Origin of the sequence: Pedobacter punctiformis, from assembly GCF_027213715.1 — a bacterium.
GTDB classification, from domain to species: Bacteria; Bacteroidota; Bacteroidia; order Sphingobacteriales; family Sphingobacteriaceae; genus Pedobacter; species Pedobacter punctiformis.
On record NZ_JAPWGM010000002.1, the window covers coordinates 1 to 230686 of the forward strand.

The 230686-nt window shown below is 35.6% G+C and carries 191 protein-coding genes, 3 tRNA genes, 2 other RNA genes and 2 pseudogenes (1 of these 198 cut by a window edge); 101 read left to right on the forward strand and 97 right to left on the reverse strand.

The features are described 5' to 3' along the window. The 3 genes from O0955_RS05835 to O0955_RS05845 all read left to right on the forward strand — a co-directional run. On the forward strand, window positions 1–2320 hold a 2320-nt coding region (locus O0955_RS05835; RefSeq protein ID WP_269426604.1), incomplete at its 5' end, for a T9SS type B sorting domain-containing protein. Window positions 2321–2423: 103 nt separating this feature from the next. Next, complete coding sequence (locus O0955_RS05840) at window positions 2424–3311, forward strand: PorP/SprF family type IX secretion system membrane protein (RefSeq protein ID WP_269426605.1); 888 nt, start codon at window positions 2424–2426, stop codon at window positions 3309–3311. 56 nt (window positions 3312–3367) lie between these two features. After that, window positions 3368–3679: a helix-turn-helix domain-containing protein gene (locus O0955_RS05845; protein ID WP_269426606.1), complete on the forward strand. Its 312-nt coding sequence runs from the start codon at window positions 3368–3370 to the stop codon at window positions 3677–3679. A 96-nt stretch (window positions 3680–3775) separates the two neighbouring features. Here O0955_RS05845 and O0955_RS05850 read toward each other — a convergent pair whose 3' ends face one another. Further along, window positions 3776–4117, reverse strand: a complete 342-nt coding sequence (locus tag O0955_RS05850; protein ID WP_269426607.1) for an antitoxin YezG family protein — start codon at window positions 4115–4117, stop codon at window positions 3776–3778. 175 nt (window positions 4118–4292) lie between these two features. On the opposite strand from O0955_RS05850, the gene O0955_RS05855 reads away from it, so the two are divergent. Beyond that, on the forward strand, window positions 4293–4925 hold the full coding sequence (locus tag O0955_RS05855; RefSeq protein WP_269426608.1) for a TetR/AcrR family transcriptional regulator: 633 nt from the start codon (window positions 4293–4295) through the stop codon (window positions 4923–4925). A 127-nt stretch (window positions 4926–5052) separates the two neighbouring features. On the opposite strand, the gene O0955_RS05860 is transcribed toward O0955_RS05855, so the two are convergent. The 4 genes from O0955_RS05860 to O0955_RS05875 form a co-directional block, all read right to left on the reverse strand. Then, window positions 5053–5364: a hypothetical protein gene (locus O0955_RS05860; RefSeq protein ID WP_269426609.1), complete on the reverse strand. Its 312-nt coding sequence runs from the start codon at window positions 5362–5364 to the stop codon at window positions 5053–5055. A gap of 189 nt (window positions 5365–5553) precedes the next feature. After that, the gene (locus tag O0955_RS05865; RefSeq protein WP_269426610.1) at window positions 5554–6045 is read right to left on the reverse strand and encodes a hypothetical protein; all 492 of its coding nucleotides are present in this window, start codon (window positions 6043–6045) and stop codon (window positions 5554–5556) included. A gap of 303 nt (window positions 6046–6348) precedes the next feature. After that, a complete protein-coding gene (locus tag O0955_RS18240; RefSeq protein ID WP_487362610.1) occupies window positions 6349–6852 on the reverse strand; it encodes a PH domain-containing protein in 504 nt (167 codons plus the stop codon). Between the two features lie 118 nt (window positions 6853–6970). Then, window positions 6971–7507, reverse strand: coding sequence for a hypothetical protein (locus O0955_RS05875; protein WP_269426612.1), 537 nt, complete (start codon window positions 7505–7507; stop codon window positions 6971–6973). A 111-nt stretch (window positions 7508–7618) separates the two neighbouring features. Between O0955_RS05875 and O0955_RS05880 the strand changes: the two genes are divergently transcribed. The 9 genes from O0955_RS05880 (at window position 7619) to O0955_RS05920 (ending at window position 21775) form a co-directional block, all read left to right on the forward strand. Further along, window positions 7619–9880 carry a peptidase domain-containing ABC transporter gene (locus tag O0955_RS05880; RefSeq protein ID WP_269426613.1) on the forward strand — a complete coding sequence of 754 codons (2262 nt, stop codon included), beginning with the start codon at window positions 7619–7621 and terminating at the stop codon, window positions 9878–9880. 3 nt (window positions 9881–9883) lie between these two features. Continuing rightward, window positions 9884–11203 carry a putative HlyD family type I secretion protein gene (locus tag O0955_RS05885; protein WP_269426614.1) on the forward strand — a complete coding sequence of 440 codons (1320 nt, stop codon included), beginning with the start codon at window positions 9884–9886 and terminating at the stop codon, window positions 11201–11203. A 178-nt stretch (window positions 11204–11381) separates the two neighbouring features. After that, entirely contained in the window at window positions 11382–13736 is a 2355-nt protein-coding gene (locus tag O0955_RS05890; protein ID WP_269426615.1) for a TonB-dependent receptor, read from the forward strand. A gap of 6 nt (window positions 13737–13742) precedes the next feature. After that, on the forward strand, window positions 13743–14849 hold the full coding sequence (locus tag O0955_RS05895; protein WP_269426616.1) for a PepSY-associated TM helix domain-containing protein: 1107 nt from the start codon (window positions 13743–13745) through the stop codon (window positions 14847–14849). 199 nt (window positions 14850–15048) lie between these two features. Beyond that, a complete protein-coding gene (locus O0955_RS05900) occupies window positions 15049–15876 on the forward strand; it encodes an ion transporter (RefSeq protein WP_269426617.1) in 828 nt (275 codons plus the stop codon). 665 nt (window positions 15877–16541) lie between these two features. Further along, a complete protein-coding gene (locus O0955_RS05905) occupies window positions 16542–17153 on the forward strand; it encodes a TlpA family protein disulfide reductase (protein ID WP_269426618.1) in 612 nt (203 codons plus the stop codon). A gap of 1 nt (window position 17154) precedes the next feature. Beyond that, a complete protein-coding gene (locus O0955_RS05910) occupies window positions 17155–20397 on the forward strand; it encodes a SusC/RagA family TonB-linked outer membrane protein (RefSeq protein WP_269426619.1) in 3243 nt (1080 codons plus the stop codon). 9 nt (window positions 20398–20406) lie between these two features. Then, a complete protein-coding gene (locus O0955_RS05915) occupies window positions 20407–20775 on the forward strand; it encodes a RagB/SusD family nutrient uptake outer membrane protein (RefSeq protein WP_269426620.1) in 369 nt (122 codons plus the stop codon). A 40-nt stretch (window positions 20776–20815) separates the two neighbouring features. After that, window positions 20816–21775, forward strand: a complete 960-nt coding sequence (locus O0955_RS05920) for a RagB/SusD family nutrient uptake outer membrane protein (protein ID WP_269426621.1) — start codon at window positions 20816–20818, stop codon at window positions 21773–21775. A gap of 139 nt (window positions 21776–21914) precedes the next feature. Here O0955_RS05920 and O0955_RS05925 read toward each other — a convergent pair whose 3' ends face one another. The 3 genes from O0955_RS05925 to O0955_RS05935 all read right to left on the reverse strand — a co-directional run bounded on the left by O0955_RS05925 (window position 21915) and on the right by O0955_RS05935 (window position 23535). Then, window positions 21915–22301 carry a hypothetical protein gene (locus O0955_RS05925; RefSeq protein ID WP_269426622.1) on the reverse strand — a complete coding sequence of 129 codons (387 nt, stop codon included), beginning with the start codon at window positions 22299–22301 and terminating at the stop codon, window positions 21915–21917. 112 nt (window positions 22302–22413) lie between these two features. Continuing rightward, window positions 22414–22872, reverse strand: coding sequence for a MauE/DoxX family redox-associated membrane protein (locus O0955_RS05930; protein ID WP_269426623.1), 459 nt, complete (start codon window positions 22870–22872; stop codon window positions 22414–22416). Between the two features lie 102 nt (window positions 22873–22974). Then, window positions 22975–23535, reverse strand: coding sequence for a hypothetical protein (locus tag O0955_RS05935; protein WP_269426624.1), 561 nt, complete (start codon window positions 23533–23535; stop codon window positions 22975–22977). A 217-nt stretch (window positions 23536–23752) separates the two neighbouring features. On the opposite strand from O0955_RS05935, the gene O0955_RS05940 reads away from it, so the two are divergent. Together O0955_RS05940 and O0955_RS05945 are read left to right on the forward strand one after the other, a co-directional pair. Continuing rightward, window positions 23753–24205 carry a hypothetical protein gene (locus tag O0955_RS05940; RefSeq protein WP_269426625.1) on the forward strand — a complete coding sequence of 151 codons (453 nt, stop codon included), beginning with the start codon at window positions 23753–23755 and terminating at the stop codon, window positions 24203–24205. A gap of 246 nt (window positions 24206–24451) precedes the next feature. Next, complete coding sequence (locus tag O0955_RS05945) at window positions 24452–25111, forward strand: hypothetical protein (protein ID WP_269426626.1); 660 nt, start codon at window positions 24452–24454, stop codon at window positions 25109–25111. Window positions 25112–25119: 8 nt separating this feature from the next. On the opposite strand, the gene O0955_RS05950 is transcribed toward O0955_RS05945, so the two are convergent. Next, window positions 25120–27210: an HRDC domain-containing protein gene (locus O0955_RS05950; RefSeq protein WP_269426627.1), complete on the reverse strand. Its 2091-nt coding sequence runs from the start codon at window positions 27208–27210 to the stop codon at window positions 25120–25122. A 254-nt stretch (window positions 27211–27464) separates the two neighbouring features. Between O0955_RS05950 and O0955_RS05955 the strand changes: the two genes are divergently transcribed. Then, window positions 27465–28157 carry a competence protein CoiA family protein gene (locus O0955_RS05955; protein ID WP_269426628.1) on the forward strand — a complete coding sequence of 231 codons (693 nt, stop codon included), beginning with the start codon at window positions 27465–27467 and terminating at the stop codon, window positions 28155–28157. 107 nt (window positions 28158–28264) lie between these two features. Then, the gene (locus O0955_RS05960) at window positions 28265–28645 is read left to right on the forward strand and encodes a YchJ family protein (protein ID WP_269426629.1); all 381 of its coding nucleotides are present in this window, start codon (window positions 28265–28267) and stop codon (window positions 28643–28645) included. 94 nt (window positions 28646–28739) lie between these two features. Here O0955_RS05960 and O0955_RS05965 read toward each other — a convergent pair whose 3' ends face one another. Continuing rightward, window positions 28740–28988 (reverse strand): hypothetical protein, encoded by a 249-nt coding sequence (locus tag O0955_RS05965; protein WP_269426630.1) that lies wholly within the window; start codon window positions 28986–28988, stop codon window positions 28740–28742. A gap of 157 nt (window positions 28989–29145) precedes the next feature. Here O0955_RS05965 and O0955_RS05970 point away from each other — a divergent pair, with 157 nt between their 5' ends. Beyond that, complete coding sequence (locus tag O0955_RS05970; RefSeq protein ID WP_269426631.1) at window positions 29146–29736, forward strand: HPP family protein; 591 nt, start codon at window positions 29146–29148, stop codon at window positions 29734–29736. A gap of 281 nt (window positions 29737–30017) precedes the next feature. Here O0955_RS05970 and O0955_RS05975 read toward each other — a convergent pair whose 3' ends face one another. From O0955_RS05975 to O0955_RS05985, 3 genes are all read right to left on the reverse strand, one after another. Next, entirely contained in the window at window positions 30018–31760 is a 1743-nt protein-coding gene (locus O0955_RS05975) for an ABC transporter ATP-binding protein (RefSeq protein WP_269426632.1), read from the reverse strand. Between the two features lie 59 nt (window positions 31761–31819). After that, window positions 31820–32575, reverse strand: a complete 756-nt coding sequence (locus O0955_RS05980; RefSeq protein ID WP_269426633.1) for a class I SAM-dependent methyltransferase — start codon at window positions 32573–32575, stop codon at window positions 31820–31822. A gap of 109 nt (window positions 32576–32684) precedes the next feature. Then, complete coding sequence (locus tag O0955_RS05985; RefSeq protein WP_269426634.1) at window positions 32685–33359, reverse strand: phosphatase PAP2 family protein; 675 nt, start codon at window positions 33357–33359, stop codon at window positions 32685–32687. A 243-nt stretch (window positions 33360–33602) separates the two neighbouring features. On the opposite strand from O0955_RS05985, the gene O0955_RS05990 reads away from it, so the two are divergent. Continuing rightward, complete coding sequence (locus O0955_RS05990; protein WP_269426635.1) at window positions 33603–33815, forward strand: cold-shock protein; 213 nt, start codon at window positions 33603–33605, stop codon at window positions 33813–33815. Between the two features lie 497 nt (window positions 33816–34312). Here O0955_RS05990 and O0955_RS05995 read toward each other — a convergent pair whose 3' ends face one another. Beyond that, window positions 34313–34663, reverse strand: a complete 351-nt coding sequence (locus O0955_RS05995; protein ID WP_269426636.1) for a hypothetical protein — start codon at window positions 34661–34663, stop codon at window positions 34313–34315. A gap of 278 nt (window positions 34664–34941) precedes the next feature. Between O0955_RS05995 and O0955_RS06000 the strand changes: the two genes are divergently transcribed. Further along, window positions 34942–36159, forward strand: a complete 1218-nt coding sequence (locus O0955_RS06000) for a sterol desaturase family protein (protein ID WP_269426637.1) — start codon at window positions 34942–34944, stop codon at window positions 36157–36159. After that, the gene (locus O0955_RS06005; protein WP_269426638.1) at window positions 36149–36841 is read left to right on the forward strand and encodes a lysoplasmalogenase; all 693 of its coding nucleotides are present in this window, start codon (window positions 36149–36151) and stop codon (window positions 36839–36841) included. The genes O0955_RS06000 and O0955_RS06005 overlap by 11 nt, the downstream gene beginning before the upstream one ends. 398 nt (window positions 36842–37239) lie before the next feature. Here O0955_RS06005 and pbpC read toward each other — a convergent pair whose 3' ends face one another. Then, entirely contained in the window at window positions 37240–39615 is a 2376-nt protein-coding gene (gene pbpC, locus O0955_RS06010) for a penicillin-binding protein 1C (protein WP_269426639.1), read from the reverse strand. Between the two features lie 162 nt (window positions 39616–39777). Then, a complete protein-coding gene (locus tag O0955_RS06015; protein ID WP_269426640.1) occupies window positions 39778–45375 on the reverse strand; it encodes an alpha-2-macroglobulin family protein in 5598 nt (1865 codons plus the stop codon). Window positions 45376–45508: 133 nt separating this feature from the next. On the opposite strand from O0955_RS06015, the gene O0955_RS06020 reads away from it, so the two are divergent. After that, window positions 45509–45934, forward strand: a complete 426-nt coding sequence (locus O0955_RS06020; RefSeq protein ID WP_269426641.1) for a nuclear transport factor 2 family protein — start codon at window positions 45509–45511, stop codon at window positions 45932–45934. Window positions 45935–46047: 113 nt separating this feature from the next. Here the strand turns inward: O0955_RS06020 and O0955_RS06025 are convergent, their stop codons facing one another. Then, window positions 46048–46452, reverse strand: coding sequence for a hypothetical protein (locus tag O0955_RS06025; RefSeq protein WP_269426642.1), 405 nt, complete (start codon window positions 46450–46452; stop codon window positions 46048–46050). A gap of 75 nt (window positions 46453–46527) precedes the next feature. Continuing rightward, window positions 46528–49107, reverse strand: a complete 2580-nt coding sequence (topA, locus tag O0955_RS06030; RefSeq protein ID WP_269426643.1) for a type I DNA topoisomerase — start codon at window positions 49105–49107, stop codon at window positions 46528–46530. A 194-nt stretch (window positions 49108–49301) separates the two neighbouring features. Between topA and O0955_RS06035 the strand changes: the two genes are divergently transcribed. After that, complete coding sequence (locus O0955_RS06035) at window positions 49302–49814, forward strand: glutathione peroxidase (RefSeq protein ID WP_269426644.1); 513 nt, start codon at window positions 49302–49304, stop codon at window positions 49812–49814. 84 nt (window positions 49815–49898) lie between these two features. Here the strand turns inward: O0955_RS06035 and aqpZ are convergent, their stop codons facing one another. Together aqpZ and mnmA are read right to left on the reverse strand one after the other, a co-directional pair. Next, entirely contained in the window at window positions 49899–50606 is a 708-nt protein-coding gene (gene aqpZ / locus O0955_RS06040) for an aquaporin Z (RefSeq protein ID WP_269426645.1), read from the reverse strand. 295 nt (window positions 50607–50901) lie between these two features. Further along, the gene (gene mnmA / locus O0955_RS06045) at window positions 50902–51993 is read right to left on the reverse strand and encodes a tRNA 2-thiouridine(34) synthase MnmA (protein WP_269426646.1); all 1092 of its coding nucleotides are present in this window, start codon (window positions 51991–51993) and stop codon (window positions 50902–50904) included. Window positions 51994–52494: 501 nt separating this feature from the next. Here mnmA and O0955_RS06050 point away from each other — a divergent pair. Both O0955_RS06050 and O0955_RS06055 read left to right on the forward strand, forming a co-directional pair. Beyond that, the gene (locus O0955_RS06050; RefSeq protein ID WP_269426647.1) at window positions 52495–54783 is read left to right on the forward strand and encodes a GH92 family glycosyl hydrolase; all 2289 of its coding nucleotides are present in this window, start codon (window positions 52495–52497) and stop codon (window positions 54781–54783) included. A gap of 903 nt (window positions 54784–55686) precedes the next feature. After that, window positions 55687–57111, forward strand: coding sequence for a glycoside hydrolase family 125 protein (locus O0955_RS06055; protein WP_269426648.1), 1425 nt, complete (start codon window positions 55687–55689; stop codon window positions 57109–57111). 415 nt (window positions 57112–57526) lie between these two features. Here the strand turns inward: O0955_RS06055 and O0955_RS06060 are convergent, their stop codons facing one another. Then, window positions 57527–57874 (reverse strand): hypothetical protein, encoded by a 348-nt coding sequence (locus tag O0955_RS06060; protein WP_269426649.1) that lies wholly within the window; start codon window positions 57872–57874, stop codon window positions 57527–57529. An 81-nt stretch (window positions 57875–57955) separates the two neighbouring features. Between O0955_RS06060 and O0955_RS06065 the strand changes: the two genes are divergently transcribed. From O0955_RS06065 to O0955_RS06080, 4 genes are all read left to right on the forward strand, one after another. Next, window positions 57956–58150: a hypothetical protein gene (locus tag O0955_RS06065; RefSeq protein WP_269426650.1), complete on the forward strand. Its 195-nt coding sequence runs from the start codon at window positions 57956–57958 to the stop codon at window positions 58148–58150. 348 nt (window positions 58151–58498) lie between these two features. Continuing rightward, window positions 58499–59356 carry an ROK family protein gene (locus O0955_RS06070; RefSeq protein WP_269426651.1) on the forward strand — a complete coding sequence of 286 codons (858 nt, stop codon included), beginning with the start codon at window positions 58499–58501 and terminating at the stop codon, window positions 59354–59356. Between the two features lie 96 nt (window positions 59357–59452). Then, window positions 59453–61762: a GH92 family glycosyl hydrolase gene (locus O0955_RS06075; RefSeq protein ID WP_269426652.1), complete on the forward strand. Its 2310-nt coding sequence runs from the start codon at window positions 59453–59455 to the stop codon at window positions 61760–61762. Between the two features lie 27 nt (window positions 61763–61789). Beyond that, a complete protein-coding gene (locus O0955_RS06080) occupies window positions 61790–64417 on the forward strand; it encodes a glycoside hydrolase family 2 protein (RefSeq protein WP_269426653.1) in 2628 nt (875 codons plus the stop codon). A 143-nt stretch (window positions 64418–64560) separates the two neighbouring features. On the opposite strand, the gene O0955_RS06085 is transcribed toward O0955_RS06080, so the two are convergent. Next, window positions 64561–65700 (reverse strand): formylglycine-generating enzyme family protein, encoded by a 1140-nt coding sequence (locus tag O0955_RS06085; protein ID WP_269426654.1) that lies wholly within the window; start codon window positions 65698–65700, stop codon window positions 64561–64563. Window positions 65701–65900: 200 nt separating this feature from the next. Between O0955_RS06085 and O0955_RS06090 the strand changes: the two genes are divergently transcribed. Continuing rightward, window positions 65901–66704: a hypothetical protein gene (locus O0955_RS06090; RefSeq protein ID WP_269426655.1), complete on the forward strand. Its 804-nt coding sequence runs from the start codon at window positions 65901–65903 to the stop codon at window positions 66702–66704. A gap of 192 nt (window positions 66705–66896) precedes the next feature. Here O0955_RS06090 and O0955_RS06095 read toward each other — a convergent pair whose 3' ends face one another. Then, window positions 66897–67199 (reverse strand): hypothetical protein, encoded by a 303-nt coding sequence (locus O0955_RS06095; RefSeq protein ID WP_269426656.1) that lies wholly within the window; start codon window positions 67197–67199, stop codon window positions 66897–66899. Between the two features lie 231 nt (window positions 67200–67430). On the opposite strand from O0955_RS06095, the gene O0955_RS06100 reads away from it, so the two are divergent. Then, window positions 67431–67805, forward strand: a complete 375-nt coding sequence (locus tag O0955_RS06100) for a DoxX family protein (protein WP_269426657.1) — start codon at window positions 67431–67433, stop codon at window positions 67803–67805. 14 nt (window positions 67806–67819) lie between these two features. Beyond that, window positions 67820–68323 (forward strand): DinB family protein, encoded by a 504-nt coding sequence (locus tag O0955_RS06105; RefSeq protein ID WP_269426658.1) that lies wholly within the window; start codon window positions 67820–67822, stop codon window positions 68321–68323. A 54-nt stretch (window positions 68324–68377) separates the two neighbouring features. Here O0955_RS06105 and O0955_RS06110 read toward each other — a convergent pair whose 3' ends face one another. Together O0955_RS06110 and O0955_RS06115 are read right to left on the reverse strand one after the other, a co-directional pair. After that, complete coding sequence (locus tag O0955_RS06110; protein ID WP_269426659.1) at window positions 68378–70462, reverse strand: CehA/McbA family metallohydrolase domain-containing protein; 2085 nt, start codon at window positions 70460–70462, stop codon at window positions 68378–68380. A gap of 391 nt (window positions 70463–70853) precedes the next feature. Beyond that, window positions 70854–70926: transfer RNA gene (locus tag O0955_RS06115), tRNA-Lys, on the reverse strand. 367 nt (window positions 70927–71293) lie between these two features. On the opposite strand from O0955_RS06115, the gene abc-f reads away from it, so the two are divergent. Beyond that, window positions 71294–72883: a ribosomal protection-like ABC-F family protein gene (gene abc-f / locus O0955_RS06120; protein ID WP_269426660.1), complete on the forward strand. Its 1590-nt coding sequence runs from the start codon at window positions 71294–71296 to the stop codon at window positions 72881–72883. 76 nt (window positions 72884–72959) lie between these two features. Here abc-f and O0955_RS06125 read toward each other — a convergent pair whose 3' ends face one another. The 7 genes from O0955_RS06125 to O0955_RS06155 form a co-directional block, all read right to left on the reverse strand. Continuing rightward, complete coding sequence (locus tag O0955_RS06125) at window positions 72960–74375, reverse strand: S41 family peptidase (protein WP_269426661.1); 1416 nt, start codon at window positions 74373–74375, stop codon at window positions 72960–72962. Between the two features lie 63 nt (window positions 74376–74438). After that, window positions 74439–75290 (reverse strand): helix-turn-helix domain-containing protein, encoded by an 852-nt coding sequence (locus tag O0955_RS06130; RefSeq protein ID WP_269426662.1) that lies wholly within the window; start codon window positions 75288–75290, stop codon window positions 74439–74441. Window positions 75291–75422: 132 nt separating this feature from the next. Beyond that, complete coding sequence (locus O0955_RS06135; protein WP_269426663.1) at window positions 75423–76259, reverse strand: VanW family protein; 837 nt, start codon at window positions 76257–76259, stop codon at window positions 75423–75425. A 137-nt stretch (window positions 76260–76396) separates the two neighbouring features. Next, complete coding sequence (locus O0955_RS06140) at window positions 76397–76912, reverse strand: hypothetical protein (RefSeq protein ID WP_269426664.1); 516 nt, start codon at window positions 76910–76912, stop codon at window positions 76397–76399. Window positions 76913–76989: 77 nt separating this feature from the next. Further along, complete coding sequence (locus O0955_RS06145; protein ID WP_269426665.1) at window positions 76990–77514, reverse strand: hypothetical protein; 525 nt, start codon at window positions 77512–77514, stop codon at window positions 76990–76992. Between the two features lie 34 nt (window positions 77515–77548). Next, a complete protein-coding gene (locus O0955_RS06150; protein WP_269426666.1) occupies window positions 77549–78451 on the reverse strand; it encodes a hypothetical protein in 903 nt (300 codons plus the stop codon). Window positions 78452–78827: 376 nt separating this feature from the next. Beyond that, on the reverse strand, window positions 78828–79151 hold the full coding sequence (locus O0955_RS06155; protein ID WP_269426667.1) for a hypothetical protein: 324 nt from the start codon (window positions 79149–79151) through the stop codon (window positions 78828–78830). A gap of 319 nt (window positions 79152–79470) precedes the next feature. Between O0955_RS06155 and O0955_RS06160 the strand changes: the two genes are divergently transcribed. The 3 genes from O0955_RS06160 (at window position 79471) to O0955_RS06170 (ending at window position 82953) form a co-directional block, all read left to right on the forward strand. Then, on the forward strand, window positions 79471–80112 hold the full coding sequence (locus O0955_RS06160) for a hypothetical protein (RefSeq protein ID WP_269426668.1): 642 nt from the start codon (window positions 79471–79473) through the stop codon (window positions 80110–80112). A gap of 165 nt (window positions 80113–80277) precedes the next feature. Next, the gene (locus O0955_RS06165) at window positions 80278–82188 is read left to right on the forward strand and encodes a histidine kinase (protein ID WP_269426669.1); all 1911 of its coding nucleotides are present in this window, start codon (window positions 80278–80280) and stop codon (window positions 82186–82188) included. 18 nt (window positions 82189–82206) lie between these two features. Beyond that, entirely contained in the window at window positions 82207–82953 is a 747-nt protein-coding gene (locus O0955_RS06170) for a LytR/AlgR family response regulator transcription factor (RefSeq protein ID WP_269426670.1), read from the forward strand. Between the two features lie 40 nt (window positions 82954–82993). Here the strand turns inward: O0955_RS06170 and O0955_RS06175 are convergent, their stop codons facing one another. The 5 genes from O0955_RS06175 to O0955_RS06195 all read right to left on the reverse strand — a co-directional run bounded on the left by O0955_RS06175 (window position 82994) and on the right by O0955_RS06195 (window position 90878). Beyond that, the gene (locus tag O0955_RS06175; protein WP_269426671.1) at window positions 82994–83728 is read right to left on the reverse strand and encodes a LytR/AlgR family response regulator transcription factor; all 735 of its coding nucleotides are present in this window, start codon (window positions 83726–83728) and stop codon (window positions 82994–82996) included. A gap of 1 nt (window position 83729) precedes the next feature. Then, window positions 83730–86516, reverse strand: a complete 2787-nt coding sequence (locus tag O0955_RS06180; RefSeq protein WP_269426672.1) for a sensor histidine kinase — start codon at window positions 86514–86516, stop codon at window positions 83730–83732. A 175-nt stretch (window positions 86517–86691) separates the two neighbouring features. Next, entirely contained in the window at window positions 86692–87978 is a 1287-nt protein-coding gene (locus O0955_RS06185) for a serine hydrolase (protein WP_269426673.1), read from the reverse strand. Window positions 87979–88110: 132 nt separating this feature from the next. Then, window positions 88111–89646: a serine hydrolase domain-containing protein gene (locus O0955_RS06190; protein WP_269426674.1), complete on the reverse strand. Its 1536-nt coding sequence runs from the start codon at window positions 89644–89646 to the stop codon at window positions 88111–88113. A gap of 95 nt (window positions 89647–89741) precedes the next feature. Further along, window positions 89742–90878: a helix-turn-helix domain-containing protein gene (locus tag O0955_RS06195; protein ID WP_269426675.1), complete on the reverse strand. Its 1137-nt coding sequence runs from the start codon at window positions 90876–90878 to the stop codon at window positions 89742–89744. Between the two features lie 481 nt (window positions 90879–91359). Here O0955_RS06195 and O0955_RS06200 point away from each other — a divergent pair, with 481 nt between their 5' ends. The 3 genes from O0955_RS06200 (at window position 91360) to O0955_RS06210 (ending at window position 94932) form a co-directional block, all read left to right on the forward strand. Next, window positions 91360–91956, forward strand: coding sequence for a suppressor of fused domain protein (locus O0955_RS06200; RefSeq protein ID WP_269426676.1), 597 nt, complete (start codon window positions 91360–91362; stop codon window positions 91954–91956). A gap of 713 nt (window positions 91957–92669) precedes the next feature. Next, on the forward strand, window positions 92670–93098 hold the full coding sequence (locus O0955_RS06205; protein ID WP_269426677.1) for a hypothetical protein: 429 nt from the start codon (window positions 92670–92672) through the stop codon (window positions 93096–93098). Between the two features lie 1051 nt (window positions 93099–94149). Continuing rightward, entirely contained in the window at window positions 94150–94932 is a 783-nt protein-coding gene (locus O0955_RS06210; RefSeq protein ID WP_269426678.1) for a hypothetical protein, read from the forward strand. A gap of 288 nt (window positions 94933–95220) precedes the next feature. Here the strand turns inward: O0955_RS06210 and O0955_RS06215 are convergent, their stop codons facing one another. The 3 genes from O0955_RS06215 to O0955_RS06225 form a co-directional block, all read right to left on the reverse strand. Beyond that, a complete protein-coding gene (locus O0955_RS06215) occupies window positions 95221–96693 on the reverse strand; it encodes an alpha/beta hydrolase-fold protein (protein WP_269426679.1) in 1473 nt (490 codons plus the stop codon). 71 nt (window positions 96694–96764) lie between these two features. Further along, window positions 96765–97592, reverse strand: coding sequence for a helix-turn-helix domain-containing protein (locus O0955_RS06220; RefSeq protein WP_269426680.1), 828 nt, complete (start codon window positions 97590–97592; stop codon window positions 96765–96767). Window positions 97593–97780: 188 nt separating this feature from the next. Beyond that, window positions 97781–97853 (reverse strand) — tRNA-Lys (locus O0955_RS06225). 344 nt (window positions 97854–98197) lie between these two features. Between O0955_RS06225 and O0955_RS06230 the strand changes: the two genes are divergently transcribed. From O0955_RS06230 to O0955_RS06245, 5 genes and pseudogenes are all read left to right on the forward strand, one after another. Beyond that, a complete protein-coding gene (locus tag O0955_RS06230) occupies window positions 98198–99178 on the forward strand; it encodes a BtrH N-terminal domain-containing protein (protein WP_269426681.1) in 981 nt (326 codons plus the stop codon). Window positions 99179–99491: 313 nt separating this feature from the next. Beyond that, entirely contained in the window at window positions 99492–100457 is a 966-nt protein-coding gene (locus O0955_RS06235; RefSeq protein WP_269426682.1) for a hypothetical protein, read from the forward strand. A gap of 39 nt (window positions 100458–100496) precedes the next feature. Beyond that, a pseudogene (locus tag O0955_RS18195) lies at window positions 100497–100598 on the forward strand (DUF6402 family protein); the annotation flags it as partial. 9 nt (window positions 100599–100607) lie between these two features. Then, entirely contained in the window at window positions 100608–101123 is a 516-nt protein-coding gene (locus O0955_RS06240) for a hypothetical protein (protein WP_269426683.1), read from the forward strand. Window positions 101124–101428: 305 nt separating this feature from the next. Further along, window positions 101429–102853 carry an MORN repeat-containing protein gene (locus O0955_RS06245; RefSeq protein ID WP_269426684.1) on the forward strand — a complete coding sequence of 475 codons (1425 nt, stop codon included), beginning with the start codon at window positions 101429–101431 and terminating at the stop codon, window positions 102851–102853. A 399-nt stretch (window positions 102854–103252) separates the two neighbouring features. Here O0955_RS06245 and O0955_RS06250 read toward each other — a convergent pair whose 3' ends face one another. Beyond that, window positions 103253–103606: a winged helix-turn-helix transcriptional regulator gene (locus O0955_RS06250; RefSeq protein WP_269426685.1), complete on the reverse strand. Its 354-nt coding sequence runs from the start codon at window positions 103604–103606 to the stop codon at window positions 103253–103255. A 110-nt stretch (window positions 103607–103716) separates the two neighbouring features. On the opposite strand from O0955_RS06250, the gene O0955_RS06255 reads away from it, so the two are divergent. Beyond that, window positions 103717–104595 carry a PhzF family phenazine biosynthesis protein gene (locus tag O0955_RS06255; RefSeq protein WP_269427226.1) on the forward strand — a complete coding sequence of 293 codons (879 nt, stop codon included), beginning with the start codon at window positions 103717–103719 and terminating at the stop codon, window positions 104593–104595. A gap of 320 nt (window positions 104596–104915) precedes the next feature. Here the strand turns inward: O0955_RS06255 and O0955_RS06260 are convergent. Next, window positions 104916–104988 (reverse strand) — tRNA-Lys (locus tag O0955_RS06260). 337 nt (window positions 104989–105325) lie between these two features. Here O0955_RS06260 and O0955_RS06265 point away from each other — a divergent pair. Both O0955_RS06265 and O0955_RS06270 read left to right on the forward strand, forming a co-directional pair. Further along, window positions 105326–106612 (forward strand): sugar MFS transporter, encoded by a 1287-nt coding sequence (locus O0955_RS06265; RefSeq protein WP_269426686.1) that lies wholly within the window; start codon window positions 105326–105328, stop codon window positions 106610–106612. Between the two features lie 135 nt (window positions 106613–106747). Further along, on the forward strand, window positions 106748–107242 hold the full coding sequence (locus tag O0955_RS06270) for a D-glycero-alpha-D-manno-heptose-1,7-bisphosphate 7-phosphatase (RefSeq protein WP_269426687.1): 495 nt from the start codon (window positions 106748–106750) through the stop codon (window positions 107240–107242). A gap of 590 nt (window positions 107243–107832) precedes the next feature. Here the strand turns inward: O0955_RS06270 and fsa are convergent. Together fsa and ffs are read right to left on the reverse strand one after the other, a co-directional pair. Continuing rightward, window positions 107833–108492 carry a fructose-6-phosphate aldolase gene (fsa, locus tag O0955_RS06275; RefSeq protein ID WP_269426688.1) on the reverse strand — a complete coding sequence of 220 codons (660 nt, stop codon included), beginning with the start codon at window positions 108490–108492 and terminating at the stop codon, window positions 107833–107835. An 81-nt stretch (window positions 108493–108573) separates the two neighbouring features. Further along, window positions 108574–108673, reverse strand: an RNA gene (ffs, locus tag O0955_RS06280) — signal recognition particle sRNA small type. A 433-nt stretch (window positions 108674–109106) separates the two neighbouring features. Between ffs and gltB the strand changes: the two genes are divergently transcribed. Together gltB and O0955_RS06290 are read left to right on the forward strand one after the other, a co-directional pair. Beyond that, window positions 109107–113606, forward strand: coding sequence for a glutamate synthase large subunit (gene gltB, locus O0955_RS06285; RefSeq protein WP_269426689.1), 4500 nt, complete (start codon window positions 109107–109109; stop codon window positions 113604–113606). A gap of 3 nt (window positions 113607–113609) precedes the next feature. Then, entirely contained in the window at window positions 113610–115076 is a 1467-nt protein-coding gene (locus tag O0955_RS06290) for a glutamate synthase subunit beta (RefSeq protein WP_269426690.1), read from the forward strand. A gap of 133 nt (window positions 115077–115209) precedes the next feature. Here O0955_RS06290 and O0955_RS06295 read toward each other — a convergent pair whose 3' ends face one another. Continuing rightward, window positions 115210–116412 carry a DUF763 domain-containing protein gene (locus tag O0955_RS06295; protein WP_269426691.1) on the reverse strand — a complete coding sequence of 401 codons (1203 nt, stop codon included), beginning with the start codon at window positions 116410–116412 and terminating at the stop codon, window positions 115210–115212. A 307-nt stretch (window positions 116413–116719) separates the two neighbouring features. On the opposite strand from O0955_RS06295, the gene O0955_RS06300 reads away from it, so the two are divergent. Continuing rightward, window positions 116720–117808, forward strand: coding sequence for a metallophosphoesterase (locus tag O0955_RS06300; RefSeq protein WP_269426692.1), 1089 nt, complete (start codon window positions 116720–116722; stop codon window positions 117806–117808). Between the two features lie 13 nt (window positions 117809–117821). Here O0955_RS06300 and O0955_RS06305 read toward each other — a convergent pair whose 3' ends face one another. After that, window positions 117822–119021 (reverse strand): GAF domain-containing sensor histidine kinase, encoded by a 1200-nt coding sequence (locus O0955_RS06305; RefSeq protein WP_269426693.1) that lies wholly within the window; start codon window positions 119019–119021, stop codon window positions 117822–117824. 185 nt (window positions 119022–119206) lie between these two features. Between O0955_RS06305 and O0955_RS06310 the strand changes: the two genes are divergently transcribed. Further along, on the forward strand, window positions 119207–120682 hold the full coding sequence (locus tag O0955_RS06310) for a glycoside hydrolase family 130 protein (protein WP_269426694.1): 1476 nt from the start codon (window positions 119207–119209) through the stop codon (window positions 120680–120682). A 146-nt stretch (window positions 120683–120828) separates the two neighbouring features. Here O0955_RS06310 and O0955_RS06315 read toward each other — a convergent pair whose 3' ends face one another. Further along, complete coding sequence (locus tag O0955_RS06315) at window positions 120829–123099, reverse strand: glycosyltransferase (RefSeq protein WP_269426695.1); 2271 nt, start codon at window positions 123097–123099, stop codon at window positions 120829–120831. 136 nt (window positions 123100–123235) lie between these two features. Between O0955_RS06315 and ku the strand changes: the two genes are divergently transcribed. The 3 genes from ku to O0955_RS06330 all read left to right on the forward strand — a co-directional run bounded on the left by ku (window position 123236) and on the right by O0955_RS06330 (window position 125666). Next, on the forward strand, window positions 123236–124006 hold the full coding sequence (gene ku / locus O0955_RS06320) for a non-homologous end joining protein Ku (RefSeq protein ID WP_269426696.1): 771 nt from the start codon (window positions 123236–123238) through the stop codon (window positions 124004–124006). Between the two features lie 4 nt (window positions 124007–124010). After that, complete coding sequence (locus tag O0955_RS06325; RefSeq protein WP_269426697.1) at window positions 124011–124376, forward strand: agmatine deiminase family protein; 366 nt, start codon at window positions 124011–124013, stop codon at window positions 124374–124376. 126 nt (window positions 124377–124502) lie between these two features. Continuing rightward, entirely contained in the window at window positions 124503–125666 is a 1164-nt protein-coding gene (locus O0955_RS06330) for a DUF4062 domain-containing protein (RefSeq protein WP_269426698.1), read from the forward strand. Between the two features lie 280 nt (window positions 125667–125946). On the opposite strand, the gene O0955_RS06335 is transcribed toward O0955_RS06330, so the two are convergent. Further along, window positions 125947–127065, reverse strand: a complete 1119-nt coding sequence (locus tag O0955_RS06335) for an alpha/beta hydrolase (protein WP_269426699.1) — start codon at window positions 127063–127065, stop codon at window positions 125947–125949. A gap of 181 nt (window positions 127066–127246) precedes the next feature. Here O0955_RS06335 and O0955_RS06340 point away from each other — a divergent pair, with 181 nt between their 5' ends. Then, a complete protein-coding gene (locus O0955_RS06340) occupies window positions 127247–127399 on the forward strand; it encodes a hypothetical protein (protein WP_269426700.1) in 153 nt (50 codons plus the stop codon). Window positions 127400–127605: 206 nt separating this feature from the next. Here the strand turns inward: O0955_RS06340 and O0955_RS06345 are convergent, their stop codons facing one another. Then, on the reverse strand, window positions 127606–127983 hold the full coding sequence (locus tag O0955_RS06345) for a response regulator transcription factor (protein ID WP_269426701.1): 378 nt from the start codon (window positions 127981–127983) through the stop codon (window positions 127606–127608). A 397-nt stretch (window positions 127984–128380) separates the two neighbouring features. Between O0955_RS06345 and O0955_RS06350 the strand changes: the two genes are divergently transcribed. After that, window positions 128381–128560, forward strand: a complete 180-nt coding sequence (locus tag O0955_RS06350) for a hypothetical protein (RefSeq protein WP_010602585.1) — start codon at window positions 128381–128383, stop codon at window positions 128558–128560. A 222-nt stretch (window positions 128561–128782) separates the two neighbouring features. Here O0955_RS06350 and O0955_RS06355 read toward each other — a convergent pair whose 3' ends face one another. Both O0955_RS06355 and O0955_RS06360 read right to left on the reverse strand, forming a co-directional pair. After that, window positions 128783–129847: an HmuY family protein gene (locus tag O0955_RS06355; RefSeq protein WP_269426702.1), complete on the reverse strand. Its 1065-nt coding sequence runs from the start codon at window positions 129845–129847 to the stop codon at window positions 128783–128785. Window positions 129848–129876: 29 nt separating this feature from the next. Next, window positions 129877–131949 carry a TonB-dependent receptor plug domain-containing protein gene (locus tag O0955_RS06360; RefSeq protein ID WP_269426703.1) on the reverse strand — a complete coding sequence of 691 codons (2073 nt, stop codon included), beginning with the start codon at window positions 131947–131949 and terminating at the stop codon, window positions 129877–129879. 102 nt (window positions 131950–132051) lie between these two features. Between O0955_RS06360 and O0955_RS06365 the strand changes: the two genes are divergently transcribed. Next, window positions 132052–132975, forward strand: coding sequence for a helix-turn-helix domain-containing protein (locus O0955_RS06365; protein ID WP_269426704.1), 924 nt, complete (start codon window positions 132052–132054; stop codon window positions 132973–132975). Window positions 132976–133000: 25 nt separating this feature from the next. On the opposite strand, the gene O0955_RS06370 is transcribed toward O0955_RS06365, so the two are convergent. Then, complete coding sequence (locus O0955_RS06370; protein WP_269426705.1) at window positions 133001–134017, reverse strand: LacI family DNA-binding transcriptional regulator; 1017 nt, start codon at window positions 134015–134017, stop codon at window positions 133001–133003. A 161-nt stretch (window positions 134018–134178) separates the two neighbouring features. On the opposite strand from O0955_RS06370, the gene O0955_RS06375 reads away from it, so the two are divergent. The 12 genes from O0955_RS06375 to O0955_RS06430 all read left to right on the forward strand — a co-directional run bounded on the left by O0955_RS06375 (window position 134179) and on the right by O0955_RS06430 (window position 149147). Beyond that, window positions 134179–135531, forward strand: a complete 1353-nt coding sequence (locus O0955_RS06375) for a Gfo/Idh/MocA family protein (protein WP_269426706.1) — start codon at window positions 134179–134181, stop codon at window positions 135529–135531. Between the two features lie 233 nt (window positions 135532–135764). Then, window positions 135765–136352, forward strand: a complete 588-nt coding sequence (locus O0955_RS06380; protein WP_269426707.1) for an RNA polymerase sigma factor — start codon at window positions 135765–135767, stop codon at window positions 136350–136352. A gap of 191 nt (window positions 136353–136543) precedes the next feature. Next, window positions 136544–137698, forward strand: coding sequence for a FecR family protein (locus O0955_RS06385; RefSeq protein ID WP_269426708.1), 1155 nt, complete (start codon window positions 136544–136546; stop codon window positions 137696–137698). Window positions 137699–137979: 281 nt separating this feature from the next. Then, window positions 137980–141300 (forward strand): SusC/RagA family TonB-linked outer membrane protein, encoded by a 3321-nt coding sequence (locus O0955_RS06390; protein ID WP_269426709.1) that lies wholly within the window; start codon window positions 137980–137982, stop codon window positions 141298–141300. 27 nt (window positions 141301–141327) lie between these two features. Then, complete coding sequence (locus tag O0955_RS06395; RefSeq protein WP_269426710.1) at window positions 141328–142890, forward strand: SusD/RagB family nutrient-binding outer membrane lipoprotein; 1563 nt, start codon at window positions 141328–141330, stop codon at window positions 142888–142890. 97 nt (window positions 142891–142987) lie between these two features. Further along, entirely contained in the window at window positions 142988–144082 is a 1095-nt protein-coding gene (locus tag O0955_RS06400) for an MBL fold metallo-hydrolase (RefSeq protein WP_269426711.1), read from the forward strand. Between the two features lie 54 nt (window positions 144083–144136). Further along, window positions 144137–144499, forward strand: a complete 363-nt coding sequence (locus tag O0955_RS06405; protein ID WP_269426712.1) for a hypothetical protein — start codon at window positions 144137–144139, stop codon at window positions 144497–144499. A 70-nt stretch (window positions 144500–144569) separates the two neighbouring features. Beyond that, complete coding sequence (locus O0955_RS06410; protein ID WP_269426713.1) at window positions 144570–145376, forward strand: hypothetical protein; 807 nt, start codon at window positions 144570–144572, stop codon at window positions 145374–145376. A 1-nt stretch (window position 145377) separates the two neighbouring features. Then, window positions 145378–146304: a tRNA (adenosine(37)-N6)-dimethylallyltransferase MiaA gene (miaA, locus tag O0955_RS06415; RefSeq protein WP_269426714.1), complete on the forward strand. Its 927-nt coding sequence runs from the start codon at window positions 145378–145380 to the stop codon at window positions 146302–146304. A gap of 115 nt (window positions 146305–146419) precedes the next feature. Further along, window positions 146420–146938 carry an outer membrane beta-barrel protein gene (locus O0955_RS06420; protein ID WP_269426715.1) on the forward strand — a complete coding sequence of 173 codons (519 nt, stop codon included), beginning with the start codon at window positions 146420–146422 and terminating at the stop codon, window positions 146936–146938. A 254-nt stretch (window positions 146939–147192) separates the two neighbouring features. Continuing rightward, on the forward strand, window positions 147193–147726 hold the full coding sequence (locus O0955_RS06425; RefSeq protein ID WP_269426716.1) for a DUF3347 domain-containing protein: 534 nt from the start codon (window positions 147193–147195) through the stop codon (window positions 147724–147726). Between the two features lie 131 nt (window positions 147727–147857). Then, entirely contained in the window at window positions 147858–149147 is a 1290-nt protein-coding gene (locus O0955_RS06430) for a citrate synthase (RefSeq protein ID WP_269426717.1), read from the forward strand. Between the two features lie 76 nt (window positions 149148–149223). Here O0955_RS06430 and O0955_RS06435 read toward each other — a convergent pair whose 3' ends face one another. From O0955_RS06435 to O0955_RS06455, 5 genes are all read right to left on the reverse strand, one after another. Next, window positions 149224–150366 carry a DUF3667 domain-containing protein gene (locus O0955_RS06435; protein WP_269426718.1) on the reverse strand — a complete coding sequence of 381 codons (1143 nt, stop codon included), beginning with the start codon at window positions 150364–150366 and terminating at the stop codon, window positions 149224–149226. 28 nt (window positions 150367–150394) lie between these two features. Beyond that, window positions 150395–151780, reverse strand: a complete 1386-nt coding sequence (locus O0955_RS06440; RefSeq protein ID WP_269426719.1) for a nucleoside permease — start codon at window positions 151778–151780, stop codon at window positions 150395–150397. Window positions 151781–151972: 192 nt separating this feature from the next. Continuing rightward, window positions 151973–152587, reverse strand: coding sequence for a bifunctional nuclease family protein (locus O0955_RS06445; RefSeq protein WP_131537213.1), 615 nt, complete (start codon window positions 152585–152587; stop codon window positions 151973–151975). 57 nt (window positions 152588–152644) lie between these two features. Then, a complete protein-coding gene (locus tag O0955_RS06450) occupies window positions 152645–153616 on the reverse strand; it encodes an electron transfer flavoprotein subunit alpha/FixB family protein (protein WP_269426720.1) in 972 nt (323 codons plus the stop codon). A 70-nt stretch (window positions 153617–153686) separates the two neighbouring features. Further along, the gene (locus O0955_RS06455) at window positions 153687–154424 is read right to left on the reverse strand and encodes an electron transfer flavoprotein subunit beta/FixA family protein (RefSeq protein WP_269426721.1); all 738 of its coding nucleotides are present in this window, start codon (window positions 154422–154424) and stop codon (window positions 153687–153689) included. 62 nt (window positions 154425–154486) lie between these two features. On the opposite strand from O0955_RS06455, the gene O0955_RS06460 reads away from it, so the two are divergent. Together O0955_RS06460 and chrA are read left to right on the forward strand one after the other, a co-directional pair. Next, window positions 154487–154822, forward strand: coding sequence for a tetratricopeptide repeat protein (locus O0955_RS06460; protein WP_269426722.1), 336 nt, complete (start codon window positions 154487–154489; stop codon window positions 154820–154822). A 22-nt stretch (window positions 154823–154844) separates the two neighbouring features. Beyond that, window positions 154845–156062 carry a chromate efflux transporter gene (chrA, locus tag O0955_RS06465; protein ID WP_269426723.1) on the forward strand — a complete coding sequence of 406 codons (1218 nt, stop codon included), beginning with the start codon at window positions 154845–154847 and terminating at the stop codon, window positions 156060–156062. 126 nt (window positions 156063–156188) lie between these two features. On the opposite strand, the gene dnaB is transcribed toward chrA, so the two are convergent. Continuing rightward, window positions 156189–157766, reverse strand: a complete 1578-nt coding sequence (gene dnaB, locus O0955_RS06470) for a replicative DNA helicase (RefSeq protein WP_269426724.1) — start codon at window positions 157764–157766, stop codon at window positions 156189–156191. Window positions 157767–157965: 199 nt separating this feature from the next. On the opposite strand from dnaB, the gene rlmB reads away from it, so the two are divergent. Further along, complete coding sequence (gene rlmB / locus O0955_RS06475; RefSeq protein WP_269426725.1) at window positions 157966–158733, forward strand: 23S rRNA (guanosine(2251)-2'-O)-methyltransferase RlmB; 768 nt, start codon at window positions 157966–157968, stop codon at window positions 158731–158733. 47 nt (window positions 158734–158780) lie between these two features. Here rlmB and O0955_RS06480 read toward each other — a convergent pair whose 3' ends face one another. Together O0955_RS06480 and O0955_RS06485 are read right to left on the reverse strand one after the other, a co-directional pair. Then, the gene (locus O0955_RS06480; RefSeq protein WP_269426726.1) at window positions 158781–159872 is read right to left on the reverse strand and encodes a mannose-1-phosphate guanylyltransferase; all 1092 of its coding nucleotides are present in this window, start codon (window positions 159870–159872) and stop codon (window positions 158781–158783) included. A 14-nt stretch (window positions 159873–159886) separates the two neighbouring features. Continuing rightward, a complete protein-coding gene (locus O0955_RS06485; protein WP_269426727.1) occupies window positions 159887–160855 on the reverse strand; it encodes a KpsF/GutQ family sugar-phosphate isomerase in 969 nt (322 codons plus the stop codon). Between the two features lie 91 nt (window positions 160856–160946). On the opposite strand from O0955_RS06485, the gene recQ reads away from it, so the two are divergent. From recQ to O0955_RS06505, 4 genes are all read left to right on the forward strand, one after another. Then, on the forward strand, window positions 160947–163136 hold the full coding sequence (gene recQ, locus O0955_RS06490; RefSeq protein ID WP_269427227.1) for a DNA helicase RecQ: 2190 nt from the start codon (window positions 160947–160949) through the stop codon (window positions 163134–163136). 83 nt (window positions 163137–163219) lie between these two features. Beyond that, window positions 163220–164032 (forward strand): 3-deoxy-8-phosphooctulonate synthase, encoded by an 813-nt coding sequence (gene kdsA / locus O0955_RS06495; protein WP_269426728.1) that lies wholly within the window; start codon window positions 163220–163222, stop codon window positions 164030–164032. Further along, window positions 164033–164752 (forward strand): YqjF family protein, encoded by a 720-nt coding sequence (locus O0955_RS06500; protein WP_269426729.1) that lies wholly within the window; start codon window positions 164033–164035, stop codon window positions 164750–164752. It abuts the gene before it with no gap. Window positions 164753–164768: 16 nt separating this feature from the next. Beyond that, window positions 164769–165434: a hypothetical protein gene (locus O0955_RS06505; protein ID WP_269426730.1), complete on the forward strand. Its 666-nt coding sequence runs from the start codon at window positions 164769–164771 to the stop codon at window positions 165432–165434. 5 nt (window positions 165435–165439) lie between these two features. Here O0955_RS06505 and O0955_RS06510 read toward each other — a convergent pair whose 3' ends face one another. Together O0955_RS06510 and O0955_RS06515 are read right to left on the reverse strand one after the other, a co-directional pair. Beyond that, a complete protein-coding gene (locus O0955_RS06510; RefSeq protein ID WP_269426731.1) occupies window positions 165440–167326 on the reverse strand; it encodes an OmpA family protein in 1887 nt (628 codons plus the stop codon). Between the two features lie 38 nt (window positions 167327–167364). Further along, window positions 167365–167988, reverse strand: a complete 624-nt coding sequence (locus O0955_RS06515; RefSeq protein WP_269426732.1) for a 7-carboxy-7-deazaguanine synthase QueE — start codon at window positions 167986–167988, stop codon at window positions 167365–167367. A gap of 107 nt (window positions 167989–168095) precedes the next feature. On the opposite strand from O0955_RS06515, the gene O0955_RS06520 reads away from it, so the two are divergent. Next, the gene (locus O0955_RS06520) at window positions 168096–168431 is read left to right on the forward strand and encodes a Rieske (2Fe-2S) protein (protein WP_269426733.1); all 336 of its coding nucleotides are present in this window, start codon (window positions 168096–168098) and stop codon (window positions 168429–168431) included. Here the strand turns inward: O0955_RS06520 and O0955_RS06525 are convergent. From O0955_RS06525 to O0955_RS06550, 6 genes are all read right to left on the reverse strand, one after another. Further along, window positions 168428–168850 carry a PIN domain-containing protein gene (locus O0955_RS06525; protein WP_269426734.1) on the reverse strand — a complete coding sequence of 141 codons (423 nt, stop codon included), beginning with the start codon at window positions 168848–168850 and terminating at the stop codon, window positions 168428–168430. The two genes, O0955_RS06520 and O0955_RS06525, sit on opposite strands and share 4 nt — an antisense overlap. 3 nt (window positions 168851–168853) lie before the next feature. Next, window positions 168854–169114: a DUF6364 family protein gene (locus O0955_RS06530; RefSeq protein WP_269426735.1), complete on the reverse strand. Its 261-nt coding sequence runs from the start codon at window positions 169112–169114 to the stop codon at window positions 168854–168856. A gap of 91 nt (window positions 169115–169205) precedes the next feature. Further along, window positions 169206–170087 carry a bifunctional 5,10-methylenetetrahydrofolate dehydrogenase/5,10-methenyltetrahydrofolate cyclohydrolase gene (locus O0955_RS06535; protein ID WP_269426736.1) on the reverse strand — a complete coding sequence of 294 codons (882 nt, stop codon included), beginning with the start codon at window positions 170085–170087 and terminating at the stop codon, window positions 169206–169208. 88 nt (window positions 170088–170175) lie between these two features. Continuing rightward, entirely contained in the window at window positions 170176–171963 is a 1788-nt protein-coding gene (lepA, locus tag O0955_RS06540; RefSeq protein WP_269426737.1) for a translation elongation factor 4, read from the reverse strand. A gap of 238 nt (window positions 171964–172201) precedes the next feature. Then, the gene (locus tag O0955_RS06545) at window positions 172202–173626 is read right to left on the reverse strand and encodes an MATE family efflux transporter (RefSeq protein WP_269426738.1); all 1425 of its coding nucleotides are present in this window, start codon (window positions 173624–173626) and stop codon (window positions 172202–172204) included. 229 nt (window positions 173627–173855) lie between these two features. Then, complete coding sequence (locus O0955_RS06550) at window positions 173856–174275, reverse strand: acyl-CoA thioesterase (protein ID WP_269426739.1); 420 nt, start codon at window positions 174273–174275, stop codon at window positions 173856–173858. Window positions 174276–174357: 82 nt separating this feature from the next. Between O0955_RS06550 and O0955_RS06555 the strand changes: the two genes are divergently transcribed. The 8 genes from O0955_RS06555 (at window position 174358) to O0955_RS06590 (ending at window position 183464) form a co-directional block, all read left to right on the forward strand. Continuing rightward, entirely contained in the window at window positions 174358–174561 is a 204-nt protein-coding gene (locus O0955_RS06555) for a hypothetical protein (protein ID WP_269426740.1), read from the forward strand. Between the two features lie 5 nt (window positions 174562–174566). Then, window positions 174567–175043 (forward strand): hypothetical protein, encoded by a 477-nt coding sequence (locus O0955_RS06560; RefSeq protein ID WP_269426741.1) that lies wholly within the window; start codon window positions 174567–174569, stop codon window positions 175041–175043. 192 nt (window positions 175044–175235) lie between these two features. Beyond that, entirely contained in the window at window positions 175236–175520 is a 285-nt protein-coding gene (gene rpsO, locus O0955_RS06565; protein WP_269426742.1) for a 30S ribosomal protein S15, read from the forward strand. 177 nt (window positions 175521–175697) lie between these two features. Continuing rightward, window positions 175698–177833, forward strand: coding sequence for a polyribonucleotide nucleotidyltransferase (pnp, locus tag O0955_RS06570; protein ID WP_269426743.1), 2136 nt, complete (start codon window positions 175698–175700; stop codon window positions 177831–177833). Window positions 177834–178029: 196 nt separating this feature from the next. Continuing rightward, window positions 178030–178701: a ribulose-phosphate 3-epimerase gene (rpe, locus tag O0955_RS06575; RefSeq protein ID WP_269426744.1), complete on the forward strand. Its 672-nt coding sequence runs from the start codon at window positions 178030–178032 to the stop codon at window positions 178699–178701. 8 nt (window positions 178702–178709) lie between these two features. Continuing rightward, complete coding sequence (locus O0955_RS06580) at window positions 178710–181136, forward strand: TonB-dependent receptor (protein WP_269426745.1); 2427 nt, start codon at window positions 178710–178712, stop codon at window positions 181134–181136. A gap of 222 nt (window positions 181137–181358) precedes the next feature. Continuing rightward, window positions 181359–182432 (forward strand): 3-phosphoserine/phosphohydroxythreonine transaminase, encoded by a 1074-nt coding sequence (gene serC, locus O0955_RS06585; RefSeq protein ID WP_269426746.1) that lies wholly within the window; start codon window positions 181359–181361, stop codon window positions 182430–182432. An 81-nt stretch (window positions 182433–182513) separates the two neighbouring features. Then, window positions 182514–183464: a D-2-hydroxyacid dehydrogenase gene (locus O0955_RS06590; protein WP_269426747.1), complete on the forward strand. Its 951-nt coding sequence runs from the start codon at window positions 182514–182516 to the stop codon at window positions 183462–183464. Window positions 183465–183513: 49 nt separating this feature from the next. Here the strand turns inward: O0955_RS06590 and O0955_RS06595 are convergent, their stop codons facing one another. From O0955_RS06595 to O0955_RS06605, 3 genes are all read right to left on the reverse strand, one after another. Continuing rightward, window positions 183514–183660, reverse strand: a complete 147-nt coding sequence (locus O0955_RS06595; RefSeq protein WP_269426749.1) for a hypothetical protein — start codon at window positions 183658–183660, stop codon at window positions 183514–183516. Beyond that, window positions 183641–184162 carry a hypothetical protein gene (locus tag O0955_RS06600; RefSeq protein ID WP_269426750.1) on the reverse strand — a complete coding sequence of 174 codons (522 nt, stop codon included), beginning with the start codon at window positions 184160–184162 and terminating at the stop codon, window positions 183641–183643. The genes O0955_RS06595 and O0955_RS06600 overlap by 20 nt, the downstream gene beginning before the upstream one ends. Before the next feature lie 122 nt (window positions 184163–184284). Further along, a complete protein-coding gene (locus tag O0955_RS06605) occupies window positions 184285–185064 on the reverse strand; it encodes an SAM hydrolase/SAM-dependent halogenase family protein (protein ID WP_269426751.1) in 780 nt (259 codons plus the stop codon). 104 nt (window positions 185065–185168) lie between these two features. Here O0955_RS06605 and O0955_RS06610 point away from each other — a divergent pair, with 104 nt between their 5' ends. From O0955_RS06610 to O0955_RS06625, 4 genes are all read left to right on the forward strand, one after another. Beyond that, on the forward strand, window positions 185169–186128 hold the full coding sequence (locus tag O0955_RS06610) for a PhoH family protein (protein WP_269426752.1): 960 nt from the start codon (window positions 185169–185171) through the stop codon (window positions 186126–186128). A gap of 147 nt (window positions 186129–186275) precedes the next feature. Continuing rightward, window positions 186276–187220, forward strand: a complete 945-nt coding sequence (locus O0955_RS06615) for a phosphoribosylaminoimidazolesuccinocarboxamide synthase (protein WP_269426753.1) — start codon at window positions 186276–186278, stop codon at window positions 187218–187220. Window positions 187221–187263: 43 nt separating this feature from the next. Beyond that, complete coding sequence (locus tag O0955_RS06620; RefSeq protein ID WP_269426754.1) at window positions 187264–187641, forward strand: STAS domain-containing protein; 378 nt, start codon at window positions 187264–187266, stop codon at window positions 187639–187641. 70 nt (window positions 187642–187711) lie between these two features. Further along, complete coding sequence (locus O0955_RS06625) at window positions 187712–188617, forward strand: ribonuclease Z (protein WP_269426755.1); 906 nt, start codon at window positions 187712–187714, stop codon at window positions 188615–188617. A 108-nt stretch (window positions 188618–188725) separates the two neighbouring features. On the opposite strand, the gene O0955_RS06630 is transcribed toward O0955_RS06625, so the two are convergent. The 3 genes from O0955_RS06630 to O0955_RS06640 form a co-directional block, all read right to left on the reverse strand. Next, window positions 188726–189679: an MlaD family protein gene (locus tag O0955_RS06630; protein WP_269426756.1), complete on the reverse strand. Its 954-nt coding sequence runs from the start codon at window positions 189677–189679 to the stop codon at window positions 188726–188728. Between the two features lie 195 nt (window positions 189680–189874). After that, a complete protein-coding gene (locus O0955_RS06635) occupies window positions 189875–190654 on the reverse strand; it encodes an N-acetylmuramoyl-L-alanine amidase family protein (protein WP_269426757.1) in 780 nt (259 codons plus the stop codon). Window positions 190655–190676: 22 nt separating this feature from the next. Beyond that, complete coding sequence (locus O0955_RS06640) at window positions 190677–191540, reverse strand: N-acetylmuramoyl-L-alanine amidase family protein (protein WP_269427228.1); 864 nt, start codon at window positions 191538–191540, stop codon at window positions 190677–190679. 74 nt (window positions 191541–191614) lie between these two features. On the opposite strand from O0955_RS06640, the gene O0955_RS06645 reads away from it, so the two are divergent. From O0955_RS06645 to O0955_RS06660, 4 genes are all read left to right on the forward strand, one after another. Further along, entirely contained in the window at window positions 191615–194269 is a 2655-nt protein-coding gene (locus O0955_RS06645; RefSeq protein WP_269426758.1) for a putative LPS assembly protein LptD, read from the forward strand. Between the two features lie 4 nt (window positions 194270–194273). Next, window positions 194274–195515 carry a competence/damage-inducible protein A gene (locus tag O0955_RS06650; RefSeq protein WP_269426759.1) on the forward strand — a complete coding sequence of 414 codons (1242 nt, stop codon included), beginning with the start codon at window positions 194274–194276 and terminating at the stop codon, window positions 195513–195515. Window positions 195516–195576: 61 nt separating this feature from the next. Then, window positions 195577–196926, forward strand: a complete 1350-nt coding sequence (locus tag O0955_RS06655; RefSeq protein ID WP_269426760.1) for a dihydrolipoamide acetyltransferase family protein — start codon at window positions 195577–195579, stop codon at window positions 196924–196926. 30 nt (window positions 196927–196956) lie between these two features. Then, window positions 196957–197601, forward strand: coding sequence for a hypothetical protein (locus O0955_RS06660; RefSeq protein ID WP_269426761.1), 645 nt, complete (start codon window positions 196957–196959; stop codon window positions 197599–197601). Window positions 197602–197640: 39 nt separating this feature from the next. Here O0955_RS06660 and pdeM read toward each other — a convergent pair whose 3' ends face one another. The 4 genes from pdeM to O0955_RS06680 form a co-directional block, all read right to left on the reverse strand. Further along, window positions 197641–198279 (reverse strand): ligase-associated DNA damage response endonuclease PdeM, encoded by a 639-nt coding sequence (pdeM, locus tag O0955_RS06665; protein ID WP_269426762.1) that lies wholly within the window; start codon window positions 198277–198279, stop codon window positions 197641–197643. Between the two features lie 7 nt (window positions 198280–198286). Beyond that, window positions 198287–200764 (reverse strand): ligase-associated DNA damage response DEXH box helicase, encoded by a 2478-nt coding sequence (locus tag O0955_RS06670; protein WP_269426763.1) that lies wholly within the window; start codon window positions 200762–200764, stop codon window positions 198287–198289. Window positions 200765–200866: 102 nt separating this feature from the next. Next, window positions 200867–202462: an ATP-dependent DNA ligase gene (locus O0955_RS06675; protein WP_269426764.1), complete on the reverse strand. Its 1596-nt coding sequence runs from the start codon at window positions 202460–202462 to the stop codon at window positions 200867–200869. 3 nt (window positions 202463–202465) lie between these two features. After that, on the reverse strand, window positions 202466–203494 hold the full coding sequence (locus tag O0955_RS06680) for a ligase-associated DNA damage response exonuclease (protein WP_269426765.1): 1029 nt from the start codon (window positions 203492–203494) through the stop codon (window positions 202466–202468). A gap of 126 nt (window positions 203495–203620) precedes the next feature. On the opposite strand from O0955_RS06680, the gene O0955_RS06685 reads away from it, so the two are divergent. After that, entirely contained in the window at window positions 203621–204259 is a 639-nt protein-coding gene (locus O0955_RS06685; protein WP_269426766.1) for a SatD family protein, read from the forward strand. After that, complete coding sequence (locus O0955_RS06690) at window positions 204259–204966, forward strand: DUF3307 domain-containing protein (protein WP_269426767.1); 708 nt, start codon at window positions 204259–204261, stop codon at window positions 204964–204966. Before O0955_RS06685 ends, O0955_RS06690 begins: the two co-directional genes overlap by 1 nt. A 65-nt stretch (window positions 204967–205031) precedes the next feature. Here the strand turns inward: O0955_RS06690 and O0955_RS06695 are convergent, their stop codons facing one another. The 8 genes and pseudogenes from O0955_RS06695 to O0955_RS06725 form a co-directional block, all read right to left on the reverse strand. Further along, the gene (locus O0955_RS06695) at window positions 205032–207200 is read right to left on the reverse strand and encodes a S9 family peptidase (protein WP_269426768.1); all 2169 of its coding nucleotides are present in this window, start codon (window positions 207198–207200) and stop codon (window positions 205032–205034) included. 96 nt (window positions 207201–207296) lie between these two features. Continuing rightward, the gene (locus O0955_RS06700) at window positions 207297–207950 is read right to left on the reverse strand and encodes a hypothetical protein (protein WP_269426769.1); all 654 of its coding nucleotides are present in this window, start codon (window positions 207948–207950) and stop codon (window positions 207297–207299) included. Window positions 207951–207977: 27 nt separating this feature from the next. Further along, window positions 207978–208754: an enoyl-CoA hydratase/isomerase family protein gene (locus O0955_RS06705; RefSeq protein WP_269426770.1), complete on the reverse strand. Its 777-nt coding sequence runs from the start codon at window positions 208752–208754 to the stop codon at window positions 207978–207980. Between the two features lie 44 nt (window positions 208755–208798). Continuing rightward, on the reverse strand, window positions 208799–209365 hold the full coding sequence (locus O0955_RS18245) for a hypothetical protein (RefSeq protein ID WP_487362611.1): 567 nt from the start codon (window positions 209363–209365) through the stop codon (window positions 208799–208801). 18 nt (window positions 209366–209383) lie between these two features. Next, window positions 209384–210886: pseudogene (locus O0955_RS06710) on the reverse strand (ComEC/Rec2 family competence protein); the annotation flags it as partial. 2 nt (window positions 210887–210888) lie between these two features. Beyond that, on the reverse strand, window positions 210889–212922 hold the full coding sequence (locus O0955_RS06715; RefSeq protein ID WP_269426771.1) for a helix-hairpin-helix domain-containing protein: 2034 nt from the start codon (window positions 212920–212922) through the stop codon (window positions 210889–210891). Beyond that, complete coding sequence (locus O0955_RS06720) at window positions 212912–213712, reverse strand: PorV/PorQ family protein (RefSeq protein ID WP_269426772.1); 801 nt, start codon at window positions 213710–213712, stop codon at window positions 212912–212914. The genes O0955_RS06715 and O0955_RS06720 overlap by 11 nt, the downstream gene beginning before the upstream one ends. 97 nt (window positions 213713–213809) lie before the next feature. Then, the gene (locus O0955_RS06725) at window positions 213810–214145 is read right to left on the reverse strand and encodes a MerR family transcriptional regulator (protein ID WP_056096320.1); all 336 of its coding nucleotides are present in this window, start codon (window positions 214143–214145) and stop codon (window positions 213810–213812) included. A gap of 116 nt (window positions 214146–214261) precedes the next feature. Between O0955_RS06725 and alaS the strand changes: the two genes are divergently transcribed. Further along, the gene (gene alaS, locus O0955_RS06730; protein ID WP_269426773.1) at window positions 214262–216877 is read left to right on the forward strand and encodes an alanine--tRNA ligase; all 2616 of its coding nucleotides are present in this window, start codon (window positions 214262–214264) and stop codon (window positions 216875–216877) included. Between the two features lie 53 nt (window positions 216878–216930). On the opposite strand, the gene O0955_RS06735 is transcribed toward alaS, so the two are convergent. Both O0955_RS06735 and O0955_RS06740 read right to left on the reverse strand, forming a co-directional pair. Next, window positions 216931–217440: a hypothetical protein gene (locus O0955_RS06735; RefSeq protein WP_269426774.1), complete on the reverse strand. Its 510-nt coding sequence runs from the start codon at window positions 217438–217440 to the stop codon at window positions 216931–216933. Between the two features lie 128 nt (window positions 217441–217568). Then, entirely contained in the window at window positions 217569–218078 is a 510-nt protein-coding gene (locus O0955_RS06740) for a hypothetical protein (RefSeq protein WP_269426775.1), read from the reverse strand. A 143-nt stretch (window positions 218079–218221) separates the two neighbouring features. On the opposite strand from O0955_RS06740, the gene gatB reads away from it, so the two are divergent. The 5 genes from gatB (at window position 218222) to O0955_RS06765 (ending at window position 224342) form a co-directional block, all read left to right on the forward strand. Beyond that, window positions 218222–219679, forward strand: a complete 1458-nt coding sequence (gene gatB, locus O0955_RS06745) for an Asp-tRNA(Asn)/Glu-tRNA(Gln) amidotransferase subunit GatB (RefSeq protein WP_269426776.1) — start codon at window positions 218222–218224, stop codon at window positions 219677–219679. A 1-nt stretch (window position 219680) separates the two neighbouring features. Then, a complete protein-coding gene (locus tag O0955_RS06750) occupies window positions 219681–220793 on the forward strand; it encodes a TlpA disulfide reductase family protein (RefSeq protein ID WP_269426777.1) in 1113 nt (370 codons plus the stop codon). A 104-nt stretch (window positions 220794–220897) separates the two neighbouring features. Beyond that, window positions 220898–221587, forward strand: coding sequence for a response regulator transcription factor (locus tag O0955_RS06755; protein ID WP_269426778.1), 690 nt, complete (start codon window positions 220898–220900; stop codon window positions 221585–221587). Between the two features lie 166 nt (window positions 221588–221753). Next, window positions 221754–222476 (forward strand): RluA family pseudouridine synthase, encoded by a 723-nt coding sequence (locus O0955_RS06760; RefSeq protein ID WP_269426779.1) that lies wholly within the window; start codon window positions 221754–221756, stop codon window positions 222474–222476. Between the two features lie 75 nt (window positions 222477–222551). Next, window positions 222552–224342 carry a chloride channel protein gene (locus O0955_RS06765; RefSeq protein ID WP_269426780.1) on the forward strand — a complete coding sequence of 597 codons (1791 nt, stop codon included), beginning with the start codon at window positions 222552–222554 and terminating at the stop codon, window positions 224340–224342. Between the two features lie 74 nt (window positions 224343–224416). On the opposite strand, the gene O0955_RS06770 is transcribed toward O0955_RS06765, so the two are convergent. The 9 genes from O0955_RS06770 to O0955_RS06810 all read right to left on the reverse strand — a co-directional run. Continuing rightward, window positions 224417–225820, reverse strand: coding sequence for a sigma-54-dependent transcriptional regulator (locus O0955_RS06770; RefSeq protein ID WP_269426781.1), 1404 nt, complete (start codon window positions 225818–225820; stop codon window positions 224417–224419). 146 nt (window positions 225821–225966) lie between these two features. Then, an RNA gene (gene rnpB, locus O0955_RS06775) (RNase P RNA component class A) lies at window positions 225967–226347 on the reverse strand. Between the two features lie 56 nt (window positions 226348–226403). Continuing rightward, window positions 226404–226730, reverse strand: a complete 327-nt coding sequence (locus O0955_RS06780) for a c-type cytochrome (RefSeq protein WP_269426782.1) — start codon at window positions 226728–226730, stop codon at window positions 226404–226406. Between the two features lie 194 nt (window positions 226731–226924). After that, window positions 226925–227575 (reverse strand): SCO family protein, encoded by a 651-nt coding sequence (locus O0955_RS06785; RefSeq protein WP_269426783.1) that lies wholly within the window; start codon window positions 227573–227575, stop codon window positions 226925–226927. A gap of 66 nt (window positions 227576–227641) precedes the next feature. Next, window positions 227642–227863, reverse strand: a complete 222-nt coding sequence (locus O0955_RS06790; RefSeq protein WP_269426784.1) for a YHS domain-containing protein — start codon at window positions 227861–227863, stop codon at window positions 227642–227644. 37 nt (window positions 227864–227900) lie between these two features. Further along, window positions 227901–228380, reverse strand: coding sequence for a hypothetical protein (locus O0955_RS06795; RefSeq protein WP_269426785.1), 480 nt, complete (start codon window positions 228378–228380; stop codon window positions 227901–227903). Window positions 228381–228384: 4 nt separating this feature from the next. Beyond that, entirely contained in the window at window positions 228385–229335 is a 951-nt protein-coding gene (locus O0955_RS06800; RefSeq protein ID WP_269426786.1) for a transporter, read from the reverse strand. Then, window positions 229325–230335: a cytochrome-c peroxidase gene (locus O0955_RS06805; RefSeq protein WP_269426787.1), complete on the reverse strand. Its 1011-nt coding sequence runs from the start codon at window positions 230333–230335 to the stop codon at window positions 229325–229327. Before O0955_RS06805 ends, O0955_RS06800 begins: the two co-directional genes overlap by 11 nt. 26 nt (window positions 230336–230361) lie before the next feature. Next, window positions 230362–230686, reverse strand: the final stretch of a protein-coding gene (locus tag O0955_RS06810) for an MbnP family protein (protein ID WP_269426788.1). 449 nt of this gene lie beyond the right edge of the window; the window shows 325 of its 774 coding nt (coding positions 450–774); the start codon falls outside the window, past its right edge; its stop codon occupies window positions 230362–230364.

Sequence of the window (230686 nt, forward strand, 5' to 3'; positions counted from 1 at the left end):
TAAGGATGTCACCAAACCGGTAAAACCAGTACTGGCAGATGTAAGTGGGGAGTGCAGTGCTACGGTAACGGCTCCAACGACCACAGACAATTGTTCAGGTACAATTACGGGTACGACCAGTGACGCTTTAACTTATACCACTCAGGGTACACATATCATCACCTGGACTTTTACAGATGCTGCAGGTAACGTGGAAACGGCTACTCAAAACGTAATGGTTAAAGATCTCACCAAACCGGTAAAACCAGTACTGGCAGATGTAAGTGGGGAGTGCAGTGCTACGGTAACGGCTCCAACGACCACCGACAATTGTTCGGGAACGCTTACAGGCACGACCAGTGACGCTTTAACTTATACCACTCAGGGTACACATATCATCACCTGGACTTTTACAGATGCTGCAGGTAACATCGAAACGGCTACTCAAAACGTAATCGTTAAAGATGTCACCAAACCGGTAAAACCTGTATTGGCAGATATAACAGGCGAGTGCAGTGCTACAGCAATGGCTCCAACGACCACCGATAACTGTTCAGGCACGCTTACAGGCACGACCAGTGACGCTTTAACTTATACCACTCAAGGTACACATATCATTACCTGGACCTTTACAGATGCTGCCGGTAACATTGAAACCACTACTCAAAACGTAATGGTTAAAGATGTCACCAAACCGGTAAAACCAGTATTGGCAGATGTAACAGGCGAGTGCAGTGCTACGGTAACGGCTCCAACGACCACAGACAATTGTTCGGGAACGCTTACAGGCACGACCAGTGACGCTTTAACTTATACCACTCAGGGTACACATATCATCACCTGGACTTTTACAGATGCTGCAGGTAACATCGAAACGGCTACTCAAAACGTAATCGTTAAAGATGTCACCAAACCGGTAAAACCTGTATTGGCAGATATAACAGGCGAGTGCAGTGCTACAGCAATGGCTCCAACGACCACCGATAACTGTTCAGGCACGCTTACAGGCACGACCAGTGACGCTTTAACTTATACCACTCAGGGTACACATATCATTACCTGGACTTTTACAGATGCTGCAGGCAACATCGAAACGGCTACGCAGAAAGTGATTTTAACAAATATAAAAGCGCCAATAGTTACCATTGTTTCGCAACCAACTTGTGCAACAGCTACAGGAAGTATATTGATTAGTGCTTCAGCTGGAGTTACATATAGTGTTGATGGTGGGGCTTATAGTGCAAATACAAGTTATATACTTACTTCAGGAGACCACGTAGTGAGGGCAAAAAGCACGGGTGGCTGTATTAGTGAATTTACTAGTGTAATTATTAATGCGCAACCAGCAGCACCTTCGGCAACAATTTCGTATGGCCAAACTGAATATCAGGCAACAGGTACCGCAAATGTAATTCATACTGGTCAGGCTGGTGGTACATATAGTGCCAGTCCTTCAGGATTAAGTATTAATGCAGCTACAGGAGCAATAAATCTTGGTTCAAGTACACCAAACCAAACTTACATGATAACCTACAATTTTAGCAACGGATCCTGCTCTGGATCAACTACAACAAGTGTTAAAATTAATTCGGTACCAGCAACTATTAGCTATGGCAAACCAGCATTCTGTGCTACAGGAATAGTATCTGTTACCCGTACCGGACCAACAGGAGGTGTTTATACAAGTAACAACACCGGATTAAAAATTAATTCTTCAACCGGAGAAATTAATCTGACATCCAGTACACCGGGAAATTATGTAGTAACGTACGAATATAAAAATGGTTCAATCACGGCAAACACAACAACAACCATTACTATAAATGCAATGCCTGTAATTGGCATCACCAGCAATTTGGGATTAGAGATATCAAAAGGAGATATCGCCACTTTAACTGCTAGCGGAGGTACAAGTTATACCTGGACCGGAACTGATATCCAAAGTGGGCAGAATACAGCGATACTAACCGTTAGACCTAAAACAACAACTACATATACCGTAATTGCAACAAATGCAAATGGATGTAGTGATGCAATGCAGATTACAATTAAAGTGAAGGAGGATTTAAAATTAATTCCTAATAACGTAATCACACCAAATGGTGATGGTAAGAATGATACATGGGTAATTAAAAATATTGATTACTACCCGAACAATAAAGTAGGTATTTATGATCGTGCGGGACGATTAGTTTATAGTAAAAAAGGATACACCAACGATTGGGACGGAACGCTTAACGGAAACCCTTTAAGTGAGGATGCTTATATCTATGTAATAGATATGGGTACTGGAGTAGGACTAATCAGAGGAACCGTTTCTATTATCAGAGATTATAAATAACTAATTAATTTATAAAAAAGGGAAGCTGCACATTTTTAGGAATGTATACGCTTTGAGATTTAGATAAGCCTAAATCTCAACCCTTTTCTTTAAAATCAAAAAAATGAAAAAAACTAAATATATCATGATTGCAATAGGAATATTGCTGATGAGTAAAACATACGGACAGCTTAATCCTATGGGAAGCATGTATTACCAAAACCAATATCTGGCTAACCCGGCAATGGCGGGTGTAGAACAAGGATGGGAACTAAATGGAAGTTATAAAGCCCAGTGGACTGCCATAAATGGCGCACCGTCCATGCAGGCTGTAACAGCAGCGTATGGTGCGCCAAATAAAAATGTAGGTATAGGCATCAACTTTTACAATGAAAGCGCTGGTGTTATTCGTCGTACAAGTATAAAAGGAACTTACGCCTATCACATCGCTTTAAACAATAAGACCAGCTTTATAGATTTTGGATTATCTGCCGGAGTTATGGATGAGTGGGTTGACTTTAACAGGGTAGTAGGCGATTTAGGAGACCAGAGCCTGTATAATTTTAATCAGCGTAAACTTTATTTCGACGGAGATTTTGGCGTTGCTTTCAGAACACAGCAATTAACAGTTCAGGGAAGTTTACCCAATTTAAAACGATTGTTTGACCGTGATTTGCAAAGAAATGTAGCGGACAGATTTTTATACCTGGGCGCAGTGAGTTATAAAATATATAACGAAAGTGGAGCAGTAAGTGTAATTGAACCTAAATTTATGTATCGTGGAGTAGAAAACTATAAAGATATAATTGATCTAGGTGCACAAGTTCAATTTTGGGGCGATAAATTAATTATGAACGGCATGTATCATAGTACAAACAGTGTAACCATTGGAGCCGGTACTGTATATAAAAATCAACTAAGTATTTTATGTCAGTATACAACCAACACTTCCGATTTGCAAACCTATAGTAACGGAGAATTTGAAATTGGCTTAAAATACAATTTCAGATAAATTATGAATTTTTGATTTAAAAGAGGATTAGTAAGCATAAAATTTGTTGTAAGACCATGCCAGATATGAATTTGAAGCAGAAACAGCCGGCTAACATAAATGATATTATGAATGCGCTTAATGAATATATGGAAGGAAATAATATCGAAAGTGTATGTAAGATATACGGCATCGATACCTCAACATTTTATCGCTGGCATTCCCGTTACGGTATTTTTGCAATGAAATATTATCAAATGAAAGCTGAATATGAGCATCTGAAAAAAATGTATCAGGTACTATTTGAAAGTCATGAAACACTTTACGAAATATTAAATACAGCAAGCGAGTTCAGAAAGAAGCCTGAAGAAAAAAATCAAGATTTATAATCATTATATTAATTCTTGTCAAAAAATTTCTTCAATACCATATTTGGATAACCAGTACAAAACCGAATCATTTAAAATTATGGATTGTAATATTAATTACCCTATTGAGAGCCGTTCTATTTCATCCTGTAAGTCCTGATCCCAAATAAACTCCATATCAAATTCCCCCGCAAATTGTAAAGAAAAAATAGCCCTGTTCCATTTATTACGCCCATCTTCAGTTGTAATTTTATGAAGCTCTAAAAGATCAAATGTTAATTGGAAATCAAATTCATCAACATCTAATTGTTTTTTCTCATTAACATTAAAATAACTTCCTGTAAAACTAACCATTTCACCAATTACCTCAATGTATAAAACGGCTTTTGTCCATTTTTCATTAATCACCAGGTTAATGTTGGCGGCAATAGATTTATAAATTTCATCTACTGTTTTCATGCTTTTAATTTTGAATATTGTACAATAAAAAAACTGGTATTTTTTAAAAATAATCTGCTTATTGAACAGGTTATTGATTAAATGTCTGCAGAATTTTGCAAAACAGCTAAACTTTTATTTCAATGTTTGAATAATACTTTGAAAAATTGCAAATTGCAAATTAAACTGAAACGAAATGCCGAGAAAGATTACCGATGGTCCGCTTAGAAATAAAGACAGAACAAAAAAGAAACTAATAGATTCTGTAGGTAGTATTTTAAAAAAAGAAGGCTTTGCCGGCTTAAACATTAGTAAAATTGCCGCAAAGGCAAATTTAGACCGGAAACTGATTTACGACTACTTCGGTGGAGTAGAAGGACTGATAAAGGAGTATTTAAATACTAAAGATTACTGGAAAATCAGTTCTAATGATGTAGAAGATATTATAGAAAATGGCAAGCTTGATTTTGGTAAAGAATTTTCTAAATCATTCTTAGAAAAGCAGTTTGATGACCTGATGGAGAATGCCGAAATGCGCAGGATTATTACCTGGGAATTAAGTGAAAATTCGAAACCCCTGAAAGAACTGGTACTAAACCGAGAACAATTGGGAGAAAGGATATTAAGTCAGGTTACAGATGAATATTTTAAAGATAAAGACAAAAACTTCAGAGCAATAGAAGCCATTCTGGTTAGTAGTGTTTATTTCCTTACCCTGCAAGCACATATGAACGGAAGTACCTTTTGTGGAATTGACATTAAACAAAAAGAAGGACAGGCAGAAATCAAGAAAGCATTAAAACAAATTATAGACTGGGCTTATACTTAAAATGCCATTAATCGTAAATTAATAATAAGATCAACCACAAAACAATTTAAATATTAGATGTTCTAATCTTAAATTGAGGCAAAAGTACAACCAACTGACGCCTGATAATCAAATCAGTATTAATTTATTATTTATTTTGAGGGAGTCGTGTAAAAACTCTTAAAAGCTTTAGTATTGGCTCGTCTTGCGAGTACAAAATCAATGTATCTTTATTAACTAACATGATTTTGGTTTTTAAATTTCCTGAAATCAAATTACTATCTACTGATATCTCATAAGTGCTGGATTGGTTTAAAGAGCTTGATAAATTACCTGTATTATCTTCCATTTTTAGAATTCCATCTTTTTCAAAAATAAAATTCACAGACTCTGAATTACGTCTTCTTTTATCTTCATTTAATAATTTGATTTTGCCCTCATTAAAATTTTCCGATATCATTTGTTTTTGTCCGTACCACTTGCCATAAATTTTAGGGTAAAGTGTGCTCTGTTTATCTTTGCATGACACAAAAAATAAGCATAAGAAAAAAAAAGTAAGATATTTTTTAGCATTGAAATTATTATTAATAGAGAAATGCAATACTTTAAAGGTAAACTAGTCACCCGTTCCTGTTAAGCTAATTTGCAATTAGTTCTCTTTTGTATATGTTGTTTTGAGCAATAATTCTTGATGTCCTGGAAAATTTTCAGTCGCAACTTCTAATGTATCCATCGTCACTTTTAATATTTTCAAGTTATATCCCATATCACTTTCAGTAAAATAAGGATCTCTAATATAAAACCCCTGTCTTCCATGAGATAAGTAAGAACCATTTTCTTTTACAATATTTATAACTTTAGGAAATATGTCATTTGTATATCGAACATACTGCCCGAACTTTAATTTCTCACCTAAGACGTCTTTATTATCTCTAAACCCTTCTTTCTTAACTAAGATCCAAGAACCACTTAATTTTTCTCTGATTGATTTTTTGCTTAAATCTTCTATTATGATATTATATGCAACTAAATAATAGTTAATGATTAAAAACAATAAAAAAAATGAAAGGATCATGTAGAACAAACCGTATATAATTTTCTTTTTATTTGTTGGGATGTCGTGATCATAATAACCTGTCATTATTCAATAAGTTAATACTTATGTTTTAGATATTGATTTACTTATGATATTTATTCCAAATCTTTTGAGTGATAAAGCCTAAAATAATAGAATCAATTATGTAGTTTACCGTAAGTAAATAACCATTAAGTTTTACACCGTAAGAGTCTCTTAAAATTATTAGCGGGTAGGACAAAATCCTAATTAAAGTAGTAAATATATTTGACACAGGAGTATCTTTATTATGATTCATAGTCCATACTGCATATATAATAAGAATCAAAATAATATAAAATAAGACAAATAAAAAGAAACTCTTTTTTCTCATGGCAAAATAGCAAATAGTCTTTTGTGATAACTCATTTTATTTTCCTGAAAGTACCTGTTAAGACTTCCAATCTCAGGATAAAGTAGGTTATTAATTAGAATATCATCATTTATAGTCTTAATAATTGCATAATTATATTCTTCCCAAGTGTATCCCCCTAAAGAATAACCGTATTCTATATTTGAAGCTGACATATATAGGTCTATTTTTACAATATCTTCTTTAGTAATTGAACGCTCTTTTTTATCCTTATAATACACTTCTAATAAATTTTCACTTATTTTAATAGACATGTCCTTTGCCTGAGTATAATAAGTCCAATGCAGATAAATTGATGGGGAAAGAAAAGCAAATATGAAGATGGAAGTAGCAATAATGCTAATTTCATAATGATTAAATTGCTTAAAGAAAGCAAAAACGACAAATGCTATATACAGACCTATATACAGAAAGTTATTTTTTATTAACCTATAATGATCTTTTAAAGTTACACTTAGCATTCTTAGGGCATTGGTAAGCCTCCATTACCATAATTATTAGCGAAGTCTCCCCAAATTTGATTTAAAGACTCTCTAGCTACATCATAAGACCATTCTGCTCCAAGAGTTGAAGCTGCTATTAATGTTCCAATAGTATTCCGGGAGGCCCTCCAACAGCACTTCCTGCAATAATCGACATTGTAGTTCCAGTTGTCTTAATACTAAATCTGACTGCGTCCATGTTACCTTGATTATTTTGGTAATGGTCATATAACGCTACGGAATCAAAAGTAAAGCCCGCAGTCTGCGCAATGATGCTTAGCTTTCCAAACATCTTTAGGGCGGCGATATTATTTGTGCTGGCGGCTATTATTGAAGCCTCATCTGCAAGAAAACCAAGGCTTTGAAATCCTTGAGCATATTGCTGTATACCTCCTCCTGATCCTTCTGTGGAAGAACCACCACCGCTGCTCGTACCAAATATAAATGATCCGCTGTTGTAAGCGATTCCACCATAAAAATTTGACCAATCAAACCCATCTGGAGTTATTATAACTGTACCTAAGTCGCCGCCGTTAATATCTTCCGTTCCTCCTTTTAGAGAAGCTGTTTTTGTTAATGGCAAAATTTCATATTGTTCTGCCAATTGAGAAAAATTTAAGATAGATTTTTTCATTATTGTAAATTTGATTGATGACCCAATGTTATAAAAATAAATTCGAAAAACAAATTTTTTTGTAATAAAAAATACGAAGTTTGTATAATAAATTATTTTTTTAATTTTAATATGTCATTAAAAAAATTCCCAATTGATAGACAATTGGATGTTATGGATTGTGGACCTTCATGTCTTAAAATGGTTACCGGATATTATGGGAAATTTTATTCACTACAATTTTTAAGGGATAAATGTGGAATTACAAGGGAAGGCGTATCTTTTTTAGACTTAAGCCAAGCTGCAGAAGAAATAGGATTGAGAACGCTCTCCATTAATTGTAGTGTTGGTGACTTATTATATAAAATCCCGTTACCGGTAATTGTACATTGGGATAACAGCCACTTTGTTGTAGTATACAAGGTGAAGGGTAAAAGGAGTGATAAAGATCAGGGCAAGATGAGCGGAACTATATATGTTTCCGATCCGGCCAAAGGTCATATTAAATATGATCTACAAGAATTTGCAGCTAAATGGATTAAAGCAGGAAGCGATAAAGGCGTGCTGATGGCTTTAGAGCCTCAGGCTGATTTTTATCAGAGACAGGGCGATGAAAAGTTAGAAAGGAAGAAAACTTTTGAGAATTTTATTGGCTACTTTTCTCCATACAAAAAGAGTTTCGTCAATTTATTTGTGGTAATGTTGTTGGTCACCATCTTACAAGGGCTATTGCCATTTATCAGTAAGGCCGTTATCGATGTAGGTATACAAACCCATGATGTTGATTTTATCAATATCGTTTTAATTGCCAATGTCGCAATTATTGTAAGTGTAATGCTCAGTAATCTGGTACGTGATTGGATTTTACTTCATGTAACCTCCCGTGTAAACATAGCCCTCATTTCTGATTATCTTATTAAACTGATGCGTTTGCCCATTACCTTTTTTGAAAACAAGATGACCGGTGATATTTTGCAACGTGCTCAGGATCATGAACGCATTCGAAGTTTTATTATGAACAATTCACTCAACATGATTTTTTCTGCTTTAACTTTTGTGGTTTTTGGGGTGATCATGTTCATTTATAACCCTATTATATTTTATATTTTTTTAGGCGGTAGTGTAATTTATGTAGCATGGGTGATGGCTTTTTTAAATATCCGAAAGAAATTAGACTGGGAATATTTTGATCTGGTGAGTAAAAACCAAAGCTATTGGGTAGAAACCATTGCGAGTATTCAGGATATTAAAATAAACAACTACGAAAAACAAAAACGATGGAAATGGGAAGACATACAAGCCCGTTTGTATAAAGTTAATTTAAAGGTTTTAAGCATTACCAATACTCAAAATCTCGGTGCCCAGTTTATAGATAGTTTAAAAAACCTGCTGATTACTTTTTATTGTGCGAAAGCCGTTATCAATGGCGAAATCACTTTTGGGGTGATGATTTCTACCCAGTTTATTATCGGGATGTTAAACGCACCCGTGGTACAGTTTATTCAGTTTATCATCTCCTTTCAGTTTGCTAAAATCAGTTTTTTAAGGTTAAATGAAATTCACCAGCTGGATGATGAGCATGATAACGTAGGCACCAACAACGCAGAGCTACCTGAAAACAAAAGCTTGGTTATAAACAATGTTATGTTTCAATATACGCCAAATGGTAAAATGGTGTTACAGGGAATCAGGTTGGTTATTCCTGAAGGAAGAGTGACAGCCATTGTTGGCGATAGTGGCAGTGGTAAATCTACCCTTTTGAAGTTACTGCTTCGTTTATATAAACCGAGCTATGGCGATATCATGATTGGCAGCATGAATATTAATAACATCAGTTTAAGGCAATGGCGGGATAAATGTGGGGCGGTTATGCAGGACGGTAAGATCTTTAATGATACCATTATGAACAACATTGTGTTGGATGATGAAAAAATTGATTACGACAAATTGAAGAAAGCCTTACATACGGCCAATATCGCACAGGAAATAGAGCAATTACCCTTAGGTTATCAAACCATGATGGGCGAACAGGGCAGAGGATTAAGCGGTGGCCAAAAACAACGGATATTGATTGCACGTGCCCTATATAAAAACCCTGATTACTTGTTTTTTGATGAGGCCACCAATAGTTTAGATACCATTAATGAACAAAAGATTGTAGCCGCGTTAGATGATGTGTTTAAAGATAAAACGGTTATTGTAGTTGCCCACCGGTTAAGCACCATCCGTAAAGCAGATCAAATTATTGTTATGCAGGGAGGCACCGTAGTAGAGATTGGAAACCATAACACTTTAATGGAAAGAAAAGGACGTTATCATCAACTGGTACAATCACAAATGGATTTAACCAGTACAATTGCAATGGAAATCCCTAAAAACCTCAACGAAAATTAAGGAATGATGAATGACGAAAAATTATACTTTCCTAATCAAAGAACGGAGGAAGTACAACATATTATAGACAGGATGCCAACACGCTTTGGCTTTTGGGTTTCAGCAATCGTAGTTTTTCTGTTTATACTGCTGTTTGTTTTTGGCTGGCTGGTTCGCTATCCGGATGTGGTAAACGGACAGATCAGTATTAACGCCAGTAGCGCTCCATTAAAGCTAATTGCTGGTAGCAATGGTAAATTAAAGCTTAATGGGATTAAATCTATGGACGAAGTTAAAGAAGGACAAGTACTAGCGTATATAGAGAATCCAACTAACCCAACCAGTGTAATTTATGTTGATAGCTTACTTAAATTATTTAATCCAAATACGGATAATATCTTAAACATCAGACAGAAATTACCTCACAACTTTTCATTAGGAGAGTTGAATGCCAAATATTATGCATTTGCCAATAGCCTGCAGGAGTTTATCAATTATAAACAAGACAGGCTTTTAGATAAGCAAGCACAAAACTATATCGCTTTATTAAATGAGCAGAGAAATTCTATTTCCACCGCTACTAAAAGAGTAGAGATGGCCAAAAACAGTTTAATCTATGTTCACAAATTTTATAGCAGGGATTCGACACTATATACTAAAAAAGTAATCAGTGAATCTGAACTGGATAAAACACAAATGAGTTATTTATCCAGTAAAGATGGATTACAAAATGCCATAAACAATTTAATCAACACTAAACAAGCTGCACAACAAACGGAAAGCAAGATTCAGGAGTTAGGCATACAAAAACCTGAAAAGGAAAAAGAATTACAAATTAGTCTAATTTCTACCTATAATGATTTAGTGGATAATATTAAAAGTTGGGAGCAGAAATATGTTTTTAAAGCCCCATTTAGTGGAAAAGTACAATTCTTAAAGTTTTACAATGAAAACCAATTTGTACAGGCAGGCGAGCAAGTATTTACGATAGTGCCAGCAGCTGAAAAGGCATTTGGGCAGGTTGTTTTACCCGCACAAGGCAGTGGTAAAATTAAAACAGGACAGGAAGTAATTGTTAAGCTGGATAATTACCCCTATATGGAATATGGTTCGATAACAGGCCGGATTAAATCAATCTCGCTAACCACCAATACCACCAAAACAGAAAAAGCAGATGTAGAAACCTATATGGTATTAGTTGATTTTCCTAATCAGTTAAAAACCAATTATGGAACAAAACTTGATTTTAAGGCAGAGGCTAAAGGTTCAGCAGAAATCATTACCAACGACAGGCGTTTAATTCAACGTTTATTTGATAACCTTAAATACATTTTGAAAAAATAATTTAAATAATAATCTGTAATACAACTTTGTTAAAATTAAATCCACATCACCATACAACTTCATTTTTAAGCCTGTTTAATTTTCCTTTAAAAGGAGTATTGCAGATAAGCCCAATTCTTTTTAATTTATTATTTTTAATCAGTCTAAATAATGTTAGCTTTGCCGAAATTTAAATTTCATGAGGCAGTTATACATTAAACTTTTTATTACAGCGCTTTTCATTTTATCCTCTGTTCAGCTTTTTGCACAAACCAGCACAGCCACCATCAACGGTTTGGTTGTAGATTCTTTAGGAAATAAAATTCCTTATGCCAATATCCAGATCCGGAAATACAAACTTAAAACAACCAGCAACCAGGCAGGCGAATTTTCGCTGGCAGGCGTACCAGCCGGTATACAGCAAGTTAGAATTTCGAGCACCGGATTTAATCTGCTGGAACAAAATATAACGATTACAGCAAATGATACAACGCCGATTACTTTTACTTTAAAGGAACAAAGTGAAGGCCTTAATGATGTGATTGTATCCGCAAGCCGTCGTCCCGAATCCTTATCACAAACCCCATCATCGGTAACAGTTTTAACTGCTAAAGAATTAAATACACAATCTGCCATTAGTCCTAATTTAGCCAACATTCTGTCTTACAGTGTACCCGGTTTAGGTTTTTCAACCAATCAGACCGGAAATTCAGGTCAAACCCTGCGGGGCAGAAACGTATTGGTACTAATTGACGGAATTCCGCAATCTACTCCTCTAAGAGCAGGTGGAAGAGACATTCGCAGCATCGATCCATCGGTTGTAGATCGGGTGGAAGTGATTAAAGGAGCCACAGCCATTTATGGTAATGGTGCCGAAGGCGGGTTGATTAATTACATCACTAAAAAAGCTGATCAGGGTAAATCTTTCGGAGCTTATACTCAAGCCGGAATAACAGGCAACCTGAAAGGTGACAGCACCATAGGTTATCGTTTTTCGCAGCAACTATATGGCAAAGCCGGAAAAATGGATTTCCTGGTAAGTGGCATGTACGAAAAAACAGGGGTATACTGGGATGCAGAAGGTTTGGTTATTTCGCCTGAATATGGGCTCGGAGAAACTAAATCTTACAACGGTTTTGCTAAGGTGGGTTATAACTTTACACCGAAACAAAGGTTACAGCTGATGTATAATTATTTTAGTTCCAGACAGCATTCGTTATACATCACTAAAGAAGGTGTTTATGGTCAGTCGCCAGCCATTGGTATTCGTGGTGTAAGGCCAGGAGAAGATGAAGGTACCCGCTTTAATCACAATGCCAATTTACAATACACCAATCAGCAAATTTTTAGTAAGACCGATCTTACCGCCAATCTATATTATCAGGATTTTTACACCATTTATTCTAATTCAGCATCCTTTTTCGGAAGCGGTCAATCGGCCATTACTTCTACCAAGAAAGGTGCAAGGATAAATTTAAATACACCATTAAAAATTTCAGAACAAGTATTAATGCAGCTTAATTATGGGTTGGATTTAATGAACGATAAAACGGCACAAAGTTTAACCGATGGTCGTTTATGGGTGCCAGATATGAATATGGTAAACTTTGCACCTTATTTACAGGCTTCGGCAACATTATTTAATGATTTAACCATAAAGGGCGGTTTAAGAGCCGAAAATATCAACATTGATGTAGCCGATTTTAACACACTGGCTACAGGTGCTAATGGTGCCGGTAGTATTGCGGTTAAAGGAGGAGAACTTAATTACAATGCACTGGTATTTAATGCAGGTGCCCGCTATTCTAAATATAAATTTTTTAACCCTTTTATCAGTTATGCACAATCCTTTTCCGTATTCGAACTGGGCAGGGTACTGCGTGCAGCAAAAAGCAATACCTTATCACAACTGGAAACCAAGCCCATTATTGTAAACAATTACGAGGCCGGTTTTAGCAGTACACTAGGCAGGCTTAATTTTAGTGCCGCTTATTATTACAGCACCTCTAAACTAGGCGCTAACCTGCTTGAAGTGAATGGCACTTATATTTCGCAAAGAATACCAGAGCGGGTATACGGTTTCGAAATTCAGGCCGATTATCAGGTATTAAAAACGCTGAGCATTGGGGGTAATTATGCACAGGTAGAAGGTAAGGGTGATGTAGATGATGATGGTAATTTTAATGGCGAAAAAGATGTTTACCTGAACACCACCCGTGTACCCCCTTCAAAAACAACGGTATACCTTAAATATTCAGGGGTTAAGCACCTAAGTATTGATGTAAACTGGATGCGGGTAGGTAATAGAGATCGTTTTAAACCGAATGCGGCTACAGGCAAATACCTAATTGGCGAAGGCCCTGTAAAAGCATTTAATTTATTTAACCTTGCTGTGGCTTATCAGATTACCCCACCTTTAAAAGTATCTTTAGGGGTAGAGAATTTGTTAAATAAAGTTTATTATCCCGCTATATCTCAGTTTTATGGCAGCAGTATAAATTATGTAAGAGGAAATGGCAGAAGATTTAATTTATCACTGGGTTACGCTTTTTAAGAGCAGATGAAACGGAAATTTAAAAACATAATCAGACAAATACACCTCTGGCTGGGCCTTGCTACAGGTTTGGTGGTCATTGTTATTGGTATTACCGGGGCCTTATTTGTTTTTGAAGAAGAAATAAGAGCACTTACACAAGAAGATTTTCGTTTTGTAACCCCGCAAAATAAACCCTTTGCCGGCCTGGATAAAATTATTTCCAGTTTTGAGCAGTCAGCAAAGGGCGACAAAATCAGGGGCATCCGGATAAATGAACAATTTCCTAATGCTGCAGTTGAAATAACTACCAAAAAGAGTATGGTTTATTATTACAATCCATACAATGCCACATTGATCAAAAAAGGCGGTTTAAACTGGCTGGATGTTGTACAGCATATCCACACTTCGTTATTGTTGGGTAAACCTGGCGAATTTATCATCAGATGGTCTGTCGTTATTTTTGTGCTGATGCTGATTAGCGGTTTAATTTTATGGTTTCCGGGACAAATGCGATTGTTAAGGCAATCGTTAACCATCAAAAGAAAAGCCTCTTTTAAACGGTTAAATTACGATTTGCACAACGTTTTAGGCTTTTACGCCTCCATTGTGTTGCTGGTTACGGCATTAAGTGGTTTATATTTTGCCTTTAAAGAAGTAAAAACAATGGCAAGCTTTTTTACCGGAGCAAAGTTAAATCCGGGTAATAAAGTAAAAGATTCAAAAACAATTAAACTCGATTCACTGCCACTCAGGTATCAAAAAATATATGCAGAAGCAAAGCTTAAATACCCAGGTGCAATAGCCACCAATTTATCTTTAAGGGGAAAAGATGAACTGAGACTTAGAATGATTTATCCATATCGCTGGGTACGCAATCAAAATACCTTTTTTTATAAGGAACAAACCGGAGAAATGTTAAGGGCTAAATTCTATAGTCAAAACAATGGTGCCGATTTAATTGAAGCCACCAATTACGATTTACATACCGGAAAATTGCTGGGACTGCCAGGTAAAATACTTTCTTTTCTGGCAAGTTTAATTGCGGCCAGTCTGCCCATTACGGGTTTTATCATCTGGCTTAAAAAAAGAAAAAAACCAGCAAAAAAACTGTCGAAAAAATTAGTGGACTGAAAACATAATTATTATAATGCTCAGCTTAGGATGACAGATTGGTATTGTATTTTTTTATTTTCAGCCGTCATATTAAGCCTGTCGAAACGCTTAAAGCATCTTTATAAAGAACAAATACAGGAAAGCAGTTAAAAACATAAATTTAATGCCTGTGTTGTTATCTTTATAAAATTGAAATACAGATCAGGTAAACATTAATATGGCAGAATCCAAAGAGAAAGATTGGCGGTTTAAATTACATGAGGTTATTTATGAATCAAATAAGCCGGCAGGAAAAGTTTTTGATGTAGCTTTGCTCATCGCCATTCTAACCAGTATAATCGTAGTCATGTTGGATAGCGTAGTAAGCATTCACAAGCAATACGGTACATTGTTCAGCCACCTGGAATGGATTTTCTCCATTCTGTTTACCATCGAATATATTTTAAGACTTATTTGCATCAAAAAACCTTTAAGTTATGTATTAAGTCCACTTGGTATTATTGACCTGCTTGCCCTGATCCCTTCCTATCTGAGTATCTTTTTTATTGGGGCTCAGTCTTTACTTGTTTTCAGGGCGCTGAGGTTACTTCGTGTTTTCCGTATTTTTAAACTGGGCCACTTTTTAACAGAAATTAATTTTCTAACACAAGCTTTAAAAGGGAGCGTTAGAAAGATCAGTATATTTTTATTAACCGTATTAACGCTGGTGGTTATTCTCGGATCAATCATGTACCTCGTTGAACAGCGTGAAAATGGCTTTTCTAATATCCCTGAAAGCATTTACTGGGCCATTGTAACCATTACTACAGTAGGTTATGGCGATATTTCACCTGTTACACCAATCGGGAAGTTTGTTGCTTCTGTGGTGATGTTGATTGGTTATGCCATTATTGCGGTGCCCACAGGTATTCTTACCCATGATTTAGCCATGGCGTCCAGATTGAAAAAAGAACTGCCCGAATCTTGTCCGTCATGCAGTAGAGAAGGACATGATACCGATGCCGAATTTTGTAAATTTTGCGGTGCACCCTTATTCAGAGATTAAAAAATAGACCAGATACAGTTTTATTTCTTCAATAAACTACCCTGATAACCTATACAGGGATATTGGATATTTGATAAAAAAATATGCGGTTATTTATAACCGCATTCAGAAAAATATAATTACATTTGATTTATAATGATTAGGTATTAATCCGAGTCTTGTTACTGCATTTTCTGACGCCGTAGAACAAGACAGCAGTTTTAATACCATATCTATATTAGGTATGCTATGCATATTGAAATAGATGTGGGGCTGCTGTAAATCCATGTTACATAAGGCGTCAGAAACTTTAAGCAGGCAAGGTATGCAGTTCCACATGTATTGTGAGCCTTGCGTTCCAACAAGACTCGTACCATTAAAATACGGGCAATGAACAAGTTTAACAGCATTATTGATTTTAAATTACCCGTAAAAAACGGGTTTTGCTGTTATGATCTTTGCCCAATATTCATCCCATCCATATGTTTACCACATCCCGTTCAATCTCAAAAGCAATTATTCAAACTGATTATTAAAAAACCAGTTTGAATAACTGCTAATCTGATTCTTTAGAAACATTGCCCTGCAAATCAAAAGCAACTGGTTTTTAACCAGAGGTGGTTTGCTATGGCTAAAAAATAAGTGTTTCTGGTTTCTATCATTTAATCAACTAACCAAATAAACATATGCGAAAAATATCAAATTTCATCGCCCGGGCATCGCTTTGCCCTAAAAAAAGCATTATAAATTTAATGGCCGGAATGGTTCTGCTGTTTATGGCTTTTAATTTAAATGCGAATGCACAGGATTCAGGCAAGGATAAAAGTACCTTTAAAATTGGAGATCGTTTGCCTGATCTTTTGTTCCATAAAGTACTTAATTACAAAGACTCCACCGTTCGCTTATCAGCCTTTAAAGGTAAAGTTATCCTGCTCGATTTTTGGGCCACCTGGTGCGGCAGCTGTATTAATGGTTTCCCCCATGCAGATGCCCTTCAAAAAAAATATGGGAAAAACCTTCAGGTATTGATGATCAACCCCTCAGGCCGGGATACTCCGGCTAAGGTAGAAGCCTTTCTGACTCAACAAAAAAAGGAGTTGCCGGGTTTTTCTATTCCGCTCATTATTGGCGATTCCACTCTTAAAGTTTTATTTCCGGTGCAGGTAATTCCGCATTACATCTGGCTGGGTGCCGATAGGCGTATTAAAGCCATAACCGAACAGGAAGAAGTAACCACCGCCAATATAGAAAGATTAGTGGCCGGCTTATCTATTAACCTACCCTTAAAACAACGATAACATGTATACGATTCTTTTTAACGCTTTGTCCAAAAGGCAGCAATATATACAGATAATACTTTCTGTTATATTTTTATTGCTTGTGTTTAACGCTTCGGCACAAGTAAAACCACCTTTTACCATTAAAGGAAAGGTAACGGATTTAGATGGTAAGCGGATTTCTGTCTCTGTTCGCAGTGCGAAAAGTGGCATGGCCGGAACCGACGAGGATGGCAATTTTACCTTGCAGATTAAAAGGCTCCCGGATACCCTTTGGTTTAGTGCAATTGGATATGTTTCTATTTTTAAATCAGTACTCCGTAACGATTTTATAAATGTACGGATGACACCAAAAATTGAACAATTAGAAGAAGTATTGGTGCAAACCGGTTATCAAAGCCTTAAACCCAATGAAATTAATGGAACCGTTTCTGTAATTAATGAACAGGCTTTAAATAGCAGGGCAGGAACAAACATTCTGGACCGACTGGCCGGACAGAGTAGCGGGTTACTTTTTAATGTTGGCAAAAGCAATGGGAATCCCCAAAGCAATCTCAACATTAGTATACGCGGGCTTGGAACAATAAATGGCCCATTAGACCCACTGATTGTTTTGGATGGCTATATTTATGAGGGGGATATCAACAACATTAATCCAAATGATATTGATAATGTAAGCATTTTAAAAGATGCCGCTGCGGCATCAATTTGGGGTGCAAGGGCAGGTAATGGAGTAATGGTAATCAGCACCAAAAAAGGAAAATTAAATCAGCCTCTGCAAATAGGATTTAATGCCAGTGCAATGGTGCAGGCCAAACCCGATCTTTTTGCCATCAGAGAAATGAGTGCATCTGATTATATTGAAGTAGAACGTAAACTTTTTAACAGCGGCTATTTTGATAATCAAATTGCTCAAAGCCCTTTTCAGGCACTTACTCCTGCAGTAGAAATTTTATTTGCTCAGCGTTCTGCTAAAATTTCAGCAGCACAGGCCAGCACTATGCTTGCTGATTTAGCTAAAAACAATACGCAGCAATCTTATTCAGATCATTTTTATACCCAGGCCATTACCCAGCAATATGGACTAAATATAAAAGGCGGGGGTAATAAAAATACCTATTTCCTTTCTGCAGCTTACGATAAGCAGAAAGGAGAAACTTACACAACGGCTGATAAACTTAACATCCGTTTAAGCAATGATTTTAAGTTGCTTGATAAACTTACTCTGGCTACAAATGTTTATTTCACTTCGTTAAAAACAAATTCAGGTCGGCCAGTTTATAAAACAATTGGTATTGGTAACAGATTTCCGGTTTATCTTTCTTTTTTAGATGCAGATGGAAATGCAATAGAGGTTGCCCGAAAATACAGGAGCAATTATATCGATACCGCAGGTAATGGCAAGCTGCTTAACTGGAAATATTATCCGGCCGAAGATTACAAGCATTCCACAGTTGCAAAATTACAACAGGAATTATTTGCAAGTGCCGCTTTAAAATATCAGTTGCTTAGTTATTTGAGTTTGAATTTAAGCTATCAGTATCAGAAGCAAAATACAAACAGTAAAGCTTTTTCTGATCCGGAAAGTTATGCCGCCAGAGACCTGATTAATACTTACAGCCAGTTAAACCGAAGTACCGGGGTGGTTAAATATATTGTGCCCCCAGGTGGAATACAAGACGAGGACATTACCGATATAGCTTCTCAGACCGGACGTTTCCAACTTAACTTAAATAAAAATATTGGTGTACATGTTATCAATGCTATAGCAGGAGTGGAAGCCCGGAATGTTGAAACAAATGCGAGTGGGGTAACCCGTTATGGTTATCGGGAAGATCCGCTTTATTTCTCACTTATTGATCCTGTAACAAGTTATCCTGAATTTTTAGGCGGTGATTACAGCCAGATTAGCACAGATGGCACTTTACTGGCTACGCATTACCGGTTTGTAAGCCTGTACGCAAATGCAGCCTATAGTTACCGGGGTAAATATTCCATTTCAGGAAGTATAAGGAGGGATGGTTCTAATATTTTTGGAGCCAATACCAACGATAAATGGAAACCACTTTGGTCGGCAGGCATTGGCTGGTCACTCTCTAATGAATCTTTCTATAATGTTGAATGGCTTCCGTTTTTGAAATTATCCGCTACTTTCGGGTACAGCGGTAACGTTGATTTAACCAAAACTGCGTCGGCCGTAGCCAGTTATCTTACTTATCCCGTAACCGGATTGCCTTTTACCAGAGTTTCGAACATTAATAACCCCAACCTTAAATGGGAACAATTATCACAGTTCAATCTTAAAGTAGATTTTGCTTCACCAAAGGAAAGGTTAACGGGATCAGTGGCATGGTACCTTAAAAAGGGTAGCGATTTATATGGAGAAGCACCTTACGACTATACAACATGGGGCGCCAGAGGTGTACTGGTTAGAAATATAGCCGATATGAAAGGTTACGGAGTAGATGCAGAATTACACAGTCAGAATGTAGCCACTGGTACTTTTAAATGGAATACCGATTTGTATCTGAGCTACAATGCCAGTAAAACTGTTAAATATTACCGGGAACAAGGCTCTGATTTATCTGCATTGTTGTCTTCAGGATCAAGTATTACACCAGTAGTTGGAAAACCACTTTATGCAATAGCCCGTTACAAGTGGGCAGGCCTGGATGCTTCGGGGAACCCGCAGGGTTATCTAAACGGAAAGGTAAGCACCAATTACAGCGCCATGCAGATTGAGGCTTTCACCACCGGAAATAATCTCGAATACCTGGGTGCTGCAAGTCCAACGGTCTTTGGTTCTTTTATCAATACTTTTAAATATAAAGCATTCAGTATTTCGTTAAATTTTTCTTACCGTTTGGGTTATTATCTTAGTAAATCCTCTATAAACTACGGTAATCTGGTTACGTTTGGGCAAGGGCATGGCGATTATGAAAAACGCTGGCAAAAGTCAGGGGATGAAATTTTAACCAATGTACCTGCTTTTGTGTATCCTGTTAATCAGCCAAGAGATGCTTTTTATCTTGCATCGACCATCAATGCGATTAAAGGCGATAACATCCGGCTCGATTACATTAACCTGAGTTATAAATTTAACACAGCAAGCTGGCACTTTCCTTTCCGGAACCTGGAAGCCTATGCCATTGTACAAAATTGTGCTTTGGTATGGAAAGCAAGCAAAGAAAATGTTGATCCCGATTATGCAGATGTAATTCCACCTGCAAGGCAGTTTAGTTTTGGTTTAAGAGGTAATTTTTAAATAAAAAAAATGATGAAAAAGATATATCAATTGATGCTTGCTTTTTTAGCTGTAGCATCTTTAAACAGTTGTAAAAAATATTTGGATGTAAAATCGAATGCTAAACTCGTTACCCCTCACACTTTAAGCGATGCACAGGGATTACTGGATGATGCAACCATAATGAATATAAAAAGTACGCCTTCTTATGGCGAAACATCCGCTGATGATTACTTTTTGCCCCTGAGCAGCTATAATGCTGCGGGAGTTTTGGGTCAGGACATTTATGTTTGGAAAGCTATTGATTACAGAATTGGCAACGATTGGTCTTATTCTTATCTGGCGGTTTACAATACAAATCTGAGTTTGGATATACTGGATAAAAATAGAGCGGAATAAGGAGAATGCACAAGCCTGGGATAATGTAAAAGGTTCTGCTTTGTTTTACAGATCATTTTACTTTCTGGGTTTATTAACTCAATATGCATTTGCCTATGATGAAAATACTTCGGATAAAGATTTAGGCATCGTGTTACGGCTCAATTCCAATTTTAACGAACCTTCATCCAGGGCAAGTGTAAGGCAATGTTATGATCAGGTTATAAACGACCTGTTGTTATCCCTTAATTATTTACCCGATTATGCTTTAAACCAGCTCCGGCCATCAAAAGGGGCAGTATATGCTTTGCTAGCCCGGGCTTATTTGTATAAACTGCAATATGATATGGCCCTGAAATATGCGGACGAAGCCCTTAAATTAAATAGCCAGTTAATGGATTATAATGCTGATCCTGGTATCGTGAGCCTTACTGCCGCTGTACCTTTCAAAAAATTTAATAAAGAAACCATCTTTTATGCTGAAATGTTCAGCTTTATTGGCCTTCATATTCCGGCAACAGCCAGGGTAGATTCAACACTTTATGCAAATTATGCAACAAATGATTTAAGGCGCTCTATCTTTTTCAAAGCCAATGGAAACTATCAGCAATTTAAAGGCAGTTATGCTGCTAGTGCAGGTACCTTGTTTAGTGGTTTAGCCACGGATGAATTGTACCTCACCAGAGCCGAATGTCGTGCTGCTTTAAATAATGTGCAAGGTGCAATGGATGACCTGAATCTATTGCTTAAAAAGCGATGGAAAAATACGGCTGTTTTTCTACCCGTTACATCAGCTGATAAAACAGATGCCATCAGGAAAATTCGCTTAGAAAGACGAAAAGAACTATTGATGAGAAATATGAGGTGGATTGATGTAAAGCGCTATAATAAAGAAGGTGAAAATATCATCATGAGCAGACTGGTGAACGGTAAATTGATCAGTATTCAGCCCGATTCAAGGTATTATGCACTTCCATTGCCGATAGATATTATTGAACAGACCGGAATGCAGCAAAATTAAAAAGAAAGGGGATCATAAATTTATTCCTTCCCGGACTTGTTAAGTTGAGTCTGTTGAAATGCTTTAAAGCAAATTTGAACGGATTCTTCTGTAAGCTCAGGCTGACAAATCTATATTTATGATCCTCCTTTCAAATACATTAATCGGCCCGGTTAGTAATTAACATATTTTCATCTGCAGAGCCAATAACATAAGCTGTTCCAAGTGTAGTATGAAGTTGAGCACTTAAATTGGTGCTTGTTTTTAGTGTGGGCGCACTGGCAGGATTATTAACGAAAGTATCAGATACCTGTATGGTACAGGCTTTTTGAGGAGTATCGTCACATACAGTTTCATTACTGCTGTCGTAAATCCAATTGTTTTCATTTTCTACATCTGTTTTACTAAATGATGGTCCACTATAGTAAAAAGTATAGGTGTTCGTTTTGGCGTGATCAGCCTTAAAAGCCGCACCAATAAATACAATTGCTAAACCAAAAGCAGCAGCAAGTATGCCTGTGCCAAATTTTTTGATGTCTTTATTCATAAGAAAAATGCTTTGTTACATTGAAAAAGCAAGAGAAAAAGTTTAGTTAAATTAAAATTGTTGATTTATAAAGTCGTTTAATGTGGCCGATACCAGCTGTTACCAAAAGCCACTATTTTATTTTGCTATTTTTCAGTTGCCTCCTTTCTTCCTGAGTAAAAAGATATAAACCAATGGCATTAATTGTAATGAAGAATAAGTTGAAGAGAAGATGTGTTTTCCATCCCAATATTTTTAAAACTCCACCACAACTGCAGGGTTTATTTTCGAAATAGCCTGCTAAAATGAGTAAGATGTAAATGGTAAATAACACCAATAAAAAAAGAGATAATATAAGGCCTGATTTTCGACTTAGCGGAATCATCAGCAATGCAACGGTGAGTAATTCTATTGCAGGTAATAAATAGCTCAATGCATTTAACAAGTCCGGTAGCAGATGTTGCATGCTCAGTTCATGTTTAAATGTATCAAAACTAAGCAGTTTACTACATGCGGTATAAACCCAAAGCAGTACCAGAAGAAATAGTATGCCATTAAAGACCTGACAGGGCGTTAAAAGATTTTGTTTCATATTGCTGATTGAATGGTTCAAATTAGCGAGCAATATGTATAGCTTTAACTTTGTAGTTAACGCTATATTTACTTGGTAAACAAAGTTTTATATGTGCTGTACTTATAGTAGTTTGAAGTAAATGGAGGTGAAATAATCATAATTAAGTTTCAGGTAATTGCAGATGTCCTTTTTTTGAATTTCAATTAAGTGAGGGCGATACCTTATCAGAAAAAGTTCAATTTTTCTTTGAGCAGATTTTTCTTCCAGTATTCTTTGGCGGTAAACCATTCCTTCATCATAATCTGCACAAAGTGCATCATAAATAGGTTTTAGCTCTTTAAAATGATGATATAAGCTTATTAGTTGCTCAAAATTCATGTGCAAAACACAAGAATCTGCACAAGCCTTTAAATAAAAACGCTTATTCAATTTTCGGGTTAATATACAGTGGCCTTGTGGAATGAAATTTACAATAGAAGGTCTTTTTCGTTCATCAGCGTCATATTCTTTAAATAATCCGTTTGATAACCAGGCAATTTGCCCTTCCTGTCTGTTAAAATTTTCATCTGTTTTAATAACGGAACATTGGATGGTTTCCGAAATAAGCACCCAGGCATCAGAACGCAGGGCTCCTAAACTTTGAAGTTTAAGTTTTAAGGTTGTTAGTGGGAGGGAAAGCATATGGAGTGTTTTTTAGATCAGGTATAAGAGTAAATATATTATTAATAATACATTTATTATTTTATTTTTGTATTTAAAATGTATTATATTAATTTTTATAATGTATTATTAATTATTATTTAGAATAAAATAGAAGTATGGTGGAAAAAATTTATAAATAATTTATGTAGCACTTTAACATTGCTGCACGTTTAATAATAAAACCAATACAACTGTTATGAAAAAAACGCTGAAACTTGTCTCGCTTCTGTTCATTTCTTCACTTTTCATCTTTGCCTGTAAAAAGAAAAATAACGAAGCACCCTATAATCCAATTAAAGGCGCCTGGGTAGAAACTCCCCAGCAAACCTATAATAGAAAGATAGTATTTAATGATAACGGGAAGTTTACCATGTATATGACCAACACCATCGATGCCAATTATCTGGTAACCCTTAATGGGACGTATACTGCACAAGGAGAAAACTTAACAGTCAATATTACTGAAGAGTGGGTAAAGCAAAGCAATGGAACGGTAGTTAAAACTCAACTTCCACAACAGTATAATCTATTTGAAAAAGGAACTTTTAATATCAGCAATACGGTGCTTACGATTAACTACTTAACCTATCCTGCTGACGCACCTGTAAAAACGCTGGCAAAATTTAATAAAATACTAGCAATAGACTAAAATATTAAGTCGGTATTGTAAATGCTGTAACAGGAGATTTTGATCTGCTTGCTACAGCATTTTTTATTATCGTGTGATTTACAAGCACAAATAATTTATTCTTATTAAGTGTTGGTATAAAGCTAATTAAGTGCCTTTAAAGCATTTTAGAGGTTGTTATTGAAAAGTTTTTTGCCCGAGACCGGTCAAATTTTACTAAATTTATCCCAACAGATATAAAGCTGAAACCGAACATTTTTATCACGTTTGCAACTCTCAATATTTTCTACTCCCACCAACCCCGAACCTCAGGATCGTAATTTAAGCATTTGCTTAATTGAGGCAGCGCATTATGTTATGGCGTTGAATTTTACAGATGAATTTTCATTGCTTTACATCACCTTAAACCATAACGAACGCTCCGCAAAAGGTGGTTTTCGTTTTGTTCGTAACGGTCATCTTAAAATGCATCCAACGGTTTATGATCACCTGGCATTAATTAGTATTTCGGGCATATGCGCAGCTACTATTAATACACACGGGCTTGAACTGGTGACTTTAGAACATAATCGTTTTCCAATTGATTCTACACTATTGGTAATGGCAAATTGCGAAGAGGATTACGCTAATTTTAAGCGGCTGGTTAGCCCAATATCAAGGCATTTTTTACTTTCAGCAAGAGAAGTACAATGGAGTAGTATGTTAGCTGCTTTTAACTTTTTTGTGGCACCGGGGGTTTGGGAAAGTGTTCAGTTTATTGCCAATTTATTAATAACAGGCCCTGAGGATAAACTGATGCATCCGGATATTTTAACCGCGTTAAAAGTCACAAATAATTACAGCGCTTTATGTATAGCGATGGATCAATTAAGAGCCTTAAGATACCCGCTTTCAAAAGCAGCACTCAAGGTCAGTATCACTTCATAAATTACATTTTAAAAAAGTTCGTTGGTTCCCAGGTAATTATTAATCGACTTAATAATTTCCCTTCCATGATCTGTTGCATTTCCAATGCCAACGCCTTTTATAGCCGCCAATTGTTCCGTAGATTTTGGTAGTTTTTCTGCAATAAGCTGTAAAACCTGTTCGGAGAGTATGGTATGCTCAGCAACATTTCTTTTCTCACTAACTCCTTTTCTCCAGGACAGCAAATCGTGATAGAGTAGCGGGTTTATAATTTTTTTAGGTGCGTCTATTTTTTTAACAGCTTCAGTTTTCTGATCAATTTCTTTTATGCTGCCTGCATGATAGGCTTGCATATACGTAACCGGATTAAAATTATCCCATGAAATTTTAAATAATTCCAGTTTAATGTTTAAAGCATTAAAGCAATAATTCAACAGGTTTAAAATTTTCTCCGAATGTTCATCCCGGTAAATCTTCAGCTTATGAAATTCAATTATCTCCTTTAAAATACCTTCAATTTTTGGAATAAAATAGGCAGATGCTTTTTTAAGGCGCTCCATAAATAAGTTTTCCGTTTTAAGATCATTAGTTTCCGGTATTTTAGAACGTTCCTGATTTTTAAACTGATTGGCGATTTTTATAATTTCTGTTTCTAATATTTTACTGCACTGATCCATTAATTTACGAAAAGCACTATTCTCTACCGTATGGTTAAAATTAGATAATTTAAGCTGCTGCCAATGATTTTGAATCATCTGAAAATCAAGCAGATCATCAATTAAACTCCATTCAAAGGCCATCCGGTAAAAATCCAGTTGTTTATGATCTGGTTTTGTTTCGGTAGATTGCTTAGTAAACTTGATGACGCCTGAATCGGTAATGATATTTTCCATTTTAACAGGCGATTTTAACACCAATCCTTCCAGGCTGCGACAGCGGCTTAAAGCAACATAAGCCTGGCCGTGGGTAAAAGAAGAACTTACATCAACAATCGCTTGCTCAAAGGTTAAGCCCTGACTTTTATGCACGGTGATGGCCCAGGCCAGTTTAAAAGGGTATTGAGAGAATGTACCTGTATTAACTTCGTTAATTTTATTTTCTTCCTGATTAAGGTTGTATTTAAGGTTTTGCCATTCTTCGGGTATCACTTCCAGCGCAGAACCATCATCTATAAACTGCACTTTAACCGAATCGCTGTTGATGGCTAAAATCTTTGCAGCTTTACCATTATAAAATTGTTTTTTGCCTGATGAATCATTTTTAATAAACATCACCTGTGCACCAACTTTTAATTGTAGTATTTCATCAACCGGGTAGGCATCTTTGGGGAAATCTCCTGAGATTACGGCCTGATGCAAGTATATTTCGCCTGCTAATTTTTCTAAACACTCCTGATTAATTTGCGTAACCAGATGATTGTGTGTTGTTAAGGTTACATATTCGTCTTTCCATACCTCATCTAAACCCGGATCGTAACGTTCGTTAAGCCGGTCCAGCAAAGCTGAACTAAGTGTGTTTTCTCTTATTCCATTTAAAATATCCAGAAAAACAGGATCAGACTGGCGATAAACTTTATCCAGCTGAAAAGTAGTCATGGAAATGGAGCGTAATACCTGGCTGTCGAAAAAATATGGGCTTGGATAATAGGTTTTAAGGATATGCCAGGCATCATGAGCAATGGGAGAGAGTTGATAAAGATCGCCAATCATCAAAACCTGTACACCACCAAAAGGGCGTGATGAGGCTTTAACGGTACGCAGTGCATGATCAATAAAATCAATTAAATCTGCCCTAACCATACTGATCTCATCAATAATAAGCAGATCCAGGCACCTCAACAATTTAATTTTATCTTCAGAATACCGTACCTCCTGAACAGATACCTCGCCTTGCTTTACCGGAATAAGTGGACCAAATGGAATTTGAAAAAAGGAGTGGAGTGTTACTCCACCGGCATTAATTGCCGCCACTGCTGTAGGTGCAACAATAGCAAAGTTCTTTTCAGTGGTATCTTTTATGTGTTTGAGCAGGGTTGTTTTTCCTGTTCCGGCCTTTCCTGTTAAGAAAACCGGTTGGTTGGTCAGTTTAAGAAAATCGAGTATGAGCTGATTATCGTTCAATGTATTGCATTTATCACCCCGCTATTATAAAGCAGGACTTATTTATGATTAGCCAAATATTTTAGGCAGTTGTTTGCTGTTTTTGCAAAGATGCCCGAAAATTTTTAATCAGCATCATTTAAACGGTGATTTTTTGCTGATTGTATTTTGGCTAAAAATACAATCATTTTTTGTTTTTACACTAAAAATATTAGTATATATTTGTTTCTGTTTATTAATAATTGTTTTACCTAAAATAATGTGTTTATCCGCACATGAAGTTTAAAGATTCTGAATCATTGTCAATACAGCAGTATAGCTTTAATGAAGAGCCGGATCAAATTGAGGTTAAACCAGCAAAGGTTAAAGAATACTATGCTAGAGAAACGCCCTGGCACCGAAACTGGAAACTGGCTTTCCCTGAAAACTGCCGGGAGATTGGTTTTTATGATGATAAGCTGGGAGAAATTCATCGGGCAGACGTGCATACACCTTCAGGCTTTACAATCGAATTCCAAAATTCGCCCATTACCCTGGCCGAGCTCAGCAGCCGGGAAGCTTTTTATCCTAAATTGATTTGGGTGTTAAACGGCAAAAAGTTTAAGGGCTTCAGGATATTAAAAAACCTGCCGGATGTAGATGATCCTGCTTTAGAAAATTATGAATTCTGTCATACAGATCATCTTTCTATGATTCGGAAAACTGAAATTTTAAATGGATTAACAAAACCGAAGGTTTTAAACTTTTACCATCCTGAATTAAAAAAAGTAGCCATAACCAGCCATTACTATTCCTATTGCTGGAAACAACCACATGCAGTATGGTTTATGGCTAAAGCACCTATTATTGTTGATTTGGGTGGCCATTTTTTGTACGAACTTAAAAAAAGAAAGCAGGCATCAGGCGATTATACCTATTTGAAATTAATCACCCGGAAATCATTTATCGAACAATATTTAAATGTTTAAAACTAAAGAGGGCTTTAGTTTATTAAAACGCATAATTAAGATTTACAGCCTAAACTTTTGCTCCTGGTATAAATTATAGCTTGTTATTAATACCTTTGAAATTCAATATGAATACAACCAATTGTGCCTGTTGCTCCGGATTAAGTTATGCAGATTGTTGCAAACCTTTTCACCAAAATAAGGCCATTCCTGCAAGTGCTGAAGCATTAATGCGTTCACGATATTGTGCCTATGCTTTGCATTTGATAGATTACCTGGTCGAAACTACCCATAAAAGTCAGCGGCATCTGCATGCTAAAAAAGCCGTCCAAAACTGGGCTGTTGCCAACATCTGGTTAAAGCTCGAGATTTGTGAAGCGATGGGTGAGGTTGTAGAATTTAAAGCTTATTATCAAAATGGTTCACAATTGCATATTCATCACGAACGGTCAACCTTTAAGCTTGAACATGGGAAATGGTATTATTTAAGCGGGCAATTTTTTGATTAGTTTCTGTTTCCATTTTTAGCCTGCCTGACGGATTCATTATTCATTTAAATTAAAATGATAAATGTGTTGAAAGCTGGTTATAGTTTTAATCTTTTCAATTTGCAGGGTGAGAAAGATGATTTTCAATTTCACCGGCAATCTGATTAATTTCCAGGGTATTTAAATGTAATTCCGGCCAGTCTTGTCTGCCGTGTTGATAATCAAAAGGAGGTAGGTCTCCAGGTAAAATGTCTTCTTCTGGTACAAGCTCCCAGTCATTTCCAAGATTACGGATAGCACCAATTATGCCGCCAAAATAGATGATTTTATAGTAATCTTCTTCTGGCAATATAGTTAAGGTCAAATGGTGTTGACTATGAACAATATGGATATTAAAAGGGTGCATATTGGTGTAACAGTTTTGGTTGATTATGGTTTTTAAAATGTTCAATTATTATAAAATAATCAAAAATTTAATACTCTAGAATTTTAGTCGTAATTATGCATAAAAATAATATGCATTGAAAAAACACATCAGGAGGCAATACCGCAAGGCCAAATACATATTTTATAAAGAAACATTAATCGATTTCAGGGAGCATTTCTGGACTTTTGTTGGTTCATTTTTGGGCATCGGAATTATCGGGTTTCTTAATAGTAAATATTTCACCGCTTATGAAAATCTTTTTCTAATTGGTTCTTTTGGTGCATCTTCAGTACTTATTTATGGTTTAATTAACAGTCCGCTGGCACAACCCCGGAACGTAATTGGTGGTCATGTTGTTTCTGCTCTGGTAGGGGTAACTATCTATAAACTCATTCCCGGAGAACTTTGGCTAAGTTCAGCTTTGTCTGTTTCGTTGTCCATTGTTTTTATGCAAATTACCAAAACGCTCCATCCGCCAGGTGGTGCAACCGCTTTAATTGCCAATTTAAGTTCGCCTAAAATACAGGCGCTAGGTTATATGTACGTATTGAGCCCGGTTTTATCCGGCGTAATTATTTTAGTATTAGTTGCTATACTTTGCAATAATGCCACTTCGCACCGAAGTTACCCTAAAAATAAAGAATGGTATAAAATCTGGAAACGCAGGTACAGAAAAAGTATTTAATTACTTGTAATCAATACTTCAAGCTGAGTAATTAAATATTCAGAACTATAATTTTGTTTGGTAAACCAAGGGTTGAATTTCTTTTGAAAGTTAGTCCCGCTTTATGCTATATCCCCGAAGAAAAATCGGGGGATACCGCTTCAATCAGGTTTAGTTAACACACAGCAGCATAAAATACCTAAGGCAATCAGTTTTGTGTTTGTATGGTAGATCTTTCAACAAGCCCGGGATGACACTAAGCTTAGAAAGATTTAGATAACGCAATTACCTTATTTAATCAATTATCTTCTTTCGCCAATTTGCTGACGCCACATAGAATAATATAAACCCTGTTGTTTCAGCAATTCATCATGCGATCCCGTTTCAGAAATTTTTCCTTTCTCCAGCACATAAATCGTATCTGCATGCATAATAGTCGAAAGTCTGTGCGCAATCAGGATGGTCATTTGTTCCCTTCGGTTAGAAATTTCGCGGATGGTACCTGTAATTTCTTCTTCAGTTAAAGAATCCAGGGCAGAAGTAGCTTCATCAAAAATAAGTAAACGAGGTTGCCTTAATAATGCCCGGGCAATGGATAATCTTTGTTTTTCACCTCCGGAAAGTTTCATGCCGTTTTCGCCCAAAATTGTATTGATGCCATGCGAAGCTTTTGCAATTAAACCTGTAGCCGAAGCTTTTCTCAAAGCCTCATTAATTTCTTCATCAGTAGCTGCAGGATTTACAAAAAGCATATTATCCTTAATGGTGCCTGCATAAAGCTGTGTATCCTGGGTAACGAAGCCAATTTGCCGCCTCAAAGGATTATACCTGATTTTTACTGAACTTACCGCATTAAAGCAAATTTCGCCGCTAACAGGCACATACAAGCCAACCAGCAATTTAACTAAAGTTGATTTGCCTGATCCGGAAGGGCCAACGAAAGCAACTGTTTGTCCGGTTTTAATCTCAAAAGAAATATTATCAATTGCATTGTAACCCGCGGTTTGATGTTTGAAAACGACCTGATCAAATCTCAAATCTTCCAGTTCGCCAATTTCAACAGAGTGATCGGGGCGTTGCTCAACTGGCTTATTCATCAACCTGTCAAAGTTATTTAATGAAGCATCGGCCTCACGGTAAAGAATAATCATATTCCCTAAATCCTGCAAAGGTGTAAATATTGCAGTAGATATAAATTGCATAGCAATTAGCTCTCCTGTACTTAAAACTTTCCTGAAAATTAACCAAAGTAAAATAAATAATACCGATTGTTTAAGCAGATTAAGCATGTTACCCTGAAGAAAGGAGAGGGTGCTTACCTTTTTTGCTTTCAGCATTTCAAGGTCAAATATTTTAAGGGTTTGTTTATTTAATCGCCGGATTTCTGAAAAAGTTAAACCAAGACTTTTAACCAGTTCTATATTACGCAGACTCTCAGTAATAACACCAGCCTGAGCATCTGTTTGCCGGTTTATAGAGCGTTGAATGGCTTTTATTTTCTTGGAAACAAGACCCGTTAAAGAGCCTAACAATAAAACACCAACAAAAAACACGGGAACTAACAACCAGTTTTTATTCAAACTGTACCAAAGCAGAAAACCAACACCAACCAGCGAAGAAAACAGTACGTTGATAAAAGAATTGATGAAGCGTTCGGCATCGGTTTTTACCTTTTGCAATACCGCCAGGGTTGTACCGCTTCTGCTTTCTTCAAATTCCTGAAAAGACAGCCTTAAGGTTTGTTTAAGACCATCGTTAAAAATATTCATACCAAATTTTGCAACCGTTTGTCTCGTTATATATTCCTGAAAAGATTTTAACAATTTGGCTAGTACTGCGATACCCAAAGCAAGTAAAAGCCAAGAAAGCACTTCACGAATAAGTCCGTTTTCACTTAAATTATTTTTATTGGTTGCATATTGGTCAATAATTTTCCCGAAAATAACCGGATCGAGCAGGTTGAGTAACTGTGAAGCTGCAGCTAACAATAAAGATAAAAAAATTAGTACCCGGTGGGGTTTAAGATACTTCCACAATATTTTCATTAAGATAGGCTATTTTTAAAGGTAAGAAATTATAGGGAAGGAACGGATACTAAAATCTGTCAGGAAATTTGTGCCAGGTATAACCTGGTTTCGTATTCCATTTTTACCTGTCCATTATGTTCATGCTGATCAAATAATATTTCTAATTCTTCAATCATCGAATCGTAATCCGGATGATCGAATAACGGAACAGTTGAAAAAGACAACAAATAGCCTTTTAAAGATGTTTTATCTAAATTTTGACTATGATAAAGATTTTGAATGGTAAGTTCGTGTGGCTTAAAAAAGTCCTGAATATTTTCCAGATTAGCACGGTGTGGATGAACTACATCCGGTGCATATTTAGCTTTCAAAGCCTGATATTCTTTTAAAAAATCAGTTCTGTCTTGTAAAATATTCCAGATTAAAAGTACATGCGCCCCGGGTTTTGCAATGCGGTAAAACTCTTCTTTAACCCTTGGAATATCAAACCAGTGAAATGATTGGGCTGCAGTAATTAAGTCGATACTTTGATTGTCTAAACCCGTTTCTTCTGCTGTACCGTCTACACTTTCAAAATAATCATAATGACTTAACCTGTTTTCAGCATGCAGCCTCATATCTTCATTGGGTTCAATACCCTTTAATGCATAACCATGTTTTAACAGCAATGCAGAAAAAATGCCTGTACCCGAACCGATATCGGCAATTTTAGAGTCCTTATTTAGTCCAATAGTTTGTTCTAAGTACGTTACAACAGCCTCAGGATAAGAAGGGCGGTATTTTTGATAATCATTTGAACGCTTAGAAAATCTGGTTGTTGAAGACAAATTCATGATCTAAAAATAAGCTTTGATAAAGCACAAGTTTAACCATAAAAGATGCACAAATGTTTTTCGTAACCCTAATTTTATATTCTTGTTACATATTCTTTACATAACCCCGTTACAATGCTTCCAGATTGGAATCTGATACCGTATTGGCAATATAAGCCTTCTTATTTTTAAAATAAAAGTAGCAAAGCGGAAATAAGCATATTAATCCCAATAAAAATCCACCTAAAGTATCTGTAAACCAATGCGCACCTAAATAAATCCGGGAAATAGCGATGGTTATAATTAAAAAACCGGAAATATAAGTAAGAATTAATCGGGTTGCCTTAGGGATATTATTTAAGGTATTCATTAAGATAATTAAGAAACCAAAAAATAAGACATAAGAAAGTACATGTCCACTAGGATAACTCTGAAACCGGTTTACTTCAACCAATCTGACATAGAAAGCGGTAGGCCTTGGCCGGTTAATCATGTTTTTTATACCTAAAATAATTAAACCTGAAAATAATATAAGGGCAATATAAAGGGCTTCTCTTTTATACTTTTTAAAGTAAAATATGCCTGCTACGACTAAAACTGATACTAAAGAAAAAGGAATTTCACCAAAAATACTGATGGCCAGCATCACTTTATCTAAAAAATCTGAATGATATTTTTGAATAAATACGGAAATATCAATATCAAATAAAAGTATTGGGTGATGGGCAATAAAGATGCTGAGCAAGGTAAAAGCGACGATCAGCAAAATTAATATGGCAATTAAAGTATTCCTTTTTAACAGCATTGATGTTATTCTTTAAGAGGATCAAAAAATCAAAGCTATAAATTTTACGGTTTGTTTAAATTTTTTAATGTGTTTAAACATGCAATTTTCCCGGAATTTTCGTCTGTTTAAAAATATTTAATAACGGGTAATCTGTTATCTGTCAAGGATTTTATGTCATCTGTTTAAAGTATTAAGCAACCCGAATTAAAAATATTGATTTTAGCCGCGAAAATTATTCATTATCATCCCTAAAAATGAATCATGCCAAAAGGAATTATAAAGTGGTATAACCCAAACAGAGGATTTGGATTTATCAGTTCAGAAAATGGAAGCGAAGCAATTTTTGCCGATTGCGAGAAAATTATCCACGGAGACCCCAAAGAATTAAAAGAAGGAATTAAGGTAGATTATCAGATTTTATCCGGTAAAACGGGTAAACAGGCAATTAATATAAAAATTTTATCATCCAATTAATCCGGAGTTTTTGATTTAAAATTTATTTTGATCGGGTGTCTGTTTCATGGATATAAAACAGGCAGGGAGTGATTATGCTCAAAAATTTCGTCCCGGTAAAACATACATATAACACGGATTTTATACAATTGGTATAAAGGATTAGCAGAATTGAAAAGCATTTCTAATCTTCAAATGGATAATAAGGATATCTAATGCTTTGGACAGTCGGTAGGTTTCCATCACCTGCCGACTAACCAGGGCTAATACAGGCCAACCTCCATTTTTTTAACATCATACCTTCCGAGGAACATTCCCTTAAATTTAGCGCTCTCTTTCCAACCAAAAACTGCCCTCCTAAACTAAGGATGGGCAGGGGATGGTTATTTCAATAAAACACCCGGACTGGTAGTTTTAAACTTGCAGATGAAAAATCAATCTTAAAAAAATGAAGTTAATGTAATTAAAGAAAGCCCTTAAATAATTTAAAGGTTGTTGATTCTAAAATGGAATTACTTCTACTTAACCGTAATTTGCTTTGGATCGGTTACCACAATTTGAGTCTTACCCTTAAACTCTGTAATAATTCCGCTTACACACAGGTTGTTGCCTAAAAACATACTTGCAGGTTCTGATGGGAATTTATTCTTGTCTTCTTTATTGATTACGATGGTAAGAAGTTCTTTTGGAAAAGCGCCTCCAAGATTGATCAGACTTACTTTGTCTAAAGCCTTTGTACTGTAAACAGAATCGCAAATGGTTACTGTTTTTCCAATGTATTGTCCGGCATCTTTAGATAAAATTAAGGTCTGTCCTTTTGCAAAATAAGATGCAGAAATAACAAATAATAGAAGAGATAGCTTTTTCATAACAGATGGGATGAGGTGAGTGCAAAAATACAATCAGGATAAATTAAATTTTTTCGTATCAGCTATTTGCATTACAAATGTAGAAACCAATTTAATATAAAACAAGCACCCGATTTGAAATACATAAATATTACAAAGGATTAATCCCGATTTAGTGCTGCTATTTGCGAATCTTAAATTAACTTTAACAAAAGAATAACCTTATTCGTTGATATTGAGGAGTATGATCAGTAAATTAATATTTTAAGGTTATTCATTACTAAACCAAACACTCTTTAATGAAAGTAGATTATATTGCATTATCTGTACCCGTTTTTTTTATTCTGATTGGAATAGAAGTGGCATACAATTTTTATAAAAAATTAAACTATTACCGGCTTAACGATAGCATTTCCAACTTAAGTCAAGGAATAGGACAACAACTTACGGGTATATTTATGAAAACAGCCTTGTTTTTTGGGTATAAATATATTTTTGAGCACTGGAGATTGTTTGAGTTGCCTAAAACCATTTGGATATGGATTATCCTCTTTATTGGTGTCGATTTTTTTTATTACTGGTTTCATAGAATGAGCCACCAGGTTAATGCCTTATGGGCGGCACATATTGTTCATCACCAATCAGAAGAATATAATTTAACCGTTGCTTTAAGACAAAGCTGGTTTCAGGGTTGGTTTAGCTGGGTTTTTTATTTGCCCTTAGCTTTAATTGGCTTTGATCCGCTAATGTTTTTAACTTTAAGCTCCTTTAATACCCTTTATCAATTTTGGATTCATACCCGGGCCATAAAAAGTATGGGCATTTTGGAATATGTACTTAATACCCCATCACACCATCGGGTACATCATGGATCAAATCCAAAATATATTGATAAAAACCATGCGGGCACCCTAATCATCTGGGACCGTTTATTCGGAACTTTTCAAAAGGAAGAAGAAGCGGTTTATTATGGTATTACAAAACCTTTGGCCAGCTGGAATCCAGTATGGGCAAATCTTCATTATTGGGATGATTTGGTAAAAACAGCTAAAAAATCACCCAGATTAAGTGATAAAATTAAAGTTTTTATCATGCCTCCGGGTTGGTTTCCTAAACATCTGGGCGGTTTTCAGCAAGCACCAGAAATAGATGAAAATACTTATCAAAAATATAACCCAAAATATCAGTCTAAATTAACTGGATATGTATTTACACAATTTTTAGTGGCATTAATTATAGGTTCCGCTATTTTGTTCTCTTATAATAAAATGAGTATCCTGCCACTGGTTTCGGGTATTGTATTTTGCCTCCTTACCTTAACAGGCTGTGGAGCCTTGCTGGAACAAAAAAAATGGCAGGTAAAATTCGAATATTTTAGGCTATTGCTGGGAATAGTCCTGGTGTTGTTGTTTAAATATCCAATTGGTTATCAAGTTATTTTTGTTGGCATTCAATTAATATCCTTAATTTGGTTCTTCAATTTGCAAAAATCAAACCCTGATTCCAATGAAAACTAAACTATTTTCACTGTTATTTCTCTTTGTTTTTATTGTTCAGCTGTATGCAGAATACGCAAACAATGACCGTTTAAGGATGTTCTCCAAACCGCTGATTGTTTTGGTTTTATTGTTCTGGTTATACCTGAGTACCAAATTAAAAGGACGCTTTCATAAACGAATATTTGCAGGTCTGGTTTTTGGCCTGGCAGGCGATATTTTATTAATGTGTCAGGGTAGCAATTCAAATTTTTTTATATATGGATTAATCGCTTTTTTGCTTTGCCACATCTTTTATATCCGGGCCTTTATTCTGGATCATAAATCAAATCCCGATCAAAAAAATCCATATTTTTTATGGGCAGTGCTTGTTTTTGGTGTTTTTTGTGCAGGTTTATTTTTTTACCTGCAGCCCAATTTAGGGGCACTGCAGTTTCCGGTTTTAATGTACGCCATCATCATTTCATTTATGGCTATTATGGCTGTAAATCGTTATGGAAGGGTAAATATCGCCAGTTTTAAATTAATTTTATATGGTGCACTGTTCTTCCTGCTTTCAGACAGTACCCTTGCTTACAATAAATTTGTGCAGCCTTTTGAACAAAGTGGTGCGTTAATTATGGCAACTTATATGATCGCCCAATATTTAATCGTTTATGGTACGATTGAGCGGAAATTAGTCGTGACTAAAACGCCTGTTTAAACCTGTCAATACTGTCATTATAAGGTACGAAGCAGAACGGATTTTCTTTTGAAAACCAACGTTAACGCTAAACCCGATCGCAGTGAGATGTTCCGATTTTTCATCGGGACAGAAACAGGAGCGGGACTGCAGGCTGCCAACTATTATCGCACATTCATTTCCTGATTAAAATAATCAATCCATTGTCATTGAAAGGAATAAATAAGTTTTGTTTTTGGAAAGGAAGGCCAGTAATTCTTCGGATTATTTGTTCCCGCTTTCCGCTGTATCCCCGATGAAAAATCGGGGGATGCCGCTACAATCGCGTTTAAAAAACTTAAGACGGTTTAAGGAAACCGGTTGTTTAAAGTAATTCTTCGGGATACAAGCAATTTCTTAAAGCCGGTAAATAAGATTTTTTACTTCTTTTTCTTGTCTTTATCCAATACGGTAAATACTTGAACCAATCTTTCTCCGTTCTCATCAACCAGGGTTAAGGTATGTTTACCTGCCGGCGGACTAACGGCCAGTTGATGGTAATTGGTTGTAGTGGCCACATATTCGTTATCTATATGCCAGTATATTTTTGAACCAGCATTTCGGTGCGCTGCATTTAAAACAATTTTCCCTCTTGATCCGTCCAATTCTAAAGGAATGTAAACTGATGCTCCATTTTTTGGATAAATCAATTCCATTACATTCCCACTAGTGGGGTCGCAGCCTGCCATAAATGGAGGTAAAAGCTTATAATCGCTGTTTTTAATTTTATAATAATATTCCATAGCCGGCGGCAGAATAAACCAGCTTTTGTGCGTCATACTGGTTACACTTTCACACTGATCAGTTACCCGGTAGGTTGCTGTTCTGTCTAAGTGAATGATTTTATGAAAAGGGCAGGAGGCCGTTTTTTCTCCGGCGGGAGGTACCATTTCTTCCACCGCATCCGGACAATTTTCGCCTGCTTTATAACCACTTTGTTTACAAATCTTAATTTTTTTAAGTTTAGTTACAGGGGGTTCAAACCATTTTCCATTAGGTAAAAGTCTGAAAATATCAAATAACACAGGCGCAGCGGCTTCAATACCAACCAAACCTGGCCTGCCTTCACCATCGGCATTGCCCACCCAAACGCAAACTACATAATCTGGTGTTACGCCAACAGCCCAGGCATCGCGAAAGCCAAAGCTTGTTCCTGTTTTCCAGGCTACCCGTTGAGAGGAAGAGAATTGTTCCCATAAACCCTCATCTCCGGGACGCATTACTTCTTCCATGGCATTAAAAGTAGACCATATTGAGGCATGATCTAAAAAAGAATTTCGCTGTACATCGGCCTCGCCTTTATGTGTTTGCTTTACATACACTGCGGGATGATAATCGGCTGGATTATACAAACCTTTGTAGGTGTTATAATGGTTTAGGGTTCGCACCATGCCCATGTAAGTGTTGGCTAAATCCCACATGGTTACCTCACTGCCACCCAAAATTAACGATAAGCCATAATGATCTGCAGGCTGATTTAAAGTACCGATACCTAGTTTTTTTAGTTTATCGTAAAATCTTTCATACTTATATTGTTGCAGCATTTTAACCGCAGGGATGTTTAGCGAGCGGCTCAATGCCTTATCGGCGGCAATGGCGCCATCGTAACCCAAATCATAATTTTGCGGCGAATAACCCGCTATTTGCGTTGGAATATCAGGAATTAACGTGTGTGGCAAAATAAAACCATCATTGAGCATACTGGCATATAATAATGGTTTTAGGGTACTGCCCGGACTTCTTGATGCTTTAATCATGTCTACATGACTTTGCAAAAGCGGGTCATCGGGTTGATAAACATTGCCTACATAACTGACTACTTCTCCGCTTCGGGCATCCAAAACGAGGGCAGAAATGTTGTTAATGTCGTTTGCCCGGTAACGGTTATTGTATCTTTTTAAAATGTAACTTACTTTAAGCTGAATGTTTTCGTTTAAGGTTGAAGTGATTCTGGTTGAGTTAATATTGAGCAGATTGCGTTCCGTTTTAAAGCGGTTGAGCAAATGTTGAGCATTTTGAGGTAAGGGCAGTGGTTTGCCGGGAACAGGTTCTAATTTCGATAAATTGGCCGTGGTTTGATCGATGTATTTTAATTTAACCAGCTTATCCAGTAAGTCATTTCGCTTTTTAATTAGTTTTGCTAAATTTTTACCCGGATGAACCAGAGAAGGGCTATTGGGGAGTACAGCAAGGGTAGCCATTTCGCCCCAGGAAAGGCTTTTGGCATCGCGGCCGTAGTATCGCCAGCTTGCTGATTCAAGGCCAACTACATTACTTCCAAAAGGTGCATTTGCTGCATAAAGCCCAATAATTTCTTCTTTAGAATATTTAAATTCCAGCCGGAAAGCCAGCATCATTTCCAATAATTTCTGCCAAATGGTTCTGTCTTGTTTTCTTGATAGGCGAATCACTTGCATGGTTAAAGTGCTGCCACCACTAACCACGCCTTTAGCTTTTAAATTTTGACGCATGGCCCGGCCCATAGCCAAAAAATCGACTCCGAAATGATGATAAAACCGTTTGTCTTCAAAAGCAATAATGCAACTTTTAAACTTAACGGGAACGCTGTCGGCCACAGGGAAACGCCATTGTCCATCTTTAGCAATAGATGCACTTAATAAATTGCCATTACTGGCCTCTACAACAAAGGAGGTTGGAGATTTAAAGAGATTTTTGGGTAATGCAAAAAGAAAAAACAACAACAGCAACAAGCAAATCCCATCTGAAATTAGAAATGCTTTTGGTGTTCTGTTCATTAGGTGTTTTACTGTATTGATGTAAACTGAATTTATATGATTTCTCGTTTTTAAGCCTGCTTCTTTCCTGGTTATGACGTTTATGGTCGTCATACCAACGAAAGAAGCAAGCTTATAATTGACCGTTACAAAAAGGTGCTGGTTTATTAAACTAGTTTCAGCTTATTTAACAACCTGTACCCATTTTCCAGCTTCAGTTGCCGAAATATCATTGTTGTACATGGCTTCGCATTGTACCGCCGATAAATAATATTTTCCAAGGTAAGAAGCATTCAGCAATACTTTATAAACCAAACTTTCATTTTCGCGAATGTTGAAATAAGTAAATACGCGATCATCCCTGATGTCCTGATAGGTAAAAGGAGAAGAAGCTAAAATACTCTGGTTATCATTAACACGTGTATTAATAATTTCCCAGCCTGACGGGAAAATTTGTGTTAAAGCCATTTGTTCGTAATAACCCATTCGGCCAGGGTTTTTAATCGTTATTTCTGCATAAAAATCGGTTCCTTGTTTTAGCGTTGTAGGATCTAAAGGTTTACCATTTAAATGTTTGTAGTTTACATTCATATCCAAAACCTCAGGTCGGTTAGGCAAGAAATTATTTTGTCCGGCCACCGGCTGACCTTGTAATACTAAACGAACAAACAACACATTATTTCCTTTGTTGGTTATTGCAGCAGTATTGCCCTTAAAGTTTATGGCAGAACTGTTCAGGTATTGATTAGAATTAACCGGAACCGACTTGCCATCTAAAACATACTGATAATTTAGTTTGTTTGAAGATTGGTTTGAACCACAGAATTTTGCAATAGCCAATAAACTGTAAGCCGTTGTTTGTGTACTGTACCAGGTATCTTCGCCTAATTTTGCAGCTAAAGGTTGCAGGAGTGAGGCTGCTTTAGCTTTTTGCCCAAGCAGAGTTAAGGTTTCTAAAATCATGGCACCATCACGAACATCAGAGCCATAAGTGCCACCTAATTGAGTATAAGGTTTGATTGAAGTATCTAAACCTTTAACCATATTTTGGGCAACATCATTTTGCCCTGCAAGTTTATAAGCAGCAGCAAGTCTCCATTTTGCAGCTACCGATAAGTATTCAAAAGCTCTTAAACGGTTCATTGCTGCCATTTCTGGTTTTTTAGCAAGGGCAAGCATATACAAACGATAAGCTTGAGATAAATCGCCACCATAGAAATTATTGCTGTTTGGTGCCCAGTTGATGGCTTTGGTTTTCTGGAACCGTAATAACTCATCCAGTAAACCCACCGGCAAAGTATAACCAGCATTTTGTGCTTCAATTAAAAAATGACCACCATAGTTGGTTCCCCATTCATCAGAGCTGCCTTCGCCTGGCCAGTAAGATAAACCTCCGTCAGTAGTCTGGAAGCTTTTTAAACGGTTAATTCCTGCTTTAAGGTTCTTTTCTGTATTTGCTTTTTGCTGCTCAGATAAAGGGCTTAAACGATCTAAATACAATTGAGGGAAAATGCCCGAAGTGGTTTGCTCAATGCAACCATGCGGATATTGAATTAAATAGCTTAAACGTTTACTCAGGTTAATGGCCGGAATAGAAGAAACTTCTAAAGTTCCGGAGTTGGTGCCCTGCATTCCAATTGGGGCATAATTTACCGACCACTGTTGCCCCGGCTGAACCGTTGCAGAAACTACATTGGTAATGTAAGGGTTAGGATTGCGAATATCCATTTCTACATCATATTCGGTTTTTTCTGCACCACTTTGTGCAATCACTTTAACCTTGGCAATACCAACCTGATTTGGAGCTTTCACCTCAAAATAAGTCATTTGTTCGCCCGTTTGCTTGTAGTAAAGTTGTTGCTTATTGGTGCCTTCTACCAATAAATTACTTGCCTGTAATTGTACCGAAACATTTTTTAAGTTGTTTTCAGTTGCAAAAACAGTAACCGGTAAGGTAAAACTTTCTCCTGGGCCAATTACCCTTGGTAAGGTGGCTAAAACCATCAGTGGTTTTTTTACCTGTACCGATTTTTCTGCAAATCCATATGCGGCATCCTGTCCGGCAACAACCATGGCCCTAACTGCACCAATGTATTGTGGTAATTTAAATTTATGGGTTTTGCTTTCGCCTTTGCTTAAAGTAAATGGCCCCATAAATTTAACCACAGCCTTAAAGCGGTTTGCTTTGGCCGGATTTAGGTTTTTATTAACGCTTCCATCACCACCAATACTCAAAATACGTTCTAAATTACCACCCCAGGCACCCAATACATAATCAAATAAATCCCAGGTTTTAACGCCTAAACCTTCGCGTGCATAAAATGCGCTATGCGGATCAGGTGTTTTAAAACGGGTTAAATCCAATAAACCCTCATCTACCAGGGCAATGGTATAAGTCATGGCTTTGCCGTTTTGTTCGCCCACGGTAATGGTATTTTCAGTTTCCGGTTTAATTTTATCAGCCATTTTTAGAGTTGGCTTTAAAATGGTTTGCGGATCTTCAACTGAAATTGGAATTGCGCCATACATTCTGATTGGTAAATCATTAACCGTTTGTGCGTGAGGCTGCAACAGGGTAATGTTTGCAAAAACATTTGGTGCCATTTCTTTTTCAGCCTTAAACTTAAATTGAGTTTGGCCCGCTTCGGTATCAATCCAGTAGGTTTTTAATACACGGCTTCCATTTTCAATAGAAACCAGTGCTCTTCCGTTTTTACCGGTAGGAATGGTTAAAGTAATCTCTTCGCCAACTGTAAACTTTTCTTTATTGGCGGTAAAAGATAACATCGATGCTTCCGTTGGGTTATTTCCTTGTTCGCGTTGTGCCCAGCCCGGCCAATCGATATAAACAGATTTTCCGGTTACGTGTCCACCATTTACGTCTCGAACCAAAATTAAATAACGTCCCCATTCCGGTTCATCAACCCTTAAATTCCAGTTTCCTTTACCATTAGATAAAGTAACCTGTTTTGTTTCTATAAGTTTATTGTATTGATTTTGAGTGAAATTGGCATAAGTATCCTGATTATCCTGTTCCCACCACCAGCGCCATTGTGTTTTGTACAGTTCTACCTGAACCGTTTTACTGCCGCCAAGCAGTTTTCCGTTCGTATTTACATTTACGATTTCAATTTTATGATCTTGTCCTGTAGTCAGCCTGCCACTTAAACGATCACCTTTTGGAGCCCTTACACCGAGATAATTGTTATACACATGGTAAGGAATACTAAAATTATCAATGCTGAAATTGCCTCCCGGTTCAAAAACTTTGGTTGTGAAATTTGCCCTTAAAATGCCTGGCGCTATATTATTTTCATTTAAATTGGTATTAATCTGCGCACTTCCATTTTGGTTTAAGGTGCCTTCAAAAATGGTTTTAACCTGCGATTGAAAACTCACCGTAGGATTATCAAAGCTGAAACCTTCAAAACCTTTAAATTTGGTTTCGGTTGTATTTAGGTTTACATCAACTTTTGCTTTTAAATTTTGTGCAACAGCGCCAAAAAGCCATTTTGCCGAAAGGGTAGAAGCAGAAGCGCCAGCCGTTAAATAAGGTCGGTTACCAATATTGAAATCAATTTTTAAACGATTAGGCATAACAGTTTCAATCTTAAGCGTTTTGGTAAATGTGGCTCCACCAGCTTTTACTCTGGCCATCCAGTCGCCGGTTGGCGAAGTACTTTCTGTAGCAGTTTTAAAAGTGTAAAATCCATTTACAGGTTTGCCGTTAATTAAGCGTTTGTATAATTGTCCTTTTGGATTAAAAAACTCCATTGTTACCGGATAATTGGCCGGTAATTTTTTCAATTTATCTTCCAGTACAAAAGAAACGAATATGCTGTCGCCCGGACGCCAAACGCCTCTTTCACCATAAATAAAGCCTTTTAATCCACTTTGAACAACATCTCCGCCCACATCAAAACGACTCAACGGTAGCGAATTACCGTCATCAAGCTTTAAATAACCACGTTCTGCGCCGTTTTTGGCAATTAACAGGAAGGGTTGTCTTTTCAGATCGAAACGTGCAAAACCATCACCATCTGTTTTAGCGGTATAGATAATCTGTTTCTGGTAATCCATTAACTCTAAACTTACACCGCTTAATGGTTTTGCCGTTAATATATCCGTTGCAACAATAAGCATACTGTTGTCATTACCACGTTTGGCCACCAAACCAATATTCGAAGCAATTAAGTTTCTGCTTGCCCATTTATCGTTGGTATAAAAAGATGGGGTACAAGGGTTGTTTTTATCATTCCAGCGGTAATTTGGAGGGTAATAGTTATTGTAGCGCTTCCAGAAATCATCATCCTCATCAATTTTTTCGCCATAACCATCGCCATCACTGTAATAACCCTCTTCTTCATCATCGCCGCTGTCTGCTTTTTCATCATTGGCTTTACAGTTATAGGCATTATATTCTTGCCTGAAAGCAATGGTTACCCGGTACATAGCCCCCGGTTCGGTGCGGATCATTTTATCCAGATCGAGTGTAAAACGATTCTTTTTATGCAGGTTAAGTGCTCTATCTTCATCTAAACGGACAGTTTTTTGCAAAATAGGTTTGGCTACCCTGCGTAATTCGTTCCCATCTTTATAATTATTGGTTTGAAAAAACTGTGGGATGTTGTTTTCGTAAATTTTTACTACAGTCACATCAACAGCCTTTAAATTAACCGCTTCAAATGGCAAAACCAATTTTCCAGAGTTGGGCAAAATAGTGCCTGCACCAGAAATAACCACTGCAGGAAGTTTATCTTCAAAAGTAATGCTGGCTGTTTTGCCACCCGCTAGTTTTTTACCATTGATGTTTTCAATTCCGGCATTTACATTTAAGGCATAGTCGCCTTTTAATTCTTCTGCGGCATATACTTTAACCTGACTGGCATCAATGGTGTACCTAAGGTCGCTTAAATTTCCCAGTGTAATCATTCCGGTTAAATCCTGACCAACACCAATAGGTTCAGAAAATTGAACCAAGGCATAATCTTCTTCACCCTGAATGGCTTTCATATCCAGTATTTCGAATTTATTTAAGGCAGGAACACGAATTTCCTCTTTTCCTTTTTGATCAGCGTCAATGGCATCTCCATTCCAGTCTATTTTGAGCGTTTGGTCGCTGTCCTTTTTCCGGATACTGTCTATCGTAAATTTAGAAGTGTTTTTAGCCGGATTATGCTGCCATTTAATTTTTAATTTCTGATCGAAATCTGTTTCAATGGTTTTTTCTATTGCTTTGGTTTCTTCTTCATCAGCAGTTAAGATCTCGCCTGTTAACTTCATGTATTCCAGTGAAGTATTGTTTTGGGAAACCAATCCGTTTTGTGTGAGCATCATGCCCGGAGTGATGACTTTGAATTCAAAATCAAAATCTTCCAACCCTTTTTCCGTAGCCGAAACTTCTGATAATTTGAAGGTGGCTTCATACTCTTTTCCAGGTTTTAGATTTTCATCCGGTCTGAATTCTACCGTTTGTGGATCTATCCAATAGATTTTTCCTGAAATGTTAGGAGAGAAGTCGAAAAGATCTCTTGAATCTGCTTTGCCTAAATCCTGCATACCCTGGGCAGCATTGGCCAGGTGGACACGGATAAAGCTTTTTTTAGAAATTGTACCCGAGGTATAGGCTTCGATATATTTGGCATAAGCCTGATTATCTTCGTTTGTTTTTCTTTTTCGGTTAAAGAAGAAAAAGGCAATTGCTCCAATGGAGAGGGCAAGCAAGCCAATAAAAATAAATTTTTTCTTGCTTGAAGAGGCGTAAGTAGAAGGCGTTTCCATGTCTGATTTTGGTTAAACTTGGGCTTAAATTAACCAAAATTATACTTAAACGAAAAATTACATTTAAACATTTGATACTTATCATTGATTTAGATATGTTTACGGCAATCTAATCCCAATCTTTAAAAAAAATATGATCAAAAAATTCTTAATCTGTACAGTATTAATGTCTTGTTTCTTAAACTTTTGTTTTGCTCAAAAGGCAGAAGTGGAAGATGCCGTTGCACATTTAACCAAACTTATGGTAAGCCCGGATAGTATGGCACTGGATAAAATAGTCCTGAATAAGCTAAGTTATGGGCACTCTGGAGGGAAAATACAAACTAAACAAGAATTTATACATTCATTACTTTCAGGTGAATCGGATTTTGTAGATATTAATCTGACGGATCAAACTGTGGTCGTACAAAATAAAACGGCTTTGGTTCGTCATACACTGAATGCCAAAACCAATGATAAAAACGTTCCCGGAAATGTAAAACTGTATATCCTTTTAATCTGGTCAAAAGAAAAGTCAGGATGGAAGCTATTGGGCAGACAAGCAGTTAAGGCACTGTAATTAGTTTGGTAGAAAAATAATAATAAGCTTAAAGTCCAAAGAGAAATCAATTTTTTAATGTTCTAAGGTGCCTGATATGATCGGAAAATAAGACGAAGATTCAGAATCTCCACTTATTTGATCATCACGCCCGGTTTATTCACCAATGGAATTTTAATCAGGTTCATATCGATAATGCTTTCAGGCAGAAAGATGAATTTCTTATCGTAAATGGTTGATCCAATATAATAACTTAACCAATATTCGTTAGTCAGACCAAAAACTTCGGTATCAATGGCTTCAACTCCAGAGAAGGAATTAGCCGCCATATCGCCAATAAAATGCCTTAAAACAGAGGTTTTTACAGGTTTACCATCTTTCTCTCCATATCCTTTTGAACTGATTAACACATTTGTAATCGGCTCATTTTTTAAATTGACCAGATAAACTGTCCAGTTTTTTACTTCAGGGGTTTCGCTCATCAACACCACGGCCATGGCAATATCTTCAACTAAATTTTCTGGTAAATCTGCTTTCATAACCATTATTGCTCGTCATGCTGAATTTATTCCAGCATTTTTAGTGCTAAAAAAATCGGCATGACGATTGTATTTTTATTTCTTCTTCGCTACTGCTTTTTTTGCTGCAGGTTTTTTGGCTGTTGTGGCTTTCTTTTTTGGTGCTGCTTTTTTCTTGGTTTCAAAAGCATCCGGAACCTGCTCCACAATCATTTTCTTAACCACATCCAGTTCAATATCAACCAGTTCTTCAGGCGTATATTTTTGTTTGGTGGCTTCGTTGTTTCTAAGTTTCAGCATTAATTTACCGAAGCGGATAAATGGTCCCCAACGGCCGTTTTCGATAGAAATTTTCTCTTCGCTCCAGGTTTTAATATAACGATTGGCCTCTTTTTCTACTTTTTTACCAATTAAAGTATCAATGTCTGCCTGCGAAAGATTGTCGTAATCGTAACCCTTAGCCGGAATATTAATAAATAAATCATTCCATTTTATAAAAGGACCAAAACGACCTTTACCTTTTGTTACCGGTAAACCTTCGTATTGAGCAATGGGCGCATCAGCATCCATTTTTTCTTTGATAATTTCTACAGCTCTGTCGTAAGTTACCGCTAAAGGCTCCTCATTTTTAGGCAAAGAAATGAAGCTTTCTCCCCATTTAACATAGGGACCAAAACGGCCAACACCAATTACAACCTCCTTGCCTTGATAATCTTCCAGCTGGAATGGTAATTTAAAGAGTTCTAAAGCATCTTCCAGTGCAATTGTGCCTACGGATTGATTGCGCATTAAACTGGCGTAACGAGGCTTTTCTTCATCATCTGATTCACCAATCTGAACCAATGGTCCAAATTTACCCACTTTAGTATACACATTTTTGCCTGTGGCTGGGTCTAAACCCAATAAACGTTCACCTGTTGCACGTTCAGCAGTTTCTAAAGTATTTTCAACTTCAAGGTGAAAAGGATTATAAAAAGAATGAAGCATTTTAGTCCATTCCTGTAAACCTTGCGCAATTTCGTCAAACTCTTTTTCTACGTTAGCTGTAAAATTGAAATCGACAATTCCTTTAAAGTGTTCAACCAGGAAATCATTTACCACTTCACCAATATCGGTCGGGAAGAGTTTTGATTTTTCTGCTCCGGTAATTTCGGTTTTAGTTTCTTTTTTTACCTGGCCGTTAGCTAAAACTATAGAAACGAAAGGACGGGATTTACCATCTCTGTCTTCTTTTACCACATAACCACGGTTTTGTACCGTAGAAATGGTTGGCGCATAAGTAGATGGGCGACCAATGCCCAGTTCTTCCAGTTTTTTAACCAGGCTGGCCTCTGTATATCTTGCCGGCGGACGGGAATAACGCTCGGTAGCCTGCATTTCTTTTAAAAATAATTCTTGTCCTTTGGCTAAAGGAGGCAGGATAGAGCCGCCTTCTTTTTCTTCGTTTTCCTCATCATCCGTAGATTCTAAATAAACTTTAAGGAAACCATCGAACTTTAAAACTTCACCTTCGGCAACTAAATATTCTTTTCGGGTTGAAGTGGAGATTTGTGCAGTTGTTTTTTCAAATAAAGCCTCACTCATTTGCGAAGCAATGGAACGTTTCCAGATTAAATCGTATAAACGTTTCTCTGAAATGTCACCATCAACGGTATGTCTGTCAAAATAAGTAGGGCGGATGGCTTCGTGAGCTTCCTGTGCGCCCGCAGATTTGGTTTTATATTTCCTAGGCTGGTGGTATTGATTTCCGTAGGCCGATTTAATTTCAGCTGCTGCTGCTGCCAAAGCCGTATCCGATAAGTTTACCGAGTCTGTTCTCATATAGGTAATCTTACCCGCCTCGTACAGCCGTTGCGCAACCTGCATGGTTCTGGCAACCGAAAAACCCAATTTTCTGGAAGCTTCCTGTTGTAAGGTTGAAGTGGTAAAAGGCGCCGCTGGGTTACGTTTTGCAGGTTTAGTTTCTAAACTGCTGATGTCGAACTTTGCATTAACACAATCCTGTAGAAATTTGTTAGCCTCGGCTTCGCTTTCAAAACGTTGTAGTAATTCGGCTTTAACAATTTCTTTTCCCTTTCCGGTCGAAAATTGTGCGGTAATTTTAAAGGCAGCCGTTGCATTGAAATGGTTAATTTCTCTTTCTCTGTCTACAATTAAACGTACCGCAACAGATTGAACACGACCAGCAGAAAGCGACGGTTTTACTTTTTTCCATAAAACAGGAGAAAGCTCAAAACCCACTAAACGGTCTAAAACACGGCGTGCCTGTTGGGCAAATACTAAATTATAATCAATTCCTCTCGGACTTTCGATTGCTTTTAAAATGGCAGGTTTGGTAATTTCATGAAAAACGATCCTTTTTGTTTTTTCAGTTTTTAAACCTAAAGTTTCAAATAAGTGCCAGGAAATGGCTTCTCCCTCGCGGTCCTCATCGGATGCTAACCAGACCATTTCTGCATCCTTGGCTAATTTCTTCAATTCGGCAACTACATTTTTCTTATCTGCCGGTACTTCATAGGTTTGGGCAAAATTGTTTTTAATGTCAATGCCCATATCGCCTTTAACCAAATCCCGAATGTGGCCATAACTCGATTTTACAAGAAAATCTTTTCCAAGATATCCTTCTATAGTTTTAGCTTTTGCAGGTGATTCGACGATTAGTAAATTTTTGGCCATGAAGTACGTTTTTCTGCAAATAAAGCTATAAATAAAGCGAAAATCAAAACCTGATTAAAAATTAATCAACTTTTTTGCTTTAATAAGGCCAAATGCAACGAAGAAATTGCTTGTTTATACTTTTATTTACAGCCTTATTACAATGGAGCAAACTATTTGTATCTATATTCGTATATATAAAAAAATAAAACAAAATGATAAGCACAATTCTAATCCTGTTAAACTTATTGGTGTCGCCACCAAAAAACGTTTACGATTTTAGCTTTAAAACCATTGATGGTAAAGAAATTAAACTGTCAAAATTTAAAGGCAAAAAAATCCTCATTGTTAACACCGCTTCTAAATGTGGTTTTACCCCGCAGTATGAAGATTTAGAAAAACTGCACAAACTTTACGGAAAAAAAGTAGTGTTAATCGGTTTCCCTGAAGGCGATTTTGGCGGTCAGGAATTTTCGACCAATACCGAAATTAAAGAGTTTTGTACCGGAAAATATAAAGTTTCCTTTTTGCTGGCCGAAAAAAGCAGTGTAATTGGTAAAGACATCAGTCCTTTATTTAAATACCTTACTAATCAAACCGGAACAGAGGAGCAAGGAGATATTAAATGGAACTTCGAGAAATTTTTAATAAATGAAAAAGGGGAGTTGGTGCATCGTTTCCGCTCAAAAACTAAACCTTTGGATGAGGTTATTACCAAAAATTTATAAGGTCTTATAAATTCAGGTCATAAAAAAAGGTAAGCTGTATTTGGACCATTCCAGTACACCTTACCTTTTTTATATTAAACTAAACTAGTTTTTCTCTAGAACTGTTTTCCAAACTATTGCGCTTAAAACAGCACCAATAAGTGGAGCAACTATAAATAACCAAACCTGGCTAATTGCTTGTCCACCAACTAATAAAGCAGGACCAATACTGCGGGCAGGGTTTACAGATACGCCTGTAACCGGAATACCAACAATGTGAATTAACACTAAACTTAATCCAATTGCTAAACCAGCAAAACCACCATTAATATTTTTGGTCGAAGTAGAACCGAAAATAACCAATAAGAAAATAAAGGTAAGTATAACTTCTGCAATGAAACCTGCCTGCAGGCTATAATGCTGAGGAGAAAGCGCATCGAAACCATTTTGACCTAAACCATTTACTGCAACTGAATATTCAGGTTTGCCCGATGCGATAAGCATTAAAATACCCGCACCTGCAATAGCACCTAAAATTTGCGCTACAATATAATAGGCCGCTTCACCAATCTTCATACGCCCGGCAACAACCATGCCTATTGAAATTGCAGGGTTAATGTGGCAACCTGAAATGTGACCAATAGCGTAGGCCATTGCTACAACAGATAAACCAAATGCGAACGAGATTCCAAGTAAGCCTACGCCGGTTGTACCATTTGCGCCTGCTATTACAGCACTGCCGCAACCCATTAAAACTAATACTAATGTGCCAAGAAATTCGGCGCTGAATTTTGATAATTTGCTTGTTTCCATATAATCGATGTTTAAAGTTTAAATTTATGAAATTATACAGGGACAGATTTGAACCAAAAGTAAATAAAAATTAGATATTAGAATCCTTTTTAAAATAAAATATTATTTTAATTTGTAGATGTTGCCAGACAAATTGTTTTATGAAAACCCGCTTTAAATAAGTTTAAACTATGTTTTAAGTTTTCTAATGCATTTTCTAGGGCTTTATGGGAATAGAATAGGGTAAGTTTTACTAAAAAATAAGATCAAAAAAAACCGGCTATTTGCCGGCTTTCTAAATATAATAAAGGCTTGCTTAAATTAAAAAGCCACCGCCTAATAAATCATTTCCTTCGTAAAACACAGCCGATTGTCCTGGTGCAATCGCAGAAACCGAGTGATCGAATACCACACGCATTTTATCTTTTTCCTGCACAATGGTACTTAACATGCCTGCATCTTTATAACGGATTTTGGTTATTACATCGTTCATTGGTTCTTCAATACTTGCATATTTAACCAAATTAACATTTCTAACCATCGCTTCCCGGCGTTCTAATTCATCTGCTCTGCCTAAAACAACGGTATTACTTTCAGGCAAAATCTGTGTTACAAACATGGGCTCGCCAAAAGCTACACCCAATCCTTTACGCTGCCCAATGGTGTAAAATGGATAACCCTTATGCTGGCCAACAACCATACCGTTGCTTAAAATAAAGTTTCCACCAGCAACACGATCTTCAAGATCTTCCACTTTATGTTTCAGAAAAGCCCTGTAATCATTATCCGGTACAAAACAAATCTCGTAACTCTCTGATTTTTTGGCCAGTTCTTCCTGTCCCATATCTAAAGCCATTTGTCTGATTTCAGACTTGGCAAAACTTCCCAAAGGGAATTTGGTGCGGGAAAGATTTTCCTGCGATACACCCCAAAGCACGTAAGACTGATCTTTATTTTCGTCTTTACCTTTAGAAATTACATAACGGCCGCTATCCTGCTGACGTATATTTGCATAATGTCCGGTGGCAATAAATTCACAATCCAGTTTATTGGCACGTTTTAATAAAGCTTCCCATTTAATGTGTGTGTTGCATAAAACACATGGATTTGGCGTACGGCCGGCCAGGTATTCATCAACAAAATTATCAATAACATAATCACCAAATTCATCGCGAATGTCTAATATATAATGAGGGAAACCATAATTTACAGCTAAAGTACGGGCGTCATTAATACTATCTAAACTGCAACAGCCAGTTTCCTTGCTGCTACCGCCAGAACTTGCATAATCCCAGGTTTTCATGGTTAAGCCAATTACCTCATAACCTTGCTCATGTAGCATTACTGCTGCTACCGAACTATCAACCCCGCCACTCATGGCTACCAGAATTCTACCGTGTTTACTCATTTTAAAACTATTGGCTGCAAAAATAAGGTTTATTTAGCTGAAATTATTTAAAGCAAGTCAGTTACTTGTAAAAAGCTAAGAATAAACCATCATCACTATCAAAGTATAAATCATATTGTAGGTCTGGGTAGTACGGGCCGAAACAATTTTAAATTAGAAGTTGTTCTTTTTTGGAAAGCAAGGGCAGTAGCTAATCGGTTAGGACAGTCCTGCTAACGTTGCAAGTCCACTCCCGAAGAAAAATCGGGATGCGGGCTTTTCACTTATATCAGGTTTATTTAAAAAGGTTCGTCAGGTTTAATTTTGGTTGACCAATTAAAATATAAAATCGTTATTTCTAGGGCTTAGGGCTGCGAGCCGAAGCACCCTCATATTTAATGATGAGTTATTCTGGTGAATAAAGTCATTTTTTATATTACTTAAACGTTTTAGTATATCAAAATTCGCAATTTAAAGATTAATTAATACCTTAGGATTCTGAAATTAAAAACTGAATAAATTATGATCAAAAATTTTATTCTGCCTTGTCTTTTGCTATCTACAATAATTGTTTCAGCGCAGCAAAACCTTGTGCAGTATGTAAAACCTATTATCGGTACTGAAAAAATGGGGCATACCTATCCCGGTGCAACTCTTCCATTTGGTTCAGTACAGTTAAGTCCCGAAACAGATACCATTTCGTACGAAATGAATGGAAAGTATAATGGCGATGTATATAAATACTGTGCAGGTTATAAATACGAAGATAAAACCATAACCGGTTTCAGTCATACCCATTTTAGTGGAACTGGTCATTCAGATTTAGGCGATTTTTTAATTATGCCAACACAAGGCAAACTTCAGCTTAATCCGGGTACAGCTTCTAATCCTAAAGGTGGTTATCGGTCTGCATTCTCACATCAAAACGAAGTGGCCGAAGCTGGTTATTACAAAGTAAAACTGGATGATGACAACATCACAGCCGAATTAACAGCCACAACCCGGGTTGGAATGCACCAGTATACTTTTCCAAAATCTGATCAATCGCATATTATTCTGGATTTAATGGCCGGAATTTATAATTATGATGAAAAAACCGTTTGGACTTATGTTCGGGTGGTTAACGATACCTTAATTACAGGTTACCGCCAAACTTATGGCTGGGCCAGAACCAGAACTGTATATTTTGCAATGAGCTTTTCAAAACCTTTTAAAAGTTACGGACAGAAAAACTATGATGCTAAACAAGCTTACAGGGGTTTTTGGGGAAAATTTAACCAAAGCCAAAACTTCCCTGAAGTTGCAGGTAAAAAAGTAAGAATGTTCTTTGATTTCGACACGCAGGAAGGAGAGAAGATTAAAATCAAAATGGCCCTTTCTCCGGTAAGTCAGGAAAATGCCCTGCAAAATATGCGTGCCGAAATTTCAGGCTGGGATTTTGAAAAAGTAAAAGCACAGGCACAATCCACCTGGAATAAAGAACTAAATAAGATTCAGGTAAACACTTCTAACGACAATAAGATTAATTTTTATACCGCACTTTACCACGCTTTTATCAATCCAACCACCTATACCGATGTAAATGGTGAGTATAAAGGTTTGGATCAGGGTGTGCACAAGGCTGATGGTTTTACCAATTATACTACCTTTTCGCTTTGGGACACCTATCGTGCCCTGCATCCATTCTTTAACATCATTCAGCCCGCACGCAACAACGATATGGTTAAATCGATGATGGCACATTATGATCAGAGCAGTTTACACATGTTGCCCATCTGGTCGCACTATGCAAACGATAACTGGTGCATGAGCGGTTACCATAGCGTATCGGTAATTTCTGATGCTGTAATTAAAGGCACTTACAATGGTGATGCCAATAAAGCGCTGGATGCTTGTGTAACTACAGCAAAACACCGCGATTACGAAGGCATTGGTTATTATATGGATTTAGGATATATCCCAGCTGAAAAAAGCGGAGTATCGGTTTCCAATACTTTAGAATATGCCTATGATGACTGGGCGATTGCACAAATGGCTAAAAAGTTAAACCGTATGGATGTTTATGAAGAATTTATCAAACGTTCAGGCAACTGGAAAAATAATTTCGATCAGGCTTCTGGTTTTATGCGTCCTAAACTGGCCGATGGAACCTTTAAAAAAGCTTTTGATCCTAAAGACACCGAAGGACAGGGTTTTATTGAGGGTAACAGCTGGAATTATAGTTTTTTTGTTCCACAAGACCCGGCTTCTTTAATTGAATTAATGGGCGGTAAAAAGAAATTCGCGATGCGTTTAGATACTTTATTTACCATGCATCTGCCGGATGAATTTTTTGCCCATACGGAAGATATTACCCGTGAAGGCATTATTGGCGGCTATGTACACGGTAATGAGCCTGCACACCACATTGCTTATTTATACAACTGGACCGATCAGCCATGGAAAACACAGGCACAGGTTAGGCATATTTTAAACATGCAGTACAAACCTGCAGCCGATGGTTTAGGCGGTAATGATGACTGCGGACAAATGAGCGCCTGGTACATGTTTTCTTCTTTAGGTTTTTATCCGGTTGCACCAGGTTCTGATGTATATGCATTGGGCAGTCCATTAGTTAATAATGCCGTGTTGAATTTAGAAAATGGAAAAACCTTTACTGTTGAAACCGTTAAACAAAGTGATAAAAATGTTTATGTAGAAAAGGTTTTATTAAATGGTAAAGTGCTTGCTACACCGTTTATTAAACATGCAGATTTAATGAACGGCGGTAAGATCACTTTTTACATGTCTTCTAAGCCTAAAAAATCATAAAAACATTTAAACATCCCATTTACAAGCCGGCCGCTGATCACCTGATCAGTGGCTTTTTTTATAGAAAAAATCTTAGACAGGATTATTTTTTTGAATAATTAAGCAAACTATAAAAAGAAGATTAATCAAGTTAAATTTAAGGCCAAATCATTACCCTAATCACAAGTGAATGGGTCTTAATACTACATTTTACAAAGCCAGTATTTGCAATTGGCTTGCTTATCAACTGAGTGGGAAATAAAAAAATACTGATATAAGCTGTTTGTAGGAATTTATTAGACTATAACTCATTGTTTTTTGGCGTTAAAACTGGAGAATTTAGGTTGATATTTCATGATTTTAAAAATATTAGGCACGGCAAACAATTTATCCGTAACGGATTTTATGTTATTCATTATGTTTTTTGATTTTTATCATGCTATTCTGGTTTTCCGTATTGTGAATCTATTGATTATAGTTTAATTTGGATATACAAAATCATTAACTAAACCTTATTATTAACGCTCTCTAATGATCAGCGGTTTACTGCTGATCATTATTATCTGTTCTGGTTTTTTGATTGTAAACAGATTCCACGCCATCTTTATTTTTTATAGAGTTCTTTATAGAAACTATTGAAAAAGAATTCATTTTTAGCTTTGAACTAGTTAAACGATTTACTACTTTCGGTAATATTACCCGGATAAGGGGCGTAGCAAACACTATATTATTTATAGTGCTAACCTGATTATGAAATACCTCAAATAAACGTATTGATAATATCAAAAGAGTTTAAAAAGAGGAACGCGGTGGACAAATTTTCTAAGCAGTGATAAAGAAAAATCATTGCTTATGTAAGCGTAATGCAGGAAATATATGCCTAAGTGGCTATTTAAATTAACCAAATAGAATAATAATACACATATGAAAAGAAGAACATTTATACAAAACACTGGTTTATTAGGCGCTGGTTTAGTGGCTTCTAAATTTTCCTTTGCTGCAGATTTCGGTGCCGATTTTCCAGTAGTGAGGGTTGCAGCTGGTAAAAGACATTTCCAAAGTAAAGCGGTAGATGGAGCCATTAAAACCTTTCAATCTAATGTTAAAAATCCCGAACTAAACTGGTTATTTGAAAATTGCTTTCCTAATACTTTAGATACAACTGTTTATCATTCTGAAAAAAATGGACGGCCTGATACTTACGTAATTACCGGTGATATTGATGCCATGTGGCTGCGTGACAGTTCTGCTCAGGTTTGGCCGTATTTACAATTTGTGAATGAGGATGAGCCTCTTAAAAAGTTAATTGCAGGGGTAATTATTCACCAAACCAAGTGTGTATTAAAAGATCCTTATGCCAATGCTTTTTATGGTGATCCGGCAAAAGTAGGCGAGTGGAAAACTGATGCAACAGATATGAAACCCGGTATACACGAGCGCAAATGGGAAATTGATTCACTTTGTTACCCAATTCGTTTGGCCTACCATTACTGGAAAAAAACCGGTGATAAAACACCTTTCGATACAAACTGGAAAAAAGGAATAGAAGCTACTTTCGAGACTTTTAAACAACAGCAACGTAAAGAAAACAGAGGACCTTATCATTTTGAGCGTGAAACCAATAAACCAACAGATAGCTTGCCAATGTCTGGTTACGGTTTTCCGGTTAATCCTGTTGGCTTAATTTGTTCAGCTTTCCGCCCGAGTGATGATGCCACAATTTTTCCATTCCTTATTCCATCTAATTTCTTTGCGGTAACCAGTTTAAAACAAGCTGCAGAGATGATTAAAGCATTACAAAGCGATAAAGCATTGGAAAGTAATTTGCTTAATCTGGCTAATGAAGTAAATGCTGCTATTCAAAAATATGGTATTATTAATCATCCAAAATACGGTAAAATTTATGCTTTTGAAGTAGATGGTTTTGGCGGTGCCTATATTATGGACGATTCTAATGTGCCGAGTTTGCTAAGTTTACCTTATCTGGGCTCGCTGAGTGCTGATGATCCGATTTACAAAAACACCAGGAAGTTTGCCCTTTCTAAAGATAATCCATACTTTTTTAAGGGTACCGCAGGCGAAGGTATTGGTGGTCCACACTGCGGTCAGGATATGATTTGGCCTATGAGTATTACCATGCGTGGTTTAACTTCAAAGGATGATGCCGAAATTAAGTGGTGTATTGAAACGCTTCAAAAAACTCATGCAGGTAAAGGTTTTATGCACGAATCTTTTCATAAAGATGATCCTGCAAAATTTACCAGATCATGGTTTGCATGGTCTAATACCTTGTTTGGTGAGTTGCTTTGGAAAACTTATCACGAAAAACCAGCTTTATTAAAGGCATAATATCAATAGGTCGTCCTGAGCCTTCGATCCTTTTGCAGGTTCAGGATGACCTATTTACCGTGTTTTCAAGCAGGACTTTCCAATAAAGGGCCAAGCATTCGAAATAGTTAATATTTAATGAATTTTTCCAGTTTTTTGTAAAGCAGCGCCTGGATTCCTTTTTAAAGCTGGTCCTGCTTTTCGCTATATCCCGACGAAAAATCGGGGATGCCGCTTCAATCAGGTTTAAATAACCTCAGATAGGACAAAACATTAAAGCGATCGTTTGTAAAAGCAGCAACTTTGTTTCTAAACCTGATCTGAGAGGATGTTCCGATTCTTCCATCGGGACAGAAATGGGAGCGGGGCTGCTCTAAGTTAAAAACGACTACCTATTCATTTCCTAATTACTGTTAAACCTGTTTTTTTAAATTGCTTATTTTTCTTTTTTTAAGTACGCTGCAATTTGCTTCCCGGTTATTTTGCTCACACCATTTGCAGTATTGTTGATCAATACTTGTTCTGCATTCCCTTCTTCTCTAAACGTACCTTCGTGATTATTAAATCTTAGGTAAGCACCCTCAAATGTACGTTCCTGTTCTTCTTCGTCAGCTTTCATAGAAACAAATAGAAGAGGTGTAAGCTCATTCGTTAATTTAACAAATTTAAGCCACTGGTAACGCTCGTAAATTTCGGCAGTAGCAGGCAAATCTGTTCTTTCTATTTCAATAACACTAATGGTATCGTTTTCTAAGTGATAAAGACTTTTAAATGTAGGTTCCATTTTGCTAAAATTAGAGTTTCAGATAACAGGAAACAAATAAGGATTGTGATTTAAATACATTAAACTCATTACCTTTGATTTATGATAGTGAGTGCAAATTTACCGACTTCTGCTTTACTCGAAGTAAAAGTTAAAGATAAAATCAGTGATGAAAAAGGTACATCAGGAGTGGTGAAAGCCATTCAGATTCAGGAAACTGACGAATACCTTTTATTTCTTTTTGCACTGGCTGACGATAAAATAATTAGCGTTAGAAAGATTAAGAATATTTGTTAATGTAAAGGCAAATTTATTTCGATTTTGTTTAGAGTAAGAAGGCTCTTAATGTAAAAATTGAAGGTGTTGTTTTCGATTAAATGGCTTTAAAAGTAAACACTTTATTTGTAGTTATTAATCTTTAATGATCTCAAAAAATATATTATTTCAGGTTATTAAGCAGGATAAGTGAAGCGTTATGGAATAAATCGCTTAAGAATTTGATGATCTTGCTTAGTCATCAATTATTTTGAAAGAGGATGAACATCGTATATTTGGCAAAAGCCAGATACATCCTTTTTTATTTAGAATTTTAAATTAAAAAATAGGTTTCTTCCTTATAATAAACCTAAAACCAGATATATAAAAATGAGCAACTCTATTGTATTAGGGGTAGATATTGGCGGTTCTCACATTACGGCCGCATTAATTGACCTTGAACAAGGTATTTTACTGGAAGATTCGTGGAAAAGGGAAAGTATAAATTCACTTGATAACGCAGAAACCATTTTGGAAAACTGGAGCAAAGTCATATCCGATTCACTTAAAACGACTGAACTCCCAGTTAAGAAAATTGGTATTGCAATGCCTGGCCCTTTTAATTATAATGAAGGTATTTGTTTGATTGAAGAGCAAGATAAATTTAAATCGTTATATAAAGTCAATATCAAAACTGAGCTGGCGGCACGCTTAAATGTGCAGGCCACCCAAATCCGTTTTATTAATGATGCCGAAGCTTTTGTAAAAGGAGAGGTCTTTGCAGGTTCGGCAAAAGGAGCAAAACGAGTAATGGGTTTAACGCTTGGCACCGGTTTAGGTGCCGGTATTTATGAAGATGGAGAAAGCCATGATTTGTCACTGTGGAATGCACCATTTTTAAATGGCATTTCAGAAGACTACCTTTCTACACGATGGTTTGTCGGTCGTTATCAGCAGCTAACGGGCATACAATTAATGGGCGTAAAGGAATTGGTCGAAATGGTAAAGACTGATCATGCTGCAGTTCGGGTTTTTATGGAATTTGGACATAATATGGCCGGGTTTTTAATGCCGATTATAAAAAAGTACAAATTGGAAATGGTTATTATTGGTGGAAATATCTCGTTGGCTTTTGATCAGTTTTCTCCAGAATTGGTATCGGTACTGGAAGCCAATCAGTTAATGGCTAAAGTTAAAATAACAAAGTTAAATGAACACGCTGCATTAATTGGTGCGGCTTGTTTGTAGGCAAAAACTAAAAAATAAAGGTCTTTAGTTTAAAATTCCAATAAATTAATCATATTTAAAGCTTAATCGCTTCCTGATCAACATTACCTAACACAAATGAACCATATGTTATTAAAAAACAAAATTCTTAAGCAGTTTAGTAAAACGTTAAACGTGTCTCTTGGGGTCGTTTTACTAAGCAGTGTTTTTCATGTTTCTTATGCCCAAAAAAGTACAAAAGAAAGCTTAACCAGATATGTTGATCCAATTATTGGGTCTGCTAAACACGGACACATTTTTGTTGGTGCAAATGTGCCCTACGGAGCAGTTCAATTGGGACCAAATAATATTTTTGAAGGCTGGGACTGGTGCAGCGGATATAATTATAGCAGCAATAACATCACAGGTTTTGCACACACTCATTTAAGTGGTACGGGTATTGGCGATTTAGGTGATATTTCAATTATGCCTGCAACCGGAAAACTGATTATGGAAAAAGGGCAAAAGAATAACCTGGAAAATGGTTATGTTTCTACATTCTCTCATGATAAAGAAACTGCAAAAGCAGGTTATTATAGTGTTTGGTTAGATAAATATGATGTAAAAGCCGAACTTACTGCAACAGAGAGAGTAGGTTTTCATCAGTATACTTTTAAAAAAGGTGCTGAAACACCTCATATTATGCTCGATTTAGCAGATGGCATTGGTTGGGATAAACCGATAGCTACGCAGATTAAACAAATTGATGCACAAACCATTGTGGGTTACAGAAATTCTAAAGGTTGGTCTGATGATCAGCGGTTATATTTTGTAATTAAACTTTCGCAGGCAGTTAAAAATCTTATTGTTTATGATAGTACTGCAGTTAAAAGCGGTAAAGATATTACAGGGAGAAAACTAAAAGCAGCCATTAACTTTGATGCAATTGCCAATAATGTACTTCAAATTAAAGTGGCCCTCTCTCCGGTTAGTATAGAAAATGCTATTCTTAATTTAAAAACCGAATTACCGGGCTGGAATTTTAAAGCAACGGTCCAACAAGCGGATGCCAAATGGGAAAAAGAATTACAGAAAGTTAAGGTTGATGCTTCTGCCTCTTCAAAAAAGGTGTTTTATACCGCACTTTACCATACCATGATTGCGCCTTCGTTATTTAATGATGTAAATAAAGATTACCGTGGTACAGACAAAAAAGTATATAAAAATGCATCATTTAACAATTTAACTACCTTCTCCCTTTGGGATACTTATCGTGCTGCACAGCCTTTATACACCATTCTTCATCAGGATAAAGTTTCCGATGTGGTTAATACCATGCTTGCCATTTACAAACAACAGGGAAAACTTCCGGTTTGGCATTTAATGGGCAGCGAAACCAATACCATGATTGGTTACCATGCGGTACCTGTTATTATTGATGCTTATTTGAAAGGTTACCGTGGTTTTGATGTTAATCTTGCTTACGAAGCGGTGAAACAATCGGCGATGCAAAAAAGCGATGGCATTGATTACATTCAGCAGTTAAAGTTTATTCCGGCCGATAAGGTAAATGAATCGGTTGCAAAAGCCCTTGAATATGCTGTAGATGATTATTGTATTGCACAAATGGCTAAGGCCCTGAACAAAACAGAGGATTATGCTTATTTTACCAAAAGAGCTGAACTGTATAAGCTGTATTTCGATCCACAAACCCAGTTTATGCGTGGTAAATTAGCAAATGGTAACTGGCGTACGCCTTTTAGTCCTTTTGCATCTAAGCACCGTGAAGATGATTATACAGAAGGAAATGCATGGCAGTATATTTGGCTGGTTCCACAGGATGTAGAAGGTTTAGTTAAGCTTTTTGGCAGCGAAAAATCTTTTACCACCAAGCTGGATTCCTTATTTAGTGTACCTTTTCAGTTTGGCGCAGATAGTTCTCCTGATATTTCAGGTTTAATTGGCAATTATGCACAAGGAAACGAGCCCGGTCATCATATCCCATATTTATATTCTTATGTTGGCCAGCCATGGAAAACAGCCGAGCTGATTAGAAAAATTGATAAAGAATTTTATACTTCCAAACCGGATGGTTTATGTGGTAATGAAGATGTAGGGCAAATGTCTGCATGGTACATATTTTCATCAATGGGCTTTTATCCGGTTAATCCGGCTAACGGGGCTTATGTTTTCGGATCTCCTTTATTAAATGGTGCTTCAATAAGTTTGCCGGGTAATAAAAAGTTTAATATTAAGGTAATGGATAACAATGCAGAAAATAAATACATTCAGAAAATAGTACTGAATGGTAAACCTTATACCAAATCTTATATTCTACATAAAAATATTGTTGCAGGTGGCAATTTGCAGATCTATATGGGTAGCAAACCTTCAGCAACATTTGGCGTAAGTGAACAGGACAGACCATCATCAACCTCAAAGAAATAATCAAATCATATAGATAGAATGAACATTATGAAGAGTTTTTATCTGCTTTTAACAGCAGTTTTGATTTCCACATTAACATTACCGGTTACTGCACAACAAAAGTACGAGCTTAATTCGGGCTGGTACTGTGCCAATATTAATGATGTAAAGGCAGGGGGAGAGCAGATCTCTAAACCAGGCTTTGCAACAGATCAGTGGATGAAAGCAACCGTTCCGGGCACAGTGTTAACCACTTTATTAAACAATAAAAAAGTTCCTGACCCATTTTATGGCATGAACAATAAATTGATTAAAGATATATATTATACAGGCAATGCTTATTATACCTATTGGTTTGTAAAATCTTTTAATCAAACGGCTAAAGGTGATGAACAGATTTGGTTGCAGTTTAGAGGGGTAAACTACAAAACAGAAATTTATTTAAACGGAAAAAAGGTAAATGCTAAAATTCATGAAGGGATGCATTTACGTCAGCAATATAACATTACTGCTTTACTGGCTGCAAATGGCGATAACCGTTTAGCGGTATTAGTTTATCCACCGGATGTAGTAGGCGAACCAAACGGCGGACAAGGCGGTGATGGAACAATAGCCAAGGGTTTAACCACCCAATATACAGCTGGTTGGGACTGGATTCAACCAATAAGAGACCGGAATACTGGAATTTGGGATAAAGTAACAATTGAAAAAACAACCTCAGTTAATGTAGAAAATCCACACGTAATTACTTTGGTACCGGGCAAACGTCTTGCAGAGGGTGAGCAAAAACCAGTAATTATCCGTACTTCATCAGAAGTGAGCAATCCATCAGGTAAGGTGGTTAATGGGTTTTTGCAATATAGTTTAAACGGAAAGTTAATTCGTGCAGCAGTGTCTTTAAAGCCAGGCGAAAAGAAAGAAGTTAAATTACCGGATTTAAATTTGGAGCAACCTAAATTATGGTGGCCAAATGGTTATGGTGCTCAACCATTATATAAAATCAATCTTCAATTTGTAAATGCTGCGGGTAAGGTGTTGGATGATGAGCCTTTGCAATTTGGTGTACGTGAAATTACGAACGTGTGGAACGATCATACCAAAAGTATGGAAGCACGTATTAACGGACAAAAGATTTTTATCAAAGGTGGAAACTGGGTAATCTCTGATGCGATGCTTCGTTTTTCAGACGAACGTTACGATGCGGAAGTTCGTTTCCACAGGGACATGAACCTGAATTTAATTCGAATTTGGGGTGGTGCCATTACAGAACGTCCTGAGTTTTATAATGCTTGTGATAAATACGGTTTGCTGGTTTTTCAGGATTTCTGGTTTAGTGGTGATTGTAATGGTAAATGGGTAGATCCTTTGAAAAAAGAAGACCAGTGGACACGCAGACAGTATCCGGATAATCATAATCTGGTATTGGAAGCAGCTGCAGATCAGATCAAATTAATCAGAAACCATCCTTCGCTTGCTTTTTGGTGCGGCGGAAACGAAATTACTCCACCGGATGATATTCTTGATCCTTTAAAAAATAAAATCTTGCCTGAACTGGATGGAACCCGTTATTTCTTTGATTTCTCAAATACCGACAGCATGTCTTTAAACACGTTGGGCGGTAATGGCGATGGTCCGTACACCATTCAGGATACCCGCACTTTCTGGTCGCATAAAACTTATCCTTATAACTCGGAAGTAGGTTCTGTAGGTACTGGTGATTACGTTTCTTTAAAGCGTTTTATTCCGGAGAAAAATCTGATTGCACCCCAAAATGGTAAGCCAGTTGATTCTGTATGGGATTATCATAAATATATTCCGTACGATTATCATATCGATCCTTATGGTAAAGCAAAAAATGCGGAAGATTTTGCAATGAAAGCCCAGTTGGTTAATTATAACCAGTACCGTTCTTTGATGGAAGGTTTTTCGGGGCATATGTGGGACTGGTACACGGGGTCAATTATCTGGAAAACTCAAAATCCATGGACAGCGCTTCGCGGACAGATGTATGATTATTACCTGGATGTGAACGCCTGTTTATATGGCTTAAGAAAGGGGAGTGAACCTTTGCACATTATGATGAATCCTTTGGATAGTATGATTAATGTAGTTAATAACGGCTTTCAGGTAAAACGCAATGTAATGATTCAGGCCAATGTATACGATATGGATGGTAAACAGCAGTTTACCAATCAGTTATTTGCTGAAGTTGGTCCTTCAATGGTTAAAAAAATGTTTCCTGTTGGAGAAGTGTTGAAAAAGCCAATTTATAAAAATGGTGCTTTTGTGCTGTTGAAGTTATTAGGTGCTGACCAAAAGGTATTGAGCGAAAATATGTACTGGATGCCAGGTACGGATGGAGAATATACAGGATTACAGAATATGAAAGAAACTAAGCTTAATGTAATTGCTAAAGAATCCAAAAAGGGAAAAATTGAAGTGACTTTGAGCAATAAAGAAGGTAAGGGCTTAGCTTTCTTTAACCGTATTGCATTAATTAACACTGAAACCGGTGAACGTATTTTACCTTCTTTCTTTAGTGATAATTATGTTTCTGTTTTCCCGGGAGAAAGTAAAACCATCTGGGTTGATTATCCTGAAAAGTTTAACGGAACCAGTAAAAAAGTAGAGGTTTATGGCTGGAATACCGGAACACAACAGGTAAACATTCAGTAAAAATAAGATATATAATTCTTTCATTATGAGCTTGTTGAAGTGATTTTATTTATTTAAAAAGATTCTTCAACAGGCTCTGTATGATAAGCGGTTTGTGTTATAATCGGAAATAAGGAGATTGCTTCCTGCCTCGCAACAACGCTTTATTTATCCTGTACGCAACGGAAACCCAAATGTTCCATGCTGCTATCTTCCGTAGTTTTCATCCTTCTGGCAACACGATAACCTGAGCAATAACTGTCATTACATAAAAAAGAGCCACCTCTTATCACATGTTTACTTGCATAAGGCTCATCAGGATCGTGAGAAATAGCCGGTCCTTTTGGATCTTTTACACCCTCAGGCCGGTTTACCATTTTATAATACTGATTGTCGTAAAAATCAGCACACCATTCCCAAACATTTCCAGCCATATCATATAATCCATAACCATTGGCACTAAATGACTTTACAGGCGAAGTATAGTAAAATTTATCCTGAACAAGATTCTTATATGGGAAATTGCCCTGCCAGTAGTTTGCTTTAACTTTTCCAATATTCACAGATTCATTTCCCCATGGATAGATATTGTTTTTAAGCCCTCCTCGTGCAGCCCATTCCCATTCAGCTTCAGTAGGCAAGCGCTTGCCTGCCCACTTGCAGTAAGCCATTGCATCTTCAAAAGAAATGTGCACTACCGGATAATTTTCTTTTCCTTTTATATTACTTTTTGGTCCATGAGGATGCTTCCAGTCTGCACCTTTTTCCCAGCTCCACCACTGCGAATAATCGTTTAAGGATACAGCCGATTTTAAAGATTTAAAAACCAATGAGGCTGCTACAAGTAAACTATCATCAGGTTTTGGTGTGCCCGGAGGAACTTGTCTTTTCAGTTGTTCCCAGTCTGGTTTACGTTCAGCGGTTGTTTTATAACCTGTGGCATCCACAAATTTTTTAAAGTGGGCATTGGTTACTTCTGTTTGATCCATCCAATAACCTTTTACAATTACTTTATGCTTAGGATATTCATCGGCCGAAGCCTGTTTATTATCACCGCCCATCATCAAGTCACCACCGTTTACCCAAACCATGTTTTCATGATTGGAGTTTGTGGTTTTTATATCATTTGCAGCAGCTAAGGCTGGTTTAAATCTCGAAGGGATATTTGATTCGCAGCAAAGGGCTACTTTTTTATTGAATTCGTGTTTGGCATCGGTAACCGTAGAAGTTCCTTTTTGTTGTTTACAGGAACAAAGGGTAGCGCTTATCCATAGGACATATATCAGGTAATTGATCCTTTTCACGTTTAATTGTTTGATTTAAAATGATTGGTTTGCTGAAAATCCATGTGGCGAACAACAAAGTTTAAAACTACAGTTTTATTGCCAAATTGTACAGTGCTTCATTTATTTAAGTGGCTCGTTTCAGACTAATTTTCTTTATTTTTTTGAACTTGGTATCAATAAAGACTTTAAATTAGCCGAAAATTTAGGTTATTGTATTTATGAAATTAAAGTTGTGCGCAATCCTGTTCTCCGTAGTATTATTGAGTTGTCAGCAAGAAAAAGAAAAAAAAGAGAAAACCTATACGGCAAGAGCATTTGTTGTAAGTGAAAGTTTTAACGAAATTCCTAAGAAGAAAGAAGATGTATTAAGTGTTTTTAAATCTGACTCAACAAATAAACCTGATGGTCAGCAATTCAGTATTAAGTTTAAGGATACCGTTTTGTCAATTCAGGTAAATGCAAAGGATAAAAAAACAGCTGATCATTTTTCGATGGCTCAATTTATCAATACACAGGAAACAGCAGTGCTTGTTCAGCTGGCGGGTAATAAAGTGGTAGCACCTTTTTATATTGTTTCCCTTAAAAATGGAAGCCCGGAAGTAATTAGCCTGAACAGACCATCTAATGGGAAAGAAGATTTAAAATATACCAAAGGCCTTGAAGAACAAAGACGTAGTAGTTATGTTATAAATAACGATTTTTTAATCACTATTGTAAATGGTAAGGTTTATCCGATAAAAAGGCAACGTGAAGATGAACGCATTCAGGGTTCCTACTTTTTGAATTCTCCCGATAAGTCTACACTAGTTTTTTTAACGCCATCTTCACTATATCAGGTAAATTATCTGACTAACGAAGTATTTAATTTACCGGTTTCTTCAAAAATCATAAGTGATTCAATCCGTATTTTTCAGAATATCCAAAGCAATTATAACTGGCATAAAAATGTTAATGGAACTTCTTTCTTAAAAGAAAATGCCGATGATAATAGAATTGTCGACATTAAAGAGTTTAAACACTAATCAAAATATAAAAGCTATCTGTTTTTTACAAAACAAACAGCTCGTTTTTTAAGGCAAACAGAACTAAACCTGTTCTGGATTTAATTTCAAATTTTTGAAAATTCTTTGTCTGTGACACCTTAGACCAGATTATATTAAAAAATCAATAGTCTATATATTTACTTTATGCGCTCTGGTAGGGAATTTAAGACTTTAATTTAGATGCCTTTTGCACTTTATTTTTTTAAACCAGGCCCATATTGCTACCAGTGTTATGGATATTATGACCGCAAATAAAATGTCCCATAGCAGATTGGGTTTTTCAAAAGAAGATACAGTTCCCATTTCGCCAGTATCGATATAAAGTCCACTGCTTTTTTGGTAAAATGTATAAGGAGCGCCCAATTCCATTGATCCGTCGCTGTCAAGATCATTTTTATAGGTAATAAGGGTAATCGCTGCAAAGACAACTGGTGAAACCCAAATGCAGGTAATAAGAAATTGCTTATTCGACATACAATATCAGATTAATAGGAAGACTAATAATAAGAAATTTTGGAATAAATAAATACTTTTGTTTTATTTAGTATTGATATGATCGGTTGGATTGGCATGCTGAGGATATACTCTTACTTATAAATATTAAATAAATTTTTAAACAAAAAAGTGGTGTTGATAAAGAATTAAATAATAATTGCTCCACGTTAAAAAAATATTCTTTAAATTTCTTAAAACAAATCAATTTATATGAAAATCGTAAAAACAATTCTATGTGTATTATTCGGTTTGATGTTTATCAATGCGGGTTTGGACAAATTTCTGCATTATATGCCCATGCCGCCTATGGATGCAGAAATGCAAAAACTCTCCGAAGCTATTGTTGCCATTAAATGGTTGATGCCTTTGGTAGGTTTGGTTGAAATTATCGGTGGACTGTTATTTATCATCCCAAAAACAAGGCCGTTGGGCGCTATTGTCATATTTCCAGTAATGGTGGGGATTATGGTACATAATGCTGTATTTATGCCTTCCGGATTGGCTATTGCAGGCGTTTTCTTTGCAGTGAATATTTGGATAATAGGAGATAACTGGAATAAGTATAAACCTATGATTAATAACTAATAAAACAACAAAATATGATGAAACAAGCGTTACTTGGTGAATTTTTGCACGAAGCAGAAAATACCCGAAAATTATTGGCCATGATTCCAGACAGTGCGCTGGAATATCGTCCACAGCCACACCTTTGGTCTGTGGCCCAATTGGCATCACATATCGCAGAAGTGTATAATTGGTATGAAGCCACTTTCAATCAGGATGAATTTGATATGGGAACTTACCAGTATGATAAAGGAGATACCAGCAAGGCTTCCAATATTTTGCAAAAATTTGAAGAAAATGTAGCTAAAGCTAAGGCTGTAGTTGAAAGTTCAGATGAATCAAAATATATGAACACCTGGACGATGTCTATGGGCGGCAGTCCAATAATGCCACCTATGCCCAAAATTCAAGTAATCAGAGGATTTCTTTATAATCATTTGTATCATCACCGTGGTGAGCTTATTGCTCATCTAAGAGCTACAGGAAATGGAGTACCATCTTTGTACGGACCGAATTACGAAGAATCTCAACGCATGTAAATTAAAAAAGCCACTCCGAAGAGTGGCTTTTTTGATCCCAATATAATTTGCAATTTACTTGTCTATCCAAATCATTTGTGTAAAAGCGCCATTAGCAGCAATATCCCAGGCTTCAAGCCTTACCCATTTACGGCCGGTTAAATTAATTGGCCAGCTAAATGTTTTTTTGTTAAAAGCCTGTGTGTCATTTAAATTTATGCGTTCCCGATAAATTTCTCTACCATCTCCAGATATGACATCTACAAACTTCATTGGGAAAGTCCAGTCCAGAGTTATTTTTACTTTAACGTTTCCATTTTTTGGTAGCGTTAGTGTTTGTCCGGATTTTTTACCGTTGATATTGAATGACGGAATGAGTACTTCGCCCGTAGATACAAAAAATTTTCCATTGCGCATCGCATCCAATACGCTTTTCCAGCCTTGTTCATAGTTAGGTAATTTGTCCATCTCAAGATAGTTGACATTAAGGTGGGCATACATTTCGTTCTGATGAGTAATTGTAAAAATGTCAGATTCTGAGATTACCTGTTTTTTCAATCCCCAATTCGCCATATCGTCCATTAGCTTAAGTACCCGTTGACTAAGTGTTGGAATAGATAAATCAGCAGGGATAGCTTTCCAGGCTGCTCCCAAAAAGGTATCGGATTTAAAAAAAGTTTGATCTTTATATGCATCAGGATACCCTGTTGATCCTTTCGTTCGTGCATGAGCCGTCCACGCCAGTCCTTTTTCCATTTCAAGGAGTTTTAGCATTTCATCTTTGTTTCCCACATGATATATCTTTCCTAATTTAGGGTCTTCAGTAACAAAAGCTTCGGTTGGCTTACGAGACATTACCCAATACACGGGTTTTGGAAAAAAGGCCAACCAATGGCCACCGTAGAAATTATTTGCTTCCTCGCCCGGTAAAAGTAAGAACTCATTGTCTGATAATCGTTTGGTTTGTTCAAATAAGGTACTAAGTTCGTTAAGACGATCCTTGTCTGGTCCTTTTGGATGGCCCGGACCATGAAACTCTGCAAGTTTTACAATATCCAATCCATGCTTTTTGAGCACGTCTACAAATTCAGGTTTTTCTGGAATAGGTTTTCCGGAGAGTGCAACTTCAGAAATAAACTCATTATGAAAATGTGTGGCTAGTGTTTTATACCCTGGAACTGCTTTGTACGCATCGTCATGAGTAAATTTCTTTACTTCGGCCAGGGCTGAATCAGCATTACCCTGATCTATCAGGCAGAAGAAATTTAATCGCTGTTGAGTTTCCGGAGGAGCATTAAACCAAGGTACATATCGATTGTCGCCGTAAGGATCTTGACGGATACCCATTCCGAAGCCAGCAATAAGTTTGTGAAAATTCTTTCCATACCAGGTAAACTTCAAATTGAAAGCCTCATCCAATGGATAAAAATATTGATGAGGCGCTGGAAACAATGCTAAACTTCCACCTGGGTTTTCCCCAATAATAGTTCTGTACTTCACCTCAAGGTTTCGGCTGGTATCGGTTGCAGCAGGAGTTACATGTTGCAGTTGGTTTCGAACATTGGCCCAGGCCATGGAGCGCCACAAAGCTTTTTTATTTACCAAACCGGCATCGTAAAGAATAGCGGTAGAATCGATCTGGGTAGTTAGTACTGCAGCGACATTGAAAAGCGGACTTCCATTATATAAGGTAATTTCAATAGTTCCTTTAAATCGATCGGCACTTGCTCCTGAAATGCTAACGATGGTTTGTTGACCATTAGTAGTTACCTTAGCATCTTGTTTATTAACTGAGACGGGGTATGAGTGAAAAGGTTTTTTAGGAACCCGATCAAAAAATACATCCCAACCGCCGCTTGATGGATCGAGAGTTCGTTTCCCAACGGTTAATACGAATGCGGGATCTAAATCCGACCCAATCTCTTTATATACTTTTTTCTTTCCTAGCTGAATGCTTTTTAGCAAGGGGTTATCTTTACCCAGGTCGATAAGCATTCTGGCGGTTTGATTATTCCCTGCGGGCCAGGTCAAGGTAATTATTTTTTGCTCCACAATAACCTCTGAACCATTCTTTTTAAAGCCGGAAAGATCCACAGATTTATCTTGTGCATCAGCATTAAAAGCAAAAAGAAGTGCGGAATAAAGTATAAATTTCTTCATAAGAAATTAAAAGTAACTTAAAAAAAAATCCACAAAGATAAAATAAGGTAAAAATTATGATATGCATTATTTTTATATCTAAATCGTTTTTCTATCAAATTTTACCCATAAATATCTTTAAATCTAATCAGCGAAACACGCCCAGTTTTTAGGGTAGTTAATGCAAGTTTGATAGTTCCCTTTGCTGATGAGAGTAAGCACTAATGAGTTTATGCTTTTCTGATAGATGAGAGGAGGTTTAATTAAATGCCTTGTTATTAAAGGTGGGGGAGTTTGAGCCAAAGCCAAGGAGATGTATAAAGGTACTTAGTGGTAGGCTAGGCTACCTGGAGTGAAATAAAAAAAAACCAACTGCAAATACCTGATTTACAATTGGTTTAAACTTATTATGTGATCCCGCTGGGATTCGAACCCAGGACCACTACATTAAAAGTGTAATGCTCTACCAGCTGAGCTACGGAATCATTCCTTTTGTTTAAGGAGGTGCAAATATAGGAATTAATATTAATCATGCCAATACTTTTTTAAAGAAATTTATGTTAGATAAAGTATCCACTTGGTTATAAAATATTTAGCATATTTTAAAAACTGAAATAAAGATAAAAAAGGTATTTTAGTTGTTTGATTAAAGATTGATAATTGTACTTTTTCAGAAAAAATGAATTATTTATAATCTCAAAATGCATTAATTTTTTTAGGGTTAAAATAATTTTTACCTTTGCAACCTCAATAAAAACAGAAACCAATCATGTAATATTTAATTTCTTTCAGAAAAAATAATGGAGTCTGATGTTCAGCTCCTGATTTATTCATCTTAAAAAGAAAGAAATTATGCTTATTCTTCAGGATATTACATATATACACCCCAATAAAGATTTGTTGTTTGCTGATTTAAATATTAGCATTAATAAACAAGAAAAAATTGCCTTAATTGGTAATAATGGCGCAGGCAAATCTACGCTCCTTAAAATATTATGCGGAAAGTTAAATCCATCTGCCGGAAACATAAAAACAATTACTCAGCCCTATTATGTACCGCAACTTTTTGGACAGTTTAATAATTTAAGCATTGCCCAGGCTCTTCAAATTGAGGGCAAACTGATTGCTTTAAAGGAAATTTTAGATGGAAATGTAACGGATGAAAACCTGGTTATGTTAAATGATGACTGGACCATTGAAGAGCGCTGTCAGGAGGCGTTAACACGTTGGGGACTTGATGGCCTGGATTTAAATGAAAAAATGAATGTGCTTAGTGGTGGACAAAAGACGAAGGTTTTTCTTGCCGGAATTATGATCCATCGTCCGGAGGTGGTTTTATTGGATGAGCCAACCAATCATTTGGATGCAAGTGGGCGGAAGATGCTTTATGATTACATAAATACCACTAAAAATACCCTGGTTATCGTAAGCCACGATCGAACATTACTTAATCTTTTAAATATGATTTATGAACTCGATAAAGGTGGTATAACAGTTTATGGCGGTAATTATGAATTTTATGCGGAACAAAAGTCGATTAAAAGCAACGCTTTAGACCAGGATTTAAAGAATAAAGAAAAAGCACTTCGCAAAGCAAAAGAAATAGAAAAGGAATCTGTAGAGCGTCAGCAAAAACTGGATGCCCGTGGAAAGAAAAAACAGGAAAAAGCAGGTCTTCCAACAATTTCTATGAATACGCTTAAAAATAATGCAGAAAAAAGTACGTCCCGTATCAAGAGCGTTCATGTAGAGAAAGTAAATGCCATTTCGCAAGAGCTTACACAATTGCGTGCTGCATTACCCGATTTGGATAAGATGAAGATAGATTTTGATCACTCAAGACTTCATTCAGGGAAAATTCTGATAAGTGCAGAACAAGTAAATTTTAGTTATTCAGACCGGATGTTGTGGCAACAAAATTTAAGTTTTCAAATCAGGAGTGGAGTGCGCATGGCCATTAAAGGATTAAATGGTTCTGGTAAAACAACCCTGATAAGAATGATTTTAGGCGAATTAGAGCCTCTATCAGGAAGCATTGAAAGGGCACCGATTAATGCCATCTATATTGATCAGGATTATTCTCTAATTAATAATGAATCAAGTGTTTATGAACAAGTTCAACGCTTTAATTCAGGTGCATTACAGGAACATGAAGTTAAAATCCGCTTAAATAGATTCTTATTTGCAAAAACGCATTGGAATAAATCCTGCAGTACCTTGAGTGGAGGAGAGAAAATGCGGTTAATGCTTTGTTCTTTAACAATAAGCAATCAAGCCCCTGATATAATTATTTTAGATGAGCCAACAAACAATCTGGATATTCAAAATATAGAAATTTTAACTGCAGCAGTTAACCAATATAAGGGAACACTTTTGGTTGTATCTCATGATGAATACTTTTTAAACAAGATTGGAGCTAAAGATAACCTGGTTGTGGGATAATGGCTTTTAACTTTGAAATACAACTATTTAGTTTATAATTGTAAAGCCTCCATATAAATCGAGGCTTTACTGTTTTTTAATTCTCCAGATAGTTCTTTGCGGTTTCGATCCAATCTTTTACACTTGAATCCAAATAAATATCTGGTTGCGCTCCAATGTTATCAATTGGGTAATCAGGAAGTCTTAAAGAACGATAGGCTGGCATCATTAATTTATAATTACTGCATCCAATTTCAAAATATCTTGCTGAAGCATAATCAAGAACACCTGAAGTAGGGGTACCCATAATTTTTACCTTTTTACTTTGCCTGGCGGCCAATATTAAATTTTCTCCGGCACTGGCAACGTGCTTATTCGTTAAAATAATAATTTCTTTCGGACTTATTAATTCCAGATTAATGGTATCAATAACAACGGCTTTATTTCTGGTATTTACAAACTTTCCGGGATTAGCCCTGAGCATTTTCAGGTCTTCATCCATTCCACTTATTTCATCTGCATGTTTAGTTTTATCTTTTATATTCGATTTATAAGTTTCCATGCTACTAATTAAAGTTGGCGTAGATAAGTATTCAACCCCAACATATCGCACAGGATTAGTTAAAATATAAGGTAACAACTTTTGATAGGCATTATCTGTTCCACCTCCATTATCCCTTAAGTCAACAATTAAAAATTCACTGTTTTCGAGTAAAATTTTATTTTTCTCTATTAAATTTTCAATGGTTTCAACAAACTGATAACTAAAGTTTGAGAGTTTTAAAATTGAGGTTCTTGGCGTTAATGCCTTAAAATAAAATCCGTTTATTTCGTTTACTTTATCCTTTATTTGTTCAGTATTCAGCTTTGCTGCAGGCAACTGTCTTATAAAAAGTGATCGTAACACATTAAAATACAAAATGCTTTTGTCATGTATTTTATAAGTACCTTTCTGAACAGAACGATCTTGTAAATAATACTCATAATTTCCATTTGCATGTAAACGAAATTTAATTTCATTAGGTTTCCAATACTTTGGATCGGCTTTGATAATGAAACCAACATATTCATTTGCATCAACTTCTTTTATTCCAACTTCGTAAGTTTCGTCTTTCCATATCCCTTCAAACTCATTTGGACGTTTTAAAACATCTTCTTTAAAACTTTTGAGGTTGATGTTGAGCGATTGATTGGCCAATGAATTTGTTTCTGTCGGCTTGCTTATTTCGTTAGGTACAACCCAAATATGTCGATCCTTAAAAAAGGCGGTATATTTTTGCAAAATTTCCAGACATTGGGTTTCATTAGCCGATGTTGCTTCTTTAAGTATTTGTTCTTTGAAACTATTATATAAAAGCTTGTCTTTGGTCTTTTCCTCCAGTCCTGGATATTCACTTTCTATTTTTTTAATAATGTTCTGTAGTGCATTTTTACAACCACAGGTATTTTGTGCCATTAATACTTGCGAACCTAATAACATTAGTGCAGCCAGCATGATAATCCTTATTTTCATTTTTATTCAAATTTTTTTGAACAAAATAACCAGATTTTATAATGCTGAAATTGTAAAAATCACTCACGGACAATCCTTGTTGAAAATCCAGGCTAAGTCATTTTGTTGAACTGAGATTTGTCCGGTTAAATTTTTTGGTGAATGGCCGGAAAATGTTTTAAAATCGTTTATAAAATGAGCCTGGTCATAATATTGATTTAAATACGCAATCTCTGTAAATGAGTTTCTACGGTTAAGAATTTCATTTAGTGCTTTTCTAAAACGCAGCGTTTTAATATAAGATTTAGGATTTTGCCCCAAATGATTATCAAATAGACGAAATAGGGTAGAGTCACTGATTTCAAGCTTTTTGGTAAGCGTTTCTATGCTTAAATTGATATTACTACTGTTTTCTGCAATTATATATAGTGCCTCTTTTAGTTTTGCTGGAATGCTTTCATCTTTTAAGTTTTTTAAGAGCACATTTTCTAAATATGCTGCTCTTTTTTCGAAATCATTAAGGTCGAAAAGCTGTTCGAGTGAATAAGAATTATTTGTAGAAAATATTTCGTTAAATATAGTGTCAGAACTTATTAAATCTTTATAGGACGCTGCTGTAAAAACTTTTAAAGCAGAAGGATAAAAGATGATGCAAATCTGATCTAAGCAAGAATTAATATCGACTCTAAAAGGTGTTTTATGAAACCCATAAATTCTGCTGATAAAGTTTCTGCTTCCCTTTGTGATGATGCAATTGTTTACATCAGATTGATTTCTATAATTAACTTCGTTTTGTTTATAAATAGCCAGACAAATATTGTTGTTAGGAAAAGTAGTGTAGTTTAAAATGCGGTTATCCGTCTTCTCAAAAAAAAGAAAATATTGAACGTACTTTTTTAGTATTTCATTTTGAGGCTTAATTATGACGGATTTCATTTTTTGACGACTTTATTATAAATGAATTTGTAAAATAAGATAATCCTGGATCAGGTTTTGTTACACACTGGATATGGTTTTTGCTTTATACATGAATTTTAATGTTGTTTTAGATTAAAATATCTGCAATTGTTAAATCGTTCTTTCATTTAATTGTTCTTCATAAATTTCGGGTGTGTAGGTTACACGGGCAAAATTTTTAGTTATCAATTCGGTATCTACAATTTCACCCCCTCTGAATTTGAGTACTTTATGTCTCCATATTTCGTTTTTTCGGAAGAATTGTCCATCGATTTTCAGAAATTTATGATCTTTTTCTATCACATGGTAGGCATAATCCAATGCTGTGTTTATACATAATTCTCCCTCAATACATTTCTCGGTAAACCAAAGGTTAATTTGAAAAGTATATGATGTATTATTAGTAAACTGATAATCTCGGTAATTGTAAAAAACAGTAGCGCCGCTTCCAAAGGGCAGTACCCGTCCATCATCAGGAAACGGATCGAAGGAATGATGATAACGTTCTGTTACCGTTAATGGACTATGTATAACTAACCAGTGGATTAGATTAGCGATTTGACAAATACCACCACCAATGCCTGCCCTGGCTTCTCCGAAAGATAGTTCCATACCCGGTAAATAACCTTTTCGCTTTGCAGGCAAGCCTACCAGTTTGCAAAAGGAAAATGTTTCGCCAGGATTTATTACAATACCATTAATGCGTTTAGCCGCTATTTTTAAATTAGTTACCTTGTTTATTTGAAGCTGCATATGATTCTCACCCAGCTTTTTTAACAGAACCGACTGGTGTTTTTTAATCCGGTAAGCCAGTTTATCACCTGATTTTTGTTTTGCATATTTTTTGCCATCAAAATGCCAATAAAAATAACGTTGTAACCGGCGAAGCCAAACTGACAAGAAATACAAAAATGGATGATACTGACTTAATAATTTTTTTCTAGCCATAATTTTTGCATCAAATAAAATTGACCTTCATTTTTAACAGATTTATAGCTGTTAAGGTTAATAGTGTATCTAATCATTTAACTTTCTATTGATTGGTGTTTTAGTAGAGATACTTTTTTTAAATTTTTTACACAAATTTATCTGCGCCTGTAAATAATAGCATCATAACTTTCTTTAAATAAATTCTTTTGCTCCGTGGTTTTCTGAAAAGGACTTTTAGAGGTAATATCCTTTGCGATCTGATTGAGAATATGAGGATTATTAAATGGATGAATGTTAAACAGAATCTCATTTGCTGTTCCATAGAGGGTAAGCGTATTTATTCTCTCCGCGTTTAAAGCTATTGAAGTAATATCATTATAGCCTATAAGTTTATCAGGGTGATTTTTACGGCTGATAATAAGCTGATTGTCATGGGTAGAAATATGTATTTTAGGATAAAGAAACTTAATAAGCAGGAAGATTGGTAACAGACAAACAATACCGGTAAAAAGACCAATTATCTTTGTGCCGCCAAAGTTATTTACAGCATCGGCCAGCTTATAAAAGCCTCCGCAAATCAATGAAGCTGCAAATACAACAATAGTTATATAAGCTAAGGCAAACAGGATGCCTTTTGCAGGATTTATTTCAAGATATTGATAGGTTTTCATAATTATTTTGATATTACTGCTGGTGCTGTTAAAATATTAAATATCAATATTTTAGTGAACTTCATTTTTATAAAAAATTAAAGTTTTGTAGCCGGTATCTTTCCTCTCTTAAAGGTTGAAGACACGTTTAAATTAATGTTGCTACTTAGGCGGTCTGGTAATGCTGAGATTTGTTCTTTTGCGATTTTTCCTTTTTTCAATGGGATATATACACCTTTTCGTTTTTCCCAATCATCATAAAAAACAACAGAATCATTATTTGGATCAACATTATTATCTAAAATTTGAATACAACGATTTCTCGTTATCAAAGGTAATTTGGTATTCTTTTTATACTTTAAATAAACGGTTTTTGTCTGTGGGTCATAATGATAGGTACCTTCATAAAGGTGTCTCCAATATGCCCCACCAGAATACCAATGGACAGCTTTAAAGTTATTATCTTTAAAAAACTGCCAGGTTATACCTCCGGCAGCAGCAGTATTGCCTTGTATCCAATTCCATTCTTCATTATCTAAAAAAGTAGAATTATATTGTTGTGCCAAAATAGAAGATGAGGTACTCATCAATATAAGGATATAAATTAGCCTAAATTTATTCATCAAATTAATACTATTTTCAAGTTCAATATATTTATTATTCCTGATAATATGTTTTAAACTGCTGCAATTGTTTATTGTAAATGATGGCCAGTTTAACATCTTCACCATACATCATAATGCCATCAACAGGTGTCGACGTAAGGCTTTCTCTGTTCATCATAATTCTTGTTCTTTTTTTAAGCGCATGAATTTTTATCTCATCAGAGTAATTTTCAGAAAAAGCCAGATACTTTTCATTTGTAACTACGTTGGTGCAAATAATTAATAAGCGGCTGCATTGTTTTTCGTTATTATCCAAAATAATGGCCAGATCGTTTTTACCATCTGCATCAAAATCACCATAACAAATGGTTCTTTTTGCTCTGTCTGTATTTTGAGTAATTGTATAGTTTATACCCTCACTATAATTTTCAGAAAGCAGCAGCTTTTTAGTTTTCATATCCAGGCTGGCGAAGGAGGGAAGAGAAAAATTTTTTCGGTATTCATCAAATTGATAATTAGGAATAACGGTTGATGCATTAATAGTATACCATCTAAGATCTGATACGTCTTTTTGGGGATCATTTAAATAAAATACAACTTCCTGACTATTGGATCGGTGATTGTCAACATATATTTTATCACCAAATTTAAAAGTCACCGTTCCAGACTTAACTGGCTCTATAATGTAACTTTCAGTATAAGGTTCATCTCTTTCATGCGGTTCATAATCCATATCGTTTGTTAAAACTTTTTTAGTACTCATGCTGTCACTAATAATATTTGTTTTTTGAATGGTATTCTGAACATTATTTTTTGCTGTAGTCAGTGATTTTTCTTTTGTGAGAGTCATAAAATACAAAGCAAGGGCAACGATTGCAATTACACCAACAATAAGAAATACGTTCTTTTGCTTAAATTGGTTTTTGCCTGTAGATATTTTCTGATTATTTTCCATTACCTGTTGCATTCAAAAATAACAGTGTTCCCTGAAAAAGAATTACCAGATTGATATTCGTCATCTTTGAATCCATATTTGCAACATTTTATCCATTATTTGAAAGGAATAAGGTATAAATATCCCTTGTTTTGAACTTGTAAATAGGATTGAGGCATAATTGAGATGCCGAATTGAAATTTTGATGTAAAGTGTCCCATATTTACCAAAAAGTAAACGACTATTTAAAAAAATCGTTCTTTTAATAGGATTTGATAATTGATTTAACTTGAATAAAATTTAATTAATTCAGCTAATATTAATTTAACAGAAGTTTAAGAACAAAAAAAAGAAGCTGCATGGGAGGAGCCGCTTCTTTTTTTACTGCAGGCATTTACTATAAATTTACTCCGTAGTAAATTTCAATTTCGCGATATACTGACTGCTCTGCTTTATCTATAGCGTCATTTGCAGAATAACCATATCTCAAATAAACATCAAGATAAACATTGAACAGCTGAACCCAATATGAGGGGCCTCTTCTTGCCTGTGTATCTGTTTGAATAATAGGTTTTTGGCTTAAATCAGCTTCTGGTTTAGCTGTGTTTGTAACTAATGTTTCTAAACTTGTACTTAAGTTTTTACTTTGAGCATCTGCCTCATTTGTTGCAAAAAGAGCAACCGATAGCGCAATTGCGCCTGTAAAAAATAACTTTTTCATTTTTTTCATTTTTTGGTAAATAAATAATTGATTTTAGATGTATTCACAATACGATATCATCATATATCATATTCGTGATGAAGCTAAACTCGTGTTTAAACATAAGTCACACAAGTGTGGGTTTATATTTGGCAGCTGATCTCAAATATTCGTTGCTTTTGAACCTATATTCGTAATAGGTTGTTTGTTTTGCTGAATAATAACAGATTTTTGCTTAAATGCTACGAATATGAAGCAGAAACCGCTGAATTTCGATTTGTATATTTATGATTCATATAATGTATGTATTTTGGAAGAAAAATAAATTATATACAACTGAATGACGGATACCAATAAAAAGGTTTCGATACTGAAAATATTAATAATTATAATTCCAACAGTATTTTTATTGTTAATAATTTGGCTGGCAACTGTGTATATCGGAGACACTTATTTTAATTCGAAGGCAAGTGCTGAACAATTCCTTCTCTGGATATTAAGCGGTAGTATTATTTTTTTGGGATACCCGATAGCGACAAAAAGTATGTTCCACGTTGGCCCTTCTAATAAAACTCATTGGAAAGCAACTTCGAATCTTAAAGCGTTTAACAGATCTGATTGGTTATTTTTTCTAATGCTCCACATAATTACTATGCCTGTTCTCTTTTGGGCATTTGGAAACTTACAGCACCATAGAGATATTTATAACTTTTTTGTAGAGCATTTTGGAAAGAATTATAAAGGAGCACCAAATTTTCCAATTTTACTCGCATTTTTTTTTGGTACTTTTATGTTATTGGCCCTTTTTTATATAATTTTCTTAAAAATAAGATATGGAACTTATAACGAGCCAAAATTTTTGTCTAAAGAAAAAGAAGTAGATTTTAACAAAAAGATGGCTATTTATTTTTCTTTTGTTGCATCAACCTCATTGGTGGTAATGTTTTTATATTATTTGAAAGTAATATTAGTCATGCAATAAAAAATATAAATTCACAGTTGTGAGGTATATTAAATTACTGTAACTTGAAGACAATTTTTATAATAGAAAATATTTTTTAGAAGTCTCATTTTTAATTGATTATCTTTTTAATATTGTCTTTTTGCTGTAAAAAACAGCACTCTTTTTACTAAAGTTTAGTGTTTAATGAATGTAAGAACCGTATTTGCTATTTTTTGGATTTTAACTTTGCTATTTACCGCTTCATGCAGAAATAAGGAAAAACCTAAAAGTAACCGGGATCATGTTCTTACCCGTGTGGCTCCGCAAAAAGATTATTTGTCTCTCATTATTTCTTTAGATACATTATCACCAGCTCAATATAAAAAGGCAATTTACAGGGAAAATGATTTGCTTAAGCATGTTCCGGATAGCAGTACCAATTCATTTTATCATTTTTTCAGGGCAAAAAAGTATAATCTGGAGAAAAAAAGAGACAGCGCTTTGGCTGAGTATAAAAAGATGAACGAGCAACAAAATGATGATGTTGCCCTTTTTAAAAACTTTCTTATCCTGAATCATAGTCTTGGTAGTGGAGCAGTAGAAGCCACGTTGACAAATCAGATACTTTCAGGAATGCAAACTGCAGAACGTTCTAAGAGTAGGATTACCTATCTTTTTTACGATTTATTGGCAAGAGCATATTTTCAAAATGATAATACAAGAGAAGCATTTACATATGCTGAACGTTATTATAAAAACCATCCGTTTAAATTACATCCGGTTATTAAACAGAGATATTACGATATTTCCTTTTTGCTGGCCTCAGACATGGGTAATTTTGATAAAATGATGCTTTATAATGTTAAAGCACGTAACCTGGCTAAGAGTATTGGCGATAGCCTGGCCATAGCCCGTACTTATGATAATGAAGCCCGGATTTATGACCGGCAAGGGCAATATGACAAGACGCTGATGTGCAGCAGGATTTATTTCAATTACCTAAAGAAAACAAATAACCTGAATGATATTGCATATAATAATTTGGCAACCAGCTTTATGCGCAACAAACAGCTGGATTCTGCTATTTATTATTACAATGGAGCGATTGACTTCTTAAACAAGAATGAGCCCGGAAATCCAAAAAGTGCTTCTTATAAAGGGCTGATAGAAGCTTATAAAATAAAGGGCGATTATAATAATGCATTTCGTCTGGCAGATTATACTTATGCGCTTGAAATAAAAGAAATAAAACGAATAGAGGCTGTAAAGGTTGCTGAGTTACATGAAAAATATGAGACTGAAAAAAAAGACCGGAATATAGCAGAACTTAACAGTCGTAATGTACTTAATGAAAAAATTATCCTTCAGCAGAGATGGACGCTTGGGTTGGCATTTCTGATATTTTTAGGCGTACTCTCATTTTTTTATATAATATACAGACAGCAACGTCTGAAAGAAAGAAATAAACTGTTACAGTCAGAAAATCAACGTTTAAACATAGAGCAAAAACTGTTGCAGGCACAACTTAACCCACATTTTATTTTTAATGCAATTGCCAACCTGCAAGGATTGGTAACCTCCGGCGATACCAGAGAATTTCTACGGTACCTGGCTGCTTTTTCTAAATTATTACGCAGTATCTTGGAACAGAGCCGGAAAGATTTTATTGATCTTGATGAAGAAATATCCTCTTTAGATAACTATCTTCAGTTACAGCAAATGCGGTTCACCGGGCTTTTTGAATACCATATAACAGCAGATGATAATTTGAGTTTAGAAAACATACTTATTCCGCCTATGCTGATACAACCCTTTGTTGAAAATTCTATAGAGCATGGTTTCCGGAATATTCAGCATAAAGGGATTTTGAATATTATATTTAAAGTCGAAAATGATCAACTGGTTATAAACGTGGATGATAATGGCAGCGGGTTAACGCGTAAAGAAATTCCTAAACAAAAGAAACAATCTCTGGCGCAGATCATTTTGAAAGAAAGACTTGATGTACTTTTCAAATCAAAAGGGCTGGAGGCAAAATTTGTGGTTGAGGACAAAAAAAATACAGGTGGACAAGGAGTACTTGTGCAGATAGTAATACCGGTAGTAAAAGATTAAACCTTAGAACGGATGCAAATGAAACTTTATATTCTGGAAGATGAAATACGTATAATGCAGCACATTTTGCAAATTGTACAGCGTTTTGCTTATTTACAGGTGGTTGGCCATGCAGGAGAGGTAACTAAAGCAGCTGAAGAGATACCACTGTTGAAACCTGATATTATTTTGGCCGATATCCGGCTAAAGGATGGAGATAGTTTTCGCCTGTTTAATGAAATAGGGATTGAAGATTTCCAGGTGATTTTTCTCACCGCTTACGATCAATATGCTATACAAGCCCTTAACCTGGGCGCTTTTGGTTATCTGTTGAAACCAATAGATGAAACAGCTTTGGGCGAAGTACTGGACAGGTGTTACCAACACAGGGAACAGGAATATTTTGACAGGCAACAGCTGGAAATTGCCCGTAATCACTATTTAACACAGGGCATTGGCGGTATTAAGCGCATTGCATTGAAAAGCCTTGAGTATATTGAAATTGTTGATACAGAAGATATTATGTATTGTCAAAGTGATAAAGGCTATACAACTTTTTACCTGAAAGATAGCCGTGAAATACTAGTGTCAAAAGGTTTAAAAGAATACGAAGCTATGCTGATACCTTTAGGTTTTTTACGTTGCCATCAGTCTTACCTGATCAATTTTCAATATGTAAAAAAGTATTACCGGGAAGGTTTTTTACAAATGCAGAATAATGAAAAAATACCTGTATCCAATCGTAAACGTGAAGAATTGCTTAAACACTTACAAAATATTTCTTAGAAATAAAGATTTAATCTAATTAGAAAGCGGAGTTGGATTTTTAATAACCAATTATCTCCATAACGACATCTTTCATAGAATTGGAAATAGGAACATGAATATCACCTTTCATGATCAATTTAATTCCACCTTGTTTATTTATTTCCTTAATGTGGTTTTTGTTAATTATGTATGATTTTTGAACCCTTAAAAATTCAGGTCTTTTCTCTAATAATTGTTCAAAGAAAAATAAATTCTTGCTTACAATAATTGGCTCTGTATCAATTAAATGGATATTGGTATAACTTCCATCTCCTTTTAAACAAATTATATCTTTATAATTAATACTCGAATAACCATGTCTGGTTGGGTAAAAGAAATTTTCAGCCGATACTGGATCTATACTTTGTTTTACAGGTTTTTTCTGTTTTCTGGCCTCCAGTCTGTTAATCGTTTTTGCCAGCTCCTCCGGATCTACAGGTTTTAAAAGATAATTTACAGTACCATATTTAAAAGCTTCTAACGCATGTTCTCCATAGGCAGATATAATTATAATATCCGTTTCGGGCAAAGGACCCAATTTTTCCAGGAGGTTAAACCCGGTTTCTTCTCCAAGTTTGATGTCTAAAAAAAGTATATCCGGTGTATTCTGCTCTAAAAATTCCAACGCTTCATTAAAGATTGAATTGGTGCCAATAACTTCGACACTTTTACTGCAATAATAATCTAAGAGAAATTCAAGAGCATTAATAGCCCTTTGTTCATCATCAATAATGTAACATTTTAATTTGCTCATCTTATAAATCTAAATAAATTGTAGTTTTTATGCCCTTGGGATGGTTCGCTTTAAAATCAATACTGTTTGTATGCGTATTGTTTTTAATATTGATAAAGTAGAGACGCTCTTTAATAATATACAGGGCATGGCCTTCTTTTAAAGGTAAGATTTTTTCTAAACATCCATTTCCATTATCTGTAATAATTATTTGTAAATAACCATTTTTTTCTTTGAATTCAATATTTACTTCTTTATCAGGGTCCTGATTAGCAAAGCCGTGATCAATCACATTTTCTATTATTGGTTGCACCAGCATTGCCGGAAGTTTAAGTTGATTGGCTTCTCTGTCGGAGTTAATTGTAAAACTAAATTTATCACTAAACCTTTTCTGTTGAATGTATAGGTACTTCTCCAGGAAATTTTTTTCTTCTGATACTGTTATGGTTGGTTTTAAATGAAAATCTAATATATTTCTATGCAGGGAAGCGAGGCGTTGCAGGTAAAATATGCCGTTATGCGTGTCTTTTTGGATAATATAATCCTGAAGAGTATTCAACGCATTAAATAAAAAATGGGGGTTAAGCTGGTTGAGAAAAGCACGGTTTTCAATTTCTGCAATGTGTTGTTCTAAGGCTATTTTCTTTAAGGTTTTCTTTTCCTGACTTTTTAATATTAATGAGGTAATTAATACAACGATAATAACTGAAAATGCAATTAATAAAGTGAGGAATAAGCCGGTTTGCCAAAATGAAGGTTTAATTATAATTTCATATTTAATAATGGCTTCCTCATTTTTTCCTGGTCTAATGGCTTTTATCTTTAAAATATATTTACCAGGACTTATGTTTGTCTGCAGAAAGGAATTATCTTTAAAAGGTATCCAGTTATCACTTGTAGTCGATAATGAATACTCTTTAACGAAACTGTTATTTTCCGGATTTAAAAACTGAACAAGAAAATTAATTTGACTCGACTTCCCGCTCTCAATTTCAATTAAATTACTGTTTACATATATAGTACTGTCTTTAAGTATAATTTTTTCCAGATTGACTTTTATAGGAGTTGGTTTTTGATCAATTATTTTTTTATCTAAAGACATAAATCCTACATCTGTTAAGAGGAGGATATTATGTTTAGTTAAATCAAAATCTATTATTGAGAACCTTTTTGTGAAAAAAGCAGGGCTAAATATGGTTTCAATTTTATCCTTTGTATTATATTTTGAATAACTTAATCCATCGTCTCCTAAAAAATAAATAAGATTATCGTTTACCAATATCTTGTTGACAATTTTACTGCTTAACTTATGGATTTTTTTAAAAGGAATAGCCGAAGTAAATATTCCTTTTGTGGTGCAAAAGAATATTAAACTATCATTGTGGAAATAAATATCATTAATAGTCCCCAATGGGCTTAATGATCGTTTCAAATCAATTTTTTTTGTCTCTTTATTTAATACGTAAACACTGTCATCGGCGGTAGAAAAGATTACCTTGTCGTGGTAATAATCGCCTTTTCTGATTGCTGATGCAGGTACATCTATCAGTATTTTTTTCGATTTTTCATCCGTATAATATTCAATACTGTTATTATTGAAAAAAACTTTAGCATCGTGCGAAATGTCTTTTTCTAACTTTTTAGCAAGATTGGAAAACGTCCGGAGAAAACCGGTTTTAGCTAAGTTTAACGATAATTGGTTTTGTGGTTCTATATCGTACTTATTGGTGTTAAGCAAAATAAATTTACTTTCCAACAAGTTGTTAATTGCGACTAAGCTATCATTTATCGATCTGATTTGATCATAACCTTCAATATTGTCTAATTTTAATAGGGAATAAACATATGGACTTAAATCCGGCTGGGTAATTACATTTAACCCTTTTCCGTTAATGGTATACCAAATGTTGTTAACCTTGTCTTTACAAACAGAGAAACTGCTTCCTTTTTCACTTATTAATTTAAATGTTGCATTTTTTGGATTTTTAAAAAAATCCTTTGCGTAGTATAATCCTCCATCAGTTCCACTTATGGCCAGGTATAATGAATAATCAACTATTTCTAAATCTACAATAAAACAATCAGGATGTTTAATAAATGAGTTAATATCCAAAAGCTGGTAGATTTTATTTTGCTGCTTGATGAATATGTTATTTTTTAATAAAATAGTTCCGTACTTCCCCAGTCTGGTACTGTTTTTTGCGAAAACCCTTTTTTTATTTAAGGAGAAATTCTTTGTAATATCAGCATGACTAAGGATATTGAATAAATTTTTATAAAAAAAAGGAAGTGGGGTTTGATTGGTATTGAGGTAATCCGTAAAAAAATTACTTTCTAATCTATTTGCCTTAATCTCTTTACCCTGAAGACTTATATTTTGCCCTGCTGTTATAAAATTGATTGAATTATTGCTCTTGTAACCATACATGATGGCGCCCACTATTTTTTCTTTCGATTTTAAATTGATAATGCCATCTGATTTAGTATTGATCTTGATTAGTTTGGAGTTATAAGTTAATGGCCACATTATATTCTCTTTTGGCTGGTAAAAGAGGTTGACTATGTTGTTGGCGGCCATTCCATTTGATGTGTCAAAAGTTTTAAACACATTACCATCATATTTAACTGCCCCCTTATTAGTACCTAACCATAACTTTCCGTCCTTATCACAAAGTATTTTATAAATTGTATTACTGGGTAACCCTGAATTATAAATCGTAAAATTATAATTCAGTTTACTTGTTTGTGCAAAAACGCTAAAACAACTAATGAATAAAACGATTATAAATAAAGAGATCTTTTGTTTCATTTTGTAACAAAAGTAATAGAATTAAAAATGATTCAATTACATTTTTAAAATTGAAGTGAATTTTGTAAAAGAATTATTCATCAAATTACTTTTCAGCTAAATAAATTCTGAGGTGTAACAATTACAAATGTATACTCAGTTTTTATATAAAAGTTCTCCAGATTTAGAATAATTATTATTTATCTATCATTTTCTCGATTTTATCTATCATTTTTTCTGCATTTCCATTGGTTCCACCAAGAATTATTGCTTTTTTATAGCTATTTAATGCTAAATCGTATTGCTTATTTGTAAAATAAGCTTCTCCTAAACTATCGAACAGATTAGCATCTTTAGGAAACTCTTTTGTAGCCAATTTAAATATTTCTATCGACTCATTATTTTTGCCAACTCTCAATAATTCATACCCTAATCTATTCAGCTCGCTTGGATTCTCAAAACTGTATTCATTTTCAGAATTTTTCTTGAGCAAATAGTACCTTTCTATAGCTTTATTCACATCGGCTAAAGATTCTTTTCTTATTGCCTGATAAATAGATTTTTTAGGAGTTTCGTAGTCTTTTCCTAGCATTAAGTTATGAATGCTATGTCCTAAATCCCAAACCCTGTTTAGATTATTAGAAAGCAGAATTATCGTCAGATTATTTTTTAAATCGTTTAAGAAAATGGACTCAAATTTATACGATATGCCATTGTGTACTTGCAATTCATCCTTTTCAAAGTACATTCCAAGTGATCCGCCTTTGTCTTTTGCGTATGGATTATTCAATAAAGTTTGAAAAGATTCTTTTGATATTAAACGATTATTATTCATCGCATCAATCCATTTGTACAAATCATTGATACCTACCCAAAGCCAGCCGCTAAAAAACTCCAATTCCGGGCATCGAACATTGTCCATATCATAACAAGACGTTCGATTTTTATAACCCAATTTTGGATCAAACACCGAATTTGTCATTTTCAATGGTTTCACTATATTTTTAATGACAAATTCTTCAAATGACATTCCGGTTACCTTTTCAATGATTTTTCTTTGCAAAAACACATTGCTATTTTCATACATATAATCAGTTCCCGGTTCAAAAAATAATTGATCATTGTTTCTTAAAATAATCCAAGTTTCTTCGTCATTTTTAGGCAAGAATTTTTCCACTTTAGGAATACCACTCGCATAATTAATCAAATGTCTTATCGTCACTTTCTTATCCCATTTTGGTAATCCCAAATTAAATTTTGAAATCGGGTCATCAAGATTAAGAATGCCCCGTTCAACTAAAATCATTACCGCAACAGCATTAAATTCCTTAGCGATAGAGCCAATGTTAAATATTGCTTGATTATTTAAAGTAATTTGTTTCGTTTCGTCTGTAAAACCGAATGATTTTTGATAAATAGGTTTATTATTTTTAACAACAAGAACATTTCCGTTGAATAAACCTCTTTCATAGGATTTTGTCATTAAAGAATCAATTTGATTGACATAGGCCGGACTTTTTCCCGTTTTAAAATTTCTGGTACTGCAACTAAACAGGAGCAATAAAACTAAAAAGCAGCTGATATTTCTTGTTAGATTAAGTATTTTCATAAAGGTTTATTTTTTTAAAATATTTTCGATTTTACGAAGCATTTCTTTTGCGTTCTGATTGGTTGGTTCCAACTCTAATACTTTTTGATAATCAGCTTTAGATAACGTGTAATCCTTTTTATTAAAATAGGCTTCACCACGACTATCATAAGCGTTCGGGAAATTTGGAAATTCATTAATATTAAGTGTGAAAATTTTAATGGCATCATCTATTTTATTATTCTTTAAAAATTCATAACCCAAAGAGTTCAATTCGCTTTTATCCGAAAAATTATAGTCGTTTGGCTTTGTTATCTTCAGTTTTTTGTAAAGTTCAATTCCCTTATCGATATTTTTATTGGCTATTTTTTTTATGGTTAAAGAAATTGATTCTTTGGTAGGAGAGTCTAATGGGGGATTTTTCCATTGATTCAAACTTGCAATGCTCCTAACTATTTCTTCTATCAGTTTCATATTGTTACCATTTGTCATCACAACAATGCCGTTTCCATCTTCCAAACTTCCAACGTAATGGCAAACAAATCCATAATTTCCGCCGCTGTGACCAAAGTATTTTGTCCCGTTAAAATCACGAGTAAATACCCCAAAATTATTTTCAAGTCTTTTTATTGACATATCTTTAGAAAGAACTTTGTTTGATTTTCCTTGTAATGACAATTGAGTTTCGATAATATATTTTGCCAAATCTGTCGGGTTTGTCCATAAACCCGCGGCTGCTTTTTCAGGATAAATATGATACTTGCCAACAACCTCAATGTTCCCATGATAACCGGTTGCTAATAAATTTTTCTTGTCGGTAAAAGGGGGTTGATTAAAGGAACTGTGTGTCATTCCTAATGGAGTTAATACATTTTTCAGTAAATAATCTTCATACTTTTCACCTGTTATATCTTCAAGGATTAATTGGGAAACTGTTGTTCCTCCACCTGAATATTGAAATTTTAAGCCTGGCTCAAAAACAGAAAGAACCGCATTAGAATTAGCAGGTTTCAAACCATCAAGAATTTGAGTGATAGTGGGCAAATCTTGCCCTTTTTCATAACCTCCAAAACCTTGTACAGATAAACCCGCTTTGTGAGATAACAAATCAGCAGTGGTAATTTTTTTCCCTTTTGAAATAGAATCGTAAGGAAATTTCCACTTTTTTAAATAATTATTAATATCGCTATCTACATTTAATTTTTGCTCTTCTACCAACTTCAAGACTCCTAAGCTGTTAAAAGATTTACTAATAGAAGCAGCCTGAAAAAGGGTTTCTGTAGTTGCCGATTTTTTCTCTGACACATCTGCGAAACCATAGGCTTTCACCCATTCTATTTTGTAATCCTTCACGACAGCAATACTTACGGCATTTACTTCGTAAAAATCCATTCGCTCTTTTAAGGTCGATTTTTTATTTTTAGTCTTGTCCCAAGAATTTAGATTATTTTCAAATGATTTGATTTTTTCGTTTACATTTTGTGAAAAAGCGTTGAATGATAAAATCAGAAAAAAGGCAAGGCTTGTTTGTTTGATTTTGAAAACTGTTGGATTGCAATTCATTTTAGACTCAATTATTTTGTCGCAAATATGTGCCAGAATGCTTGAATACGCGACCGATTAAAAAAAGTCGAACGCATTTGTTAGAAAAAAGCGAATTAATTTGAATTTTTTCTAAAATCTGTTGGTGTTTTTCCTGTATATTTTTTGAAAGACGTATTAAACGAAGATTTGGAATTGAAACCAACCTGATACAAGATTTCCAAAATAGTCAGTTCTTTTTGAGAAGGATCTTTAAGGATTTGCATTGCTTTTTCAATTCTATATTCATTTACGAAATCGAAAAAGTGTTTTTCCATATACAAATTAATCAAAATAGATAAATCTTTGACCGGCATTTTTAACTGTTCGGCCAAATACTGAATCGTTAATGAAGGATCCAGATAAGGTTCTTTTTCAATCATAAAATCTTTTAAAGATTCTATTTGCTTATTTTTTTCGCCATCGATTACAGGAGAGGATTTTTGTGTCGGGACAACATCTGTAATCGGTTTTAATTGAGAATTGATGCCTCTGAAAAATTCAGGTTTGTTTAACGCAACAAATAGATACCAGCAAGTACAAAATAAAAAAGCAAAGCCATCAAGCGTTACAACCCAGTCCCGGATCTCACCTCGGCCAAAGGTAAGAGTAATCCCCCATCTTATAAGGACTATAAAATGTAAGACATAATACAGAATGGTTATTTTGTAAAGGGCGTTGAGTACAGAAATATTGGGATTCGTATAATTTTCGAGATAGACCGTTTTAGACTTTCTGATTATCAAAAACGAAGCAATAAAATAGACCTGAAACAGCAATTCAAAAAGAAATCCAAAAAAATAGGTAAGGGGCATTTGATTCATCCCTTTTAAAAAAATCATTTTCATGGCTGCATCTCCAAAATATATTCCCGGCGCTAAATACAGATTGAAGGCAACAAACGGAATCGCATGTAGTAAATGTTTTGGTTTTAATCGAAAGTTAGTGTAACAAACGGACAATACATAGAGATAAAATGATGCTGAAACCAAATAGACAATACTCCAACGAAATGCTTCGAGGTTGATGAAATTAACAGGAAAATCACGCATCAAAAATTTACAAGCATCTACAGCATTTGCGAAAAGAAAGAAAGCAAGAAGGCGATTTCCAAGTCTTTGTTTTGTTTTTACGGTTAGCAAAAACAAAGCAAGAAAAAGTACCATAAAAATCCCGATGAAAGCAGCTATTTCTAAAAAATGACTTCTATCCATATTTATAAAGCAATAACCAGTAACCCAATAATATCATACATTATTTTTTGGTGATGTTAAAGGTATTAAATTTTGATGATTGCATATTTAGAAAAAAGCTCAGATTATAAAATCCAAGCCCTATAAGGCTTTATTTTTTGTTCTGTGAGCGTGCTGGTACAAAACTCGAACTATTTATCGGAAGATTTGAGGCTTTTGTGCGATCTAATGGCTGCATAATAAGTCTTTACGCTTAAGTTACCTACGTTGAGAACGTATAACTTCCAGTCACAAACAACAATCTCTGCTTCAAAGGTATAAATATGTTCTTCAGTTTTTGATCTACCAGAATGAGTGCAGACATATTTCTCAACAGTGCTTTTGCACCAGGGCATTCGATATAAATGCTATTGTTAAATCGATATAAATGCTATTGTTAAAAATAATAACTAGATTTATTTACACCCTGTGCGTGTAACCTAATAACGAACATGTTTTACCGATGAAAGAACTTTTGGAAGAAGATATAAAAATGGCAAAATTTATTGCGGGAGCGATTGGTTTTGAGCCCCAGGTTTATCCTTATTATGACAATGACAGAACCAATCAGCTGGATATTTTAAAGCTAACAGACCCCGTTGACAATAATATTGGGATTTATTGCACTATTGGTGTTTCAAATTATCCAAATATTGTAGATGGTAAAAATATTCCTCTTGAACTGATGCTGACTGCCTATAAAAGATTTGAAAAAGCTACAAATATTTTGTCGACTTGCGGATTTTACATCATTAAAGATCGATTTGAATGTGGTTTAGGTGGGATTTTCAAGAGAATGATTGAGTTTTATTACAAAGGCATTGAGATGAAACATATTTTCTTTATTGAACCGTTTTTGTGGTCAGAAAAGTTAGTACAAATGGATATCGAAAATAAAGAAGCAAATTTTTTATTGTGCATTCCCATCTCAGATAAAGAGTTGGAATTTAAGCTCGAAAAAGGTTCAGCGGCATTGGAAGAATTATTAATGAAAAATCAAATAGATATTTATGATTTGGATAGAAAATGTGTGATAGAAAATCCTTGTCAAAAAAAATAATTAATTACAACAAGAAACTACTTTTACTAATAATTAAGCTGAAATAAGCTGATGGGAATATCACTTCATTATTTCATTATGTAAAATAATATGAACAAAGAGCCAAACGATTTCTTTGAGGATACAGAGACTCCTGTTTTGAAAAAACAAACTGCTTTAACCAGGTATTTCACCATACGTTTTATATGGTTGTTTTTGCCGGTAATATTATTTTTAGCTATTTTAACCCTGGCTAATTCGGAGTACGGGCTTTTCTTTCTTTTGGCCGCTTACCTTTATCCTGCCATTTGGTTTGTTTTTATAATAATAGAAACAATCATATTCCATTTCAGGGAAAAATTTAAGTTGAGGAATCTTAATCTTATTCTAATAGCTGTATGCCTGCCAATTTATTTTATCATATTAATAAACCACCCTTAGTATAAGAAGTGCTAATTTTTCGAAGAACAGACATTTATGATTTAGAAAGAAAATGTATAATTTAAGTGCCTGCATAATAAGCAGACATTTAAATTGTAAAATCTGTGCGCTCATGAAAATCATAAGTGCTTCATCTTTTAACTAAATTTAAAGGAGAATATGCCTATTTTGATGACAAGGGAGCGCCTACCCAAATAGATACCTACAATGAAAGCATAAAAGTCTTCCAAAAAAGTAAATTAAATTTACGAGTTTATTCCGGCAATTGTTTGTTCAAGATCCTATTATAAAAAATGAAAGACTTAATCAATACGGAAATCGGTGAATTATATTTTGGCAACCAAGAATACATTTCTGCCAAAACCACATTTGAAGAACTCAAGAATATGAAAGGCACAATAGATCATTCTTTTGAAGCTTTGGAAACAGGTATCCAAAATCTGTCTTTTTTTAACAAAGAAATTGATGGCAAGTCATATATGATTTCGGTACATTTTGATTTTCAAAAGTTGGTTATGATTTTTATCCGGTTTGATGACGGAAAGCAATTAATAGAATCACCACTTTGGAATCAAATGAAACCCTTAAAAAAAGACAACCACACCAAGCATTTACATAAAAAAATGTTTACCAAAGAAAAAAAATACGATTGGGGAAAACTGCATGCTTTTTATTCGCCCAAAACAAATCTGGGCATGATTGATATTACCTATAAAATATAACACTTTAAGCAATCTTTATAGGTTGGGTAATAAAGCTGTCAAGGTTGTAAAAAAACCTCTATTTTCGGTCATTCCGTGACAGAAAAGGCTCCAAAAGCAGGGAGCATTGCATTTGGGCAAGGAGGGAGTTAATATAGATCTTGTTTGTCCAATGCTTCAGCCAAATTATAAAAAAGACAAGGAAGAAAAGACATCGAAACCCCAAAGAGAAATCGAACTTTAGAGAGAATAGCATAAGGGTATCTTGGGGCAGATTTTTAAGACAATTTCATTCGTCAGCTCAAAGATTTAAGTAGCAAAAATCGAACTATAAATGACCAAGCCATAAAAGTTTGGGTAACAGATTTTTATTGACATAAAAAAAGGAGAAACTACTTACTAGTTTCTCCTTAAGTGATCCCGCTGGGATCCCGTTTTATGTTGTAAAACAGCCCTATTGGCGTTAAATCGAAGGTTTTCAAAATTGGGGTTCCAGAAAGGATTCCAATTTTTTTTGACCTGTTTTGTATTGTTTTAAAGAACTTCTTTCGCTACAGGAAGATAAGGAATAAACCAATTAAATGCAAATTAAAACCTCTAATTCTAATTGTTTCAATTGGGTCCAAATAAAACATTTCCGTATTGGTAGATAAAGCCCTTTATCTAGTATTTAATAACTATAAATTATCAGGAAGGATGATTTTATTTAGCTTAATTTTCGTTGTAATAGATTTCTCTAGTCTGGTCAATATTTTTCGAAAATGGTTCATTCGTATTGTTTGATAATAGAAGACCATTTGGGTAACTGTAAATCTTGTCTTTTTTTGAATCGTTAACTTGAAATTAAAAGCATTTCTAATTTTAATATGTCTAACAATAAGGAAAAAATGAAGAAAATTAAATTTTTAATTGTTTTGTGCTGTTTTACTACAATAGATTGAAAATCTAATGCTTCAAATAATTATTAAAGGAAATGATTTTTTAATCTTTGTGCCAAATTTACAGAAAGCAAAAATGTATATTACAAACCTTAATAGATAACAAAATTAAAATATGATAACTACTTACCATAATGGGACATAGAGTATATCTGAATATAACAACAAAAGAAACTTCAGAAGAAATTTTTGAAGCCAATAACACCATCCCGCTATTTTGGCTTACCTTATTAAACAGAAAAATAATTGATGATTTTGAAATAGGGCTAAATTTATTGGAGGTGAATAAAGGGAACAAAGAAAGAGAGCCTGAATATTCTCTTTTAAAAATTGGAAGAGAGCATTTTTTAGAGAACGCGGAAACAGGAAAAAAATTTATTGAAAATAGTTTTCCCACCCATTTACAGTTATATAATGACTTTATTTATTATCTGAAATTGATTTTTAAGAGCAACCAGTTTATTGAGGTTGACGTTTTAGAAATCGCAAACTTCAGTTCACCCTCAGCGCTATTACATGACCTGAGAAATGATGTAGAAGCAATCAAAAATAACAATCCCAAGAAAATAATTTTTTATTCAGATAAATTTAAAACTCCTTTTAGCCTGACCGGTTATGACGGATTTTTTAAAAATGAATTTAAGATATACTCTCAAGACTATAATGCCGAAATCATTAAGCAAGAACAAGAAAGAAAATCGGATATTGAGAGAAAAGAATCAAGAAACAGGAAAGAAAAGATTTCAAGAAAAATAAAGGGTATTTTAATGATCCTATTTGGTTGTATTCTTTTAGGCACTTGTGCTATCGGTATCATAAACGAGATACTATCTACCTCAATGGAAATAGGTACGGCTATATTTGGTTTCTTAAGCATTATAACGGGAATAGCAAAAGTGAAAAATAGGATAGATTAGCAAATACAATTGCTTAACATCTCGTTTAAAACCTAAGGGAATTTCTTCAGAATCTTCCTCAATAAAGGAGTTCGTATTTGGCGATAACCTCGAAATTCATTTTTCGGCTCGTTTTGCTGATTATTTGAATTGTTTTTTATTCATTAATTCATCTTTCAATGGATTTTAAAGTGTGATTACATTGTTAAGAATATGTAAAACTTGGCCACTTGTAACAATTCGTCAGCAAAACAACAGATCCTGACTATGTGACTTAATACATGCAGAATTTAATTAAAATACTTAATATCATTTACCGAGTAAGATCAGGGCTTCTGTATTTTTAGGGTCATCTTTTAATACCATCTGGGCATATTCCTTACTTTTTTTGACATTATTTTGCGCAAAATAGGCTTTGGCTATTAACAAATTAATTCTACTATAGGGCAAGTTAATAATATCTACCAAATTAGCCCGATCCTCTGCAAAGCCTAATAAGTAGTTTAAGCCTTCTTCAACTTTATATTTATGATCAACTGAGAATTTACCAAGATCATACTTCATATTTGGATCATATATATAGGGGTCATTTAAAGCCTTTTGTAAAAGATCCCAAGATTTTATTGGTTCATTTTGATAAAAATTTAATGCCAATTCACGGTAACAAGTTACCAAAGCCTGATGGCCTGCTTTTGTATTGATTTCATTGTCCTGTATTTTTTTTATTGCTTTTTGATAGTAGGCATAAGACATCGAAATAAGTCCATTGATCCGGAAAAAATAAGCAAAGTTGCGCAGGTCTTGTCCTTTTGACTGTTGATTTTCGAAATACTTTACAATGGTGATCAAACTACAGGTATCTTTTTTGCCTGTGGCATCCTGCAAAAAAGAATTGTAATTTTTAAAGTTGCGCTCCAAATTTATACCGTAATATTCACTTAGATGATTTTCGATAGATACCAAATTTTGGTAAGCAGATAATTTACTGTCGTTTTCTAGAAATTTATTATAGGGTTCGAATAAAAACGCCAGCGCATTAGGTAGTGCATAAGCAAATAATGTATTATGATCTGCACCAATAAAATGGGTGTATTTAAATTTAAAACTAACGGTATCTAAACCCGTAGTTTTTTTTGCGATTTCTTTAGCATAATTTATACGTCGCTCTATATCATTTTCGCCAGTGGCAAGGTAATAACTTCTTGGATTTTCTCTATAAAAGCGAATAAGTTGATTGTTTAGCTCAAAACCAGGTTGACCAATTCCTAATTTTTCTGGTGCGATTATTACATAAGCGCTGAAGAGCTTTGGCTCATTTAAAAAAAGATAATTACCATAACTTGCTGCGTAAGATTGGCCGATGTAACTAACATATGTGGAGGCATTATACTTTTTATGTAACACTGGAAAAATCTCCTCCTTCAAACAACTTATTAAGTTCTTACCTGCTTTTGTAATATCACCTGTTTCATAGTTATAACCAATTTGGTTCATGTTTACCATAACATTAACCACAATGCTATTGGGGATCATACGTAAATGGTTAGCAAAATAATTTACAGTAGATGCCAATAGGTTATCGTTTGCAGCACCATAATTATACATTAAGATAACAGGATATTTTTGATTGCTATTCCAATTGTCTGGGAGCCAGACGTGGTAAGCAATACTATCTTTAACATTAGTTGAATATAGTACTTCCTGACTTAGTTTTTGGGCATAAGTCTTACCAAATAGCCCAAGTAAAATCAATAGTAAAGCGATTTTTCTACAATTATCCATATCTTATGATTACTCGAATTTGGCATCAAATTTAATTAGTATATTTTATGGCAAATTGTAAAATTGGGACATTAGCCTGTAAAATTCCAGAAAGTATCTTCTGAGCCGATAATCTTACCTTTTTTAAAAAAATTAGCTGGTGTTAAACCAGTAAGTTGCTTGCAAGTTTTGATAAAATGAGATTGGTCTGTGTAGTGAGCTTGATGGGATAGGGATGTAAGGTTATGCTGTTGTTCATCATTAAATTGGTGGTTCATTAATTTCCTGAAACGAACAATGGCCTTGTATTTTTGAGGGGTTGTTCCAAGAAACTTATTGAATAATCTCTGTAGATGTTTTCTGCTAATTCCTAAGTCGGTTGCGGCCAATTTATCAATATTTGTTTCATTGGCTGTATTATGAAGAATTTCTAAGGCTTTTTCTATATAAAAATTCTCAATAGGTCTGAGCATTTTTGTAAGCTGTTCTTCCATTGCAGGAACAATATTGGCTAAATTATTTTCGCTGAAAAGAAGGTGAAGAAATTTAGCTTCAAAAAACATAAATGATGGCGAAGCAACTATTTTATTCATTTCCATTTCACTCGCTAAAAACTGATTGATTCCGAAAGGTTTAAAAACAATGCCTATTTTATGTACGGGACCATGTTGAGTAACTTTCAAGAGTTTTTCACGTAGTGGTGTGAATATTTGAAGGGGAGAACCGCCTTTTTCAAAATTGATTATGGAATTGCCAACCACATAATTAATTGTATGACTTTTATATAATGATACTGTATTATTGATATGTGGATAACAGATGTATTCATTAAAATAATCATCAGCAATATCGATATAATAATAGCTAATGTATTTTTCGAGAAGTTTGTTCGTTGGCTTTATGGTTTCAAAAATCCTCATTAACTAAATTACGCTCTTTTCAGTTACATGTTGCACTATTGTGCAAAAATATTTAATTGCCAACGCAATTCATAATTGCCTCGAGCGATGAGTTGATAAATGAAAAAATAACAACTGAAGAAAATTTTTAAACCAAAAATCGGAAAGCTTATCCCTAGTAGAGGTATACTTTCCGATTATTTTTTATGTGATCCCGCTGGGATTCGAACCCAGGACCACTACATTAAAAGTGTAATGCTCTACCAGCTGAGCTACGGAATCATTTCCCTTTTAGGGAGTGCAAATATAGAAATTATTTTTATTTATAAAACTACTTTCTGAAAATAGTCTGGTTGATTTCAATGTTGCTTAGCTACGTTTTTATAAGTGTTTGATTTTTGTGATTTTTAGGAAGCGTAAAAATATTTGTTTTTTATGATTAACAATTCCTTTTACCTGATCTATTTTAGAATCCATACATCGAAAAATCAGTTATTAATTTTAGAAGCTTGGATAGTTTAAACGGTGACATTTAATAGTCATTAAGTTTTTTGAGAATTTTAAAATTATGGTGAGTTGCGTATATTAGAGAGCTAGGCGCAAGCTATGACATACCTTGTAAACAAATGAAAATAGAAAATTTAAAACCATTTGATGGCCAACATTGTGAAACAACAGCCACAGGAACTTTATTGCGACAACTTGGGATTGAACTTTCCGAACCCATGCTTTTTGGACTTGGAGAAGGACTTGGTTTCATTTTCTGGAGTATGAAAACAATGGATTTTCCCTTTATTGGCGGACGAGTAAAGGCTGATTTGCTAACACAAAACTTAGCCAAAAACCTTAACCTTGAGTTAACAGTTAAAGAAACTTCTTCAACTCAAAAGGCTTGGGACAACGTAAAGCAACTGCTTGATAATGGCAAAGTTGTTGGACTAAAACTGGACTGCTATCATTTGGAGTATTTTTCAAAGCCATTTCATTTTGCAGGACATTATGTAGCAGTTTATGGTTACGATCATGAAAATGCCTTTTTGGTAGACACGAAACAACAAGGTGGGCAAGTAAAAACAAGTTTGATAAGTTTAGCAAAGGCCAGAGCTGAAAAAGGGCCAATGTCATCTAAAAATCTTTACTTCGTTCTGAGCAAGACAAACAAAAACTTTGAGTTGACAACTGCTATAAAAACTGCAATTCGTAACAACGCAAATGATTATTTAAATCCGCCAATTAACAATATTGGATACAAAGGGATTTTAAAAACAAGCAACGAACTTTTTAAATGGTTTGACAGGAGTAAGAATATTGAAACTGAATTTGAAACTTGTGCAATGATTATGGAAAGGGCGGGCACAGGTGGAGCTTTATTTAGAAACTTATACCGAGATTTCCTCAAAGAAAGTTACGAACTTTTACAAATCGACATACTTAAACAAGCGCATAAAGATTTTGTTGACATTGCAAACTTATGGACACAAATTGCAGATTTATTCATAAAAGTTAGTAAAACCAAAGACAAAAAATTTATTGAACAAGCATCAGAAATTTTAAAACAACTATCAATAAAAGAAAAAAAAGCAATGGACAAATTGGTGAAAATTTAGCTGAACCCCTAACACTCGCTTAGCATATGGCGGCTATATACGAAGACAGTTTCTGTTGATCTGTGTAAGTTTTAACACCCTTAAAAAAACAAAAGCTTTGCTAACATTATCTTTGCAGGGCCTTTGTAAGTGTTGATATTGAATCTGACGAACTCAACAGGACTATCCCCCGAATTATTTTATAGAAAATTTAATTAATCTGAATGGTATGCCCTTAGATTACGAATTGTAAACGATCCTGTACGAATTGTAAATGGTTTGACTGCAAAGAGGAAGAGTATTGTTTATTTGATCAATCAAATATGATATATATATGCATAAAATTAATATAGCTTGTTTTACTATTTTGTTTTTCCTTTTTTCTTCCTATAGTAAGGCTCAAATAGCAGCTCATTCAACAGATAAAAGGCCCTTTTTTTTAAACACAAATAAAATTAATTGTATAACTCTACCATTTGGGTATTCAGATATTTCAAAACGAATAACCATTGACTCAATTCTGTCTGCAATACGGGATGAAAATAAATTGAAAGAACTCAATTCATTAAAATTTGAAGAAGTAATAAAAAAAGATTTTTTACTACTTCCTGAAGAATACGATGTTTTTCTGCCATTTAGCAATAATATCAATGAAAAATATGACCGCATTAAAATTGCATCTGATTTTCTGTGTTATGGAGAGTATTCCTTGTACTTTACGGCTGTCTTTAATACCGTTCGTTACGCTAAACCATTTATTGAAAAAATTTATTTAATCTCAACGAAGGACGATAAGCTTATCGACATGAAGAGGATATATCTTAATCACGAAAGAGAAATGGGATTTTCAAACAATACGCTATTTAATATAGATAAAAATTATATAATTTCTTTACAGGATTACGAGTTTACTGACGATCCTTTTAAATTAAAACCTTTAAATAAATATCAGATTCTGCCCTCCGGAAAATTTTCAAGATACTATGATAATGATGGTTTTTATAAAAATGATGAAGAGCAAGGTATGGTGAAAAATCACAACAGAGAAGGAAAATGGATAGAATTCAAATCAAATGGATATATGGATTTACAAAAATATCCGGAATTTACGGATCCATATACTTATTTGGAAGCGGAGTATAAAAATGGTTTACCAATTGGAAAGTGGAAATTTTATAAATTATTGCAAAAATATAATGAAGAAGCAGGAGAGCCCATATTAAGTACAAGGAAAAAAGGGCAATTGATATATACTGAAATCTATAGAGAAGGAATATTAGAAAAAAGGGAATTTCATTAACGCAATTAAAAACTATCGGTAAATCCATATGGACTTACAAGTGACAGTTACTATAAAATAGAAAATAAATCATTTAAAGATTGGAGAAAATTTTATAAGAAAGGAGTAGGTTTTAACTTGTATAGTGATGTAAATATTTAAATGGATACCATGAATTTTATGCTACCCCTCAAGAAATTGAATAGATTATCATATGCTGTTTTATGTAGTGTCGTTTTTTATGTCACTACATCAGGATTATATTTTATTTTTAATAAGTTAGCTGATAAAGTTGTTGGATCTCCTTTAGGATCAGCGTATCATTGGACGCATCCCTATTCATTTTTAATGGTATTTGCTGTTTTTTTTATGATAATGATGCTACTGTTAGGGAGAAACAAAAAGATGATTCATAAAAATATGTTCTATTTCATTTTTTATATATTTTGGATTGCTTTTTCCTTAATTTTTTCTGGGTTCTTATGGTCTTTTTTTGATATGAATGCAGGTTATTTCCCCCAGGGATATGATTTTTTTAAAAAAATATTTTTAGATATGTTTTATGGTTTAACCTGGGGTGGTTTAGCTATTTTAAGCGCCATACCTTTTAATTTTTTAGTTTTTGGAGTGTCGTTTTTTATTATTAAAAATTACAGGACTTTTATAGAAAAATCGGAATTTCATTAACACAATTGAAGACTTTCCCTTTCTGAAGTATTTAATTGCATCAATATCTTAATTTTATTGCAATAAATGCTTGATTAACAATAGATTAATAAATAAAAAAAAACCGACATCAAATCGTTGAAAATTTATTATAATAAAATCTTAACCAAATTACTTTTTTGTCTCGATGCGTTCCCAAAGTAATTTTAAGAAGAAAAGATAAAATTTAGGCTTCGTATTTTGAGTATCCATAAGACTTCGCATTATGAATATCTGTAAGGATATAAAACCATAAGTTATTGGCAAATTGATACATATAAATTTTTATGTTAAGCAAAACCTTCGGATATTTGAGCGTTGTGCGTAATTTTTCAGCGACACTCAAACATAACACGACAGAAAGAATGAGATTACTAATTTTTGGACTTTTAATATTAATAACCACAAATTCCTTTGCTCAAAACAATGGACAGTATGTAAAAGACCATAAAGCCAATTGCAAAATATGGTTAGATGAAGTAACACCTACGGACAGCCTTATTTGGAATGGCAACTGCAAAAATGATTTTGCATCAGGACAAGGTTTTTTGCAATGGTATCAAAACAATGAATTGGCAGCTACTTACAAAGGCGAAATGAAGCAAGGAAAATTTGATGGAAAAGGAAAATTTGAAATTATTGGATATGCAAACTATGAAGGAAATTTTATCGATGGTTCATTAAACGGAAAAGGTGTTGCTTATTATAAAAATGGCGGAAAAACGATTGGCAACTTTGTAAATGGTGAATTTTTAAATTTAGACACAAAATATTTAAAAATTCTGAAAAAAGAAACTTTAGCTATAAAAAATACTTTTGAGATTTATAACAATATTGGTAAAGACGACCCACTTTTCTATTATGCACTCGTTCCTCAAAAAACTATAAAAGCAGTTTTAGTATTGTTTCCATCTACTGGCGAAAGCGCAGAAAATGTAATTAGTTGTAATAAAAATTTGATGCAATTAGCTTATGATAAGAATATTATGACTGTAGTTGTAAGTTCAAATTATAACGAGACATTAGAAACTGATGCAATTGCAAAGCAATTTTTTGACACCGTTTTTGAAGATATTATTGTGAAATATAAGGCCCCAAAAAATAAATTTGTTTTAAGTGGACTTTCACTTGGCGGAATGAACTCACTTCAATATACAGAAATGTCTCGTAATGCAAAATACGATACTTACCTTAAACCATTGGCAGTAATTGGCGTTGATCCTCCGGTAGATATGATAGATTTATATAATGGAGCAAAGAATGCAATTGTTAAGTACGAAAAAGAAGGTGATAAATTATCAGAAAATAAAAAAATGGCTTTGCAAGAAGATCATTTCATAGTTAATAGTTTTGAAAAACTATATGAGGGTTCGCCAGAAGGACACGTTGAAAAATATATTGAAGCCTCAACGTATACAAGAAGTAGAGATGATGGTGGTAATGCAAAATATTTGGTTGATGTTCCTGTAAGGTTGTATTGCGACCCAGATATATTATGGCAGCTCAAAAACAAAGGACGAACTTATTATGATTTGAATGCAGCCAATCTTTCGGCTATGACAAATTTTTTAATGCAAAGCGGAAATACCAGAGCTGAATTCATTCCAGCAATTGGAAAAGGATTTAGAGTTGATGGAACGAGACATCCTCATTCTTGGTCAATTGTAGAACCAACAGACTGTATAAAATGGATATTAGAACTGATAAAATAAAACTACGCACAACAGCAGTTTGGTAAAATGGCGGGTTCAGTACTAAATTCAATAGCAGTTCTTCGATTGAACATTTCAAAACTGAACATTTGCGCTTTGATTTCCGCCACTTCGCCAAGCTGCAAACCGTTAGCGGTAATTTTACAAGCCACCCTGCAAACTTTTGTATCCGATTTAAAACGGATAATTAATTTGATGGATGAATTAGATGGCAAAGGAATGAAAGTTCTCTAGTAGAGTTTTTTGTGATTTGACTACTATGGTATATTATTGTGCACACAAATTACATAAAACCATTTTGTTTGCCCTATATAGTTCATTATAATTCCATCGTTTTCTCATTGTTAATTTGGATATTTTGGCCTCGTATCTACTGGTAGATTTCCCTTCAGCCTTGTACTACTTTATTTTTTCACGGTGATTTAACCCCCATTCAACTAATGTTTCGGTGACTGGAAAAACGCTCAACCCATATTCTGTCATTGCATAATTCACGGTAATAGGTCGCGTATCCATCACTGTCCGGGTAACAAGGAGATTTATTTCAAGTTCCCGCAGCTCTTTTGAAAGCATTTTTGCAGATATACCTTCAACTTCACGTTGGATCTTTTTAAAGGTATTTTTTTCATCAATATGATTATTGAGGTATCGCATAATTCTTAGCTTCCACTTGCCGCCAAGAATTTCAAGACTATCTCGGATAGCCACAAGCTCCTGCTCACAGGTCGCTTCCTGTTTGATTGATATTTCCATAAGTTGATAGTTAACAAAAGGTAACCAGTAACCATTAGTTAACCGATAACAAATTTAAAGTATTGTGTTCTAATTTTGAAATCATAAAAATGGAACAATGAAAAAAAAAAATCGACTATTACGTATTGGATGTTTTTACGGATCAAAAATTTAGAGGAAATCAATTATCGGTAGTTTATACTGAGGAGCAATTGAAATTGGAACAATATCATGACATATCAAGGGAGTTTGGGTATTCAGAAACTTCTTTTGTAAATTATTCGGCAGCTGAAAAAGCGTTTAGCGTAAGGTCATTTACCCCAGCGAAATTTGAGATCACTGGTGCGGGACATAATTTATTGGGTGCGGTATGCCTGGCTCTTTTAAAGAAATGGGATATTTTCCGTGAACAAGGTGGACAGACTTGGGTGTTAATGGCGGGTGAAAAAATTCCGCTTAAGATTAATGAAAAGGATGGAATTCCTTACGTTGGCATGAAACAGCGACCTGCTGAAATCATTGGAACAGTACCTGCCAGCATAATTGCTGAGGCCATTGGATTAAATGCGGGCGATCTTACCCTTAACGATTGGAATATCAATATTGTAAAAACAGAGGTGGGGCACCTGATGGTCCCCATAAAGAATTTTGAATTTTTAAACAAAGCGGTATTGAATAAAAGGCTTCTAAAAGAGGCCTCTACCAAATTCGGATTTGAAGGCTGTTATCTTTTTACGACAGAACATGGCAAAAGTGAATTTCTTGCAGAAACACGTTTCTTCAACCCAAGCATTGGTATTGATGAGGATCCAGCGACAGGAACCGCAGTGGGACCATTAACAGGCTATCTTGAAAAACTAGGCTATGTGAAAAAAAACAAAAGTTTACATATCTTACAAGGCGCTTATGTAAATCGGCCATCAGTTATTGAGGCAGAAGTAGTGACCGATGGAATTTGGATAAGCGGATCTTCTATAATCGTAATGGAAGGCGTACTCTATTTAAATTGATTCGGTTCCCCGTAAGAATACCATTTCATCTTGTTGATTACTGCGAATATTGTTAAAAGATAGTCTTGCTGATAATGGGTTTCCACTTTATTATAGGAATTGATTTTCAGCTTTTTGATATATACTCGATGAGTAGAGATGTGAAAATCTAATATGGTATTTTCTCCTTAGTTTGGTGAAAAACAATTTTTTTGAAAAAGGACTATTTTTTTAGTTATTCCCATAAAGTTTACATCACCGAGATCGGACACAAAATCTGCAAATTATTATAAAAGCAAAAAACCATCTTTAAATTAAATAAAGATGGTTTTGGCTTTCTGTGATCCCGCTGGGATTCGAACCCAGGACCACTACATTAAAAGTGTAATGCTCTACCAGCTGAGCTACGGAATCATCTCTCTAAAACGTTTTCGTTTCTTTGAAGTGCTGCAAATGTAGGGTTCCGAAGCATGTTTTGCAAATAATTTTTTTGCAAATAACTTAGTCTGTTGATTTATAGGAAGATTAATTACCTTTTCGCGACTTTAAATATATTCATTCCTTATTTGTAAAGAAATTTAATAAGATTTGACGACCTTATTTGTTTAATTTTTGAGGTTCAGAGTGCCATATAAACTCTGTTAAGAAGGCAGGTTGATAAATATTAAAATCACGCAAACGTTTGATGATATAATTTTTAATTTATTTGTTTAGTTTGGCACTATCATTCAAAACAACCCATAACCAAACTATGCTTAACCAAACCGCACAAAACCCTTCCAGGGGACCAAAACCACTTGTTATCATTTGTATCTTGTTTTTTATCTTCGGGTTTGTAACCTGGGCAAACGGAACATTAATCCCTTTCTTTAAACTATCTTTTGGCCTTTCAAATTTACAGGCCTTCTTTGTAACCTTTGCCTCTTATATGGCATACTTCTTTTTAGCCTTGCCATCATCATGGATACTTAAAAAAGTTGGGTTTAAAAATGGTATCATTTTAGGCCTGGTCATCTTAGGATTAGGTTCTTTGATATTCATACCTGCAGCACAAACCCGAACATTTGGTTTGTTTTTAACCGGTATTTTTGTTCAGGGGGCAGCATTGGCTTTACTTCAAACCGCTTCAAATCCTTATTTAACCATTATAGGGCCTATAGAAAGTGCCGCAAAACGCATTAGTATGGCTGGTATTTGCAATAAATTTGCAGGAATGATTGTGCCTTTGATTATGGGCAGTTTATTCTTAAAAAATGCTTCGGAAGTTGAGAAGAAAATACAAGAGGCTACTGGTGCTGTACATGAACAATTGTTGAATGATGTTTTAGGCCGTGTAAATATGCCATATATTATTTTGGCAATAGTTTTCTGCCTTTTTGCAGTTTTAATCAAATTTACGGATCTTCCGGAGGTAGAGGTTGAAGAAGATGTAGTAGATGAAAGTAAAGGAGCTGTGGTAAAACACCAAAGCATTTTCCAATTCCCACATTTATTCTTGGGCGCCCTTTGTATTTTTGTATATGTTGGTGCAGAGGTTATGGCCGGTGATATTATTGGTATTTATGGTCGCGAGTTAGGTATTAGTGTAGAAATTAGTGGAAAATTAACCTCTATTACCCTTTTCAGTATGTTAATAGGTTATATTATTGGTATCATTGCCATTCCAAAATATATCTCTCAACAAAAAGCCCTTAGAATTTGTGCTATTTTAGGCATAATATTTACGCTTTTATCTTTTATTATTTCCAGTTGGTTTGCGGTAATTTTTGTAGCCTTACTTGGTCTGGCAAATTCGTTAATGTGGCCGGCCATATTCCCGCTTGGTATCAGCCACTTAGGTAAATTTACGAAAATTGGTTCGGCTATTATGATTATGGGTATTGCAGGTGGTGCATTAATGCCATTATTGTATGCTTTTTTAAATGAAAAATTACACATAAACTTTCAATTAGCCTTTCTTTTAACGGTATTACCATGTTATCTTTACATCCTGTTTTTTGCCATAAAAGGACATAAGGCTGGCTTGAAATTGAAATAGAGTATTTAAAAATACAATATTATTTAAGCCCGGTCTATAAAAGGATTGGGCTTTTTTATGCCATTAATTTTCCCTTATTTTGGGCAATTATAAAAAATGAGGAATTACCTCATATCCCAATACTCATATCTGATAATGAACAAAGCTATTTTTTTGGATCGTGATGGCGTCTTAAATCACGAAATGCATGATTACATTTGCCGTGTAGAAGATTTTCAAATCCTGGATTACCAAATTCCCGTACTTAAAAAACTCTTTGACGAAGACTACCTGCTGATTGTAATTACCAACCAGGGTGGTATTGCTTTAAAAAGATACAGCGAAGATGAATTGGCTATTATGCACCAAATGCTGCGAAATGCTTTTACCAAAAAAGGGGCAGAAATTGCTGCCGTTTATTATTGTCCACACCATCCAACAGTCTCAGGAGTGTGTAAATGCAGAAAGCCACTTTCAGGAATGATTTTAGATGCCATTGATATGTTTGATATTGATCCGGCCTTATCGGTTATGATTGGGGATAAGCCACGTGATATTGAAGCGGCTAATGGAGCAGGAGTGAAGGGCATTTTAATTGAACCGGATGAACAGATCAGCTACGAAAAGATAAAGGCTATTTTAAATCAATAATTTTAACCATATAAGACATATAAGAGCATTTAGTTGAGGTTTCCTTTAATATCTATACAATTTAATATCCATACAATTTTTTGTTAAATAGCCCTGATTGAAATGACAGCCGCCGATTTTTTCTATCGGGGCTATAATGAAAAGCAGGGGTGTGGCAAACGATGACCATAGAAACCTGCGCTCCAAATTAATCCGGATTTCGTTTTATGAAATTATTTGGGCGTTTTAACACGCTGTTCGCTGTATCCCCGGCAGAAAAAACCGGGGGATGCCGCTGCCATCGTTAACGCGTATTCTAGCTTGCTAAGAATATTTTTTTTAAATTTCCTACACAATCGTTGTTAAATAGCCCTGATTGAAATGACAGCCGCCGATTTTTTCTATCGGGGCGATAATGAAAAGCAGGGGTGTGGCAAGCGATGACCATAGAAACCTGCGCTCCAAATTAATCCGGATTTCGTTTTATGAAATTTATTTGAACGTTTAACATGTATTCCAGCTATTAACTTCGTTTTTCTTAATCACTTTCGTTTATAAACAAAAAAGCCCGGATCAAACGAACCGGGCTTTCCTTTAAAATTATTTTAAGCTTATTTACCAGCAGCTTTAGCATGGTCAGCTAAGAAAGTAGCCAAACCGCTGTCAGTTAAAGGATGTTTTAATAAACCTACAATGGCTGTCAAAGGAGCTGTAATTACATCAGCACCTAATTTAGCACAATTTACAATGTGCAATGGCCCACGGATTGAGGCTGCTAAAATTTGAGTTTCGTAACCGTAGTTATCAAAAATAGTTCTGATGTCTTCAATTAAAACTAAACCATCACTTGAAATATCATCTAAACGGCCTAAAAATGGAGAAACATAAGTTGCACCAGCTTTAGCCGCCAATAAAGCCTGACCTGCCGAGAAAATTAAAGTACAGTTGGTTTTAATGCCTTTTGATGAAAAATATTTAATTGCTTTAACGCCATCTTTAATCATTGGTACTTTAACTACAATTTTAGGGTTTAAAGCTGCAAGTGCTTCACCTTCTTTGATGATTTCATCGTAAGTAGTCGAAATAACTTCAGCACTTACGTTGTTGTCAACGATGTCGCAAATTGCTTTATAATGGTTAATTACATTTTGCTCGCCTGTGATTCCCTCTTTAGCCATTAAGCTAGGGTTGGTGGTTACGCCATCTAAAATGCCAAGATCTTGAGCTTCTCTGATTTGATCAAGATTAGCTGTGTCAATAAAAAATTTCATGTTTATAAATTCTTAAGTGATAATTAGGTGTAAACCCTGAAGAATTTCATTTTCCCCCTTCAGGGGATTGGGGGAGTAAAAAAAGGGCAAGCACCTCTTATCGCACCGCTACAACCTTCTACCCTTGCTGCGTTCCCGCCCTGGGGGGATTCAAAGGGAGCTGGTCGTAAAAGACTTGCCCGCCACAAAGGTAGAAAAACAAGTTGTTTTACAAAATTCATTTTTCTAATTTTTACATTCACAAAGCTATGTAGTTGATTGTTAAATTAATATAATTATTAAATTATTTTTAATTTCTGGTTTTACTTTCAAATGCCTAATCGTTTTAGGCTAAAATGGACTTAAATCCCGATTTTAATTAACCCATAGCCTGGGTTTATCATTTTAGTAAAATATTTTAGTCTGAAAATAAGCCGTTTTGGGCCATTTTTTAATGATTTTTGTGTTTGTAAAATTCGTATTTTATTGTGTTTAATTTTATTAATATGATAATTAACTTCGTTTAAATTGCTTTAAAACTAAAATTATTCTAAAAATAATGTGAACTCTATAATTTATAATCGATTTCTTTTATCTTAGTGTTTCCTATACACTAACAACTAACGAGCAAAAGAATGAAATTAAACAGTGGATTGTACGATGCACAATTTGAACACGATGCCTGCGGTATCGGGTTCGTTGCGCATGTGAAAGGGCGAAAATCGCATCAAATCATCTCAGATGCACTTACTATTTTAGAAAATTTAGACCATAGAGGCGCTTCGGGAGCAGAACCAAATACCGGAGATGGAGCAGGCATCATGATTCAGATTCCTCATGAGTTTTTTTATGATGAATGCTTGAAAACAGGATTTAGCCTTCCTGCAACAAATAATTACGGTGTAGGTATGCTTTTCATGCCTAAGGATTTACGGTCAAGAGAAGAGTGCAGAGAATTGATTTACCGCGCTGCAGAAAAATTAGGTCTTGAAGTTTTAGGTTTCAGAAAAGTTGATGTAGATACTACCGATATAGGCAGCATGGCTCTTTCTGTTGAACCGGAAATTGAACAGGTTTTTATTGCCCGCCCTTATGCAATAGCACCAGGTGCCGATTTTGAACGTAAGCTTTACGTTTTTAAGAATTACCTGATTAAACTGATTTTAAACACCGTTCATGGTGGCAAAGATTTTTATATTGCTTCACTATCCGCACAAACCATTATTTATAAAGGTCAGCTAACTTCTTTACAGGTACGTACATACTTTAAAGATTTAAGTGATAAACGCCTGGTTTCTGCTTTGGGTTTGGTGCATTCCCGTTTTGCAACCAATACTTTTCCATCATGGAGACTGGCACAACCTTTCCGTTTTATTGCTCACAACGGAGAGATTAATACCTTACAAGGAAATTTAAACTGGTTTAGGGCAGGCGTGAAGTCTTTTGCTTCTGCTTACTTTACACCAGAAGAACTGGATATGTTGTTGCCGGTTATAGACGAAACCAATTCAGACTCAGGCTGTTTGGATAATGTGATCGAATTGTTGCTTCATGCAGGAAGATCACTGCCGCACGTATTAATGATGCTGGTTCCGGAAGCGTGGGATGGTAACGAAGATATGGACCCGGTTAAAAAAGCCTTTTACGAGTTTCATGCTACTTTAATGGAACCATGGGATGGCCCGGCAGCAATTGCTTTTACCGATGGACATTTAATTGGTGCTACTTTAGATCGTAATGGTTTACGTCCATCACGTTATGCCATTACTTCTGATGACCGTGTAATTATGGGCTCAGAAGCCGGAGCTTTGGCCATTGATCAAAGTACAATTATAGAAAAAGGTCGTTTAACGCCGGGCAAAATGTTTGTTGTAGATATGGAGCAGGGCAGGATTATCAGCGATGAAGAAATAAAAACTCAGGTTTGCGGTGCAAGTCCATACGCAGACTGGCTAAATCAATACCAAATCCGTTTAGAAGAGTTGCCTGAACCTCGTGTAATGTTTACCGGACTTTCGAAAGAATCAGTTCTTAAATACCAGCAGGTTTTTGGCTACAGCAGAGAAGATGTTGATTTATTGCTTAAACCAATGGCTTTGGAGGGTAAAGAGCCTATAGGTTCAATGGGAACCGATACGCCATTGGCTATTCTGTCTAAACAACCTCAGCATTTATCCAATTACTTTAAACAATTATTTGCACAGGTAACCAATCCGCCAATTGATCCGATCCGTGAAAAAGTGGTGATGAGTTTGGCCGGCTTTATGGGTAATAATGGCAATCTTTTAGAAGAAAGCCCGATGCAATGTCACTGTGTAGGCATTAAACACCCAATTTTAACCAATCAGGAATTAGAGAAATTAAGAAGTATAGATACCGGCGTTTTTCAGGCCAAAACCTTACAAACCTATTTCAGGGCTGATGGTAAGCCGGGCGCAATGGCTAAAGCGTTAGATCGTTTATGCCGTTATGCCGTAGATGCAGTTGAAGATGGTTTCCAGGTTATTGTATTAACGGATAGAGCTATTGACTCTGAACATGCCGCTATGCCTTCATTATTGGCCGTTTCTGCTGTACATCACCATTTAATCCGTAAAGGTTATCGTGGTGCCGTAGGTATTGTGGTAGAGGCCGGTGACGTTTGGGAAGTTCACCATTTTGCAACCTTAATTGGTTTTGGTGCAACAGCAGTTAACCCTTATTTAGCTTTAGAAACCATTCACGGTTTTGCGGCAGAATCGGGTTTATCTATTGAACAATTAACTAAAAATTATACTTACGCAGTAAACAGTGGTTTGTTAAAGATTTTCTCTAAAATGGGAATCTCTACTTTACAATCTTATCACGGTGCTCAGATTTTTGAAATTTTAGGTTTAAACAAGCAAGTTGTTAATACTTATTTTACCGGAGCGGTTTCGCGTATTGGTGGTTTAGGTTTAGATGAAATAGCACACGAAACCTTAATCAAACACCGTCGCAGTTTTGGCGTTTCTACGCAAACAGAAAATTTATTGCCAGCGGGCGGTACTTATAAATGGCGCAGAAGAGGTGAGCAGCATTTGTTTAATCCTCAAACGATCCATTTATTGCAAAATGCAACCCGTAAAAATGATTACCATATTTTTAAACAATACTCTAAACTGGTTAATGAGCAAACACAACAGGCTTATACCATTCGTGGTTTGTTTGAATTTAACTATAACCGTCCTTCAGTTCCTTTAAATGAGGTTGAATCTACTGAAGCAATTTTAAAAAGATTTGCAACCGGAGCCATGTCATTTGGTTCTATTTCTCACGAAGCCCACTCTACACTGGCCATTGCCATGAATAGAATTGGTGGCAAGAGCAATACCGGCGAAGGTGGCGAAGATGAAATGCGTTATACCAAACTGCCTAACGGTGATAGTATGCGCTCAGCAATTAAGCAAGTTGCATCTGCCCGTTTTGGCGTAACGAGTTACTACTTAACCAATGCAGATGAGCTACAGATTAAAATGGCTCAGGGCGCTAAACCTGGAGAAGGTGGTCAGTTACCAGGACATAAAGTAGATGACTGGATTGCAAAAGTTCGTCACTCTACGCCAGGTGTGGGTTTAATTTCTCCGCCACCTCACCACGATATTTATTCAATCGAAGATTTAGCCCAGCTGATTTTCGATTTGAAAAATGCAAACCGTGAGGCCAGAATTAACGTTAAACTGGTTTCTAAGGCTGGTGTGGGTACCATTGCAGCAGGTGTGGCTAAAGCACATGCCGATGTAATTTTGGTGTCTGGTTTTGATGGGGGTACAGGCGCTTCACCTTTAACTTCTATTCAGCATGCAGGTTTACCATGGGAATTAGGTTTGGCAGAAGCACATCAAACTTTAGTTAAGAACAGATTACGTAACCGTATTGTACTTCAAACAGACGGGCAATTAAAAACAGGAAGAGACATTGCCATTGCTGCATTATTAGGCGCCGAAGAATGGGGCGTAGCAACCGCTGCTTTGGTTACTTCAGGCTGTATTATGATGCGTAAATGTCATTTAAATACTTGTCCGGTTGGTGTGGCTACACAAGATCCTGAATTAAGAAAATTATTTACAGGTGATGCCGATCACGTTGTGAATTTGTTTTATTTCCTTGCTGAAGAATTACGTGAAGTTATGGCTGAACTTGGTTTCAGAACCATACACGAAATGATTGGTCAAACTGATGCTTTAAAAGTTCGTGATTTAGCTGCCGAAGACTGGAAATTGAAACACATTGATTTATCAGGCATTTTATATAAAGCAGAAGATAACGGCTTGCCTCATTACAATACGGAAAAACAAGATCACGGTTTAGAACATGTTTTAGATCACCAGTTAATTGCAGCCGCTAAACCCGCCATAGATAATAATGAGCCTATATTTTCGAGCTTTAATGTTAAAAATACAGACCGTGCTATTGGTACCATGCTTTCTAACGAAATTTCTAAAGTGCATTTGGGCATGGGCTTACCGCCGGATACCATCAACTTTAAGTTTAATGGTTCTGCCGGACAAAGTTTCGGTGCTTTCAGTACGCGTGGTTTAACTTTATCACTGGAAGGCGAAGCAAACGATTATGTAGGTAAAGGTCTTTCGGGGGCAAGACTTGCCATTTATCCTTTCGGAAATGTAACCTATGTACCAGAGCAAAATATCATTATTGGTAATGTAGCGCTTTATGGTGCTACATCAGGAGAGTTATTTGCCCGTGGAAAAGCCGGTGAACGTTTTGCCGTCCGCAACTCGGGTGCAACTGCAGTTGTAGAAGGCGTCGGCGATCATGGTTGTGAATATATGACCGGTGGTGAAGTTTTAATTCTTGGCGATACCGGAAGTAATTTCGCTGCTGGCATGAGTGGTGGTGTGGCCTGGATTTATGATGCTAACGGAACTTTTGCCCGTAAATGCAATAAGGAAATGGTTGATCTGGATCCGCTTTTAGCTGAAGATGAGGAACGCATTTTAGCTTTACTTAAAACACATATCCGTTTGACAGATAGTAAGGTTGCAGAATTTATCTTAAGCGATTGGAAAACTCAGTCTGCACATTTCGTTAAAGTATTTCCTAAAGAATACAAAGCCGTTTTAAGCAAACGTAATCAACAAGTTAAAACACACTAAGCCATGGGAAAAGTAACAGGATTCCAAGAATATGATAGAGTTGCACCGCTTAGAGAAGAAGCTGCTAAACGTGTGAAACATTACGGAGAGTTTTTAAATGAATTACCTTCCGAAGAATTAAACAGACAGGCGGCACGTTGCATGGATTGCGGCGTTCCATTTTGCCAGTCGGGTTGCCCTTTGGGTAACGTAATACCCGAATTTAATGACGCTGTTTACCAGGGTAAATGGGAACAGGCGGCTAATATTTTACTAAGTACCAATAATTTTCCGGAGTTTACAGGCAGAATTTGTCCGGCACCATGCGAGTCTGCGTGTGTACTGGGAATTAACCGTCCGCCGGTTTCTATTGAGGAAATTGAAAAACACATTATCGAAATTGCCTTTGAAAAGGGCTTCATCAAAGCTAAGGCACCTTTAATCAGAACAGGTAAAAAAGTAGCCGTTATTGGTTCAGGTCCGGCGGGCTTAGCCGCTGCTGCTCAGTTAAATAAAGCAGGGCATGAGGTTGTGGTTTTTGAACGTGATGATGCACCCGGAGGTTTATTGCGTTACGGTATCCCTGACTTTAAACTGCAAAAAAATGTAGTTGATCGCCGCATTGATTTAATGAGAGAAGAAGGCATTGTATTTAAATGTAATGCTAACGTAGGCGAAAATGTAGAAATTGGAACCATACTGCGTGATTACAATGCCGTTGTTTTAGCCGGTGGATCTACTATTCCTCGCAATTTACCCATTGATGGCCGTTCGGCTAAGGGTGTTCATTTTGCAATGGACTTTTTAAAACAACAAAATAAACGGGTGGCCAACCGCGAAGTGGTAGTTGAAGACATTATGGCTACCGGTAAAAATGTAATTGTAATTGGTGGTGGTGATACCGGTTCTGATTGCATCGGAACTTCTAACCGTCACGGTGCAAAATCCGTTACACAGTTTGAAATTATGCCTATGCCTCCGCAATTGCGCAATGCCCACATGCCATGGCCAACTTACCCAATGCTTTTAAAAAATACCTCTTCACACGAAGAAGGTGCGCAAAGAGCCTGGTCGGTTAACACTAAAAACTTTATTGCCGATGAAAACGGTAACCTAAAAGCTTTAAAAGTGGTTGATGTAGAGTGGGAAATTGATGCAAACGGACGCCCGGTAAGCTTTAAAGAAGTTGCGGGAACCGAAAGAGACTTGCCTTGCGAACTGGTTTTACTGGCCATGGGCTTTTTACATCCGCAAAAAGAAGGTTTGATTGAAAAACTAGGTGTTGAGCTGGATAACCGAGGGAATGTAAAAGCTTCTGAACATACTTATCAAACCAATATTGCTAAGATTTTTGCTGCCGGTGATGTTCGCCGCGGACAATCTTTAGTGGTTTGGGCAATATCCGAAGGCAGGGAAGCTGCCCGTAAGGTAGATGAATATTTAATGGGGACCACGAAGCTTGCATCAAGAGATGCGGTAGCTTATGCTTAAATAAAGAACAGTTAAATTTGAAAGGTCGTAACGTTTGTTGCGGCCTTTTTTATGCCCGTCACTGCAAGGCTGGACATGGGCGAGCCGTGGCAATCTCTCTTTTTTGGAAATAAACAGAGAATATCGTTTTACCTTAAAATAACTTTAACTGATCATTTTTTAGTGGTTTTTCCTTTCCAAATACCGTTCTGCCGCCATATTTCCAGCTTTCATTGCGTTCCTTTTCAATCACTTTATCAAAATCCAGATTCGGAATAAAATTTTGCTCTGCATTTTGGGCAATTTGATGAAGCGATTTAATCGCCTGCTGTTTGTCTGTAAAACCAATTTTTGCCTTTTCTACCGCTTTAGATAAAATACTGATGGTTTCATCATAAACTTTAGTAGGTACCGGAAACGGATGGCCATCCTTACCACCATGAGCAAAAGAATAACGGGCCGGATCGCTAAACCGGGAGGGGGTACCGTAAATCACCTCACTTACTAAAGTTATCGATTGTAAAGTTCTTGGTCCCATACCTTCAAGCAACAACAATTCTTCAAAATTAGCCGGTTTTTTTTCTTGCGCTAACCATAATATACTGCCTAAACGCTTTAAATCTACATCTTTTGCCTTTACTTCATGGTGGTTTGGCAAAACCAGTTTTTGAATTTCGTTAAGCATCCTGTCCGGCGATTCATCTGTCATACTCATTAAAGTAGCCCTTGTTGTACTTGCATCGTTCGCCGTCAGGTTTAAAATCTTTCCCTGGTTAATTCCACAAATCCCGGTATGAGGTTCTTCTATAAATGACTTTAAATTTTCAGAATGCCAATGATAACGCCTCGCTGTTGAACTGTTATTACTCATACCTTGTTGCACCACGGCCCAGTCGCCCTCGCTGCTTAAAATAAAGCTATGTAAATACAATTGAAAGCCATCCTGAATGGCCGTATTATCTACTTTTGCACTCAACTTACTCGAACGAACCAAATCATGCCCGTTTAACCCGGTTTTGTCAGCAATTTTCAACAACTCGTTAGGCGTTTCCCGGCTATGTTTACCTTTACCACCACAAATATAAATGCCAAGCTCTTTTGATAACGGATTAATGGCTTTTTTTAGCGCACCCATAACAGAAGTTGTAATTCCCGAAGAATGCCAATCCATACCCATTACAGCGCCTAAACTTTGAAACCAGAACGGGTTACTTAAACGGCGAAGCACTTCAGCCTTACCATATTCAACTAAAATGGCTTCGGTAATGGCTAAGCCCAATTTGGCCATACGCTGCGCCAGCCAGGGTGGTACATGGCCATAATGTAAAGGTAAATCTGTGCTTCCTGATCTTTTCAATGCTAACAAATTTAGTAAAATTTATTAAAAGCTCCTCTTAATAGCACCTTTTTACAAAAATATTGTCTTAAACAACAGGATTAGGAAAGCAAAGCCTGTAGCCCTTCAGTAAATTTGTTCCTGCTTTGCGCTATATCCCCGAAGAAAAATCGGGGGATGCTGCTCCAATCAGGTTTAAGAATTTATTGGATTAGCAACAATTTGCGTATTTAAAATCAAAGATATTAAATGCAAAATAATTGTTATCTGGCACCGCCTTAAAACGAAAGAGTAGTTATTTTGTTAAGTTTGGAACAGAAAATATTTAATGCGCAAGTTTTTACAACGTTTATTAGGAAATTGGGTAATTCGGATGTCGAATAAGTTTGGTTCAAGACCTAACCTTAAACGCATTCACAGTGCCTTAAGTTTGTTGTATAAGACGATAAATAAAGAACCCGGTAACAGGGGCCCTGTTTTCGAATTTACCAGCGAAAGCAAGTTCATCATTTTTTCCGATCAGCATAAAGGCGCAAGAAACTATGCAGATGATTTTGCGGTTTGTGAACAAAATTATTTGAAAGCACTTGAACATTATAATTCAGCACAATTTAATTACATCAACTTAGGCGATAGCGAAGAGCTTTGGGAAAACCTGCTCGAACCGGTTATCAAACACAATAAGCAAACCTTTGAATGCGAAAAGGCATTTATTGCCCGTGATGCGTTTACTAAAATATTTGGCAACCACGATTTATACTGGGATAATGATCCTTTATCAGGCTTTAACCTGAGCCGCATTTATGGTAAGAAAATTCCAATTTACGAAGGGGCAATCCTGCGGACTACTATTAATGAAAAGGTTTTAGATGTTTTTTTAACACATGGGCATCAGGGCGATTTGCAAAGCGACGGCAATTGGTTTAGTAAATGGTTTGTAAGTACCATTTGGGCGCCCTTTCAGTCATATTTACAAATTAATCCAAATACGCCAGCTTACGATAATCAACTTAAAACAACGCATAACACCTTAATGTACAAATGGGTAGCCGAACATAAAAATATTGCTTTAATTACCGGGCATACTCATCAACCCGTATTTTCTTCGCTAACACACCTGGAAAGAATTTATGTAGCCCTAAGAAAAGCAAGAAAGGAAAATGATAAAACTAAGCTTGATGAACTCAATGAAGAATTAGGGAAAAGAATTAGAGAAGGGGATAAAGCACCGGCTTTTAGAAAATATAAACCAAATTATTTTAACAGTGGCTGCTGCTGTTTTAGTGATGGAGACATTACAGGTATTGAAATAGAATCCGGTAAGATCAGGTTAATTAAATGGTCATGTAAAAACAGCGGAAAACCAGAAAGAATTATGCTGGAAGAAATGGCCCTTGCAGATTTAACAGAAAGTTAAACTGATAAAGGTTTTACTTAACCGGAAGTTCTACAAAGAAAGTACTGCCCATGTTTTTACCTTCACTTTGCGCCCAAACTTTTCCTTTGTGTAAATCAACCAGCATTTTAACAATAGATAAGCCCAAACCATTAGAACGTTCCCGTCCCGTAGGTACTGCGCTTAACCTGGCAAACTTTACAAAAAGTCTTTTTAGATCATCAGGAGATAAACCAAGGCCATTATCCTGAATGGAAACTACAACTTTATGCGCTGTAGTAGTTAAGCTTATGGTAATTTCCTTACCCGTTTCAGAGTATTTTGAAGCATTACCGATTAAATTTTCGAATATATCTTTTACCTTTTCCGCATCAGCAAAAATTTCAACAGGCTCGATCACCAGATTATTTAATTTCTGGTTTTTATGATCTAAAATAATTCCAAAATTGGCTTCTACCTGTTTTAAAATGGCAGCAAGGTTAACTTTAGTTTTTACCAGCTTAATATTGCCATGCTCATCTCTGGCAGCACTCAGGATGTTATTAAGGCTATCGACAATATTTTTGGATTGCTGGTTAATTTTCCCGGCAATCATAACCGCCTTATCATTCATTTCAGGTATTCTGCCAATTAATTCCGATTGCAGTGAAATGCTTGTCATCGGGTTTTTTAAGTCATGTACCAGCATGTGCAAACGGTCATCGTGTGCCCTCAGTATTTTTCGGGTGGCAATTCTCGATTCCAGTTTTTCCATAACAATAACCGAAAGCATTTGCAGCATATTCAATTGTTTCGCCGTTGGCTTCCTCGCAACCGAGTCTATTACACAAACAGTACCCAATCTAAAACCTTCGCTGGTTTTTAAGGGGGCGCCCGCATAAAAACGGATCCCACCTTCGGCAGAAACATAAGGATTAGTTAAAAATTCGGGAAAGGCATGTGTATCTTCAAAAACAGTAATCTGCTGGTCTAAAATGGCCAAAGAACAAAAACTTTCGTCTCTGCGCACCTCATTGATTTTTAAATCACTAATGTTGGCTTTAAAGTAAACCCGGTCCTGATCAACAAAGGTTACAAATGCACTGGGTACATCAAATATTTGTGCAGCAAGCAAAGCAATGGTGTCAAAAGCATTTTCAGGCGGAGTATCGAGAATTTCATAATGTCTCAGCTTTTTTAAACGGGCTTCATCGTTCTCCGGTATTATCGTTTCGGGTTTAGTATAGCCTGACATGCAATTTGTTTTTTATGATTTGTAAAGGTAAAGATTATCTGTTTATATACTCTAGCCCAATCTCCATTCGTTTGTAATAACATCAAAACAGATTTTTTGTAAACAATAAGTGTTAAATTTAGTTTAATATTACTAAGCAGGCTCATTTGCAAATTAATCTGATCATCACTACTAACAGTAAAATAATGAGATTACATATAGACCGTAAACCCGTAAAAGTATATCCGGATACCAAACGCGTAATTGCCCGTTTCTTTTTTAACGGAGAAGAAAGAGCGCTGGAAGTCATTAGAAAAGTATTAGAATTTTCAGATGCAAAAGTATTCTCACTCATTTCTCCAATTTTACAGGAATACTCTAAAAGGCACCGCAACATTACCAAAATATTAACCCGTCACTGTAAAAAACTTAAAAAGCAATTTACAACACTGGGTACTACTTTTGAAGATATTGATGAATATACCCGCTTACTGATTGGCGCCTATTTTACACATGAATATTCAATAGAATCGGCTGCATTTTTTAATCCGAGTATTGTGGATGATCCTGATCAGACCGATCTGGTAGAAGGTGAAAAAAGAGTGATTATTAGTTTCAGGGCAGTAGGAGAAGGACATATTTCTTCTATCGTGTTCAGGCGTGCTCTTATTGATGCCAAAAACAATATTCAGGTATTGCCTGTAGGAAATTATGTAGACGAAGCTGAAGTCATAAAAAATGCCATCTACGTAAAAAAACTTTTTCTAAAAAAGGCTGCTTATGCTCAAATTGATCCTTCTGTTTTGGAAGAAGTAGAGGGTAAACTTGATGATAAATTTGAATACACCAGTTTAAGTAATGTTATAAAGGATTCTAAGAATTTAAATAAAGACAATCCGCAACGCTTAATAGAATATGATAAAGTATTGTGGCTTTCTGATACCTACCACACCATTATTTTTTCTAAAGATACAGACATATCAGACCGGGTTATTTTTCCGATTTCTGAGTTTGAACGTAAGGGAATAGAAGATGCCCGTTTTGTTAAGTTTGTTAAAGATGACGGCAAAGTGCTTTATTATGCAACCTATACGGCATTTGATGGCTCTTTAATTATTCCGAAATTAGTGCAGACCGAAGATTTTTATGAATTTAAAGTGATTCCGCTTTATGGCGATGGTGCCCAGAATAAAAACCTGGCTTTATTTCCTAGAAAAATAAATGGAAAATATGTGATGATGAGCAGGATAGACGGTTGGAATAACTACCTGATGTTTTCTGATAAGGTTAATGTTTGGGAAAATCCGGTTTTACTAAAACAACCAAGGTATTGCTGGGAGTTGGTGCAGATTGGGAATTGCGGCTCGCCAATAGAAACAGAGAAAGGCTGGATTGTAATTACGCACGGTGTAGGACCGATGAGAAGATATTGCATTGGTGCAACTTTACTTGATCTGGACGATCCGACCAAAGAAATAGGACACTTAGTTGAACCATTGATTATACCTAATAACGATGAACGCGAAGGCTATGTGCCTAATGTGGTTTATTCATGCGGTTCTATTATCAGTAATGGCGAATTAATTATTCCTTATGGCTTATCTGATTACAGTTCTTCATTTGCTACCGTAAACTTAGAATTACTGCTAAATAAACTTTTAGAAGAAAAACCTATCCTTTAATTGGCAGTTATCAAACTCAGGATAAGCAAAAATAAATTTATGATTCAGTTCTGGATTATATTTATCCTATTGAGCCTGTCGTAGGATCTCAAAAAAAATGCAACTATCTGATAAAGGCAGTTGCATTTTTTTTAATCCATTTCATCCTATGAATATTTATCAGCCTCAACTAAGGGCGAAGTGAGTGTTTCATATTCAGTTTCAGCCGCTTTTAAAATGGCTAAATGGGAAATAAAATAAGCCAGCGTACTTTCTGCACCCTGGTTTCTGTTTACACTGTTAAATTGTAAACCATCGGCACAGCCCTGTGTTTCAAAATCGTACAATGGAACATGCAGACTATTTTTACCTAAAAACCATTCATAACTAATGTGCATCAGGTTTAAATACTGATCATCATTGGTAATATTAAAGGTTTTTGAATACAATAAAACCATAGCCATGGTTTCTAAAGCCTGCTGATCGTATATTGGATTTTTACCATTCTTTTTCATCCATCCGGCATTACCAACCGGATTTAAATAGCCATTTTTAAAGGAGAAGCTATTTAAAAACTCAATGCTTTCCATGGCAATCTTAAATGATTTTGTATTTCCCGTGGCCTCATAATGACTTAGTAAAGCTAAAGGTAAAATTGCATTGTCGTAGGTTAAAATATTTTCAAACCAGTGCCAGTCACCATCTTTATTTTGATCATAAGCTCTAATTAATGAAGCTGAAAGCCGGTTAATTTCCGTAACCAGCGGTTCATCGCCAGGATGCGCACTCAGGTAATAGGCAATACCAATAATTGTGTTGGCCATGCCACGTAAATACTTTAAGTCTTTAAAATGAGGTATAGAGTGAGAAAACAATTCTTTTCCAAACTCCCGGTATGAATTATTGGGCCCGGTACAAATTAAATACCCTAATGCCCAAATGGTTCGACCAAAAGAATCTTCCGAACCAATTTCGTCAAGGTAATTGCGGTTAAAACTTAAAAAGTTTCTAAAGTTGCCATCCTCACGCTGCATATATTGGATAAAACTTAAATAAACCGGAATCAGTTTAAGTGCTTTTTGGTTTTTATCCTGATCATAAGCCATCAACGCCATAATTAAGGCCCTGGCGTTATCATCTATACAATAACCCTCTTTTAAATTGGGAATACCAAAACGGGCATGCTGAATAATCCCGGTATCATCCGTTAAAAGCGAAATGTGATTTAAATTTAATGCAGGCATGCGCTCTACATCAATAATTGGCGGTATAACTCTTTGCGGTTTCTGTTCAGCCGCTAAAGCATCTTCAAGCAAATTTAAATAAACATTGCCTATTGCCGGCCATCTTAAGTTTAAGCCATACTGATATGCATTTTCTTTAAGCTGTTTATGTTTATCATCATCATCCAGTAGGGTACCCAATATATCGGCCAGTTGATTATCATTTTTAAAGCCAAATAATTTTCCGCGATCATCCGCCAGCAATTCTTCTGCGTGCCAATATGGTGTAGAAACAACTGCTGCACCAGCACCAATTGCATAAGATAAGGTGCCACTGGTAATTTGTGCTTCATTTAAATAAGGCGTAATGTAAATGTAACAAGCCGTAAGGTATTGATGCAATTCTTCTTCTGAAACGAATTTGTTTACAAAAGCAATGTGATTTTCAACTCCTAAATCTTTAGCCAAAGATTTTAAACTATCCCGGTATTCCTCTCCATTGTGTTTAACTACGCCCGGATGGGTGTTGCCGAGTATCACATACAATACATCCGGATGCTGATTTACAATTTTAGGTAAGGCTTTAATAACCGTTTCCAGCCCTTTATTTCTGCTGATTAAACCGAAGGTAAAAAGTACCCGTCTGTTTCTAAATAAATCACTTTGTGCAATATCATTATCCGGTATAGGTTCTAAATCCGGTACACCATGTTCAATCAGCTTAATTTGTGTGGAGGGAATTTGATAAATACGATTTAAAAATAAGACTGCTTTTTTGCTCATCACCACAATTTTGGATGACTTTGCAGCAATTTCTTTTATAATAGTTTGCTGCATAAAACTTGGTTCTTTTAAAACCGTATGCAAAATGGTAATAAATGGTTTTTTTAATTTGTTAATCAACGACAGTAAAAATACCCCGCTGTTGCCACCATAAATACCAAATTCGTGTTCAATAATGCAGGTATCAACTTCACTGTTATTAATAAATTCGGCGGCATCAATATAATCTTGTTGGTTTTGCTGTCTGATAACAAACTTGACCTCTTTTGGATAATTATGTTCATCAAGATCATCAGACTCGTTTAATGCTACAATAAAGCTTTTTTCAGAATTATATGAGGAATTTAAGCCTAAAGCATTAACTAAATTTTGATTAAATGTAGCTAAGCCACATTCACGTGGCGGATAAGTGGAGATATAGGCGATTTTCATATGTAAAAAGGGAATAAGATTATTTAAATAACATACAATTACTTAAATAGTTTCAGATTTTCTCAATTTAACCCTTTTATTCTCAAAACAATATGATTTAACGGCTTGTTAGTAAGTAAAAATTTAATGTTTTATTATGAGATCGATTTGGAAAGGCTCAATTGGTTTTGGTTTGGTTAATATTCCAGTAAAATTGTATTCAGGGGTACAAAATAGTAACCTGGATTTAGACATGCTTGATGAACGCGATCACGCTAAAATTAAATTTTTAAGGGTAAATGAAAACAGTCATAAGGAAGTGCCTTATGAGAAAATAGTTAAAGGCTATTTTTTAAAAGATCAGTACATTATTTTAGATAAACACGATTTTGAAGATGCGGCACCCGAGAAAACGAAAATTATTGAGCTGGAGAATTTTGTAGATATTACAGAGATTAACCCCGTTTATTACGAAACCTCTTATTATACCGAGCCCGAAAAACAAGGAAAAAAGGCTTATGCATTATTGCTTAAAGCGCTAGAAAAATCGGGTAAAGCGGGCGTTGCAAGGTTTGTATTGCGCAATACTGAAAACCTTTGTGTGATTCATCCAATGGATGGGGTATTGGTGATTACGAAAATCAGGTTTGAGCAGGAGGTAAGAAGCCGCTCTGAAATTACAAAGGTAAACGATGTAACCATAACCAAAAAAGAAATGGATGTTGGCCTTGCCTTGATTAAACAATACAGCTCTAAATTTGATTTAAGTGCTTTTAAAGATGAATACAGTAACGAGTTACTCAAAATTATTAAAGCAAAATCAAAAGGTAAACGAGCCACAGTTAAAAAAATGAAACCTCAAAAAGCCAGTAGCGATGATTTATACGATCAGTTGATGCAAAGCTTAAGCTCTAAAAAAGGTGCATAGTTGATTGTTATTCGGAAAATTAAAATCACTGATAGCTTTCATCTTAAGAAACAGAATTCAAAACGATGTTAATACTTTATATGCCGCTACGACTAAAAATAACACCGCTTATAATTTTGTAAAAGTACCATTAACCAAAAATGATGTAGTTACTACTTACGGTAAAAATTTGGGTAAAGCTTCTTATATTAATTATTATATCGCCGATAACCGGGTTTTAGTTCCAAATTATAACGATCCTAATGATGCCATAGCAAATGCCATTATTCAAAAATTATATCCCGGTAAAAAGGTTGTAGGGATTGATTGCCGTAACCTATTTGCAAACGGAGGAATGGTTCATTGCGTTACCCAACAACAGCCATTATAAGTTGAAGATTCTTGTAAAGAATCTTCAAAATTACAACTTTAATAGAATGCCCTTAATTTAACTTAGTTGATAACTATTTTAAAATCTTTATTTAGAAGATTGTATTTTGGCTAAAAGCTATTGAACATGCCTGAAATTGTCAAAAAATTTAAAATCTTAATTGCTTCGCCATCTGATGTTATAGATGAGCGTGAATCGATTGTCGAAATAGTTAGTGAATTAAATCAAACATATGGAAACAGAAATAACATTATCATTGAACTAATAAAATGGGAGACACATTCTGCCCCTGGAGTATCAACCTCTGATACTCAAAGTCTGATAGATCATGATCTTGGTAAAGATTATGATTTATTTGTTGGGATTCTATGGAAGAAGTTTGGTACAAAAACTCAAAAGTATGATTCCGGTACAGAACAGGAATTTAGAAATGTTTATGAACGCTTTCTTCAACATCCTGAATCGGTTCAGATTCTTTTTTATTTTAAGATGGCTTCTGTCCCAATGGAAGATATCAATATTGACCAAATATCAAAAATACAGTCTTTTAAGAATGATCTAGGCGAAATGGGAGTTTTTTATTGGCAATACAATACGATACAGGATTTTCAACAATTTCTTCGTATTCATATTCCCAGGAGGATAGATCATTTAAATAAATTAAATGAAAAAATGATTGAAATAGAACCAATTGAGTCTTATAGTTCTAATGTTTTAGAAAACATTATTAATGATGAAGAAGAACTTGGTATTTTCGAATTAAATGAAATAATAGAGGAATCTTTCAATCATTCATCTGAATCAATTAAGCGAATAACCGCTGCTACAGATTGGATTAGTGATGAGATGATAAAAAAAGCAAAAGAACTGGATAAGTTGAATGCAAAAGGTGACATAGCAAGAAAAATTTTAAGCGATTGGTACGAAAGATCAGCGAAAATGATGGTTGATTTTTCTAGTAGATTAGAACCTGAAATTCCTATATTTCGATCAAACTTTGAAGAAGGAGCAAATGCAATTTCTAATCTCATCATTTTATATGACCAAGGAGATGGTTTGTTCGACAATCAAAAAGAAGAAGTTAAACAATCCGTAATAGGCTTAGCAAAATCAATTGAATCTGGTTTAGATGGTATGGAATCTTTTTTACAGTCAATAAGTAAGCTGCCAAGAGTACAGAAAGACTTTAATAAGGCTCGGAGAAGTGTAGAAGCTGCTGTTTTTGAAATCATATCCTCAATGAAAGTAAATCGTGATCTTTTGGTTGAAGTATTAAAAAACATCCAGTAACACACTTTTAAGTGAACTCATTTATAATAAGATAAACGTTAAGTTGGTGCACATATCAACTTAACGTTTATCGATTAGTAACATCCTTCACGTTTAATATTCTCGCTTCCTCAACTTGTATTCTAGCTTCTGCAATTAGTATTCTAGCTTCTGCAATTAGTATTCTTGCTTTCGCAATTTATATAACCCTTTTTGTCATGCTGAGATGCGAAGCATCTCCAGGCAATAGAAAAGCATAAACGCTTATTGCCTCAGGATACCAACTTTTTGCATCACTACACTATTTAAAAGCAGTTTTTAACTGTGCTGCGGCAAATGCCTGCGCCTGTTTAGCCTCGGGTACTAAAGCCGCCATGCCAAAAAACTCGTGGGTTACGCCTTCGTAATTTTTGTGGTCAACCTTTACACCAGCTTCCTTTAGTTTATTGGTTAGCATTATACCATCATTATTTAAGGGATCTATTTCGGCCGTAATTAAGGTAGTAGGCGGTAAACCCTTTAAATTTGCATTTACTAATGATATTTTCGGATCCTGCGCTTCCAGTTCGCTGTTTAAATACTGCTGAGTAAACCAACCCATCATCGCTTTATTTAAAGGTTTAGCATGAGCATACATTTTATAGGATTCTGTTTCCATATTGGCCTGGGCAATTGGATAAATCAAAACCTGATGCACAGGAATCATAATGTGTTTATCACGGGCCATAATGGATACGTTAGCAGCCAGATTAGCGCCAGCGCTTTCGCCGGCAACAGCAATTTTAGCCGGATCAGCCTTTAAGTTTACCGCATTTTTAACGGCCCATTCATAAGCAGCAAAAGCATCATTATGTGCTGTCGGAAATTTATTTTCAGGTGCTAAACGATAAGCAACAGCAATAACCACTGCGCCAGCCTGTTCTGCCAAAGCTTGTGCAGATGCATTATAAGCGTCGAGGTTAGCCATAACAAAGCCGCCACCATGGTAATAAACAATTAAAGGAAAAGGCTCTTCAGCAGCTCTGGGAGTATAAATCCTTACATGTATTTTTGCACCGTTTACCTCAATATCTTTCCCGGTGGTATCTACTTTTGAGCTGGGGAGCACAATGTTATTCTCTTTAAGCAAATCCATTACCGCATCAGCAGGTGTATGGTTTTTACGGGCATCAGTGGCATTTAACTGCTCAGTAGGTTTATCGCCATAGCTGTTCAATTTTTCCATTACCGCCTGCATTTCGGGTTTAATGGTTTTGCCCCATTCAGGTGCAGGTCCGGCAGGTTTTACGGATACAAATTTTGCGGTGTCTTTTATGGTCGTATCCCGGTCAGTATCGTTTTTTATTCCATTTGTACAAGCAGAAAACAGGATTCCAACCATTAAAATGGTTACGTTAATTTTAATGAAATTGATTTTCATAGGTTTAATTATTGATTTCGGTAAATTCTATTTCTATAACGTTATCAGGTAGATAAGTGTTTTAATGACAGCACGAATTTCAGAATTTAATCAATTTAAAAACTTCTTTAATCATTAGGTTGTTTTAACATAAGCAACATAAAACGAACTCCATCAGATTTTAACCAAAAGACATTTAAAAATGAAAAATTCAAAAACATCAGCAGAAAACAGCAAAGCTACGGCACCTAAAAATGCCAAAGCAAAAGGAGCAGATGATCAGGTAACATCAGCCAAGGATGCTAAAAAAGTAAGTGTTACCAAAAAGGAACCCGTCAAACATAAAAAACCTTAATTAAAATAGCACGCCACATCCCCAATATGATTGCAGACACAAATAACGTTAACCATTTTTATAATAAGGTAACAGAAGTTTTTAACAAAACTTACTTTAAATGCTTGGGGCCAGGCTCACGGATTTACCGATACTAAGCTTAATTTTCAAAAAGAGCTATTGAAAAACCTAAAAGTCAGTGGAATTAAATTACCCGGAATGCCAGATTAATGGCTGCTTTTTTTTAGCAGAGCATAAATTTTATCCATTAGCTCGTCAATGTTAAAAGGCTTGGCCATAAAGTCATCCGCGGCAACTTCATCAAGCATATAATTAGTAGCATTATAGCGGGCTGAAATCATAAGCACAGGCGTGTGTGCAATAGAAACATCGGCTCTTAAATGCTTTAGCAATATCCTTCCATCAGTGTCAGGCAGCATAATATCCATGATAATTACATCAGGATTAAGTTCGTTTACGTGATTAATAAAATCAGCACCCTTATTTAAACCTACAACATTAAAAGCCTCACTTTCAAGAATAAGTGTAATTACATCTAAAATTGCATGGTTATCTTCAACCACTAAAATATTTTTCTTCGCCAAGGGATTTTTAATTTGGAGCAAATATATAATAAAATACAGATTAGAGGAGGCTGTTGAAACAACTATCAGGAGTAAATGGCTAAACGGAAAACCGCTGCTTTAATACGAAATGAAAGTGCTGCTAATGGTGCTTAGCTTGCTTGCATATTCTGCGTAAAGGCAACATTTTATAATGCAATAAATTGATTAAATAAGCTCAAATAAAGAGGGGATAATGGCCGAATTTTTAAAGTGAAATTTTAAAAAATACTGTTATTATAGTTGTAGGGGCATGTTGACAGCTTAAAAATGTGCAAAACTTATTCCAAATAAATGTTAAGTTTCGCTTGTTAATTCAAGGTAAATATGTATTATTGAAAAAAATAAATTTTTTAAACCTTAAAAACATCAATTAGCGATGGAAAAATTCTCAAAAGTTAAAGCTGCAGTTGCTGCTATTGAAGCAGATGTAGAAAAATTTTATAATGCTGGCAATGCAGCTGCTGGTACTCGTGTGCGTAAAGCAATGCAAGATCTTAAAGTTTTAGCACAAGAAATCCGTGCAGAAGTAACTGACAAGAAAAACTCTGGAAAATAATATTTCGCGAGTAGAAACAAAAAGGGTTCCGGATACCGGAACCCTTTTTGCGTTTTATGGTGAATTGTAATCATCCAAAATCGTCATCCTGAACTCGTTTCAGGATCTTTTAATATATAAAGTAATGAAAATAAATCCCTTTAAAAAGATAAAGCTCCCCATCGCGGAGAGCATTTATCCAACTAACAAAACATATTTTCAAATATTGAGCACATTAATTTATCAGGCTTTTTTAACCAGTTTGTATTCCATAACCGGCTTACCACGGGTACCACCATCGTTAGAAATAAAACTTACAAATTTTAATTTATAAACGTTTCCGGCACCATCCTTAACCGCGTAAAAACGATCTGTTTTTACACCTAAGGTTCCACCAGAAGTAATTCTCCAGTTACCTGCAATTACATCACGTTCAGATTTAAAGGTTACCGAAGAAATGTCTGATTCTTTAAAGTCTGCATAACTTACTTTCGAAGTCAGCACTTCTCCGGCCTGAACGCCAGCAATAAAGTTTAAAATTACAAAGTCAGAAAAAGTATAAGGAATGGTTTCAGACGCTTTGTAAGTAGATAAAGACCATTCAATATCCCAATCTGCTTTTGCAGGCTCAACATTTACGGGGCCATTTACAAAAGAAACTGCTTTAAAGTTATAATTAGCATCTTTTGCTACCACTAAAGTTTTAAAGGTAGTTTCGTTAATTTTAGCGTATTGTAAAGTATAACCATTTCCGCTTCTTAAAACACGTACTTTTTGCCATCCTCTGTTTTCTGTAAAGCCAGCTGCACCACGATTTATGATATAAACTTTGTTCGCCGCATCAGTTGCAGAAACCTCTTTAATTACGGTTCCGCTTAAATATGCAGATTTTGTGCCACTTACGGCATCAACCAAGCCAAAACCACCAGCACCTTGGCCTAAGGCTAATGCAGCACTTGTTGCCAAAGCAGTTGTATCTGCAGCGGTTACCTGGTTTAAATCTGTTTTATCCAGGGCAATAGCTGTTGCTCCGGCTGTGTGGTTTAAAATTACCCGGAATTCATCACCGCTGTAGAAACCTAAATCCCATGATGCTCTTGCCACAGAAGTTTGTTTGTCTTTACTAAAATCTACATAAACACTGTTTCCAGCACTGCTTCCAGCTTCAGCGCCAATTAAACCATTTAATGTTAATGTACTTCCATCTGATGGTGGAACAACAATAACAGGTTCGCTGCTGTCTTTTTTACAAGCAGTAAAAGTGGCTGCAACAATAGCCATTGCGATAATCGAGTTAAATTTATTCATGTCTCTTTTTTTAGTATTATATTATTTATTTAAAATTTGCTCCAGTTATAAGTTAAACCAAGAATATACGAACGCCCATAAGTATATGGCACAGAAGTGCCGCCTGTACTGTGTGCCCCGCCTGTTGCGGTAGATGTATTGGTTAATTGAGTTACATTGAACAGGTTTTTTACACCAGCATTGATGTTTAAACCTTTATATAGTTTTTTACTAATCATTAAATCGGCCAGGTTAAAGGCACCAACTTCGCCCAGCGTGGCACTTTGAGAATTATTTGCGGTTGATAACTGATAACTTGGTTTTTTACCCACATATTTATAAAAAATGCTTATGGTTCCGTTAATTTCAGAGAAACTGTAGGTAACGTTTGCATTTATTTCAGCACTCCAAACAAAATCAGGAATATCCAGTGAAGGCACATCCTCTAATATTTCATTATAGTTTCCGATATAAGAGAAACCCAGTGAAGCTTGCACATTTTTGAAAACTAAGGTGTTTTCTAACGTTCCACCAGTTGTTTTAGATTTAGATACATTAAGGAGTGTGGTAATCTGAGAATTTTGAGGATCAAAGGCAAAGATGATTCTGTTTTTATATTGAGTGTAGAATCCCGAAAGGGTAGAACGGAATTGTAAATCCTTTTCCTGTATACCCGCCCACGCTAATGAGCCATTAAAACTGTTGGATTGTTCGGCTTTTAAATTGGGATTACCATAAATGTTATGACTTGCATCTACAAAATCGTAATAAAGTTCACGCAGGGCAGGTGCACGGAAGCCACGGGCGTAAGAAAGACGTAAGTCCAAATTTTTGGTTAAACTAAATTTCGTGTTTAAAGAGGGCACAAGAGGGGCGTCGTAAACAGAGTTTTTGATTACCCTGATTCCCGGGCGGATGTTGATGCCTTTTGCCGGTTTAATTTCAGAAGATAAAAAGAACGCATAATCATTAATGACAGGTGTTCCTGCTATTCTTGCTCCACTTGCTGCATCGCGGTTAAACTCAAAACCAGGCTGAAAAGAAATGTATGGATTAGGTACATACTGCGCTGTAGTTCTGAAAATGGTTGAATTAAATTTGGCTACATCCTGTTCGCCGGGCGCATCCGTTAATGCTTCTGTACTGGTTGTAAAATCATGAATTACCGTACGGGTTCCTCTTTTTAAATTGGTATAACCTGCAATAGCCGTAAACCGAAGTTTAGGATTTAAGCGCCACTCTGATTGTATCTGTTGCGTATACCGGTTGGTGGTATAGCTTTGAAACTTAGCTTTATAATTATTAGGATTTATGCCGCCACGAACATCAATGGTTTCATTTAAACCATCCAAACGGTACCAAATATTAAAGTTTTCATTTCTATACCCAATTTTGGTATTGCCCAGCCATTGTTCTTTAGGTTTCCATCGATTGGTTTCTGATTCAACTTCATCAATAGTAGCCGTTTTGGAGGCCAGGTTCCAGCCACTAAAATCATTGTGGGTAAAACCAGCTAATGCACTCCAGCCTTTATTTTGCCAGCTTCCCGTTACATTTTGCATGTGTTGTCCTTTGCCACTGAAAGCAGCATATTCATTTCCTGCAGTTTCTTCCTGTATTCTGGCCGCTAAATTTAATAAAGCTTTGCTTGCACCTTTGGTAATGATGTTAATTACACCAGCTAAGGCATCAGATCCGTAAACAACCGACATTGGGCCTTCAATAATTTCAATGCGATCAATAGTATTAATATCAATCTGATTTAAGCTTTCACGGGTGTCCGAACGATCAATCATTGGCACACCGTCCAATAATATTTTTATATTTCTGCCACTCATCCCCATTAACTGCACATCAGTTGTACCCAGAGTTAAATCGTTGCTAAAACGGAATCCTAATTCCGTATTTAAAATCTGCTGTACATTTGTAGCCGCTCTTAATCTTATTTTTTCTGAATTTATAGTACGAACGTTGTAAACAGAGTTTTTTAAAGATTGCGGACCAAACTGCCCCGTAATCACTACATCTTTCAAATCGTTTGCCTTAGCGGTATCTACTCTTACATCCTGACCCAAAGCAACAAATCCACTTAATACAAAGGCAATTGATAAATATATTTTCATTTATTTAGACTAATTATAAATAATTGTGCAAATTTGTCGATAATCAATCTAAACAGGTAACGCCAAACGGATAATTTATACCGTTAAACGGATTAAATCATTATGGAATTAAAACTATCAGATTATACTTCAGGAAAGAGCGTGTACCAGAGGGGATATCCTGAAAATTTTGATGGGCAGCATGACGTAGATACCGGCGAATATTATACAGAGGAACAGGATTATCAAATTCATTTTAAAGAAAAATGGTTTGACGGCATACACATCAGTATCGTTTCCGTTTTAGCAAAAGCATCGTCATTTTTATTTGAGATTGGCCATAATCATATTGGTTTTCTCTATTGTTTAGACGGAACTTTAAAGGTGAGATGTGGTGAAAACACAACCAGTATTAGTAAGAATCAGCAATTTTTAACTTTCAATTTACCTTTAAGTTTAACTTTCAATGCATCGGATACTGTTAAATACATCTATATTCAGCTTACTTCCTCTTATTATCAAAAGTTAACAAACGGGCAGTTTAAAGAAGAATTACTAACCAATTGTAAATTCAACACCCCTCTGCAGATTAATGCAATTGTACAATCGTTGGTTAATCAGAAATACTCTGGCAGGATTAAAAGATTGTTTCTTGAATCTAAAATTTATGAACTAATTATTTGTTATACTCAAAGAAACCCTGATTTGGCCAAAATTTCTTTGAAAGAAGAAGATGTAAATAAAATTTTGCTGGCCAAAAAACTGGTTGAAAGCGATCTGCAAAATCCCAACTCTCTTTTGGAGCTGTCACGCAAAGCCGGTATCAATGATTATAAACTTAAAAAAGGCTTTAAAGAAATAACCGGACATACTGTTTTTGGCTATTTATACAAACTTAGAATGGAAAAAGCCCATTCAATATTAACCAACGAGAAAAAAACAGTAAATGAAGTTGCCTTCCTGGTGGGTTATAAAAATCCACAGCATTTTACTGTTGCCTTTAAAAAACAGTACAATATTTTGCCCGGAAGTCTGAATAAATCCTAAAACTCAACGCAAACGTTTGAGTCAGTTACAATTTTTCTGAATTTATGACCAAATCAGACTCTACAAGTGTATTATAATAAGCCTGGCTTTCAGGATTTGGACTATTGATCAGGTCTAATAATATATTTGCAGCCTTTTGTCCCTGTAAATAGGGATATTGCTCTATGGATGCAATTGGGGTATGATCCAAATAACTGATAAACGGCAAATTGGCAAAACTAACCACATCAAATTCATTAACCACATTGGCCTTTTTTAGATATTTAATTAGAAAAAGGGCTACATAATCATTAAAAGTAACAATGGCCGTAGGTTTACGCTTATGATTTATAAACTGATTGGCCGCTTCGATGGTTCCCTTTTCGGTTAAATCGCAGTTTACAATTAGAGACGGGTCAAATTTTAAACGGTTAAAGGTAATGGCCTGCATATAACCCTCTTTACGTTCTTCACTGGCAAAAAGGGTAGTGGGGCCATTAATCATTCCAATGGTTCTATGTCCTTTTTTTAACAGGTAATTAACGGCCTTAACTGTTGCATTTTCTATGCTACAGGCTACATAATGTACATTTTTAAAAGGAGGAATCCTGTCGAAAAAAACCACAGGGATGTTAAAAGAATTTAATCTTTCAAAGTGATCAAATTTAGAAGTGTCTTTACTAATGGATACCAATAATCCATCAACCCGCTGATTTTTCATCTTTTCCACCAGTTTTACTTCCTGCTCATAATCGTCATGAGACTGAGCAAAGATTACCGTGTAGTTTTTTTTCAGGGCTTCATCTTCAATGGCTGAGATGGCGGTAGAGAAAAAATGCTCAGAAAGCTCAGGTAAAATAACACCAATAGTATATGTTTTACCCTTTTGAAAGAGTATTGCGGCATTATTTGGCTGATAATTTAAAGATTGAGCAAGTTGTTTTATTTTTTCTCTCGTTACAGCACCAATGCTGGGGTGATCGTGCAAACCCCTTGATACACTTGACGGTGAGATGTTTAAAATTTTGGCTATTTCTTTAATTGTTGTTGGTTTCGCTGACATATTAGGCACTAAACTACATTAATTTCTTACAATCGTAATAATACGAAATTAATCAAACGTTTGCGTAGTTTTTTTTCACCTCTTTTTTTTTCAGTCATATAAATATCTATACATTCGAATAAAATCAATTATCAAACCTATATACACACAATAACCAAATTATGAATAGAAGAGATTTTGTGAGAAATGCAGGATTAACTACAGCGGCTTTCGCAGCTATCCCGGATCAAAGTTTATTTGCATCATCATCAGCAGAAAAGATTAAAGTTGTAATGATTGGAGTAGGGCTTCGCGGCCAAAACCATTTATCATTACTGTTAAAAAGAGATGATGTGGATTTAGTCGCCATTTGTGATGTAGATGACCGCATGTTACAAATGAGTAAAGCCATTATTTCTAAAAGTGGTAAACCAATGCCTAAAATTTACACGGGCAGTAATGATGCATGGAAAAAAATGCTGGAATTAAAAGGCATTAAAGCAATTGTAATTGCAACTCCATGGGAATTTCACAAACCAATGATTTTAGGATCAATTGATGCGGGAATTAAATATGTAGCAACGGAGGTTATCCTGGGAATCAACATTCAGGATCATTGGGACGTTGTACATGCGGCTGAAAAAAATGATGCTCATGTAATGATGCTTGAAAACGTATGTTACCGCAGAGATGTAATGGCTGCTTTAAACATGGTAAGACAAGGCATTTTTGGCGAGATTTTACACTTACAAGGTGGTTATCAGCACGATTTAAGAGAAGTTAAATTTAACGATGGTGTTAATCCTTACGGCCACGGCGTAGAGTTTGGCGAAAAAGGTTTCTCTGAAGCGAAATGGAGAACCAACCACTCTGTTTATCGCAATGGCGATTTATACCCAACACATGGTATTGGCCCGGTTGCACAATGTATTAATGTAAATCGCGGTAACCGCTTTTTAAAGCTGAATTCGTTCGCAACAAAATCAAGAGGATTACATAATTATATAGTTGAAAAGGGCGGTGCAGATCATCCAAATGCTAAAGTGAATTTTAGATTAGGTGATATTGTAACCACAACAATTGACTGTGCAAATGGCGAAACCATTATTTTACAACACGATACCAATTTACCAAGACCATATTCTTTAGGTTTCAGAGTACAAGGAACCAAAGGTTTGTGGATGGATGTAAACAGCAGCATTTATGTAGAAGGTGTAAGTAAGCCACATACCTGGGATAAAGCAAAAGAATGGTTAGATAAATATGACCACCCGCTTTGGAAAAAATACGGTAACGATGCACAGGGAGCAGGTCATGGCGGTATGGATTTCTTTGTAATTCATGCATTTATTGAGGCTGCTAAACGCAATGAGCCAACACCTTTAGATGTTTATGATGCAGCAGCATGGAGTGCAATCACTCCTTTAAGTGAGCAATCTATAGAAATGGGTAATGAAACCATCGATTTCCCTGATTTTACTGGTGGAAACTGGATGCACAGAAAACCTATTTTTGCCCTTAACGACGATTATTAAGTTTACAACACCCAAATAATACCCTTAAATACCCCTCTAAAAAAGGGGTATTTTTTTAGAAGTTAATTTTTTGACCAAATATTTTCATTAAGTTTACTATAGGTTAATATTGACTCCGTTATTTTGATCATTATTAATTAAAATTATCGTGTTGTATTATCCCTGTTTAATTATCGCCTCTTGTCTGGAGTATTCAAAGCATGTGTTACAATTAACTCATTGTCTTAAATAGTATGTATCAGGAATTAGATAGTAATTTTTTCATTTTAGTAAAACTAAATAAGGAAAAAGCCTTTCAGCTTGTATTCGATGCATATTGGCATCCGCTTTACAAACAAGCTTTTAAAAAGGTGCAGTGTAAGGATATTGCAAAAGATCTGGTTCAGGACGTATTTATCTGTCTTTGGGATAAAATTGACTTGCTTGACGCAGAGGGAAGCGTACTTGCGTATACACATGCGATTTTACGCAATAAAATTCTTAAACTTTACGAAAAAAGTGAAGTGCGTTTACGTTATGCTGTAAGCGTTGCGGCAAACGGAGTACCTGCAGATCAGTATTCTCAAAATATTATTCTGGAAAAAGAATTAACTTCCATTATAAACCAGGAAATTGAGCGCATGCCCCCAAGAATGAGGGAAATTTATATGCTTAAAAAAGACGATGATTTATCCATCAGGCAAATTGCAGAAGATTTAGCAATTTCAGAACAAACGATAAAAAATCAACTTCAAATGGCTTACCAGCGTCTGCGGGATCGTGTGAAAATTTACGATTCGTCTCTGGCCTTATTGGCTTTACTTTTAACCAAACATCTGTAACACCTAAATTATTTTCTTTCTAAGGGATTAGTTTATTTCAGGTTTTAAGTCCCCGTTCACCTATTTCTATTACTCAGCATTAAGTTTATTCGGGTATTCACGGCGTTCCTGAATACAATTTTTGAAAATAAATAAATAGGGTATGGTACTTTATTACAGCTAATCGTATATACTCACAAAGACCAATCATTTTGAACACCAAAGAATTACAAAGACTATTAAAAAAGTACAATAACAAGACAGCCACACCTGAAGAAAAGCAGATGCTGGAGGCTTGGTACGAAACGATAAACGGGCAGGGAGCAGAAAGTACTGCTGAGGAAACTGTGCAACTTAAAAACGAAATATTTGGTCAGATTAAGTCTAAAATAGCAAGTAAACAAGTACAACCCGCTTCAAAGAGCAGAGTTAAAGTTTTATCTCTTCTTTTTGCAAAAGCAGCAATCCTGCTGGCTATTTTTTCTGCAGGTATATTCTTTTACTTAAAACGTACAGATTCTAATCTTTATACTTCGATTGTAAAAAGACAAAAAACAACCATTAAACCAGGCGGCAATAATGCGGTTTTAACCCTTGCGGATGGTTCAACCATAATCCTTAATCAAGCAGCTGACGGTCAGATTGGGAATCAATCAGGTGTTAGCATAACTAAAACTAAAAGTGGTGAACTGGTTTATACTTTCGCTGGAAATGTAAATGCGAAAAACACGGAGATTAATACGGTGAGTACTCCAAAAGGTGGTCAGTATCATTTAATCCTGATTGATGGTACCCATGTTTGGCTAAATGCAAATTCATCCATAAAATTTCCAGCCGCATTTGCTGGCAATGACCGTAAAGTAGAAGTAACAGGAGAAGTTTATTTTGAAGTGTTTAAAAATAAAATGAAACCTTTTATTGTAAATACCAGCCAATCAGAAATTAAAGTACTGGGTACGCATTTCAATGTAAATGCCTACGATGATGAAGCTTTTGAAAGAACAACTTTACTGGAAGGTTCGGTTGAACTTAAAAGAGGCCCGGAGAAAACCATTTTAACACCGGGTAAACAAGCCAGTATTGCTAAATCTTCTTCACATATTAAAATTAGTGATATTGACGACCTTGAGGCCATTATTGCATGGAAAAATGGATATTTCCAGTTTGATCATGCCGATTTGCAATCGGTTATGCGCCAGGTTTCCCGTTGGTATAATGTAAACGTAAGTTACAAAGGATCTGTTTTAAATAAAGAATATTCCGGTAAAATTCCTAGAAAAACTACTGCCGAAAAACTAGTTGAAATGCTTCATTACTCGGGCATTAAATGTAAGATAGAAAACAACCAAATAACTGTAAATCCATAATACAAAACAAAGCAAACCATTTAAACTAATTATTGATGAAGAAATAATACAAAACCAACCTCATTAATTAATCTTCTGCAAAATAAAAAACGAGAAGTGTTCGTACCACTTCCCGTCTTAAAGTTTGGGATTAATTGCCCTGTCAGGATAAATCCTCAGCAGGAACCACTAAGTTATCTAAGCTATAATGTTTTAAACCCAAATTCAAAGTTATGAATTTTAGTACATTCTTTAGTACTGTATTTAGGCTACAGTGCAAACCAAAACAAATAATATTGGTAATGAAGCTAACCACAATACTTTTACTTGCTACTCTTTGCCAGGTCAGTGCAAGTGTTTATAGCCAAAACCTTACCTTGAAACAGAAAAATGCATCAATAAGTGCAATTTTCAAATCAATTGAAAAGCAAAGTGATTATGTTTTTCTTTACGATAATCTGGAACTAGAAAAAGCTCAAAAAATAAGTATTGATGTAAAAAATGCTTCAATTGACGAAGTGCTGAACATTTGTTTTAAAGATCAGCCATTAAGTTATAAAGTATTCGAAAAAACAATTGTCCTGCGCAAAAAAGATCAGATGAGTTACCCTAACTTTTTTGAAAACATCCGCGGAAAGGTAACAGACGAAACAGGGCTGCCTATTATCGGTGCCAGTGTAATCATAAAAGGAACCAAAATAGGGGCCACAACTGATGCCAATGGTTCATTTACCATTAATGCATTGAAAGGTGCAGTACTGGTGATTTCTTACATTGGTTATACCACGAAAGAAATAACGGTGGACGATGATAAGAGTTATAACATCAGCTTGCAGCCCGCAACAAACAGTTTAACTGATGTTGTTGTAACCGCCTTGGGAGTTAAACGTTCTGAAAAATCTTTAGGTTATGCAGTGCAAAAAGTAGCTGGAAAAGATTTGCAGACCGTGAAAGGAGTAGACATTGGAACTTCGTTAACAGGAAGAGTTTCAGGTTTGGTGATTAAAAACTCAACTGAATTTAACGCTAAGCCAACAATCGAGTTGCGTGGCGAAGGTGCCTTATTGGTTATAGATGGTGTACCGTATGGAAATATGACCCTTCGCGATGTTCCAACGGATGATATTGAAAGTATGGACATTCTGAAAGGTCCAACTGCCTCGGCTTTATACGGTTCCAGAGCTTCGGGTGGTGTATTATTAATCACCACTAAAAAGGGTGCTGCCGGAAAAGGTTTTTCTATCGACGTAAACAGCAATACCATGGCCAGTTTAGGTTATTTGGCCATTCCCGAAGTTCAAAGTTCTTATGGACGTGGTCAAAATGGTGTTTTAGATAACGATTATGTTTGGGGCCCGAAGCTTGATGCCGGAAATACCGCTACAGACTGGAACCCGGCAACGAAACAATTTGAACCCAACCGTCCCTTGTTATCGTTAGGAAAAGACAATCTGAAAAATTTTATGAATACTGGTTTGGTATTCAATAACAACATCAGCTTGGCACAAACAGGTGATAATGGCAGCTTCAGAATCGGTTTGAATGATATTTATAATAAAGGTGCTTTTCCAAATCAAAACCTGAACATGATTAATTTAACCCTTGCCGGTGAGATCAAAATCAATGATAAGTTTAAACTGGAAAGCCATGTGGGTATAGGCAGACGTTGGGCTGATCAGATATGGGGCGGTGGTTATGGCAATCAAGGCTATTTATATCAGTTAGTGATGTGGACAGGTACTGAATACGATATTAGAGACTATAAAGACTACTGGAAAGTGCCCAATAAAACACAAAACTGGATGTACACCAACTGGTATGATAATCCTTATTTAATTGCTTACGAGAAATTAAACGGCTATCAGGAAAATACCTTAAATGCTAATGTTACAGCTACTTATGAGTTTAATAAAGATTTTAGCTTATTGGCCCGCCTGGGATACGATAATTACAACAATAAAACAACCTTTCGTAATCCTACCGCCAATATATATTCAACAAGGGGTGGAGCCGTTAACGGTAGTGGCTGGAATGCAAAAGGAATGTATTCTATAAGTGATAAACGTGGTTTTAGTACTAATGATGATATTATCCTGAGTTATAAGAAAAAACTAAGTAAATGGACGATTGATGCACTTGCTGGTGGAACAATTTATTACTGGATTGATGAATCTTTAAATGCCACCACTAAAAATGGATTAATCAGCCCAACTTTTTATTCTGTAGCAGGCTCCATTGAACCACCAACAGTTTCCCAAGGTTATTCAACCCGGCAAATTAACAGTTTATATGGCAGAGCTTCATTTGGGTGGAATGATGCAGTATTTTTAGATTTTACAGGCCGAAATGACTGGAATTCATCTCAGCCAAAAAACTCACGTTCTTATTTTTATCCTTCAATCGGTTCAAGTGTCGTACTTTCTGAATTAATAAAAATGCCGGAGGTTATTGATATGTTTAAACTGAGAGGATCGTGGGCCGTATTTAAAACCGCATTTGATCCTTATGCAATCAACAGGGCTTATGGCACAACAACTGCCGCATGGAACGGACTTAACGCAGCCAGTTATCCATCTTACTTAATTGGCGAAGGACTTTTACCAAGTTCGCAAAGAACTTATGAAGTTGGAGCCGCCGGTTATTTATTAAAAAAACGGTTACATTTTGATGTAACTTATTTTAACAAATATTACTACAACAGGCAAACAGATCTTAAAGAAAATGGTAACACAGCTTATCTTCCAGGATCGAGCGGCTTTAATATGGCTATTGTAAATACCCAGGAAACTTACGAAAGAAGAGGGTTAGAGATTACAGTAGATGGATCTATTATTAAAAATAAAAATTTTGAGTGGCACTCAACCATTAACTGGTCTAAGCAACACCGCTATTATGTAAATCTCGATCCGGTATATTCCCCTGATAATCTTTGGGTTAAAAAAGGAGAACGTTTAGATACTTACACGGGCAATTATTGGTTAAGAGATCCAAATGGTAGTCTGATTTACGAAAGTGGCCTCCCGGTATGGAGTGATTATGTTAAAAAATATGGCTACGGTGAACCCGATTTTAGTTTTGGTTTCATCAACAACTTCACCTACAAAAACTGGAATCTTGGAGTTAACATTGATGGCCGCATTGGTGGATTGATGTACAACTACCTGTATGATAAAATGTGGGATTCGGGTACCAACCCTGAAAGTGATAATATTTACCGCTACAATCAGGTTGTTTTAAAACAGGATAATTTTGTTGGTCAGGGGGTAAAGGTGATTTCAGGAAGTGTTACTTATGATAAATATGGCCAGATTACCAGCGATACCCGTAAATATGGCGTAAATGATACTCAAATTGGTTATCAGGATTATGCACAGTGGTACCGGGGCGGAGATGCAGGTATTCAAAACGAATCGTTCATCAAATTACGGGAGGTTTCTTTAGGTTACCGCTTCCCGGCCAAATTGCTTGAAAAAGTTGGAATGAAAAGCGCATCGTTTTCTTTAACCGGACAAAATTTATTTATGTGGACCAACTTTAAATATTCAGATCCGGATGTGGACACTGAAAACCTGAACTCGCCATCAATGAGAATGGTTGGTTTTAACTTAAAAGTTGGATTCTAACATTAACACCTTTCTAATACTAATTTTATGAAAAGTAATTTAATAAAATATACATTAATAATTCCTGTTCTGGTTTTATTAAGCAATGGATGTAAGAAATTTGAGGCGATAAATACCAATCCAAATGTAACTACACAAGTAAGTTCGGCCATGTTGGCCACTGGTATGATTTTAAATATCACAAGGAGCGATATCAGTTCTCAAAAAAGTTTTATGCAGCCTTATTTACTGGGAAAATATATGACCTGGGGAGAAGGACAGGAGAATCTTCAGTATAATAAAATCGGAAGAACAGATTTTGGCCGGATCACACTTTTACGCAATATTACGCCTATGGTTAATTATGCAACCAGTGATGAATTAAAAAAATCATATATGGCTTTGGGGCATTTTATCCGGGCCTGGCAATTTTACATGACCACCATTCAGGTAGGCGATATTCCATTTACGGATGCCGTGAAAGGCGAAACAGAGAATGTTCTAAAGCCAAAATACGATACTCAAAAAACAGTATTTTTAGGTATATTGAATGAATTAGACCAGGCGAACCAACTTTTTTCTGAAGGTGCTAACTTTGAAGGTGATCCAATTTATGCAGGGAAAGTAGACAACTGGAGAAGACTTACAAACAGTTTCGAATTACATGTTTTAATTAATTTATACAAAAAAACAGGTGATGCCGATTTAAAAGTAATTGACCGCTTTAAGGATATTGTGGCTAACCGGCCATTAATGCGTGATTACAAAGATAATTTTGCACTGGCTTACAATGCAACTGCGGGCCAAAATTATCCATGGAGCGATGTACCTGCAGGTTCGGGTAACTCATTTGTGAAATCTAATTACACCATGTTAACCAATACTTTACTAGAACCTTTAAAAATATTAAAAGACAGACGTTTATTTTACTACGCTAAACCATCTCCTGTTAAAATTTCAGGTGGTTTAAGTGAAACAGATTATAATGCTTACCCAAGTATTGAACCTTCTGATTCTTTCTCCAGCTTACAAACACGCCGGGTAAATAAAGATTATACTGACATTAATAATCGTTATATACAATTGGTTAATGCAGAACCGGTAAGTGTTTTTAGTTACTGGGATTTGGAATTTGTACTGGCTGAGGCAACCGTTCGAGGTTGGATAACTGGCGCTTCAGCCCAAAGTTATTATGCCGCAGGCATCACCAATTCCATGAATTTTATTGTTGCCAATACACCCGATTTAGCCGATTATCACCACAACATGAAAATGGACGCGGCCTATATTGCAACTTATCCAACATTGGCAGGTGTAGCGCTGGCCGGAACAACAGAAGAACAAATCAGTCAGATTATTACACAAAAATACCTGGCTAATTTCTTGCAAGGCAGCAAATACCAAGGCTGGTTTGAAAATAGAAGAACAGGATACCCTGTGTTTAAATTAAATTCTTCAACCAATTTAAATACCCCGTCAACAAATTTTCCATTAAGGTGGTTATACCCTTCCAATGAATTAAGTTACAATTCAGCCAATTTAGAGGCAGCTGTCGCCAGCCAATATAGTGGTAGTGATGATGTGAATAAGGTTATGTGGCTTTTAAAATAATTTTATACCTAAATTACCGCTTCTAAGCCCTTCTAAATGGAAGGGCTTTTTTTATAAATAAAATTCAGCTTACTTTAGCTTAATTATTATACTTGAAATGATCATAATTTATATTTTAATACTGCTGGTTCTGATTTTATTGATCGTAATCAATTTACCTGTATTTGGTCGTTTGCCTAAAGGAAATCGTTTAAATGCTATTCACCGTTTGGGTAATTATAAAGATGGGGCGTTGCAAAACCAGTCGGTAACCCCAATGCAACCCGAAGGCGTTAGTTTTTTCAGGCTTCTTAAAGCGTTTCTATTTGAAAAACATCCTGATAAAAGTCCTTTAAAGCCACTTCAATATATACATCCAGCCATAGAGGGTACAAATGTAACCAGTAATCCGGAAATTATCTGGTTCGGACATTCCTCTTACCTGATCAAAATTAACGGCTATAGAATTTTAGTTGATCCTGTTTTTAGCCAAACCCCTTCACCTTTTTCATTTATTGGCAGTAAAGCATTTTTAGGAACCGATTTTGTAAAAGCAACCGCATTTAAAGATATTGATGTGTTGCTGATTACCCACGATCATTACGACCATTTAGATTACCCGAGTATTTTAAAAATTGCGCCAAATGCTAAAAAAATCGTAACTTCTATTGGCGTAGGTTCGCACCTGGAAAGGTGGAGCGTGCCATTGGCTAAAATAACAGAGTTACATTGGGATGAGACCGCAATTATTTGGGATAACCTGAAATTTACCGCGGTTCCGGCAAGGCATTTTACCGGACGGAAATTTAAACGGAATCAAACATTATGGTCAGCATTTGTTTTACAGGCCGAAAATTATAAACTTTTTTTAGGTGGAGATTCTGGTTACGATGCGCATTTTAAATCAATTGGTGAAACGTATGGACCTTTTGATCTTGCTTTGTTAGAGTGTGGTCAATACAATGCTTACTGGCCTTACATTCATATGTTTCCTGAAGAAACGGTGCAGGCCGCTAAAGATCTTGGTGCTAAAATTTTAATGCCGGTACATTGGGGTAAGTTTAGTTTGGCCATGCATGCATGGTACGAACCGATTACCAGGGTAGTGGCAGAGGCTGAAAAGCAGAATTTTAAAATTATTACGCCAAGATTGGGAGAAACCGTAATTTTAAATCAAAGTTACCCGGTTGAACAGTGGTGGTTAGAACAATAAAATTTAAACAATAAACAGGCTTCAGTGTTTAATCGTTATAATCAAAAAGCAATTATGAAAACAGACCTTGTAGAAATTTTTCAAACCATTAGAGCAGGTGTTCAGCCTTACGCAACCCGAGGTTATGCAGTACACGAGAATTCTGAAACCGGGTATGATTTATACAGTGAGAAAAATATTGAAACAGCAGAAGGGAAAATCACTGAACGTTTCTTTATCGGAATATACATTGATGGTGCTGAAGTAATTGTGAAATTAAATACCAGCGAATTTGAACCTTCCAACCACGATTTATATGATTTCGGAAAAGATAAAAAAGGGCTTAAAATCAAGGCTTTGGATAATGAGAAACTAAAAGAATTGAAAACGCTGATCGAAATTATTCATACCCATTTTAAAGAAAAAGAATGGATTTAAACTCATTTTGATCAATGATGATTAGATTTGCAGCGGATTTCCAGTAAATCCGGTTAAATACAAAATCTGATTGAACAATTATTCTCAAAAGATTCAAGACAATAAAATTGCCTGGCACCAAAATCTTAAAAATGCTTTAAGTGAAGGGCAAATAGACTATAACATACAGTTAGAAGGTAATTTTTGCTTAATTAATTTAGATAAAAATTGCCTTTTGATTAATCTGGTTAGCATTCATAATTCCTTTACGGCTGATGAACTGTTAAAACTTCAAAACCATTTCCATCTTCAAAATATAAAACTCATTCACCTGTGGGAAGACGTGTGGCTTACTAAACCACAGCAGGTTTTGGCGAGAATAAGATCTTTAACAGGCCTTAACCTTCGCATTCATGGTAGAAAAACCAAAGTATTTAAAATTACTAAACCAGTTTCAGATGCTTTTTTAAACATCAACCACTTACAAGGTGCGGTAAGCAGTCGCTATAAATTAGGTCTTTTTTTAAATGACGATTTAGTTGCAGTAGCTACATTTTCGGCCTTACGCCAAATGAAACACACTGCAAATTATAAATCTGCTGAACTGATTCGCTTTGCTGTAAAATCCGGCTATTCGGTTACCGGTGGTTTAAGCAAGTTAATTAATCATTTCTATGAACTTTTAAAGCCCAACGATATTATGACTTATGCCGATAGAGATTGGTCTGCTGGTGAAGCTTATTCGACATTGGGTTTTGTCCAAACCGATGTTTTAGCATCTAAATCCTTTATTTTAGATGATTCTTTAAATCGTCATTTAGAAAAAGTACAAACCTTCTCATCGAAGCGTAAGGAAGTTTTTAATACCGGAAGTTTAAAGTATTTATTAAAATTTTAATATGTCTGTAAATCCATTGCTTATTATATTAGGTGCTACAGCTTCAGGTAAAACCCACCTAGCTGTAAATCTGGCTCATGATTTAAATGGCGAAATAATCAGTGCAGACAGCAGGCAGGTTTTTAAACACATGGACATTGGAACCGGGAAAGATTTAAATGAATATCACATTAAGGGAAAGATAATCCCACACCATCTGATTGATATTTTAGAACCCGGAGAACGTTATCATGTAAATGCTTTCAAAGAAGATTTTTATAATGCTTTTCAAACGATTACCCATAAAAATAGGTTGCCAATTCTTTGTGGAGGCACAGGTATGTACATTCACAGTTTGTTGCAAAATCAGGAATTTACCGCTGTTCCGGTTAACGAAGGATTGAGAACTGCATTGGAATTGCAATCAAGAGAAGCGCTGAATGAGCGTTTAAATTTATACTCAAATCAGGAACATGTTGATATAAATTCTAAAAAAAGATTAATCAGAGCAATTGAAATTGCCGAATATTTAAAGCACAATACACTGGATACAGTGGATAGACCAACATTTAAACCAATCGTTTTTGGATTAAAAAATACAGTAGAAATTACCCGTGCTAAAATATTAAAACGTTTAAACGAGCGGTTAAATGCCGGAATGATTGAAGAAGTAAAAGATTTGCTCAGCTATGGCATTAGTCAGGAAATGCTGGTATTTTATGGCCTTGAATATAAATTTATAGCGCAATATTTAGCCGGAGCGTTCAGTTTTGATGACTTAAAATTGAAACTTGGCATTGCAATTTGTCAGTTTGCTAAAAGACAAAGTACTTTTTTTAGGAAAATGGAAAAAGACGGAGTGAAAATTAACTGGCTTAATGCGGCCCAGAATGATGATGTTTTAAAAACTGAAGTCGCCAATAAGCTTAGTATTGAAGGGATTAACTAAAACCTTAATATTTTGACATTAATACAATGTTAAAATCATATTAAAAAGGCCCTTTGGCACACAGTTTGTATTTGTGAGCATATATTATTTAATATTAACTCAAAAAATCACAACAATGAAAACAATTACTAAAATTCTTGCTACTTCAGCAGCTGTAGTGGCTTTATTTTTTACGTCAACGAGTGTTAATGCACAACAAAAATTAGGAATTGGTTTAAATGTAGGTTTACCTACAACAGATGGATATAGTTTTGCAATTGGTGGTGATGTTCGTTATCAGTTTGATATTGATAAACAATTGTCAATTCCGGTAACGGCTGGTTATACGCACTTTATCGGTAAAGAAATAGGAAACTCAGGTTTTAATGTTCCTGATTTTGGATACATTCCGGTTAAAGCTGGTGTTAAATACTTTTTTGATCCGTCAGGTTCAGGAGTATATGGTTTAGCTGAATTAGGTGCTGGTATTGGCATTACTCCAAGTGGCGCAAAAACTGGATTCCTTTATGCACCTTCAATAGGTTATGCATGGAGCAGTGGTTTAGATTTAGGTGTTAGATATGAAGGAAACTCCGTAAGTGGAGGTACTTTAGGTCAGGTTGCATTAAGAGTTGCTTACGGTTTCAAATTGTAAGAAGTATAAATATTTTATTAAAACCTCCGGGATATTTGCCCCGGAGGTTTTTTTATGTTCAATTTTTCTTGCAGCTTGTTCGTCTAAGCACTCCTGCAATTTCTTTCAAATAAAGCAAACCATGTAGCTTGTACACTTGTTATCATTGAAATTATAATTACAAAATCATATAATTTAAGGCCTCCGAATTTTCAGGGGCTTTTTTTATGGTTTTAATATTTAAATTGCTATTTTGAACCCAAAACCAAATAACAATGAAACGAATACTCGGAATAGCCCTAGTAGCTGCTACGTTGATGGCCTGTAATCAGACAGAGAAAAAAGCATCAGAAACTAAAGACTCTACCACGAAAGATACGTTAACCGCTAAAAGTGCTGTGGTACTGAAAGACGAGAAAATCAATACAATTTTTACGCAGTACGAAGGCATTAAGAATGCACTGGTTCAATCAGATTCAATTGCGGCCCAACAATCTGCAGCTTTATTACAAACCAGTTTAATAAGTTATAAAGGCTGTGAATCTACAGCGGTTACGGCCAGCAAAATTGCAGACAGTAAAAACCTTGCTTCTCAAAGAAAAGATTTTACAGCACTTAGTTCAGATTTGATCGCATTGTTTAAGCATGCGGACGTAACTGAAGGTACTATTTACGTACAACATTGCCCAATGGCCAATAAAGGTGATGGGGGAGATTGGCTATCGACCGAAAAGGACATTAAAAATCCATACTATGGAGCGGAAATGTTAACCTGTGGCCGGGTAGTAGAAGAAATCAAAACAAAATAAAATGTAAGCAATTTTAAATTGAGCACGATTGTTACGTCATCCTGACTAATAATTCACATTAATTTAACAGATTTGCTATGCATGTATATTAATTTTACATAATTTAGAAGCTATAAACATAAGATAATAATATGTCAGATATTGCAGAGATTAAAGTTGATGGTAATACATTTGAATTACCCGTAATTACCGGAACAGAAGATGAAAAGGCTATTGATATTTCGAAACTTAGGGATTTAACCGGTTTTGTTACTTTAGATACCGGGTTTAAAAATACTGGATCAACAAAGAGTAAAATCACCTTTTTAGATGGTGAAAAAGGCATTTTGAAATATAGAGGTTATTCTATTGAGCAACTTGCTGAAAAATCCAGCTTTTTAGAAGTTGCATATCTGATTGTTTATGGAGATTTACCTACACAAGAACAACTGGATGGTTTCCAAAATGAAATCAGTAAACATACCCTGATTCATGAAGACATGAAAAAGTTCTTTGATGGTTACCCTTCAAGATCTCATCCAATGGGTCAGTTAGGTTCTCTAATCTTCTCTCTTTCAACATTCTATCCTGAATGTTTAAAGCCAAATCAAACAGCTGAAGAGCAAAATTTAACCATTATTAAGCTTTTAGCTAAACTGCCAACAATTGTTTCTTTCATTTATAAAAAATCCTTAGGCCATCCACTTATTTATCCAAAAAATAGATATGATTATGTTACCAATTTTCTTTGGATGACATTTGGACAACGTACCGAAGATTATGAAGTAAATCCGGTTGTGGTTAATGCCATGAACAAATTGTTGATTCTGCATGCAGATCACGAACAAAATTGTTCAGCATCAACTGTACGTATTGTAGGTTCTTCTGATTGTAATTTATATGCATCAATTTCTGCAGGTATTGCTGCACTTTGGGGCCCGCTGCATGGTGGTGCTAACCAGGCTGTAATTGAAATGCTTGAGTTGATTAAAGCGGATGGCGGAGATACAGAGAAATGGATTAATAAAGCAAAAGATAAAAACGACTCATTCCGTATGATGGGCTTTGGACACAGGGTTTACAAAAACTTTGATCCACGTGCAAAAATCATTAAAAAAGCATGCGATGATATTTTAGATAACCTGGGCATCGATGATCCGATTTTAGAAATTGCCAAGAAATTAGAAGAAGCTGCTTTAACGGATCAATATTTCATCGACCGTAAGTTGTATCCAAACGTAGATTTTTATTCGGGCATTATTTACAGAGCCTTAGGCTTCCCATCAGAAATGTTTACCGTATTATTTGCATTAGGACGTTTACCGGGATGGATTGCACAATGGAAAGAAATGCACGAGAACAAAGAACCAATTGGTCGTCCGCGTCAGATCTACGTTGGCGAAACAGACAGAGAGTTTGTTGAAATCAAAAAACGTAAATAGTAATAGTAATAGAAATATAAAAGGCCTCTGATAATTTATCAGAGGCCTTTTTTTGTAGATAAAATTTTATAAAAAATTAAGCCAGGAAGTAATAAATAAGGTTTTCAATAACCATTTCTGATAAACTGAAGGCAACCAGATATAAAACCACAATTAAAATCATTTTCTTAATGGTCGCACTTCTGGTTCGTTGATAAAAAACTTTTAATCCAGTGTACATATACCAAATTACAGCAGCCACTACCAGCCATTTAATTCCGGTACTTACATAAGAATCCGGGCCAAAAACATATTGCTGCAGGGGTACAGTTGCTATTTTCAAAAGAAAAAAAGCAGTCATGCCATGTATGGTAAAAATTAGGTGATCTAAGTAATAAATATGATTTCTTCTAAAAATTCGCATGATGAAAAAGGCAAGTAAAGGCATCAATAAGAAATATTGTTTAGCTCTGTAGTGCTCAACTTCTTCAGATAATGACCAAAAACCGTTTGATGATTTTTGATTAATAGAGATATCACGTTTTTTTAAAAGTCGCTCGTACCAATTATCACGCTCATCAGCAGATAATTTGCTCTGCCGGGATAAATAAGACTCGTAAGTACTATCCTGTTTTATAATGTGAAAACCACGATAAGATTCCAGAATTTCCTCAATTGAATCCTGATTTGAAGCTGTTTTTTGTGCTTCTAAATTTTTAATAATACTATCCTGCGCTTTGAAAGAGAGTTTTTTAAATTCTTTAATTGAAAGGCTATGGCTTATTCGGGTTACAGCACTACTTATTATGCTCTTACTAAGCCCCATTTCCTCTAATTCTTTCCCAACAGTATCTCTCAAAATTTTTGTAGCTTCTTTAGCTGGTGCTTCTACCTTTGCTTCATGCTTAGTTTCTTTTTCATGGTTACCTCCAGCTTTGGGTACAATTAAAAAATAAACAATAGACACAAAAATATACATACTCACCGGGTTAATGTAGCGAGCACGTTTTCCAGCTAAATAATCAAGCGTAACTTGTCCTGGCTGAGTAATTAAAGGTTTTAATGTTTGAAAAAACTTATTATCGAAGTGAAAATAATGAGCAATACTATGGCTTATAAATTGCCAAAAATTTTCTTTCAGTTCTAAATTAGGTTGCCCGCAATCACTGCAGTAATGTTTTTCTACCTGTGCGCCACAGTTTAGGCAATTGTGTTCTTTTCTGTATTTACCGACTGACATAAGGATTTAAGAGGATGAGTATAATTATCTAGTGGTTGATGGCTTCAATGGCTTGTTGTTCGGCTCTGGTGTGTTTGTGTTTAAACAGCAAAGCAAATAAAACCGTAATAACCAATGCATAAACGGTAAATGAAAGCCAGATGTGGTGCCAGTCTTTCATATAAATGGTTTTATCGAAAGTACCATTGTTTAAAATGCTTACACCTTGTTCTTTTATGTATTTAAGTAAATGGGTATTTGTTGGTTCAGACCCGACGAAAAGGGAGGTGGATTGTACATCGGTAAATGCTTTTGTAAAATATTTATCAATCATCCACCCGGATACCAAACTACCAAATACGGCTCCAAAGCCATTGGTCATCATCATAAACAAACCCTGAGCTGATGAACGTGTTTTTGCAGTAGTCGAGGTTTCAACAAACAGGGAACCTGAAATATTAAAGAAATCGAATGCCATACCATAAACTACGCATGATAAAACAATCATCCATAAGTTTCCTGCCGGATCACCGTATGCAAATAAACCGAAGCGGAAAACCCAGGCCATCATGGCAATAATCATTACCTTTTTAATACCAAAACGCTTTAAAAAGAAAGGTATCGCTAAAATAAAAAGTGTTTCTGATACCTGAGAGATTGACATGATGATGGTAGAATATTGAACTACAAAAGATTCTGCATATTTAGGAAAATGCTTAAATTCATCTAAATACACATCTCCATAGGCATTTGTAAGTTGTAATGCACCACCCAAAAACATGGAGAATATAAAGAATAAAGCCATTTTGTAATTGGCAAATAACTTAAAGGCTTCTAAACCTAAAGTTTGCATAAGCGAAGCTTTTTCTGATATTAATTTTGAAGGCTTGCATTTTGGTAAACTTAAAGCATAAATGCCTAGTAAAAACGCTGAAATACCTGCGATGTAAAATTGATTGGCACTTGCTTTATTTCCGGTTAAGTTTGTAATCCACATGGCTGCAATAAAACCAACTGTTCCCCAAACCCGGATAGGCGGGAAATCTTTTACAACATCCAGATTAGTGGATTTTAGCGTGGTGTACGAGATGGAGTTACTCAATGATATGGTTGGCATGTAAAAACACATTGCAACCAGCATTACCCAAAAAAAAGCGTTCGGACTTTCTACCTGCGGCAAATAAAACAATACACCAGCATAAAGAATGTGAAGTAAGGCATATAATCTTTCTGCATTGATCCATTTATCAGCAATAATTCCGGTAAGGGTAGGCATAAATAAAGAGGCAAATCCCATTGTTGCAAATATTGCCCCAAATTGCGTACCGTCCCAATGCTTAGTACCAAACCAATAATTTGCAATCGTAATTAGCCATGCACCCCATACGAAAAACTGCAAAAAGCTCATCAGAGTTAAGCGAAACTTAACATTCATAATAATAGTTTAGTTGTTTTTTTGAAAGTAAAAGTTGAATATAGAACTATTTTAAAACAAAATCTAAAATGCGCTCAAATTATTTCGCACAATTTAGATTATCTTAAGTATTAATGTTTTTCGGGTAGAAAGATTGGGGTAATATCAGGTTATTTGATTGCTTAAAATTGATTCAGTACCATTTTTTTAAAATTATTCTGAATTTCTCTTATTTAATTCGTCTCTTAACCTTGCTGCTTTTTCGTAAGCCTCATCAGCAATGGCTTCCTGAAGTTTTTCCTGTAATTCTTCAAGGGTTAATTCGCTATAGCCCTGTTGTTTGGTAGAGGTAGGCAAGCTGTCTGCATCAGGTTCTTTGGCAATGTTATCCATATTTTCTAAAAAGAGAAAATCATTACCTTCAATTACAATTCCGGCCGAAGCCAAAATGAATTCGTAAGTATAAATCATAGCATTAAACCTTACGGCAAGTGCAATAGCATCAGATGTTCTGGCATCGATTTCATGTGTGTTTTTACCATCGCTGCAAATTAATTTTGCATAAAAAACACCATCAACCAGGTTATAGATAATGATTTCCTGTACGTTTATATGAAAGGTTTCGGCAAGAGATTTAAATAAATCGTGTGTTAATGGCCTGCTCGGTGTCATCTTTTCAATCTCAATAGCAATGGCCTGAGCTTCAAACGCACCAATAATAATTGGCAAGCGGCGACGCCCGTTAACTTCACCTAAAACCAATGCATAGGCGCCGGATTGTGTTTGGCTGTAAGATAAGCCAACTATATCTAATTTTACTTTTTTCATATTCATGAAATGTCATATTGAGCCTGTTCAATAAGCACAGGCTCAGCATGACAAAAACTATGCTTTATGCGCTTTTAAGGCTTCAATTAATTTTGGTACAACTTCAAAAGCATCACCAACAATACCATAATCGGCCACTTTAAAGAAAGGTGCTTCAGAATCTTTATTGATTACAACAATTACTTTTGACGAACTTACACCAGCTAAATGCTGGATTGCACCGGAAATACCAATGGCAATATATAAATTAGGACTGATGGCAATACCGGTTTGACCAACGTGTTCTGAGTGTGGTCTCCAGTCTGCGTCAGATACCGGTTTAGAACAGGCTGTAGCTGCTCCCAATAAATTAGCTAACTCTTCAATCATACCCCAGTTTTCAGGCCCTTTTAATCCACGGCCCGCAGATACGACTAATTCAGCATCCGGCAAAGAAATTTTATCGGTTGCCCTAACAATATCTTTAATTACTGTTGCTAAATCTGATTGTTTAACGTCAGCTGCGAAATTTTCAATCGCTGCATCAGCTGCACTTTCTTTAACTCCAAAAGCATTTGGATTTAAAGCAATCACTTTGTTTGCAGAGGTTAATTCTGTAATTGCGAAAGCTTTACCAGAGAAAGCTGTTTTCTTAACTTCAAACTTTCCGCCATCGGTTTTAGGTAATTCTACCGCACCATCAGCTAAACCTGCTTTTAATTTTACAGCAATACGTGGCGCTAAGCCTTTACCAGAGAATGAATTGGATAATACCACGATGTTAGCGCCTTCTTTTTCTGCAGCAGCAGCAATAACACTGGCATAAGCCTGATTTACAAAAGTTTTTAACTGATCAGTGCTTACATTTAAAACTTTAGATGCACCGTATTTTCCCAGTTCTTTTAATTCTCCTTCAGCAACATCTCCGATAGAAATGGCGGTTAAGTTGGTCGATTGTTGATCTGCAATGGCTTTAGCATAAGAAACTGCTTCAAAAACAGATTTCTTAAATTTACCCTCAGCTTGTTCTACATATACTAATACTGACATATATTTATTTCTTGATCCCTATAAAGGACGTGTGGATACTTATTGTTAATTATTATTGTTCAACCGTAAATTAAATTACTTTAGCTTCTGAATGCAATAAATCTATTAATTGTTCAGCAGCGTCAGCCGGAATAAGTTTTACAGTGCCACGTGGGGCAGGGGTTTCATATTTAGCAACTTTAGTTACTTCCTCAATAGCAACTGCTTCAATAACATTTAAAGGTTTAGTTCTTGCACTCATAATACCCCGCATATTCGGTATTTTTGGTTCTGCAACACCTTCAGCACAGCTCGCAACAAATTTACCATTAACAGTTACCACTTCTTTGCCACCTTCAATTTCACGCTCTAAAGTCGCTGAATCTCCATCCACATCTAATTTTTTAATAATTGAAATAGAAGGAATATCTAAAAATTCGCCAACCATCGCCGCTACCTGATTACCATTATAGTCAATAGATTCACGTCCGGTTAAAATGATATTAAAATCTTTATCTTTTGCATATTCTGCAATTTGTTTAGCAACAAAATAAGCATCACGCGGAACCGCATTTACTCTTACAGCATCATCAGCACCAATAGCAAGGGCTTTTCTGATGGTTGGATCAGTGGCAGCTTCGCCAACATTAATTACGGTTACGGTACCTTTACCACCTTCGGTTAACTCAATAGCTCTTGATAAAGCAATTTCATCGTAAGGATTAACAATATATTGTACTCCTGCAGTATTGAATTCGGTATTATCGTTAGTAAAAGTTATTTTTGTCGTTGTGTCTGGCACATTACTGATACAAACTAATATTTTCATATTTATTATGTTTATTATATAAGGTCTTTCTGCAAATTTAATTAAAAAAGCAAGGAATTAAAATGTCAACTACCCGATTAAGTAAGTTATTAGAGTTTTTAGAGAGTGAACCTAACGATCCATTTATACTATATGCCTTAGCCACAGAGTATAACGCTCAAAATGACAAAGAAAAAGCTTATTCTTTTTACCTTCAGTTAACGGATAAACACCCGGATTATGTCGGAACTTACTATCATTTAGGCAAGTTATACGAAAAAGATGACCAAAAAGACAAAGCAATTGCGGTGTACAGCAAAGGAATGGAAATAGCCAGGACTAAACGGGATATGCATGCTTTTTCAGAATTACAAGGTGCTTTTAACTCTGCATCTGGCTTAGATTATGAAGATGATTAATTCAGTTCTCAGTTTTTAGTTGATGCAGACAAAACCAATAGCTGCCAAAAAGCAGTGGCTGTTTATCCGGAATGTAATCTTTTTTACATTTACTTCTTTTGGAGGTGCACAGGCGCATTTAGCTTTGCTTTTAAAGTATTTTGTACATCAAACTAAATTTATAACCGAAGAAGAATTATTGGAATTAAATGCACTGGCACAGGTTTTACCCGGACCCGCTTCAACACAAACTTTAGTTGGAATTGCCTGGAAAGTGGGGCGCTTGAAACTAGCCCTGATTACTTTTCTGATCTGGATTTTGCCTACGGCAGCGGTTATGACTTTTGCAGCCATTAGCTTTGGCTTGCTCGATCAAAAACAAAAGTTTATCGGTATTTTAGAATACATTCAGCCCATTGCATTGGGGATTGTGGGTTATGGTGCTTATAAACTAGGGAGAAAAGTATTAACCACTCAGGTTTCTGTTTTTTTAGCTGTTGCAGCAATTGTAGCTACATTCGTTTTACGAAATGCCTACGTTTTTCCGTTGGCTATATTGGTTGGCGGAATGATTTCTTCAGCCATGGAAACTCCAAAAGAAGAAACAGAATTACGGGTTAAACTTTTTTCTAATGTAAACCCCAAAAAACTGATTTATTTCTTAGGTGCATTGCTTTTATTCGCGATGGTAGGCGCAATTATCAATAGAACTTCGCCTTTTAGCTTACCAATCCGTTTATTGGAAAATTTTTACCGTAACGGAATTTTAGTTTTTGGTGGCGGACAGGTGCTGGTGCCTTTAATGTTTACGGAGTTTGTAGAAATGAAGCATTACATTACTTCATCAGGTTTTTTATCAGGTTTTGCATTACAACAGGCACTTCCAGGCCCCACATTTTCATTTACCAGTTATTTAGGTGCTCTAAGCATGAGAAACTTTGGTTATGGTTTATGGGGGCAGATGTTGGGAGGCTTAATCGGTGTAATCGGAATTAACCTGCCCGGATTAATTCTGGTCCTTTTTATTGTTCCTTTCTGGGATGATTTGAAGAAAATTTCAAGAATCAAACATAGTTTATCAGGAATTAATGCTGTAAGTGTTGGGTTTATTATTGCTGCATTTATCCTGTTGTTAATTCCAATGGGCTTTAATATACCATTTATAGGAATTATGATTGCCACTTTTTTATTGTTAAACTTTACCAAAGTAAGTCCGCCTGTTATTGTTTTATTTGGAATATTAATTGGCTATTTATTTTAGCCTAGCCGTAAACAAGCTGGTGGTTGTCATCCTGAATCTGTCGAATGAACCCAGAACATAATTTAAAAGAAAAGACCAGCAATTTATAATTGATGGTCTTTTTTATAAGTATTCAATATTTAAAAATTAAAAAGGCGGATCATCATCATTGTAATCATCCATTTTAGATGGTCTTATAATTACATTACTTTGAGGAGTAGGATTATGGAAACTATCGAATGAACCTGAAGGTAACATTCCTGCACTGCTTTCTCCTGAACCTAATGAAGGTGCATTAAAATCATCTTCTAAATCAACAAATTTAACAAATTTACCAACGAATTTAAGCGGAACAATACCGGTTTCACCATTACGGTGTTTTGCAATAATAACCTCACCAATACCTGCTTGCGAACGACCTTGTTCATCTTCGGTAATGCCGTAGTACTCCGGACGATATAAAAACAATACCATATCGGCATCCTGCTCAATGGAACCAGATTCACGTAAATCGGATAACATAGGCCTTTTACCTTGTAAACCTGGTCTGCTCTCTACCGCACGACTTAACTGTGATAATGCCAGTACCGGAAGATCCAGTTCTTTTGCAACGGATTTAAGTGCCCGTGAAATACTACCAATTTCTTGCTCACGGTTACCGCCACCTTTGCCTTCGCCTTTACCGTGCATCAGCTGCAAGTAATCGACAATAACCATTTGAATATCGTATTGTGCCTTTAACCGGCGGCATTTTGCCCTGAATTCAAAAATATTAAGTGCCGGGGTATCATCAATCAATAAAGGTGCTTCAGTTAATCTACCGATTTTACTGTGTAATTGCTGCCATTCCCATTCGGCTAAATTTCCCTTTCTGATTTTCTCCTGCTCAATTTCTGCTTCACCTGAAATTAAACGATTAACCAATTGAACAGACGACATCTCCAAAGAGAAAACTACGCAAGGTTTATTAAAATCTACAGCCGCATTTCGGGCGCAAGTTAAAACAAACGCCGTTTTACCCATTGCCGGACGGGCAGCAATAATTACTAAATCCTGCTTTTGCCATCCACCCGTAATCCGGTCTAAACCTGTAAAACCAGTAGGTACCCCTGTTAAACCATCTGTTTTAGTTCTTAATTCCTCAAGGGTTGCTAAAGATTGCTTGATGATATCATCCATTTTCTGCGTATCCCGGCGAAGGTTATTCTGAGCGATCTCAAAAAGTCCTTTTTCAGCCTGATCAAGCAAGTCGAAAATATCAGTAGTATCCTCGTAAGCATTGGTAATAATTTCTGTTGAGATCCGGATTAATTCACGTTGAATGTATTTCTGTGAAATAATACGGGCATGGAATTCTATATTCGCTGCAGAGGCAACTCTATTGGTTAGGTTGGTGATGTAATAAGCACCGCCCACCATTTCTAATGACCCTAGTGTACGCAACTCAGCTGTTACGGTTAAAATATCAACCGGTCTGGATTTTTCAAATAAAATGTGGATGGCTTCAAAAATTTTCTGATGCGCTGCGTTATAAAAAACTTCAGGCTTCAAAACATCAATTACAGCAGATAAAGCATCTTTTTCAAGCATTAAAGCACCAAGAACGGCTTCTTCAAGATCAAGTGCCTGTGGCGGAATTTTACCTTGTGAACTAATTGTATTACTTAGCCTGCTTTTACGGGCAGTCATACTGTTTTTTCCACCTTGTTCGTTATCCATACTCATAGCACAAAAGTAACTAAATTTTGTCCGCTTGGTTTAATTAGTTTCTAGCTCTTTGTTAACAAATTGAAGCATAACCGGATTAAATTTTTATGGATTTTGAATGATTAAAAAATTTCTGCACAATTAAATGTTAATAAGGATGAGATTGATACAGGGCAAAACAATTATTTGCTTTACTTTTGCCTAACAATTTTTAAACATGGATAATTTTAGAAGACCACAACGCGTAAAAGAGAATAATGAATTTGTTTTTGGAATCAGAGCGGTGATCGAAGCTATTAAAGCTGGAAGAGATATAGAAACAATTTATTTGCAGCGTGGCCTGTCTGGAGGCTTGTTTTTAGAGTTAAAAACGCTTTTAACAGGAACTTTAATTCCATTAAACTCTGTTCCAATTGAAAAATTGAACCGCATGACACAGAAAAACCATCAGGGCGTTATTGCGGTTATTTCTCCAATTACTTATCAAAATATAGAAGATATTATTCCCTCTGTTTTTGAAAAAGGAGAGGTGCCTTTAATTTTAGTTTTAGATAGCGTAACAGATGTTCGTAATATGGGAGCCATTGCCCGTACAGCTGCCTGTGTAGGTGTACATGCCATTGTGGTACCGTTAAAAAATGCTGCACAAATTAATGCTGATGCCATTAAAACATCTGCTGGCGCTTTATTTAGCATTCCAATTTGCCGTCATTCCAATTTGCATAAAACCTGTTTGTTTTTACAGGAAAGTGGTTTACAAATTGTAGCCTGTACGGAAAAAACGAATGACTTTATTTATGCTCCCGATTATACGATGCCTACGGCAATTGTAATGGGATCGGAAGATGAAGGTATTTCTAATGAACTTTTACGGGTGGCCGATCATCTGGCTAAAATCCCGATGGCGGGTAAAATTGAATCGTTAAATGTTTCGGTAGCTGCTGGCGTAATTTTATACGAAGCGGTTAGACAAAGAACCGTATAAAGAGCAGGAAAATCAGTAGTAAACTTTCTTGCTCTCTTCATATTCTTTTAAATAAACTTATTTCCAAATCTGGATTTTACCTCTGCAACAATTTCCTTTACTTTCTGCTCTTCATCTCTTGGGCAAATCATCAGCATATTGTTGTTCTCAACTACAATATAATCATGTAAACCCTGCAGGATAACCAGCTTATCTTTAGGTACATTAACCATACAGTTAGATGAATCAAACATAATCACCTGTTCTGCTGGTATTACAGCATTTCCAACATAATCTTTATCGGCCATTTCGTAAATAGAAGCCCAGGTGCCTAAATCCGACCAGCCAAAATCAGCAGGAAGTACATAAACATTTTCAGCCTTTTCCATAATTCCAAAATCTATAGAAATGTTTGTGCATTGCAGATAAGCATTGCTAATAAAGGCTTTTTCTCTTTCTGTATTCATTTCGGACCGGCCGAGATTAAAAATTTCGTACATATCCGGCAAGTACTTTTCGAAAGCACTTAAAATAGATTTTGCTGACCAGATGAAAATGCCTGCATTCCACAGAAAATCTCCACTTTGAATGAAAGATTTAGCCAGTTCGAGATTTGGTTTTTCTGTAAAGGTTTTAACTTTATGTAAGCTTGGATCGGTAACCAAAACATGCGCCGTATGCTGAATGTAGCCATATCCGGTATCCGGACGGTTGGGCATAATACCTAAAGTGATTAAACAATCGTTTTTTGATGCGGCATCTAAAGATTGGTTAATCGAGCTGTAAAAACCATCAAGATTTGCAATGGTATGATCGGATGGAGCAACTACAATAGTTGCATTGGGGTTAAGTTCTGCAATTTTTAAAGATCCATAGGCAATACAAGGTGCTGTATTTCGTAAAAGTGGCTCTGCTAAGATTTGATTGTCGCTTAGCTGAGGCAATTGTTTTTTAATTAAATCAGTGTAAATTTCATTGGTTACAATAAATATATTTTCGGGAGGACATATTTTTAAAAATCGGTCGTATGTACTTTGAATTAAAGTTTTTCCGACACCGAAAAAGTCTATAAATTGTTTAGGGAATTCTGTTCTGCTTACCGGCCAAAAGCGGCTTCCAACACCACCAGCCATAATTAATGCATAAAAATCTTTATTCATTTTATAATTTGAAACTACACAATACCTTCTTTTAAAAGATCGTGTAAGTGAATAATGCCAAAGTAAGTATTTTGTTGTAAAACCAACAATTGAGTGATGTTATTTTGTCTGATTATTTCAAGCGCTTCAACAGCCAAAGCATCAAATTGAATACTTTTTGGGCTTTTTCCCATAATGTCTTCAGCCTTTAAATTTTCTATGGTGGTATAGTTTTCAAGCATTCTTCTGATATCACCGTCCGTAATTACGCCCAATATTTGGTTTTCATCATCAATAACAGCAACGGCACCTAAACGGTTTTTACTAATTTCAATTAAAACCTCTTTCACTGATGCCGAACGTTTTATATGTGGTTTTTCGTTTGAAAGTGCGAGATCTCCTGCTTTTAAATACAATTTTTTTCCTAAAGCACCACCGGGATGATACTTTGCAAAGTCTGATTCGTTAAAATCCCGGCACTCCAATAAACAAATGGCAAGGGCATCACCAAGCGCCAGCTGAGCGGTTGTACTGGTTGTAGGGGCAAGGTTGTGCGGACAAGCTTCTTTCTCAACACTGGTGTTCAAAATTAAATCGGCATGCTGAGCCAGGTAAGAATTTAGTTCACCAACCATCCCAATCAAAATGTTGCCTGAAGTTTTTAGCAACGGAATAAGAACTTTAATTTCGGGTGTATTGCCACTCTTGGATAAGCAAATCACAATATCATTTTGCTGGATCATGCCCAAATCTCCATGAATGGCATCTGCTGCATGCATGAAAATAGCAGGAGTGCCCGTAGAATTAAAAGTGGCTACAATTTTTTGAGCAATGATGGCACTTTTCCCAATCCCGGTTACGATTACGCGGCCATTGCAGTTTAAAATGCCAGACACTACCTTTTCAAAATCGGAATTAATATTCTTAGCAACATTTAAAATTGCTGCAGCTTCTAACCCCAATGTGTCTACAGCTGATTGAGTTATTGATTTTTTACTTTTCAAAGAGAAAAAAATTGTTGGTTAATACTTGAAATTCTTGTAAAATTATGTTATTTTGGATACAAAAATAGCATCGCATATTTTATTACACAAAATGGACGTGAAAAAGTCGTTATTTGATAACCTGCAAAATTTCTTCGGGTTTGATAATTTCAAAGGTGATCAGGAGTCGATCATTACAAATATTTTAGAAGGCAATAATACATTTGTTATTATGCCAACAGGTGGGGGGAAGTCTATTTGCTACCAATTACCTGCTTTAATGAGTGAAGGAACAGCTATTGTTATTTCACCGCTTATTGCATTAATGAAAAACCAGGTGGACCAATTAAGGGCATTTGGGGGTAATGACAGCATTGCTCATTTTCTAAATTCATCCCTAAACAAATCTGAGATTACTCAGGTAAAAACAGACCTTTTAAGTGGTCAAACCAAATTATTATACGTAGCACCAGAATCGCTTGCCAAACAGGATAACATTGATTTTTTAAATTTAATTAAAATTTCTTTCGTTGCTGTGGATGAGGCACACTGTATTTCTGAATGGGGGCATGATTTCAGACCTGAATATCGTAAAATCAGACAGGTAATCAGTGGTTTAGGTAATAATATCCCAATTATTGCGCTAACGGCAACTGCAACGCCAAAGGTACAGCAAGACATTATTAAAAACCTTGGAATGAGTGATGCAACTTTATTTAAGTCATCATTTAACAGACCGAATTTATTTTATGAAATCCGTCCCAAGCGTGACATTACGAAAGAAATTATAAAGTATATCAAGTCCAACACCGGCAAATCGGGTATTATTTACTGTTTGAGTCGTAAAAAGGTGGAGGAAGTAGCTGAAGCATTAAATTTGAATGGAGTTAGTGCTTTGCCATATCATGCAGGATTAGATCCTAAAGTGAGGGCCGAAACACAGGATAAATTTTTGATGGAAGATGCCGAAGTAATTGTAGCTACAATTGCCTTTGGTATGGGAATCGATAAACCTGATGTGCGTTTTGTGATTCACCATGATGTGCCAAAAAGTATGGAGGGTTATTACCAGGAAACAGGTAGGGCCGGACGGGATGGTGGTGAAGGAGTTTGCATTGCATTTTATGCTCAAAAAGATGTGGATAAGCTGGCTAAGTTTATGAAAGATAAGCCGGTTTCTGAGCGTGAAATTGGAACACAGATCTTAAAAGAAGTAATCGATTACGCTGAATCCGGCGTTTGCCGCCGTAAACAGATTCTCCATTATTTTGGTGAAAACTTTAATGAAACAGGTTGCAATTGCATGTGTGATAATTGCAAAAAACCTAAAAAACAGTTTGATGCAGAGGAAAATTTATCAACGCTGTTAAAGTTTATCGAAAAAACAGGTGAAAAGTTTGATGATGTACATTTATTAAATGTTTTTCTGGGTTTAGAAACGGCACAAACTATTGCTTACGAGCACAGTAAAGTACCTGAGTTTGGGTTGGGAAAAGAAGATGGTGAACTTAAATGGAAATCTATTGTTCGCCAGGCTGTATTAAATAATTTCCTTTTTAAGGATATTGATAACTATGGTTTATTAAAACTAACCAAACAAGGTAAAGATTTTATAAATAATCCCTATAGTCTTAAATTCATTTTAAATGAACCGATTGAATCAGGTGCTGATGATGACGATGATGACGTAAAACAGGGTACAGGTACGCTTGATACGCAGCTTTTACAGTTGCTTAAAGATCAGCGTAAAAAAATAGCCAAACAAAAAAACGTACCTCCGTTTGTTGTTTTTCAAGACCCTTCTTTAGAAGAAATGTGTACGCATTATCCCATTACTATGGAAGAGTTGCGGCAGATTTCTGGGGTGGGTTCTGGTAAAGCAATGAAATTTGGTTCTCCATTTATAGAGCTGATTAAAAAATACGTTGAAGACAACGACATTGAGCGTCCAATTGATTTAATTATCAAAACTCAGGCGAATAAATCTCAAATGAAGGTGTCAATCATTCAGAATATTGACAGACAAATTGGTTTGGAGGATATAGCGGATTCTAAAGGAATTACCTATGAGGAAATTTTAAAAGAAGTAGAATCTATTGTTAATTCGGGCACTAAACTAAATCTTAATTATTTTATCGATGAAGTAATTGACGATGACAGACAAGATGAAGTATTTGATTATTTCAGGGCTGCCGAAAATGACTCTATTGATGATGCCCTGAATGAACTCGGTGAAACAGATTATACCCGTGAGGAAATCCAGCTTATGCGGATCAAATTCATGTCAGAATTAGGAAACTAAATATTTAATTTAAGAGGGAAAATGTTAACTGGAAAGATTTAATCTCCATTGTTCATTTTCCCTCTCTCTTTTACACGATAAGCATGTTAAATTACCTAGATAAAATAAAAAATACAGAGTCAGGAAACTTTTTTTTAATGGCAGGGCCATGTGCAATAGAAGGTGAAGAAATGGCTTTGCGCATTGCTGAAAAAATTGTTTCCATAACCGATAAACTTAAAATACCATACATATTTAAAGGTTCTTACCGCAAGGCAAACCGAAGTAAAGGCAGCTCTTTTACCGGGATTGGTGATGAAAAAGCGTTAAAGATTCTGGAAAAAGTTGGCCGTGAATTTAATGTGCCAACCGTGACTGATATCCATGAAAGCGGAGAGGCGGCAATGGCTGCAGCTTATGTTGATGTACTTCAGATCCCTGCCTTTTTATGCCGTCAAACTGATTTATTAATCGCAGCAGCTGAAACCGGAAAGGTTGTTAACGTAAAAAAAGGGCAATTTCTTTCGGCTGGATCAATGAAATTTGCAGTTGAGAAAATAGTAGAAGCCGGGAATAATAAGGTGATTTTAACCGACAGAGGGAATACTTTTGGGTATCAGGATTTAATTGTTGATTACCGTGGTTTGCCAGAAATGCAAAGTTTTGGCGTCCCTGTAGTAATGGATTGTACACACTCCTTGCAACAACCAAATCAAAGTAGTGGAGTAACCGGAGGAAAACCTGAACTGATTTTGACTATTGCTAAAGCAGCTATCGCAGTTGGTGCTGATGGTTTATTTATTGAAACCCATCCTGATCCGGCAAATGCTAAATCTGACGGGGCCAATATGCTGCATCTGAATTTACTGGAAGAAACTTTAGCGAAACTTATTCGTGTTAGACAAGCTGTTATCTAAATGAATATTAGTAAAGGGGTATTTTTAACTGCAGAATGGCGAAAACTGGCTTTGGCCAATTACAGTGTAGATAAAAACATCCTTTTAAAATATTTACCTCCGCATACAGAACTGGATGACTGGAATGGAAAATATTATGTCAGTTTGGTTGGCTTTATGTTTGTTGATGTTAAGCTTAAAGGTCTCAAAATTCCTTATCATGATACTTTTGAAGAAGTAAACCTCCGTTTCTACGTAAAATATAATGAAAATGGAGTTTGGAAGCGCGGCGTAGTGTTTATCAAAGAAATTGTTCCTAAGCCCGCCATTACTTTTATTGCCAACACCATTTACAAAGAAAACTATCAAACCCTGCCCATGAAACATCTCTGGATTGAACAGGGAAATCAGCTTGAGGTAGAATACCAGTGGAAAACTAAACATTGGAATAAGTTTTCGGTAATTGCTTCATCCAAAGCTGAACAAATTGCACTAAATAGCGAAGAAGAGTTTATAACGGAACATTATTGGGGTTATACTAAAATTGGAATAAATAAAACATCAGAATATGGTGTTGAGCATCCAAGATGGGAAGTTTACCCTGTTCAGGATTATACCATCGATGTTGATTTTGGAACCAATTACGGTGAAGAATTTAGTTTTTTAGCTAAGGTAAAACCCGATTCTGTAATGCTTGCTGAAGGTTCAGAAATCAGGGTTCTTAAAGGGAAAAAGATATAATGACTATCTTTAAGGTATGAACTATAAAGCCATGAAAAATGCCAACTACGTTGTTTTATTGATAATCTGTCTTTTATCTTCATGTAATGGTCCTGCTGAGGTAAAGCAAAGTTTTAGTTTTCAAACTTCGCTAAGACCAGGTAATGACAGAATGAGAGATTTGACCAATACAATGAACCAGGTATTGTTGAATAATGCTAAAAAAGCCGGAGAGGACAAGGCTTTACAGATTCAGTCTGGTGAAAAAGAAGAATTACCATTTTATGAGGACATTGCATTTTTGCCTGTTGTAAATGCAACAGAATTAACCAATGTTATTAATGATTATACCGAAAAAAGATTTAAAGCAAATCAGGAAGATTATTCTGCTCAGGTGAATTCTATAGATTTTGATAAAAATTTAGTGCTCATTGTATCACACCCAAAAGCAGCCATGGTAGTGTTAGGCGAAGTAAATAATACGGGACAAGCACTATATTTTGATAAAGTTTTGGATGACGGAATCAAAAATAATAAGCATGTAATCAAACTGCAATCAAAACGATTGGGAGAGGTAGCTTCTGGTATGGCATCTTTAGCACAAAATTGGGAATCTGCAGTTTATGTACTCGAAAAGAAAAATAAAGATAGTTTGTTTGTCGAAATAGATGACATTATTTATCCATTTAGCCTTAAAAAGTAAAATATTTAAACCTTCGTAATTACAAATGATGTTCTGCGGTTATTCTTTCTGCCCAGTTCCGTTTTGTTATCGGCAATAGGTTTGCTGGCACCAAAACCTTTAAAAGTAAGTCTTTTAGCTTCAATATTATTTTTGATAAGATATACATAAACGGCATTAGCTCTGTTGAAAGATAATTTTTCATTCAATTTATCATCTCCAACATTATCTGTGTGCCCCTGAATTTCAATTTCAACAGTTGGATTATCATTTAAAAAAGTAATTAAAACTTCCAGCTCTTTTATTGATGCAGGTAAAAGGTTGTATTTATTCGTATCGAAAAATATATTTTTTAGAGTCACATTACCGCCAGCTTTAATTTTTTCAATGTAAACTTCAATTTGATAAGGTTTATTAATATCACCGGCTTTTAATTCAAAGTTTTCTGAATAGAACATATAACCCTCCGCATTTACATTGAATAGATAATTACTACCAACAGGCATAACGGCCAAAAAGCTCCCGGTTGTTGGGTCGGTATAATCATCAAAAACCGTTTTATTTGTTTTTAAATCAACTACCTGTACGTTACTTTCAATTGTTTTCTGGCTGTCTTTATCTTTAACAATGCCCTTCACATAACTTATTTTTAATGGCCGGGCCCGTTCAGGAATACCAAAGCTATAAATATCCTGTGCACCATATCCATCTTTTAAATTAGAAGAAAAGAAACCTAAATTGCCATCGGCACTAACCACCAGGCCACTTTCATCTTCGAAAGAGTTTATCGGATAGCCTACATTAATTGGTTTTTGCCATTTCTCTGTATCATCTAATCTGCTGTAGTAAATGTCTTTATTGCCAAATCCGGGCCAGCCATCCGATGAAAAATATAAAGTTTTGCCGTCCGCGTGAAGAAAAGGTGTATTTTCATCAAATGGTGTATTAATCTCAGGACCCAGGTTTATGGCCGGTCCCCATTTTGCATCCGCTGTAATGGTGCTTTTCCATATGTCATATCCACCAGCACCACCTGGCCGGTTACTAACAAAATAAAGTGTGCTTCCATCAGGGCTAATGGCAGGCTGAGATTCCCAATATTCGGAATTCACAGGGCTTCCAATGTTGTAAGGTTCACCCCAATCTGCACCTTCGCGATGAGAAACATAAATGTCACATCTTCCTAATCCATCAGGGCGGTTACAGCCCGTAAAAAATAAATATTTACCATCAGGCGATATCGTTTGGGCACCTTCATTATATTTTGCTGTATTTATTTTATTGGAAAGTGGGGTAGCTGTATTCCATTCGTTGTTTTTGAATTGTGATGTCCAAAAATCTTCATTCCCATTAATTTGCCTTGTAAAGATCAGGGTTTCTCCATCAGCTGTTAAGGCTGGAAAATACTCTGCATTTGTTGTGTTTACACCTTCTCCAAGATTTTTAGGGATATATTTTACGGGTTTTTTAATGGCTTCAACTGCAAAATCACAGTCTAAAAGATATTTTTTTGCCTTTTTATTTCGTTCAGCCGATTTATCAAGAGGTATAAATTGTTCAAAATGTTGTTTGGCTTTTACATATTCGGCTGTAGCAAATTCCATTTGAGCCAGATTAAAAATAACCTCCGGCAAAACATTTTTATTAATGTTTATCGCCTTTTGATAATTGGCTTTGGCTTCAGCATATTTTTTCTGAATGCGATATACATCTCCTAAAACAATTAATGCGGTTTGAAATTGAGGATCGGCTTGTACAGCACTTTCCAACAATTGAGCAGCAGCAGGATAATCTTGTTTCTGAATAAAAGGACTGGCTTTTTCAAAAAGATTTTGAGCTTTTTTATTCGATGGGTTTTGTCCAAAGCAATAAATGCTCAGTATGCTAAATAAAATGATTAAGCCATGTTTCATTACATTAACATTTGGTTATCAAAGCTAATGTAAACTATTTAAGGAATATTTAAAAATTTGTGTGTTTGTAAAGAAATCTCCCATTTTGGATTAGCCATTACGTAATCTATAATTAAAGGCGTCATTTCCTTTGATTTAGACCACTCTGGCTGCAGGTAAAGTTTGCAACCCGCTGAAACAGATTGAGCATATTCTTCTGCCCATTTGAAATCACTTTTATTAAAAACAATAACCTTTAATTCGTTTGCAAACGGCGTGATATCTGGTCTTGGTGCTTTAAATTTTTTAGGAGATAAACAAATCCAGTCCCAGTTACCGGATAGAGGGTAAGCGCCAGAAGTTTCAATAAAAGTTAAAATTCCTTCAGCTTGTAATTTGGAGGTAAGATAATCTAAGTTGTAAATTAAGGGCTCGCCGCCCGTAATTACAACAGCTTTTCCCGGATATTTTTTTGCATTTTCTACAATTACATCAGCAGGTGTGAGTGGGTGCATCTCCGCGTCCCAGCTCTCTTTAACATCACACCAATGGCAACCTACATCACAGCCGCCCAGGCGAATAAAATATGCCGCCTTACCTGTGTTAAATCCTTCGCCCTGTATGGTGTAAAATTCTTCCATTAAAGGAAGTAATGTGCCGTCTTCTGGTATGTCCTGTTTCATTTTTGAGGTTGCAAATATCCTAAAAAAATCGGTGTAAAACTTTATCTTAGTGAAAAATAACCCTTAGATGAAGAAACAAATAAATATTCATCTAAAATTTTAAAGAAATGCGCTGGTTTAAAGCTTTAAATAATTTTCAAATTTCCAAGGGAGATTCCATTCAGGTGATTAAAGTGGAAGGAAAACAAATTTGTATTATTAAAGAAGGTGGACAACTTTTTGCAACTCAGGCTTATTGCCCGCATGCTGGCGGTCATTTTAGCGGAGGCTGGTGTAAAAATGGAAATTTAATCTGCCCTGTTCACCGTTATGAGTATAGTCTAAAAACAGGGAGAGGCATTGAAGGACAAGGCGATTACATTAATATTTATCCAACAGAAATAAGGGAAGATGGGCTTTATATTGGTTTTGAAGAAAGCTGGTGGAGTAAACTTTGGTCTTAAACAGACAGATATTGTTTAAAAAAGCTCTGACAATTTAAAACCTGAATATCAGAAAAATAAAAATCTTCAATATCTTCAGTTATAATACATTTACAGCCTTTCTCTTGTGCAGCATAATATTCCAAACCATCTTCAAAATCGTGTATAGCCTTATTAATTAAAGTATGATGAACACCGTGCATAGAGTTTTCAGCTATTTTAATATGTTTACAAAGTAAATCTATCTTTTGTTTAGCCATTTGAGCATTCTGCTTTTTTTCTGCAAAATAAAAGGCAATTGCAAGGCAAAGAGGAGAGGTATAAACCTCAAATTTTGGATGAGAGGCCAGACTTAAAATTCTCGAAGAATAAGTAAATAGCGGATATTCCTTATTCAGAACAGAAACTAAAACATTAGCATCTAAAAAAATCTTTAACATCAATTACTTTTTAGAAGAAAAAAATTCATCTTTAGAGGCTTTTCGGGATGGCTTCGGTGTTTTTCTATATTCTACTTCACCTTCGGCAACCATACTTACCCAATCAGAAATAGGATATTCCTCCAGTGATTTGTACTCGTTGGAAGTTACCTGTGTTAAAAGATGTTCAATGAGGCGAGACAAGCTGATATTATGATCAGCAGCATATTTTTTAGCCTTATTTACAACTTCCTGATTAAAACTTAATGTTAATTTGGTATCCATCTTCTTAGATTATACTCAAATATACAAAATTATACGTGGTGTTTTAATTTTTAACACGTATAATTTAAATTATTCTTATAAAGTTTCTTGTCTAAGGGTAAATGTCTTTTCTTGCAGAGGCCAGGGTATTTTTTAACAAACCAACGATTGTCATTAGGCCAACACCACCCGGAACAGGTGTAATATAAGATGATTTTGGTGCTACATTTTCAAAATCTACATCACCAAATAATTTATAGCCTGATTTTGTTTCCGTCGATGTTTCGCGGTTAATACCAACATCGATAATAATAGCACCATGTTTAACCATATCAGCTGTAACAAAATTCTTTTTACCAATGGCAGCGATGATAATATCGGCCTGTAAAATTTGTGCTGTAAGGTCTTTGGTTCTGGAATGGGTAAGTGTTACCGTACAATTACCAGGATTTGCATTACGGGCCATTAAAATACTCATTGGGCTACCTACAATATTGCTTCGGCCCACCACTACACAATGTTTTCCGGTGGTATCAATATTATAGGCTTGCAACATCAGTAAAATCCCATAAGGCGTAGCCGGAATGAAACATGGCAAATTACGCATCATCCGACCTAAATTTACCGGATGAAAGCCATCAACATCTTTACGGTAATCGATTTTTTCAGTAATTTTTTCAGGGTCGATGTGTTTTGGAAGAGGTAGCTGGACAATTAATCCATCTACGTCTGCATCCTGATTTATTTCTTCAATTTTTTGCAATAACTCAGCTTCCGTAACCGTATGATCATATCTGTACAACGAAGATTTAAAGCCAACTTTTTCACAATTTTTCATCTTGCTTGCTACATAAGTTTCGCTTCCACCATCATTACCAACTAAAATGGCAACTAAATGAGGTTTGCGGCCACTGCTTTTTAAGAAATCTGCAGCTTCTTCAGCAATTTGAAGTTTAACTTTTTCTGATACGTATTTTCCGTTGAGTAATTGCATTGTACTATATATAGAGAAATTAAAGTTACGATATGAGAACAAAAGCTGAAACTTTAAACCTCATATCTATGCTCTAAAATCTAATTTTTTAATCTAATTTCAAAACTGCCATAAATGCCGTTTGCGGAATTTCTACATTTCCAACCTGGCGCATACGTTTTTTACCCTTTTTCTGTTTTTCAAGTAATTTACGTTTACGTGAAATATCACCACCGTAACATTTGGCAGTCACATCTTTACGTAAAGCACTAAGAGTTTCGCGGGCAATAACTTTGGCACCAATGGAAGCCTGAATTTTAATTTCGAATTGCTGACGAGGGATTAATTCTCTTAATTTCTCACATATTTTCTTTCCGAAATCGTAAGCATTGCTACGGTGTATTAACGATGATAAAGCATCAACAGGTTCATCATTCAGTAACATATCCAATCTGACCAAATCAGATTTACGATAACCAACCTGGTGATAATCAAATGAAGCATAACCTTTAGAAATTGTTTTTAGCTTATCATAAAAGTCAAATACGATTTCGCCCATTGGCATTTCAAAAACGAGTTCAACACGATCTGACGTTAAGTAAGATTGATTTACGATGATACCTCTTTTTTGAATACACAGTGACATTACCGGGCCAACAAATTCTGCCTTGGTAATAATATTGGCTTTAATATAAGGTTCTTCAACAGAGTCGAGTTTGCTTGGATCCGGTAAATCAGAAGGGTTGTTTACAATAATTTCATCTCCCTTAGTTGTATGGGCCACATATGATACGTTGGGAACAGTGGTAATTACTGTCATATCGAACTCCCGTTCTAAACGTTCCTGGATAATTTCCATGTGCAGCATGCCTAAGAAACCACAACGGAAGCCAAAGCCTAGTGCCGCAGAGCTTTCCGGCTCAAAAACAATGGAAGCATCGTTTAACTGCAATTTGTGCATAGCTTCGCGAAGCTCCTCAAATTCATCCGTATCAACAGGGTAAATACCTGCAAAAACCATCGGTTTAACCTCTTCAAAACCTTGAATTGCATCAGCAGCCGGGCGATCGACAGTTGTTATGGTATCACCAACTTTTACCTCACGGGCTTCTTTAATTCCAGATATAATATAACCTACATCACCTGTTTTTACCACATTTCGTGGTGACATATCCAGTTTTAATACACCAACCTCGTCCGCTAAATATTGCTTTCCGGTATTGATGAATTTTACTTTGTCTCCCTTTTTAATTTCGCCATTAACTACTTTATAATAAGCAATAATTCCTCTAAAAGAGTTAAATACAGAATCGAAGATTAAAGCTTGTAATTCGCCATCAGGGTTGCCAACAGGAGCAGGTACACGATCTACAATAGCCTGGATAATATCAGGGATTCCCATTCCGGTTTTACCGGAAGCAGGAATAATATCTTCCCGTTTACAGCCAATCAAATCAATAATCTGATCTTTAACTTCTTCAGGCATTGCACCAGGCAAATCCATTTTATTTAAAATTGGAATAATCTCCAGGTCGTGCTCTAAAGCCAGGTATAAATTCGAAATGGTTTGTGCCTGTATTCCTTGTGAAGCATCGACAATTAATAAAGCGCCTTCACAAGCCGCGATAGAACGTGAAACTTCGTAAGAAAAATCTACGTGTCCGGGCGTATCAATCAGGTTGAAATTATATTCAATTCCACCAACTTTATAGTTCATTTGTATGGCATGACTTTTAATCGTTATGCCTCTCTCACGCTCCAAATCCATGTTATCGAGCAATTGTGCTTGCGCTTCACGCTTCGAAATTGTCTCGGTGTATTCTAATAACCTATCGGCCAGAGTACTTTTACCGTGGTCAATATGTGCAATAATGCAAAAATTACGTATATGCTTCATCTTTGCGCAAAGATAGCTTTTTTAAGGTAAATTTTAAGGGAGAAAAAAATGCTCTATTTAATTGGGCTTTGTAAAGCAACGCTTGTTTTATAGACTAGATTAAAACACCTGTTCCTGCCATTATTTTGAATAAGTTTTGATGTAAGCGCTATTGACTGTTTAGTCCGGCTAATGAAATTAGGGCAATAAAAAAATCCGCCATCTCATTTAGAAATGGCGGATTTTATCTTAATCACTACTAAACCAGAGTTTTCTTCCATTCACCCCGTTTAAAAAGAATATAAGCAGCAATAGTAATTCCCACTTCGGCCGTTGGTATGGCAATAAAAACACCTGTAGGTCCAAATTCCATATATTTAGCTAAGAAATAAGCAAAAGGAATCTGGAATATCCAAAATGCAAAAACATTAATTTTTGTTGGTGTCCAGGTATCTCCGGCACCATTAAAAGCGCTGGTTAAAACCATACCCATTCCGTAAATAATAAAGCCGCAACTTAAAATTCGTAAAGCTTTTGATGCAACGTCAATTACAAGTTTATCCTGAGTAAAAAATGCGGCAAACAAATGGCCACAGGTTAAGAATAATACACTCACCACCGCCATAAAAATAATTGTATACTTCATCGTTTGAAATACTGATTTTTCTGCCCGGTCAATATGCCCTGCGCCTAAATTTTGCCCAACCAGTGTTGCTGCCGCATTACTTAAACCCCATGCCGGAAGCATAAAAAACATCATTAGCCTGAGTGCTGTCTGATAACCCGCTGATCCATGATCTCCACCAGTTGTTGCAACTAATTGAGCCAAAAATACCCAGCTGCAGCTAGCAATAACAAATTGTAAAACACCAGGAGCAGCAATTTTTATTATGGCTTTTATTTGTTCCCACTCCGGAACTAAAAAGCCCAATTTGATCTTCAGGGCATTTTTACCATTAAATAAATGATAAATCTGGTAGCTTACGCCCAATCCACGCCCAATACTTGTTGCAATAGCTGCACCTGTTAATCCAAATGCCGGAACAGGCCCAAATCCATTAATAAAAATAGGGCAGAGGATTATATTTGCAATATTAGCTATCCATAAACTACGCATGGCGATGGCTGCATTGCCCGCACCTCTAAAAATACCGTTAATTAAAAATAACAATACAATAATGATGCTTCCACCCATCATAATGCGAACAAATGTAGTTCCATGGTCAGCTGTTTCTGCCGATGCACCCATCAACATCAAAATTTCTCTGGCATAAAATAAACCTGATATGCTTATAATTAAATTGATAATGACCGCAATTACAACGGTTTGCATACCCGCTTTACCGGCAGCTTCCGGGTTTTTTTCGCCAATGCGGCGTGCAACTACAGCGGTGGCGGCCATACTCAAGCCTATTGCTAATGAATAAATAATGGTTAAAACCGACTCTGTTAATCCTACGGTTTGGATAGCATGGCTGCTATTTTTCAAGTGACCTACAAAATACAGATCGACTAATGCAAAAACAGATTCCATGGCCATTTCAAGCATCATTGGGATAGCTAATAAAATAATGGCTCTGTTTATATCTATTGAAGTTAAGTCAACTTCGTGACCTTTTAACGATTGCATCAGCACATCAAAAAAAGAAGATAGTTTGCCCTGTGTCTTTACTGACTGTGACATAAAAAAAAATAAAAATGTGTGAAATAGACCAGTATGCATTAGTAAAAATGCATAATTAAAATTTGAAAAGGAGGAATCCTCGGTTAGTTAGAACCTCAAACGGATTGCAGATACTATCATCGCTATGGTCTTAATGTTGAGGCAAATATAGATATTTTTTTTAATTGCCAAGTTTTGATGACGAATTTCTGAAAGTGATTAACTTTCTTCCTAACCAATGGAAGCATTTTTAAATACTATATGCTTTGATCATTTCCGCTGAAACTTTAGTTCCCCGGCTTGTTGTTAAATCAATTAAAACATAATCAAAGATACCATCAGAAGCTACTTTATTTGTTTTTTTGTTAATAATTTCAAATTGAACAGCGCAACCTTTTTCATGCATGGTTAATATTCCTGTTCTGATTAACATTAAATCGTTCATTAATAAAGGACGTTTAAAGCTAATGTCAACACGGCTAACTACCCAACCTAAATTCTGCTTTGTAAAATGTTCCCAGGGCATTCCATAGAATTTTTCCATTTGTTCATAACGGGCTGCAAGTACATAATCCAGATATTTACTGTTATGTACATGATTAAACATATCGATATCATCAGGACGGACACGTAATTCGCTTTCAAAAATACTATATTGATTTTTTTCCAAGGTAAAATGTTTTATGCAAATTAAAGTATTTAATATTTGCATTGTCAAGTATTAATTGCATTTTTCGTATCTTTGATATGAAATGGGAAAGCTTAAACTATATGATATTTCAATTCCACGCGAAACAATAGCAGAAGAGCGTGAAAGTGTTTATTTGAACCGTTCAGCTGAGCAACGCTTTTTTAGCCTGTTGCATCTTAATTACATTTCTATTGCCATGAATGGCGGTCAGCCATTAAAAATACCTCTGGGTAAAGGCATTATTATCCGTCGCCCAAACTCTTAACCGTTATGTCTTTTGACAAGGAAAATCCTGAAATGCTCTTATTATTGGAAACATTTGAGCAGTTTGATGTGCATTACCTTATTGTTGGTGGTTTTGCAGTAAACAGATACGGTTACAATCGTACAACCGGTGATTTGGATATTTATTTAAAGGATACTAAAGAAAACAGGCAGAATTTAATTAATGCAATAGATAAAATGGGGTATGGGCGCTACGATATGTTATTAGATGTGCCCATTATAGCTGGTTATTGTGAGGTTTTGATGGATGATGGAATGTATGCTGATTTAATGACGGACATTCCCGGCTTGAAAAAAGAAAAATTTAATGAGTATTTTAAAATGGCCACTGTTGATGAGATCAATGGAATTAAGGTAAGATTCTTACATTATAATCATCTTTTAGAAAATAAAAAGGCAACGAACCGGCCAAAAGATCAATTAGATGTTTTGGAGTTGGAACGGATAAATAAAAAGAATTAGACATGTTTAATGCTTTAAATTTTTGATCTGAACATTTTCAAAAACGGAGTGTAATTAGTTAAAGCAAAGCCTAATCCCAGAATTATTATTAATTGAGTTCTGAATTAATAATCACTTGTTTATAAATAAAAGTTAACGTACCTTTGCACTCAAATTAATTAATTTTTTAAATCACTTTAATATTATTCAAGAATGTATTTAAGTTCAGAAAAGAAAGCCGAAATTTTTAAAACACACGGCGAAGTAGAAACCAATACTGGTTCTGCAGAAGGTCAGGTAGCGTTATTTACATACCGTATTGCGCACTTAACAGAACACTTAAAGAAAAATCGTAAAGATTTCTCTACTCAGTTGTCACTTCAAAAACTAGTAGGTAAACGCCGTGGTATCTTGGCTTACCTTTACAAAAAAGATATTGAGCGCTATCGTGCTATCATCAAAGCTTTACAGCTAAGAGATATCATTAAACAAAAATAAGCGTAATTTTATCAACAAGAGCCATTCTTTAGGGAATGGCTTTTTAATTTTGTTAGCTTTACATTTTAAAAGTTAATAAATACCCGATATACTGTTACAGTGTATCTAAATTGCAAAACAAAAAACATATATAACCCGGTGTGTAGAAAGAGGAAAACACACCATAATTCTTTTTAAATGAATGTAATAAAAAAATCGTTCGATTTGGGCGATGGCAGAATTGTAGAAATTGAAACTGGTAAATTAGCTAAACAAGCTGATGGTTCAGTAGTAGTAAAAATGGGCGATACCATGTTGTTAGCGACAGTTGTATCTACTGTTGGCGCTAAACCTGGTACAGATTTTTTACCGTTATCGGTTGATTATCAGGAAAAATATGCTGCCACAGGCCGTATTCCAGGTGGATTTTTACGTCGTGAAGCAAGATTATCTGATTACGAGGTTTTAATCTCCCGTTTGGTTGACAGAGCTTTACGCCCAATGTTCCCGTCAGATTATCACTCTGATACCCAGGTGATGATTTCATTAATTTCTGCTGATAAAAATATAATGCCTGATTGTTTAGCTGGTTTAGCTGCTTCTGCTGCATTATCAGTATCAGATATTCCTTTTAACGGTCCTATTTCTGAAGTACGTGTTGCTAAAATTGATGGTAAATTGGTAATCAACCCATTAGCCAGTGATTTAGAGCGTGCAACTTTAGAATTTATGGTTGCTGGTTCTGCTAACGACATAGGTATGGTTGAAGGTGAGTGTGATGAAATTCAAGAGGATGAAATGGTTGAAGCTTTAAAATTTGCACACGATGCAATTAAAGTTCAATGTGCTGTTCAAGTTGAATTAACAGAGGCTACGGGAAAAACTGTAAAACGTGAATATAGCCACGAAGACCATGATGCTGATTTAAAAGCTAAAGTTTATGCTGATACTTATGATAAAGTTTATGCAGTAGCAAAAGCTGGTGGTAATAAAGATGTCCGTAAAGAAGGTTTCACAGCCATTATTAACGAATTCTTTGAAGCAATGCCAGAAGATACCGCAGATTTAACTAAAGCAATGGCTAAACATTATTATCATGATGTTCAGTACGACGCAATTAGAAATCTGTTGTTAGATGAAGGTATCCGTTTAGACGGTCGTAAAACGACTGAAATTCGTCCTATCTGGAGTGAAGTTGGTTATTTGCCTGCTGCTCACGGTTCGGCTGTATTTACTCGTGGAGAAACACAATCACTTACCTCTGTTACTTTAGGTAGCAAAGATGATGAGCAAATGATTGATGGTGCTTTCTTTAATGGATATAACAAATTCTTATTACATTATAATTTCCCTGGTTTTTCAACCGGAGAGGTAAGACCAAACAGAGGCGCTGGACGTAGAGAAATTGGACACGGTGCTTTGGCGCAACGTTCATTGAAAAAAGTATTGCCTCAGGGTGAAGCAAATCCTTATACCATTCGTATCGTTTCTGATATCTTAGAATCTAACGGTTCATCATCAATGGCAACAGTTTGTGCCGGTACATTAGCACTTATGGATGCAGGTATTAAAATTAAATCACCTGTTTCTGGTATCGCAATGGGTTTAATTACCGATGAGAAAACCGGTAAATATGCAATCCTTTCTGATATTTTAGGCGATGAAGATCACTTAGGTGATATGGACTTTAAAGTAACCGGTACTGAACATGGTATCGTTGCTTGTCAAATGGACTTAAAAATCAATGGTTTATCTTACGAGGTGCTTACAAAAGCATTATTGCAAGCTAAAGATGGTCGTTTACACATCTTAAATGAGATGAAGAAAACGATTAGTCAGCCAAATGAAGATTATAAACCACATGCTCCACGTATTGTTTCTTTAACTATTGAGAAAGAATTTATTGGTGCTATTATTGGCCCTGGAGGTAAAATTATTCAGGAAATGCAACGTGAAACGGGTGCTTCAATCTCTATCGAAGAAGTTGATGGTAAAGGTATTGTAGAAATTTTTGCTGATAACAAAGCTTCAATTGACGCAGCCGTTACCCGTATTCGTAACATTGTAGCTAAACCAGAAATTGGTGAAGTTTACCAGGGTAAAGTAAAATCAATTATGCCATTTGGTGCATTTGTTGAAGTTATGCCAGGTAAAGATGGTTTATTACACATTTCTGAAATTTCATGGGAACGTTTAGAAACTATGGATGGTGTATTGAAAGAAGGTGATAAAATCGAAGTTAAATTATTAGATATCGATAAACAAGGTAAAATGAAACTTTCCCGTAAAGTTTTATTACCAAGACCAGAAAAACCAGCTGCGCCACAAGCATAAGCTTTTAAGTTTTTTAGAAATATAAACCCCTTTCAGTTTTTGCTGAAAGGGGTTTTGTTGTTATAAGAACAAGTAATATGATTTCCTGTTTTACTTTAGTATGCTATAAAAATAAAGCTAAAGGTGCAAACTGGCTTATTTGATAAAGCTCAGGTGAAAGGTTTTTTGTTTATCGCTATTTCTTTATCTTTATGGAATGAAACATTTAATTGCACCATCCATTTTATCTGCTGATTTCGGCAATTTACAAAGAGACGTAGAAATGATTAATCAAAGTGAAGCAGATTGGTTTCATGTTGATGTTATGGATGGGGTTTTTGTTCCTAATATTTCTTTTGGCTTTCCCGTAATGGCAGCTGTTAAAAAATATGCAACAAAACCATTAGATGTTCATTTAATGATTGTAGAACCAGATAAATATATCGAAGACTTCGCAAAGGCCGGTGCTGATCGCATTACGGTTCATTATGAGGCCTGCACACATTTACACAGAACGGTGCAGGCGATAAAGGCAGCTGGTTGCAAGGCTGGAGTGGCTTTAAATCCGCACACACCTGTTACTTTATTACAAGATATTATTGGCGATTTGGATTTAGTATTGATTATGTCTGTTAATCCTGGTTTTGGCGGACAACAATTTATTCAAAATACCTATAAGAAAATCAGGGATTTGAAAGCTTTGATTCAGGGGGTAAATGAAAACCTGATTATTGAAGTTGATGGGGGCGTAGGTTTACAAAATATTGGTACATTAGTACTGGCAGGCGCTAATGCTTTTGTGGCTGGAAATGCAATTTTTGTAACCGAAAACCCGGCAGAAACTATTTCTGAAATGAAAAGTATAAATGCCAGCGCTATAAATATTTAGTTTAAAGCATGCTCAGATTCCGGCTCTTACTCTTTTTTCTGCTTGCAGGATGCAATTTTGCATTTGGACAACCATTAGTAAGGATTTCCGGAATTATTTATAGCGAAGAAAAATTACCTCTTGCGCAGGTAACTGTTATAGTGCTAGGCCAGGGTCAATCTACTGTTACAGACGAATTTGGCGCATATACAATCTATTCCAAAACCCGGAATTTTAACATTAAATATTCTTTATTGGGTTATCAGCATAAAACATTAAAATTTAATGAACGTTCGGGTGCAAGGATTAATCAATCGCTGGTTTTAACTGCAAATATCAATGAATTAGAGCAAATTAACATTACCAATAAACAAAACCAGCTCAGCAATACCACTACCTTAAATGTAGGCGATGTTTCTTATATACCTTTGGTATCAGGCAATTTTGAAACGATGCTTAAAACCCTGCCGGGCGTATCTACAAACAATGAGTTGAGTGCACAATATAGTGTGAGGGGTGGGAATTTTGATGAAAACTTAATTTACGTTAACGATGTCGAAATTAGCCGGCCTATTTTAATTAGAAATGGTCAGCAGGAAGGTTTAAGTTTTATTAATGCTGATTTGGTCAGTAAGGCAAAATTCTCGGCAGGTGGCTTTGAAGCTAAATACGGCGATAAACTTTCTTCCGTGTTAGATATTAAATATGACAGACCGGATAGTAATCAAACTGTGTTAAGTACCAGTCTTTTAAATACATCTATATCAACTAAAAGAATATTTAAAAATGGTTTTTTGCTGGCTGGCCTGCGATATAAAAATAATTCAAATATACTCATTAAACAAGATGAGAAAGGAAGTTATAATCCCAATTTTGGGGATGCACAGGTGTTATACCAATATGATTTTTCTTCAAAATTTAACCTCAGTTTTTTAGGGTTTTTCAATGCGGGACAGTTTAAGCTAGTGCCCGAAAACAGAGAAACTCAATTTGGTACGTTAAATACAACGTTAAGATTAAATGTAGATTACACCGGACGGGAAGTTGATGATTATAGAACCGCCGGAACTGCGGTAACGGCAACTTTTACGCCAAAACCAAATCTGGTTATTAAATTGATCAACAGCTATTTTAATACGATAGAAAGAGAGCGCTTTGACATAGACGGGAGTTACGTTTTTGATGAAGTTGACGATTCTTTTCCATCAGATGTTTTTGGCCCGATTAATAAAAACAAGGGGATTGGATCTTATTATAATTATGGAAGGAATAGCTTGGATACCAAGGTTTTTGCTTCTGAGATTAAAGTTGATCAGAATTTTAACAATCATGTTTTTTCCTGGGGTCTAAAATTTGACCAGTCTAAATATAATGATCGTTTAAACGAATATAATTACACTGATTCTGCAGGTTTCATCATCCCCGGCAATTCTAAAAATATTGTTTTACAAAATGTAATTCATGCTGAAAATGACCTTAATATAAAAAATTACAGTGCCTACATACAGGATAGTTATTCGCTTTCAGAGTATGCTGAACTCCAATTAGGGGCAAGGGCAAATTATAATTCTTTGAGTGAACAGTTATTGATCAGTCCGAGAATGCTGATTGCTTACCGGCCAAATTCAAATAAAAAGATTTTTAGGTTTACAGCAGGGGTTTATCAGCAACCGCCTTCTTACCGTACCATCAGAGATTTTAATGGTGTTTTAAATGTTAATCAGCGGGCACAGCGCTCCTATAATACTTCGTTTGGTTATGATTATGCCTTTGATGCTTTTGGGACACGGCTAAAGTTTACTTCTGAGGCTTATTTTAAATATTCTGATCGTTTAATTCCTTACAAAATTGATAACCTGAGAATAAAATATCTGGCTAACGAATTATCCAAAGGTTATGCTTATGGTGCCGATTTTAGCATAGGAGGGGAATTTGTTAAAGATTTAGTTTCTTATTTCAGGCTTTCCATAATGCATGCTAATGAGGATATTGTTAATGACAGTTACATAGAAAGCGGAAAAATTATTTACCCCGGTTATTTAAAACGGCCAACGGATCAGCGAGTTAATTTTTCGATATTTTTTCAGGATCGCTTGTTAAACAGCCCAACTTATAAAGTTCATTTAAATGCACTTTATGGATCTAGATTGCCAATAGGTCCTTCATCTACAGACCGGTATTTGGATAAATTTTATATTCCTTCCTACAAAAGAGTGGATATTGGTTTTTCAAAAGATTTTCTGGACGATGCTGCTTCGCATAAACCTAAATTTCTGGATAAAAATTTTAGTTCGGTTATTCTCTTTTTTGAAGTTTTTAATATGCTTAACATCAACAATACAGTTTCGTATTTATGGTTAAAGGATGTTGACAATGTGCAGTATGCGGTACCAAATTATTTAACCGGAAGGCAGTTTAATTTAAAATTGATTGTAAAATTGAAGAATGGTAAGTGAGAAACGGGGTATCTTCACGCTCCAAAACAAATGCTTCATTCTGTAGTTTGGTAAGGTTTGGTTAGTGCTTATATCCTACAGATTCTGGTCATTACAAAAACGATAATAAAACCCACAGTTTTTGATTAATTTTTAACAAAATTTAATTTTTTATGATACGATTTTATAGGTATTACTGCTTTAAAAATTTTACATTTACGGCGTAAAACATTATATAATAAGATGAAGCATAATTTTGGCGCAGGCCCTTGTATTTTACCTCAGGAAGTGTTTAAACAAGCCGCACAGGCAGTTTTAGATTTTAACGATGGATTATCAATTTTAGAAATTTCGCACAGAACAACCGAATTTGAGTCCGTTGTTGCTGAAGCAGACAAATTGGTTAAAGAATTATTAAATGTGCCGTCGGGTTATTCCGTTTTATTTTTACAAGGTGGTGCAAGTTTGCAGTTTGCAATGGTACCTATGAATTTATTAGGTGAGGGACAAACTGCAAGTTATCTGGATACGGGTGTTTGGGCTAGCAAAGCATTAAAAGAAGCCAAATTTATTGGTGATGTGAATGTTGTTGCTTCTTCAAAAGATGCAAACTATACTTTTATTCCGAAGGAGTATCAAATTCCTGCAGACAGTGCTTATTTCCATTACACCTCTAACAACACCATTTACGGTACTGAGCTTTTCGAAGTTCCGAAAACCAATGTGTCAATAGTTTGTGATATGTCTTCGGATATTATGAGTCGTGTAATCGATGTATCTAAATTCGATTTAATTTATGCAGGCGCACAAAAAAATGTTGGTCCGGCTGGTTTAACAATCGTAATTGTTAAAGATGAAATTTTAGGTAAATCAGGTCGTAAAATTCCTTCTATGCTTAATTATCAATCTCATATTGATAATGCTTCAATGTATAATACTCCGCCGGTTTTTTCTATTTATGTGGCTTTACTAAACCTTCGCTGGTTAAAATCAAAAGGTGGTGTTGCCGAAATAGAAAAAGAAAATAAACAAAAGGCAGAAGCACTTTACAGAGAAATAGACCGTAATCCATTATTTAAAGGTACCTGTGCTGTTGAAGACCGCTCAAAAATGAATATTTGTTTTGTAATGGAAAATCCTGAACTGGAAAAACCATTTTTAAAATATACTGAAGATTTAGGTATTGTGGGTATTAAAGGGCACAGAAGCGTTGGTGGTTTCAGAGCATCAATGTACAATGCTTTGCCAATTACCAGTGTACATGCTTTGGTAGATGCCATGCAGTTATTCGAAGAAAAACAAGCAAAATCAAATTAAGAAATTATATTTTACCCACAGGTAATCAAATCAGGATAAAATGCACCTGGTTTAAATTATTTGTGCCATCATAATAAATCAATGATTAAAATATTAGCAAACGATGGGATAGATCCCATTGGAAAAGAACTACTAGAAAAAGCCGGATTTGTAGTGGATACAGAAACAATTCCTCAGGATCAGTTAGCCGAAGCTTTAAAAAACTATGATGCCATTACTGTACGTAGCGCTACAAAAGTTAGGGCAGCGTTAATTGATGCCGTTCCAAATATTAAATTAATTGGCAGAGGCGGAGTAGGTATGGACAACATTGATGTTGAATATGCACGAAGTAAAGGAGTTGCTGTAGTAAATACACCCGCTGCTTCATCACTATCGGTAGCTGAATTGGTATTTTCTCATTTATTTACTGGTATCAGATTTTTGCAGGATGCGAATCGTAAAATGCCAGTTGAAGGTGCAACCCAATTTAACAACCTTAAAAAAGCTTATGCAAAAGGAACTGAATTAAGTGGCAAAACAATTGGTATAATTGGTTTTGGCCGTATCGGTCGGGCTACGGCAAAAGTTGCTTTAGGTTTAGGTATGAATGTATTGGCATACGATTTATATCCGTTGGAAACAGAAATTACCTTAGATTTTCAGGGAGGCATTTCGGTTAATATTCCAATTAAAACAGTTTCACTTGATGAAGTAATTGCAGGAAGTGATTTTATCAGCTTGCATACGCCATTTGCAGATAAACCCATTTTGGGAGAAGCAGAATTTGCGAAAATGAAAAACGGTGTTGGAATTGTAAACTGCTCAAGAGGCGGAACAATTGACGAACCAGCCTTAATTGCAGCATTAGATTCAGGAAAAGTATCTTTTGCAGGTTTAGATGTATTTGATAATGAACCTACGCCATTGGCCGGAATTTTGACCCACCCTAAAATTTCATTAACGCCACATATAGGTGCTTCAACTAACGAAGCTCAGGAGCGTATAGGTACTGAACTGGCAACCCTAATTATTGAACATTTTAAAAAATAATATACTGCCACGGTAAACTTTTTCAGGTTTATTGTGGCATTTTTTATTTCTATTTTAATGAATTCGTTAATGCCCAATAACGATAACCCAATATTGCCTTTTGAAAAGTACTTAATTTAGAAGGATCTTTCTTGTAAAGGCTTGGTAAAATGGCTTTATTAATTTTAACTAAAGCTTTAAAAATTGCTCTTTTCATATTTCTTTAGTTTTTTATAGAAAAAATAGGTTCCCCCGCTCATTACCAAAATAAGAAATACGATGATGTACACTGAAATGTTTTTGAATCCCGTATTTCCTGTAACCTCGCTTTTCAATTGCGTATTTTGATCCTGAAGTTTTTTTATGGTACGCATATAATTCTCAATTCTTTCTTCCGAATTATTAGCATCTACTACAACCTTTTGATTTTGCAGGTCTTTATAATCCATTAAAATCTTTAATTCTTTAAAAATATCATTGTCATTTAATACAATTTGTCTCAAAATTTCATTTGAATTTTTAATATCCTTTTTAGTTTGCCAACCAAAAATTCCCGTCTTTTCATTAAGGCTCTGATCATACTGACCAAATTTTGCACTCCGTTCATTTAATAAAGAATTTATTTTAGTTCTTTGGATTTGATAGGCAGAAGTATCCTGTTGTGCAAAGACTAATAAGCCAGCAAAAATTAAACAGAATGTTAGAATAAATTTTTTCATGTAGAGAAAACAAGGATGTAAGAAAGATGTTTTTATAATCTTCAAAAGATGTGCATTGAAAAATTATAATAAACTGTTATATAAATGAAAAGAACTAATTAAATCAAGTAAGACTTTATATTCTAATCGTGAAATTCTACCCGTACAATATCACCTAAATGCAAACCTAACAAACCACTTGCTTTACCTTTATTAATTGCAATTTCAAGGTGATTGCTAATGCCAAACAGGCAAAGTTTTTCGCCTTCCTGTACTTCATTATAGTGCCAGCTCAATTGAGTAATGGTTTCACTTTTTCTAAAGTATAAGGTAAAATCACGGTTTTTCTGTATCCTGGTAAAAAGGTCTTTGGTAATGTTGGTAATTACGTTGCAAAAAGTATCAATGTAAACCACACTTCCCCTGATGATATCTTTTTCTATCACAGGATGTAACAGCATCTTTTGCTCAATCTCTGCTACAGGTAAACCAATATCTTTAAGTTTGCCACCCTTTGCTAAGTGCGTAGCGGCTTTTACAAAAATATCAACCAGCGGAAAGTGAAGATATTTCAAATCCTGCATAATATTTAGTTCAACAACATCTTCAGGCACATCATCAAAAAGAAGAGAGAAAATTCCATTATCTGCACCTACAAAGTAGTGATCTTTGTGTTTTACAGCAATGTATTTTGTATTTTCACTGTATACAGAGTCTATTCCTATTAAATGGACCGTGTTTTTTGGAAAATATGGATAAGCATTTTTTAAGACAAATGCCGCATAAGAAATGTTGAAGGAGGGAACCTCGTGAGTAATATCTACCAGATTAACAGTTGGCATCAGCCTTAGCAGGCTACCTTTTAAGGCGGACTGATAAAAATCTTTTGAACCTAAATCTGTTGTTAAAGTAATTATACCCATTAAAAATTCATTAATTATGCTTAATCTTGTGTAGAAGGCTAAGCGCCTACAAATATTCAAATTTAAATTAAATATAAGCCTGCAAACTTAAAAAATACTACAGCTTGAACGAATTAAAATTAACATTGGATACCGTAAATCCCGCCCAATTCTGGGGGCCGAACAACGAAAATTACGAAATGATTAAAGGCGCTTTTGCTAAATTAAAGATCGTAGCGAGAGGTAGTGATGTTAAGGTTCTTGGTGATGAACAGGAACTTAAGTCATTTGAACAGAAATTTAATCAGCTGGTTGGCCAACTCGAAAAGTACAGTTCTTTAACCAATAATGATGTTGAATCTATTTTAGGTGAAAAGTCAAACGGCGTTGTAAAAAAAGATGTTTCTGAACCTACAGGTGGTGGAGGTGAAGTAATTGTTTTTGGTACAAACGGACTTTTGGTTAAGGCCAGAACTGCGAATCAGCGAAAAATGGTAACCAGTATTGGTAAAAACGATATTCTTTTTGCAATCGGACCTGCCGGAACCGGAAAAACTTACACCGCGGTAGCGTTGGCGGTTAGGGCTTTAAAGAATAAGGAAATTAAAAGGATTATTTTAACCAGACCTGCTGTTGAGGCCGGAGAAAATCTTGGGTTTTTACCCGGAGATTTAAAGGAAAAAATCGATCCATATTTAAGGCCACTTTATGATGCCCTGGATGACATGATTCCTGCTGAAAAACTTAAATTCTACATTGAAAACCGTACCATCGAGATTGCTCCTTTAGCATTTATGCGAGGCCGTACACTGGATAACTGCTTTGTGATTTTAGATGAGGCACAAAATGCAACGGATATGCAGTTGAAAATGTTTTTAACACGTATGGGACCAACAGCCAAGTTTATTGTAACCGGTGATGTTACCCAGATCGATTTACCTAAAAAGCAAATGTCTGGATTGTTTAATGGTTTAAGAATTTTAGAAGGCATAAAAGGAATTGACATTATTTATTTAAGCGGAGAAGATGTGGTAAGACACAAATTGGTTAAAGATATCCTTAAAGCTTATGGTGATATTCAGTAAATAACGATACTTAATAAGCGTCCGGAGTCTTGAGTATCTTATCTTTATTGGGATAAGATCTTTAGAGTCCGGATTTTTTATTGATTAGTGTCCGGACTTACGAGTAATTCTTTCAGACTTCCTGACTTTTTTGTATTTTTATCGCCAATGAAAGCACTAAAAGAAACCCATTTCAATTTCCCTCAGCAGAGTCATTATTACAAAGGAAAAGTTCGTGATGTTTATACCATTGCCGATAAATTTATGGCCATGGTTGTTACAGACAGAATTTCTGCATTTGATGTTGTTTTACCAGAAGCTATTCCATTTAAAGGACAGGTTTTAAATCAAATCGCGGCAAAATTTTTAGCGGCTACACAGGATATTGTACCCAACTGGGTATTGGAAATTCCGGATCCAATGGTTACGATTGGCAGGATTTGCGAACCTTTTAAAGTAGAAATGGTGATTCGTGGTTATTTAGCGGGACATGCATGGAGAGAATATAGTGCCGGTAAAAGAAGTGTTTGTGGTGTTTCTTTACCTGATGGTTTAAAGGAAAACGATAAACTGCCAAAACCAATTATTACACCTACCACTAAAGCTGCTGTTGGGCATGACGAAGACATTTCAAGAGAAGATATTTTAGCTAAAGGAATTGTTTCTTTAACCGATTATGAGAAACTGGAGGAATATACCTTTGCATTGTATCAGCGTGGAACTGAGATAGCTGCTAAAAGCGGTTTAATTTTAGTTGATACCAAGTACGAATTTGGCAAAGCAGACGGAGTAATTTATTTAATTGATGAAATTCATACACCAGATTCTTCACGTTATTTTTATGCAGAAGGTTATGAGGAACGTCAAAATAGCAACGAGCCACAGAAACAACTGTCAAAAGAATTTGTACGCAGGTGGTTAATCGAAAATGGTTTTCAGGGTAAAGACGGGCAAGTGGTACCCGAAATGACGCCAGATATTGTAAGCTCAATTTCTGAGCGTTACATTGAGTTATATGAGCAAATTGTAGGAGAAAAATTTATAAAAGCTGATGCGGACTCTATTTCAAATCGAATTGAAACCAACGTTATTAAGGCAATAGAAAAACTTTAATTCGAAAGAAAATATATACATTAGTAAAATAAAGATTAGAGAGATGAAATTTTCAGTAGATAAACATGAAAAATACGTAACCTTAAAGTTAAAGGAAACTAAGTTTACAAATGATAATGCACCTGGTTTAAAATCAGAATTTTATTTACTAAATGCCGAAGGCTTTAAAAATATTATAGTTGATTTATCACACGTAAAAGAATGTACCGATGCGCAGGATTTAAGCTGCCTATTGGTAGGAGACAGGCTTTGCAAAAACGCCGGCGGTTTATTTATTGTAACCGGTATTAATGATAATCTGGCACATATTATAGAATTGTCAAACATATTTCAGTCTGTAACGTTTGTTAATACGTTAGCAGAAGCCACAGATTTCATTTTTATGGAAGAGTTGGAGAAAGAGTTTAGAGGCGCAAAATAATAACGCAATAACCTATTTAAAAAGCCTCGTAGCATTTAAACCTACGGGGCTTTTATATATTTTTAGAAATATGAAGTTTGAAGTTACAATTTTAGGAAGTAGTTCTGCAACACCGGTTTTTAACCGCAATCCATCGGCACAACTTTTAAACTGTAACGAAAAGTACTATTTAATTGATTGTGGTGAAGGCACACAACATCAACTGATCCGGTTTAACATAAAAGCGGCCAGGATTGATTATATTTTTATCACGCATTTGCATGGAGACCATTATCTGGGCCTTGTTGGTCTTTTATCCAGCTTGCATTTAAACGGGCGTACCAAACCCATGCAGATTTTTGGCCCCAAAGCCTTACTGGAAATTCTGGAAATTCAATTTAAATATTCTGATACCACATTAAGATATCCAATCGAATTTTTTGCAATTGATGCAACAGCTTCCGCTCAGATTTTTGAAAATAGTGATTTGCTGGTAAAGACGATTATTTTAAATCACAGAATTCCATGTACAGGTTTTATTTTTGAGCAAAAACAACGACAAAGAAAGTTAATTAAGGAGAAAACGGATGAGGTGCCTATGGCTTATTATACGGCCTTAAAAAAGGGACTAGATGTAACACTTCCAAATGGAGAGGTTTTGTTGAGCGAGGAATATACAACACCTCCTGAAGCACCCAGATCTTATGCATATTGCTCGGATACTTTATTTGATGAACGTTATTTTTCTACCATTACAAATTGTGATACTTTGTATCATGAAGCAACTTTTTTGCACGAGTTATTGGACCGGGCTAAAGAAACTCATCATACAACCGCATTACAGGCCGGTGAAATCGCTACAATTGTTCGGGCTAAAAAATTATTAATCGGACACTTTTCTTCCCGTTACAAAACATTACAAATGCTTTTAGAAGAAGCACAATCTGCTTTTGAAAATACTGAACTCGCCATAGAGGGGAGAACCTTTCAACTTTAAATACTCGTTCTGTCTGTAACTGGCACTTTGAGTATGGATTTAAAATATAAAGGATAAAAAAAGCCTTGCAAATTACTTGCAAGGCTTTTCGTTTTATTGTGTGTTTTACTATTTGTCTTTCTTATTACCGCCACCAAATACAGAGAAATGTACATAGCGTTTAGGATTTGCTTTTAAGTCGATCATCAACTCATCCAGATTTTTAGAGGCACTGCTTAGGTTATCATACATTTTAGTATCATTTAGCAATAAACCTAAACTGCCTTTACCATTTTTAATTCCTGTAATTACACTTTGCAAATCAGCAATTGCATTATTTGCATTATCAAGTGTCTGTTTAAAGTTAGCTGCCGCAAACTTATCCGTAACCGTATTAATATTGGTTAAAATATCGGTAATCTTTTTATTATTGTTATTCAGGTTAGCGGTAATGCCTTCAACATTTTTAAATATGGCAGAAATACGCTGACTTTCAGAACCAACCAGTCCATCAACTTTTTTGGAAGTTGTTTCCAGCGAAGCCAATGTTCCGGCAATACTGTTAAAGCTCTTATCTACATTTTTCTGGAAATTCGGATTTAAAATGGTGTTTACACTGCTCAAAATAGAATCCATTTTAGCAATAATCAATTCAGCTTTTTTCTGAATCGGCTGAACTTGTTCCATTAAACCTTTTTCTACATTGGCATTAAGGGTTGCACCATCTTCAGCCATTTTTTTAGAATTACCTAACTCCATAATGATCGCTTTGCTACCCAACAAGTCAGTGCCTTCTAAACGGGCAATACTGTTTTCAGGAATATCATATTTGCTGTTGATGCTTAAAGTTGCTAAAATAGTACCACCTGGCTCAAGCTGTAGTTTTGCTACGCGTCCAATCTGATAGCCGTTTATTAAAATGGGTTTAGATACCGTTAAACCATCAACTCTTGAATATCTTGCAAACAAATTTGTTTCGCTGGAGAAAATTGAGTTTCCTTTTAAAAAGTTATATCCAATGATTAATAAAGCAATGGCAAATGCAGCTAAAATACCTACTTTGGTTTCGTTCTTAATTTTCATGAGTGTTTCTATTTTTATGGCTACAAGTTCCGAAAGTGTATCAAATCTTCAGTACCTATAAGAGCGCTTTCTTATTTTTACAATGCGTTATGTGCTTTTATAGCAAATAAAACCCGCATCATAGCTTTTGTTTTGGTTTATATTATTAATTATGCAATTATTCAAAGGTAAACTAACTATCATTTATAATGCCAATTATCTTACCTCAATATTTTTCTTATACTTCTTAATTGCATCTACTATAGAGTCTGCAATTTCATTTTGACCCTTCGCAGAGTTTATATATTTTTCTTCCTGTGTATTAGATATGAACCCAACCTCAGTAAGTACGGCCGGCATACCACACCTTTGCAAAACTAAAACGCCTTGCTCTTTAACGCCACGACTTAATCTGTTATCTCTTTCGATATAACTGTTTTGAATAAGTTTGGCAAATTTAATGCTTTTATCTCTAAACGCGTTTTTTAATAATGATAAAAGAATAAAAGTTCCGGGATCGTTGGGATCGTAACCATCATACTTGGTTTTATAATTTTTCTCCAGCTTTATATCTGCGTTCTCCCTTATTGCTGCATCCTGTTCTTTTAATCGGTGCGAACCCGCCACCAGTGTTTCTACTCCTTTAATTCCTTTATTTTTTGGTGGCATTGAGTTGCAATGAACCGAGATAAAAAGATCGGCATTGGCATCATTTGCAATTTCGGCTCTCCTGTATAAGTCTACATCTACATCTTTTGTTCTGGTGTAAATAATTTTTATACCTGGTAATTCGTCTTTTAATTTTTGCCCCAACTTCAATCCAATTTTTAATGATACATCTTTTTCCTTCGAAAAGCTTCCTGATGCACCTGGTTTTCTGCCTCCATGCCCCGGATCTATTACAATTGTTTTAATTTTATAACCCTGTGCAAAGGAGTTTTGTATTGCAAATAATAATATAAAAACTGAAAAAATAACCAGAAGTTTGAGCTTCATTAATTAGGGATGTTAAGGATGATTAAAAGGATGTTTCGGCTATACGCTTGTAATTTTTAATGGCTTTAATTATACCGTTAACAATTTCATTTTGCCCTTCAGGCGAATTCATATAATCTTCTTCCTCAGGGTTACTCACAAAACCAATTTCCGTTAAAACTGCAGGCATCGCTGCACGGGCCAGTACGGCTAAACTTTTTTCTTGCACACCACGGTTTATACGTCCGGCATTAACATATTCCTGCTGAAGCATAGAAGCAAATTTTAAACTTCTATCACGGTTTGTTTGTTTCATCAGGGAAATCATAATATCACTTTCAGGCGTATTCGCAATAAAGCCCTCATAGTTTTTCTGGTAGTTTTCCTCTAAAAACATGGAAGCATTTTCTCTTTTAATTACCTCGTCCTGCTCACTTAAACGGCCAGTACCCGAAACAAAAGTCTCTGTTCCTCTCGTTGAGGTACTCTTTGAAGCCACCGTACGGTAAACCGGAACTTTTCTTCCTCTCACTTTTTTATAGTAATCTACAACTTTTGATACCCGTACCGGCATATCATTTAAGTGAATAGATATAAAAAGATCTGATTTTGCATTATTCGCAATGTTAATCCGTTCGTAAAGCGGAATAAAAACATCTGTTTCTCTGGTGTAAATTATTTTAATATCTTTAATGCTATCCTGAAGCGCTCTTCCAAGGTTTAAAGCCGTTTTTAAGGCTACATCTTTCTCTTTTGAATACACGCCATGGGTGGCACCATCTTTTCCGCCGTGACCGGCATCAATAACAATTGTTTTAATTTTATATTGCTGTGCAAATGCTTGATTATCAATCGAATTTAATGATATTGTACAAATAATAAAGGCTAAAATGGTTTTAAGATACATCAATGGTATATTTTTCACTAATTTTGGACGTTTTTGATTAAACACTTTTGCAAAAATAACATTCAAATACGAATTTGAAACTTCTGAACAACTCTATTTTACTAATTTCTGTCATTTTATTAACACTAAGTGTTGGTAAAGCTAACGCATTTTCTGGTTTTTCATTGCAACAAATCGTTAAGCAAGACACAGTAAAGAAAGATACGGCTAAAGTTAAAACCAAAAATAATAGTGATCTGGAGCAGAAAGTAGAGTATAAAGCCGATGATTCCGTTAAAATGAGTAAGGATAAAAATATCATTTATTTATACGGTAATGCGAGGATAAAATATGGTGATTTTGAGCTGGATGCCAATTATATCCAGGTTGATCAGAAAAATCATACCATTTTTGCGAAAGGAACAAAAGATCCTAAAACAGGTCGTTATGTTGGTCGTCCGATTTCTAAATCAGGTGCAGAAGGGTCAGCAATAGCCGATTCAATTTTTTACAATACAGAAACAACCCGGGGAAAGGTTTATGGTGTTTTTTCCGAACAAGAGGGTGGATTTTTCTCAGGCGGACAGAGTAAAAAACAAATAGATGATGAGTTGCACATTAAAAATGTAATGTACAGCACCTGTAATTTGCCGCATCCCCATTTTGGATTAATGATTTCAAAAGGGGTGGTAACCGAGAAGCAAATTATTACTGGCCCGGTTTACATGATTATAGAGGATGTGCCAACTCCGCTGGCGCTACCTTTTGCTTTTTTTCCCAAGCCGAATAAACGATCGTCAGGATTTATCTTACCAACACCCGGTGAAGATGCAACAAAAGGATTCTTTTTACAAAATGGGGGTTATTATATAGGTTTGAATGATTATTGGGACGCTAAGTTAATGGGTACTATTTATACCAATGGTTCTTACGAAACGAGTTTGCTCAGTAGTTATACCAAAAGATATAAATTTAACGGTAATATAAATTTTAATTACAGCAGTTCTAAAAATGGTTTAGAAGGTACAGAAGCCTTTAGAAATCCTGCAAAAGTATTTCACCTGGCCTGGATGCATAGCCAAAATGCAAACGCAAGGCCGGGTACCACTTTTAGCGCCAGTGTAAACTTAGGCTCCAGTAGTTATTTTACAGCAACGGGTGCTAATGCTACTTACGATCAGCGGGCAATTGCAACCAATACAATGAGCAGTAGTATTAGCTATGCAAAAGCTTACCCCAACGGAATGAACTATTCATTATCACTGGGTAGTGATCAAACATTAAGCTCAAAAGATATTTCGATCAGATTTCCTACGGGTACATTTAATGTGCCTACATTTAGCCCCTTTGATTCAAAAAACAGGGTAGGAGAACAAAAGTGGTATCAAAAAATTACCGTAGGTTACGGTTTACAGGGTACCAACAGCATTACAACCAAGGATAGCTTATTATTTCAAAATGATGGTTTAAAAAGGCTTCAGTCTGGTTTCCAGCATACTATTCCGGTGAGTATGTCATTTACTGCGTTAAAATATTTAAATTTCTCCATGGGAGGTACCTATAACGAGGTTTGGAATTTTCAAACAACCAGAAGCCGTTATACCAGGTTTGCTGATGGTACCTATACCAGTAGAATGGATACCATAAGCGGTTTTAAACGTGCGGGTAGTTATAATTTATCAACAAGTTTAACCACTAATATTTATGGTAAAAAAGTGTTTAACCATTTAGGGAATATAAAAGCTTTAAGGCATGTTATGACGCCTAGTATTTCTTTCAATTATTCTCCTGATTTTACAAAGGACGGTGCCGGACCGTATAAAAGTGCAATTGACCAAAATGGCCAGGCTATTTATGATGCTAATAATCAAGAGCTTAGGTATTCAATTTTTCAAACCAGTGCTTTTCCGGGCTCTTTTTCAGGTAAAACGGCTTCAATTGGCTTTGGTTTAGGAAATATTGTAGAATTAAAAGTTAAATCCAGTAAGGATACAACAGGAACAGGAGAACGGAAAATTCCGATTATTCAAAATTTAACCATTAACGGATCCTATAATTTCCTGGCACCAATTCATAAATTATCTACTTTAAGCATGTCAGGGCGCTCGCAGTTTACCGATAAACTTGGCATTAACTATAATGGTACTTTTGATCCTTATGCTTTGGATGAAACCACGGTTTCGGGGGTACGAACTTTTACCAGAAGTAATGATTTTACCTGGACAAGGGGGGCTAAATTGCCAAGATTAACAAATTTTGGTTTCTCATTTGACTATAGTTTAAATCCTGAAGCATTAAAAAGTAAAAATGAAGCCAATGATAAACTGGCAGATGCTGCAAAGAAAAAGGGTTTATCAGACCTTCAGTCGGAACAGTTAGCTGCGATTAGCCGCGATCCAAATGCCTTTGTCGATTTTAATATTCCATGGAATTTTTCATTCTCTTACAGCTTTCAATATTCTAATGATTTAGGTGTAAGCTCTGTAAGTAATACTTTAAACTTTAATGGTGATTTTAACTTAACGCCAAAGTGGAAGTTTACTTTTAACTCAGGTTACGATTTTAAAAATAATGGCTTAACGCCAATGAATATTGCTATTTACAGAGATTTGCATTGCTGGGATATGAGTGTTAACTGGGTGCCTTACGGTGCTTATAAAAGTTATTCGGTAACCATAAAAGTAAAAGCATCTATTTTACAAGATTTAAAATTAAGCAAGAGACAAGGTTTTTATAGTACTTACCAATAAAAATATGCTAGCTGAAATTATTACCATTGGCGATGAAATTCTGATTGGCCAAATCGTTGATACGAACTCTGCCTGGATGGCGAAACAATTAAATTTAATAGGCGTTTCTGTAAAGCAAATTACCTCCGTATCTGATGAAGAACAACATATTTTGGATGCATTGGCACAAGCGGAAACAAGAGCGGATATTATTTTAATTACAGGTGGCTTAGGACCAACTAAGGATGATATTACTAAACTAACACTGGCCAAGTATTTTAACATGGGCTTCAGAAATGATGCCGGAACTTTAGAAATTGTTAAATCTATTTTTGAAAAATATAAACGTCCGCTGCTGGATATTAACATTAAACAGGCCGATGTACCTGATGGTTGCGAAGTTATCTTAAATAAAAATGGAACCGCCCCGTGTATGTGGTTTGAAGAACGTGGGAAGATTTTTGTATCCATGCCCGGTGTTCCTTACGAAATGATGTATTTAATGGATGATGAAATTTTGCCAAGAATTAAAAGGCAGTTTAAGCTTCCATCGATTGTTCATAAAACCATTCTGACTTCAAATATTGGTGAATCTTTTTTAGCTAAAGAAATTGAAGAAATAGAGGATAGCTTGCCCGCTCATATTAAGTTAGCTTATTTGCCAAAAATGGGGCAGGTTCGTCTACGTTTATCGGCCATAGGTGAAGATGAAGCACCGTTAAAAACGGAAGTGGAAATATATGCTAAGCAAATTATCGAAAAAGTTGAAAAATTTGTGGTTATAGATGATGATATCCCTTTGGAGCAGGCGATTTTAAATTTCATGAAAGAAAAAGGGCTTACTTTATCAACAGCGGAGAGTTGTACCGGAGGATATATTGCACACTTAATTACGCAGCATCCAGGTTGTTCATCTGTATATTGGGGTGGTGCGGTAGCCTATGCCTACGAGCTTAAAGAATCCGTTTTGGGTGTAAAAGAAAATACCTTAACAAAATATGGCGCCGTTAGTGAAGAAACGGTTACTGAAATGGCTGAAGGTGCTTTGAAGAATTTTAAAACGGATTATTCTATTGCCGTAAGTGGCATTGCAGGCCCTGATGGTGGTACAGAAGATAAGCCGGTTGGTACGGTTTGGATAGCGGTTGCAAATCAGCAAAAAACGATAGCTAAAGTGTTTAATTTCAGTAATAAACGCCTCCAAAATATAGAGCGTTCCGCTGCTTCAGCATTAACTATGTTATTAAATCTTCTTAAAGAATCGTGATGTAAACAATAAAAAACTGTATTTTTGTCGCATTACCAAATAAAAACATACTGTAATTAATATGGCTCAATACGAACTATTGTTACCAAAAATGGGTGAAAGTGTTGCAGAAGCAACTGTAATTAAATGGGTAAAACAACCTGGAGATACAATTGATTTAGACGATACTATTTTAGAAATAGCAACTGATAAAGTTGATTCAGAAGTACCTTCGCCGGTTGCCGGTAAATTGGTTAAACAATTATTTAAAGAAGATGAGGTAGCGCAGGTAGGCGATGTAATTGCAATTATTGAAACCAGTGGTGGAAATGATGTGAAAACTGAAGAACCAGCTGCAGCAGTACCTGTAAAGGAAACGGTATCAGAAACAACGATACCTGGTGTAGAGCAGTTAGCAGCTTCAAAAAACACTGCAGATTTTACTTCGTCAGAACGTTTTTATTCTCCATTAGTTAAAAATATTGCTGCTCAGGAAAATATTTCGATAGCAGAATTAGACAGTATAAAAGGATCAGGTGCTGATGGCCGTTTAAATAAAGATGATTTATTAAACTATATTAATAGTAAAACAGGAGGGAAACCAGCTGAAACATTTACAAAATCAGAAACTGTAATTGTTCCGGCCTCTGAAAATAAAGTTCAGAATACGCAAGCGCAGGCTGCACCTGTTACGAGTAAAACATCTACAACCAGCGTAAGCGGTGGCGATGAGATTATAGAGATGGACAGAATGCGTAAACTTATTGCCGATCATATGGTGATGAGTAAAAGCACTTCGCCACACGTAACTTCATTTGTTGAAGCCGATGTAACCAATATGGTTTTATGGCGCAATAAAGTAAAAAATAGCTTCGAGAAACGCGAAAATGAGAAAATAACATTTACGCCAATTTTTGTAGAAGCCGTTGCAAAAGCAATCAAAGATTTTCCAATGATTAATGTTTCGGTTAACGGAACACAAATTATTAAAAAACGTGATATTAATATTGGTATGGCAGCTGCTTTACCAAGTGGAAACCTCATTGTTCCGGTTATTAAAAATGCCGATCAGCTTAATTTGGTTGGTTTAACTAAGGCGGTTAACGACCTGGCAGGAAGAGCAAGAATTTCTAAGCTAAAGCCTGATGAAACGCAGGGGGGAACATTTACGCTAACCAATGTGGGTACTTTTGGAAATGTAATGGGCACACCCATTATAAACCAGCCACAAGTTGCTATTTTAGCGGTTGGTGCCATTAAAAAGAAACCGGCTGTTTTAGAAACCGAACATGGCGATGTAATTGCCATCCGACACATGATGTTCTTGTCATTATCTTATGACCATAGAGTGGTTGATGGTTCATTAGGTGGCATGTTTGTTCGAAGGGTTGCCGATTATTTAGAAGGCTGGGATTTTAACAGAGAGATTTAAGGAAATATAAAATGAAGTTCATTAATTTTAATGAACTTCAAAACTACTAATTTTAAGAAGATGCTTGATTCGAGTTTGAAAATAATAGTTGGTGATAATGTATTGCATGCCAAGTGGTTAAACACATTATCTTACATGGAAAATGCAGGTGCAAAAAAAATCTCTGCATCTGAGCATAAAGAAAATGTTAACCTGATTATTTTAAAACACGCGGCTGAAGAACATCGTCATGCTTACTATTTGAAAAAGCAAATTGCAAAGATTGACGAGTCACTTTGTAAAACCTATAAAAATTCCGAATTACTTTCTCCAAATCATACCAAATTTTATTTACATGCCTTAGATATTGCAGTTTGCAGGTATTTAAAAGCAAAATTTAACCTTTCGGGCTATGATTTAAAATTTGCAGCCTATCTTTTTGTAACCTACGCTATTGAAGTTAGGGCAGATGAATTATATCCAATTTATCAAACCATTTTGGATGATGCCAGGAGCAAGGTAAATGTAAAATCAATTATTTTGGAAGAAGAAGGTCATTTAGAAGAAATGATTAATCAACTGGTTGAGTTTTCTTCAGATTGGGAGCACCACGCTGCTGAAGTAGTTAAAATTGAAAAATCTCTTTTTGAAAATTGGGTAGAAGCATTACATGCAGAATTACCAGTAAGTGCTTAACATTTAAAAGCTAGCTCAGATTATTGAGGCTATCAATAATTAAACTTCTATAACTTTTTCAGGAGTTATTGCAAAAATCCGTTCATTTGTCTTTGGTTGAATGTTGTAAAGACCGGTGAACAAACTAAATGCAGGTAATATGGCATGATCCTTACCAAAATAAAAGCAAGGAAACTTTAGCCGTTGTTTGGCTTTTCCTACAATAGAAACACCTGGATGGATGTGACCGCTTATAGGGTAAAGTTCTTCATTGGTGTGTTTAGGTGCATCGTGTATAAAACAGAAAGGGCTGAGGCAAAAGCTTGGTTCATGAATTTCAATTCCTAAATCTTTATAATTATTTGCTGATAATTGATCATGATTCCCTTTTACAAGTAAGAAATTTAAATCAGTATACTGTTGTTTCCAGATGGAAAAGTCATCAATATCTGTATTTAACCCATGGTGAAACATATCTCCGTTGATGAGTAAGGTTTTCGGCTGATACTTTTCGATTAGTAAACTTAACCTTTGCAGATCGCTTTTTGCAATTGTAGATGGAACTTGTAACCCAGCCTGTCGGAAATGTGCAGATTTACCTAAGTGTAAGTCGCTAATGGCTAAAAGTTGATGTTTAGGTAAAAATAAAGCCCTTTCTTTATCTAAAATTAATTCTTCGCCCTGGCTTGTTATGGTCATTATGGTTTTATTTTATTTTCTCAGACTCAGCTTTCATTCTTAAAATTCTTTGTTCCAATTCTTCCGAGCTCATGTTTTCCCTTAAACTATCTACTTTAATCGGAAAGGAGAGTGGTGTAAAACTTTTTGGGGTTGTAATAATAATATTTCCCTCCTGGATTCTTTGCAAAGCAGCTGCTAACCTCGGTTCTTCTAATTGCTGGTAAAATACCTCGTCATAAGCTTGCCGCAAAAGTAAATTATGTTTGTCATAATCACTAAATACATTAAAAAATAAACCTGCTGATGATTGCAAATGTCTGTTGGCAACGTATTTACCAGGATAACCCTGAAAAACTAATCCTGAAATGCAAGCGATATCTCTGAACTTTCTCCTCGCCATTTCTGTAGAATTAATGCTCAGTGTGATATCTTCTGTTAAATTTTTTGGCGAAAACACTTCGTAAGCAATGGATTCGTCCATTGGAATTTCTGTTTCACTCAACAATTCGAAGCCATAATCATTCATCGCAATTGAAAAACTAATCGGTAACAATTTACTTAATCTGTACGCTACCAATGCGGCTAAAACCTCGTGTACTAAGCGACCTTCAAAAGGATAGGCAAAAAGATGAAACCCTTCTTTATTATTGATCAGTTCTATCAATAATTCATCATTTCTTGGAACATGTGACCGTTTTTCCTGCAAAAGAAATAAAGGATAAACAACATCAAGTTCTTCATCTTCATGATTTTTATCCAGGGCTTCGTTATATTTTTTACGGAGAACAACTCCTAAATTAGATGATAATGGCAACCGGCCACCATTCCAACTGGGTGAGATGGCATTTTTTTGTTTACTGTTGCGCACAATTACAGTCATATCTTTAACGTGGATAAATTCCAGCACCCGACCCGCCAATCTAAAGTTATCACCTGCTTTTAAACGTGTAACAAAATACTCTTCCACCATACCAATATAACCACCAGAAAGGAATTTAACTTTTAACATGGCATCACTTACAATAGTGCCAATATGCAACCGGTGCCTCATGGCCAGCATACGGCTTTTAACTTTCCAAAGACCGTCATCATCTTTAGTTACCTTTTTAAATTCATTGTAAGCACTTAAACTGTCTCCGCCTGAAGTAATAAATTGCATTACCCAGTTCCATTCTTCTGGTAAGATTAATTTAAATGCATGTGTATTTTTTATTTCTTCATAAATCACCTGGTCATCAAAACCATCACCAATAGCCAGGGTAACCAGGTATTGGACTAAAGTATCGAAAACCATTATAAAGGGCTCCCGGCTTTCAATATTATTGTTTTTAGCTGCCTCTTTAATTGCGGCGGCTTCAACCAGCTCTAAAGCATGTGTGGGTAAAAAATAAATTTTAGACGTTTCGTGAGGAGCGTGACCAGAACGGCCTGCCCGCTGCAAAAAACGGGCTACACCTTTTGGCGATCCAACCTGAACTACAGTATCAACAGGTTTAAAATCTACGCCTAAGTCTAAGGAAGAAGTTGCAATCACTGCTTTAAGTTGCCCGGTATGCAAAGCATCTTCAATCCAGTTTCTAAGCTCAAAATCTATAGACCCATGATGGATGGCAATTCTGCCTGCCAGTTCAGGTTCAAGATTAAGCAAGTGCTGATACCACATTTCTGATTGACCACGGGTATTGATGAAAATTAAAGTTGTTTTACTTTTATTGATAATTGGTAAAAGCTTGTAAGCCAGTTTTAAGCCTAAATGCCCTGCCCAGGGTAGGGTTTCTATGTCATCCGGTAGTATTGATTTGATGATGATTTTCTTTTCCAGATCAGCTTTAACAATAATCCTTTTTGCAGTTTCATCAGGTTCTAAAACATCTAATGCTTCTTCAATATTTCCAATCGTAGCCGAAATACCCCAAACTCTGAGAAATTGTTGCTTTTCCAGCTTTTGCAGCCCTTTTATTCTGGATACAGCAAGCTCAACCAATACACCACGTTTACTGCCTAAAAGTTCATGCCATTCATCTGCAACTATACATTTAAGGTTTTTGAATAAAGTTGAAGAACCTTTTTGAGCCAGCAGTAAATGCAAACTTTCTGGTGTAATAAGCAAAATTTCAGGCATTGACTTTTTTTGCTGCAATTTTTCTGCCTGTGAAGTATCACCATTTCTAACCCCAACATGCCAATCCAATTCCAGTTCCAGTAAAGTTTCACGCATTGCCCGGGCAATGTCTTTGGCAAGCGATCGGAGCGGAGTAATCCAAATTAATTGTAAACGATCTTTCCTTTGTTTAGGGTTTACTGAAGGATCATTTAAAGCTTCAATGACAACTGCTAAAAATAATGAAAAGGTCTTTCCAAAACCTGTAGGTGCATTTACCAAACCACTATAACCATTAAGATAATATTGCCAGGCATCTTCCTGAAATTGAAATGGCTTTCGGCGATTTGCTTTAAGCCATTGTTTTATCTTTTTGTAACCCTTGGTCTTGGTTTGATCCATACTCCCTCTATAACACTATAAGGATAATTTTGTGTGATTATTGTTTGTAAATAAAGAAACAAAAAATAGACTGTTTTTTACAGATAGATTGTTTTTTAATTTTTAAAGCATCGTTGATCTTAAAAGCTGTTTTAAATCATCCAATGTGTTAATTTCATCTGCTTTTTTGTCTTTTCGCCACCTTAATATTCTTGGAAAGCGCAAAGCCAAACCAGCTTTATGCCGTTTGCTTTCAGCAATACCTTCAAATGCAATTTCGAAGACCAGTTCAGGCTTTACTGTTCTGACCGGGCCGAATTTTTCGATCGCATTTTTGGTTACAAAAGCGTTTACTTCTTTAATTTCTTTATCTGTTAATCCGGAATATGCTTTGGCAATCGTAACCAGATTTTCACCATCACGTACAGCAAAAGTATAATCGGTAAAGAAATTTGCTCTTCTTCCGCTACCTTTTTGCGCATATATCATTACTGCATCAACTGTATAAGGATTGATTTTCCATTTCCACCAATCGCCCCGTTTGCGGCCACTATGGTAATGCGAATTTAGTTTTTTTAGCATAATACCTTCACTGTTAATGGATCGTGAAGTTTGTCTTAGTGCTGCTAATTCATCCCAGCTTGCACAGCGAATAACTTTTGATAATAAAACCGGAACATCAGCATCTAATTTTTCAATAATTTGTTCGAGTGTTTTTCTTCTTATGGCTAAAGGTGTTTCTCTAAAGTCCTCGGCTTTAAATTCAAGGATATCGTAAACAAAAAAACCGATTGGCGCATCTTCCAGTTGTTTTTTATTAATGGTTTTCCTGTTTAAACGTTGTTGTAATGTACTGAACGATAAAACCTGCTTGTTTTGAACGGCCAGTATTTCCCCATCTAATACGGTACCATCTGGTAAAACACCTTGCAGAAAATGTAATTCTGGAAACTGTTCTGTCACCAGTTCTTCACCTCTCGACCAAATAAATAACTCACCGTTTCGTTTCACAATTTGCCCCCTGATTCCATCCCATTTCCATTCAGCCTGCCACTCTGTAATATCTCCGAGTTTCTCAGGTTCCTGTTCCAACGCGTATGCAAGGCAAAAAGGATAAGGCCATGAGTTATCTGTATTAACATGAATGCCGTTTATAAGCTCATGAAATGTAATCATGTAAGGATCCCATTTTCCCATAATGCTATGCATAATTTGAGCACTCTCTAAATTACTTTGCTTTGCTAAAGCGTTAACCAGCATTTTATTAGATACCCCGATTCTAAAGTTTCCTGATATTAATTTATTAAAAATGAAACGTTCCTGGGTTTCGAGGGTATTCCAGGCGGATAAAATAAACTCTTTTTTCGTTTGTTCATCTTTACCTTCAAGATGGTGAAGATCTTCAATCCATTTATGCAGCTGGAAATCAGAAGTGTTTTCGGCTGGTGGTAATAGCAATGCAATGGTTTCACTTAAATCGCCAACATTAGCATAACTTTCTGTAAATAGCCATTCAGGCGTTTGAGTGATGTCAATTGCCCAATATTTTAACAGAGCCGATTTTATTGGCCGCTTAGGTTTTTTCCCTGTAAATAATGCAATTACCCAAACTTTATCTTTATCGTCGGCATAATTAAAATAATTAACCAATGCAGTAATTTTATCATTCGTTTTATTGCTGAGTTCCAGTTGCTGAATAAGTTGGGCAAAACGTTTCATGTCTTATTTATTTTCCTGCTGACCGACTAAATCTACTTTGTTTTCTTCATCGTCTTCTTGTCCAAACCTGGTTGTTACTTCTGAGGCTTCAATTCCATTGTCATTTAAAAACCGGCTGAAAGCAGATGTAAAACCATGCGTTACATAAACCTGCTCTGCACCAGTTGCAGTTATAGCTTCTATCAATCCGGGCCAGTCTGCATGGTCGCTGAGGGCAAAACCAGCATCAGCACTTTGCCAGCGGCGGTGTGCCCGTACCTGCATCCAGCCAGAGCAAATGCCTGTAACCGGATGGCTTAAATTTTTAATCCAACGACTGTCTCTCATTACAGGTGGTACAATAACAATCCCTTTTTGCAACTCATTTTTGGTTGTTTCAGGGGTAATTCTGATGGTTTCGGGTAGTTTTATACCAGCGTTAATAATAACTTCATTTAGATTTGCAATACTGTTATGTACATAAATAGGAGTATTGCCACTCAAATTTTTAATTAAACGTTGTGCTTTTCCTAAACTGTAGGCAATTAATACACTGGTTTTTTGCTGAAGAATATTATCATTAACCCAGTTTTTTATTCCATCGAAGATGATTTGCTGTTTTTGCCACTTATAAATAGGCAGGCCAAAGGTACTTTCAGAAACAAAAGTGTGGCATTTTACAGGCTCAAAGGGTGTCGTTATACCATCATTTTCTATTTTATAATCACCAGAAATTACGCATACTTCACCTTTATATTCTAATCTTACCTGTGCTGATCCGATAATATGGCCGGCAGGATAAAAAGAAATGCTCACCCCATTTCTGGTGATTTTTTCACCATAAGCTAAGGTTTCTACGCTCAAATCTGTGCTGATTCTATGTTTTATTATTGGTTCTGTTAAGGTATGGCATAGGTAGTGTTTGTTTCCGAATTGAACATGGTCACTATGTCCGTGCGTTGTTACAGCGTAATCCACCGGCCACCACGGATCTACATAAAAATTACCCTGTTTGCAATAGATTCCCCTTTTAGTAAATGTAATTAATGCCATGTGTGATAAACAAAATCAGTACACTTTAGTTTTAAATCAATATCGGTTAATTAACCGATAATCGTTAATATCGGCTAATTAGCCGATAATCGTTAATATCGGCTAATTAGCCGATAATTTGGAAAAGTGAATAATAAACAAGATATTGGTATTATGATTTGCATTATAACAGGCGATATTGTAGGCTCCAGAAAGATAAAAGATACCTGGTTATCAAGTTTAAAAGCTGCTTTAAAAATAGTTTCATTAAAGAACAGCAAATGGGAAATCTATCGTGGAGATAGCTTTCAGGTGGAAGTTAGGCCCGAAGATGCAATTAAAGCTACAGCTTACATTAAAGCTTGTATCAGGACGAATAAACCTGCTGATGTAAGAATGGGAATTGGTATAGGAAGTATTAAAAGTAAAAACAAAAGGCTTACCGAGGCTAGCGGAGATGCATTTATTTACTCTGGGTTTGCTTTTGACGGACTGAAACAAGCTAAAGTAAATTTGGCTATAAAAACAAGCTCAGCTGATTTTGACGAAGAAATTAATGTGCTGTTTAAACTTTCGTTAATTGCGATGGATAGTTGGGGCATTGTAGCTGCCGAAATGGTTAAGTATGCTTTAGAAAATGAAAATATTTTACAAAGTGAGTTGGCCGCAATATCCGGAAGAACACAATCCTCAGTTAGTGAAGCTTTAAAAAGAGCCCATTATACCGAAATTTTAGAAATGGATAAGCTTTATCGTAAAAAATTAAACCAAACAGAATTAAAATAATGGATATCTTTTTAATTAAAATCATCCTTGCTCATTTAATAGGTGATTTCTTTTTACAGCCGAATGCCTGGGTAAAAGAGAAAGAAAGTAAAAAGCTAAAATCAGGTAAACTCTATCTCCATATAGGAATTCATACTGTTTTAATATTTATTGTTTTCTGGAGTTTTGACGTATGGAAACTGGCATTGTCAATCGGAGCGCTTCATTTCATTATTGATGCATTGAAGCTCCTTATACAAAGCAAAAAAAATGCAAGGATAATGTTTTTTGCAGATCAGGTTGTACATTTTATTTCCATATTTTTTGTGTGGCATATTTTTTATTCCGGAGTGCTTGATATTAGCTTTTTAGATAACCCTAAAGTTTGGCTGATTATTTCCTGTTTACTTTTTTTAACGATGCCCACGTCCATTATTATGCGGGTTATTATTAACAAGTGGATTCCTGCTAATCGTGTTGAAGACCAGAAATCATTACAGGATGCAGGGAAATATATTGGCGTTTTAGAACGGTTATTGATTTTCTTGTTTATTTGCACCAATCATTTTGAGGCGGTAGGCTTTTTACTTGCGGCAAAATCTATTTTCCGTTTTGGAGATTTAAAAGAAGCGCATGATATCAAGCTTACAGAGTATGTATTAATCGGTACTTTACTAAGTTTCGGCATTGCTTTGGCCGTTTCAATGCTGGCCTTAAATTACAAATAGAAATCAGTTGATCTGAAAAAACAAAAGCCCTGATTTTCTAAAATCAGGGCTTTTGTTTTGCTTTATTATTTTGCTCCCGGAGGGCAGTTTTCTTTCAAAAATTTGGTGTAAGTTAAAGAAAGATGTTCACTCGTTCCTTCGCCTTCACTAATGCTGTGTGTGCGGTTAGGATAACTCATCAATTGAAAAACCTTTTTGTTTTTAATTAATTCATTAATCAGCATTTCTGCATTTTGATAATGAACGTTATCATCACCAGTACCGTGAATATACAGCAAGTTACCTTTTAAGTTTTTAGCATAGGTAATTGGTGAGCCTTTTACATAAGCTTCTTTACTTGGGAAAGGAGTACCCATATAACGTTCCTGATAAATGTTATCATACGTTAACTGATTTCCAACGGCCGCAATAGCAATACCTGTTTTATAAATTTCAGGATATTGGAACATCAGGTTTAAAGTAGAGGAACCTCCACCGCTCCAGCCCCAAACTGCAACACGGTCTTTATCCATAAAAGAATTGGTTGCCAATAATTTTTTAGCTGCCATTGCCTGATCACGGATATTAAGTGTACCTATGTTTTTATAAATACTTTTACGCCATGTAGCACCTTTTGGCACTGGTGCGCCACGGTTATCCATAGAGATATAAATGTAACCGTCTTTAGCCATATCTCCATTGTAAAGAAAATTAAAACCAGCACCATAAGTATCTGCCGCAGTCTGCGAAGCAGGTTCTCCGTAGACATAAAATACAACAGGATATTTTTTATCAGGATTGAAGTTTTCAGGTTTTTTCATCCAGCCATCCATTTCAATGCCATCTTCAGTGGTAACTTTGAAAAACTCAACTTTATTTTTTGAAGCACCCTGTTTGGTCAATTGAGTAGTAATGCTGCCATCCATTGAAAGAGGATTACCCGCAGTAAAGTTCATCCACTCTGTTACCGGTCTTATTACCGAACTATTATAGCTGTGACGAGCAAAAGCCGCATTCGGAGAAATATCATAATTATGTGTACCTGGAAGAACAGACGGGGTAACCATTTCCAGTTTACCTTTACCATCTAACTTGGTTTTATATAAATATTTCTGCGTTGCGTTTGTTGGTGAAGCTAAAAAGTAAACCAGATTATTTTTTTCGTCGATTAGTTTAATGTCAATTACGTCATAATTTCCTTTAGTAACCAAGGTTTCTTTTTTACCATCACGGCTAATTCTGTAAAGATGTTTCCAGCCGTCTTTTTCAGTAACCACTGTAAATTCTTTATTGTCATTTAACCATTTCCAATTTTCGTTAGCATCAATCCACGCTTTATCTGTTTCTGTATAAACTGCATTTGCAGCTCCGGTTTGTGCATTGCAAATGAATAATTTACTTTGGTTTTGTTCGCGGTTTAACTGTTGCAAAATAATTTCATTACTATTCGGGATCCATTCCATACGGGGAATATAATGCTGAATATTATCTCCCGGAACATTAACCCAATTGGTTTTAGCCGAGGCAATATCTACGATACCAATTTTACAAGCAGATGGATTTTCGCCTACCTTTGGATATTCAACTGGAATTGTGAAAGGGTAAATAGAATCTGTATTATCAATCATTAAGAAATTTTTGATTTTCGTAGCATCTATTTGCCAATAAGCAATTGACTTACTATCAGGACTCCATCTGAAACCATCTCTGCAATCAAATTCTTCTTCATAAACCCAATCAAAAGTACCATTAATCATTCTATCGGTACCATCGGTTGTTAAAGCTTTTGAAGCTGATCCATCTATATTTTCTACATATAAATTGTGTTTACTCACATAAGCAACTTTATTGCCATCAGGTGATAACTTTGCAAACATTAAAGAAGAAACAGGCTTATCTTTTCCGATTTGAGTAAGCTTATTTGAAGTTAAATCGGCCAGCCAATAATCACCACGGGTATCGTAACGCCAAACTTTTTTACTATTGGTATAAATTAAAGCTTTGGTGCCGTCATCAGAAAGCTGAAAACTTCTTACCGCAATAGAATTATCTTTTCCAGCAGGTGTTAGCAATGCTCTTGAGATTATTGTTTTGCGGTCATTTTTGGGCAAGGTTACCGAAACAATTTCGCCACCAGCGATTTGGTAATAAGAACTACCATCCTTTGCCCAGTTTACGCCCTGTGCTTTGGCTTCAATTAACAGGCATATAGCGATGCAGATAACTGATAATTTGAGAAGGAAATTTTTTATCATAAATTTTTAGTCATAAAAAAAGCTTTTTAACTTTTGGCTAATTTAAATAAAAGCCGGCAGTTAAAAAGCCTTAAAAAAATAATTTGAAATGGTTAATTATTCACCACCGCCACCTTGCATTGCTTTTAATTCGGCATAAGTAATTTCATCGTATCCTGCAGGAATAGCAGTAACTGAAAGTGCACCAACTTTATCAGCAGCAATTGATTTCATAGTCATGATTGCTTTTTCGCCTGAAAATTTAAGAACAGTTCCTTTAATATCCTTAAACTCAGAAGTTATAATGTTTAAAGGAGTTTCTAATTCAGTAGTAGCCCATAATTCGTATGCTCCACCTTTTTCATCTTTAAAAGTATATTTTTCTGCATTGTAACCCGCAATAGCTTGTTTTTCACCGGTTGCTTTGAAATCTGAGAATTTTGGTTTTGCAGCATTAGCTTCATCTAAATCTGCTTTAGTCATTTTTGCTGCAATTTGTTTTTGAGCAACAGGTACATCAACTAAAATTAGTCCTGTTTGAGTTTTAGTATCTAAAAATACACCAACCGTTGCAGGTCCAGATTCAATTTCCAATTTAGAAATATCGCCATTAAATTTAACTTTTTGCTCTTCAGGTGCTCCAGGAGCCTCTACTTTATATTGTATGCCATACACAATAGTACCTTCAGTAATTTTCTTTTGTGCATGTGCAATAATTGCAGTGCTAACCAGAATTACAGCTAAAACGCTTGTTTTGATTGATTTGAACATGTTCTTATTTTTAGATTTAATTTAAATTTACCAATTAATTTTTTCTTTATTTAAAAAAGCTGCAATGCCTTTTTTAAAGTCATCACTTTCTCTAACACGGGCATTTATTTGTACCGCTGTTTCCAAACTTTTTTCAAATGAGGGATTAGTAGTTTGAGTAATCAATTGTTTTGTAATCATTAATGAATTGCCCGAACTCTCCTTACACAAACTTAATGCAAATTCCTGTACTTTCAGATGAATTTCTGCTGAAGATGTTACAAAATTTATTAATTTATACTGTAACGCTTGTTCTGCCTTAAACGTCTTTCCGGTTAATAATATTTCTTTAGCAATAGTTTCATTTACTTTACGCATTAAAAAACAGGAAACTATTGCCGGAACAAAGCCAATTTTTACTTCCGTATAACCAAAATTACTTTCAGGAGTAGCAAAAATAATATCGCAAACCGTTGCCAAACCACATCCACCGGCAATGGCATGACCTTCTACCTGTGCAATGACAATTTTAGGCAAATAATAAATGGTTGTAAAAAGCTTTTTCAGATTGTTTGTATCTGCAACATTTTCTTCGAAAGTATTGTGTTGTAATTGCTGAAGATATTCTAAGTCTGCCCCGGCACTAAATGCATCGCCATTTGCTTTTAAAATAATTACTTTAACCAGATCATCTTCTGATGCCTGAATAAAGGCTTCAGTTAATGCAGCAATTAATTGTGGGTTTAATGCATTGCGTTTTTCAGGCCTGTTTATCGTAATTGTCGCAATACGATCTGCAACCTGATATAAAACTAATTCATTCATATAATGATATTATCGGTTAGTTACTTTCTAATAATTTATTTCCTTCAAGGTGCTAAATCGATCAAATATGCTTTATTTTTCTTTAAAATATGAATATCGATCTTATTATTTTCAGCAAAAAGTTTAAAAAAATTAATCTTATAATCTTTGTTGGTGGCATCTGCTAAAATATGTTTAAACTCAACAAATGACTTTAACTTTTCTAACTTAAATTTGGTGTTTTGGTGTAGCCAGATACTTGAAAAGCTTAGTTTGTTATTAATTGTTTTATAATTCAGTGTTTCATCTATTAAAAGCATTTTATACTGATGGAAAATAATCTGTTTATCTTTTAATATAAAATTCTTCATGACGGTGTCTTTTTTGAGATTTATTAAATCCAGGCGATTAATTTGCAGATTCTGTAAAGCAGGCTGGATAAAAAAATGATAGTTTTTATCTTTAGGGCTTAAATCTGTTAATAAAATGGCTTTCCTGCCATCTATAAATGCCACTGCATAGTTTTTACGTAAACTGAAGAAAATAATCTGACGTTGATTTAGAGCCTTAACATCATCAAAAATAGTAAGTACCTGATAGGCAATGAAAAATACAAAGGCCGAGAAAAGCATCTTTTTATTAATATGAAAGATTGCATAAATAAATAAGACCAGTGCCACACTCAATAAAATGAATTCAGGTATACTTATCCAGATAGAAGAAAGAGTAGAAAACGGCAACGCTGAAATCCATTTAAGTGTTTGATTCGTAAAATTGATTATCCACTCGAATACCGGAGCTAAAAAACTTAAACCCGGTATTAAAATTATGATGCCCAGATACATCATTAAAACCAATGGTAGTGTAATAAATAAATTTCCAAAAAGAAAATACACCGGGAATTGATGGAAATAGTAAATGCTTAGCGGAAAGGTGACAAGTTGTGCAGCTAAAGATAAGGCGGTGAAATTCCACAATTTATCCAACCATTTATTTTTAACATAGAGCAGGCTATAAATTTTGGGCTGAAGGTAAATCAACCCAAAAACAGCAAGGTAGGAGAGTTGAAAGCCTACGTCCCAGATCAGAAATGGATTATAAACGAGTTGACAAAATGCTGCAAAGGCCAAAATATTAAAACTGTTCTTGTCTCTTGTATACGTTTTTGCTGCAATAAAAATAGTAATCATTATTGCCGAACGAACTACAGAAGGAGACAAGCCAGTAATTAAAGCATAAGCTCATATTAAAACGCAAATTAAAAGGAACTTGATGATTTTTAATGTTCTTTTTCGATTTAAGAACATCAGTAAAAAATCAAGCACCACATAAATAATAGCTACATGTGCGCCTGATACGGATAATGCATGGATGGTTCCTGTTTTGGAATAGGCCGATAGTGTTTCCTGACTTAAATCTGCCCGGTAACCCAAAATCAGGGTAGAGGCCACAGCAAAGGCCTCATCATTTTTAATTAACTTTCGATATTTCGAAACCTGCTTTTCTCTTAGTTTTAAAGCCAGTTTAATAATCGGATTGCCTGAATTTCTATCGGTTTTAACCAGTTGGTTTTGATTAATAAAAGTTTGGTGAAAAACATTCTGACTCTCCAGCCATGCTTTAAAATTGAACTCAGCAGGATTATATGGCGGTTCAACTTCTAAATAAGTTGATGAAATAAGGAGTTCATCACCATAATTTAGGTTTAAAGGTTTAAGACTGTCTAACTTTAAAGCCAATAGCAATTGACCGGAAAGTTTTGTTTGCTTATTGTTTTCATAGCCTGAAATTACCCTTGCTTTAAAGCGTAATATATCATTGCTTTGTTGCGGTTCATCATTGACCAGGATTTTTAAATAAACGTAATTTCTGTTAGCAAAGTAATCTGTCCTTATTTTTTCATTATTTAAAAGACATAATAAACCACCTAACAACATAAAAAATGCGAATATTAAGATTCCGGTTAAGCCTTTAAATCTATGTACGTTTAATTTTTTATAAGTTAAATTGATGATTAAAATAACGATAAAAACAAAGGCGGTTGCAAAGCCCATGTTGTTAATAGACTTTTGATAAGGCAGAAAGTAAAACACTATTATTCCTGATATAAAAGGAAGTAAAATTCTTGCGAAAATATATTCTGCCTTAAACATGGTTAAAATTGATAACGCATTTGAACTTTTATTTCAGACTTTTTATTCCCCTTAATTTCATCTAAATAGGTACCTGTTGTTTCCGCATCCTTATAAATAAACATTGCATAGCGTAGCCATATATTAATCTTTTTGGCTAATCTGTACTTTAGGTTCAGGTATGTACGATAGCCTTTTCCGCTGTACATGCCAAAGGCAAAACTATAAAGTACATCGTCTTCATAAGCGTAAATCCGGCTATTGTAACCAGGCGTATTGAAATAAGCGATTCTTAGGTTGCCAGAAAATTTCGAAAACATAGGAACGTAGTTCACGTCCTGATAAATCAAATAGCCAAATTCTTTCCCGGCATCACCCTTTTTATATTGAGAAACCTCTGCATGATGCTGAAAGCTGAATTTCTTATTTAACTTCCAGTTAATTTCTAACCGGTAGCTTTCTCTTTTAACATCATCCAAAAAGTTTATAGGTACTTCAACGTCAGTATTTTGCTGTTTGTTTTCTGTTTTAAACCTGGCCAGCACTTTAAAAGTTTTAGTTGGAGTATAAATAAGCTGTCCTAATATTTCATAACCTTTAGAAGGTGCATCTACTCTATATTTTAACCAGGGAAATTGAAAATAATCGCCATAAACAGAAAAAGCCCAGTGTTTATTAGGTGTTACGTTTAATCCTGCATAAAATCCTTTTTCATTATTGGCATCACTGGATTCGGCCATGGATTGATTAAAGAAGTTGTGATATTGTTTCTGATAATTGCGATAAACTACAGCTGCAGATACGATCGATGATAAACTGACTAAAGCACCATTAATATAGGCGAGGCCACTGTTTAAACTCTTTCCGGCCTCACCAAAGAAATAAAAGTTTTTATAGGTATAGTTGTAGTGTAAACCTATATTGGTAAGCGTATTGCCGGTAAAACTAAAACGATCATAAACTGCATTTTGCGTAATAAAATTATTGCTGTATTTACTTTGATATGCAATTAAGCCAATACTTAATTCATTTTTATTGTATTGAATAGCTGCCCCATATACCTGCTGATTTAAAGCATTTTTATTTGCAATTTCAGTTGGCGTTCTATGTAAGCCGGTTTGATTTATGGTAGATTGAACTAAATTTCCGTTGACATCAAAATCCTGACTGACGTCTAACTTTCTAAAAGATACAAAAGGAGTAACGTCAATATTTTGGCATACATTTATAGTTGCAGAGACCCCACGGAAAAAGGAATATTCGTTAGACGAAGTATAAGGTTTTAAACCCAAATCCTTTTTTGCAATACTGGTTACATCTGGCACTTTACCAAAAGAAAATCCCGACCATAATGTCAGTCCCTGACCAAATTGCAGTGCATAATCGCCTAACACTACTTTTTTTATATGGCCAAGTTTAAATAGAGCAATGCCTCCGGATAAGAAATCAACAGGTTTATCAATAAATTTTTCACCAGCATCTTTTTCCAATGTGATTGCAGCGGAAGCAATCGTGCCATAGTTATACCGGTAACGCATTTGAAATCTTTCTGGTGATCCCAAATACTGGTTTCCGGGTAAATCTGTAAAACCTTTCTGCTTTTCAATGGTTCGGGCAAAACGGGTTATTAAATCATGTTCGCCAAGCTGAATTAAATTTTTAAAACTTAATTTTTCGTATTCACCATTTCCGTTAAGGGTAATAAATGGAAGGAGGTTTTCTACCGTTTTAGGATCAAAACCATCAATGGTTTGTAATTCCAGAACATCAATGAGATTTCCATTTTCTTTGACATAATTAAAGAAATTGTTGATTTGCAAAGGGGAGAGGAAAATAAAAACCTTCAATTCTTCCGGACTGGTTTTATTAAGATTTAGCGGATGTTTACTTAATCTGGACAACACTTCTGTTAGTTCAGAAAGATCATAATCATCAGGTAGATTTTCTGCTACACTTTCTATAATATCACGAATAACAATGGTTTGCTCATTGTTTTGTGCATGTACTGTAACAAATCCAAATAAGAGTGGGGCGATTAACAGGTTTTTAAAATGCATAACCAATAGCGATTTGAGGTGCGTAACCAAGATTTGGATCATAAGCCGTGGCCATATCCAGCAAGAATTTTTTATAGTTTAGGCCAAAACCTGCATATTGCTTAAATGGTTTGGCACTTAAACCTGCCCGGAGACTTAATAAATCCAGTATTTTGTAATCTATACCGAGTTTTACATCAACAGATTGGTTTAAGACTTTCGAAATTGTTGTGGCAATTAATACCTTGTCAGAAGCTTTATAATTAGCTCCAATATTAAAGGAAGATGGAATTTGTGCTTCAATTTCCTGAGCACTATATTTTTGTCTGGATGGGTTAGCAGTAAATGCCCCAAATGAAAGTTGTTCACTAAAATGGTACAGTAGGCCAATATCAACAGAGAAACCTGTGGACGAACCGTAATTGGGAATTTTAAGTTGAAAGTAATTGACGTCTAGCGCTATTGCTAATTTTTTATCAAACTTTTTAGCATAGGCAAAGCCTATTTTCATCTCATTATAAGCAGAGAAACCATATCGTTGAAAGCTTATGCCTGTGTAATTATTGCCAAAAGGAATTACCCCAACAAGTCCCTGAGTGCTAATTTCATTACTAAAAAGATGTTTGACGTAATTTAGAGATATAGAAGGGCTGGTTATTCCGGTTATACCTGCCGGATTGGCTTGTAAAGACCAGATATCTGCTGTAGAAGCTCCATTATTGCCCATGGCGGTTAACCTGGGGCCCAAATTATTTTGGGCAAAAAGAGTACTGGTCGATACGAATATCAACAAAAAACTAAATATTTTCATGAGCTGGCGTTAACCGGGACGTTAAAAATATAGAGTGATTTGCTTAGACTCTAAATGTAATAAAAAATATTTAGTATTTGTATAATAAAATATACTTTTATAATTCTTGAGCCAGATTAACTAAAAATCCTTTTAGCTTTTCCAGCGAATCAATAATCTTTTGATTTTCCTTGACATCGCCTTTATTATTCTTTAAATAGTCTTTGGCACCTTTTAAAGTAAAACCTTTTTCATCAACCAGATTGAAAATAATTTTTAAATTCTCAATGTCTTCAGGGGTGAAAAGACGGTTGCCTTTTTTGTTTTTCTTAGGCTGAAGGATATCGAATTCTTTTTCGTAAAAACGGATTTGCGACGCGTTTACATTAAACATTTCAGTCACTTCGCCCATGGTATAATACATTTTATTAATGTCTCTTTCTTTATACGGCATATTTTGTGCTTGATTATGAGTGTTTTATATCGATTAATTAAAGTATTCAAATGTAGCTCGATTTTTCCTGATTAACGCAATAAAATTTTAATTTTGTTGCTCCAATATTATATGTAATGATAGCAAAAGAGATCAGACAGGCATTCCTTAGTTTTTTTGAACAAAAGCAACACCATATTGTTTCATCAGCACCGATTGTAGTTAAAAACGATCCAACCCTGATGTTTACCAACGCTGGTATGAATCAGTTTAAGGATCTTTTCTTAGGAGAGGCTCCGATAAAATACAAACGTGTTGTAGATACTCAGCGCTGTTTACGGGTTTCGGGTAAACACAACGATTTAGAGGAGGTAGGAATTGATACTTACCACCACACCATGTTCGAAATGCTTGGGAACTGGAGTTTTGGTGATTACTTTAAAAAAGATGCCATTGCCTGGAGCTGGGAATTGTTAACAGAAGTTTACAAAATTCCGAAAGATAAATTATATGTAACCTATTTTGAAGGTGATGAAAAGGAAGGTTTAGAGAAAGATCAGGAAGCTTATGACCTTTGGAAACAATATGTAGATGAAAGTCATATTTTGCCGGGTAATAAAAAAGATAATTTCTGGGAAATGGGCGATACAGGTCCTTGTGGTCCTTGTTCTGAAATCCATGTAGATTGTCGTACAGATGCAGAAAAAGCTGCCGTTGATGGTGCAACTTTAGTAAATGCTGATCATCCGCAGGTAATCGAAATCTGGAATAATGTATTTATGCAGTTTAACCGTTTGAAGGATGGTTCATTGCAAAGCTTACCAGCGAAGCATGTGGATACGGGAATGGGTTTTGAACGTTTAGTACGTGTTTTACAAGAAAAAACATCTAATTACGATACAGATATTTTCCAGCCGTTAATTCAGTTTATCTCTGAAAAATCGGGCATTAAATATGGTATCGAAGAGAAAACCGATATTGCAATGCGTGTAATGGCCGATCACATCAGAGCCATTTCATTTGTTATTGCCGATGGACAATTGCCTTCTAATAATAAAGCTGGTTATGTTATCCGCAGGATTTTACGTCGTGCTGTGCGTTACGCCTATACATTTTTAAATTTCAAAGAGCCATTTTTAAACCAATTGGTCCCTTTATTGGCAGAACAGTTTAAAGGGGTATTTGATGAATTATATGCACAACAGGATTTTGTTCAGAAGGTTGTTTTGGAAGAAGAGGTTTCTTTTCTTAGAACATTATCAACCGGAATACAGCGTTTTGAAAAATATCAGGCCTCAAATCATGTAATTGAAGGCAGTTTTGCTTTCGAATTATCAGACACTTTTGGTTTTCCAATTGATTTAACTGAGTTAATGGCTAAAGAAAAGGGATGGAGTGTTGATTTAACCGGTTACGAACAAGCGCTTAACAAACAGAAAGATGATAGTCGTGCGGCTACTGCAATTGATACAGGCGATTGGATTATGGTAAATGCCGATGATCAAAGTGAGTTTGTAGGTTATGATGATCTTGAAATTGAAACTGAAATACTAAAATATCGTAAGGTTAAAGCCAAAGGCAAAGAACAATATCAAATTGTTTTACGCGAAACCCCTTTTTATGCAGAAAGTGGTGGTCAGGTAGGCGATACGGGAAGGTTAGAAGATCATAGCCGCCAGTTTTGGGTAGATATTACCGATACAAAGAAAGAAAATGGTTTAACTGTTCATTTTACAGATATTTTACCGGATAGTTTAGAAGGTAAGTTTTGGGCTGTTGTAGATGAAGATAAAAGAGCATTGACCGAAGATAATCACTCGGCTACCCACTTGCTTCATGCGGCCTTAAAACAAGTTTTAGGACAACATGTAAACCAAAAAGGCTCATTGGTAAATGCCGATTACCTGCGTTTCGATTTCTCGCACTTTTCTAAAGTTACAGATGAAGAACTGGCGCAGATAGAACAGATTGTTAATCAGAAAATCAGGGCGAACATCAAACTTAAAGAACAAAGAAATGTACCTTATCAGGATGCTATTGAAAGTGGTGTAACGGCGCTGTTTGGTGAAAAGTATGGTGATTTTGTTCGTATGATTACTTTTGACGATCATTTTTCTAAAGAGCTTTGTGGGGGTACGCATGTAAAGGCAACCGGACAAATTGGTTCATTTAAAATTATTGCTGAAAGTGCAGTAGCAGCAGGTGTTCGTCGTATAGAAGCCATTACTGCTGACAAGGCTGAGCAATATTTCTTAGATCAGAACAACGAAATTGCTCATTTAAAAACATTATTAAGTGGAAGTAAAGATTTAGTGGCCTCCGTACAGGCTTTGCTTGATGAAAATACGAAGCTTAAAAAGGAGATTGAAAAATCAACAAATGAAAGAGTAAATAACCTTAAACATGAGGTAGTGCATCACATGAAAACCCTTAATGATGTAAATTTGATTGCAACTCATATTGATTTGCCTAGTGCCGATGCGGTAAAAAATCTTGCCTTTGCAGTAAAAGATCTGGTCGATAACCTGTTTCTGGTATTTACAACAGAAATTGATGGCAAACCAGGTGTTACAGTCATGTTATCTGATAATCTGGTTAAGGATAAAGGCTTGAATGCTTCGAATATTGTTCGCGAACTGGCTAAAGAAATTCAAGGAGGTGGAGGCGGACAGCCGTTTTACGCAACTGCCGGTGGTAAAAACTCTGCAGGATTAAAAGCCGTACTGGAAAAAGCACAACAGTTTATTTCTTAATACTAAATAAATAGAAACATAAAAAAAGAGGCTTTAGCGCCTCTTTTTTTATTTTAATGTCTTCCTCTTCCTCTCGAAGAGTTACCATTACCGTTTCCATGTCGGTCATGATTTCTGTTGTCATGGCGACCATAATCATAACGTCTGTTATCTGGCTTATAGCTTCTGTAAGAATTATACCTTACCGGGCCTCTTCCATACGAAGAATTGGAATAATGAACATTGTTAGCATATCTAACTCTATGTGTATTGTAACTTCTGTAAGGCGAATTACCATAAACGACAACTTTACGTCCGTGGTTTAAATTGTAACCCCTGTATCTGGTTGGTAAATAGCTTGATCTGATCCAGCGGTTTCCACTTAAATAAACAAATTGTCTTTGAGGCACATAATAATAAGATTGTACTTCCGGAAGATAATAATAGTTTACATCCTGATAACCAGCCGGAACCCATGCAGGTTGCGCACCAATATTTACGTTTAAACTAACTTGAGCGTGAGATTGATTAGATGTTAAAGCCACGATACCTACAATCGCGGAGATGATTAATAACTTTTTCATAATCTAATAGTATTTGTGTGTAGTGATTTAAATTCAAACGCTGTGCCAAAAATTCTATTGTAACAGAGAAATAAAAAAGGGAAATCTTACGAAATCCCTCTTTTAAAATTAATTAATTACTCAAATTCTTAATGCTTGCCTTTGCCATGTCCTTTTCCGTTATCATGCCCTTTATTTCCTTTACCGTATATTTTTTTTGCTTGTCCCGGAGGCATACCATGGGGATGGCCTTTTACCACATAATATTTTTCTTCTCTGCTGTCTCTAATCACAATTTGTTTTTTATCATTTCCACGATACTTAGCATATTTAACTTTATCATTTTTAAAGTTCAAATATGGTTTCGGAGAATTAATTACAACTTTGTAGCCATTATAAAGATCATAGTTTGAATAACGTGAAGGCAGATTGTTTGCAAATACCCAATCATTACCATTTAAATAAACAAACTGTTTTTTAGGTACATAATAATAACTTTCTACATCAGGCAGGTAATAATAATCAACATGATCGTAACCGGTAGGGCCCCATAAAGGTTGTGAGCCAATGTTTACATTAATATTTAACTGAGCTTTTGCATTATTTATGCTGAACAATGAAACCATCATTACCGCAGCAACTAAAACTAACTTTTTCATTTTTCTTTAATTTAAAAGGTTTTTTTAATGTGTGTTTGTTTATAGATAATCATTTTACGTGCCAGTTTAATTAGCCCGGTCTGTTTTAACAGTATTTAACTATATTTGCCTGCATAACATCGTTAAAACCGCATAATTTAAATATGAGTTTAGGTACAGAACCAAACAAATTCGAACTCGTTTCAGGACTGGAAATACATGTTCAGTTAAATACCAATACCAAAATATTCTCTGCTGATCGTGCATCTTTCGGTGCTTTGCCCAATCAAAATATCTCTGCGGTATCGTTGGCTTTGCCTGGTGCGTTGCCTAAACTCAATAAAGAAGTTGTTGCCAAAGCCGTAAGAATCGGTTTAGCTTTAAATTGTACCATTAATCAGCTCAACTATTTTGATCGGAAAAATTATTTCTATGCGGATTTACCAAAAGGCTATCAGATTACACAAGACAATCAACCCATTTGCATTAATGGTTTTTTAGAAGTTGAACTTGCTGACGGTTCAAGCAAGAAGATTGGAATTAATCGTATACATTTAGAAGAAGATGCAGGCAAAAGTATACACGATCAGGACGAAAATTATTCTCTGGTTGATTTAAATCGTGCTGGTGTACCTTTAATTGAGATTGTAACCGAGCCAGATATCCGTACGGCAGAAGAGGCTTCAGCATTATTAAGTGAAATCAGGAAACTGGTTAGACACTTAAATGTAAGCGATGGAAATATGGAAGAAGGCAGTTTACGTTGTGATGCCAACATTTCGATACGTCCCTTTGGTGAAACAGAATTTGGTACCCGTTGTGAGGTTAAAAACCTAAATTCCATGCGTAATGTTCGCCGGGCGATAGACTTTGAATTTGGCCGTCAGGCAGAAGTGATCTCATCAGGAGGCAAAATTATTCAAAGTACTTTAAACTTTGATGCAGATAAAGGCACAACTTCGCCGATGCGTACTAAAGAGGAGGCAAATGATTACCGTTATTTTGCTGATCCGGATTTACAGCCAATCCAAATTTCTGATGAATGGCTTGCAGAGATTAAATCGACTATGCCAACCTTGCCAAATGAAATTTCAAAACAATTGGTTGCCGAATTTAAAATAAGTAAGGCTGATGCGGCACTTTTTGCAGAAGATATTGATTTATTAAATTATTTCAATTCAGCATCACCATCCGTAAACCATAAAAAAACGTTAATTAACTGGCTTATTGGTCCGGTTAGGGCTTTACTAAGCGAGAAAGGAATTGGTATTGTTGATTTTAAAGTAAAACCCGGACAGCTTGCTGAAGTAATTAATTTGGTGGATGATAAGAAATTGACCCAGCAAATTGCCATACAACAGCTGTTACCTGAAATTGAGAAACAAGAAGCTGTAAACGTAGCGGATTTAGCCGGTTCGTTGAATTTGCTAATTTCTGATAATGGAGATGAACTGACTGCTTTTATAGATGAAGTTTTAAATAAATACGCCCCGCAGGTAGAAGCATACAAGAAAGGCAAAAAAGGCGTTTTAGGTTTGTTTGTTGGCGATGTAATGAAGATGGCCAAAGGCAAAGCCGACGCTAAAAAAATTAACGAATTGATAATTGAAAAACTGAAGTAAGATGAAAATAAAACAATTAGGCCTTATTTTGCTTATTGCTGTTGCATTTGCAGCCTGTAAGCCAAAAGATAGTTTTGTAATAGACGGAACTTTCCAAAATACAGGAGCAGAGAAAAAAGTATTTCTATATGGCATGCAAAGCAGCAATATGGTTGCTATTGATTCTACCAATCTATCGGAAAAAGGCGAATTTAAATTTATTCGCAAAACACCTTCAGTTGATTTTTTCAGGGTATCTATCGGAAATCATGAATTTATGTTAATTGCTAAAAATGGTGATAATATTAAACTGGAAGCCGATTTGGCCGATAAAACACTCGCTTATAAAATTTCTGGTGCAAATGAAGTAGATAAATTATCTGAGCTTAATGCACTAAGAAACAAATTTGCCAAAGAAGTGGAAAGTATTCAGAAGGATTTTGATGCTAAAGTTGCTGCCCAACCTCAAAACAGAGCGGCCATTTTAGATGCTATGCGCCCTCAGTACGAATCTTATATTAAGCAGTTAAATAACGATGTTATAAAATTTGCTTCAGACAATAAAGGAACACTGGCTAGCTTTTATGCGATGAATACCCTAAGCCCGCAGGAATATGAAGCGGAATTGGTAAAATTCAGTGACGAAATTAAGGATCAGATTAAAGGAAATGCAACTGTTGATACTTTCGTAAAACAAATGCAATTGCTTAAAGCTGTTCAGGTAGGGCAGCCTGCACCAACTTTTACGATGGATACTGCAGATGGAAAAGCCATTAATTTAACCGATTACAAAGGGAAATATGTACTGCTTGATTTTTGGGCATCGTGGTGCCAGCCATGCCGTCAGGAGAACCCTAATGTGGTTAAAGTGTACAATAAATTTAAAACCAAAAACTTTGATATTTTAGGAATTTCGTTAGATACCGATAAAGCAGTCTGGTTAGGTGCTGTAAAGGCTGATGGTTTAGCCTGGCAACACGTTTGTGAATTAAAAGATTTTAACGGAGAAACGGTTAGAAAATATCAGGTTCAAGCCATACCATCGTCATTCCTGATTGATCCTAGCGGAAAAATTGTAGCTAAAAACCTCAGAGGAGAGGAATTAGAAGCTTTTTTAAGTAAGATATTACTTTAAAAGAAATTAATTGTTAAACTATTTTTACTGGTTAACAATTTCTTAACTTTCACTTAACTGAATATTGCATCAGAGACACTACTTTCGTAACAAATATTTAATTTATGAACAACGCAGGTCAGAAAATATTAATTGTTGATGATGAACCAGATATCCTGGAGTTAATTGAATACAATTTAAAAAAAGAAGGATACCAGGTTTTCCTAGCCGCAAATGGACAGGAAGGTATTACAGTTGCGAAAAAGGTACATCCCGACCTAATAATTTTAGATATTATGATGCCTAAAATGGATGGGATAGAAGCTTGTCGTTTAATGCGGGCAATACCTGAGTTTAAAAATACCTTTATGGTTTTTTTAACCGCAAGGAGTGAAGAGTATTCAGAAATTGCAGGTTTTAATGTTGGTGCAGATGATTATATCGCTAAACCAATTAAGCCGAGAGCTTTGGTTAGTCGTATAAATGCGATTTTAAGAAGAAATACCAGTGCTGAAGAGGTATCGGAGAATAAGTTAGAAATTGGTGATTTAGTGATCGACAGAGAAGCTTATTTGGTATTTCAAGGTGGAAACAAGGTGGTGCTGGCCAAAAAAGAATTTGAATTATTGTATTTACTGGCTTCAAAACCAGGTAAAGTGTACACAAGAGAATCGATTCTAAAAAACATTTGGGAAGACTCAGTGGTGGTAACCAACCGGACCATTGATGTTCACATTCGTAAATTAAGAGAAAAATTAGGCGAAACTTACGTATCTACTGTAAAAGGGGTTGGATATAAGTTTGAACTTTCATAAAAAGAAATTAACATTCCAAAACCGCAGGCTAATTAAAAATCTGCGGTTTTTTTATGCGTCATGTTTTGTAAGGTCTTTTTAATTTCATTTCCAATGATAATAATAGGTTTCCAAATGACATCTCCAAAATAAATCGTATTTTTGCACCTCATTAGCCTATCAAGTATTGAAGTTTCCAAGTTTTAAAGACCTTATCTTATTTGAAGACAACGATTTTATTGTTGTAAATAAACCGCCATTTCTTGCCTCATTGGATGAAAGAGGAGCTGCCGGCGAAATTAATCTTTTGCGTTTAGCCAAACAGTATAGTGACGATGCTCAGGTTTGCCACCGTTTGGATAAAGAAACCTCAGGTGCTTTAATTATTGCCAAAAATCCAGAAGCTTATCGTCATGCTTCTATGCAGTTTGAAAGACGAAAAGTAAATAAAACCTATCATGCTGTTGTAGATGGTCATGTTATATTTAATGATTTATTAGTTGATCTACCAATTTTAAATGCTGGTAATAAAAACGTAACGATAGACAGGGCTGAAGGGAAAAGAGCTGAAACTTATTTTAATTCCTTAAAATATTATAAGCACTATACTTTGGTAGAGTGTAAGCCAATTACCGGAAGAATGCACCAAATCCGTATTCACCTGGCCACACAAAAGGCTGCCATTGTTGGTGATGATATGTACCGTGGAAAATCTGTTTTTCTATCTTCCATTAAAAGGGGCTTCAAATTAGCAAAAGGAGAGGAAGAGCAGCCCATTATGAAACGCTTTGCTTTGCATGCCAGACATTTGGTATTTAAAGGGCTTAATGATCAGGACATTGTGATTGATGCACCGTATCCTAAAGACTTTGCAACCTTAATAAAATTGTTGGATAAATTTGATGCGTAGTTGCCGACATAAAAATTGTCTTGCAACTATGTTTTTCTTAATTTTGGATTATCGCTCCCGATAAAATCCTAAGAAATGTATATTCGATTTGTAAATTACCTTGATAGCTTAAATCACTACAGAAAATCTAAAATATCAAATCGTAATTTTCTTATCATTCTGGCGGTAATTGTAGGCGTGCTTGCTGGTTTGGCCGCTGCAGTTTTAAAATCACTTACGCATCATATAGAAGAATTTTTACAATCCGATTGGCAGTGGAAATATAAATATTACCTGTACTTACTTTTTCCTTTAATCGGGATTATGCTTACGGTGATGTATGTAAAATATTTTATCCGGAAAAGTAAATTCGAAACCGGGCTAACGCCACTTTTATATGCGATTTCAAAAAAATCAAGCAGGGTAGAGCCACACAACATTTACTCGCAGATTATTACTGCGGCAATAACCGTAGGCTTTGGCGGTTCAACGGGATTGGAGGCGCCAATTGTAACCAGCGGATCGGCAATAGGCTCTAATTTAGGTAGATTTTTAGGTTTATCTTACCGTGAAATTACCATGCTGGTGGCTTGCGGAGCAGCTGCAGGTATAGCAGGAGCTTTTAATAGTCCTATTGCGGGCATTGTTTTCGCCATCGAGATTCTGCTTCCAGAATTTACCATACCTGTATTTATCCCTTTATTGTTATCTGCAGCAACCGCTGCTGTAGTAGCCAGATTATTTTACACTCAGCAATTATTCTTTTTAGTTACCGAAGGCTGGCAAATGAATGCCTTGGTTTATTATGTTTTACTGGCTGGCTTAATTGGTTTATTCTCCATCTATTTTACGAAGGCTAATTATGTGGTAAAAGGCCTTTTCTATAAAATAAAACATCCTTACACTAAAGTTATTGTAGGCGGTTTGCTTTTAGGTGCTCTGGTTTTTCTTTTTCCTACCCTTTATGGCGAAGGTTACATTACCATTAAAAGTTTGTTGAGAGGCGATTATCTTGCTGTAATTAATAACAGTATATTCTCTGAATACAATAATATCCCGGCATTAGTGATTTTGTTTACAGTAGTCACTGTTTTCATGAAATCTGTTGCAACACTAGCTACACTCGGCGCTGGCGGTAACGGTGGAACTTTTGCACCAAGTCTGATTATGGGCGGCTTAATAGGCTTTATATTTGCCTATGTAGTCAATCTATCGGGCATTGCTCATTTAAATGTTTCCAACTTCATTGTGGCCGGAATGGCAGCTTCGCTAAGTTCGATTATGCATGCACCATTAACAGGGATATTTTTGATCGCTGAAATTACCGGAGGTTATATTTTGATGGTTCCCTTGATGATTACTTCTGCAATATCTTATGCAATAAACCGCAGTTCGCAAAAACACTCTATTTATACTAAAGCGCTGGCGGATAAAGGAGAACTTTTATCGTATGAGGATAAGGATACAACGGTTTTAAACCAGATGAAATTGAGGTATCTGGTTGAGAAGGATTATGTTAAATTAAATTTGAATGATAAACTTTCAGAAAGAATGTCTGATATTTTACAATCAAAAAGGAACATTTGCGCTGTGGTAGATGAAACTGATGATTTTAAAGGGTTGATTTATGTAGAAGAACTGTTTAAGGAGATGATGAATAATCCACATAAAAATGAGTTAACTGCGCATCATCTGGTTCAGCCGGCTCCAAATACGATTAATGAAAACGAGGATTTAAAGCTTGTACTGGAAAAAATGGAACAGGATAATGTCTGGCTTTTACCAGTTTTGGATGAAGTTAACCGTTACAAAGGCTTTGTATCTAAAACCGCTATTTTTAATAAATACAGGGCACTGCTGATGAGGCAAAATGATTATATGAGCTAATTTCAGAAAGCTGATTAAAATAAAAGGTTGGAATGTTTTAAACTGTTCCAACCTTTTATTTTTTATAATTAATTTTATTCTGCTCGTTTTAAACCGAATTTCTCAATTTTACTGTATAAGTGACTGCGTTGAATATCAATTTCATCAGCAGTTTTAGAAACATTCCAGTTATTTTTTTCCAGCTTAAATTTAATAAACTCCCGTTCTGCATGATCTTTATAATCCTGGAAATTATTAAATGCATCAAAGGTAGAAGCCAAACTTGAACCGCCGGCACCTGCAATTTGCGTACTGGTTGCAGCACCAATATTGGTTCCACCACCTGGGTTTGCAAATGCTCTTACATCATTTTCTGTAATTACCCGATCACTTAGAATAATTAAACGTTCGATCATATTGTGAAGTTCACGCACATTACCCGTCCAGGGTAAAGCTTGTAATGCAGCCATGCCAGCATCATTAATCTTTTTAACAGGCATTCCATAGTCATTACAAATGCTTTCTAAAAAGTTTTGTGCAATTACCGGAATATCATCTGTACGTTCTGTTAAATGCGGTACATGGATGTTAATTACGTTTAAGCGGTGGTATAAATCCATACGGAAATTACCATCTTCAATTTCTTTTAATAAATCTTTATTGGTCGCTGCTAAAACCCGAACATTCACTTCAATTTCTTTCTCGCCTCCAACACGTGATATTTTATGTTCCTGCAGGGCACGCAATACTTTAGCCTGAGCAGAAAGACTCATATCACCAATTTCATCCAGAAATAAAGTTCCACCATTGGCCAGCTCAAATTTACCAATCCTTTGTTTTACAGCAGAAGTAAACGAACCTTTTTCGTGTCCAAATAACTCACTTTCAATTAATTCTGAAGGTATTGCTGCGCAGTTTACCTCAATTAATGGGCTGTCTGCACGGTTAGATTTCTCATGTAACCAACGGGCAACCAGTTCTTTACCGCTACCATTTGCACCTGTAATTAATACACGGGCTTCGGTAGGGGCTACTCTTTCTATGGTTTCTTTAATTTTAGAAATACTTTCTGAACTTCCTAAAATCTCACGGGTTTTACTTGCTTTACGTTTTAAAACTTTCGTTTCGGTGACTAAATTTCCCCGGTCAAGTGCATTTCTAACCGTAATTAATAAACGGTTTAAATCCGGTGGTTTAGAAATAAAGTCAAAAGCACCTTTTTTACTGGCTTCAATGGCAGTTTCCACTGTTCCATGTCCCGAAATCATAATAAAAGGAAGATCTGGCTTAATGATTAGCGCCTGTTCAAGCACTTCCATACCATCCATTTTATTCATCTTGATGTCGCACAGTATAAGGTCGAAATTATCTCTTTTGATCATTTCTAACCCGTCTATGCCGTTATCAATATCCTCTACATCATAATTTTCATACTCTAAAATTTCTCTAAGCGTACTTCTTATTGCCCGTTCATCATCAATTATCAGCAGTTTTGCCATTTTGGGATTAATTTTTATTTTAAATGCGAATATATTATTTTATTGATTAATGTATAGTTTTTTATACAATAAGTTATTAACGGGTAAATGTTTTAAAAGTTTTATCGGCTGATAAATAATGTTTTAAGAAAGTGGTAAAGGAAGAAAAAAAATGCAGGTCTGTAAGCCGGGTTCTGTTTCCCAATAAATTGGGCTTCTATCATTAATCCACTATAAACGTTGCCGTTTATCTCTAACGACCTACCCACTAACATCGGACGGGCAGCCCTACATGCGTTAGCCTATTTGGTCTTTCAACTCCCGGGGTTTACAATCATTAACAGTCGCCTGCTAATGTCGTGCGCTCTTACCACACGTTTTCACCCTTACCACAATACAAGATTGTGGCGGTATACTTTCTGTTGCACTTTCCGTAATTCAGGTTTTCAATCCTGAATCCCTTTCTGTTAGAAAGCGGGATGCCCTGTGTTGCCCGGACTTTCCTCTCTTTCGGTTTAACCCGAAACAGCGATAGAACAACCTGCATTTTGCGCAAATATGAGGCTTTTTACTTAATAAAGATACAAAGAAGCTGTTTTTTTAATTATTTACAGTTTTGTAAATGCTTGCTCACTTCGTTATAGTGTACAAAACCTTGTTTGTTGCCAAAGGAGTTGGTAATAAAAACCATTACCTGCGCTACGTCAATATCCGCAAGCTCCGGAAAGGCGGGCATTTTCTCTTTATATACTTTGCCATGAATGGTAATGGGTTCATTTAAACCATTTTTGATTATGCAAGCCAGGCGGGTTTTGTTGTTCTTTAAAAACGTACTGTCTGTTAATGGAGGAGCCAACTCACCTAAACCTTCTCCGGCTTCGCCATGGCAGTTTTGACATTTGGCAACGTAAATATCTTTTCCATTCGACATGTAGTTTTGCAAATCTATTTGCTGCTGATTTTGACAGGAAATAATTATGACTATAACAGAAAGGACGAAAATGAAGTTGATGATATATTTACGCATGATATTTTGTTCGTTTTAGGAGGATTACCACGGAAGCACTGAAAGCACATAAATTGAATTGATTCCATGCAAGTCTATGTTTCCGTGGCAAAAAAAATCTATTTTTTATATTCAGCCAATAAAAGCGGAATATCCTTTTTTAATTGCTCTACCTGATCCTGTTTGGTACCATCATAAGCGCCACGGATGCGTTTATCTTTATCGATAAGCACCAAATAACCCTGATGAATATAGCCATCTTTAGCGGTGCTGTCTTCGCCAACAGCAACTAAATAGCTTTTTTCGGCTAAAGTATAAACACTGTCTTTAGATCCATAAACAAATTGCCATTTTGGGCCATCTACGCCTAATTTTTGTGCATATTTTTTTAATACGGAAGGTTTATCATATTTAAAATCAATGGTATGTGACAAAAACATCACATCAGGATTGGCTTTAAATTCGTTGTAAACTGTCATTAAATTGCGGTGCATGGTTGGGCAGATGGTTGTACACGAAGTAAAAAAGAAATCGGCTACATAAACTTTACCATTAGTTGCCGTATTGGTAATTAAGGTACTGTCTTGATTTAAGAATGACCAGGCCGGAATGGTTTGATAAACGGTATCAATTTTATCAACACCTGCTGCATCTTTTTTAACTTCTGCATGGCGCTCGCCATAAAATGGAAGTTTTCTATCTTGCTTACAAGATGAAATCAGTGCAACAGATAACAAACATATTGCGATTGATGAGGTAATTTTATTCATGTTCTTGTGTTAAAAATGTAAATATACGACCTCTGCTTTGCAGAAGACAATTATTTATAACATCAATTATTTTTTGATGTATTTGGCGGGCTCTTTTACAAACTTTTGTTTGCAGCTTTCTGAACAAAAGCCATAAACCAACTGGTCATAAGTAGCGGTTTTTATATTGCCAGCCCTAACTTTCATTTTACAAACGGGATCAATACCGTCTTTTTTAAGGGTATCTGTTAATAATTTACTATTGTTTGTTAAATGGTTTTCCTTTGCTCTTAGCGATGTGAATGCCATTATTATAACGAAGGCAGTAATGCTTATTGTTTTCATTTTATTCATGTTTATGTGTTTTAATTCTGACGGAGGCTGATTTCGCATGATAGAGATTTAAAACTGAATCAGATTCTCTTATAATTCTGATATAAGTGTCTTCTACACCACGAATTTTAATCATTTCGGATTTGAAATAGGCCAGATTTTGCTCTTCTGCTTTACCCTTATAGTCGTCTTTAAATTCATGCATCCAATCCATCATTAACTCATCCGCTTTGTTTAGCCTGGTAATTAAATCCGTAATTTTCTGCTTTTGTAAAGTAGAATCAGGCGCTGTTTTCACTTTATCAGACAGTAGAACAGTGTCTAAAATCATTCTGTTTTTGATCACTTTTTCACCGTCAATCATAAGCTTATCATGAATGTTAAGTACTTCTTTTTTGATGGCTTCAGCGTCAGGAGTAGTTTTACAAGCCATTAATATAGATGTAAATACAAGAATTGTACAATTGCGGATCTTTTTTAAACTAGTATTCATTTTTTTAAAAATTATAAGTAAGCCCAACATATACTTTACCTGCGCTCATTGGGTGATCGGTTTGAGCCTCCCAGATATTTTTTTGAATACCTGCATTTAAAGCAATATTCTTATAAAAAATATCTGCGCCAAGTCCGCCCATCAGGTTATTCATTTTATGTTCTCCGGTTTGCTGTCCTTTATATTTTTCACCAGCCGAATACTCATAAAAAAATTGTGCTGAAGGCATAACCTGCCAGTCTTTGTTAATTCTTTGCGTATAAAAGATATTCAGAAAACTGGTTGTACTATTTGCAATACCTTCCTGCTCACTATTTTTGCCATTTACTTTGTAAGAAGTATTTAAACTGGCACCAAATTTCCCCAACCCAATCATATAGTTTAAATAAACAAAACCATCCGTACTGCCTGTTCCGGCCTGCATTAAAGAAGAATAACGGATACCTTCGAAATTTTTAAAATCATTTTTTCCTGTAGGCAGTTTTATCCCTGCACCTGCAATCAGCTGCTGTTTGAAATTATCCTCCAGCTTTCTGAATAAATGGTAACCCGCATAAAGATTTACATCGCCAATGCCCGAAATAGAAGAAGTATAACCATTATATCTTTCTGAATTTGATGCATAAGGCACAATGGCGTTAATTTCAAGCTTATCCGTTATAAAATACCTTCCTCTGATTTCCAGTGAACGATAAATCTCGTAATCTGTCGGATTGTTGTTATGACCGGTTAACGGCTGGTTCTGACTTCTGGCCGGAATAAAAAAACTACCGCTGTTAGGAAATAATGAATGTGACTGGCCTTCGTAACCATTAAATGAACGGTAACGGTATAACATACTGATGCTGTTCCTGTTGTAATAAGGCGTAATGCCCATGAAACAGCCACAAATGTCGCATGCAAAAGTTTGTACACTGATGAGCAGGAAGATCAATATCAATAATCTACGTTTCACTATATAATGTGTTTTTGATAAATTCATAATCTGTTAATGTTTTTAAAAATGCTTTGATTTGTTCTTTTTCAGGTTCGCTTAAAGGAATCCCGTTTTTAAGTAGCGGATCTAAATTTTCGGATGCTTTAATACCTGAGTTGTAATGTTCTAATACCTCATCCAGACTATAAAACCGTCCATCGTGCATGTAAGGCGAAGTATATTCGATGTTCCTTAATGTAGGCACGCGAAATTTCCCCTTATCCGAATTTATTCCGGTAATATGCGCTCTGCCTTCATCTGTACTTATTATATCCAAACCATTGCTTTTATAATCAAAATCTGTAAAAAATGGCTCTTTATGGCACGAGGCACATTTTTCTTTAAATAAGTTGTATCCTTTTTGTTCTGCATCAGTAAAAACAGACCCGGTTTCTTTTCTAATTACTTTATCGTACCTGGAATGAGCTGAAACTAAAACACCTGTAAACTGAGTAATCGATTTTAAAATCAACTGAGAATTGATTTCTGTTGAACCAAAGGCTTGTTTAAATAAGGCTAGATAAGGCGCTGTACTTTTTAAAAAAGCGACAATGGTTTCTAAATCAGTACCCATTTCACAGGCATCGGTAATGGCGTTTAGCGGAGAAGTTTCCAGATTTTTTACGCCACCATCCCAAAAGAAAGCCTTTTGCCAGGCCAGGTTAACAAGGGGAGGTGTGTTGCGCTTACCCTGGCAATTGTTTACCCCATGACTCACTTTATGGTCGAGCTGGGTAAAGGCGGCAAATTGCTGGTGACAACTTCCGCAAGAAACACTTTTATCTGCTGATAAACGTGCCTCGTAAAATAATTTTTTCCCTAATGCAAAGCCTGCTTTGGTTAGCATATTATTCTCAAAGTTGTATGCCGGGTCAGGAAAATTGGAAGGCCTTTCAAAAATAACCGATTTTTCTTCAGGCTTTAATTCTCCTTCGTTTTTACTGCAAGCATACATCAACGCAATGCTTAAAAAAAGCATTGCGAAGACTGTTGACTTCCTTACCATTAATTATGGATATGATCTAATCGAAATAAACCGTTAGCATAATTATTAGCCACCAAAACAGAATTTGCACCACCCATGGTAAAATTTAAAGTCGCAAAGCTAATGTCTGTTTTTCCGGTAAAAAGAGCTGCTGCATTAACAATGAAATGCATTTCAGGCTTTTTATCCATTCTTATTCTCAATGGATTTGCTGCATTAATTTCAGTAGCAAAAGTTCTGATGGTATTATTTGGATCCAAAACCCCACCAATATGAAAAGTTAATGCATTATTGGGTGCAGTAGATTGTGGCGAAGTACCTTCAAGCTTTACAAAGATGTAACCG

Excerpts from the sequence above, each read along its gene's own strand:
- O0955_RS05840 (WP_269426605.1), top strand. The coding sequence starts at position 2,424 with ATGAAAAAAACTAAATATATCATGATTGCAATAGGAATATTGCTGATG.
- O0955_RS05845 (WP_269426606.1), top strand. The coding sequence starts at position 3,368 with ATGCCAGATATGAATTTGAAGCAGAAACAGCCGGCTAACATAAATGAT.
- O0955_RS05850 (WP_269426607.1), bottom strand. The coding sequence starts at position 4,117 with ATGAAAACAGTAGATGAAATTTATAAATCTATTGCCGCCAACATTAAC.
- O0955_RS05855 (WP_269426608.1), top strand. The coding sequence starts at position 4,293 with ATGCCGAGAAAGATTACCGATGGTCCGCTTAGAAATAAAGACAGAACA.
- O0955_RS05860 (WP_269426609.1), bottom strand. The coding sequence starts at position 5,364 with ATGATATCGGAAAATTTTAATGAGGGCAAAATCAAATTATTAAATGAA.
- O0955_RS05865 (WP_269426610.1), bottom strand. The coding sequence starts at position 6,045 with ATGACAGGTTATTATGATCACGACATCCCAACAAATAAAAAGAAAATT.
- O0955_RS18240 (WP_487362610.1), bottom strand. The coding sequence starts at position 6,852 with ATGCTAAGTGTAACTTTAAAAGATCATTATAGGTTAATAAAAAATAAC.
- O0955_RS05875 (WP_269426612.1), bottom strand. The coding sequence starts at position 7,507 with ATGAAAAAATCTATCTTAAATTTTTCTCAATTGGCAGAACAATATGAA.
- O0955_RS05880 (WP_269426613.1), top strand. The coding sequence starts at position 7,619 with ATGTCATTAAAAAAATTCCCAATTGATAGACAATTGGATGTTATGGAT.
- O0955_RS05885 (WP_269426614.1), top strand. The coding sequence starts at position 9,884 with ATGATGAATGACGAAAAATTATACTTTCCTAATCAAAGAACGGAGGAA.
- O0955_RS05890 (WP_269426615.1), top strand. The coding sequence starts at position 11,382 with ATGAGGCAGTTATACATTAAACTTTTTATTACAGCGCTTTTCATTTTA.
- O0955_RS05895 (WP_269426616.1), top strand. The coding sequence starts at position 13,743 with ATGAAACGGAAATTTAAAAACATAATCAGACAAATACACCTCTGGCTG.
- O0955_RS05900 (WP_269426617.1), top strand. The coding sequence starts at position 15,049 with ATGGCAGAATCCAAAGAGAAAGATTGGCGGTTTAAATTACATGAGGTT.
- O0955_RS05905 (WP_269426618.1), top strand. The coding sequence starts at position 16,542 with ATGCGAAAAATATCAAATTTCATCGCCCGGGCATCGCTTTGCCCTAAA.
- O0955_RS05910 (WP_269426619.1), top strand. The coding sequence starts at position 17,155 with ATGTATACGATTCTTTTTAACGCTTTGTCCAAAAGGCAGCAATATATA.
- O0955_RS05915 (WP_269426620.1), top strand. The coding sequence starts at position 20,407 with ATGATGAAAAAGATATATCAATTGATGCTTGCTTTTTTAGCTGTAGCA.
- O0955_RS05925 (WP_269426622.1), bottom strand. The coding sequence starts at position 22,301 with ATGAATAAAGACATCAAAAAATTTGGCACAGGCATACTTGCTGCTGCT.
- O0955_RS05930 (WP_269426623.1), bottom strand. The coding sequence starts at position 22,872 with ATGAAACAAAATCTTTTAACGCCCTGTCAGGTCTTTAATGGCATACTA.
- O0955_RS05935 (WP_269426624.1), bottom strand. The coding sequence starts at position 23,535 with ATGCTTTCCCTCCCACTAACAACCTTAAAACTTAAACTTCAAAGTTTA.
- O0955_RS05940 (WP_269426625.1), top strand. The coding sequence starts at position 23,753 with ATGAAAAAAACGCTGAAACTTGTCTCGCTTCTGTTCATTTCTTCACTT.
- O0955_RS05955 (WP_269426628.1), top strand. The coding sequence starts at position 27,465 with ATGAAGTTTAAAGATTCTGAATCATTGTCAATACAGCAGTATAGCTTT.
- O0955_RS05960 (WP_269426629.1), top strand. The coding sequence starts at position 28,265 with ATGAATACAACCAATTGTGCCTGTTGCTCCGGATTAAGTTATGCAGAT.
- O0955_RS05975 (WP_269426632.1), bottom strand. The coding sequence starts at position 31,760 with ATGAAAATATTGTGGAAGTATCTTAAACCCCACCGGGTACTAATTTTT.
- O0955_RS05980 (WP_269426633.1), bottom strand. The coding sequence starts at position 32,575 with ATGAATTTGTCTTCAACAACCAGATTTTCTAAGCGTTCAAATGATTAT.
- O0955_RS05985 (WP_269426634.1), bottom strand. The coding sequence starts at position 33,359 with ATGCTGTTAAAAAGGAATACTTTAATTGCCATATTAATTTTGCTGATC.
- O0955_RS05990 (WP_269426635.1), top strand. The coding sequence starts at position 33,603 with ATGCCAAAAGGAATTATAAAGTGGTATAACCCAAACAGAGGATTTGGA.
- O0955_RS05995 (WP_269426636.1), bottom strand. The coding sequence starts at position 34,663 with ATGAAAAAGCTATCTCTTCTATTATTTGTTATTTCTGCATCTTATTTT.
- O0955_RS06000 (WP_269426637.1), top strand. The coding sequence starts at position 34,942 with ATGAAAGTAGATTATATTGCATTATCTGTACCCGTTTTTTTTATTCTG.
- O0955_RS06005 (WP_269426638.1), top strand. The coding sequence starts at position 36,149 with ATGAAAACTAAACTATTTTCACTGTTATTTCTCTTTGTTTTTATTGTT.
- pbpC (WP_269426639.1), bottom strand. The coding sequence starts at position 39,615 with ATGAACAGAACACCAAAAGCATTTCTAATTTCAGATGGGATTTGCTTG.
- O0955_RS06015 (WP_269426640.1), bottom strand. The coding sequence starts at position 45,375 with ATGGAAACGCCTTCTACTTACGCCTCTTCAAGCAAGAAAAAATTTATT.
- O0955_RS06020 (WP_269426641.1), top strand. The coding sequence starts at position 45,509 with ATGATCAAAAAATTCTTAATCTGTACAGTATTAATGTCTTGTTTCTTA.
- O0955_RS06025 (WP_269426642.1), bottom strand. The coding sequence starts at position 46,452 with ATGAAAGCAGATTTACCAGAAAATTTAGTTGAAGATATTGCCATGGCC.
- topA (WP_269426643.1), bottom strand. The coding sequence starts at position 49,107 with ATGGCCAAAAATTTACTAATCGTCGAATCACCTGCAAAAGCTAAAACT.
- O0955_RS06035 (WP_269426644.1), top strand. The coding sequence starts at position 49,302 with ATGATAAGCACAATTCTAATCCTGTTAAACTTATTGGTGTCGCCACCA.
- aqpZ (WP_269426645.1), bottom strand. The coding sequence starts at position 50,606 with ATGGAAACAAGCAAATTATCAAAATTCAGCGCCGAATTTCTTGGCACA.
- mnmA (WP_269426646.1), bottom strand. The coding sequence starts at position 51,993 with ATGAGTAAACACGGTAGAATTCTGGTAGCCATGAGTGGCGGGGTTGAT.
- O0955_RS06050 (WP_269426647.1), top strand. The coding sequence starts at position 52,495 with ATGATCAAAAATTTTATTCTGCCTTGTCTTTTGCTATCTACAATAATT.
- O0955_RS06055 (WP_269426648.1), top strand. The coding sequence starts at position 55,687 with ATGAAAAGAAGAACATTTATACAAAACACTGGTTTATTAGGCGCTGGT.
- O0955_RS06060 (WP_269426649.1), bottom strand. The coding sequence starts at position 57,874 with ATGGAACCTACATTTAAAAGTCTTTATCACTTAGAAAACGATACCATT.
- O0955_RS06065 (WP_269426650.1), top strand. The coding sequence starts at position 57,956 with ATGATAGTGAGTGCAAATTTACCGACTTCTGCTTTACTCGAAGTAAAA.
- O0955_RS06070 (WP_269426651.1), top strand. The coding sequence starts at position 58,499 with ATGAGCAACTCTATTGTATTAGGGGTAGATATTGGCGGTTCTCACATT.
- O0955_RS06075 (WP_269426652.1), top strand. The coding sequence starts at position 59,453 with ATGAACCATATGTTATTAAAAAACAAAATTCTTAAGCAGTTTAGTAAA.
- O0955_RS06080 (WP_269426653.1), top strand. The coding sequence starts at position 61,790 with ATGAAGAGTTTTTATCTGCTTTTAACAGCAGTTTTGATTTCCACATTA.
- O0955_RS06090 (WP_269426655.1), top strand. The coding sequence starts at position 65,901 with ATGAAATTAAAGTTGTGCGCAATCCTGTTCTCCGTAGTATTATTGAGT.
- O0955_RS06095 (WP_269426656.1), bottom strand. The coding sequence starts at position 67,199 with ATGTCGAATAAGCAATTTCTTATTACCTGCATTTGGGTTTCACCAGTT.
- O0955_RS06100 (WP_269426657.1), top strand. The coding sequence starts at position 67,431 with ATGAAAATCGTAAAAACAATTCTATGTGTATTATTCGGTTTGATGTTT.
- O0955_RS06105 (WP_269426658.1), top strand. The coding sequence starts at position 67,820 with ATGATGAAACAAGCGTTACTTGGTGAATTTTTGCACGAAGCAGAAAAT.
- O0955_RS06110 (WP_269426659.1), bottom strand. The coding sequence starts at position 70,462 with ATGAAGAAATTTATACTTTATTCCGCACTTCTTTTTGCTTTTAATGCT.
- abc-f (WP_269426660.1), top strand. The coding sequence starts at position 71,294 with ATGCTTATTCTTCAGGATATTACATATATACACCCCAATAAAGATTTG.
- O0955_RS06125 (WP_269426661.1), bottom strand. The coding sequence starts at position 74,375 with ATGAAAATAAGGATTATCATGCTGGCTGCACTAATGTTATTAGGTTCG.
- O0955_RS06130 (WP_269426662.1), bottom strand. The coding sequence starts at position 75,290 with ATGAAATCCGTCATAATTAAGCCTCAAAATGAAATACTAAAAAAGTAC.
- O0955_RS06135 (WP_269426663.1), bottom strand. The coding sequence starts at position 76,259 with ATGGCTAGAAAAAAATTATTAAGTCAGTATCATCCATTTTTGTATTTC.
- O0955_RS06140 (WP_269426664.1), bottom strand. The coding sequence starts at position 76,912 with ATGAAAACCTATCAATATCTTGAAATAAATCCTGCAAAAGGCATCCTG.
- O0955_RS06145 (WP_269426665.1), bottom strand. The coding sequence starts at position 77,514 with ATGAATAAATTTAGGCTAATTTATATCCTTATATTGATGAGTACCTCA.
- O0955_RS06150 (WP_269426666.1), bottom strand. The coding sequence starts at position 78,451 with ATGGAAAATAATCAGAAAATATCTACAGGCAAAAACCAATTTAAGCAA.
- O0955_RS06155 (WP_269426667.1), bottom strand. The coding sequence starts at position 79,151 with ATGAAAAAGTTATTTTTTACAGGCGCAATTGCGCTATCGGTTGCTCTT.
- O0955_RS06160 (WP_269426668.1), top strand. The coding sequence starts at position 79,471 with ATGACGGATACCAATAAAAAGGTTTCGATACTGAAAATATTAATAATT.
- O0955_RS06165 (WP_269426669.1), top strand. The coding sequence starts at position 80,278 with ATGAATGTAAGAACCGTATTTGCTATTTTTTGGATTTTAACTTTGCTA.
- O0955_RS06170 (WP_269426670.1), top strand. The coding sequence starts at position 82,207 with ATGAAACTTTATATTCTGGAAGATGAAATACGTATAATGCAGCACATT.
- O0955_RS06175 (WP_269426671.1), bottom strand. The coding sequence starts at position 83,728 with ATGAGCAAATTAAAATGTTACATTATTGATGATGAACAAAGGGCTATT.
- O0955_RS06180 (WP_269426672.1), bottom strand. The coding sequence starts at position 86,516 with ATGAAACAAAAGATCTCTTTATTTATAATCGTTTTATTCATTAGTTGT.
- O0955_RS06185 (WP_269426673.1), bottom strand. The coding sequence starts at position 87,978 with ATGACAAAATCCTATGAAAGAGGTTTATTCAACGGAAATGTTCTTGTT.
- O0955_RS06190 (WP_269426674.1), bottom strand. The coding sequence starts at position 89,646 with ATGAATTGCAATCCAACAGTTTTCAAAATCAAACAAACAAGCCTTGCC.
- O0955_RS06195 (WP_269426675.1), bottom strand. The coding sequence starts at position 90,878 with ATGGATAGAAGTCATTTTTTAGAAATAGCTGCTTTCATCGGGATTTTT.
- O0955_RS06200 (WP_269426676.1), top strand. The coding sequence starts at position 91,360 with ATGAAAGAACTTTTGGAAGAAGATATAAAAATGGCAAAATTTATTGCG.
- O0955_RS06205 (WP_269426677.1), top strand. The coding sequence starts at position 92,670 with ATGAAAGACTTAATCAATACGGAAATCGGTGAATTATATTTTGGCAAC.
- O0955_RS06210 (WP_269426678.1), top strand. The coding sequence starts at position 94,150 with ATGGGACATAGAGTATATCTGAATATAACAACAAAAGAAACTTCAGAA.
- O0955_RS06215 (WP_269426679.1), bottom strand. The coding sequence starts at position 96,693 with ATGGATAATTGTAGAAAAATCGCTTTACTATTGATTTTACTTGGGCTA.
- O0955_RS06220 (WP_269426680.1), bottom strand. The coding sequence starts at position 97,592 with ATGAGGATTTTTGAAACCATAAAGCCAACGAACAAACTTCTCGAAAAA.
- O0955_RS06230 (WP_269426681.1), top strand. The coding sequence starts at position 98,198 with ATGAAAATAGAAAATTTAAAACCATTTGATGGCCAACATTGTGAAACA.
- O0955_RS06235 (WP_269426682.1), top strand. The coding sequence starts at position 99,492 with ATGCATAAAATTAATATAGCTTGTTTTACTATTTTGTTTTTCCTTTTT.
- O0955_RS06240 (WP_269426683.1), top strand. The coding sequence starts at position 100,608 with ATGAATTTTATGCTACCCCTCAAGAAATTGAATAGATTATCATATGCT.
- O0955_RS06245 (WP_269426684.1), top strand. The coding sequence starts at position 101,429 with ATGTTAAGCAAAACCTTCGGATATTTGAGCGTTGTGCGTAATTTTTCA.
- O0955_RS06250 (WP_269426685.1), bottom strand. The coding sequence starts at position 103,606 with ATGGAAATATCAATCAAACAGGAAGCGACCTGTGAGCAGGAGCTTGTG.
- O0955_RS06265 (WP_269426686.1), top strand. The coding sequence starts at position 105,326 with ATGCTTAACCAAACCGCACAAAACCCTTCCAGGGGACCAAAACCACTT.
- O0955_RS06270 (WP_269426687.1), top strand. The coding sequence starts at position 106,748 with ATGAACAAAGCTATTTTTTTGGATCGTGATGGCGTCTTAAATCACGAA.
- fsa (WP_269426688.1), bottom strand. The coding sequence starts at position 108,492 with ATGAAATTTTTTATTGACACAGCTAATCTTGATCAAATCAGAGAAGCT.
- gltB (WP_269426689.1), top strand. The coding sequence starts at position 109,107 with ATGAAATTAAACAGTGGATTGTACGATGCACAATTTGAACACGATGCC.
- O0955_RS06290 (WP_269426690.1), top strand. The coding sequence starts at position 113,610 with ATGGGAAAAGTAACAGGATTCCAAGAATATGATAGAGTTGCACCGCTT.
- O0955_RS06300 (WP_269426692.1), top strand. The coding sequence starts at position 116,720 with ATGCGCAAGTTTTTACAACGTTTATTAGGAAATTGGGTAATTCGGATG.
- O0955_RS06305 (WP_269426693.1), bottom strand. The coding sequence starts at position 119,021 with ATGTCAGGCTATACTAAACCCGAAACGATAATACCGGAGAACGATGAA.
- O0955_RS06310 (WP_269426694.1), top strand. The coding sequence starts at position 119,207 with ATGAGATTACATATAGACCGTAAACCCGTAAAAGTATATCCGGATACC.
- O0955_RS06315 (WP_269426695.1), bottom strand. The coding sequence starts at position 123,099 with ATGAAAATCGCCTATATCTCCACTTATCCGCCACGTGAATGTGGCTTA.
- ku (WP_269426696.1), top strand. The coding sequence starts at position 123,236 with ATGAGATCGATTTGGAAAGGCTCAATTGGTTTTGGTTTGGTTAATATT.
- O0955_RS06330 (WP_269426698.1), top strand. The coding sequence starts at position 124,503 with ATGCCTGAAATTGTCAAAAAATTTAAAATCTTAATTGCTTCGCCATCT.
- O0955_RS06335 (WP_269426699.1), bottom strand. The coding sequence starts at position 127,065 with ATGAAAATCAATTTCATTAAAATTAACGTAACCATTTTAATGGTTGGA.
- O0955_RS06340 (WP_269426700.1), top strand. The coding sequence starts at position 127,247 with ATGAAAAATTCAAAAACATCAGCAGAAAACAGCAAAGCTACGGCACCT.
- O0955_RS06350 (WP_010602585.1), top strand. The coding sequence starts at position 128,381 with ATGGAAAAATTCTCAAAAGTTAAAGCTGCAGTTGCTGCTATTGAAGCA.
- O0955_RS06355 (WP_269426702.1), bottom strand. The coding sequence starts at position 129,847 with ATGAATAAATTTAACTCGATTATCGCAATGGCTATTGTTGCAGCCACT.
- O0955_RS06360 (WP_269426703.1), bottom strand. The coding sequence starts at position 131,949 with ATGAAAATATATTTATCAATTGCCTTTGTATTAAGTGGATTTGTTGCT.
- O0955_RS06365 (WP_269426704.1), top strand. The coding sequence starts at position 132,052 with ATGGAATTAAAACTATCAGATTATACTTCAGGAAAGAGCGTGTACCAG.
- O0955_RS06370 (WP_269426705.1), bottom strand. The coding sequence starts at position 134,017 with ATGTCAGCGAAACCAACAACAATTAAAGAAATAGCCAAAATTTTAAAC.
- O0955_RS06375 (WP_269426706.1), top strand. The coding sequence starts at position 134,179 with ATGAATAGAAGAGATTTTGTGAGAAATGCAGGATTAACTACAGCGGCT.
- O0955_RS06380 (WP_269426707.1), top strand. The coding sequence starts at position 135,765 with ATGTATCAGGAATTAGATAGTAATTTTTTCATTTTAGTAAAACTAAAT.
- O0955_RS06390 (WP_269426709.1), top strand. The coding sequence starts at position 137,980 with ATGAAGCTAACCACAATACTTTTACTTGCTACTCTTTGCCAGGTCAGT.
- O0955_RS06395 (WP_269426710.1), top strand. The coding sequence starts at position 141,328 with ATGAAAAGTAATTTAATAAAATATACATTAATAATTCCTGTTCTGGTT.
- O0955_RS06400 (WP_269426711.1), top strand. The coding sequence starts at position 142,988 with ATGATCATAATTTATATTTTAATACTGCTGGTTCTGATTTTATTGATC.
- O0955_RS06405 (WP_269426712.1), top strand. The coding sequence starts at position 144,137 with ATGAAAACAGACCTTGTAGAAATTTTTCAAACCATTAGAGCAGGTGTT.
- miaA (WP_269426714.1), top strand. The coding sequence starts at position 145,378 with ATGTCTGTAAATCCATTGCTTATTATATTAGGTGCTACAGCTTCAGGT.
- O0955_RS06420 (WP_269426715.1), top strand. The coding sequence starts at position 146,420 with ATGAAAACAATTACTAAAATTCTTGCTACTTCAGCAGCTGTAGTGGCT.
- O0955_RS06425 (WP_269426716.1), top strand. The coding sequence starts at position 147,193 with ATGAAACGAATACTCGGAATAGCCCTAGTAGCTGCTACGTTGATGGCC.
- O0955_RS06430 (WP_269426717.1), top strand. The coding sequence starts at position 147,858 with ATGTCAGATATTGCAGAGATTAAAGTTGATGGTAATACATTTGAATTA.
- O0955_RS06435 (WP_269426718.1), bottom strand. The coding sequence starts at position 150,366 with ATGTCAGTCGGTAAATACAGAAAAGAACACAATTGCCTAAACTGTGGC.
- O0955_RS06440 (WP_269426719.1), bottom strand. The coding sequence starts at position 151,780 with ATGAATGTTAAGTTTCGCTTAACTCTGATGAGCTTTTTGCAGTTTTTC.
- O0955_RS06445 (WP_131537213.1), bottom strand. The coding sequence starts at position 152,587 with ATGAAAAAAGTAAAATTAGATATAGTTGGCTTATCTTACAGCCAAACA.
- O0955_RS06450 (WP_269426720.1), bottom strand. The coding sequence starts at position 153,616 with ATGTCAGTATTAGTATATGTAGAACAAGCTGAGGGTAAATTTAAGAAA.
- O0955_RS06455 (WP_269426721.1), bottom strand. The coding sequence starts at position 154,424 with ATGAAAATATTAGTTTGTATCAGTAATGTGCCAGACACAACGACAAAA.
- O0955_RS06460 (WP_269426722.1), top strand. The coding sequence starts at position 154,487 with ATGTCAACTACCCGATTAAGTAAGTTATTAGAGTTTTTAGAGAGTGAA.
- chrA (WP_269426723.1), top strand. The coding sequence starts at position 154,845 with ATGCAGACAAAACCAATAGCTGCCAAAAAGCAGTGGCTGTTTATCCGG.
- dnaB (WP_269426724.1), bottom strand. The coding sequence starts at position 157,766 with ATGAGTATGGATAACGAACAAGGTGGAAAAAACAGTATGACTGCCCGT.
- rlmB (WP_269426725.1), top strand. The coding sequence starts at position 157,966 with ATGGATAATTTTAGAAGACCACAACGCGTAAAAGAGAATAATGAATTT.
- O0955_RS06480 (WP_269426726.1), bottom strand. The coding sequence starts at position 159,872 with ATGAATAAAGATTTTTATGCATTAATTATGGCTGGTGGTGTTGGAAGC.
- recQ (WP_269427227.1), top strand. The coding sequence starts at position 160,947 with ATGGACGTGAAAAAGTCGTTATTTGATAACCTGCAAAATTTCTTCGGG.
- kdsA (WP_269426728.1), top strand. The coding sequence starts at position 163,220 with ATGTTAAATTACCTAGATAAAATAAAAAATACAGAGTCAGGAAACTTT.
- O0955_RS06500 (WP_269426729.1), top strand. The coding sequence starts at position 164,033 with ATGAATATTAGTAAAGGGGTATTTTTAACTGCAGAATGGCGAAAACTG.
- O0955_RS06505 (WP_269426730.1), top strand. The coding sequence starts at position 164,769 with ATGAACTATAAAGCCATGAAAAATGCCAACTACGTTGTTTTATTGATA.
- O0955_RS06510 (WP_269426731.1), bottom strand. The coding sequence starts at position 167,326 with ATGAAACATGGCTTAATCATTTTATTTAGCATACTGAGCATTTATTGC.
- O0955_RS06515 (WP_269426732.1), bottom strand. The coding sequence starts at position 167,988 with ATGAAACAGGACATACCAGAAGACGGCACATTACTTCCTTTAATGGAA.
- O0955_RS06520 (WP_269426733.1), top strand. The coding sequence starts at position 168,096 with ATGCGCTGGTTTAAAGCTTTAAATAATTTTCAAATTTCCAAGGGAGAT.
- O0955_RS06525 (WP_269426734.1), bottom strand. The coding sequence starts at position 168,850 with ATGTTAAAGATTTTTTTAGATGCTAATGTTTTAGTTTCTGTTCTGAAT.
- O0955_RS06530 (WP_269426735.1), bottom strand. The coding sequence starts at position 169,114 with ATGGATACCAAATTAACATTAAGTTTTAATCAGGAAGTTGTAAATAAG.
- O0955_RS06535 (WP_269426736.1), bottom strand. The coding sequence starts at position 170,087 with ATGCAATTACTCAACGGAAAATACGTATCAGAAAAAGTTAAACTTCAA.
- lepA (WP_269426737.1), bottom strand. The coding sequence starts at position 171,963 with ATGAAGCATATACGTAATTTTTGCATTATTGCACATATTGACCACGGT.
- O0955_RS06545 (WP_269426738.1), bottom strand. The coding sequence starts at position 173,626 with ATGTCACAGTCAGTAAAGACACAGGGCAAACTATCTTCTTTTTTTGAT.
- O0955_RS06555 (WP_269426740.1), top strand. The coding sequence starts at position 174,358 with ATGGGAAAGCTTAAACTATATGATATTTCAATTCCACGCGAAACAATA.
- O0955_RS06560 (WP_269426741.1), top strand. The coding sequence starts at position 174,567 with ATGTCTTTTGACAAGGAAAATCCTGAAATGCTCTTATTATTGGAAACA.
- rpsO (WP_269426742.1), top strand. The coding sequence starts at position 175,236 with ATGTATTTAAGTTCAGAAAAGAAAGCCGAAATTTTTAAAACACACGGC.
- pnp (WP_269426743.1), top strand. The coding sequence starts at position 175,698 with ATGAATGTAATAAAAAAATCGTTCGATTTGGGCGATGGCAGAATTGTA.
- rpe (WP_269426744.1), top strand. The coding sequence starts at position 178,030 with ATGAAACATTTAATTGCACCATCCATTTTATCTGCTGATTTCGGCAAT.
- O0955_RS06580 (WP_269426745.1), top strand. The coding sequence starts at position 178,710 with ATGCTCAGATTCCGGCTCTTACTCTTTTTTCTGCTTGCAGGATGCAAT.
- serC (WP_269426746.1), top strand. The coding sequence starts at position 181,359 with ATGAAGCATAATTTTGGCGCAGGCCCTTGTATTTTACCTCAGGAAGTG.
- O0955_RS06590 (WP_269426747.1), top strand. The coding sequence starts at position 182,514 with ATGATTAAAATATTAGCAAACGATGGGATAGATCCCATTGGAAAAGAA.
- O0955_RS06595 (WP_269426749.1), bottom strand. The coding sequence starts at position 183,660 with ATGAAAAGAGCAATTTTTAAAGCTTTAGTTAAAATTAATAAAGCCATT.
- O0955_RS06600 (WP_269426750.1), bottom strand. The coding sequence starts at position 184,162 with ATGAAAAAATTTATTCTAACATTCTGTTTAATTTTTGCTGGCTTATTA.
- O0955_RS06605 (WP_269426751.1), bottom strand. The coding sequence starts at position 185,064 with ATGGGTATAATTACTTTAACAACAGATTTAGGTTCAAAAGATTTTTAT.
- O0955_RS06615 (WP_269426753.1), top strand. The coding sequence starts at position 186,276 with ATGAAAGCACTAAAAGAAACCCATTTCAATTTCCCTCAGCAGAGTCAT.
- O0955_RS06620 (WP_269426754.1), top strand. The coding sequence starts at position 187,264 with ATGAAATTTTCAGTAGATAAACATGAAAAATACGTAACCTTAAAGTTA.
- O0955_RS06625 (WP_269426755.1), top strand. The coding sequence starts at position 187,712 with ATGAAGTTTGAAGTTACAATTTTAGGAAGTAGTTCTGCAACACCGGTT.
- O0955_RS06630 (WP_269426756.1), bottom strand. The coding sequence starts at position 189,679 with ATGAAAATTAAGAACGAAACCAAAGTAGGTATTTTAGCTGCATTTGCC.
- O0955_RS06635 (WP_269426757.1), bottom strand. The coding sequence starts at position 190,654 with ATGAAGCTCAAACTTCTGGTTATTTTTTCAGTTTTTATATTATTATTT.
- O0955_RS06640 (WP_269427228.1), bottom strand. The coding sequence starts at position 191,540 with ATGTATCTTAAAACCATTTTAGCCTTTATTATTTGTACAATATCATTA.
- O0955_RS06650 (WP_269426759.1), top strand. The coding sequence starts at position 194,274 with ATGCTAGCTGAAATTATTACCATTGGCGATGAAATTCTGATTGGCCAA.
- O0955_RS06655 (WP_269426760.1), top strand. The coding sequence starts at position 195,577 with ATGGCTCAATACGAACTATTGTTACCAAAAATGGGTGAAAGTGTTGCA.
- O0955_RS06660 (WP_269426761.1), top strand. The coding sequence starts at position 196,957 with ATGAACTTCAAAACTACTAATTTTAAGAAGATGCTTGATTCGAGTTTG.
- pdeM (WP_269426762.1), bottom strand. The coding sequence starts at position 198,279 with ATGACCATAACAAGCCAGGGCGAAGAATTAATTTTAGATAAAGAAAGG.
- O0955_RS06670 (WP_269426763.1), bottom strand. The coding sequence starts at position 200,764 with ATGGATCAAACCAAGACCAAGGGTTACAAAAAGATAAAACAATGGCTT.
- O0955_RS06675 (WP_269426764.1), bottom strand. The coding sequence starts at position 202,462 with ATGAAACGTTTTGCCCAACTTATTCAGCAACTGGAACTCAGCAATAAA.
- O0955_RS06680 (WP_269426765.1), bottom strand. The coding sequence starts at position 203,494 with ATGGCATTAATTACATTTACTAAAAGGGGAATCTATTGCAAACAGGGT.
- O0955_RS06690 (WP_269426767.1), top strand. The coding sequence starts at position 204,259 with ATGGATATCTTTTTAATTAAAATCATCCTTGCTCATTTAATAGGTGAT.
- O0955_RS06695 (WP_269426768.1), bottom strand. The coding sequence starts at position 207,200 with ATGATAAAAAATTTCCTTCTCAAATTATCAGTTATCTGCATCGCTATA.
- O0955_RS06700 (WP_269426769.1), bottom strand. The coding sequence starts at position 207,950 with ATGTTCAAATCAATCAAAACAAGCGTTTTAGCTGTAATTCTGGTTAGC.
- O0955_RS06705 (WP_269426770.1), bottom strand. The coding sequence starts at position 208,754 with ATGAATGAATTAGTTTTATATCAGGTTGCAGATCGTATTGCGACAATT.
- O0955_RS18245 (WP_487362611.1), bottom strand. The coding sequence starts at position 209,365 with ATGCTTTTCTCGGCCTTTGTATTTTTCATTGCCTATCAGGTACTTACT.
- O0955_RS06715 (WP_269426771.1), bottom strand. The coding sequence starts at position 212,922 with ATGCATTTTAAAAACCTGTTAATCGCCCCACTCTTATTTGGATTTGTT.
- O0955_RS06720 (WP_269426772.1), bottom strand. The coding sequence starts at position 213,712 with ATGAAAATATTTAGTTTTTTGTTGATATTCGTATCGACCAGTACTCTT.
- O0955_RS06725 (WP_056096320.1), bottom strand. The coding sequence starts at position 214,145 with ATGCCGTATAAAGAAAGAGACATTAATAAAATGTATTATACCATGGGC.
- alaS (WP_269426773.1), top strand. The coding sequence starts at position 214,262 with ATGATAGCAAAAGAGATCAGACAGGCATTCCTTAGTTTTTTTGAACAA.
- O0955_RS06735 (WP_269426774.1), bottom strand. The coding sequence starts at position 217,440 with ATGAAAAAGTTATTAATCATCTCCGCGATTGTAGGTATCGTGGCTTTA.
- O0955_RS06740 (WP_269426775.1), bottom strand. The coding sequence starts at position 218,078 with ATGAAAAAGTTAGTTTTAGTTGCTGCGGTAATGATGGTTTCATTGTTC.
- gatB (WP_269426776.1), top strand. The coding sequence starts at position 218,222 with ATGAGTTTAGGTACAGAACCAAACAAATTCGAACTCGTTTCAGGACTG.
- O0955_RS06750 (WP_269426777.1), top strand. The coding sequence starts at position 219,681 with ATGAAAATAAAACAATTAGGCCTTATTTTGCTTATTGCTGTTGCATTT.
- O0955_RS06755 (WP_269426778.1), top strand. The coding sequence starts at position 220,898 with ATGAACAACGCAGGTCAGAAAATATTAATTGTTGATGATGAACCAGAT.
- O0955_RS06765 (WP_269426780.1), top strand. The coding sequence starts at position 222,552 with ATGTATATTCGATTTGTAAATTACCTTGATAGCTTAAATCACTACAGA.
- O0955_RS06770 (WP_269426781.1), bottom strand. The coding sequence starts at position 225,820 with ATGGCAAAACTGCTGATAATTGATGATGAACGGGCAATAAGAAGTACG.
- O0955_RS06780 (WP_269426782.1), bottom strand. The coding sequence starts at position 226,730 with ATGTCGAATGGAAAAGATATTTACGTTGCCAAATGTCAAAACTGCCAT.
- O0955_RS06785 (WP_269426783.1), bottom strand. The coding sequence starts at position 227,575 with ATGAATAAAATTACCTCATCAATCGCAATATGTTTGTTATCTGTTGCA.
- O0955_RS06790 (WP_269426784.1), bottom strand. The coding sequence starts at position 227,863 with ATGGCATTCACATCGCTAAGAGCAAAGGAAAACCATTTAACAAACAAT.
- O0955_RS06795 (WP_269426785.1), bottom strand. The coding sequence starts at position 228,380 with ATGAATACTAGTTTAAAAAAGATCCGCAATTGTACAATTCTTGTATTT.
- O0955_RS06805 (WP_269426787.1), bottom strand. The coding sequence starts at position 230,335 with ATGCTTTTTTTAAGCATTGCGTTGATGTATGCTTGCAGTAAAAACGAA.